The 227,042-nt window shown below is 72.7% G+C and carries 209 protein-coding genes (2 of these 209 running past the window's edge); 93 read left to right on the top strand and 116 right to left on the bottom strand.

The genetic code is table 11. The annotated features are described in order from the left end of the window. Nucleotides 1-1,175 carry the 3' portion of a helix-turn-helix domain-containing protein gene (locus BM223_RS16225; RefSeq protein ID WP_038684637.1) on the top strand. It extends 190 nt beyond the left edge of the window, so the window shows 1,175 of its 1,365 coding nt (coding positions 191-1,365); the start codon falls outside the window, past its left edge; its stop codon occupies nt 1,173-1,175. 13 nt (nt 1,176-1,188) lie between these two features. On the opposite strand, the gene BM223_RS16220 is transcribed toward BM223_RS16225, so the two are convergent. From BM223_RS16220 to BM223_RS16195, 6 genes are all read right to left on the bottom strand, one after another. Next, a complete protein-coding gene (locus BM223_RS16220) occupies nt 1,189-2,022 on the bottom strand; it encodes a universal stress protein (RefSeq protein ID WP_052138761.1) in 834 nt (277 codons plus the stop codon). Nucleotides 2,023-2,033: 11 nt separating this feature from the next. Next, on the bottom strand, nt 2,034-2,915 hold the full coding sequence (locus BM223_RS16215; protein ID WP_038679746.1) for a universal stress protein: 882 nt from the start codon (nt 2,913-2,915) through the stop codon (nt 2,034-2,036). Then, nucleotides 2,912-6,298: a thiol reductant ABC exporter subunit CydD gene (gene cydD / locus BM223_RS16210; RefSeq protein ID WP_038679744.1), complete on the bottom strand. Its 3,387-nt coding sequence runs from the start codon at nt 6,296-6,298 to the stop codon at nt 2,912-2,914. Before cydD ends, BM223_RS16215 begins: the two co-directional genes overlap by 4 nt. Further along, the gene (gene cydB, locus BM223_RS16205; RefSeq protein WP_038679743.1) at nt 6,295-7,311 is read right to left on the bottom strand and encodes a cytochrome d ubiquinol oxidase subunit II; all 1,017 of its coding nucleotides are present in this window, start codon (nt 7,309-7,311) and stop codon (nt 6,295-6,297) included. The genes cydD and cydB overlap by 4 nt, the downstream gene beginning before the upstream one ends. Before the next feature lie 21 nt (nt 7,312-7,332). Continuing rightward, a complete protein-coding gene (locus BM223_RS16200) occupies nt 7,333-8,766 on the bottom strand; it encodes a cytochrome ubiquinol oxidase subunit I (RefSeq protein WP_038679741.1) in 1,434 nt (477 codons plus the stop codon). 116 nt (nt 8,767-8,882) lie between these two features. Then, nucleotides 8,883-9,869, bottom strand: coding sequence for an Acg family FMN-binding oxidoreductase (locus BM223_RS16195; RefSeq protein WP_052138760.1), 987 nt, complete (start codon nt 9,867-9,869; stop codon nt 8,883-8,885). A 126-nt stretch (nt 9,870-9,995) separates the two neighbouring features. Here BM223_RS16195 and BM223_RS16190 point away from each other — a divergent pair, with 126 nt between their 5' ends. Then, complete coding sequence (locus BM223_RS16190) at nt 9,996-10,667, top strand: response regulator (RefSeq protein ID WP_075018638.1); 672 nt, start codon at nt 9,996-9,998, stop codon at nt 10,665-10,667. Here the strand turns inward: BM223_RS16190 and BM223_RS16185 are convergent. Then, nucleotides 10,639-11,046 (bottom strand): pyridoxamine 5'-phosphate oxidase family protein, encoded by a 408-nt coding sequence (locus tag BM223_RS16185; protein WP_038684629.1) that lies wholly within the window; start codon nt 11,044-11,046, stop codon nt 10,639-10,641. The two genes, BM223_RS16190 and BM223_RS16185, sit on opposite strands and share 29 nt — an antisense overlap. 128 nt (nt 11,047-11,174) lie before the next feature. On the opposite strand from BM223_RS16185, the gene BM223_RS16180 reads away from it, so the two are divergent. Further along, nucleotides 11,175-12,689: a GAF domain-containing sensor histidine kinase gene (locus BM223_RS16180; RefSeq protein WP_235318931.1), complete on the top strand. Its 1,515-nt coding sequence runs from the start codon at nt 11,175-11,177 to the stop codon at nt 12,687-12,689. On the opposite strand, the gene BM223_RS16175 is transcribed toward BM223_RS16180, so the two are convergent. Genes BM223_RS16175 through BM223_RS16165 form a run of 3 tightly spaced genes read right to left on the bottom strand, consistent with a single transcriptional unit; the run spans nt 12,652 to nt 16,111 of the window. Next, on the bottom strand, nt 12,652-14,163 hold the full coding sequence (locus BM223_RS16175) for an acyl-CoA carboxylase subunit beta (RefSeq protein ID WP_141267693.1): 1,512 nt from the start codon (nt 14,161-14,163) through the stop codon (nt 12,652-12,654). The genes BM223_RS16180 and BM223_RS16175 overlap by 38 nt on opposite strands. A gap of 29 nt (nt 14,164-14,192) precedes the next feature. Next, the gene (locus tag BM223_RS16170; RefSeq protein WP_038679737.1) at nt 14,193-15,197 is read right to left on the bottom strand and encodes a 5'-3' exonuclease H3TH domain-containing protein; all 1,005 of its coding nucleotides are present in this window, start codon (nt 15,195-15,197) and stop codon (nt 14,193-14,195) included. After that, the gene (locus BM223_RS16165) at nt 15,197-16,111 is read right to left on the bottom strand and encodes a phosphodiesterase (protein ID WP_038679735.1); all 915 of its coding nucleotides are present in this window, start codon (nt 16,109-16,111) and stop codon (nt 15,197-15,199) included. The genes BM223_RS16170 and BM223_RS16165 overlap by 1 nt, the downstream gene beginning before the upstream one ends. Before the next feature lie 31 nt (nt 16,112-16,142). Here BM223_RS16165 and BM223_RS16160 point away from each other — a divergent pair, with 31 nt between their 5' ends. Continuing rightward, the gene (locus tag BM223_RS16160; protein WP_038679734.1) at nt 16,143-16,556 is read left to right on the top strand and encodes a hypothetical protein; all 414 of its coding nucleotides are present in this window, start codon (nt 16,143-16,145) and stop codon (nt 16,554-16,556) included. Here the strand turns inward: BM223_RS16160 and BM223_RS16155 are convergent. After that, nucleotides 16,553-18,619 (bottom strand): RCC1 domain-containing protein, encoded by a 2,067-nt coding sequence (locus BM223_RS16155; protein ID WP_052138758.1) that lies wholly within the window; start codon nt 18,617-18,619, stop codon nt 16,553-16,555. The two genes, BM223_RS16160 and BM223_RS16155, sit on opposite strands and share 4 nt — an antisense overlap. A gap of 63 nt (nt 18,620-18,682) precedes the next feature. Between BM223_RS16155 and BM223_RS16150 the strand changes: the two genes are divergently transcribed. Then, nucleotides 18,683-20,485 (top strand): acyl-CoA dehydrogenase, encoded by a 1,803-nt coding sequence (locus tag BM223_RS16150; protein WP_038679732.1) that lies wholly within the window; start codon nt 18,683-18,685, stop codon nt 20,483-20,485. Nucleotides 20,486-20,583: 98 nt separating this feature from the next. Here BM223_RS16150 and BM223_RS16145 read toward each other — a convergent pair whose 3' ends face one another. From BM223_RS16145 to BM223_RS16125, 5 genes are all read right to left on the bottom strand, one after another. After that, the gene (locus BM223_RS16145; protein ID WP_038679730.1) at nt 20,584-21,876 is read right to left on the bottom strand and encodes an HNH endonuclease signature motif containing protein; all 1,293 of its coding nucleotides are present in this window, start codon (nt 21,874-21,876) and stop codon (nt 20,584-20,586) included. A 62-nt stretch (nt 21,877-21,938) separates the two neighbouring features. Then, entirely contained in the window at nt 21,939-22,895 is a 957-nt protein-coding gene (locus tag BM223_RS16140; protein WP_038679728.1) for a glutathione S-transferase family protein, read from the bottom strand. A gap of 17 nt (nt 22,896-22,912) precedes the next feature. Beyond that, nucleotides 22,913-23,395, bottom strand: a complete 483-nt coding sequence (locus BM223_RS16135; RefSeq protein ID WP_082003690.1) for a hypothetical protein — start codon at nt 23,393-23,395, stop codon at nt 22,913-22,915. A gap of 48 nt (nt 23,396-23,443) precedes the next feature. Beyond that, nucleotides 23,444-23,932, bottom strand: a complete 489-nt coding sequence (locus tag BM223_RS16130; protein ID WP_038679726.1) for a nuclear transport factor 2 family protein — start codon at nt 23,930-23,932, stop codon at nt 23,444-23,446. 53 nt (nt 23,933-23,985) lie between these two features. After that, entirely contained in the window at nt 23,986-24,426 is a 441-nt protein-coding gene (locus BM223_RS16125; RefSeq protein WP_038679724.1) for a VOC family protein, read from the bottom strand. 93 nt (nt 24,427-24,519) lie between these two features. Here BM223_RS16125 and BM223_RS16120 point away from each other — a divergent pair, with 93 nt between their 5' ends. From BM223_RS16120 to BM223_RS16095, 6 genes are all read left to right on the top strand, one after another. After that, nucleotides 24,520-25,356: an SCO6745 family protein gene (locus tag BM223_RS16120; RefSeq protein WP_038679722.1), complete on the top strand. Its 837-nt coding sequence runs from the start codon at nt 24,520-24,522 to the stop codon at nt 25,354-25,356. Between the two features lie 211 nt (nt 25,357-25,567). After that, nucleotides 25,568-25,774, top strand: a complete 207-nt coding sequence (locus tag BM223_RS16115; RefSeq protein ID WP_141267687.1) for a hypothetical protein — start codon at nt 25,568-25,570, stop codon at nt 25,772-25,774. Nucleotides 25,775-25,836: 62 nt separating this feature from the next. Beyond that, a complete protein-coding gene (locus BM223_RS16110) occupies nt 25,837-26,358 on the top strand; it encodes a hypothetical protein (RefSeq protein ID WP_038679718.1) in 522 nt (173 codons plus the stop codon). Between the two features lie 142 nt (nt 26,359-26,500). After that, nucleotides 26,501-27,991: a DUF3375 domain-containing protein gene (locus BM223_RS16105; protein WP_038679716.1), complete on the top strand. Its 1,491-nt coding sequence runs from the start codon at nt 26,501-26,503 to the stop codon at nt 27,989-27,991. Next, the gene (locus BM223_RS16100; RefSeq protein ID WP_038679714.1) at nt 27,988-28,710 is read left to right on the top strand and encodes a DUF4194 domain-containing protein; all 723 of its coding nucleotides are present in this window, start codon (nt 27,988-27,990) and stop codon (nt 28,708-28,710) included. The genes BM223_RS16105 and BM223_RS16100 overlap by 4 nt, the downstream gene beginning before the upstream one ends. After that, nucleotides 28,707-32,177, top strand: a complete 3,471-nt coding sequence (locus BM223_RS16095; protein ID WP_235318929.1) for an ATP-binding protein — start codon at nt 28,707-28,709, stop codon at nt 32,175-32,177. Before BM223_RS16100 ends, BM223_RS16095 begins: the two co-directional genes overlap by 4 nt. Here the strand turns inward: BM223_RS16095 and BM223_RS28465 are convergent. Then, entirely contained in the window at nt 32,169-32,426 is a 258-nt protein-coding gene (locus tag BM223_RS28465) for a hypothetical protein (protein ID WP_141267685.1), read from the bottom strand. The two genes, BM223_RS16095 and BM223_RS28465, sit on opposite strands and share 9 nt — an antisense overlap. Nucleotides 32,427-32,477: 51 nt before the next feature. Next, nucleotides 32,478-34,289, bottom strand: a complete 1,812-nt coding sequence (locus BM223_RS16085) for a fibronectin type III domain-containing protein (protein WP_038679709.1) — start codon at nt 34,287-34,289, stop codon at nt 32,478-32,480. A 145-nt stretch (nt 34,290-34,434) separates the two neighbouring features. Here BM223_RS16085 and BM223_RS16080 point away from each other — a divergent pair, with 145 nt between their 5' ends. From BM223_RS16080 to BM223_RS16070, 3 genes are read left to right on the top strand one after another with little or no spacing between them, the layout of a single operon-like run. Continuing rightward, on the top strand, nt 34,435-35,925 hold the full coding sequence (locus tag BM223_RS16080; RefSeq protein ID WP_038679707.1) for a CoA-acylating methylmalonate-semialdehyde dehydrogenase: 1,491 nt from the start codon (nt 34,435-34,437) through the stop codon (nt 35,923-35,925). A 10-nt stretch (nt 35,926-35,935) separates the two neighbouring features. Next, nucleotides 35,936-37,288, top strand: a complete 1,353-nt coding sequence (locus BM223_RS16075) for an aspartate aminotransferase family protein (protein ID WP_038679705.1) — start codon at nt 35,936-35,938, stop codon at nt 37,286-37,288. 20 nt (nt 37,289-37,308) lie between these two features. Continuing rightward, nucleotides 37,309-37,737, top strand: coding sequence for a DUF6389 family protein (locus tag BM223_RS16070; protein ID WP_038679703.1), 429 nt, complete (start codon nt 37,309-37,311; stop codon nt 37,735-37,737). Here the strand turns inward: BM223_RS16070 and BM223_RS16065 are convergent. Together BM223_RS16065 and BM223_RS16060 are read right to left on the bottom strand one after the other, a co-directional pair. After that, nucleotides 37,734-38,954 carry a saccharopine dehydrogenase family protein gene (locus BM223_RS16065; protein WP_038679701.1) on the bottom strand — a complete coding sequence of 407 codons (1,221 nt, stop codon included), beginning with the start codon at nt 38,952-38,954 and terminating at the stop codon, nt 37,734-37,736. The two genes, BM223_RS16070 and BM223_RS16065, sit on opposite strands and share 4 nt — an antisense overlap. A gap of 4 nt (nt 38,955-38,958) precedes the next feature. After that, the gene (locus tag BM223_RS16060) at nt 38,959-40,398 is read right to left on the bottom strand and encodes a gamma-aminobutyraldehyde dehydrogenase (RefSeq protein ID WP_038679699.1); all 1,440 of its coding nucleotides are present in this window, start codon (nt 40,396-40,398) and stop codon (nt 38,959-38,961) included. Nucleotides 40,399-40,520: 122 nt separating this feature from the next. Between BM223_RS16060 and BM223_RS16055 the strand changes: the two genes are divergently transcribed. The 3 genes from BM223_RS16055 (at nt 40,521) to BM223_RS16045 (ending at nt 49,011) form a co-directional block, all read left to right on the top strand. Then, a complete protein-coding gene (locus BM223_RS16055) occupies nt 40,521-41,915 on the top strand; it encodes an aspartate aminotransferase family protein (RefSeq protein WP_038679697.1) in 1,395 nt (464 codons plus the stop codon). A 326-nt stretch (nt 41,916-42,241) separates the two neighbouring features. Continuing rightward, nucleotides 42,242-48,274: an Ig-like domain-containing protein gene (locus BM223_RS16050; protein ID WP_052138755.1), complete on the top strand. Its 6,033-nt coding sequence runs from the start codon at nt 42,242-42,244 to the stop codon at nt 48,272-48,274. Further along, entirely contained in the window at nt 48,271-49,011 is a 741-nt protein-coding gene (locus BM223_RS16045) for a hypothetical protein (RefSeq protein WP_038679695.1), read from the top strand. Before BM223_RS16050 ends, BM223_RS16045 begins: the two co-directional genes overlap by 4 nt. On the opposite strand, the gene BM223_RS16040 is transcribed toward BM223_RS16045, so the two are convergent. From BM223_RS16040 to BM223_RS16025, 4 genes are read right to left on the bottom strand one after another with little or no spacing between them, the layout of a single operon-like run. Continuing rightward, the gene (locus BM223_RS16040; protein WP_038679693.1) at nt 49,008-49,826 is read right to left on the bottom strand and encodes an ABC transporter permease; all 819 of its coding nucleotides are present in this window, start codon (nt 49,824-49,826) and stop codon (nt 49,008-49,010) included. The two genes, BM223_RS16045 and BM223_RS16040, sit on opposite strands and share 4 nt — an antisense overlap. Further along, nucleotides 49,823-50,671, bottom strand: a complete 849-nt coding sequence (locus BM223_RS16035) for an ABC transporter permease (protein ID WP_038679690.1) — start codon at nt 50,669-50,671, stop codon at nt 49,823-49,825. The genes BM223_RS16040 and BM223_RS16035 overlap by 4 nt, the downstream gene beginning before the upstream one ends. After that, the gene (locus BM223_RS16030; RefSeq protein ID WP_038679689.1) at nt 50,671-51,816 is read right to left on the bottom strand and encodes an ABC transporter ATP-binding protein; all 1,146 of its coding nucleotides are present in this window, start codon (nt 51,814-51,816) and stop codon (nt 50,671-50,673) included. Before BM223_RS16030 ends, BM223_RS16035 begins: the two co-directional genes overlap by 1 nt. Beyond that, complete coding sequence (locus BM223_RS16025) at nt 51,800-52,951, bottom strand: ABC transporter substrate-binding protein (RefSeq protein ID WP_235318927.1); 1,152 nt, start codon at nt 52,949-52,951, stop codon at nt 51,800-51,802. Before BM223_RS16025 ends, BM223_RS16030 begins: the two co-directional genes overlap by 17 nt. Before the next feature lie 175 nt (nt 52,952-53,126). Between BM223_RS16025 and BM223_RS16020 the strand changes: the two genes are divergently transcribed. Then, nucleotides 53,127-53,591: an Lrp/AsnC family transcriptional regulator gene (locus tag BM223_RS16020; protein WP_038679685.1), complete on the top strand. Its 465-nt coding sequence runs from the start codon at nt 53,127-53,129 to the stop codon at nt 53,589-53,591. Between the two features lie 4 nt (nt 53,592-53,595). Here the strand turns inward: BM223_RS16020 and BM223_RS30080 are convergent, their stop codons facing one another. Next, the gene (locus BM223_RS30080; RefSeq protein ID WP_038679683.1) at nt 53,596-54,180 is read right to left on the bottom strand and encodes a TetR/AcrR family transcriptional regulator; all 585 of its coding nucleotides are present in this window, start codon (nt 54,178-54,180) and stop codon (nt 53,596-53,598) included. 62 nt (nt 54,181-54,242) lie between these two features. Between BM223_RS30080 and BM223_RS16010 the strand changes: the two genes are divergently transcribed. Further along, entirely contained in the window at nt 54,243-54,731 is a 489-nt protein-coding gene (locus BM223_RS16010; RefSeq protein ID WP_038679681.1) for an FBP domain-containing protein, read from the top strand. Between the two features lie 3 nt (nt 54,732-54,734). On the opposite strand, the gene BM223_RS16005 is transcribed toward BM223_RS16010, so the two are convergent. Next, on the bottom strand, nt 54,735-55,370 hold the full coding sequence (locus tag BM223_RS16005; protein ID WP_052138754.1) for a TetR/AcrR family transcriptional regulator: 636 nt from the start codon (nt 55,368-55,370) through the stop codon (nt 54,735-54,737). Nucleotides 55,371-55,469: 99 nt separating this feature from the next. On the opposite strand from BM223_RS16005, the gene BM223_RS16000 reads away from it, so the two are divergent. From BM223_RS16000 to BM223_RS15990, 3 genes are read left to right on the top strand one after another with little or no spacing between them, the layout of a single operon-like run. After that, nucleotides 55,470-56,954, top strand: coding sequence for an aldehyde dehydrogenase family protein (locus BM223_RS16000; RefSeq protein WP_038679679.1), 1,485 nt, complete (start codon nt 55,470-55,472; stop codon nt 56,952-56,954). 37 nt (nt 56,955-56,991) lie between these two features. Further along, nucleotides 56,992-58,530, top strand: a complete 1,539-nt coding sequence (locus BM223_RS15995; RefSeq protein WP_038679677.1) for an APC family permease — start codon at nt 56,992-56,994, stop codon at nt 58,528-58,530. Further along, on the top strand, nt 58,527-60,599 hold the full coding sequence (locus BM223_RS15990) for an oxidoreductase (protein ID WP_038679675.1): 2,073 nt from the start codon (nt 58,527-58,529) through the stop codon (nt 60,597-60,599). The genes BM223_RS15995 and BM223_RS15990 overlap by 4 nt, the downstream gene beginning before the upstream one ends. Before the next feature lie 72 nt (nt 60,600-60,671). Here the strand turns inward: BM223_RS15990 and BM223_RS15985 are convergent, their stop codons facing one another. Both BM223_RS15985 and BM223_RS15980 read right to left on the bottom strand, forming a co-directional pair. Beyond that, on the bottom strand, nt 60,672-62,351 hold the full coding sequence (locus BM223_RS15985) for a hypothetical protein (RefSeq protein ID WP_038679672.1): 1,680 nt from the start codon (nt 62,349-62,351) through the stop codon (nt 60,672-60,674). A 34-nt stretch (nt 62,352-62,385) separates the two neighbouring features. Continuing rightward, on the bottom strand, nt 62,386-63,672 hold the full coding sequence (locus BM223_RS15980; protein ID WP_052138753.1) for a flavin-containing monooxygenase: 1,287 nt from the start codon (nt 63,670-63,672) through the stop codon (nt 62,386-62,388). Between the two features lie 454 nt (nt 63,673-64,126). On the opposite strand from BM223_RS15980, the gene BM223_RS15975 reads away from it, so the two are divergent. Genes BM223_RS15975 through BM223_RS15955 form a run of 5 tightly spaced genes read left to right on the top strand, consistent with a single transcriptional unit; the run spans nt 64,127 to nt 68,700 of the window. Further along, a complete protein-coding gene (locus tag BM223_RS15975) occupies nt 64,127-64,561 on the top strand; it encodes a RidA family protein (RefSeq protein ID WP_038679670.1) in 435 nt (144 codons plus the stop codon). Further along, nucleotides 64,558-65,226 (top strand): DUF1028 domain-containing protein, encoded by a 669-nt coding sequence (locus BM223_RS15970; protein WP_038679669.1) that lies wholly within the window; start codon nt 64,558-64,560, stop codon nt 65,224-65,226. The genes BM223_RS15975 and BM223_RS15970 overlap by 4 nt, the downstream gene beginning before the upstream one ends. Before the next feature lie 4 nt (nt 65,227-65,230). Continuing rightward, nucleotides 65,231-66,355: a M20 family metallopeptidase gene (locus BM223_RS15965; RefSeq protein WP_038679667.1), complete on the top strand. Its 1,125-nt coding sequence runs from the start codon at nt 65,231-65,233 to the stop codon at nt 66,353-66,355. Then, nucleotides 66,352-67,746 (top strand): aspartate ammonia-lyase, encoded by a 1,395-nt coding sequence (locus BM223_RS15960; RefSeq protein WP_038679665.1) that lies wholly within the window; start codon nt 66,352-66,354, stop codon nt 67,744-67,746. The genes BM223_RS15965 and BM223_RS15960 overlap by 4 nt, the downstream gene beginning before the upstream one ends. A 33-nt stretch (nt 67,747-67,779) precedes the next feature. Beyond that, the gene (locus BM223_RS15955) at nt 67,780-68,700 is read left to right on the top strand and encodes a LysR family transcriptional regulator (protein ID WP_052138752.1); all 921 of its coding nucleotides are present in this window, start codon (nt 67,780-67,782) and stop codon (nt 68,698-68,700) included. A gap of 13 nt (nt 68,701-68,713) precedes the next feature. Here BM223_RS15955 and BM223_RS15950 read toward each other — a convergent pair whose 3' ends face one another. From BM223_RS15950 to BM223_RS15890, 13 genes are all read right to left on the bottom strand, one after another. Then, a complete protein-coding gene (locus tag BM223_RS15950) occupies nt 68,714-70,111 on the bottom strand; it encodes a purine-cytosine permease family protein (protein WP_038679661.1) in 1,398 nt (465 codons plus the stop codon). 156 nt (nt 70,112-70,267) lie between these two features. Continuing rightward, on the bottom strand, nt 70,268-71,929 hold the full coding sequence (locus BM223_RS15945) for an indolepyruvate oxidoreductase subunit beta family protein (RefSeq protein ID WP_052138751.1): 1,662 nt from the start codon (nt 71,927-71,929) through the stop codon (nt 70,268-70,270). After that, nucleotides 71,929-74,097 carry a thiamine pyrophosphate-dependent enzyme gene (locus tag BM223_RS15940; protein ID WP_038679659.1) on the bottom strand — a complete coding sequence of 723 codons (2,169 nt, stop codon included), beginning with the start codon at nt 74,095-74,097 and terminating at the stop codon, nt 71,929-71,931. Before BM223_RS15940 ends, BM223_RS15945 begins: the two co-directional genes overlap by 1 nt. Next, nucleotides 74,097-74,888, bottom strand: coding sequence for a cyclase family protein (locus BM223_RS15935; RefSeq protein ID WP_038679658.1), 792 nt, complete (start codon nt 74,886-74,888; stop codon nt 74,097-74,099). Before BM223_RS15935 ends, BM223_RS15940 begins: the two co-directional genes overlap by 1 nt. Beyond that, nucleotides 74,885-76,489, bottom strand: a complete 1,605-nt coding sequence (locus BM223_RS15930) for a phytoene desaturase family protein (RefSeq protein ID WP_038679656.1) — start codon at nt 76,487-76,489, stop codon at nt 74,885-74,887. The genes BM223_RS15935 and BM223_RS15930 overlap by 4 nt, the downstream gene beginning before the upstream one ends. Next, on the bottom strand, nt 76,486-77,958 hold the full coding sequence (locus BM223_RS15925; protein ID WP_038679654.1) for a flavin-containing monooxygenase: 1,473 nt from the start codon (nt 77,956-77,958) through the stop codon (nt 76,486-76,488). Before BM223_RS15925 ends, BM223_RS15930 begins: the two co-directional genes overlap by 4 nt. A gap of 11 nt (nt 77,959-77,969) precedes the next feature. Continuing rightward, nucleotides 77,970-78,755 (bottom strand): SDR family oxidoreductase, encoded by a 786-nt coding sequence (locus BM223_RS15920; protein WP_038679652.1) that lies wholly within the window; start codon nt 78,753-78,755, stop codon nt 77,970-77,972. A gap of 156 nt (nt 78,756-78,911) precedes the next feature. Next, nucleotides 78,912-79,760: a PaaX family transcriptional regulator gene (locus tag BM223_RS15915; RefSeq protein WP_200886983.1), complete on the bottom strand. Its 849-nt coding sequence runs from the start codon at nt 79,758-79,760 to the stop codon at nt 78,912-78,914. Nucleotides 79,761-79,787: 27 nt separating this feature from the next. Next, complete coding sequence (locus BM223_RS15910) at nt 79,788-80,192, bottom strand: acyl-CoA thioesterase (RefSeq protein WP_038684609.1); 405 nt, start codon at nt 80,190-80,192, stop codon at nt 79,788-79,790. Next, nucleotides 80,189-82,546, bottom strand: coding sequence for a bifunctional salicylyl-CoA 5-hydroxylase/oxidoreductase (locus BM223_RS15905; protein ID WP_038679650.1), 2,358 nt, complete (start codon nt 82,544-82,546; stop codon nt 80,189-80,191). The genes BM223_RS15910 and BM223_RS15905 overlap by 4 nt, the downstream gene beginning before the upstream one ends. Continuing rightward, a complete protein-coding gene (locus BM223_RS15900; RefSeq protein ID WP_038679649.1) occupies nt 82,543-83,448 on the bottom strand; it encodes an acyl-CoA thioesterase in 906 nt (301 codons plus the stop codon). Before BM223_RS15900 ends, BM223_RS15905 begins: the two co-directional genes overlap by 4 nt. Further along, the gene (locus tag BM223_RS15895; protein ID WP_038679647.1) at nt 83,445-83,930 is read right to left on the bottom strand and encodes a cupin domain-containing protein; all 486 of its coding nucleotides are present in this window, start codon (nt 83,928-83,930) and stop codon (nt 83,445-83,447) included. The genes BM223_RS15900 and BM223_RS15895 overlap by 4 nt, the downstream gene beginning before the upstream one ends. After that, nucleotides 83,920-84,798, bottom strand: coding sequence for a fumarylacetoacetate hydrolase family protein (locus tag BM223_RS15890; RefSeq protein ID WP_038679645.1), 879 nt, complete (start codon nt 84,796-84,798; stop codon nt 83,920-83,922). Before BM223_RS15890 ends, BM223_RS15895 begins: the two co-directional genes overlap by 11 nt. 92 nt (nt 84,799-84,890) lie before the next feature. Between BM223_RS15890 and BM223_RS15885 the strand changes: the two genes are divergently transcribed. Both BM223_RS15885 and BM223_RS15880 read left to right on the top strand, forming a co-directional pair. Then, complete coding sequence (locus tag BM223_RS15885; RefSeq protein ID WP_038684607.1) at nt 84,891-85,322, top strand: RidA family protein; 432 nt, start codon at nt 84,891-84,893, stop codon at nt 85,320-85,322. A 94-nt stretch (nt 85,323-85,416) separates the two neighbouring features. Beyond that, nucleotides 85,417-86,379 (top strand): AraC family transcriptional regulator, encoded by a 963-nt coding sequence (locus tag BM223_RS15880; RefSeq protein WP_052138750.1) that lies wholly within the window; start codon nt 85,417-85,419, stop codon nt 86,377-86,379. Here BM223_RS15880 and BM223_RS15875 read toward each other — a convergent pair. Then, nucleotides 86,376-87,491, bottom strand: a complete 1,116-nt coding sequence (locus BM223_RS15875; protein WP_038679641.1) for an LLM class flavin-dependent oxidoreductase — start codon at nt 87,489-87,491, stop codon at nt 86,376-86,378. The genes BM223_RS15880 and BM223_RS15875 overlap by 4 nt on opposite strands. 30 nt (nt 87,492-87,521) lie before the next feature. Beyond that, nucleotides 87,522-88,001, bottom strand: a complete 480-nt coding sequence (locus BM223_RS15870; protein WP_038684605.1) for a flavin reductase family protein — start codon at nt 87,999-88,001, stop codon at nt 87,522-87,524. Nucleotides 88,002-88,130: 129 nt separating this feature from the next. Between BM223_RS15870 and BM223_RS15865 the strand changes: the two genes are divergently transcribed. The 3 genes from BM223_RS15865 (at nt 88,131) to BM223_RS15855 (ending at nt 89,950) form a co-directional block, all read left to right on the top strand. Next, nucleotides 88,131-89,129: an AraC family transcriptional regulator gene (locus BM223_RS15865; protein WP_052138748.1), complete on the top strand. Its 999-nt coding sequence runs from the start codon at nt 88,131-88,133 to the stop codon at nt 89,127-89,129. A gap of 145 nt (nt 89,130-89,274) precedes the next feature. After that, nucleotides 89,275-89,598 carry a GatB/YqeY domain-containing protein gene (locus tag BM223_RS15860; RefSeq protein ID WP_052138747.1) on the top strand — a complete coding sequence of 108 codons (324 nt, stop codon included), beginning with the start codon at nt 89,275-89,277 and terminating at the stop codon, nt 89,596-89,598. A gap of 10 nt (nt 89,599-89,608) precedes the next feature. Continuing rightward, on the top strand, nt 89,609-89,950 hold the full coding sequence (locus BM223_RS15855; protein ID WP_038679639.1) for a DUF1801 domain-containing protein: 342 nt from the start codon (nt 89,609-89,611) through the stop codon (nt 89,948-89,950). 31 nt (nt 89,951-89,981) lie between these two features. On the opposite strand, the gene BM223_RS15850 is transcribed toward BM223_RS15855, so the two are convergent. The 5 genes from BM223_RS15850 to BM223_RS15830 form a co-directional block, all read right to left on the bottom strand. Next, the gene (locus BM223_RS15850) at nt 89,982-90,779 is read right to left on the bottom strand and encodes an endonuclease/exonuclease/phosphatase family protein (protein WP_038679637.1); all 798 of its coding nucleotides are present in this window, start codon (nt 90,777-90,779) and stop codon (nt 89,982-89,984) included. Between the two features lie 10 nt (nt 90,780-90,789). Then, the gene (locus BM223_RS15845; protein ID WP_038679635.1) at nt 90,790-91,452 is read right to left on the bottom strand and encodes an enoyl-CoA hydratase-related protein; all 663 of its coding nucleotides are present in this window, start codon (nt 91,450-91,452) and stop codon (nt 90,790-90,792) included. Then, nucleotides 91,449-92,078, bottom strand: coding sequence for a TetR/AcrR family transcriptional regulator (locus BM223_RS15840; RefSeq protein ID WP_038679633.1), 630 nt, complete (start codon nt 92,076-92,078; stop codon nt 91,449-91,451). The genes BM223_RS15845 and BM223_RS15840 overlap by 4 nt, the downstream gene beginning before the upstream one ends. A gap of 223 nt (nt 92,079-92,301) precedes the next feature. Continuing rightward, nucleotides 92,302-92,556: a hypothetical protein gene (locus BM223_RS15835; RefSeq protein ID WP_038679631.1), complete on the bottom strand. Its 255-nt coding sequence runs from the start codon at nt 92,554-92,556 to the stop codon at nt 92,302-92,304. A gap of 64 nt (nt 92,557-92,620) precedes the next feature. Then, nucleotides 92,621-93,109 carry a DUF6194 family protein gene (locus BM223_RS15830; protein WP_038679630.1) on the bottom strand — a complete coding sequence of 163 codons (489 nt, stop codon included), beginning with the start codon at nt 93,107-93,109 and terminating at the stop codon, nt 92,621-92,623. Nucleotides 93,110-93,146: 37 nt separating this feature from the next. Between BM223_RS15830 and BM223_RS15825 the strand changes: the two genes are divergently transcribed. Continuing rightward, complete coding sequence (locus BM223_RS15825; protein ID WP_038679628.1) at nt 93,147-93,857, top strand: MerR family transcriptional regulator; 711 nt, start codon at nt 93,147-93,149, stop codon at nt 93,855-93,857. Nucleotides 93,858-94,121: 264 nt separating this feature from the next. Here the strand turns inward: BM223_RS15825 and BM223_RS15820 are convergent, their stop codons facing one another. Beyond that, nucleotides 94,122-94,586 carry a GNAT family N-acetyltransferase gene (locus BM223_RS15820; RefSeq protein ID WP_038679626.1) on the bottom strand — a complete coding sequence of 155 codons (465 nt, stop codon included), beginning with the start codon at nt 94,584-94,586 and terminating at the stop codon, nt 94,122-94,124. 112 nt (nt 94,587-94,698) lie between these two features. Between BM223_RS15820 and BM223_RS15815 the strand changes: the two genes are divergently transcribed. Beyond that, nucleotides 94,699-96,018, top strand: coding sequence for an MFS transporter (locus BM223_RS15815; RefSeq protein ID WP_038684599.1), 1,320 nt, complete (start codon nt 94,699-94,701; stop codon nt 96,016-96,018). Here the strand turns inward: BM223_RS15815 and BM223_RS29080 are convergent. After that, on the bottom strand, nt 95,989-97,005 hold the full coding sequence (locus BM223_RS29080; RefSeq protein ID WP_038679624.1) for an Lrp/AsnC family transcriptional regulator: 1,017 nt from the start codon (nt 97,003-97,005) through the stop codon (nt 95,989-95,991). The genes BM223_RS15815 and BM223_RS29080 overlap by 30 nt on opposite strands. Before the next feature lie 87 nt (nt 97,006-97,092). Here BM223_RS29080 and BM223_RS15805 point away from each other — a divergent pair, with 87 nt between their 5' ends. The 4 genes from BM223_RS15805 to BM223_RS15790 are packed head-to-tail and all read left to right on the top strand — an operon-like array spanning nt 97,093 to nt 101,408. After that, nucleotides 97,093-98,544, top strand: coding sequence for a M28 family peptidase (locus BM223_RS15805; protein WP_052138744.1), 1,452 nt, complete (start codon nt 97,093-97,095; stop codon nt 98,542-98,544). Further along, nucleotides 98,541-99,644 (top strand): lipase family protein, encoded by a 1,104-nt coding sequence (locus tag BM223_RS15800; RefSeq protein ID WP_052138742.1) that lies wholly within the window; start codon nt 98,541-98,543, stop codon nt 99,642-99,644. Before BM223_RS15805 ends, BM223_RS15800 begins: the two co-directional genes overlap by 4 nt. A gap of 54 nt (nt 99,645-99,698) precedes the next feature. After that, nucleotides 99,699-101,039 carry an FAD-binding oxidoreductase gene (locus BM223_RS15795; RefSeq protein WP_038679622.1) on the top strand — a complete coding sequence of 447 codons (1,341 nt, stop codon included), beginning with the start codon at nt 99,699-99,701 and terminating at the stop codon, nt 101,037-101,039. A gap of 15 nt (nt 101,040-101,054) precedes the next feature. Then, the gene (locus BM223_RS15790; protein WP_038679620.1) at nt 101,055-101,408 is read left to right on the top strand and encodes a cupin domain-containing protein; all 354 of its coding nucleotides are present in this window, start codon (nt 101,055-101,057) and stop codon (nt 101,406-101,408) included. A 14-nt stretch (nt 101,409-101,422) separates the two neighbouring features. Here BM223_RS15790 and BM223_RS15785 read toward each other — a convergent pair whose 3' ends face one another. From BM223_RS15785 to BM223_RS15755, 7 genes are read right to left on the bottom strand one after another with little or no spacing between them, the layout of a single operon-like run. Further along, nucleotides 101,423-103,144: a DEAD/DEAH box helicase gene (locus BM223_RS15785; protein ID WP_038679619.1), complete on the bottom strand. Its 1,722-nt coding sequence runs from the start codon at nt 103,142-103,144 to the stop codon at nt 101,423-101,425. 17 nt (nt 103,145-103,161) lie between these two features. Next, nucleotides 103,162-103,734, bottom strand: a complete 573-nt coding sequence (locus tag BM223_RS15780) for a dihydrofolate reductase family protein (RefSeq protein WP_038679617.1) — start codon at nt 103,732-103,734, stop codon at nt 103,162-103,164. A gap of 31 nt (nt 103,735-103,765) precedes the next feature. Next, nucleotides 103,766-104,608 (bottom strand): alpha/beta fold hydrolase, encoded by an 843-nt coding sequence (locus BM223_RS15775; RefSeq protein ID WP_052138741.1) that lies wholly within the window; start codon nt 104,606-104,608, stop codon nt 103,766-103,768. Between the two features lie 47 nt (nt 104,609-104,655). Next, complete coding sequence (locus BM223_RS15770) at nt 104,656-105,369, bottom strand: helix-turn-helix transcriptional regulator (protein WP_052138738.1); 714 nt, start codon at nt 105,367-105,369, stop codon at nt 104,656-104,658. A gap of 2 nt (nt 105,370-105,371) precedes the next feature. Next, nucleotides 105,372-106,145, bottom strand: coding sequence for a hypothetical protein (locus tag BM223_RS29075; RefSeq protein WP_038679615.1), 774 nt, complete (start codon nt 106,143-106,145; stop codon nt 105,372-105,374). Between the two features lie 54 nt (nt 106,146-106,199). Continuing rightward, on the bottom strand, nt 106,200-107,426 hold the full coding sequence (locus tag BM223_RS15760; protein ID WP_038679613.1) for a WD40 repeat domain-containing protein: 1,227 nt from the start codon (nt 107,424-107,426) through the stop codon (nt 106,200-106,202). Further along, nucleotides 107,423-107,932, bottom strand: a complete 510-nt coding sequence (locus BM223_RS15755) for a SigE family RNA polymerase sigma factor (RefSeq protein ID WP_038679611.1) — start codon at nt 107,930-107,932, stop codon at nt 107,423-107,425. The genes BM223_RS15760 and BM223_RS15755 overlap by 4 nt, the downstream gene beginning before the upstream one ends. A gap of 112 nt (nt 107,933-108,044) precedes the next feature. On the opposite strand from BM223_RS15755, the gene BM223_RS15750 reads away from it, so the two are divergent. The 5 genes from BM223_RS15750 (at nt 108,045) to BM223_RS15730 (ending at nt 112,025) form a co-directional block, all read left to right on the top strand. Next, the gene (locus BM223_RS15750; RefSeq protein ID WP_038679609.1) at nt 108,045-108,509 is read left to right on the top strand and encodes a hypothetical protein; all 465 of its coding nucleotides are present in this window, start codon (nt 108,045-108,047) and stop codon (nt 108,507-108,509) included. Between the two features lie 51 nt (nt 108,510-108,560). Continuing rightward, nucleotides 108,561-109,223 (top strand): hypothetical protein, encoded by a 663-nt coding sequence (locus BM223_RS15745; RefSeq protein WP_141267673.1) that lies wholly within the window; start codon nt 108,561-108,563, stop codon nt 109,221-109,223. Then, nucleotides 109,216-109,986, top strand: a complete 771-nt coding sequence (locus BM223_RS15740) for a hypothetical protein (protein WP_038679606.1) — start codon at nt 109,216-109,218, stop codon at nt 109,984-109,986. The genes BM223_RS15745 and BM223_RS15740 overlap by 8 nt, the downstream gene beginning before the upstream one ends. A gap of 261 nt (nt 109,987-110,247) precedes the next feature. Then, nucleotides 110,248-111,384, top strand: coding sequence for a GmrSD restriction endonuclease domain-containing protein (locus tag BM223_RS15735; protein ID WP_038679604.1), 1,137 nt, complete (start codon nt 110,248-110,250; stop codon nt 111,382-111,384). 8 nt (nt 111,385-111,392) lie between these two features. Continuing rightward, complete coding sequence (locus BM223_RS15730; RefSeq protein ID WP_141267670.1) at nt 111,393-112,025, top strand: hypothetical protein; 633 nt, start codon at nt 111,393-111,395, stop codon at nt 112,023-112,025. Nucleotides 112,026-112,456: 431 nt separating this feature from the next. Here BM223_RS15730 and glnA read toward each other — a convergent pair whose 3' ends face one another. Both glnA and BM223_RS15720 read right to left on the bottom strand, forming a co-directional pair. Further along, nucleotides 112,457-113,878, bottom strand: coding sequence for a type I glutamate--ammonia ligase (gene glnA / locus BM223_RS15725; protein WP_038679601.1), 1,422 nt, complete (start codon nt 113,876-113,878; stop codon nt 112,457-112,459). Nucleotides 113,879-113,993: 115 nt separating this feature from the next. Beyond that, complete coding sequence (locus BM223_RS15720; RefSeq protein WP_038679598.1) at nt 113,994-116,174, bottom strand: glutamine synthetase III family protein; 2,181 nt, start codon at nt 116,172-116,174, stop codon at nt 113,994-113,996. Nucleotides 116,175-116,343: 169 nt separating this feature from the next. Here BM223_RS15720 and BM223_RS15715 point away from each other — a divergent pair, with 169 nt between their 5' ends. After that, a complete protein-coding gene (locus tag BM223_RS15715; protein ID WP_038679596.1) occupies nt 116,344-116,775 on the top strand; it encodes an RDD family protein in 432 nt (143 codons plus the stop codon). Between the two features lie 26 nt (nt 116,776-116,801). Here the strand turns inward: BM223_RS15715 and BM223_RS15710 are convergent, their stop codons facing one another. From BM223_RS15710 to lipB, 5 genes are read right to left on the bottom strand one after another with little or no spacing between them, the layout of a single operon-like run. Next, nucleotides 116,802-117,515 carry a DUF4191 domain-containing protein gene (locus tag BM223_RS15710; RefSeq protein ID WP_052138737.1) on the bottom strand — a complete coding sequence of 238 codons (714 nt, stop codon included), beginning with the start codon at nt 117,513-117,515 and terminating at the stop codon, nt 116,802-116,804. 36 nt (nt 117,516-117,551) lie between these two features. Further along, nucleotides 117,552-118,487 carry a lipoyl synthase gene (gene lipA / locus BM223_RS15705; RefSeq protein ID WP_075018636.1) on the bottom strand — a complete coding sequence of 312 codons (936 nt, stop codon included), beginning with the start codon at nt 118,485-118,487 and terminating at the stop codon, nt 117,552-117,554. Nucleotides 118,488-118,510: 23 nt separating this feature from the next. Next, nucleotides 118,511-119,521: an ABC transporter permease gene (locus BM223_RS15700; RefSeq protein ID WP_038679593.1), complete on the bottom strand. Its 1,011-nt coding sequence runs from the start codon at nt 119,519-119,521 to the stop codon at nt 118,511-118,513. Continuing rightward, complete coding sequence (locus BM223_RS15695) at nt 119,518-120,465, bottom strand: ABC transporter ATP-binding protein (protein WP_038679591.1); 948 nt, start codon at nt 120,463-120,465, stop codon at nt 119,518-119,520. Before BM223_RS15695 ends, BM223_RS15700 begins: the two co-directional genes overlap by 4 nt. 50 nt (nt 120,466-120,515) lie before the next feature. Further along, a complete protein-coding gene (lipB, locus tag BM223_RS15690) occupies nt 120,516-121,256 on the bottom strand; it encodes a lipoyl(octanoyl) transferase LipB (protein ID WP_038679589.1) in 741 nt (246 codons plus the stop codon). Nucleotides 121,257-121,337: 81 nt separating this feature from the next. Here lipB and BM223_RS15685 point away from each other — a divergent pair, with 81 nt between their 5' ends. Beyond that, nucleotides 121,338-121,955: a hypothetical protein gene (locus tag BM223_RS15685; protein ID WP_038679587.1), complete on the top strand. Its 618-nt coding sequence runs from the start codon at nt 121,338-121,340 to the stop codon at nt 121,953-121,955. Here the strand turns inward: BM223_RS15685 and BM223_RS15680 are convergent. After that, nucleotides 121,895-122,797 (bottom strand): TIGR01777 family oxidoreductase, encoded by a 903-nt coding sequence (locus BM223_RS15680; protein WP_038679585.1) that lies wholly within the window; start codon nt 122,795-122,797, stop codon nt 121,895-121,897. The two genes, BM223_RS15685 and BM223_RS15680, sit on opposite strands and share 61 nt — an antisense overlap. Before the next feature lie 37 nt (nt 122,798-122,834). On the opposite strand from BM223_RS15680, the gene BM223_RS15675 reads away from it, so the two are divergent. Further along, complete coding sequence (locus BM223_RS15675) at nt 122,835-123,821, top strand: hypothetical protein (protein ID WP_038679583.1); 987 nt, start codon at nt 122,835-122,837, stop codon at nt 123,819-123,821. An 81-nt stretch (nt 123,822-123,902) separates the two neighbouring features. Here BM223_RS15675 and sucB read toward each other — a convergent pair whose 3' ends face one another. Next, nucleotides 123,903-125,717, bottom strand: a complete 1,815-nt coding sequence (gene sucB, locus BM223_RS15670) for a 2-oxoglutarate dehydrogenase, E2 component, dihydrolipoamide succinyltransferase (RefSeq protein WP_038679581.1) — start codon at nt 125,715-125,717, stop codon at nt 123,903-123,905. Between the two features lie 111 nt (nt 125,718-125,828). Between sucB and BM223_RS15665 the strand changes: the two genes are divergently transcribed. Then, nucleotides 125,829-126,185, top strand: a complete 357-nt coding sequence (locus BM223_RS15665; protein WP_052139311.1) for a hypothetical protein — start codon at nt 125,829-125,831, stop codon at nt 126,183-126,185. On the opposite strand, the gene BM223_RS15660 is transcribed toward BM223_RS15665, so the two are convergent. Beyond that, a complete protein-coding gene (locus BM223_RS15660) occupies nt 126,133-127,662 on the bottom strand; it encodes a leucyl aminopeptidase (RefSeq protein WP_052138736.1) in 1,530 nt (509 codons plus the stop codon). The two genes, BM223_RS15665 and BM223_RS15660, sit on opposite strands and share 53 nt — an antisense overlap. Nucleotides 127,663-127,717: 55 nt before the next feature. Here BM223_RS15660 and gcvT point away from each other — a divergent pair, with 55 nt between their 5' ends. The 8 genes from gcvT (at nt 127,718) to BM223_RS15620 (ending at nt 134,872) form a co-directional block, all read left to right on the top strand. Beyond that, a complete protein-coding gene (gene gcvT, locus BM223_RS15655) occupies nt 127,718-128,827 on the top strand; it encodes a glycine cleavage system aminomethyltransferase GcvT (protein WP_038679578.1) in 1,110 nt (369 codons plus the stop codon). A gap of 1 nt (nt 128,828) precedes the next feature. Further along, nucleotides 128,829-129,098 (top strand): hypothetical protein, encoded by a 270-nt coding sequence (locus BM223_RS15650; RefSeq protein ID WP_052138735.1) that lies wholly within the window; start codon nt 128,829-128,831, stop codon nt 129,096-129,098. Nucleotides 129,099-129,102: 4 nt separating this feature from the next. Then, complete coding sequence (locus tag BM223_RS15645) at nt 129,103-129,936, top strand: PhzF family phenazine biosynthesis protein (RefSeq protein ID WP_038679575.1); 834 nt, start codon at nt 129,103-129,105, stop codon at nt 129,934-129,936. A gap of 27 nt (nt 129,937-129,963) precedes the next feature. Then, entirely contained in the window at nt 129,964-130,758 is a 795-nt protein-coding gene (locus BM223_RS15640; RefSeq protein WP_038679573.1) for a thymidylate synthase, read from the top strand. Beyond that, nucleotides 130,755-131,276, top strand: a complete 522-nt coding sequence (locus BM223_RS15635) for a dihydrofolate reductase (RefSeq protein ID WP_038679572.1) — start codon at nt 130,755-130,757, stop codon at nt 131,274-131,276. Before BM223_RS15640 ends, BM223_RS15635 begins: the two co-directional genes overlap by 4 nt. 13 nt (nt 131,277-131,289) lie before the next feature. Continuing rightward, nucleotides 131,290-132,228 (top strand): LLM class F420-dependent oxidoreductase, encoded by a 939-nt coding sequence (locus tag BM223_RS15630; RefSeq protein ID WP_038679570.1) that lies wholly within the window; start codon nt 131,290-131,292, stop codon nt 132,226-132,228. 71 nt (nt 132,229-132,299) lie between these two features. Then, entirely contained in the window at nt 132,300-133,187 is an 888-nt protein-coding gene (dapA, locus tag BM223_RS15625) for a 4-hydroxy-tetrahydrodipicolinate synthase (RefSeq protein WP_038679568.1), read from the top strand. Then, nucleotides 133,187-134,872, top strand: a complete 1,686-nt coding sequence (locus tag BM223_RS15620; RefSeq protein WP_038679567.1) for a ribonuclease J — start codon at nt 133,187-133,189, stop codon at nt 134,870-134,872. Before dapA ends, BM223_RS15620 begins: the two co-directional genes overlap by 1 nt. A gap of 3 nt (nt 134,873-134,875) precedes the next feature. Here BM223_RS15620 and BM223_RS15615 read toward each other — a convergent pair whose 3' ends face one another. Together BM223_RS15615 and BM223_RS30075 are read right to left on the bottom strand one after the other, a co-directional pair. Next, on the bottom strand, nt 134,876-135,508 hold the full coding sequence (locus BM223_RS15615) for a hypothetical protein (RefSeq protein ID WP_038679565.1): 633 nt from the start codon (nt 135,506-135,508) through the stop codon (nt 134,876-134,878). 84 nt (nt 135,509-135,592) lie between these two features. After that, the gene (locus BM223_RS30075) at nt 135,593-138,775 is read right to left on the bottom strand and encodes a M4 family metallopeptidase (protein ID WP_052138734.1); all 3,183 of its coding nucleotides are present in this window, start codon (nt 138,773-138,775) and stop codon (nt 135,593-135,595) included. A gap of 272 nt (nt 138,776-139,047) precedes the next feature. Here BM223_RS30075 and BM223_RS15605 point away from each other — a divergent pair, with 272 nt between their 5' ends. The 7 genes from BM223_RS15605 (at nt 139,048) to BM223_RS15575 (ending at nt 154,753) form a co-directional block, all read left to right on the top strand. Further along, nucleotides 139,048-141,675 (top strand): FtsK/SpoIIIE family DNA translocase, encoded by a 2,628-nt coding sequence (locus BM223_RS15605; protein ID WP_082003682.1) that lies wholly within the window; start codon nt 139,048-139,050, stop codon nt 141,673-141,675. Between the two features lie 5 nt (nt 141,676-141,680). After that, nucleotides 141,681-143,369 (top strand): helix-turn-helix domain-containing protein, encoded by a 1,689-nt coding sequence (locus tag BM223_RS15600; RefSeq protein WP_141267270.1) that lies wholly within the window; start codon nt 141,681-141,683, stop codon nt 143,367-143,369. Nucleotides 143,370-143,522: 153 nt separating this feature from the next. After that, entirely contained in the window at nt 143,523-144,968 is a 1,446-nt protein-coding gene (gene rimO / locus BM223_RS15595; protein WP_038679561.1) for a 30S ribosomal protein S12 methylthiotransferase RimO, read from the top strand. Further along, nucleotides 144,965-145,615, top strand: coding sequence for a CDP-diacylglycerol--glycerol-3-phosphate 3-phosphatidyltransferase (pgsA, locus tag BM223_RS15590; RefSeq protein ID WP_038679559.1), 651 nt, complete (start codon nt 144,965-144,967; stop codon nt 145,613-145,615). Before rimO ends, pgsA begins: the two co-directional genes overlap by 4 nt. 247 nt (nt 145,616-145,862) lie before the next feature. Beyond that, the gene (locus BM223_RS28450) at nt 145,863-153,812 is read left to right on the top strand and encodes an ExeM/NucH family extracellular endonuclease (RefSeq protein ID WP_052138733.1); all 7,950 of its coding nucleotides are present in this window, start codon (nt 145,863-145,865) and stop codon (nt 153,810-153,812) included. A gap of 71 nt (nt 153,813-153,883) precedes the next feature. Next, nucleotides 153,884-154,396 carry a CinA family protein gene (locus BM223_RS15580; RefSeq protein ID WP_235318925.1) on the top strand — a complete coding sequence of 171 codons (513 nt, stop codon included), beginning with the start codon at nt 153,884-153,886 and terminating at the stop codon, nt 154,394-154,396. Nucleotides 154,397-154,438: 42 nt separating this feature from the next. Beyond that, nucleotides 154,439-154,753, top strand: coding sequence for a helix-turn-helix domain-containing protein (locus tag BM223_RS15575; RefSeq protein WP_425319921.1), 315 nt, complete (start codon nt 154,439-154,441; stop codon nt 154,751-154,753). 97 nt (nt 154,754-154,850) lie between these two features. Here the strand turns inward: BM223_RS15575 and htpX are convergent, their stop codons facing one another. From htpX to BM223_RS15545, 5 genes are all read right to left on the bottom strand, one after another. Then, nucleotides 154,851-155,726, bottom strand: a complete 876-nt coding sequence (gene htpX, locus BM223_RS15570; protein WP_038679553.1) for a zinc metalloprotease HtpX — start codon at nt 155,724-155,726, stop codon at nt 154,851-154,853. A 56-nt stretch (nt 155,727-155,782) separates the two neighbouring features. Then, nucleotides 155,783-156,583, bottom strand: coding sequence for a DNA-formamidopyrimidine glycosylase family protein (locus BM223_RS15565; protein WP_038679551.1), 801 nt, complete (start codon nt 156,581-156,583; stop codon nt 155,783-155,785). Between the two features lie 22 nt (nt 156,584-156,605). Beyond that, nucleotides 156,606-161,156 carry an ATP-dependent helicase gene (locus BM223_RS15560; protein ID WP_038679548.1) on the bottom strand — a complete coding sequence of 1,517 codons (4,551 nt, stop codon included), beginning with the start codon at nt 161,154-161,156 and terminating at the stop codon, nt 156,606-156,608. Between the two features lie 31 nt (nt 161,157-161,187). Further along, nucleotides 161,188-161,880, bottom strand: a complete 693-nt coding sequence (locus BM223_RS15555; protein WP_082003974.1) for a histidine phosphatase family protein — start codon at nt 161,878-161,880, stop codon at nt 161,188-161,190. A 421-nt stretch (nt 161,881-162,301) separates the two neighbouring features. After that, complete coding sequence (locus BM223_RS15545) at nt 162,302-163,690, bottom strand: MFS transporter (RefSeq protein ID WP_075018634.1); 1,389 nt, start codon at nt 163,688-163,690, stop codon at nt 162,302-162,304. A gap of 235 nt (nt 163,691-163,925) precedes the next feature. Here BM223_RS15545 and BM223_RS15540 point away from each other — a divergent pair, with 235 nt between their 5' ends. Genes BM223_RS15540 through BM223_RS15530 form a run of 3 tightly spaced genes read left to right on the top strand, consistent with a single transcriptional unit; the run spans nt 163,926 to nt 165,798 of the window. Further along, nucleotides 163,926-164,519, top strand: a complete 594-nt coding sequence (locus BM223_RS15540) for a hypothetical protein (RefSeq protein WP_038679546.1) — start codon at nt 163,926-163,928, stop codon at nt 164,517-164,519. Then, the gene (locus BM223_RS15535; RefSeq protein WP_038679544.1) at nt 164,516-164,950 is read left to right on the top strand and encodes a hypothetical protein; all 435 of its coding nucleotides are present in this window, start codon (nt 164,516-164,518) and stop codon (nt 164,948-164,950) included. The genes BM223_RS15540 and BM223_RS15535 overlap by 4 nt, the downstream gene beginning before the upstream one ends. After that, nucleotides 164,947-165,798 carry a WXG100 family type VII secretion target gene (locus BM223_RS15530; protein WP_038679542.1) on the top strand — a complete coding sequence of 284 codons (852 nt, stop codon included), beginning with the start codon at nt 164,947-164,949 and terminating at the stop codon, nt 165,796-165,798. The genes BM223_RS15535 and BM223_RS15530 overlap by 4 nt, the downstream gene beginning before the upstream one ends. 3 nt (nt 165,799-165,801) lie before the next feature. On the opposite strand, the gene BM223_RS15525 is transcribed toward BM223_RS15530, so the two are convergent. From BM223_RS15525 to BM223_RS29055, 9 genes are all read right to left on the bottom strand, one after another. Further along, on the bottom strand, nt 165,802-166,773 hold the full coding sequence (locus BM223_RS15525) for a hypothetical protein (protein ID WP_038679540.1): 972 nt from the start codon (nt 166,771-166,773) through the stop codon (nt 165,802-165,804). Further along, nucleotides 166,770-168,047, bottom strand: coding sequence for an MFS transporter (locus tag BM223_RS15520; RefSeq protein WP_038679538.1), 1,278 nt, complete (start codon nt 168,045-168,047; stop codon nt 166,770-166,772). The genes BM223_RS15525 and BM223_RS15520 overlap by 4 nt, the downstream gene beginning before the upstream one ends. Then, a complete protein-coding gene (locus BM223_RS15515) occupies nt 168,044-168,397 on the bottom strand; it encodes a TfoX/Sxy family protein (RefSeq protein ID WP_038679537.1) in 354 nt (117 codons plus the stop codon). Before BM223_RS15515 ends, BM223_RS15520 begins: the two co-directional genes overlap by 4 nt. Nucleotides 168,398-168,472: 75 nt before the next feature. Next, nucleotides 168,473-169,045: a TIGR03086 family metal-binding protein gene (locus tag BM223_RS29070; RefSeq protein WP_038679536.1), complete on the bottom strand. Its 573-nt coding sequence runs from the start codon at nt 169,043-169,045 to the stop codon at nt 168,473-168,475. Further along, nucleotides 169,042-169,548 carry an SRPBCC family protein gene (locus BM223_RS29065; RefSeq protein ID WP_038679534.1) on the bottom strand — a complete coding sequence of 169 codons (507 nt, stop codon included), beginning with the start codon at nt 169,546-169,548 and terminating at the stop codon, nt 169,042-169,044. Before BM223_RS29065 ends, BM223_RS29070 begins: the two co-directional genes overlap by 4 nt. After that, nucleotides 169,545-169,922 (bottom strand): ArsR/SmtB family transcription factor, encoded by a 378-nt coding sequence (locus BM223_RS15500; RefSeq protein ID WP_038679533.1) that lies wholly within the window; start codon nt 169,920-169,922, stop codon nt 169,545-169,547. The genes BM223_RS29065 and BM223_RS15500 overlap by 4 nt, the downstream gene beginning before the upstream one ends. Before the next feature lie 56 nt (nt 169,923-169,978). After that, a complete protein-coding gene (locus BM223_RS15495; RefSeq protein WP_052138731.1) occupies nt 169,979-170,656 on the bottom strand; it encodes a hypothetical protein in 678 nt (225 codons plus the stop codon). Nucleotides 170,657-170,666: 10 nt separating this feature from the next. After that, nucleotides 170,667-171,374: an NUDIX hydrolase gene (locus BM223_RS15490; protein ID WP_038679532.1), complete on the bottom strand. Its 708-nt coding sequence runs from the start codon at nt 171,372-171,374 to the stop codon at nt 170,667-170,669. Next, nucleotides 171,371-173,266 carry a nicotinate phosphoribosyltransferase gene (locus BM223_RS29055; protein WP_075018633.1) on the bottom strand — a complete coding sequence of 632 codons (1,896 nt, stop codon included), beginning with the start codon at nt 173,264-173,266 and terminating at the stop codon, nt 171,371-171,373. Before BM223_RS29055 ends, BM223_RS15490 begins: the two co-directional genes overlap by 4 nt. Before the next feature lie 61 nt (nt 173,267-173,327). Between BM223_RS29055 and BM223_RS15480 the strand changes: the two genes are divergently transcribed. Together BM223_RS15480 and BM223_RS15475 are read left to right on the top strand one after the other, a co-directional pair. Then, entirely contained in the window at nt 173,328-174,803 is a 1,476-nt protein-coding gene (locus tag BM223_RS15480; RefSeq protein WP_038679529.1) for an HsdM family class I SAM-dependent methyltransferase, read from the top strand. Continuing rightward, nucleotides 174,800-175,168 carry a VOC family protein gene (locus tag BM223_RS15475; protein WP_038679527.1) on the top strand — a complete coding sequence of 123 codons (369 nt, stop codon included), beginning with the start codon at nt 174,800-174,802 and terminating at the stop codon, nt 175,166-175,168. Before BM223_RS15480 ends, BM223_RS15475 begins: the two co-directional genes overlap by 4 nt. Here the strand turns inward: BM223_RS15475 and BM223_RS15470 are convergent. Further along, a complete protein-coding gene (locus BM223_RS15470; RefSeq protein WP_038679525.1) occupies nt 175,154-175,915 on the bottom strand; it encodes an IclR family transcriptional regulator in 762 nt (253 codons plus the stop codon). The two genes, BM223_RS15475 and BM223_RS15470, sit on opposite strands and share 15 nt — an antisense overlap. A 99-nt stretch (nt 175,916-176,014) precedes the next feature. On the opposite strand from BM223_RS15470, the gene hutH reads away from it, so the two are divergent. The 17 genes from hutH to BM223_RS28435 all read left to right on the top strand — a co-directional run bounded on the left by hutH (nt 176,015) and on the right by BM223_RS28435 (nt 192,262). Then, a complete protein-coding gene (gene hutH, locus BM223_RS15465; protein ID WP_038679523.1) occupies nt 176,015-177,559 on the top strand; it encodes a histidine ammonia-lyase in 1,545 nt (514 codons plus the stop codon). Further along, the gene (gene hutU, locus BM223_RS15460; protein ID WP_038679521.1) at nt 177,556-179,226 is read left to right on the top strand and encodes a urocanate hydratase; all 1,671 of its coding nucleotides are present in this window, start codon (nt 177,556-177,558) and stop codon (nt 179,224-179,226) included. The genes hutH and hutU overlap by 4 nt, the downstream gene beginning before the upstream one ends. A 5-nt stretch (nt 179,227-179,231) precedes the next feature. Next, complete coding sequence (locus BM223_RS15455; RefSeq protein ID WP_255319132.1) at nt 179,232-180,422, top strand: allantoate amidohydrolase; 1,191 nt, start codon at nt 179,232-179,234, stop codon at nt 180,420-180,422. Next, nucleotides 180,419-181,726, top strand: coding sequence for a formimidoylglutamate deiminase (locus BM223_RS15450; protein WP_038679519.1), 1,308 nt, complete (start codon nt 180,419-180,421; stop codon nt 181,724-181,726). The genes BM223_RS15455 and BM223_RS15450 overlap by 4 nt, the downstream gene beginning before the upstream one ends. Beyond that, a complete protein-coding gene (gene hutI, locus BM223_RS15445; RefSeq protein WP_038679517.1) occupies nt 181,723-182,877 on the top strand; it encodes an imidazolonepropionase in 1,155 nt (384 codons plus the stop codon). The genes BM223_RS15450 and hutI overlap by 4 nt, the downstream gene beginning before the upstream one ends. 26 nt (nt 182,878-182,903) lie before the next feature. Further along, a complete protein-coding gene (locus BM223_RS15440) occupies nt 182,904-183,467 on the top strand; it encodes a DM13 domain-containing protein (protein ID WP_174823537.1) in 564 nt (187 codons plus the stop codon). A gap of 4 nt (nt 183,468-183,471) precedes the next feature. After that, nucleotides 183,472-184,434: a DUF389 domain-containing protein gene (locus tag BM223_RS15435; RefSeq protein WP_038679515.1), complete on the top strand. Its 963-nt coding sequence runs from the start codon at nt 183,472-183,474 to the stop codon at nt 184,432-184,434. A 22-nt stretch (nt 184,435-184,456) separates the two neighbouring features. Further along, on the top strand, nt 184,457-184,984 hold the full coding sequence (locus BM223_RS15430; RefSeq protein ID WP_141267274.1) for a hypothetical protein: 528 nt from the start codon (nt 184,457-184,459) through the stop codon (nt 184,982-184,984). 49 nt (nt 184,985-185,033) lie between these two features. After that, a complete protein-coding gene (locus BM223_RS15425) occupies nt 185,034-185,579 on the top strand; it encodes a DinB family protein (RefSeq protein WP_038679511.1) in 546 nt (181 codons plus the stop codon). Continuing rightward, the gene (locus tag BM223_RS15420) at nt 185,576-185,770 is read left to right on the top strand and encodes a DUF3046 domain-containing protein (RefSeq protein ID WP_038679509.1); all 195 of its coding nucleotides are present in this window, start codon (nt 185,576-185,578) and stop codon (nt 185,768-185,770) included. Before BM223_RS15425 ends, BM223_RS15420 begins: the two co-directional genes overlap by 4 nt. Continuing rightward, entirely contained in the window at nt 185,767-187,023 is a 1,257-nt protein-coding gene (locus BM223_RS15415; RefSeq protein WP_141267275.1) for an MFS transporter, read from the top strand. Before BM223_RS15420 ends, BM223_RS15415 begins: the two co-directional genes overlap by 4 nt. 191 nt (nt 187,024-187,214) lie before the next feature. Beyond that, nucleotides 187,215-188,267, top strand: coding sequence for a recombinase RecA (gene recA, locus BM223_RS15410; protein WP_038679506.1), 1,053 nt, complete (start codon nt 187,215-187,217; stop codon nt 188,265-188,267). A gap of 837 nt (nt 188,268-189,104) precedes the next feature. Then, a complete protein-coding gene (locus BM223_RS15405) occupies nt 189,105-189,680 on the top strand; it encodes a regulatory protein RecX (protein WP_082003680.1) in 576 nt (191 codons plus the stop codon). Further along, entirely contained in the window at nt 189,667-190,191 is a 525-nt protein-coding gene (locus tag BM223_RS15400; RefSeq protein ID WP_052138729.1) for a phosphoribosyltransferase, read from the top strand. Before BM223_RS15405 ends, BM223_RS15400 begins: the two co-directional genes overlap by 14 nt. Before the next feature lie 9 nt (nt 190,192-190,200). Continuing rightward, entirely contained in the window at nt 190,201-191,067 is an 867-nt protein-coding gene (locus tag BM223_RS15395; RefSeq protein ID WP_052138728.1) for a PPK2 family polyphosphate kinase, read from the top strand. Nucleotides 191,068-191,069: 2 nt separating this feature from the next. Beyond that, the gene (locus BM223_RS28440) at nt 191,070-191,846 is read left to right on the top strand and encodes a HipA family kinase (protein ID WP_038679503.1); all 777 of its coding nucleotides are present in this window, start codon (nt 191,070-191,072) and stop codon (nt 191,844-191,846) included. Further along, nucleotides 191,843-192,262, top strand: coding sequence for a DUF3037 domain-containing protein (locus tag BM223_RS28435; RefSeq protein WP_038679501.1), 420 nt, complete (start codon nt 191,843-191,845; stop codon nt 192,260-192,262). The genes BM223_RS28440 and BM223_RS28435 overlap by 4 nt, the downstream gene beginning before the upstream one ends. A gap of 93 nt (nt 192,263-192,355) precedes the next feature. On the opposite strand, the gene BM223_RS15380 is transcribed toward BM223_RS28435, so the two are convergent. The 3 genes from BM223_RS15380 to BM223_RS15370 form a co-directional block, all read right to left on the bottom strand. After that, nucleotides 192,356-193,099 carry a sirohydrochlorin chelatase gene (locus BM223_RS15380; protein WP_038679499.1) on the bottom strand — a complete coding sequence of 248 codons (744 nt, stop codon included), beginning with the start codon at nt 193,097-193,099 and terminating at the stop codon, nt 192,356-192,358. Between the two features lie 40 nt (nt 193,100-193,139). Beyond that, nucleotides 193,140-193,886, bottom strand: coding sequence for a phosphoadenylyl-sulfate reductase (locus BM223_RS15375; protein WP_038679497.1), 747 nt, complete (start codon nt 193,884-193,886; stop codon nt 193,140-193,142). Between the two features lie 202 nt (nt 193,887-194,088). After that, complete coding sequence (locus BM223_RS15370) at nt 194,089-195,807, bottom strand: nitrite/sulfite reductase (protein WP_038679495.1); 1,719 nt, start codon at nt 195,805-195,807, stop codon at nt 194,089-194,091. A 372-nt stretch (nt 195,808-196,179) separates the two neighbouring features. Between BM223_RS15370 and BM223_RS15365 the strand changes: the two genes are divergently transcribed. Further along, nucleotides 196,180-197,631, top strand: coding sequence for a glycine hydroxymethyltransferase (locus BM223_RS15365; RefSeq protein WP_038679493.1), 1,452 nt, complete (start codon nt 196,180-196,182; stop codon nt 197,629-197,631). Between the two features lies 1 nt (nt 197,632). Here the strand turns inward: BM223_RS15365 and BM223_RS15360 are convergent, their stop codons facing one another. Then, the gene (locus tag BM223_RS15360) at nt 197,633-198,325 is read right to left on the bottom strand and encodes a response regulator (protein WP_038679491.1); all 693 of its coding nucleotides are present in this window, start codon (nt 198,323-198,325) and stop codon (nt 197,633-197,635) included. Continuing rightward, nucleotides 198,322-199,911, bottom strand: coding sequence for a sensor histidine kinase (locus BM223_RS15355; RefSeq protein ID WP_038679490.1), 1,590 nt, complete (start codon nt 199,909-199,911; stop codon nt 198,322-198,324). The genes BM223_RS15360 and BM223_RS15355 overlap by 4 nt, the downstream gene beginning before the upstream one ends. A gap of 139 nt (nt 199,912-200,050) precedes the next feature. Between BM223_RS15355 and BM223_RS15350 the strand changes: the two genes are divergently transcribed. The 5 genes from BM223_RS15350 to BM223_RS15335 all read left to right on the top strand — a co-directional run bounded on the left by BM223_RS15350 (nt 200,051) and on the right by BM223_RS15335 (nt 204,436). Further along, nucleotides 200,051-201,445: a cation:dicarboxylate symporter family transporter gene (locus BM223_RS15350; protein WP_038679486.1), complete on the top strand. Its 1,395-nt coding sequence runs from the start codon at nt 200,051-200,053 to the stop codon at nt 201,443-201,445. A 41-nt stretch (nt 201,446-201,486) separates the two neighbouring features. Next, nucleotides 201,487-202,443, top strand: a complete 957-nt coding sequence (locus tag BM223_RS15345; RefSeq protein WP_052138724.1) for a YihY/virulence factor BrkB family protein — start codon at nt 201,487-201,489, stop codon at nt 202,441-202,443. Between the two features lie 19 nt (nt 202,444-202,462). Next, a complete protein-coding gene (locus tag BM223_RS15340) occupies nt 202,463-203,569 on the top strand; it encodes a potassium channel family protein (RefSeq protein ID WP_038684552.1) in 1,107 nt (368 codons plus the stop codon). A gap of 168 nt (nt 203,570-203,737) precedes the next feature. Beyond that, entirely contained in the window at nt 203,738-203,917 is a 180-nt protein-coding gene (locus BM223_RS28430) for a hypothetical protein (protein ID WP_141267276.1), read from the top strand. Between the two features lie 96 nt (nt 203,918-204,013). After that, nucleotides 204,014-204,436, top strand: coding sequence for a hypothetical protein (locus BM223_RS15335; protein WP_038679485.1), 423 nt, complete (start codon nt 204,014-204,016; stop codon nt 204,434-204,436). A gap of 495 nt (nt 204,437-204,931) precedes the next feature. Here the strand turns inward: BM223_RS15335 and BM223_RS15330 are convergent, their stop codons facing one another. Beyond that, on the bottom strand, nt 204,932-205,597 hold the full coding sequence (locus tag BM223_RS15330) for an HNH endonuclease family protein (RefSeq protein ID WP_038679484.1): 666 nt from the start codon (nt 205,595-205,597) through the stop codon (nt 204,932-204,934). Nucleotides 205,598-205,926: 329 nt separating this feature from the next. Here BM223_RS15330 and BM223_RS15325 point away from each other — a divergent pair, with 329 nt between their 5' ends. Further along, the gene (locus BM223_RS15325) at nt 205,927-206,196 is read left to right on the top strand and encodes a DUF3263 domain-containing protein (RefSeq protein ID WP_052138722.1); all 270 of its coding nucleotides are present in this window, start codon (nt 205,927-205,929) and stop codon (nt 206,194-206,196) included. Here the strand turns inward: BM223_RS15325 and BM223_RS29050 are convergent. Next, nucleotides 206,193-206,348 carry a hypothetical protein gene (locus tag BM223_RS29050; protein ID WP_158510206.1) on the bottom strand — a complete coding sequence of 52 codons (156 nt, stop codon included), beginning with the start codon at nt 206,346-206,348 and terminating at the stop codon, nt 206,193-206,195. The genes BM223_RS15325 and BM223_RS29050 overlap by 4 nt on opposite strands. A gap of 38 nt (nt 206,349-206,386) precedes the next feature. Here BM223_RS29050 and BM223_RS15320 point away from each other — a divergent pair, with 38 nt between their 5' ends. Both BM223_RS15320 and BM223_RS29045 read left to right on the top strand, forming a co-directional pair. Further along, nucleotides 206,387-206,608 carry a hypothetical protein gene (locus tag BM223_RS15320; RefSeq protein ID WP_038679482.1) on the top strand — a complete coding sequence of 74 codons (222 nt, stop codon included), beginning with the start codon at nt 206,387-206,389 and terminating at the stop codon, nt 206,606-206,608. Between the two features lie 135 nt (nt 206,609-206,743). After that, a complete protein-coding gene (locus BM223_RS29045; RefSeq protein WP_158510205.1) occupies nt 206,744-206,896 on the top strand; it encodes a hypothetical protein in 153 nt (50 codons plus the stop codon). A 190-nt stretch (nt 206,897-207,086) separates the two neighbouring features. Here BM223_RS29045 and BM223_RS15315 read toward each other — a convergent pair whose 3' ends face one another. The 25 genes from BM223_RS15315 to BM223_RS15200 all read right to left on the bottom strand — a co-directional run. Then, entirely contained in the window at nt 207,087-207,356 is a 270-nt protein-coding gene (locus tag BM223_RS15315; protein ID WP_038679481.1) for a phage fiber-tail adaptor protein, read from the bottom strand. Nucleotides 207,357-207,365: 9 nt separating this feature from the next. After that, nucleotides 207,366-208,955, bottom strand: a complete 1,590-nt coding sequence (locus tag BM223_RS15310) for a hypothetical protein (protein ID WP_038679479.1) — start codon at nt 208,953-208,955, stop codon at nt 207,366-207,368. 30 nt (nt 208,956-208,985) lie between these two features. After that, on the bottom strand, nt 208,986-209,381 hold the full coding sequence (locus BM223_RS15305; protein ID WP_038679478.1) for a phage tail fiber protein: 396 nt from the start codon (nt 209,379-209,381) through the stop codon (nt 208,986-208,988). Nucleotides 209,382-209,506: 125 nt separating this feature from the next. Then, nucleotides 209,507-211,123, bottom strand: a complete 1,617-nt coding sequence (locus BM223_RS15300; protein WP_052138720.1) for a hypothetical protein — start codon at nt 211,121-211,123, stop codon at nt 209,507-209,509. Between the two features lie 25 nt (nt 211,124-211,148). Continuing rightward, a complete protein-coding gene (locus BM223_RS15295; protein WP_038679477.1) occupies nt 211,149-211,559 on the bottom strand; it encodes a hypothetical protein in 411 nt (136 codons plus the stop codon). A gap of 21 nt (nt 211,560-211,580) precedes the next feature. Continuing rightward, complete coding sequence (locus BM223_RS29040) at nt 211,581-211,727, bottom strand: hypothetical protein (protein ID WP_158510204.1); 147 nt, start codon at nt 211,725-211,727, stop codon at nt 211,581-211,583. 17 nt (nt 211,728-211,744) lie between these two features. Further along, nucleotides 211,745-212,302: a hypothetical protein gene (locus tag BM223_RS29520; RefSeq protein WP_075018632.1), complete on the bottom strand. Its 558-nt coding sequence runs from the start codon at nt 212,300-212,302 to the stop codon at nt 211,745-211,747. 26 nt (nt 212,303-212,328) lie between these two features. Further along, entirely contained in the window at nt 212,329-213,033 is a 705-nt protein-coding gene (locus BM223_RS15285) for a hypothetical protein (RefSeq protein ID WP_038679474.1), read from the bottom strand. Beyond that, complete coding sequence (locus BM223_RS15280; RefSeq protein WP_052138719.1) at nt 213,030-213,638, bottom strand: hypothetical protein; 609 nt, start codon at nt 213,636-213,638, stop codon at nt 213,030-213,032. The genes BM223_RS15285 and BM223_RS15280 overlap by 4 nt, the downstream gene beginning before the upstream one ends. Further along, nucleotides 213,635-214,267, bottom strand: a complete 633-nt coding sequence (locus BM223_RS30070; RefSeq protein ID WP_082003679.1) for a collagen-like protein — start codon at nt 214,265-214,267, stop codon at nt 213,635-213,637. The genes BM223_RS15280 and BM223_RS30070 overlap by 4 nt, the downstream gene beginning before the upstream one ends. Next, nucleotides 214,264-214,623, bottom strand: a complete 360-nt coding sequence (locus BM223_RS15270; RefSeq protein ID WP_038679472.1) for a hypothetical protein — start codon at nt 214,621-214,623, stop codon at nt 214,264-214,266. The genes BM223_RS30070 and BM223_RS15270 overlap by 4 nt, the downstream gene beginning before the upstream one ends. Before the next feature lie 63 nt (nt 214,624-214,686). Beyond that, the gene (locus BM223_RS15265) at nt 214,687-215,769 is read right to left on the bottom strand and encodes a hypothetical protein (RefSeq protein WP_038679471.1); all 1,083 of its coding nucleotides are present in this window, start codon (nt 215,767-215,769) and stop codon (nt 214,687-214,689) included. A 12-nt stretch (nt 215,770-215,781) separates the two neighbouring features. Further along, entirely contained in the window at nt 215,782-217,677 is a 1,896-nt protein-coding gene (locus tag BM223_RS15260) for a hypothetical protein (RefSeq protein ID WP_038679470.1), read from the bottom strand. Then, nucleotides 217,674-221,120 carry a hypothetical protein gene (locus tag BM223_RS15255; RefSeq protein WP_038679469.1) on the bottom strand — a complete coding sequence of 1,149 codons (3,447 nt, stop codon included), beginning with the start codon at nt 221,118-221,120 and terminating at the stop codon, nt 217,674-217,676. The genes BM223_RS15260 and BM223_RS15255 overlap by 4 nt, the downstream gene beginning before the upstream one ends. Before the next feature lie 43 nt (nt 221,121-221,163). Beyond that, a complete protein-coding gene (locus BM223_RS15250) occupies nt 221,164-221,553 on the bottom strand; it encodes a hypothetical protein (RefSeq protein ID WP_038679467.1) in 390 nt (129 codons plus the stop codon). A gap of 32 nt (nt 221,554-221,585) precedes the next feature. Then, on the bottom strand, nt 221,586-222,203 hold the full coding sequence (locus tag BM223_RS15245) for a hypothetical protein (protein WP_038679465.1): 618 nt from the start codon (nt 222,201-222,203) through the stop codon (nt 221,586-221,588). A 109-nt stretch (nt 222,204-222,312) separates the two neighbouring features. Continuing rightward, nucleotides 222,313-222,834 carry a phage tail tube protein gene (locus BM223_RS15240; RefSeq protein ID WP_038679464.1) on the bottom strand — a complete coding sequence of 174 codons (522 nt, stop codon included), beginning with the start codon at nt 222,832-222,834 and terminating at the stop codon, nt 222,313-222,315. Nucleotides 222,835-222,838: 4 nt separating this feature from the next. Next, complete coding sequence (locus BM223_RS15235; protein WP_038679463.1) at nt 222,839-223,210, bottom strand: hypothetical protein; 372 nt, start codon at nt 223,208-223,210, stop codon at nt 222,839-222,841. Between the two features lie 95 nt (nt 223,211-223,305). Continuing rightward, nucleotides 223,306-223,782, bottom strand: a complete 477-nt coding sequence (locus BM223_RS15230) for a hypothetical protein (protein ID WP_038679460.1) — start codon at nt 223,780-223,782, stop codon at nt 223,306-223,308. Nucleotides 223,783-223,787: 5 nt separating this feature from the next. Next, complete coding sequence (locus tag BM223_RS15225; protein ID WP_052138715.1) at nt 223,788-224,192, bottom strand: HK97 gp10 family phage protein; 405 nt, start codon at nt 224,190-224,192, stop codon at nt 223,788-223,790. Between the two features lie 21 nt (nt 224,193-224,213). Next, nucleotides 224,214-224,654: a DUF6093 family protein gene (locus BM223_RS15220; RefSeq protein WP_141267278.1), complete on the bottom strand. Its 441-nt coding sequence runs from the start codon at nt 224,652-224,654 to the stop codon at nt 224,214-224,216. Further along, the gene (locus BM223_RS15215; RefSeq protein WP_038679456.1) at nt 224,654-225,028 is read right to left on the bottom strand and encodes a hypothetical protein; all 375 of its coding nucleotides are present in this window, start codon (nt 225,026-225,028) and stop codon (nt 224,654-224,656) included. The genes BM223_RS15220 and BM223_RS15215 overlap by 1 nt, the downstream gene beginning before the upstream one ends. Before the next feature lie 94 nt (nt 225,029-225,122). Further along, a complete protein-coding gene (locus BM223_RS15210; protein ID WP_038679454.1) occupies nt 225,123-226,274 on the bottom strand; it encodes a phage major capsid protein in 1,152 nt (383 codons plus the stop codon). A gap of 13 nt (nt 226,275-226,287) precedes the next feature. Next, nucleotides 226,288-226,683 carry a DUF2190 family protein gene (locus BM223_RS15205; protein ID WP_038679452.1) on the bottom strand — a complete coding sequence of 132 codons (396 nt, stop codon included), beginning with the start codon at nt 226,681-226,683 and terminating at the stop codon, nt 226,288-226,290. A gap of 2 nt (nt 226,684-226,685) precedes the next feature. Beyond that, on the bottom strand, nt 226,686-227,042 hold the end of the coding sequence (locus tag BM223_RS15200; RefSeq protein WP_038679450.1) for a hypothetical protein. It continues 933 nt past the right edge of the window; only the last 357 of its 1,290 coding nucleotides appear in the window; the start codon falls outside the window, past its right edge — the gene reads right to left on this strand; the stop codon is at nt 226,686-226,688.

Genomic DNA, 227,042 nt, shown 5'->3' with positions numbered 1-227,042 from the left:
TCGCCCGGGTGGCCGCGGCCGGTGCGGCGGCGCTCGGCTACGGCCTGGTCGCCGCCGACGAGCCCTGGCCCGACGACGTCGTCGCGGCCGCGGCGGAGCACGGGCTGACCTGCTTCGTGGCACCGGTGTCGACCCCGTTCGTGGCGATCGTCGAGCGCTTCGTCGCCAGCAAGCGCACCGAGTGGGAGGCGCCGCTGCGCCGCCAGCTCGACCACCACGCGGCGATGGTCTCGGCGCTGCGGGCCGAGCGCGGGCCGGGCTCGGTGCTGCGCGTCCTGGGCCGGCTGCTCGGCCGGCCGGTGGCGCTGCGCGCGCAGGGGGTCGGGTACGGCGAGGCGCCCGAGCCGTCGTACGAGGTGCCGTTGATCGGCGCCGGTCTCGCCGACGCCTCCCTGCTGCTGCCCGAGGAGATGGACCAGCTCGACGTCGGCCTGCAGGCCGCGGTCTCCACCGCGATGCCGTTCCTCGCGCTCGAGCTGGAGCGCGAGCGCGCCATCCGGGCGACCGAGCGCCGCTACGCGCTCGAGGTGCTCGACTGGATCGAGTCCGGCGTCGGCGACCAGGCGGCGATCGCCCACCGGCTCGCCCTGCTGGGCTTCCCGGCCGACGCCGGTGCCGGCGTCCTCGCGCTCGTCGTCCGGGGGCTCGGCGTCCAGGCCGTCGACGACCTGGTCCGGCCCGGCAGCCTCGTCGTCGAGCGCTCGGGCGAGGTGGTGGTCATCGCCACCCAGGCGCCCGACGCCGTCGCCACCGACGGCTACGTCGGCGTCGGGCGACGCGGCCCCACCGACGACCTGCGGGTCAGCATCCTGCAGGCCCGCAAGGCCGTCGAGGCACTGGAGTCACGCGGGCGACCGGGCTGGCTCTCCCACGACCAGCTCGCCAGCCCGACCCTGCTGCTCGACCTGCAGGACCCGGCGCTGCTGCGCGCGACCGGCGAGGCCGTGCTCGGCCGGCTGCTCGCCGCGGACGCCGAGCGCGGCAGCGACCTGCTGCACACGCTCACCGTCTTCCTCGACCACGGCGGCCGCTGGCAGGAGACCGCCGACGAGCTGCACGTCCACATCAACACGCTGCGCCACCGGCTCAAGCGGGTCGAGGAGCTGACCGGGCGCAGCCTCGCCTCGACGGCCGACCGGGTCGACCTGTTCCTCGCGCTGCGCGTGCACCGCTGAGGGCGGTCGGTCCTCAGCCGCGCGGCACCGGCACCACGGCGACCGTCGTCCGGGCCCGCTCGACCACCGCGGTCGCGATCGAGCCGACGGCCAGCCGGCCGACCGAGTCGAGCGGGTGCCGGCCGACGACGACCAGGTCCCACGGGGCCGAGCGTCCGCCGAGCACCTCGTCGACGAGGCCGTGGGTGACCCGGAGGGTGACCGGGACGTCCGGGTACTTCTCGCGGAAGCCGGCGACGGACTCGGCCAGCAGCAGGTGGGCCTCGTCGCCCTCGCCGAGGTCGAGGTCCTCGACCCGGACGTTGCGGAGCCCGGCCACGGCGGCCATCACGTCCCACACGCAGTGGACGACGGTGACCGGCAGGCCGTGCAGCGCCGCGTGGGTGAAGCCGAGCTCGAGCACGGGTCCTGACTCGGGGGTCCCGTCGACGCCGATGAGGACGCCGGCGCCCGGTCCGTCCTCGGCCGGCGGTCGGCACACGACGACGGGGCAGAGGGCGAGCCGGCTGACCGCGGTGCTGACCGAGCCGAGGAGCATGCTGCGGACCGTGCCGCGGCCGCGGGAGCCGAGCACGATCATGGACGCCTCCGTCGAGAGCTCGACGAGGACGCCGCGCGGGTCACCGGGCGCGCTCAGGCCGACGACCTCGGCGTCGGGGGCGGCCTCGGCCACGCGGCGGACGGCGTCGGCGTTGATCGCCTCGGCGTCGCCCTCGTCGGCGGTCACGACGACCACGGGACGGTGCTCGGCCCGGGCCTGAGCGGCGGCCCACAGGAGGGCGCGGTCGGCGTGCGTCGAGCCGTCGGCGGCGACGACGATGCTGCCGGGGTGGAGGGTGGGGTGCATCGGGTTCTCCTTCAGCAAGAGGGATCGGCCTGGGGGACGACGGCGACGGTGGTGTGCGCCCGCTCGACGACCGTGGTGGCCACGGCGCCGGTGACCAGGCGCAGGAGGGTGTCGACGGGGTGCCGGCCGACCACGACGGCGTCCCACCGGGCGCTGTCGGCGGCGAGCGCCTCCTCGGCGAGGCCGCTGGCGAGCCGGAGCTCGACGGCGACCTCCGGGTAGGCCGAGCGGATGCCGGCGATGCTCTCGGCGAGCAGCAGGCGGTGCTCCTCGGTCGGGCCGGGCTGCTCCCACACGCAGTGCATGACGGTGAGCGGCAGGTCGCGCAGCGAGGCCAGCCGGAAGGCGTGCTCCAGCACGGGCAGCGACTCGGGCGTGCCGTCGGCGCCGACGAGGATCCCGGCGCCCGCTCCCGGGGCGCGGTCCTCGGTGCCGGGCCGGCAGACGACCACCGGGCACGCGGCGTCGCGGCTGACCGAGGCGCTGACCGAGCCGAGCACCTTGCTGCGGAACAGCCCGCGCCCGCGCGAGCCCATGACGACGAGGTGCACCTGCCGGGACAGGTCGACGAGCACCTGGCGCGGGTCGCCGACCTGGACGGCGGTGGTGACGGCGAGCCCCGGGTGCAGGTGCTCGGCGCGGTCCCGCCCGGCGTCCGCGCTCGCGCGGCCGTGGGTGAGCAGGTCGTCGGGCTGGTAGGCGTAGGCCGCGCCCATGCCGGCCCAGGTGACGGCGGGGACGCCGGCGATGCCGACGGCGGTGAGGACGACGAGCGGCCGGCGCTCCAGGAACGCCTGGGCGGCGGCCCAGTCGATCGCGCGGTCGGCGTCGTCGGAGCCGTCCGCGGCGACGACGATGCTCGACGGGTCGATGGCGTGCTCCGTGGTGGTCATGGCTCCACCCTGCCCCCTGACGGGGGCTGCGGGCCACGGGCCGAGGCCCTCGACCGGCCGGGACCTTCGGCCCCCTCCGGGCCGTCGAGCACGACCGTGCGGTCGACCAGGTCGAGCCCCGCCGACGTGTGCGTGATCCACAGGACCGAGCGGTCGCGGTCGCCGCCGAGCACCTCCGCGGCCAGTGCGACGGCGGTCGCGTGGTCGAGGTGGGCGGTCGGCTCGTCGAGGACGAGCACCGGCTGGTCGGCCAGCAGGGAGCGGGCGACGCCGAGCCGGGCCCGCTCGCCACCCGAGACGTTCGCGTGGCCGGTGCCGAGCCAGGTGCCGAGTCCGTCGGGGAGCGCGTCCAGCCAGGCGCCCAGGTGGGCCTGGCGCAGTGCCCGCTCGACCTCGGCGTCGCTCGCGCCGGGCCGGGCCAGGCGGACGTTCTCGGCCACCGTGGTGGCGAACACGTGGGGGTGGTCGTCGACGAGGCCGACCTGACGCCGTACGTCGTCGAGGGCGAGGTCCTCCAGCGGCGCGCCCCCGAGCGCGGCCGTGCCGCCGGCGGGGTCGAGGAAGCGGAGCAGCACCGCGGCCAGCGTGCTCTTGCCCGAGCCCGACGGACCGACGACGGCGACCCGGTCGCCGGGACCGAGGTCCAGGGTGACCGGCCGGATCAGCGGCGCGCGGGTCTCCCAGCGCGCGGTCAGGGCATCGAGCGCGAGGTCGTGACCGCGCGCGGTGGCGCGCCCGGGGAGGTCGGGGACGGCGGGCGCGGTGTGCTCGAGCGCGCGCAGCCGGTCGTCGGCCGCGGCGGTCCGTGCGGCGAGCAGGCCCGCGTCGGCGGCGGGGAGTGCCACGTCGGCCAGCGCGAGCGGGAGCAGCACGAGCAGCGCCATGACGGGGCCCGCGAGGGTCCCGTGGGCGACCGCTCCGGCGCTGACCGCGGCGGTCGCCGCGACGGCCACGCCGCAGCCGACCAGGACGACCGCCCGGGCCGCGGTCAGCCAGCGCGCGGCGGTGGTGGCGACCGCGCCCATCCGAGCGCTCGTGGCGGCGACCCGGTCGGCGGTCGGGACGGCGCGCTGCCACATCCGCAGCTCGTCGGCGACCTGCACGGCCTCGACCACGGACGCCGACAGCTCGGCGCGCAGCGCGACCAGCCGGCGCTCGGCGCCCCGGGCGCCGTGCCGGGCGACCAGGAAGGCGACCGCGCCGGTCAGCCCCGTGGCCGCGACCACCGGACCGGCCGGAGGGTGCAGCAGCGTCGCGACGGCGGTGGCCAGCACGCCGACCAGGCCGAGCTGGACGAGGGGCATCCGGACCCGCAGCTGCCGGTCGACCACGCTGTCGACGTCGTCGACGACGGAGGTCAGCACGTCCCCGCGGCGGCGGCCGAGGCGTCCGGGGACGAGGGGGACCAGGGCGTCGTACACCTCGACGCGGCGGCGGGCCAGCAGCCGCAGGGCGGCATCGTGGGAGCGCAGCCGCTCGACGTACCGCAGCACGGGGCGAGCCAGGCCGAACGCCCGGACGCCGACCACCGCGACGAGCAGCGTCAGCACCGCGGGCCGGGTGGAGGCCTGGACGATCAGCCAGCCGGCGGTCGCGGTGAGCGCGACGCCGGACGCCGAGGCCAGGGCGCCGACGACGGCCGCGCCGGCGAGCATCCGGCGCTCGCCGCCGAGGGGCGTGTCGGCCGCGAGGGGGACGGGCGCCGGGGCCGGAGCGCCGGCAGGCACGGGCCCGGAGGTGGCCGCGGGTGCGAGTGCCGGGGCGGGGGCGGGCAGCACGATCCGGTGGTCGGCCAGCCCGACCAGGCGCGGCCGGTGCGCCACGACCAGGACGCCGCTGCGCCGGCCCAGTGCGACGATCGTGTCGGCGATGACCTGCTCGGTGAGGTCGTCGAGGTGCGCGGTCGGCTCGTCGAGCAGCACCCACGGCCGGTCCGCGAGGACCACCCGGGCGAGGGCGAGCCGGGCGCGCTCGCCGGCCGACAGCGTCGCGCCGTCCTCGCCGAGCGGGGTGGCGAGGCCCTGGGGGAGGGCGCGGACGCGCTCCTCGAGCGCGACCTCGCGCAGCACCGACCAGAGATCGTCGTCGTCGGCGTCGGGGCGCGAGAGCCGGAGGTTGTCGGCGACGCTGCCCGCGACGAACCGCGGCTGCTGGGGCAGCCACGCGACCTGGGCCTGCCACGAGGGGCCGCGGACCGGCCGGCCGCCCGCGGCGATGGTGCCCGACGTGACCGCCCCGGAGGGCAGGAGGCCCGCGACGGCCGCGAGCACGGTGGACTTGCCGCAGCCCGAGGGCCCGACGAGCGCGGTGACCCCGCGGGCGGGGACGAGCGCTGAGACGCCGGCGACCGCCGCCGCGGTCCGGCCGGGGTAGGTGACCGCGACCCCGTCGAGGACGAGCGTGGCGCCCAGCGGCGCGGGCGTGTCGGTCGCGCCGGTCGCGTCGGCCGGACCGGCCGCGAGCAGGTCGTGCGCCTCGGTGAAGGTGGCGGCGCCCTCGGCGGCGGCGTGGAACTCCGCGCCGACGCGGCGCAGCGGCCAGTAGGCCTCCGGCGCCAGCAGCAGGACGACGAGCGCGGTCGGCAGCCCGATCGACCCCGACGCCAGCCGGACGCCGACCGTGACGGCGACCAGCGCGACCGACAGCGTCGCGACCAGCTCGAGCACGGCCGACGACGCGAACGCGATCCGCAGCGTGCGCAGCGAGGCCCGGCGGTAGCGGTCGGTCACCTCCGCGATCCGTCCCGACTGAGCCCGCGCGCGGCGGTGGACGACGAGCGTGGGTAGGCCGCGCACGACGTCGAGGAAGTGGCCGGACAGCGAGGCCATCGCGCGCCACTGCTCCTCGGCGCGGTCCCGCGTGGCGAGGCCGACCAGGGCGCCGAACACCGGGACCAGCGGCAGCGTCGCGAGCACGATGACCGCGCTGAGCAGGTCCTGCGTGGCGATCGCGACGACGGTCAGCGGCGGCAGCACCGTCGCGACCACGAGCGCCGGGACGTAGCGGGTGACGTACGGCTCGGCCGCCGCGACGCCGCGGGTGGCCAGCACCGCCGCCGCACCGGGTGCCTCCGCGGCGCCGGCGCGGTCGACGTACGCGCGGACCAGGCGGTGCCGCAGCACCGTGCCGACCACCGCGGCGGCTCGCGCCGCGCACAGGTCGGCCGCGGCGCCGGTCAGCGCACGGAGCACCAGGACGCCCACGACCGCGAGCATCCAGCCGCCGAGCGGCTCGTCACGCAGCACGGCGACGACGAGCCCGGCCACCGCCCAGGCCTGGGCGATCACCACGAGACCGCCGAGCACGCCCGCCGCCACGACACCGGCGAGGCCGGCGCGGGCGGGGGCGAGCATCGCGCGCAGGCGCGGGTCCGAGGGCCTCATCGGGCCGGCTCGGGGAGCGGCGCCGGGATGTGGTGGATGGCGATCCGCTTGCGGAACACCCAGTAGGTCCAGCCCTGGTAGACCAGCACCAGCGGGGTGAAGACGACCGCGGTGACGGTCATGATCTTCAGCGTGTACGCCGTCGCGGCCGCGTTCGTGGTCGTCAGGCTGGTGCCGTCGGCCAGGGTCGTCGGCATGACGTCGGGGAAGAGCGCGAGGAAGAGACCCGCGACCGCGAGCCCGATCGCGACGAACGTGCCGAGGAACGCCCAGCCCTCGCGTCCCGCGCGGGCCGCCAGCCCGGCACCGACCAGGCCCACGGCGGCGACCACGAACGCGACCGCCGAGCCCACCGAGCCCGTCTGCTGCTGGGTCCACGCCAGGAAGGCGACCGCGAGCACGGCCGTCACGCCGACCAGCGGCACCGCCAGGCGGCGGGCGCGGTGCCGGATCTCGCCGTCCGTCTTGAGCGCGATGAAGAGAGCGCCGTGGGTGAGGAACAGCGCGAGCGTGGTCAGCCCGCCGAGCAGCGCGTAGGGGTTGAGCAGGTTGAAGAAGCCGCCCGCGTACTCCAGGTCCGCGTCGATCGGCACGCCGCGCAGGATGTTCGCGAACGCCACTCCCCACAGCAGCGACGGCACGAACGAGCCCACGATGATGGCCAGGTCCCAGCGGCTCTTCCAGCGCAGGTCCGGACGCTTGGCGCGGTACTCGAACGCGAGCCCGCGCACGATGAGCGCCAGCAGGATCAGCAGCAGGGGCAGGTAGAACCCGCTGAACAGCGTGGCGTACCACTCCGGGAACGCCGCGAACGTCGCGCCGCCGGCGACCAGCAGCCACACCTCGTTGCCGTCCCACACGGGTCCGATGGTGTTGATCATGACGCGGCGCTCGGTGTCGTCGCGGCCCAGCACCGGCAGCAGCATGCCGACGCCGAAGTCGAAGCCCTCGAGGGTGAAGTAGCCGATCCAGAGGACGGCGATGAGGACGAACCAGATGGTGGTGAGCTCCATGGCGGTGTCTGTCTCCGGTTCTCAGTAGGCGAAGGCGAGCGGGCGGTCCTCGCCGGCTTCGTCGGGGACGTCGGGCGGCAGCTCCTCGGCGCCCTTGCGGATCCAGGTGAGCATCAGCCGCACCTCGACGACCGCCAGCACGCCGTACACGAGGGTCAGTGCGATCAGCGAGATCCACGCCTCGGCGGTGGACAGGCCGGGCGAGACCGCGTGCTCGGTGGTCATCAGGCCGAAGACGGCCCACGGCTGGCGGCCCAGCTCGGTGAAGATCCACCCGAAGGAGTTGGCGAGCAGGGGCAGGAAGGGCAGCGCGAGGGCGGCGGCGAGAACCGCCCTGCCGGCGGGGGCGCGGCCGCGCCGGGTGGCCCAGAGGATCCAGGCGGCGATCGCGGCGCCGGCCATGCCGAGGCCCATCATCAGCCGGAACGACCAGTAGGTCAGCGGGATCACCGGCGTGTAGTCGCCGGGGGAGTAGTACGCCGCGCCGGGGTCGGCGCCGTAGGTGGCGCGGTACTTCTCGCGCAGCTCGTCGATGCCCTCGACCTTGCCGTCCGTCGTCCCGGTGGCGAGGAAGGAGAGCAGCCCGGGCACCTTGATCGAGAACGTCTCGTGCTCGCCGTCGAGCGTGCCGAGCTGGAAGACGGAGAAGTCGGCGGGCGCCTCGGTCTTGTAGAGGCCCTCGGCCGCGGCCATCTTCATCGGCTGGACCTCGGTCATGATCTTGCCCTGGATGTCGCCGCTGACGACGACGCCGAGCGCGGCCACCAGCACGATCCACGCGCCGGTGCGGACGGCGGGCCGGTAGATCCGCCGGTCCTCGTCGGTGCGGGCCCGGCGCAGGTGCCACAGCGCGACGCCGACGACGAACGCCGCGCCGGTCATGTACGCCGACAGCACGACGTGCGGGAAGGTCACGAGCTGGACCTTGTTGAGCAGCACGGCCGCGAAGTCGTTCATCTCCGCGCGGCCGGTGTCGGGGTTGAAGGCGTAGCCGACGGGGTGCTGCATCCACGAGTTGGCGGCGAGGATGAAGTACGCCGAGAACAGCGTGCCGACGTGCACCAGGACCATGCAGGCCGCGTGCAGCCGGGGGCTCAGCCGGTCCCAGCCGAAGATCCACAGCCCGAGGAAGGTCGACTCGAGGAAGAAGGCGAGCAGGCCCTCCACGGCCAGGGGAGCGCCGAAGACGTCGCCGACGAAGCGGGAGTAGTCGCTCCAGTTCATGCCGAACTGGAACTCCTGCACGATCCCCGTCACGACGCCGATCGCGAAGTTGATCAGGAACAGCTTGCCGAAGAACTTGGTCAGCCGCAGCCAGTGCTCGTCGCGGGTGCGCAGCCAGGTGATCTCGTAGCCGGCGATGATCGCCGAGAGACCGATGGTGATCGGGACGAACAGGAAGTGGTAGACGGTCGTGATGGCGAACTGCCACCGGGCGATGTCGGTCGGGTCCACGGGTGCTCCTGGCAGAGGGCGGGTGCTGACGCGTTCACGCTAGAAAGGCGCCGGGGTCCGCGCCCACGGCCGGAATCCCCCGTGCGGAGGGACCTTCGGCCCCCTCGGTCAGGACGTCAGGCCTCGAGGACGTCGGCGAGCGGGCGGCGCGGGGTGCGCGGCAGCCCGCTGCGGCCGATCGCCTGCCAGCCGACCCGGAGCAGGACGTGCGGCTCGAAGGCGCCGCCGAGCACGCTGCGGCCGATCTCGCGACGGGTCGTCTCGACCTCGATCGGCTGGCTCATCGGGACGACGGACAGCCCCGCCCGCGTGGCCTCCAGCCACAGCGCGCTCAGCGCCTCGCCCGTGCGCAGCCAGCCGGCCACGTCGTCGTGCGCGCCGCCGAGCGCGATCACCCGCTCGCCGCCGTGGAGCACCATCCGGGTGTCCTCCAGGAGCCCGGGCCGGAAGCGGGACCGGGCCCGTAGGGGGTCCGGGTCGCCGGGCAGCAGGGACGCGGGGATGCCGTCGGCACCGGTCCGCCCGATCCAGCGGTCCTGCTCGGCCTGCCGGCCGGCGTCGAGCTCGAGGTCGGTGAGGGCCTGGTTGGCGAGCAGCTCCAGCCGGAACCGGGCGCCGTCGTCCACGATCGCCGCAGCGTGGACGCCCCACGGAGCGGCCTCCCGGCACAGGTCCTCCAGGCGGTACCGCGGCACGGGCCAGTCGGTGAACCGGCGCCGGTCGGTGCAGCGGGTGCGCAGCAGCGCCAGGTCCGACGGCACGACGGGCGCCGGCGCGTCGCGGTGCACCCGCACGTCGGCGAGCACGGTCTCGTCGGCACCGGGCGGCAGCCGCCGGACGTCGGTCTCCCAGCCGAGCGCCCGGGCGGCGAGCTGCAGGTGGTGGAGCGCGGCCCCGCAGCTGATCGTCAGGTTGCGCCCGCGCGGGTCCTCGGCGGGCAGCCGGCGATCGAGGTCCGCGCGCAGCGTGAGCAGGCCGGCGTCGTACCGCCAGCGCCAGGGCTGGGTGTTGTGCACGCTCGGTGCCAGGCAGGCGAACGACACGAGGCGCTCGACGATGGTCGTCGGCGCGATCTCGGTGCGCGGCACGGCGGGGCTGCTCATGGCACGGTCCTCTCTCCTCCGTCCCACTGTCGCCGCCGCGCCGGGCCCGCGGGAGGGCCGAAGGTCCCGAGCCGGGAGGCGCGCGGTCCCCACCCGCTCGGGCCGTTCGCGGCTACCGTGGGGCAGGTGAGTGACGAAGCCACCGCCGACGGCGCGCAGATCCGCGTCTACCTGCTCGACGACCACGAGATGATCCGCCGCGGCATCCGCGACCTCCTCGAGAGCGAGGGCGACATCGTGGTCGTGGGCGAGTCCGACTCCGCGCCCGAGGCGACCCGCCGGATCCCGGCGCTGCGCCCCGACGTCGCCATCCTCGACGGCCGGCTGCCCGACGGCTCGGGCATCGACGTGTGCCGTGAGGTCCGCTCGCAGGACCCGTCGATCAAGGCGCTCATCCTCACGTCGTACGACGATGACGACGCGCTCTTCTCCGCGATCATGGCGGGCGCGGCCGGCTACGTCCTCAAGCAGGTGCGCGGCCACGACCTCCTCGACATCGTGCGCCGGGTCGCGGCCGGCCAGTCGACGCTCGACCCGTCCGTCACCGCCCAGGTGCTCGACCGGATCCGCTCCGGCCCGCCGGTCAACAAGGAGCTCGCGTCGCTGACCGAGCAGGAGCTGCGCATCCTCGACCTGATCGGCCAGGGCCTGACCAACAGGCAGATCGCGCGCGAGATCCACCTCGCCGAGAAGACCGTCAAGAACTACGTCTCCTCGCTGCTCGCCAAGCTCGGCATGTCGAGCCGCACCCAGGCGGCGATCTACGCCGTCAAGCACGCTCCGCGTGCGGAGGACTGAGCCGCCGCCCGCTGACCGCCCGCGCCTCGATCCGCAGCCCGAGCGTCCGGGGGCCGGTGACCCAGGGCGTCGGGGCGTCCGAGGCGTGCCGGTCGCGGGTGCACCGGCCCTGGACCAGGACGCTCCAGCCGCTGTGCGCCTCGACGTCGACCAGGTCGACCTCGAAACCGACCTCGCGGTCGGTGCCCTCCCGGGCGAGCTGGGAGTAGGGAGAGGTGCGGAGCACCACGGCGCCGTCGTCGACGGCGAAGTTGACCGGCACGACAACCACGCCGTGCGGCCCCGACCACGCGATCCGGCCCACCGGCCGGGAACGGAGGAGGTCCCAGCACTCCTGCTCGCCCAGCACGACCAGCCGGCCGGGCTGCGTCTCGGACATCGGCACCGGGACCACCTCCGCTTCTCCTTCGGGGACGTCTCCAGCCTGCGCCGGGCCGGGCCGGACGGCCAGGAGCGGGAGTCCCCACCCGCCAGGTCCTTGGTCCCGCCGCTGCTAGCGTGGCCGCCGTGAACCTCGAGGAGGTCGAGTTCGAGGACCTGGTCCGTGCGGTGCTGGACCGGATGCACGGCGCGCTCGACCAGCAGGCCCGGCTGCAGCTGCTGCTCGACGCCGTCGTCACGATCTCCGCCGACCTCAGCCTCGACGGCGTGCTGTCGCGGATCGTCGCGATCGCCTCGCGGCTGGTCGACGCCCGGTACGCCGCGCTCGGCGTCCTCAGCGCGGGCCAGCAGCGTCGGCTGCGGACGTTCGTCCACCACGGCATCGCCGACGACCTGGCCGCCGAGATCGGCGAGCTGCCGACCGGGCACGGGCTGCTGGGGCTGATCATCGACCGCCCCGAGCCGCTGCGGCTCCACGACATCGCGGAGCACCCGGCGTCGTACGGGTTCCCGGAGCACCACCCCCCGATGAGCTCGTTCCTGGGCGTCCCGGTGCGCATCCGGGACCGGGTGTTCGGCAACCTCTACCTGACCGAGAAGGCCGGTGGCGGCGACTTCACGGCCGAGGACGAGGAGATCGTCGTCGCGCTCGCGGCCGCGGCCGGCGTCGCGATCGAGAACGCCCGCCTCTACGAGGAGGCCCAGGTCCGCGAGCAGTGGGCGCGGGCGAGCGCCGGGCTCGCCTCGCTGCTCGCCGAGCCGGCCGGCGACCCGGTGGCCGCGGTTGCCGAGCGGGCCCGGCAGATCGCCCAGGCGGACGCCGCCTGGGCCGGCGACGCCGACCGGTCCCACGACGGCCCGGTCCTCAGCGTGCCGTTCGCCGCGGCCGCCGGCGCCGACGGGACGCTCTCGCTGGCCTGGGCGCCCGAGCACGAGGACCGCTTCCACGCGCTCGACCCGCAGCTCGTCACGGCGTACGCCGAGCAGGCGGCGCTCACCCTCCAGCTGGCCGAGGCGCGCGAGGACCAGCGCCGGCTCGCCGTCCTCGAGGACCGCGACCGGATCGGCCGCGACCTGCACGACCTCGTCATCCAGCGGTTGTTCGCGGTCGGCCTCGGCCTGCAGGGCACCACCCGGATGGTGGACCGCCCCGACGCGGCGGCCCGGATCGACCAGGCGGTCGACGACCTCGACGCGACCATCAAGGACATCCGCCGCGCGATCTTCGGGCTGAGCTCGCTCGACACCGCGGGCGACATCCAGGCCGAGGTGACCCGGCTCGTCGACCGCGCGGCCGCGACCTTGAAGTTCCGGCCGTCGCTGCGCTTCGAGGGCCCGGTCCGCACGCTCGTCCCGGACGACATCGCGCCCGACCTGCTCGCCGTCCTGGCCGAGGGGCTGTCCAACGCCAGCCGGCACGCCGGGGCGAGCGCGGTCGAGGTCGTTGTCGAGGCGGGGGAGCGGATCGTGCTGACCGTGCGCGACGACGGGCGCGGGATGACCGGCGCCGGCGCCGAGAGCGGCCTGGCCAACATCCGGGCCCGGGCCGAGCAGCGCGGCGGCAGCCTCGTCATCGACTCGGCGCCCGGGCGCGGGACGAGCCTCAGCTGGTCGGTGCCGCGCGCAGCGTCGCCGCGATGATCGCGCGGGTCTCGGCCGGGTCGACGACGTCGTCGATCTCGAAGACCCGGGCGGCGTTGAGCGCACTGGCGTTCTTGCGGAACGCCGCGGTCTGCTCGGCGACGACGGCCTCGCGCTCGGCCTCCGGCAGCGCGGCGAGCTCGTGCGCCATCGCCAGCCGGACCGCGCCCTCGAGGCCCATCGGCCCGAGGTGCGCGTCGGGCCAGGCGATGGTGAGCAGCGGGCGGTGCGTGCTGCCGCCGAGCATGGCCTGCGCTCCGAGGCCGTAGCCGCGGCGCAGCACCACCCCGACCAGCGGCACGCTCAGCCGGGCGCCGGCGGTCACCATCCGCGAGGCGTGCCGGACCAGTCCGGTGCGCTCGGCCTCCGGACCCACCATGAAGCCCGGCGTGTCGACCAGCGAGACCACCGGCAGCCGCCAGCGCTCGCACAGCTCGAGGAAGTCGGCGGCCTTGGCGGACGCGTCGGCCGTCAGCGCACCGGCCAGGTGGGTGGACTGGTTGGCGACGACGCCGACCGGGATGCCCTCGACGCGCGCGAAGGCGGTCACCAGCTCGGGCGCCCAGCCCTCGCGCAGCCAGACCACGCTGTCGTGGTCGGCCAGCGCGGTGACGACCGGGCGGACGTCGAAGGCCTCGCGATCGTTCTCGGGGAGCATCGTGCGCAGCGCGTCCTGGTCGTCCGCGGCGCCCGGCTCCCGCGCACCGGCGAGGTAGCCGAGCAGCTGCCGGACGACCGCGACGGCCTCCTCCTCGTCGTCCACCACGACGTCGAGCACCCCGTTGGCCGACTGCTCGTCGACGGGCCCGATCTCCTCGGGCGCGAACTGGCCGAGCCCACCGCCCGCGATCATCGCCGGGCCGGCCATGCCGAGGTTCGCGTCCGGCGTCGCCACCCGCAGGTCGGCGCAGCCGGCGAGCACCGCGTTGCCCGCGAAGCAGCGCCCCGACACCACGGCGATCCGCGGCACCACGCCCTCGAGCGCGCCCCACAGCGCGAACGAGCCGACGTCGAGCGCCGAGACCATCGGCAGGTCGGTGTCGCCCGGGCGGCCGCCCCCGCCCTCGGTGAAGAAGACCGTCGGCAGCCCCATCCGGCCGATCAGCTCGATGAGCCGGTCGGACTTGCGGTGCCCGCGCATCCCCTGCGTGCCGGCCATGACGAGGTAGTCGTACGACAGCACCGCGCACGGACGCCCGTCGATCGTCGCCGTCCCTCCGATGATGCCGTCGGCCGGCGCCTCGACGACCAGGTCGGCCAGCGGCCGCCGGCCCTCCTGGGCGGCCGTGACGAAGCGCCCGTACTCCACGAAGCTGCCCGGGTCGACCAGGTCGGCCAGGTTCTCGCGGGCCGTGCGGCGGCCGCGGGCGTGCCACCGCGCGACCTTCTCGGCGCGCGCGGCGTCGGTGGTGAGGAAGCGCCGGGCGAGCACCTCCGTGAGTCCCTGGGCCGGGGCGGGTGCGTCGTCGGTCACCGGCCCATCATGGCGCAGGAGGCCGGACGTCAGCCGCGGGGCACCGACGCCGGGTCGCCGGTGAGCACCCGCAGCGCGAGCGCCGTCGTCGCCTCCATGTTGAGGTGCCCGACCACCCGCTCGACCCGCTGGATGTCGAGCGGCAGCAGCCCGGGGGAGCCCGGCACGTCGGGGGTGAGCCCGAGGTCGAGGTCGGTGCGCCCCGCCATCATCCGCAGGTTGAACTCGTAGACCTCGCGCGCGCCCGGCGCGCTCAGCCGCTTCACGACGGTCGCGCCGATCCGCCGGCCACCGGTCTCGGCGCCCCAGGCGTCGAGCGCGGCGGCCACGGAGCGCCCCTCGTCGTGCTCGACGTCGGCCCACACCTCGTGCATCGAGCCGATGTGCGAGAGGAGCGTGGCGGCGGTCTTCTCACCGATCCCCGGGACGCCGGGCAGGTTGTCGCTCGCGTCGCCCCGGACGGCGGCGAACTCGAGGTAGCGGTCGGCCGGGACGCCGTACATCATCTTGATCCGGGCCGGGGTCAGCAGCGGCGAGCCGTGGATGCCGCCGTCGATGAGGCGCAGCACCTTGGTGTGGTCGCTGATGTGGGCGAACGAGTCGCGGTCGGACGTGATGATCACGCAGTCCCAGTCGTTCGTCTCGGCCCAGGTCGCGGCCGACGCGTTGACGTCGTCGGCCTCCAGCCCGGGCGGCGTGAGCGTCGCCAGGCCCAGGGCGTCGAGGAGCGCGCCCGCGCGGTCGAGCTGGTCGACGAGCTCGGGGTCCTTCTCGGCGCGCCCGGCCTTGTAGTCGGGATAGGCGTCGCGGCGCACGGACGCCGTTCGGTCGTCGAGCCCGAAGATGACGGCGTCGGGGGCGAAGGCGTCGATGGACTCGATGATCTGGCGCAGCATCCCGTGCAGTGCCCACGCGGGCCGGCCGGTCCGGTCGCGGAGCCGGGTGTGCCGGCGCGCGTGGTGGTTGCGGTGCAGCAGCGAGGGCGCGTCGACGGCCAGCAGGAGCCGGCGGGGGCGGTCGGTCGCGGACGCCATCAGGTCGGCTCGACGTTGAGCGGGGAGTCCTTGCGCGCGACCAGGTCGAACCGCTCGGCCGGGGTGAGCGCCAGGAACGCCTCGAGCAGCTCCTCGCCGCGGCCCGTCACCTCGGTGGCGTCGGTCGCGGGCACCACGGAGTGGACCACCCGATCGTCGTACAGGTGGAGCATGGTGAACGCCTGGTGCCCGTCGACGCCGGCCACCATCCGCGCCTCGGGCGCGACCTCGGAGGTGTAGCAGGTCGCCGACGCGACCGAGACCGGCACGCCCGCGAACGTCGAGTACGACGTGAAGTGGAAGTGCCCGCCCAGGATGCCCCGGACGTCGCTGCCCCGGACGACGGCGGCGAGCCGCTCCTGGTCGTGCAGCTCGATCAGCTCGGCCAGGCGCAGCATCGGCACCGGGATCGGCGGGTGGTGCATCGCCAGGAGCGTGCCGTGCGGGGCCGGGGTGGCCAGGACGTCGGCGAGCCAGGCGAGCTGCTCGTCGCTCAGCTCGCCGTGGTGCCAGCCGGGCACGCTGGTGTCGAGCGCGACGATCCGCAGGCCGGCGACGTCGTGCACCCGGTCGCGCGGGGCGTCGTCGTCGGTGCCGAGCAGGGCCTGCCCGAACGCCCGGCGCTCGTCGTGGTTGCCCATCACCCACACCACCTCGGCGCCGAGCTCGTCGGCGACCGGCTCGACGATCGCACGCAGCCGGGCGTAGGCACCGGGCTCGGCCCGGTCGGCGAGGTCGCCGGTGAACACGAGCGCCTGCGGGGGAGTCGGCAGCCGCCGCAGCCGGGCCAGCGCCCGCTCCAGGTGCGCGGCCGTGTCGACGGCGTCGTAGAGCAGCCGGTCGGCGAGCAGGTGGGGGTCGCTGAGGTGCGCGACGACGTGGGTCGGGTCCGGGTACTGGCCGAGGGGCTCCACGGCGACAGCGTACGGGCGCTACTCTTCGAACATGCGTTCGGGACGACGGGCGGCCGCCGAGGCCCAGGAGTGCCTGCCGCTCGACCTGCCGCCGCCCGAGCCGGCGGTGCCGCGCCCGGCCGCCCGCAAGGCCCCGCCCCGGGCCGCGCCCGGCGACGGCGACGACGTCCGGATCCGGCTGCGCAACGATGCCCTCGCCTCCCACGGCTGGCCGGCGGGCACCGAGCTCCTGGTCTCCTCCGACCGCCGCCCGCGCCGCGGGGAAGTGGCGCTGGTGCGCGAGGGCGGCCGGCTCCGGATCGGCGTCCTCGAGGTGCAGTTCGGGCGCTCGGCGCTGCGCACCGACCACGGCGCGACGCTGCTCGGCGCCGGGGCACGGATGGTGGGCGTGGTGACCGTCGCGGGCGCGCCGCTGGCCGGGATGCCGGGGCCTCCGGCGTCCTAGGGCGCGACGACGATCGTCCAGGCGACCGCCTTGCCCGAGGCCACGCTCGCCGTCGCCGTGTGCGCGGGCCAGGTGCCGGCCGGCGCCGGTCCGCCGTCGGCGGTGAGGACGCCGAGCTGCCCGCTCCCGCTGCCGGTGCCCGTCCGCCGCACGACCAGGTCGCCCGGCGTGGTCCAGGTGACGGCGCTGTTGACCTTCGTCACCCAGTGCTGGACGACGCGCGAGCCGTCGGCGCCGACCGCCGCCGACGGGGCCAGGTGGGCCGCTCCGGTGCCGGTCTCGGCGCGCGAGGCCGTCGCCGTGACGCCGCTCCCGTCGTACGCCGCGAGGGTGGCGTCGACCTTGCTCTGGGCATCGAGGGCGAGCGTCACGGTCGAGCCGGGGGTGCCGGCCGCGGCGAGCCGGGTGAACGCCCACGAGCGCAGGTCGGTCCCGTCGGTGACCGTGCCGAGCGGCGTCCAGCCGGCCGGCGTGGCGAGCGTGGCCAGCCGGTTGGTGGCGACCAGGAGCACGAGGACGTCGTCGGGCTGCACGGTGCTCGGGACGACCAGGGCCGCGCTCGCCGCGTTGCGGCTGACTCCGGTCACCGCGCGCAGCTCGGCCGTCGTCCCGGTGCCGGGCTCGGTCGCGGTCACCGGGAGCGTCGTGGTGCCGGTGGCGCCGTCGTCGTCGGTGACGGTGAGCGTCACGGTGTAGGTGCCTGCCGCGGCGTAGTCGTGGCTGGCCGTGGGATCGGTGCCCGAGGCCGTCGTCCCATCACCGAAGTCCCACGCGTAGCCGGTGATCGTCCCGTCGACGTCGCTCGAACCGGCGCCCGAGGTGGCACAGCTGAGCAGGGTGCAGCTCCCGGTGGCGCGCGCGGTCGGCGGCTGGTTCACCGGTGGCCCGGCCGGCGTCGACAGCGCCACGGAGAACTCCGCGCCACCGCTCACCCGGGTCACGTCGGTGGCGCCGACGACGGTCACCGCCGACGTCCGGCTGGTCGTGGTGCCGTCGCCGAGCTGGCCGGACGAGTTGTGCCCCCACGCACGGACCGTCCCGTCGGCGAGCGCGGCCAGCCCGTGGTCGCGGCCCGAGCCGATCGTCACCGCGCCGCTCACCCCGAGGACGACGACCGGGCGGGTCCGCTGCGTCGTCGTCCCGTCGCCCAGCTCGTCGCGGTAGTTGCGGCCCCAGGCCTGCACGCGGCCGTCGTCGCGCAGCGCGTAGGAGTGGTGCGCGCCCGCGGCGACCATGGTCAGCCCGGCGCCGAGGGTGCTGACCGGGACGGGCGAGGTCCGGTCGGTGAGCGTCCCGTCGCCCAGCTGGCCGTAGGCGTTCCAGCCCCACGACCAGACCGAACCGTCGGAGCGCAGCGCGAGCCCGTGGTCGCGTCCGCCGGCGACCTGGGTGACGTCGGTGAGCGTGCCGACCCGGACCGGCGTGGTCCGGGTCGTCGTCGTCCCGTCGCCGAGCTGGCCGTCGCCGTTGAGCCCCCAGGCCCACAGGGTCCCGTCGGTCGCGATGGCATAGCTCATGTCGCGCCCGGCGGCGACGTACCGGTAGGTGCGCGTGCCGGCGACGCGGACCGGGCGGTTGCGGGTCGTGGTGGTGCCGTCGCCGAGCTGGCCGGCGAAGTTGTAGCCCCACGTCCACACCGATCCGTCCGCCCGCAGCGCGAGCGAGTGGTAGTGGCCGGTCGAGACCATCGTCACGTCGGTCAGCCCGGTGACGGCCGCCGGCGTGGACCGGTTGCCGCCGGCCCCGGTCCCCAGCTGGCTCATCTGGTTGCTGCCCCAGGTCACGACCGTGCCGTCCGCCCGCAGTGCGACGACGTGCTCGCGCCCGGTGTGGACGTCGACGACGTCGTCCAGCCCGGCGAGCGCGACGGCCGTGCGGTGCGGCGTCGTCGTCCCGTCGCCGAGCTCGCCGAAGACGTTGCCGCCCCACGAGGACGGCGTCCCCGGCGGGGTGCTCGCCGCGGGCGTGAGCTGCGGGGCGCCGAGGTCGGGCAGGCACAGCAGCAGGCTCACCAGCAGCCCGACGAGGATGCCGTCGAGGACGCGCGCGAGGAGCCGGGCCACCTCTCGACGTTAGGGCGGACGCCCGGTCGCGGGCCTCACCAGGATCGGGTAGAGACTGGGCGGGTGAGCCCCGACCTCCTGCTGTCCCGACGCGACCTCGACTTCCTGCTGCACGAGTGGCTCGAGGTGGGGGCGCTGACCGACCGCGACCGGTATGCCGACCACAGCCGCGAGACCTTCGACGCCGTGCTCGACCTGTCCGCCGAGGTCGCCGCCGAGCACTTCGCGCCCCACAACGCGCTCAGCGACGAGCACGAGCCGCAGTTCGACGGCACGACCGTCACGATCATCCCCGAGGTGAAGGCGGCGCTGCGCGCGTTCGCTGACGCCGGCCTGATCGGCGCCGCGATGGACGCCGAGGCCGGGGGAGTCCAGCTCCCGCACGTCGTCCAGCAGGCCTGCTTCGCCTGGTTCCAGGCCGCCAACGTGTCGACCTCGGGCTACCCGATGCTCACCATGGCCAACGCCAACCTGCTGCTCGCGCACGCCACGCCCGAGCAGGTCGCCCGGTTCGTCCCGCCGATGCTCGAGGGCCGCTGGTTCGGGACGATGTGCCTCTCCGAGCCCCAGGCCGGCTCGTCGCTCGCCGACGTCGCGACCCGCGCCGTGCGCCAGCCCGACGGCACCTTCCGCCTGTTCGGCAACAAGATGTGGATCTCCGGCGGCGACCACGAGCTCGGCGAGAACATCGTCCACCTGGTCCTCGCCCGGGTCGAGGGCGCGCCCGCCGGCGTGCCCGGCCTGTCCCTCTTCGCGACCCCCAAGTACGTCGTCGACGCCGCCGGCGAGCGGGGCGAGCGCAACGACGTCACCCTTGCCGGGATCAACCACAAGATGGGCTTCCGCGGCACCGTCAACACGGTCCTCAACTTCGGCGAGGGCGGCCACCGCCCCGGCGGCGCGCCCGGCGCCGTCGGCGAGCTCGTCGGCGACGAGGGCCGCGGGCTCGCCGTCATGTTCCACATGATGAACGAGGCCCGCGTCGGCGTCGGCGCGGGCGCCGTCGCCCTCGGCTACACCGGCTACCGCCGCGCTCTCGCCTACGCCCGCGAGCGCGCCCAGGGCCGCCCCCTCGGCGCCAAGGACCCGGCCGCCGCACCGGTCCCGATCGTCGAGCACGCCGACGTCCGCCGGATGCTCCTCGCCGCCAAGTCGTACGTCGAGGGCGGTCTCGCCCTCGTCCTGCGCGCCGCGCTCCTCCTCGACGACCAGCAGACCCACCCCTCCGCCGAGGCCCGCGAGGCGGCCGGCGCCCTCCTCGACGTGCTCACCCCGATCGTGAAGAGCTGGCCCTCCCAGTGGTGCCTCGCGGCCAACGACCTCGCCATCCAGGTCCACGGCGGCTACGGCTACACCCGCGAGTACGGCGTCGAGCAGCTCTACCGCGACAACCGGCTCAACCCCATCCACGAGGGCACCCACGGCATCCAGGCCCTCGACCTCCTCGGCCGCAAGCTCGTGATGAACCGCGGCACCGGCCTGCAGCTCCTCGTCGACACCATCCGCGCCACCACCGCCCGCGCCGAGGCCACCGGGGACGCCGACCTGACGTCGTACGCGGGCGCGGTGGGGGCCGCCACCGACCGCCTCGCCACCGCCGTCGCCACCGCCTGGGAGTCCGGCGACCCGCGCGTCGCCCTCGTCAACGCGACCTCCGGGCTCGAGGCGGCCGGTCACGTCGTCCTCGCCTGGACCTGGCTCGACCAGCTCGTCGCCGCGCACGGCCGGACCGGACCGTTCTACGACGGCAAGCGCGCCGCCGGCCGGTACTTCCTCACCCACGAGCTCCCCAAGGTCGGACCGATGCTCGACCTGCTCGCCGGCGGGGACCAGCTGTTCAACGAGGTGGACCCGGGCGTGCTGTAGCTCGGTGTGGCTCGGGCTGCGGCGCTTCTTGGGTTGGGGTCTTCTTTACTGAGAGCGTGGTGGCGCGCCGCAGTGGTTGCGGTACCTGGTTGCGGTCTTCAGCGGGTGTCGGGTTCGTGCCGGAACACCCCTGGCTCGGGGTCGTCACCATCATCCGAGTGCTCGACCGGATGTGTTCCTCGGTGGCTCACCTCGAAGTGGAAGCCCGACGGGCTTCGCCACACGCATGTGCCGACCTTGGTGACCTGGTAGCGCCACTGGCTGTGGGTCTTCGCGCGGTGGTGGCGCCGACACAAGGGGACGAGGTTGCACGGACACGTCGGTCCGCCCCGGCCGTGGGGTTGTGCGTGGTCGAGGTCGCAACGCATCGCTGCACGGGTGCAGTACGGGAAGCGGCAGGTGTGGTCGCGGAGCTCGACGGCTTGGCGGTGGCGGTCGGGGATCTCGTAGGCCGTCACCGGCACATGCCCGGCCACATCGACCACCGGCCGGACCGTCACCGACATCCCGGGCTGGGCCAGCCATTCGCGGATCTGCTCGGCGCTGACCGGGGTCTGGTCCCACCGGCCGACCGGGTTCGCGCCCGTCCCGCGCAGCGTCGCGTCGGTGATGTGCACGTTCAGCACGGCCTTGCGGCCTGGGGTTCCCTCGATGTCGAGGGTGAGGTCGCTGCGGGCCAGGTCACCCAGGGCCTGGGAGCGGCGCACGTCCAAGCTCGCCTCGTTACCCAGCCGGCCCAGCAGCGTGGCGCGGCGGCTGATCGCATCATCCAGATCACGGCCATCAGCGGCGTCGAGGAGACCGTCGATCGACACCAGCCCGTTGCCGTCGGGCGCGCCGACCTCGACATAGCGATGGTCGGCCGCGGCCGCACGCTCTGCCTCGTAGCGCTCCGGGTCGAACCTGATGACCGCCTCCGCGATCAACCGCTCCAGCTGCGCCCAACCCACCCCGGTGGCGTTGAACAACTGCCGGTCCACAAACGCCGCCGCCTCACGACACAGAGGCCGCGTCGCCTCAGCGATCCGCTCAGCCCGCCACGGCGCCAACCGCCCCGCCACCACCGAGGCGTAGACCTGCGGCAGCCGCCACGCACACTCCAGGACCCGACCCACATACACCCGGCCACCATCAGGCGACCGGCCCAGCACCGCCACGAGCTCCATGAGCGCGAACTCCGAGACCAACGGCGCACCCTCACCGGCGATCGGCAGACCCGTGTCGACGAAACCGTCCCGGATGGTCGCCGCACCCGCCGCCGGATCGGTCACGGTGTTTCCGGCGGCCCATTCCACGATGCCCGCCCACTCCGCGACCACCGACTCCTCACGCTGCTCGACACCCGCACGCAGACGGGTCAGCAGCGGGGTGAAAGCGGTCCGAGAAGTCATACTCGTATTAGATCAGCAGGGTCCGACACAACCCCCGGCCCGCGAACGACCCGACTGCCCGACTACCCCCGCCCGTGCGGCGTCAGCCAGACCGACGGGTCCGGCCCCTTCGGCACGATCTGGGTCGGGTTGATGTCGCGGTGGACGACGTAGTAGTGCCGCTTGATCTGGTCGAAGTCGATGGTCTCGCCGAACCCGGGCGTCTGGAACAGGTCGCGCGCGTAGGCCCACAGCACCGGCATCTCGGCCAGCTTGTTGCGGTTGCACTTGAAGTGGCCGTGGTAGACGGCGTCGAAGCGCGCGAGCGTCGTGAACAGGCGCACGTCGGCCTCGGTGATGGCGTCGCCCATCAGGTAGCGGCGGTCGGCGAGCCGCTCCTCGAGCCAGTCCATCGTCGTCCACAGCCGGTCGTACGCCGCGTCGTAGGCCTCCTGGGAGCCCGCGAAGCCGCACCGGTAGACGCCGTTGTTGAGCTCGGTGAAGATCCGCTGCATCACCTCGTCCATCTCGTCGCGCACGGCGTCGGGCCACAGGTCCGGCGCGTCGGGGCGGTGGTGGTCGCGCCACTCGAAGAAGAGGTCGTGGGTGATCCAGGGGAAGTCGTTGGTGACGACCTCCTTGCTCGCCACGTCGACGACGGCGGGGACGGTGATCCCGCGCGGGTAGTCGGGATAGCGCGCCAGGTAGGCCTGCTGCAGGCGCTCGTAGCCGAGCACCGGGTCGACGCCGCCCGGGTCGAGGTCGAAGGTCCAGCTGCGCTCGTCGTGGGTGGGGCCCGCGAGGCCGAGCGAGATGACGTCCTCGAGACCCAGCAGCCGGCGGACGATGATCGCCCGGTTGGCCCAGGGGCACGCCGCGGCCGCGACCAGGCGGTAGCGGCCCGGCTCGGCGGGCCAGGTGCGGACGGTGAGCTCCTGGTCGTCGTGCTTGTCCTGGGAGAGGCCGGGCTCGCGGGTGATCCGGTCGGGGATGTAGTTCATGTCCCGGTCGAACGACGTGCCCTTCGCGGTGTACGCCATGTCGTCGTCGGCCCGGCTCAGAACGGAAGCGCGTCGTGCGCGCTCTCGGCCGCCGCGCCGACCTTGGACGCCGCCTTCTTGCCGGCCCGCCGGGCGCCGTTGAAGAAGCCCTGGAGGCCCAGCGTCGCCCCCGCGCCGACCAGCCACACGTCCTTGGCGATCGGTACGCCGGCCTCGGTGGGCCGGATGCTCCCGGGCTGGCGCAGCCCCGGCACCCGTGCGTAGAGCCCGACCAGCCCGACCCCGAACGCGGTGAGCGCGGCACCGGCGACGGCCGAGGGCACCTTGGGGGTGAGCAGGGCGCTGCCCAGCGCGAGCTCGCCGATCGCGAGCATCTTGGTGAACTGGGCGGCGTCCATGTTCTTGAACTGGGGGTAGGCCGTGCTCGCGAACCCGTGGAGCTGCTGGGCGGTCGCGGCGTCGGCGCCGAGCTTGGTCAGCCCGGAGTTGAGGATGAAGGCGCCCGTGGCAGCCCGGAGCGGTGCGTGCGTCAGGTTCATGAGCCCCACCCTAGGTCGCGGGCCCGACGGAATCCCGTGCCGCCGGGCTCAGTGCTGCAGCGACGGGTCCCAGCGGTTGGCGATGAGCTTGAAGCTGGGGGTGTCGTCGAGCGACGTCATCGCCTCGTAGATGCGCTCGTACTGCGTCGACGCGATCCGCCAGGCGCCGTCGGCGTCCCGCCGGTAGGAGTCGACGTAGTAGCCGCCGCCCCGGATCTGCACCTTGAAGTCCGGCACGATCACGGTGTCCTCGAACGCCCACGAGCCCGTCGCGGTGACGCCGCCGGCGGCGACGTCGATCTCGGGGTGGTTGGCGACGTGGATCGTGATGATCCCGGGTCCGAGGTTGTTCCGCATGAAGTCGACGACGTCGGCCCGGTTGTCGTAGTGGAGCGGCTTGTCCATCGCCTGGGTCCCGTAGCGCGCCGACACGTCCTCGGCCAGGCAGTCGGCGAACTCGTCCCAGAGCTTCAGGTCGAGGGTGCGGAAGTAGCGGTGCTTGAGGCGCTTGATCTCTTCGATCGCGACGAGGTCCATGACCAGAGAGTAGAACGTGTTCTAGATGTTGGCGAGGGGTTCGTCCCGGTGACTCAGCCGAGCTGCTCGAACAGGGACACCACGATCCCCTCGGGCCCGCGGACGTACGCCATCCGCACGCTGCCCTCGTACTCGCCGATCCCGGCGACCAGCCCGTACCCGTCGGCCGCCACCGCGTCGAGCGCCGCCTGCAGGTCCGCGACCTCGAACGAGACGTTGCGCAGGCCGAGCTCGTTGGCCATCGCCGCGGGGGAGCCCGGGACGTGGTCGGGCGTGATGAAGCGGGACAGCTCGAGCCGCGAGCCGCCATCCGGTGGGCGGAGCATGACGATCTCGCAGTGCGCGCCCGGGATCCCGCAGACGGTCTCGACGAACTCGCCCTGCACGGAGCCGGTGCCCTCGACCTCCAGACCGAGGCCCACGAAGAACGCCGTGGCGGCGTCGAGGTCGGCAACGGTGATTCCGACGTGGTCGAACCGTCTTACCTGTGTCATGGGATCCACTCTCCGCCATCGGTCGTACGACGGTCGAGTCGTTCGTGGTGCTGGTGAGAGATGATCCGACCGTCCCGACCCCCAGGAGACCCGATGCCGCACCCGGAGCCCACGGCCCGCCGGATGTTCGACCTCACCGAGCCGATCGCGCTCGTCAACTTCTTCGCCGACGAGCCTAACGAGGCGATGGCCGAGCTCGGCTTCCGCAACTACTGGGACGGCTACTTCGCCGGCCGCTCCGCGCCCCTCGGGAAGGTGCCGGCCGAGGTCGTGCACGCGGCGTTCTACAACTTCGCCGAGGGCGAGGCGGCCCGGCACGTCCCGAAGGTCTGGCGGACGACGACGCCGGAGGCGGCCCACGCGGCGCGCGAGCGCGGCTGCGTCGCGGGCCTGCGCCGCATCCTCGGCGACCTCGTCGACACCCCCGGCCTCGCCCGCGCCGCCGAGCTGCTCACGAAGGCCGCCGTGAGCGCACCGACCGAGGGCCGCGTGATGTACGCCGGCCTCCGCTCCCTCCCCGTCCCCGAGGAGCCCGTGGCCCGCCTGTGGCACGCGGCCAACCTGGTCCGCGAGCACCGCGGCGACGGCCACATCGCCGCCCTCGTCTCGGAGCGGGTCGGCGGACTCGAGGCCCACGTCCTGAGCGCCCTCGACCTCGGCATCCACCCGCCCGAGTCCTTCGGCCGGATCCACCACCTGCCCCCGGCGCTGCTGGCCGAGGTGATGGGCGGGCTGCGTGACCGCGGCCTCGTGGACGCCGAGGGCCACTTCACGCCGGCCGGCCGCGCGGTCAAGGACCGGGTCGAGGCGCTCACCGACCTCCTCGCCGCGGCGCCGTACGAGGGGCTGACGCCGGCCGAGCTGGACGAGCTGGTCACGCTGCTGGAGCCGATCGCGGCGCGCCTGCGGGAGGAGTGGGACCGGGGTTAGCCGCACGCCATCGACGAATCGCGAACTTGGAGGCCGACGCCTCTTGACCGGGCGCGCCAGTCGAGGATCGTGAAGGCCGGAGGTCCCCGATGTCGAAGATGTGGATTGCACTCGCCGCGTGGCTGGCGGCGGCGCTCGTCGCCACCTTGGCGCCGTCCCTGTTGCCGCCGGCCCATGCCGAGCCTCCCCAGACCTTGTCGCCAACAGCACCGTGACGACCAACTGGGCTACGGGTCTGGTGCTGATCGGCTCCGAGCGCTCCAACAACGCAGACACGGCGTTCGCCGAGTTCGTCAACCTGGACGAGCTGTTCAACGCCGGGTCCGACTTCGACAACCTGCGCGGCGGCGCCGACAACGACCCGGGGTTCCACTTCGTCCGGATCTCGGCTCAGCACGGACAGGTGGTGGCGGACTGATGGAATCGACGACAGCTCCTCCCCGTCGCCCTCGATCGCGGCTTCTCGCGACGACCGCGGCAATGCTGACCGTTCTCACCCCGGCCGCGCTCTACGGCTGCGGCCGAACCGGCCCCGACCAGACCGCCGGGCACACCCCCGCGCACCCGGACGACGTCCCGCCGGTGGTCGAGCACAACGGCCCCTGCGCCGGTACGCAGCTGACCCTCCCCGGCGTCGCGGCAGAGCTGCGGGTCCGTGCGCCCGTCCTGGTCCCCAGCTCGAAGCTGGCTCGCTTCGAGGACCTCGTCGAGCTCTGGGAGTGCAAGGGCGGTGGCTACGTGGCGGTCTTCGACTCCGGCGTCGACGTGACGGTCATGCCCGGATGGGGCCAGGTGGAGCCCGCGGACTACTGGGCTCGCTACGTCGAGAGCAACGGGTACGGGCAGGCGGCGACCATCCACGGTGGCGCCGGCGTGACGGAGGAGCCGGACGGCAGTCACCGGGGTCTTGCCCAGTTCTTCGTCGAGGGCTGGATGGTCCAGTTGCTCGGCGACGGCGAGACGCCCGCGGCGGACCTGGTCGACATCGCGGACACCCTCTGACCGAGATGCACCCACCGGCTCGATTCAGCCTCGCTCGCCCCCTCTGACATGCTTGGCCGTCCGCCCGCGGCCGCCTCCACCACGGCCGCCGGAGCGACACCGACGAGCACGACGGCACGATGCGGGAACGACCGGGGGAGAGATGAGCGAGATCGCCGGGGAGCTGGCGCGGGTCAAGGGCGCCTTCGCGCAGCCCACGCTGACCCTGCTGCACCAGCGCCAGGCGCCCGTCGTCATCACGATCTTCCGCGAGTCGTTCGGCCGCAACAACAAGCCGATCCCGACCGCGCGGCTGCACACGCAGGTCGAGGAGCACCTCGCCGAGTTCCGCAAGACGGGCGAGACCGACCTGCCCAGCGGCACCGGGCGCGACATCTGCCAGCGCTGGATGCGTGGGCAGTGGCTGGTGCGCTCGCTCGACGAGCAGGGCAACGAGGTCTACTCGCTGACGTCGTACGCGCAGCAGGCGCTCGAGCTGGTCAAGAACCTGGCGCGCGACCGGGCGACGCTGAGCGAGCACCGGATCACGACCATCCTCAGCACGGTGCGGCGGTTCAACTCCGAGGCGAACCCCGACCGCGGTGCCCGGGTGACCCTGCTCAACGACGAGATCGCGCGGCTCAAGGCCGAGCGCGACCGGCTGGTCGACGGCGCCGAGCTGGTCAGCGCGACCGAGGACTACATGTCCGAGGGCTTCACCGAGCTGCTGTCGCTGATCTCCGCGCTGCCCAGTGACTTCGCGCGGGTCGAGGAGCGGTTCGCGACCATCCGGGGCGAGATCCTGGCCGCGTTCCGGGCCGAGGACCGGCCGGCGGGCGAGGTGATCGACGACTACCTGGCCCGTGCCGACGCGCTGATGACGGCGACCCACGAGGGGCGCGCGTTCGAGGGGGCGTTCGCGCTCCTGCGCGACGACGGCCTGGTCACCCAGCTGCGCGAGGACCTCGGCGCGCTGCTGGAGCACCCCCTCTCCGAGGGCATCCTCGGCGACGCCGACCGCGCCGAGCTGCGGGGCACCGTCAAGCTCGTGCGCGACGGTCTCGACCGCGTGCTCGCCCAGCGCAGCCGGGTGACGGCGACGCTCAAGGAGTACATCGTCTCCCACGACGCCGCGCGCGACCGCGAGCTCGAGCAGACCCTGCGCCAGGTCGAGTCCGCGCTCATGACCTGGATGGGGACGACGGGCCCGCGCGCCGCCCACGACGTCGCCCTGCTGCCCGACCGGGCGAGCGTCGACCACCTGCGCGAGCGCTTCTACGACCCGGCCGACGACGTCCTGCCCGACCCGATCACCGCCGCCGACCCGGCCGACGCCCCGTCGCTCTCGCTGACCGAGCTGATGGCGCAGGGCGGCCCCCAGCTGGGCTCGCTGCGCCAGCGCCTCGACGACGTCCTGCGCGACCTGCTGCCGGCCGGCTCGCTGGGCGAGCTGTTCGACACCCTGGAGCCGTCGCTGCGCCGCCCCGTCGAGATCTTCGGGCTGCTGCACCTCGCGGCCGACCAGGGGTGGGAGACCGAGGACGTCGTCGAGGCGTTCGCCGCCGTCCGCCCCGACGGCACGCGGCGCACCTTCGCGGTCCCGCGCACGCCGCTGCCCGATCCCGACCTCGACCGAGAGGAGTCGCGCCGATGAGCGTCGACCTGGACCAGACCGACGAGGTGACCAACGACTTCGACGACCTCGACGAGGTCGCCGACGAGCGCTCGGTCTCGCTCTTCGAGGGCGACGAGGGCGGCCTGGAGTACGCCCAGCGCCACGCGCTGGTCACGCTCCTCAAGCAGCGCTTCATCAGCGCCCGCACGCACCCGCGCGACTGGCAGGTGCTGGTCGAGCACGAGCGGGTCATCCGCTCCCGGCTCAACGACCTCTTCCTCGACCTGCAGGTCGACCCGACCCGCGAGGTCGCCTGGAAGCGCCAGGCGTTCTCCGAGACCGGTGGCCGGTTCCCGACGCTGCTCCACGACACCGCGTGGTCGCGCGAGGAGACGCTCGTCCTGGTGCACCTGCGCGACCGGCTCCGGGCCGGCCTGGCCGGCGGCGACGCGCGCGTCTACATCGACCGCGAGGACATCGTCGACTACGTCGCGAGCTTCCGCCCCACCCATGCCACCGACGAGGCGGGCGACGAGAAGCGCGCCCGCAACGCGGTGGTCAGCATCGTCAAGGCCGGCCTGCTGATCGGCTCGGCCGCCGACGACAGGTACGAGATCAGCGAGGCCGTCGAGCCGCTGCTGCCGCTCGAGCTGCTCCAGGAGCTGCTCGAGGCGCTGCAGAAGGCCACGGGCACCGAGCCGGCGGACGCGGCCGAGACCGCCGAGCCGGCCGACCTGTTCGAGGAGGACGGCGAGTGAGCATCGACGAGCGGGGTCTCGACCGGGTCGACCAGCAGGGCGACGGCGGCCTGTTCGAGCGCGAGGTCGTGGCCACCCCGGCCGACGACACCGTGCAGTGGCGCGCGGCCCTGCTGCAGCTGGTCAACTGGGGCGGCTTCAGCGGCCTGACCACGGTCCCGCTGCGCGGCGACGCGACGATGATCTCCGGCGCCTCGGGCGTCGGCAAGAGCACGATCCTCGACGCCTACACGGCGCTGATGATGCCGTCCGACACGAAGTTCAACGGCGCCTCCAACGACGCCGTCGCGGGACGCGCGCGCAGCGCCGGCCAGCGCAACCTCCTGTCGTACCTGCGGGGCGCGGTCGACGTCGTCGACAACCCCAAGACCGGCCGGCCCGAGGAGAAGCTCCTGCGCGGCAAGGGCGCCGACACGTGGGGCGCGGTCGCGATGACGTTCGTCAACGACCAGGGCGGCCAGTTCACCGCCCTGCGCACGTACTACGTGCCGCGCCGCGCCTCGCGCTCCGGCGAGGTGCAGATGCAGCTCGCCACCCACGAGGGGCCGCTCTCGCTCGAGACGCTCGAGGTCGCCGTCCCCGAGCGCTTCCACGCCAACACGCTCAAGAAGCTCTACCCGGGCATCCGCGTGCACCGCACGTATGCCGAGTTCACGGCCGTCCTGCACGCCCGCCTGGGCATCGGCGCCAACGGTGACGGCGCCAAGGCGCTGCGGCTGCTGGCCCGGATCCAGGCCGGCAACCAGGTGCGCAGCGTCGACGAGCTCTACAAGGAGATGGTCCTCGAGCGGCCGTCGACCTATGCCGCCGCCGACCGCGCGATCGAGCACTTCGACGACCTCGACGCGTCCTACGCGGCGATGCGGACCGAGGAGCAGAAGCTCGAGCTGCTCGAGCCGATCACCGAGCTGCAGGAGCGCAAGGTCGCCGCCTCGGCGCGCCTCGCCGAGCTCGACTCCTACGGCGTCACGCTGTCCGGCGACACGCCCCTGCGGCTGTGGCTGCTCAAGACCCACCTGCGCCTCATCGAGGGCGCGGTCAGCGGCAACCGCGACGCCCGGCAGGGCACTGTCGAGGGACTGACGGCGGCCCGCTCGGCCGAGACCACGCTCTCCGGCGACCTCGAGGCCGCCAAGGAGGCCCACCGGGCCGCCGGCGGCGGCGACCTGCAGGCGCTCGCGGCGCAGGCCGAGCACGAGCGGGTGATCCGCGAGGAGCGGGCCAACCGGCTCGCCGAGCTCGAGGAGCGGGTCTACCCGCTCGTCGGCCTCACCGACGCCGACGCCCCCGACCTCGAGTCGGCGATGGACTCGGCGTCCAACTTCGCCGAGCTGCAGCTCCTGGCCCGCAAGCGGCTCTCCGCCGGCGAGGCCGAGCAGGCCACGCTGCGCGCCGAGCGCGACCGGGTCCGCGACGGACTGGTGCCGCTCAAGAACGAGCAGTCCGTGCTCCAGCGCGAGCGGGCGTCGCTCGAGAACCGCGCGGGCCGGGTGCCGTCGTACCTCCACGACCTGCGCAGTGCCGTCGCCCAGGCCAGCGGCCTGCGCGTCGACGAGCTGCCCTTCGTCGCCGAGCTGATCGACCTCGCGCCCGAGGAGGCGCGCTGGCGGACGGCGATCGAGACCGTCCTCGGCGGCACCGCCCGGATGATGCTCGTCCCGCTCGACCGCCTCGACGAGTTCTCCGCGGCCATCGACGACCTGCGGCTGCCGGCCCGGCTGACGTTCCAGGGCGTCGAGCTCGACCTGCCCGACAGCGGCCCGGCCGACCCCGAGCGGGTGGCCGGCAAGCTCCTCTTCAAGGACTCGCCCTTCTCGGGCTGGGTGCAGCAGCACGTCGAGGACCCCTCGCGCAACGCCTACTGCGTCGAGAGCGCCGCCGAGCTCGACGGGCCCGGCTTCCGGGTGACCGCCGCCGGCCAGACCCGCAACGGGCGCCGCGGCGCCCACGGGCGCAACGACCAGCGCAACATCATCGGCTTCTCCAACGAGGACGCGATCGCCGAGATCGACGCCCAGCTCGCCGAGCTCGAGCGCCGGATGGAGCAGGTCGACGCCCAGCTCGCCGAGCTCGACCGCCGGGGCCGGCTCCTCGAGCAGCAGCGCAAGGCGTACGACGCGATCGCGATGGTCCGCTTCGACGACGTCGACGTGGCCGGCAGCGACCGCCGCATCGCCGAGCTGGAGCAGCGGCGCACCGACATCCTCACCTCCGACGACCAGCTGCAGGTGCTCCAGCAGCAGATCGACGAGCTGGTGCACCGGCTCGACGACACCCGCCAGGAGCGCTTCGCGCTCGAGCAGCGCCAGCGCGAGCTCAACGGCGCGCACAGCGAGCTCGTCGACTCCGAGGACCTCGTCAAGGACCGCCTCGAGGCGATGGAGGCCGCCGGCGCCGTCGCCCTCACCGAGGAGCAGGAGGCCGCCCTGGCGGCCGACTTCGCCGCCGCCGCGGCCCCGGCCGACCCCGAGGACCTCGACCGCTTCGCCGACAACGCGCACCGCCTCGGCGAGCGGCTGCGCACGGCCGTCGCCGACGCCGATGCCGAGATCAAGCGCTGCGACGACGACCTGGCGCTCATCTTCAAGCACTACAAGTTCCAGTGGGACTCGCCGAACCTCGGTGCCACCGCCGACTCCTACGCCGACTACGCGCGGATCCTCGACGAGATCCGCGGCACCGGTCTCGCCGAGCGCCGCGCCGAGTGGCGCCGCCGGCTCACCGAGTGGAGCGGCCAGGACCTCGTTCCGCTGGTCGGCGCCATGTCGTCCTCGGTCGAGGAGATCGAGGACCGGCTCGAGCCGATCAACGCGATCCTGCGACGCCTGGAGTTCGGCGCCGAGGGCGACCGGCTCCGGATCCGGCTGCGCCGGCTGGCCCCCGCCCACGTGCAGGTCTTCATGAAGGACCTGCGCGCACTGTCGTCGGGCGCCACCGCCGAGCTCGACGAGGCCGGCCTCGAGAAGCGCTTCACCGAGCTCAGCCGGTTCATGAACCAGCTCCGCCGCCCCTCCCAGTCCGGCGAGGGACCGTCGCTCACCACCGACCGCGACCGCCTGCTCGACGTACGACGGCACGTCGAGATCAGCGCCGAGCGCTACGACCACCTCACCGGCGAGCTGCGCGCGACGTACCGGACGCTGGGGGAGAAGTCCGGCGGCGAGAGCCAGGAGCTGGTCGCCTTCATCGTCGGCTCCGCGCTGCGCTTCCGGCTCGGCGACGAGATGCGCTCGCGACCGCGGTTCGCGCCGGTCTTCCTCGACGAGGGCTTCGTCAAGGCCGACTCCGAGTTCGCCGGCCGCGCGGTGCAGGCCTGGAAGGGCCTGGGCTTCCAGCTCATCATCGGCGTCCCGCTCGACAAGGTCACCGGCCTCGAGCCGCACATGGACGACCTGCTCGCGATCACCAAGAACGCCCGCTCGCACCAGTCCTGGATCACGCCGATCAGCGACGTGCCCTCAGCGTGAGGTGGCGGTGGTCGTCGAGCTCGTCGACCACGATGTCGACCACGACGTCGACCATGAGGTGCTCGTGACCGTGGTGACCCGCCGGGCCGGCTCGTCGTCCTCCGTGCCGGACGACGCCGCGGCGACCAGCCCGACGATCCCCGCGACGACGACGCCCACCGCCGCGACCGCGAGCACGCCGGGCAGCCGTGAGGGCGGCGGGGGCTCGGTCTCGTCGGTCGGCTCGTAGGAGACCCAGCGCTCGGGCATGCCCCGAGGCTAGGCGCCGCCGGCGACGGGAAGGTGACGCCCGCCGCAACATCACGGGTCGAGCACGGTCACCGTCACGGTCCGGGTCTGGCCGGAGAGGTCCGCGGTGAGGGTCACCAGCTCGTCGTCGGAGTCGGCGTCGGGTGGGGCGACCACGGTGACGGTGGCCGTGGTCTGGCCGGCCGGGATCGTCACCGTCGGGCTCGCGGGCGCGGCGGCGCCGGGGTCGTCGGAGGTCACCACGACGACGGTGTCGGTGACCGCCGGCCGGTCGAGGGACACCGCGAGCTCCGCCGACCCGCCCTCGTCGACGACGAGGGTGCCGGGTGTGACGGACAGGTCGTAGAGCGGTCCGGTCGTGACGTCGGTGGCAGCCGGACGGCCGCTGCCGCCGGGGTAGCGGCCCACCACCCGGTAGGTGTACGTCGTCGCGGGCGCGCCGGTCAGGTCGTCGAAGGTCGTGCCCGTCGTGGTCCCGACCTCGGTGAAGGTGACCCCGTCGGTGCTGCGCAGCACCTGGTACGACGTCGGCGCGGCGTTGGCCGGCGCGGTCCACCCCACCGTCACCGTGTACGACGACCCGGCCCGCACCGCACTCGCGGTCAGGTCGCCCACCGGCGCGGGCACCGGTCCGACCAGTGCGGTCCACGGGCCGCAGCCGCGGCCGTTGCACGCCTGGACGCGGAAGCCGTCGTCGAGCGCGGCCGGGCCGGCGTCGAACCCGGTCGCGGGTGCGGCGACCTGCTGCGGGGCGAGCGCGCCCTGCTGCACGAGGTAGTGGGTGAGCGGTTCGCCGCCGTCGGAGGCCGGTGCGGCCCAGGTGAGCCGGTAGGTCTCGGCGACCGGGTCCCCCCCGAGCCCGAGCCCGAGCGGCACGCCCGGAGCGCCGGCCGGCACCGCGGGGGACGCGAGGGCCGGGGCACCGTACCCGAGGCGCACGTTGCTGGCCCGGGCGCTGACCCGGAACAGGTAGGAGGTGCCGTTGGCCAGGCCGGTCGCGGCGTAGGAGGTGGCGGCCGTCGTGCCGAGCTCGGTCCAGGTGGTGCCGCCGTCGGTGCTGGACTCGACCTTGTAGCCGGTCGCGGCGGGGATGCCGTTGGCGACCGCGGGCTCGTCCCACGTCAGGTCCACGCTCCCGTCGCCCGGGGTGGCGACGAGGTTCGTGACCGGGTTGGGCGCGGTGAGCACCCGGTAGGGACCGGCGCCGCTGGCCGGACCGAACCCGGCCGCGTTGTGCGCGCGGACCCGGATCCAGTAGCGGGTGCCGGGCGTGAGTCCCGTGACGAGCACGGGGGAGGCCGGGGTGGCGACGCCGGTGTGGTCCACCTGGGTGCGCCAGGTCGCGCCGTCGGTGCCGATCTCGACGCGGTAGCGGTCGATCGCCGCGCCGTTGGCCGTCGTCGGCGCCTGCCAGTAGACGCCGAGCGCCTCGCGGTGGACGTCCGCCTCGGGCGTCAGCACGGCTCCGGGCGTCCCGCGCGGGACGGCCGTCGCCTCAGCGCTCCACGCACCCCACCCGGACGCGCTGTGCGCCCGCACCCGGACGCCGTAGCGCACGCCGTTGCTCAGCCCGGTCACGGTCCAGGCCCGGGCCGCGCCGGGGACCTTGCGCACCGTCGACCAGGCACCGGAGGGGGCGGTGCGCCGCTGCACGGCGTACCTGTCGATCCGGCTGCCGCCCTTGCGGGCGGGCGCGGTCCAGGTCACCCGGACCGCGCCGTCGGCCGGTGCGGCGTGCACCGCCCGCGGCGGCGAGGGCCGGGCGGCCGCCTGGGCCGGGACGACGGACCCGGCCGCCACCAGCAGGACCGCGAGCAGTGTGGTCGTGAGCGCGCCCTGGAGCGGCCGGACGAGCATCCCCATGATGGTTCCCCCTTCGGGGCGACGCTAGGACTCCGCGGGTCACCCCTGGCGGCTTCGGGGAAACCTTTACCCTCGCCTCAGGGCGCATTGTCACAGGTCAAACTGCTCTTTGCAGGGGTAGGTGCTGGCACATATCGTCGTCCGCATGAGCGAACGCGTCTCCCACTGGATCGACGGCCAGGTCGTCGCGGGCACCTCCGGCCGCACCGCACCTGTCCACAACCCCGCCACCGGCGCCGTGACGGCCGAGGTCGACCTGGCCTCCGCGAGCGAGGTCGCCGCGGTCGTGGCCCGCGCCGGCGAGGCCGCCCGCGCCTGGCGCGGCTCCTCGCTGTCGCAGCGCGCGGCCGTGCTGTTCGCCTTCCGCGAGCTGCTGCACGACCGCTCCGACGAGCTGGCCCGGATCATCACCTCCGAGCACGGCAAGGTCCACGCCGACGCCCTGGGGGAGATCGCGCGCGGGCTCGAGAACGTCGAGTTCGCGACCGGCGTCCCGCAGCTGCTCAAGGGCGGCTACTCCGAGCAGGCCGCGTCGGGGGTCGACGTCTACGACATCCGCCAGCCGCTGGGCGTGGTCGCCGGCATCACCCCGTTCAACTTCCCGGCCATGGTCCCGCTGTGGATGTGCGCCAACGCCATCGCCTGCGGCAACGCGTTCGTGCTCAAGCCCAGCGAGAAGGACCCGTCCGCGGCGCTCTTCATCGCCCGGCTCTGGAAGGAGGCCGGGCTTCCCGACGGCGTCTTCAGCGTCGTGCACGGCGACAAGGAGGCGGTCGACGCACTGCTCGTGCACCCCGACGTCGCCGCGGTGAGCTTCGTCGGCTCGACCCCGATCGCCAAGTACATCTACGAGACCGGCACCGCCCACGGCAAGCGGGTCCAGGCCCTCGGCGGCGCCAAGAACCACGCCCTGGTGCTGCCCGACGCCGACCTCGACGTCGCCGCCGACGCCATCGTCTCGGCCGCCTACGGCGCCGCGGGCGAGCGCTGCATGGCGCTGTCCGTCGCGGTCGCCGTGGGCGACATCGCCGACCCGCTGGTCGACGCGATCGCGCTGCGCCTGCCCAAGCTCGTCGTCGGCGACGGCGCCGCCGAGGGCACCGACATGGGTCCGCTGATCACCCGCGAGCACCGCGACAAGGTCGCCGGGTACGTCGACGCCGGCGAGGCGCAGGGGGCGACCGTGGTCGTCGACGGCCGCGCGGCCGACGTACCGGCCGACGGCTTCTTCCTCGGCACCACGCTGCTCGACAACGTGACGCCCGAGATGACGGTCTACACCGACGAGATCTTCGGGCCGGTGCTCGGCGTCGTCCGGGTCGACACCTACGACGAGGGCCTGGCGCTCATCAACGCCAACCGCTACGCCAACGGCACTGCGATCTTCACCCGCGACGGCGGTGCCGCGCGCCGCTTCCAGTACGACGTCGAGGTCGGCATGGTCGGCATCAACGTGCCGATCCCGGTCCCCGTGGCCTACTACTCGTTCGGCGGCTGGAAGGACTCGCTGTTCGGCGACACCCACATGTACGGCCCCGAGGGGATCAGCTTCTACACCCGCGGCAAGGTGATCACCTCGCGCTGGCCCGACCCGGCCACGTCGAGCGTCGACCTCGGCTTCCCGCGGACCCGCTGAGGAGGCGGCCATGGACCTCGACTACGACGCCGCCACGATCCGGCGTCTCGACAAGGACCACGTCTTCCACTCGTGGTCCGCGCAGGCCCAGATCAGCCCGCTGCCGATCGCGGGCGCCGAGGGCAGCTGGTTCTGGGACGCCGACGGCAAGCGCTACCTCGACTTCTCCTCGCAGCTGGTCAACGTCAACATCGGCCACCAGCACCCGGCGATCGTCGCGGCGATCCAGGAGCAGGCGGGCCGGCTGACCACGCTCGCGCCCGGCTTCGCCAACGACGTCCGGGCCGAGGCCGCGCGGCTCATCGCCGAGGTCGCGCCGGGCGACCTCGACCAGGTGTTCTTCACCAACGGCGGCGCCGAGGCCAACGAGAACGCCATCCGGATGGCGCGCCTGCACACGGGACGGCACAAGGTCCTCGCCGCCTACCGCAGCTACCACGGCGCCACGGCCGGCGCGATCGCGCTCACCGGCGACCCGCGGCGCTGGGCCTCCGAGCCGGGCCTGCCGGGCGTCGTCCGCTACTGGGGCCCGTACCTGTACCGCTCGGCCTTCCACGCCACCACCGAGGCCGAGGAGTGCGAGCGCGCGCTGAGCCACCTGCGCGACCTCGTCGCCGTCGAGGGACCGCAGACGATCGCGGCGATCATCCTCGAGACCGTTGTGGGCACCAACGGCATCCTGGTCCCGCCCGAGGGCTACCTGGCCGGTGTCCGTGCGCTGTGCGACGAGTTCGGCATCGTGCTGGTCGCCGACGAGGTGATGGCCGGCTTCGCCCGCTGCGGCGAGTGGTTCGCCGTCGACCGCTGGGGCGTGACCCCCGACCTCATCACGTTCGCCAAGGGGGTGAACTCCGGGTACGTGCCGCTCGGCGGCGTCGTGATCTCCGCCGAGATCGCGGCCACCTTCGCCGATCGCCCTTTCCCCGGCGGGCTCACCTACTCCGGCCACCCGCTCGCGTGCGCCTCGGCCGTCGCCAGCATCAACGTGATGCGCGACGAGAAGGTCGTCGAGAACGCCCGCCGCCTCGGCGACGAGGTGCTCGGCCCCGAGCTGCGCGCGCTCGCCGAGCGGCACCCGAGCGTCGGCGAGGTCCGCGGACTCGGCGCCTTCTGGGCGCTCGAGCTCGTCCGCGACCGCGCCACGCGCGAGCCGCTCGTGCCGTTCAACGCCGCCGGTCCCGCGGCCGCCCCCATGGGCGAGCTCGCCGCGGCCTGCAAGGCCGAGGGCCTGTGGCCGTTCGTCCACTTCAACCGCACGCACGTCGTACCGCCCTGCACGATCAGCGACGACGAGGCGCGGGCCGGGATCGCCATCCTCGACCGGGCGCTCGACATCGCCGACCGCTACTACACGGGGGCCTGAGCCTCTCTAGGCTCAGCGCCGTGGACCACGACGCCTACACCCGCGCCCTGCGCCGGATCCTCGACACCCGCACCGCCGACGTCGCCACCCGACTGCGCCGGATCGCGGAGGTCGCCACCGGACCGGAGGGGGCGCGGGTGCAGGCCGTCGTGGTCGACGTGTTCCCCGACCAGGACGGCGAGGGCACCTTCGAGGTCTGGGCGCGCTTCGACGGCGCCGACTTCTTCGCCTTGAACAAGCCGATCGACGACGTGCGCCACCTCTTCGGCGTCGTGCACACCGAGACCGGCCTCGACCCCGAGGTGCCCGCGCCCCCTGCGGGCACGACGCCGTACGACCTCGCCGACGCGATCGCGGCGGTGGTCACCGCGTGGGTCGAGGAGATCTGGGCGGAGGCCGGAGCGGTAGCGTCGGCGGTTCCGTTCGAGGTCGTGCTGAGCGGCGACTAGGACGCTTCCTGCTCCCGCTGCCCCCACGGCGAGCCGTAGGCGCTGAGCAGGTCGAGGAACGGCACCGCGTCGAACGCCTCCGGCCCGAGCACGCCGGCCCCCTTCCAGGCGCCGGTCGCGAGCAGCTCGAGCGCGATGACCGGGTTGACCGCGGTCTGCCACACGACGCACTGGTGGCCGTACTCCGCCATCGACCACGCGTTGTCGACCACGTGGTAGAGGTACGTCGAGCGCGGCGCGCCGTCCTTGCCGGTGCCGGTGACCCACAGCCCCGCGCACGTCTTGCCGGTCATCCGCGGCCCGACCGTCGCCGGGTCGGGCAGCACGGCGGCGACGACGTCACGGGGGGAGACCTCGACACCCTTGACGCGCACCTTGTCGGTGCGGTCGAGGCCGAGGGTGTGGAGCACCTTCAGGATGGTGATGAACTCCTCGCCCAGCCCGTACTTGAAGGTCGCCCGCCGGCAGTCGACCCAGCGCGGCATGAGGAGCACCTCCTCGTGCTCGACGTTGACGCACTCGACCGGCCCGATCCCCTCGGGGAAGTCGAAGACCTCCGGCTCGCTGAACGGGGGAGTGGTGAACCAGCCACGGTCCTTCTCCCAGATCACCGGCGGGTTGAGGCACTCCTCGATCGTGGTCCACATCGAGAACGACGGCGCGAAGATCTCGTTGCCGTCGTCGTCGGTGACCACGAGGTTGGCGCCGTCGCGGGTGCCGAGCTCGTCGATCTCGGAGAACAGGTGGTCGGCGGCGTAGCGCGCGAAGACGTCGGACAGGCCGGGTTCGACGCCCATCCCGACGAGCGCGAGCCGGCCCGCTGCCTCCCACTCGGCGGCGACGGCGAACTGCTCGTCGCCGAGCTTGACCCCCGTCGTCTCGTACGGCGTCTCGGGGTGAGGCTGCGAGAGCGACATCGCCATGTCGAGGTAGTCGGCGCCCGCGGCGAACGCGCCCTCGAAGACGGGCATGTCGAAGACCGGGTCGACGGCGTTCATCACGTGCGTGATCCGGTGCGCGCGGCACAGCGCGCTCACCGACTCGGCGGACGACGCGTCGATCTGCGCGGCCGTGAACCGGGCGTCCACGGAAGCGGCCCTCTCGGCGCGCGCGAGGTCGTAGTCGGCGACCACGATCGCCTCGAAGAAGTCGCGGCGCGCGGCGATCGCGGCGAAGGCGCCGCCGACGCCGCCCGCGCCGACCAACAGGATCCTCATCTGCTCACTCCCCGGAGTAGGACATGACGTGCTTGATGCGGGTGTAGTCCTCCAGGCCGTACATCGACAGGTCCTTGCCGTAGCCGGAGTGCTTGAAGCCGCCGTGCGGCATCTCGGAGACGAACGGGATGTGGGTGTTGATCCACACCACGCCGAAGTCGAGACGCTTGGACATCCGCAGCGCGCGGCCGTGGTCCTTGGTCCACACGCTGGAGGACAAGCCGTAGCGGACGTCGTTGGCGTTGCGGAGCGCCTCGGCCTCGTCGGCGAAGCGCTGCACGGTGATGACCGGGCCGAAGATCTCGTCCTGGACCACCTCGTCGGTCTGCCGCAGCCCGGACACGACGGTCGCGTCGTAGAAGTAGCCGCCCTCACCCCCTTGGACGACGGGCCGCGAGCCGCCCGCCTCGATGGTGGCGTGGTCGGGGAGCCGGTCGACCATGCCCGCCACCCGGGCCAGCTGGTCGGGGTTGTTGAGCGCCCCGAAGGCGACGCCGGGGTCGCTCGGCAGCCCGGTCCGGGTCGCGCGCGCCTGCTCGGCGAGCGCCGCCACGAAGTCGTCGTGGACCGCGTCCGCGACGAGGACCCGGGTGGCGGCGGTGCAGTCCTGGCCGGCGTTGAAGTAGCCGGCGCCGGCGATCGCCTCGGCGGCCGCGGCGAGGTCGGCGTCCTCGAAGACCACGACCGGCGCCTTGCCGCCGAGCTCGAGGTGAACGCGCTTGAGGCCGGGGGCCGCGGACGCGGCGACCTCGCTGCCCGCCCGGACCGAGCCGGTGATCGCGACCAGCTGCGGCGTGGGGTGCTCGACGAGAGCGCGCCCGGTGTCGCGGTCGCCGCACACGACGTTGAGGACGCCGGGCGGCAGGTGCTCCGCGGCGAGCTCGGCGAGCAGCACGGTGCTCGCGGGCGTGGTGTCGCTCGGCTTGAGGACGATGGTGTTGCCGGCCGCGAGCGCGGGGGCGATCTTCCAGATCGCCATCATCAGGGGGTAGTTCCAGGGCGTCACCTGGCCCACGACGCCGATCGGCTCGCGCCGGACCCACGACGTGTGGTCCTTGAGGTACTCCCCGGCGCTGCGGCCCTCCAGCACCCGCGCGGCACCCGCGAAGAAGCGCAGCTCGTCGACGCTGGGCGGCAGCTCCTCGTCGCGGGTCAGCCCGACCGGCTTGCCGGTGTTGCGGCACTCCGCCTCGACGAACTCCTCGCTGCGGTCCTCGAGCCCCTGGGCGATGCGCAGCAGGGCCTCCTGGCGCTCCTTGGGCGTGGTCTCGCCCCAGGTCTCGAAGGCGGTGGCGGCGGCGCGCATGGCGCGGTCGACGTCCTCGGGCCCGCTCGCCGGGGCGGTGGCGTACGCCTGCCCGGTCGCGGGGTCGACGACGTCGTACGTGGCGCCGGAGGCGGCGTCGACGGAGCCGCCGTCGATCAGGTTGCGCAGCGTGGTCATGCGGTGAGAGTAGTCACCAAGCCCGTTGTGCGAAAGGCTCGGAGCAACGAAATCCGTTGCCGAATTCGCGAAGCGCCACTGATTCACTTGCTGTTTCGGCGTCCGGCCGTCAAGATGGTGGGGTGTCAGCCGAATCCGCGCACAGCGCCCTCCAGCAGTCCGCCCGGGACCACCTGTGGATGCACTTCACCCGCATGTCGTCGTACGACACGGCGGACGTGCCGATCATCGTCCGCGGTGACGGCCCCTACGTCTGGGACGCCCAGGGCCGCAAGTACCTCGACGCGCTCGGCGGGCTCTTCGTCAGCCAGCTGGGCCACGGCCGCACCGAGCTCGCCGAGGCGGCCGCGAAGCAGGCCTCCGAGCTGGCGTTCTTCCCGCTCTGGTCCTACGCCCACCCGAGCGCCATCGAGCTCGCCGCGAAGATCGCGGACTACGCCCCCGGTGACCTCAACCGGGTCTTCTTCACCACCGGCGGCGGCGAGGCCGTCGAGTCGGCCTGGAAGCTGGCCAAGAACTACTTCAAGCTCGTCGGCAAGCCCGGCAAGCACAAGGTGATCAGCCGTGCCATCGCCTACCACGGCACCACCCAGGGCGCGCTGTCCATCACCGGCCTGCCCGGCCTCAAGGCGCCCTTCGAGCCCCTCGTGCCCTCGACCTTCCGGGTACCGAACACCAACGCCTACCGGGCCTCCGAGATCACCGGCGGCTTCCTCGACGGCTCCGACCCCGAGGCCTTCGGCCGCTGGGCCGCCGACCAGATCGCGGTCGCCATCGAGAACGAGGGCGCCGACACCGTCGCCGCGGTCTTCCTCGAGCCGGTGCAGAACGCCGGCGGCTGCTTCCCGCCGCCCCCGGGCTACTTCGAGCGGGTGCGCGAGATCTGCGACCGGTACGACGTCCTGCTGGTCTCCGACGAGGTCATCTGCGCCTACGGCCGGCTCGGCCACATGTTCGGCGCCACGCGCTACGGCTACCAGCCCGACATCATCACCTCCGCCAAGGGCATCACGTCCGGCTACTCGCCGCTGGGCGCGATGATCGTGAGCGACCGGCTGTACGAGCCGTTCGCCCACGGCACCGAGACCTTCCTGCACGGCTACACCTTCGGCGGTCACCCGGTCTCGACCGCGGTGGCGCTCAAGAACTTCGAGATCTTCGAGAACGAGAAGATCAACGAGGGCGTGCGCGAGCGTGAGGGTGCCTTCCGCGGCACCCTCGAGAAGCTGCTCGACCTGCCCATCGTCGGCGACGTGCGCGGCGACGGCTTCTTCTACGGCATCGAGCTGGTCAAGGACAAGGCGACCAAGGAGACCTTCGACGAGGACGAGTCCGAGCGGCTGCTGCGCGGGTTCCTGTCCAAGGCGCTCTACGACGCCGGCCTCTACTGCCGCGCCGACGACCGCGGCGACCCGGTCATCCAGCTCTCCCCGCCGCTGATCTGCGGCCAGGAGCACTTCGACGAGATCGAGCAGAAGCTGCGCGCGGTCCTCACCGAGGCGGCCGGGCTGCTCTAGCCACGGGGACGCAGAGCAACCCGCCCGCCACGACGCGGCGGTCCGGAGCCGGAGACGGCACCGGGCCGCCGCGTCGGCATTCCCGGCGCGCCGTTCTCTCGCGGCGCGGCCACCTGGGTGTGGTGACGCCCGCCCGGGAGTGAGGCGCCGGACACGGCAATCGACGATATGCGAACGGGGTGCCCGTCGAGCGTGCGAGAGCCCTCGCTTCGCACCTAGTTTCCCTCTGGGCCACCAGGCCCACGGCGCGACCTGCCCGTCTCGGGCGGACAGGTCGCGGGCGACCCGGCCGGGTCGCGCGCTTGCTGCTCCGAAGGGGAACACTGATGTCTCGTCCGTCCTGGCGACGCCTACCGGCACTGCTCGCCGCCGCCCTCCTGGCGATCTCGGGGGTCGCCCTCGTCGCGGAGGCGCCGATCGCGTCCGCCGCGGCGCAGAACGGCTACGTCTTCAACGACGCCTGGCAGCTGCAGAACCCCGGTTCCACCCGCACCAACGACTCGGCCGAGTCCGACGCGACCAACAGCGCGACCTCGTCGCTGCCGACGTCGACCGGCGCCATCGGGATCACCGCGCGGTTCGCCCCCGGCGGCGACCAGCGGGCCGGAACCAACTACCTCACCAACGGCACCAACCAGTCCGGCTACGGCGGGAGTGCGGGGATGTTCGCCGGTGCTCCGACGCCGGGCAACCTGCCGGCGCTCGGCGTCCTGACCGGAGCCTCGACGTGCGGCGGCGCGCAGGGCACCGCGGCCCACCAGAACTTCGCAGGCTCCTGCGAGGTCGGCACGCTGACCCTGGAGTTCTCCAAGCCGGTCACCGACCCGGTCCTCGACATCTCGGGTCTCGGCGGCTTCGTCCAGCGCAACAGCAACGGCCGCGCCCGTGGTTCGTTCAACGCCACCATCTGGGAGATCGAGACGCCGGGCGTCTCCTTCGCCGCGCCGTCCGCCGGTCGCACCAACCTCGCCGTCGGCAGCACGACGCTGGGGCCCGGTGTCTACAACACCTTCACCCGCTGCGACCAGGACGGGCACCAGGAGCAGTCGGGCAACATCGCCAGCCCGCGGATGACGACCGCCGGCTGCGGCTCGGTCGTCCTGCAGGGAACGTTCACCTCGGTCACCTTCCGGCTCGACTCCCACGTCACGCCGTACTCCACCTTCCCGGCGAGCACGCACGGGACCGGCTCGCTCTACTCCCAGAACATCAACGGCGACCAGTACGCCGACGGCGTCAACGGCTACAACGTCAACCTGACCGAGCAGGCCGTGCTCCCGGGCCGCGCCACCGGCAGCCGTAACTCCGACATGCAGCGGGTCTCGCTCCGCCTGCCCACCCCCGGCGTGATCGGCGACCGGGTCTGGTCCGACACCAACGGCGACGGCATCCAGGACGAGGGCGAGCCGGGTCTCGCCGGCGCGACCGTCGAGCTGCTCGACGGCGACGGCAACCCGGTGACCGACGCCAACGGCAACCCGATCACCGCGACCACCGGCGCCGACGGCGCCTACCGCTTCACCGACCTGCCGCTCGGCGACTACCGGGTGCGGTTCACTGCGCCCGACGGCCGGGAGTTCTCGCCGACCGGTGCCGGCGACCCGGCCTCCGACTCCGACGCGGGCGAGGGCGGTCTGAGCGGCGTCATCACGCTGACCTCCGAGCAGCCCGAGGACCTCACCGTCGACGCGGGCGTGGTCCCGCCCCGGCCCACGGCCAGCCCCGACACCTCGTCGGGTCCGCAGGGCGCCCGGCAGACGGTCGACCCGCTCGTCAACGACGACGGCGACGGCCAGGGCTCCACCCTCGATCCCTCCACGCTGACCCTGCTCGACGCTGCCGGTGAGCCGGCCGACGCGGTCACCGTCTACGACGCCGAGGGCAACGAGATCGGCACCTACACGATCGACCGCTCCGACCCCGACCGGCCGCTGATCGCCTTCCAGCCCGTCCCGACGTTCACCGGCGAGGCCCCGCCGGTCGACTACCGGATCGCCGACAGCAACGGCCGTACCGCCGAATCGACGTACACCCCGACGGTGACGCCGGTGACCCCGACGGCGCAGCCCGACGAGACCTCCGGTCCGCAGGGTCAGGCCCAGTCGGTCGACCCGTTCGTCAACGACGCGCCCGGCGACGACAGCGCTCCTCTGGTCCGGTCGTCGCTGACCCTGCTCGACGGTCCCGACGGCGACCCGGTCGATGCGGTCACCGTCCGCGACGACGAGGGCAACGAGATCGGTACCTACACGATCGACCGCTCCGACCCCGACAACCCGCGGATCGTGTTCCAGCCGGTGCCGAGCTTCACCGGCACCGCGCCGGCGGTCGACTACCGGATCGAGGACGCGAACGGCACGCCGGCGACCTCGACGTACACCCCGACCATCGAGCCGGTGACGCCCCAGGCCAACCCCGACGAGACGTCGGGTCCGCAGGGTGCCGAGCAGTCGGTCGACCCGTTCACCAACGACGAGGCCGGCGACGACGCCGTCCCGCTCGACCGCGACTCGCTCACGCTGCTCGACGACGCCGGCAACCCGGTCGACTCGGTCACCGTCCCCGGTGAGGGCACCTACACGGTGCGCGACGGCAAGCTGGTGTTCCAGCCCGAGCCGGGCTTCACCGGTGAGGCGACCCCGGTGCGCTACCAGGTCGCGGACGTCAACGGGACCACGGCGGACTCGACCTACACCCCGACCGTGACGCCGGTCGCGGAGCCCGACACCACGTCCGGCCCGCAGGGTGTGCCGCAGCGGGTCGACCCGCTCGCCAACGACGGCACCGACGAGGTGACTCTCGACCCGGACACGTTGACCCTGGTCGACGCGGACGGCAACCCGGTCGACTCGGTGACCGTCGAGGGGGAGGGGACCTACACGATCGAGGACGGCCAGATCGTCTTCACCCCCGAGCCCGACTTCACCGGTGAGGCCACCCCGGTCCGCTACCAGGTCAAGGACACCGAGGGGAACACGGTCGAGTCGACCTACACCCCCACCCTCGATCCGGTGACCCCGGTGGCGAACCCCGACAGCACGTCGGGTCCGCAGGGTGTCCCGCAGTCGATCGACCCGTTCGCCAACGACGAGCCCGGCGACCCCGCGGTCCCGCTGGACCGTGACTCGCTCACGCTGCTGGACGGCGCCGGCAACCCGGTCTCGACGGTCTCGGTGCCGGGGGAGGGTGTCTACACGGTCGAGGACGGCAAGATCGTCTTCACCCCCGAGCCGGACTTCACCGGGACCGCGACGCCGGTCGACTACCGGATCGCCGACGTCAACGGCACGACCGCCGACTCGACGTACACCCCGACGCTCAACCCGGTGAGCCCGACCGCCAACCCGGACGTCTCCTCGGGGCCGCAGGGTGCCGAGCAGTCGGTCGACCCGTTCGCCAACGACGAGCCGGGTGACGAGGACGTGCCGCTCGATCCCGAGTCGCTGACGTTGCTGGATGCTGACGGCAACCCGGTCGACGAGGTGGTGGTGCCCGGTGAGGGCACCTACACAGTGCGCGACGGCAAGCTGGTGTTCCAGCCCGAGCCCGGCTTCTCGGGCGAGGCGACCCCGGTGCGCTACCAGGTCGCGGACGTCAACGGGACCACGGCGGACTCGACGTACACCCCGACGGTGGGTGCGGTCGCCAACCCGGATGTCACCTCGGGGCCGCAGGGCGTCCCGCAGCGGGTCGACCCGCTCGCGAACGACGGCACCGACGAGGTGAGCCTGGACCCGGACACGTTGACCCTGGTCGATGCCGACGGCAACCCGGTCGACTCGGTGACCGTCGAGGGGCAGGGTGTCTACACGATCGAGGACGGCCAGATCGTCTTCACCCCCGAGCCCGACTTCGTCGGTGAGGCCACGCCGGTGCGCTACCAGGTCAAGGACACCGAGGGGAACACGGTCGAGTCGACCTACACGCCGACCCTCAACCCGGTGACCCCGGTCGCGAACCCGGACACCACGTCGGGTCCGCAGGGTGTGCCGCAGTCGATCGACCCGTTCGCCAACGACGAGCCGGGCGACGACGCCGTGCCGCTGGACCCCGAGTCGCTCACACTGCTGGACGCCGAGGGCAACCCGACCGATCGCGTCGAGGTGCCGGGCGAGGGCGTCTACACGGTCGAGGACGGCAAGATCGTCTTCACCCCCGAGCCGGACTTCACCGGCACCGCGACGCCGGTCGACTACCGGATCGCCGACGTCAACGGCACGACCGCCGACTCGACGTACACCCCGACGCTCAACCCGGTCACTCCGGTCGCGAACCCGGACACCACCTCCGGTCCGCAGGGTGTGCCGCAGTCGACGGACCCCTTCGCCAACGACGAGCCGGGCGACGACGCCGTGCCGCTGGACCCCGAGTCGCTGACGCTGCTCGATGCCGAGGGCAACCCGGTCGACTCGGTGACGATCGACGGTGAGGGCGTCTACACGGTCGAGGGCGGCAAGATCGTGTTCACGCCGGAGCCGCAGTTCACCGGCACCGCGACGCCGGTCGACTACCGGATCGCCGATGTCAACGGCACGACCGCCGACTCGACGTACACGCCCACGATCGACCCTGTCGCCCCCGTCGCGAACCCGGACACCACCTCCGGCCCGCAGGGTGCGAAGCAGACGGTCGACCCGTTCGCCAACGACGAGCCCGGTGACGACAACGTCCCGCTCGACCGCGACTCGCTCACGCTGCTCGACGCCGAGGGCAACCCGGTCGACTCGGTGACGATCCCCGGCGAGGGCACCTACACGGTCGAGGGCGACAAGATCGTCTTCACGCCGGAGCCGCAGTTCACCGGTGAGGCCACGCCGGTCGACTACCGGATCGCGGACGTCAACGGCACGACCGCCGACTCGACGTACACCCCGACCGTGACACCGGTGGCCCAGCCCGACACGACGTCCGGGCCGCAGGGTGTGCCGCAGTCGGTCGACCCGCTCGCCAACGACAGCGCCGAGGGTGTCGAGCTGGACCCCGACACGCTGACCCTGGTCGACGCGGACGGCAACCCGGTCGACGAGCTGGTGGTGCCGGGCGAGGGCAGCTACACGATCGAGGACGGCAAGATCGTCTTCACGCCCGAGCCGCAGTTCACCGGTGAAGGAACGCCGGTGCGCTACCAGGTCAAGGACTCCGAGGGGAACACCGTCGAGTCGACGTACACGCCGACGGTGACGCCCGTGACGCCGACGGCGAACCCGGACACCACGTCCGGTCCGCAGGGTGTGCCGCAGTCGACGGACCCGTTCGCCAACGACGAGGCGGGCGACCCGGCGGTGCCGCTCGACCCCGATTCACTGACGTTGCTGGATGCCGAGGGCAACCCGGTCGAGTCGGTGACGATCCCCGGTGAGGGCACCTACACGGTCGCGGACGGCAGGATCGTGTTCACGCCGGAGCCGCAGTTCACCGGCACCGCGACGCCGGTCGACTACCGGATCGCGGACGTCAACGGCACGACGGCCGAGTCGACGTACACGCCCACGATCGACCCGGTCACCCCGGTCGCGAACCCGGACAAGACGTCGGGTCCGCAGGGTGTCCCGCAGTCGATCGACCCGCTGGCCAACGACGAGGCCGGCGACCCGGCGGTCCCGCTCGACCCCGATTCGCTCACGCTGCTCGATGCCGAGGGCAACCCGGCCGACTCGGTCACCGTTCCCGGTGAGGGCACCTACACGATCGAGGACGGCAAGATCGTGTTCACCCCCGAGCCGCAGTTCACCGGCACCGCGACGCCGGTCGACTACCGGATCGCCGACGTCAACGGGACCACCGCGCGGTCGACGTACACGCCCACGATCGATCCGGTCACGCCCACCGCCAGCCCGGACAAGACGTCCGGCCCGAAGGGCAAGCCGCAGTCGATCGACCCGCTCGCCAACGACAAGGCCGGCGACCCCGCCGTCCCGCTCGACCCGAGCTCGCTCACGCTGCTCGACAAGGACGGCAACCCGGTCGACACCGTGACCGTTCCCGGCGAGGGCGTCTACACGATCGAGGACGGCAAGATCGTCTTCACCCCCGAGCCGGACTTCACCGGCACCGCGACGCCGGTCCGCTACCGGGTCGCGGACGTGAACGGGACGACCACCGAGTCGACGTACACGCCGACGGTGCTGCCGGACGCCCCCGTGCCCGGCGAGCCGGGGCCGGGCGAGCCCAGCAAGCCCGGGAAGCCCGGGAAGTCGGCCAAGCCCGGCACGCCGGGGACGCCGGGGACGACGGCCAAGAACGGCGACTTGCCCGCCACCGGCTCCGAGGTCTCGCCCGCCCTGCTCGGGCTCGGCGTGGCGGCCCTGGTCGGCGGCCTCCTCTTCACCTGGGTCGGGCGCCGCAGGAACCGCGCATGACGCCGGCGCGTTCGGTCGCGCTGCTCCTGGCCGCGCTGCTGGGGATCGCCGGGGTGGCCACGGCCCCGGCGGCCCCGGCGGCCCCGGCGGCCCCGGTCACGCGGGTCGCCGCCGACGAGGGCGGCGTGACCGTCCGGACCACCGAGGAGTCGGTCGAGGTCGGCACCCGCCCCGTCTTCGAGGTGACCTCCGCGGAGCCCGGCCCGGGCCGGTTCCGGATCGCGGTGCTGAGCACGTTCGGCAAGGGCAAGGGCCTCCCCAAGGACAAGCGCGAGTGGCAGACCCGCGTCGCGTACGACGGCGAGCCGCTCCGCGTGGACGGCCCCTACCTGCGCGTGGGGAGCTACCGGGTCAAGGTGTGGTTCGTCCCCACGGGCACCGAGAACACCGACAGCAGCGACGGCAGCGACAGCAGCGACGGTGCCGAGACGCCGGAGCCGCAGGCCACCACCACCTTCAGCGTCCACACGGTCGACGCGAGCACGTCCAGCGACGACGAGGCCTCGGCAGCGTCAGCAGACGACAACGACTCCACCGACGGTTCCGCTCTCCGGTGGGTCCTGCTGACCATGGCCGCGGCGGTCCTGGCCGGCGCCGTACTCGTGGCCTACCGCCTGCTCGGACGCAAGCCCGGCCGACGCCGCATCGACGACGCGCCCGGCCCCGCGAGCGCCCCGACCACCGAGCACCCCGAGCCGCCCGAGCACCCCGAGCCACTCGAGCGCCCGGGCAACTAGGCCGCGGCCGGCTTCCGCCGCGTCGCCAGCATGTTCCCCACCACGATCAGCAGCGAGATCAGGAACATGATCGTGCCGATCACGTTGACCTGCATCGGTACGCCGCGCTGCGCGACGCCCCACACGAACATCGGGAAGGTGACGGTCTGGCCCGCGTTGAGGTTGGTGATGATGAAGTCGTCGAACGACAGGGAGAAGCTGAGCAGCGCGGCCGCCGCGATGCCGGGCAGGACCAGGGGGAAGGTGACCTTCCAGAAGGTCACCGCCTCGGAGGCGTAGAGGTCCATCGCCGCCTGCTCGAGGTTGCGGTCGAGCCCGGCCAGCCGGGCCTTGACGGTCACCACCACGAACGACAGGCAGAACATCACGTGGGCGATGAAGATCGTGACCAGGCCGAGCCGACCGCTGTTGCCGGTCGCGACGAACAGGGCGAGCAGTGAGGAGCCCATCACGATCTCGGGCGAGGCCATCGGCAGGAAGATGAGGGTGTTCATCGCCGAGCGGCCGACGAACGAGTGCCGCACGAGCGCGAATGCCGCGAGCGTGCCGAGGATCGTGGCTGCGATCGTCGCGGCCAGGCCGATGCCGACGCTGCGTGCGACCGCCTCGCACATGCCGTTGGGGCCGCAGACGTTGGTCCAGTTGTCGAGCGTGAACCCGCGGAAGGCGTAGATGTTGCGCGACCGGCTGTTGTCGTTGAAGCTCATCAGCATCACGACCGCGATCGGCGTGAACATGTAGGCGACGACGAGCAGGCCGCCGAAGAGGACGAGGTGGTCGCCGATCCACCGTCCGAGACGCTGGACTCCGTTCACAGCAGCTCCTCCGTTCCGGCTCTGCGGATGTAGACCAGGACCGCCGCCACGATGATCACCATCAGCGTGACCGACAGAGCACCGGCCGCGGCGAAGTCGCCGGTGTCGGTGTAGAGGTCCTGGATGACGTTGCCGACCATGCGCTGGTTGGGGCTGCCCAGGAGCTGGGCGTTGATGTAGTCACCGGCCGCGGGGATGAAGGTGAGCAGCGTGCCGGCCACGACGCCGGGCATCGACAGCGGCAGGGTCACCTTGAGGAATCCGCGCAGGGGCGAGGCGTACAGGTCGCCGGCCGCCTCGACCAGCCGGCCGTCGATCTTCTCGAGGCTGGCGTAGAGCGGCAGCACCATGAAGGGCAGGAAGTTGTAGACCAGGCCGGCGATCACCGCCACCGGCGTCGCGAGCAAGCGGCCGTCCTCGCCGAGGATGTGGACGAACCGCAGGGTGTCGACGATGAACCCGTCGTCGGCGAGGATCAGCTTCCACGACAGGGTGCGGACCAGGAAGCTGGTGAAGAACGGCGCGATCACCAGCACCAGCATGAGGTTGCGCCACTTGCCGGCCTTGAACGCGATCGCGTAGGCCAGCACGTAGCCCAGCACCAGGCAGATCGCGGTGGCGAGACCGGCGTACCAGAGCGAGCGCCACAGCTCGGGGCCCGAGTCGCGGATCGCGTCGGCGAAGTTCGCGAAGCGGTAGCTCACGTGGTAGCCGGTCAGGACCGAGCCCTCAGGGTCGTAGAGGCTGTTGGCGAGCAGCGAGTAGAACGGGATGGCGAAGAAGAGGCCGAGCCACAGCGCCGCCGGCAGGATCAGCCAGTAGCCGGTGAGCTTGCGGCCGGTCATCAGGCCTCCTCCACGGCGCCTGCGTTGACGTCCTGGGTGGCCGGGAGCAGGAAGGCGAACTCGGGTCGCCACGAGACGTCGACCTTGGTGCCGTGCGCCAGGACGGCGCGGCGTCCGGTGTTCTGCTCGAAGGCCATCAGCTCCTGGCCCCACGGCATCCGCACGAGGTACTGGGTGCTGACGCCCACGAAGCTCACGTCGGTGATGACGCCACCGGTCATGTGGTTGCCGGGGGCGTCGATCGGCTCGCCCTCGGGAGCGAGGAGCACCTTCTCAGGGCGGATGCCCACCCAGCCGCTGCCCTCGCGGGTGTGCGCCCGGTCGGCCGGGATCGAGACCTGGGTGCCGTGCATGTCGACGCGGACGACGTCGCTGTCGGCGCCAGCGACGGTGCCGGGCATGAGGTTGGTCTGGCCGAGGAAGTTGGCGACGAAGGTGGTGCGCGGGTTCTCGTAGAGCTCGGCGGGCGAACCCATCTGCTCGATCACGCCGCCGTTCATCACCGCGATCGTGTCGGCCATGGTCATCGCCTCCTCCTGGTCGTGCGTGACGTGCACGAAGGTGAGGCCGACCTCGGTCTGGATCCGCTTGAGCTCGATCTGCATGCCGCGGCGCAGCTTGAGGTCGAGGGCACCGAGCGGCTCGTCGAGCAGCAGCACCTCGGGCCGGTTGATGAGCGCCCGGGCGAGCGCGACCCGCTGCTGCTGGCCGCCCGACATCTGCGTCGGCTTCTTGCGGGCCTGGGCCTCCAGCTCGACCAGCGCCAGCATCTCCTGCACCTGGCGATCGACATCCTTGACCCCGCGGCGGCGCAGCCCGAAGGCGACGTTGTCGTGGATGTTGAGATGGGGGAAGAGCGCGTAGTTCTGGAACACCGTGTTGACCGGACGCCGGTAGGGCTTCTGGTAGGTGATCTCGTCCTGCCCGAGGTGGATCGTCCCTGACGTCGGGGTGTCGAGGCCGGCGACCATGCGCAGCGTCGTCGTCTTGCCGCAGCCCGACGGGCCGAGCAGCGCGAAGAAGGTGCCGGCCGGGACCTCGAGGTCGAGCGAGCGGACCGCGGTGAAGGTCGCGAACTCCTTGGTGAGCGCGGTGAGCCGGAGGCTCCGCGCGCTGCCGGACGTGCTCTCAGCCGCCAATGACATCGGCGAAATCTCCTTCGTAGGCGCGGATCTGGAACTCCTCGAGGGCCATGAACGCGTGGGTGGTGGCCAGCGACTCCTCGGTCGGGAAGATCAGGGGGTTGTCGACCAGGCTCGGGTCGACCTTCTCCATCGCCTGCTGGGCGCCCTTGACCGGGCAGATGTACCAGACGAAGGACGCGAGCTTCGCCGCGATCTCCGGCTCGTAGTAGAAGTTGATCCACTCCTCGGCGTTGCCCTGGTGGGTCGCCAGGTTGGGGATCAGCATGTTGTCGGCCCAGATCATCTGGCCCTCCTCCGGCGCCACGAAGACGAGGTCCTCGTTCTCGGCGGCGGCGACGTCGCCCGACCAGGCCTCGCAGGCGAGGATGTTGCCCGCGGAGAGGTCCTGGATGTACTCGTTCCCGGTGAACGCGCGGATCTGGCCGTCACGACGTACCTTGCGCAGCCGGTCGATCGCGTTGTCCCACTCGCTGTCGGTGAACTTCGCCGGGTCGGCGCCCTCGGCGAGCAGCAGCAACCCCATCGTGTCGCGCATCTCGGTGAGCAGCGAGATCCGGCCCTTGAGGTCGGAGCGGGTCAGGAGCTCGTCGAAGGAGCGGACCTCCTTGACCTTGGCCTTGTTGTAGGCGATGCCGGTCAGGCCGCTCTGCCAGGGCGCGGAGTAGGAGCGGTCCTCGTCCCAGCCGACGTGCGCGAGCGAGTCGATCAGGTTGGCGTGCAGGTTGGGGACCTTGTCCTTGTCGAGCGGCTGGATCCAGCCCACCTGGATCATCCGGGCCGCCATCCAGTCGGTGAGCATGAACATGTCGCGCTGGGACGACGTGCACGAGCCGAGCTGGTTGACCACCTTGGCGAAGAACTCCAGGTTGTCGTTGACGTCGGCGGTGTAGTCGACCTTGATGCCGGTCCGCTTCTGGAACATCGTCAGCGTGGACGGACTGCCGTCCTCGTCCTCGTCCATGTAGCCCGGCCAGTTCGACACCACCAGGCGCTTCTCGGACGCCGAGAGGTCGCCCGTTCGGCACTTCGCGGGATCCTGCTTGCGATCCGGTGTGCCGAACAGGGGAAGCACCCCCAGGCTCGCGGCCCCGAGCGCCAGCCCGGCCCCGCCCCGCAGCGCGGTCCTCCGGCTCAATCGACCAGTCAACGAATCGCCACCTCCCCGTCGCTCCGAACCCCCCGGAGCCGACGTCGCATCGTGACATGACTCAGATCACATGACAAGGGATTCCGAAGGGATTCAACGTGATTGCAACGGAATCCGTACTTTCGTGTTGCAAAGGGGTGCCCGGTGCTGTGAGGATCGGCGGGTGAACAAGCCGCGATCCACTCCGCTCGACGACGTCTCCAAGGCGATCATCGCCGAGCTGCAGGAGGACGGGCGCCGCTCCTACGCGGCCATCGGCAAGGCCGTCGGCCTCTCCGAGGCGGCCGTGCGCCAGCGCGTGCAGCGCCTGGTCGACAGCGGGGTCATGCAGGTCGTCGCGGTCACCGACCCCACCGAGATCGGCTTCGCGCGCCAGGCGATGATCGGCATCCGCGCGACCGGCGAGCTCGAGCCCATCGCCGATGCGCTCGCGGAGGTCAAGGAGGTCGACTACGTCGTCATCACGGCGGGCTCGTTCGACCTGCTCGCCGAGGTGGTGTGCGAGAGCGACGAGCACCTGCTCGAGATCATCTCGCGCCGGATCCGCACCATCCCGGGCGTGATGACGACCGAGGCGCTCGTCTACCTGAAGCTGCGCAAGCAGACGTACTCGTGGGGCGTGCGCTGAGCCGCTAGGCCGGCCAGCCCCGCAAGGTCGCATCGAGCGCATCCAGGACGGCGACCCAGCTCTCGTCGCTCGCCGGCGCGCTGTGCGCGAACGAGCCCGCGAGCTCCAGGCTGGCGAAGCCGTGGACGAGGCTGCCGAGGAGCCGGATCGCGTGCACCTCGTACGACGGCGCGAGGGCGTACCCCCGCAGCACCGACCGGGTGAGGTCGGCGTTGCGGCGCCCGGCGGCGATCACGGGGGAGTCGGGGGAGTCGGGGGAGTCCGGGGTGACCGGCGCGCGGGCCGCCTCGTACCGGCCGGGGTGGGCGTGGGCGTAGGTGCGGTAGGTGTCGGCGAAGGCGTGCAGGGCGTCGCGGCCCGAGCGGCCGGCGAGGGCGGCTGCGGCGCGGTCGGCGAGCTCGTCGAGGGCGAGCCGGGTGAGGTCGGTGCGCAGGGCGTCGAGGCCGGCGACGTGGGCGTAGAGGCTGGGTGTCTTGACGCCGAGCTCGCGGGCGAGCGCGGAGAGGGTGAGGGCGTCGTACCCGATCCGGTCGGCGAGGTCGGCCGCGGCGGCGGTGATGCGGTCGGGGGTGAGTCCGGCGCGGGGCACGGCGTCTCCTAAAGATGCTTGGGTTTTGCCTAAAGCATATAGGCAGACGTACCGTCGTGACCATGGACCCCCTGACCGACCGCGAGATCCGGGCCTCCTTCGTGAACTGCTCGAAGGGCGAGGCGTCGCGCCTCCACGTGCCGCGCGACCTGGCCGGGCGGCCGTGGGCCGACCTCGACTACCTGGGCTGGCGCGACCCGCAGTCGCGGACCCGCGGCCACCTCGTCCTGCCGTACGACGGCCGGCTGGTCGGCGCGGTGCTGCGGGCGCCGGAGTCCGGGGTGGGGGCGCGGCGCAGCATGTGCTCGCTGTGCCTGACGGTGCAGTCAGGCGGGGTCGCCCTGTGGGTGGCTCCGCGGGCCGGGAAGGCCGGCAAGCAGGGGCACTCGGTGGGCACCTACGTGTGCGCCAACCTCGCCTGCTCGCTCACCGTGCGCGGCAAGCTGCGCACCGACTCGCCCGGCATGTTCGAGACGCTGACGACCGAGCAGCGGGTGGCCCGGCTCGAGACGAACCTGCGGTCGTTCGTGGCCCGGGTGCTGCGCGACTGAGATCTATTCTTTGCTGGACGCCGCAATCGGCGCGGCCGGCGTGACCCGGACCCCGGTGGCGGCGAACGCGTAGCTCGCCAGCTGCTGCTCGGCCCGCTCGAGCGTGAGCGAGGAGTTGTGCGCGAGCAGGTGCAGGCCGAGCGCGTCCTCGAGCGCGACGAAGTTGCGCGCGATCAGGTCGGCCGGGTCGGTGAGGGTGAAGACGCCGCTGGCCCGGCCCGCCTCGAGGACCGCCGTGTAGAGCGAGACCTCGCGGTCGAAGAGCAACGTCATCAGTGTCGCGTGCATCGGGCTGCGGCTGGCGTTGACCGAGATCTCGTCGAGGACCTGGCTGAGCAGCAGGTCGTCACCGCGCGGAAGCCCTGAGTGCAGGAGGCGAGCGAGCTTCTCGACCGGGGGGAGATCGTCCTCGACGACGCGCTGGCGGGCCCAGTAGTAGCGCTCGGTCGCGGCCTGGTGGGCGGCTTCGACGAGGCTCTCGAGGTCGGGGTAGTAGTAGGCGACGAGGCGCGGGGAGATGCCCGCCTCGTCGGCGATGTTCTTCATGGTGACGCCGCCGAGGCCGTGGGTGGCGATGATCGCCAGCGTCGCCGTGATGAGGTGCTCGCGGCGGGCGGCCTGGTCCTTGCGTCGTGCCATGGCCCCACCGTAGCGGCCGGGACGGAAATCGGCGGGAGCATTGACAGCCTGATGTGATCCGAGCCATATTTGCGCTCAAGCGCAAAGAAAGGATCACTTGTGCGCACACATCAGGACTGGATCGGGCAGGCCGCCGAGGTCTCCTTCCGGACCCGCCCCTTCGTCGGCGGCGCGTTCGTCGACACCGCCGAGGGCAGCTTCGAGAACCGCAACCCCGCCACCGGCGCCCTGCTGGGCGAGGTCGCCGACGCCGGTGCCGCCGGCGTCGAGGCCGCGGTCCGCAGCGCCCGGGCGACCTTCGCCGCCGGCACCTGGAGCCGGGCGGGGGTCGCCTTCCGCCGCGAGCGGATGCTGCGCTTCGCCGACCTGCTCGCCACGCACGCGGCCGAGCTCGCGGTCCTCGACTCGCTCGACATGGGCAAGCGGGTCGTCGACGCGCACGAGCTCGACCTGCCGTTCTCGGTCGACCTCTTCCGCTACTACGCCGAGGCGATCGACAAGATCAACGACGAGGTCGCCCCGACCCCGCCCGGGACGACGGCCCTGATCCGCCGGGTCCCGCTCGGCGTCGTCGGTGCGGTCGTGCCGTGGAACTACCCGGTCGACATGCTCGCCTGGAAGGTCGCGCCCGCGATGGCGGCCGGCAACAGCGTCGTCCTCAAGCCGGCCGAGCAGTCGCCGTCGTCCGCGCTGCGGATCGCGGAGCTCGCCGTCGAGGCCGGCATCCCCGAGGGCGTGCTCAACGTCGTCCCCGGGCTGGGGGAGACCACCGGCCGCGCCCTCGGCCTGCACCCCGACGTCGACGTCCTGGCGTTCACGGGCTCGACCGAGGTGGGCGCCTACTTCCTCCAGTACGCCGGGCAGTCCAACCTCAAGCAGGTCTGGCTCGAGTGCGGCGGCAAGAGCCCCCACGTCGTCTTCGCCGATGCGGAGGACCTCGCCGCCACCGCCAAGGCCACCGCCTTCGGGATCTGGTTCAACCAGGGTGCCGTGTGCTCGGCGCACTCGCGGGTCCTGGTCCAGCGCGAGGTGCACGAGGAGTTCGTCGCGCTCGTGGCCGCCGAGGCGGCGTCGTACGCGCCCGGCGACCCGCTCGACCCGGCGTCCGGCATGGGGGCGGTGGTCTCGCCCGAGCAGACCGACCGGATCATGCAGTACGTCGACGGGGCCAAGGCCTCCGGTGCCCGCCTGGTCACCGGTGGCGAGCGGATCGCCCGCGACGGCAGCGACTGCTTCGTGCAGCCGACCGTGTTCGACGGCGTCGCCCCGACCGACGCCCTCGCCCGTGAGGAGGTGTTCGGACCGGTGCTGGCGATCACGCCCTTCGGCACCGAGGACGAGGCCGTCGCGCTGGCCAACGACACCGCCTACGGTCTCGCCGCCTCGGTCGCCACCGGAAGCCTCAGCCGGGCGCACCGGCTGGCCGAAAGGATCCACGCGGGCACCGTCACCATCAACGGTGTCGACGCCTTCAGCGCCTGGACGCCGTTCGGCGGGTTCAAGGGATCGGGCTTCGGTCGCGACCTCTCGCTCCACGCCCTCGACAAGTACGTCGGTCTCAAGACCGTCTGGATCAACCATTGAGCTCGCGAGCCACCACCACGCCCAAGGGACACGCACCATGACGCAGACCAACCAACCGACCGCGCTCGCCGCGGAGCAGCAGGCCCACCTGCACAAGACGCTGCGACGCTTCGACATCGTCTTCCTGCTCATCGCCGCCGTCGTCGGTCTCGAGACCCTCGGCCAGGTCTCGACGTACGGCGCCGAGGCGTTCACCTGGGCGCTCGTGCTCGCGGTGTTCTTCCTCGTGCCCTACGGCCTGATCTTCGCCGAGACCGGCGCCGCCTTCAGCGAGGAGGGCGGCGCCTACACCTGGGTGCGCGACGCCTTCGGGCGCCCGGCCGCCGCCGTCGCCGCGATCCTCACCTGGATCACCCAGCCGGTGTGGGTCGGCGGCTCGATGGCCTTCCTCGCCGCCCAGACGGTCAGCACCTACATCACGCCGCTCGAGCTCGGCTCCTTCGGCGACTACGTCTTCAAGATCGTCTTCATCTGGATCACCGTCCTGGCCGCCATCGCCAGCCTGGCCAAGGGCAAGTGGCTGCCGACCAGCGGCGCACTGCTCAAGGTCGGCCTGCTCGCGTTCTTCGTGCTGACCACGATCATCTACGCGGCCAAGCACGGCGTCGTCGGCCTGAGCGCCGGCGACTTCAGCCCCACGCTGCTGGGCCTGTTCGGCTCGGTGCCGATCCTGCTCTTCGCCTACCTCGGCTTCGAGTCGTCCAACAGCGCCGCCGGTGAGATGGAGAACCCCGCGCGCGACGTCCCGGTCTCGATCTTCCGCTCCTGCGCGACCGCCGCGATCTGCTACCTGATCCCGATCTTCGCGATCCTGCTCGTCGTCCCGAGCGAGGACATCACCGGCATCGGCGGCCTGCTCGACGCGGTGGGCACCGTCTACTCGGTCTACGGCGGCGCGGCCGACGTCCTGCTCAAGATCACCGCCATCGCCTTCGTCTACATCCTGATGAGCCAGGGCGCCGCGTGGATGATCATCTCCGACCGGATGCAGGCGATGACCGCCGCCGACGGCGCGTTCTTCGGTGGCTTCTTCGGCCGCTTCCACCCCGGCCTCGGTACGCCGGTCCGGGTCAACCTCCTCTCCGGTGCCGTCGCCACCGTCTTCCTGCTCGTGGCCATGCAGGTGACCGGCTCGGGCGCCTCGATCTTCGCCGTGGTGCTCACCATCTCGATCTCGACGTTCCTGCTCAGCTACCTGCTGGTCATCCCCGCCGCGATCCGGCTCCGGACCCGCTACCCCGAGCGCCCCCGGCCGTTCCGGGTGCCGGTCTCCGACCGCGGCTTCGCACTCCTCGGCTGGCTGGCGTTCGCCTGGATCGTGCTCGGCTCGTGGGTCGCCGTCTTCCCCGGCACGCTCGAGCGCCTGTTCGGCGAGGAGTACGACTTCCGCGAGATCTGGGGCGTCAGCCAGCTGACCTTCGAGGCCTTCACGCTCGGCACGCTCGCCTGCCTGATGCTCCTGTGCGCCGTCGGCTACGTCCTCGGCCGGCCGGTGCGTGCGCAGGTCCGCGACCTCCCCGCCGCCGGCTCCACCCTCGACCAGCACGACGATCCCGCCCAGGAGGCGACCCGATGACCGAGCAGCCCGCCGTGGCCGCGCCGTACGACGTCCTGTTCGAGCCGGTGCAGATCGGCCCGTTCACGACGAAGAACCGCTTCTACCAGGTGCCGCACTGCAACGGCATGGGCTACCGCGACCCGAGCGCCCAGGCCTCGATGCGCAAGATCAAGGCCGAGGGCGGCTGGTCGGTCGTGTGCACCGAGCAGGTCGAGATCCACGCGACGTCCGACATCGCGCCGTTCATCGAGCTGCGGATCTGGGACGACCAGGACCTGCCCGCACTCAAGCGGATCGCCGACGCGATCCACGAGGGCGGCGGCCTGGCCGGCATCGAGCTGGCCCACAACGGCATGAACGCGCCCAACCAGCTCAGCCGCGAGACGCCGCTCGGGCCCGGTCACCTGCCGGTCGCGCCCGACACCATCGCGCCGATCCAGGCGCGGGCGATGACCAAGCAGGACATCGACGACCTGCGGCGCTGGCACCGCAACGCCGTCCGGCGCTCGATCGAGGCGGGCTACGACATCGTCTACGTGTACGGCGCACACGGCTACAGCGGCGTCCACCACTTCCTCTCGAAGCGCTACAACCAGCGCACCGACGAGTACGGCGGTTCGCTCGAGAACCGCATGCGCCTGCTGCGCGAGCTCCTGGAGGACACGCTCGACGAGTGCGCCGGCCGGGCGGCCGTGGCCTGCCGGATCACGGTCGAGGAGGAGATCGACGGCGGCATCACCCGCGAGGACATCGAGGGCGTGCTGCGCGAGCTCGGCGAGCTGCCGGACCTCTGGGACTTCGCGATGGGCAGCTGGGAGGGCGACTCCGTCACGTCCCGCTTCGCCCCCGAGGGCCGCCAGGAGGAGTTCGTCGCGGGGCTCAAGAAGCTCACCACCAAGCCCGTCGTCGGCGTCGGCCGGTTCACCTCGCCCGACGCGATGGTGCGCCAGATCAAGGCCGGCATCCTCGACCTGATCGGTGCTGCGCGGCCCTCGATCGCCGACCCGTTCCTGCCGAACAAGATCCGCGACGGCAGGCTCAACCTGATCCGCGAGTGCATCGGCTGCAACATCTGCGTCTCCGGCGACCTCACCATGTCGCCGATCCGCTGCACCCAGAACCCCAGCATGGGTGAGGAGTGGCGGCGCGGCTGGCACCCCGAGCGGATCCGGGCCAAGGAGAGCGACGCCCGCGTCCTCGTGGTCGGCGCCGGTCCGTCGGGCCTCGAGGCGGCGCGCGCGCTCGGCGTCCGCGGGTACGACGTCGTGCTCGCCGAGGCGGGTCGCGACCTCGGCGGCCGGGTCACCCAGGAGTCCGCACTGCCCGGGCTCTCGGCCTGGGGCCGGGTCAAGGAGTACCGCGAGGCCGTCCTGGCCGAGCTGCCCAACGTCGAGATCTACCGCGAGAGCCCGATGACCGGCGACGACATCGTCGAGTTCGGCTTCGAGCACGTGATCACCGCGACCGGCGCCACCTGGCGCACCGACGGCGTCGCGCGCTTCCACACCACCGCACTGCCGATCGCCGAGGGCATGCAGGTGCTCGGACCGGACGACCTGTTCGCCGGACGCCTTCCCGACGGAAAGAAGGTCGTCGTCTACGACGACGACCACTACTACCTAGGGGGTGTCGTGGCCGAGCTGCTCGCGCAGAAGGGCTACGAGGTCTCGATCGTGACGCCGGGCGCGCAGGTCTCGTCGTGGACCAACAACACCTTCGAGGTCAACCGGATCCAGCGCCGGCTCATCGAGAACGGCATCGCCCGGGTCACCGACCACGCGGTGGTCGCGGTGGGTGCGGGCGGCGTCACGGTGCGCGACACCTACGCGAGCATCGAGCGCGAGCTCGAGTGCGACGCCGTCGTCATGGTCACCGCGCGGCTGCCGCGCGAGGAGCTGTACCTCGACCTGGTCGCGCGCCGCGACGCCGGCGAGATCGCGTCGGTGCGGGGCATCGGCGACGCCTGGGCGCCCGGCACCATCGCGGCCGCCGTGTGGAGCGGACGCCGCGCTGCCGAGGAGTTCGACGCCGTGCTGCCCTCGAACGACGAGGTGCCGTTCCGGCGGGAGGTCACCCAGCTGGCGTGAGGCGCAACTCTGCCGGCTGGGTCGCGCCCGGTACGGCGGCAGGGGACTGCCGCCGTGCCGGGCGCATCCCGTTCAGCGGACTCGTCCGATGCGCACCGTGCGGCTGCGCGGCACGTAGCCGGGCTTGCTGATCGTCACCACGACCGTGACCACCTTGCCGCGCAGGGCGCGGGTGATCCGCAGCTGGCGGGTGGTGGCGCGGGGCAGCGCGCGCTTGCCGGCGTACCACCGGAAGGTGGTGGTGGGGCGCTGCGCGAGCCCCGTGGCGGAGAGCACCGGCCGCCCCACGCGGACGGTGCGCCCCACCTGGGGGACTCCGGAGCGGGTCGGCCAGCGCCGGACCCAGGACGCCGGGATCGCCGCGCGGGCGATCACCGGGGTGGCGGCCGAGCGGGCCGTGGCCGGACCGGTGAACCACGGGTTGTGCTCGGCGGTCACCTCGACCGAGAGCTGCCGGCCGAGGTCGGCCAGGCCCGCCGTGTACGTGGCCGCGGTGGCGCCGGGGATCGCGGTGGCGCCGCGGAACCATTGATAGCGGTAGGTGAGCTCGCCGGCGCTCGGGCGCCAGGTGCCCGGGCTCGCCGACAGCCGCCCGCCGACCTCGGACCGCCCGCTCACGACCGGCGGCGCCGCCGAGAACGGGGTGGTGTTCTGGATGACGGCGACGGGGGAGTCGGCGGGCGGTCCGGTCGACGCCCAGGGGCCGGCCGGGATCGCGCGGGCGCTGATCCCGGTCTCCCAGCCGTCGTCCAGGCCGTCGAGGACGTAGGTGGGACCGAACGCGTCGTCGATCGCGATGCCGTTGCGGTACCACTGGAAGGTGGTGCCGATCGCCGGGTCGGACCAGACCACGGTCGAGTGCGCGGTCAGCGTCCGGCCCCACTCGGCCGCGCCCGAGAGGGTGACGCCGCCACTGGCGTAGCCGACGGGGAGCTTGAGCTGGCGGGTGCCGGCGTCGACGTCGCCGGTGCGGCCGTAGGGGACGAGCAGCAGGCCGCTCGCGCCGGTGCCGAAGTCGGCCCCGCCCGAGCCGGGGGTGGCGGAGGTCAGGCCGCCGGTGCCGAACGAGAACGCGTAGCCCTGCCCGGCCGCGTCGACGAGGCGGACCGCCAGCTGGTTGCTGCCCAGCGGCTCGACCAGGTCGAAGGCGAACGTGCCGCTCGCGTCGAGCACCTGGGCGGGGACGCTCGTCAGGCGGTACCAGCCGCCGGGGATGTTCCAGATGCCGTCGCCGCCGAACCACACCTCGGCCCGGACGCCGGCGGTGGTGCGGCCGGCTGCGGCGACGACGCGGCCGCCGAAGCGGTGCGGCGTGAAGACCGTGAGGAGGGGCGTCGTCCCGAGATCGGTCGTGCCGTCGTCGGTGACGGTGACGACGCCGGCCCCGGTGAGCGTGCTGCCCGCGCAGGTGCCGGTGGCCTGGCCGGGGGAGGTCCACCACCGGTCTCGGCCGTGGCTGCACGGGTTGAGGTCGGACCAGTACGTCCCGAAGGCGACGTTGTACTCGCCGGGGGCGAGTCCGCTCAGGTCGAAGGTGCCGTCCGGACGCACCCACGCGCCGGGTGCGCCGACGACCCCGCCGGGGCTGCCGACCGGGGTCGCGAGGACCCGCACCGCGCGGACGTCGTACCCGTGGGGGACCGTGACGGTGCCGCTGATCGTGCCCGTGCCCGCGCCGTGGACCGCACCGAGGGGGACGGCGACGAGGACCAGCAGCGCGGCGACGAGGGCGGACAGCGCTCTGGCTCGCATCCGCCCATCGTCGCCGCCCGGAGACGGCTTCGCGTCAGGGTGCGACCCGCATGTTGTCGTCGTGGACGCGCTGCTCGGCGTCGTACGTCAGGTAGCTGCGGCGCGTCGCGATGTGCCCCGCGACGTGCTTGGCGTCGTGCCACACGCCCCAGATGAAGCTCGAGCCGCGGCGGGAGAGCCAGGGCAGGCCCACGAAGTAGACGCCGGGCTCGGTGGAGATGCCGCGACGGTGTGCGGGCTTGCCGGTCTCGTCGAAGGCGTCGACCTGCAGCCAGGAGTAGTCGACCGCGAAGCCGGTCGCCCAGACGATCGAGGTGATGCCCGCGGCGGCCAGGTCGAGCTGGAGGATCGGGTCGGTGACGCACGCGGGGTCGGCGCCGAGGGCGCGCGCCTCCGGCTCCTCGGGCAGGTCGAGGCCGTTGCGCTCGACGTACGCGTCGGCCTGGTCGAGCAGCGCGAACAGGTTGGCGTCGCCGGCGGCGATGTTGGCGGTGAGGTCGGTGCGGAACGAGAGCACGCCGTCGTCGTACTTGTCGGTCATGCCGACCAGGTTCACGCCCTGGCGGCCGAGCGCGCGGAAGTCGACCGTGTGGCCGCCGCGCGCGCCGCTCACGGCGATGGTGACGTGCTCGGCACCGGCGACCGGGGTCTCCATGTCCCACAGGTCGAGGACGCCGAGCCACCAGCAGAAGTCGCGGCCGCGGTAGCTCCGCGGCGGCCGGTCGTGCGGGCCGACCGAGAGGTAGACGTCACGGCCCGAGCGCTGCAGCTCGTCGGCGATCTGGACGCCGGACGAGCCCGCGCCCACCACCAGGACGCCGCCCTCCGGCAGCTGGTCCGGGTTGCGGTAGCCGCTCGAGTGGATCTGCACCGGCACCGCGCCCTCGGGGACGATCGGCGGGATGACCGGACGCTGGAACGGACCGGTCGCCGCGACGACGAAGCGCGCGTCGATCGTGCCCTCGGACGTCTCGACCCGGAACCCGGGGCGTCCCTCGTGGCGGGTCACCGAGGTGACCTCGACGCCGGTGCGGACGGGGGCGGCGATCTTCTCGGCGTACGCCTCGAAGTAGGCGGCCACCTGCTCCTTGCCCGCGAACCCGTCGGGGTCGACGTCCGGGAACTCCATGCCGGGGAAGCGGTCGTGCCAGGCGGGACCGTTGGCGACCAGCGAGTCCCAGCGCTCGGTGCGCCAGCGCTCGGCGATCCGGTTGCGCTCCAGCACGAGGTGCGGCACCCCGTTGTCGCTGAGGTGCTCGCTCATCGCCACCCCCGCCTGGCCCGCCCCGACGACGAGGACCTCCACCTCCTGGTGCGACATCCTCCACCTCCACTCTCGTACGGCAGCTGCTGCCGGAAGCTCGCGGCACACCTCGTGATGTGCTCTCGACACCGATCCTGAACGCCCCCGAGTCCTCTGTCCAACAGATGTTGTAGGACCACTGCATCGATTCTCCCGATCCAGTCCTCCCGCGAGGTTGCACGGTTGGCCCCGCGAAGTAGCAAGGTTCGCCCCGCGAAGTAGCAACGTTGCGCCGCCGAAGTCGCAGGCTTTTCGCGTCGAGGTTGCGCGCGGATGCGGCGGACCCATCCGCGCAACCTCAGTGGGCCGACCGTGCCACTTCGTGGGGCGAACCGTGCTACTTCGTGGGGCGAACCGTGCTACTTCGTGGGGCGAACCTTGCTACTTCGCGGAGGTTGGATCAGGGAAACAGATGGGGGTTGTGGGAAAGATCTGTTGGACACATGGGGGGCGGTGGAGTGGACTGGGGGGCATGAGCATCGTCGTCGGCGGGCACACCCGCATCCGTCCGTTCAACACGAGCGTGACCTACCCGGAGCAGAACCTCGACAACGACCTGTGCCAGGCCGTGGTCGCGGGCAACACCGTCTACGTCCGAGGGCAGATCGGGCAGGACCTGGACACCAGCGAGTCCGTGGGCATCGGGGACGTCGAGGCGCAGACCGAGCAGGCGATGGCGAACATCAAGATGCTGCTCGAGGAGGCCGGGGCCCGGATGGAGCACCTGGTCAAGCTCACCATCTACATCATCGACCCGCGCTACCGCGAGACCGTCTACCGGACGATCGGCCGCTGGACCAAGGGCGTCCACCCGATCTCGACCGGCATCGTCGTCTCCGCGCTGGCCCGCCCCGAGTGGCTCGTCGAGGTCGACGCGATCGCCGTGATCTCCGAGGACGCACAGTGACGTTCTCGGTCCTCGGCACCGACGGCAAGGGTGCCGTCGGCATCGCCGTGACGTCGTCGAGCCCGGCCGTGGCCGCGCGGTGCATCCACCTGCGCCCGGGCGTGGGCGGGGCGTCGTCGCAGAACATCACCGACCCCCGCCTCGGTACGGCGCTCCTCGACGCGCTCGCGTCGGGCCTCGACGCCCGGGCGGCGCTGGCCGCCGTCACCGAGGGCCGCGAGCACATCGAGCACCGGCAGCTGACCGTGCTCGGCCTCGACGGCAGCGGCGCGGCCTACTCCGGCGCCGGCTCGCTCGGCGTCCACCACCACGTCGTCGCCGACGGGGTGGTCGCGGCCGGCAACCTGCTCGCCGACACCGCCGTCGTGGACGCCGTCGCGGCGGGCTTCGCAGCCGCCACCGGCGAGCTCGAGGAGCGGCTGCTCGCCGCGCTGGAGGCCGGGCTGGCCGCCGGCGGCGAGGCCGGGCCGGTCCGCTCGGCGGGCCTCTCCGTCGTCCGGGACGTCGACTGGCGGGTCACCGACCTCCGCGTCGACTGGAGCGACGCGCCGATCGAGCAGCTCCGTGAGCTGCTGGGGGTCTGGCTGCCGCAGCGCGACGACTACGTGACGCGGGGCATCGACCCCACGACCGCCCCCTCGTACGGCGTCCCCGGGGACGAGTGACCCGATGAGCAAGCAGGCCGCCGCCGCCACGATCAGCACCGACGCCGAGCGCCTCATCCGGCTCTCGGAGCAGCTCCACGCGAACCCCGAGACCGGCTGGCAGGAGCACAACTCCTCGCGCTGGGTCGCCGAGGCCCTCGCCGAGGCAGGGTACGACGTCACGCCGGCCTACCTCGGCCTCGAGACGGCGTTCCTCGCCACCATCGGCAGCGGACCGTTCCGCCTCGGCCTCTGCGCCGAGTACGACGCCCTGCCGGGCCTGGGCCACGCGTGCGGCCACAACCTGATCTCCGCGATCACCGTCGGTGCCGCACGGGCGCTCGCGCCACTCGCCGACGCGGCGGGCCTGACGATCGAGGTCTACGGCACGCCCGCCGAGGAGGGCGGCGGCGGCAAGATCGAGCTGCTCGAGCGCGGTGCTTTCCAGGGCCTCGACCTGGCGATGATGGCGCACCCGGCGCCGGTCGACGTCGCCGAGGCGGAGCCGTTCGCGGTGTCCCACTCGCACGTCGAGTACCGCGGCAAGGCGGCCCACGCGGCGGCGTACCCCGAGCAGGGGGTCAACGCGGCCGACGCGTTCACGATCGCCCAGGTCGCGATCGGCCTGATGCGCCAGCAGCTTCCGCCCACCGTCCGCGTGCACGGCGTGATGACGAACGGGGGAGAGGCGCCCAACGCGATCCCGGCCCGGACGGAGGGTCGCTGGTACGTCCGCGCGGAGTCGCTCGCCCAGCTCGCCGAGACCGAGGACAAGGTCTGGCGCTGCTTCGAGGCCGGCGCGCTCGCCACCGGGGCGACGCTCGAGGTGACCCCGGAGAGCAAGCCCTACGCGGAGTTCCGCACCTTCGAGCCTGCGCTCGACGCCTACAAGCGCAATGCCACCGAGCTCGGCCGGGTCTTCGACCCGGGCACGCCGGCGCGCCGGATGAACCGCGCCTCCACCGACATGGGCAACGTCTCCCAGGTCGTGAACGCGATCCACCCCTACATCGGCATCAACTCGGGCACGGCGCTCAACCACCAGCCCGAGTTCGCGGCGCACTGCGTCGGCGGCGACGCCGAGAAGGCGCTGCTCGACGCGGCGACCGCGCTCGCCTGGACCGCGCTCGACGTGGCGGCGACGCGATGACGACCCGCACCGAGCACGACTCCCTGGGCCCCTACGAGGTCCCCGCGACGGCGTACTGGGGCGTGCACACCGCCCGGGCGCTCGCGAACTTCCCGATCAGCGGGACGCCGGTCGGCGCCCACCGCGAGCTCGTCGCCGCGCTCGGCACGGTCAAGCTCGCCGCGGCGCGCACGAACCACGACCTCGGTCTCCTCGACGACCGCCGGTTCGCGGCGATCGCCGCGGCGGCGGAGGAGGTCCGGGCCGGCCACCTCGACGACCAGTTCGTCGTCGACGTCATCCAGGGCGGCGCCGGCACCTCGACCAACATGAACGCCAACGAGGTGATCGCCAACCGCGCGCTGGAGATCCTCGGCCACCCCCGCGGTGCGTACGACGAGCTCCACCCCCTCGACCACGTCAACCGCTGCCAGTCGACCAACGACGTCTACCCGACGGCGGTCCGGTTGGCGCTGCTGCCGGCGATCGACCGGCTCGCGACGGCGACCGGGGCGCTGGCGGACGCCTTCGCGGCCAAGGCCGCTGAGTTCCGGGCGGTGCCCAAGATCGGGCGCACGCAGCTCCAGGACGCCGTACCGATGACGGTGGGCCAGGAGCTCGGCGCCTTCGCGACGACGCTGCGCGAGGAGCTCGCCCGGCTCACCGACTCTCGCGGGCTGCTGTGCGAGGTCAACCTCGGCGCCACGGCGATCGGGACCGGCATCACCGCGCACCCGGAGTACCACCGCCGGGTCGTCGTCCACCTCGCCGCGCTGACCGGCCAGCCGGTCGTCGGCGCCGGCGACCTCGTCGAGGCGACCAGCGACACGGGCGCCTTCGTCCAGGTCTCGGGCGTGCTCAAGCGGGTCGTGGTCAAGGCGTCGAAGATCTGCAACGACCTCCGGCTCCTCGCCTCCGGCCCGCAGGCCGGCTTCGGCGAGCTGCAGCTCCCCGCCCGCCAGGCCGGGTCGAGCATCATGCCGGGCAAGGTCAACCCGGTCATCCCCGAGATGGTCAACCAGGTCGCCTTCTGGGTGATCGGCAACGACATGACGGTGACCATGGCCGCCGAGGGCGGGCAGCTCCAGCTCAACGCGTTCGAGCCGGTGATCTGCCACGGCCTGCTCCAGGGCTTCGCCTGGACGACGTCGGCCTTCGACGCCCTGCGCGAGCTCTGCGTCGACGGCATCACGGTGGACGCCGCGAAGCTCGCCGCCGTCGCCGCGCAGAACGCCGGGCTGGCCACCGCGCTGACGCCGCTGCTGGGCTACGCCCGCTCGGCCGAGATCGCCAAGGCCGCGCTGGGCGGCGCCGGCGTCGTCCGCGACCTCGCGCTCGCCACCGGTGGCGTGGAGGCCGAGGTGCTCGACGCGCTGCTGCGACCCGAGACGCTCGCCAACCTCCAGCCCTGACGCGGCGGCGGCCGGTACGGCAGGATGGCCGCCATGGCGGAGGTCGGCTTCACCCTGACGCAGCTGCGCTACTTCGCGGCCGCTGCGGAGCAGGGCTCCATGACGGCGGCCTCACGGCAGCTCATGGTCTCCCAGTCGGCGATCTCGACCGCCGTCGCGCAGCTCGAGAAGGAGCTCGGCGTCCAGCTCCTGCTGCGCCACCACGCGCGCGGGCTGACCCTGACCGCGGCCGGTGAGGAGTTCTACCGCGAGCTGCGCAGCTATCTGGTCCACACGACCGAGCTCGCCGAGGTCGCCCGCTCGGCCGGCCAGGCGCTCGTCGGCGACCTGAGCATCGGCTGCTTCACGACGCTCGGACCCTTCGAGCTGCCACGGCTGCTCGCGGTCTGCGAGGAGGAGCACCCCGGCATCCGGATCTCCGTGGTCGAGGACGAGCACGCCGCGCTCAAGAACGCCCTGCGCTCGGGCCGCTGCGAGCTCGCGCTGCTCTACGGCTACGACCTCGACGACGACATCGACCACGTCCGGATCGGCGTCGCCGCCCCCTACGTCCTCGTCGCCAAGGGGCACCGGCTCGCGCGCCGCAAGAAGGTCGCGCTGGCCGAGCTCGCCGACGAGCCGATGGTGCTGCTCGACCTGCCCCACAGCGGCCCCTACCTCGAGCGGGTCGTGACGTCGTCCGGTGTGCGGCCGGTCATCCGGCACCGCTCGGCGGGCTTCGAGACGGTCCGCGCGATGGTGGCCAACGGCCAGGGCTGGTCGGTGCTCAACCAGCGCCCCGCCAGCAGCACGACGTACGACGGCGCGGAGGTCGTCAACCTCGAGATCTCTGACCCCGTCGAGCCGCTCGAGATCGTGCTGGCGTCGATGAAGGGCGTACGACTGACCTCCCGCGCGCAGGCGTTCGTGCGTTCCTCGGTTCGTGAGGTACGCCGGCGCGCGGGAGGCCGGTGAGCGTCGGGGACCGTCAGGCCGCGGTCACCGCTCCGGTGAGCTCGCTCGGGGCGAGCTTCCGGCCCCGGGCCAGCAGGTAGTAGACCGGGCCGGTCGCGACCAGGCCGATGATCCAGCTGAGGTCCGCGCCGCCGAGGTTGTCCGAGATCGGGCCCTGGTAGAGCGGGGTGTTCATGAACGGGATCTGCACCAGGATGCCGATCACGTAGGCGGTGATCGCCTGCGGGTTGAACCGGCCGTAGATCCCCCCGTCGGCCGCGAAGATCGAGTCGAGGTCGTAGTTGCCGCGGTGGATCAGGTAGAAGTCGATCAGGTTGATCGCCGTCCACGGCACGAGCACGACGAGCAGCGCGAGCACGATGTCGACGAAGTGGGAGATGAAGTCGCCCGAGACGCCGATCGCGAAGTACGCCGCCGCGGCCATCACCACGGCCGACAGCACGACGCGGGTGCGGGCGGTCGGGATCCACCGCGCGACGAAGGTCTGCACGCAGGTGATCATCGAGAGCACCGTGCCGTAGAGGTTCAGCGCGTTGTGGCTGATCACCGACAGCAGGAAGAGGACGAGCAGCGGCGTCCCGAGCGAGCCGGTGGTGTCGCGGACGCCGGTCATCACGTCGGTGCCGGGGACCATCGCCAGCGCGACGACCGCGCCGAAGGCGAACGGCAGGATCGAGCCGAGCGTGCAGCCCAGGTAGGTCGCGTTGAAGGTGGCGCGGACGCCGACCTCGGCCGGCAGGTAGCGCGAGTAGTCCGACACGTACGGCGCGAAGGCGATCTGCCACAGCGCGGCCAGCGAGACCGTCGCGAGGAAGCCGGCGGTGGTGTAGCCGCCGCGGCTCCAGAAGTCGCCCGGCAGGCCGGACACGAAGATCGCGCCGATCGCCAGCACGATGCCGACGCCGAGGACCCAGGTGGCGATCTTGTTGAGCGCGTGGATGAACCGGTAGCCGATCACGCAGATCAGCCCGGAGCCGAGTGCGCCGAGGATGATGCCGGTCGAGACCGGGACCGGGTCGGCGATGCCGTGCAGCGACTGCCCGGCGAGCACGATGTTCGAGGCGAAGAACGCGAGGTACATGACCGCCGCGATCACCACGACGATCAGCGCGCCGTACGAGCCGAACTGGCCGCGGCTCTGGATCATCTGCGGGATGCCCATCTGGGGCCCCTGGGCGGAGTGCAGCGCCATGAAGATGCCGCCGACGAGGTGGCCGACGACGATGGCGACCACGCACCAGAACAGGTCGAGACCGAAGACGGTCACGCCGGCCGCGCCGGTGACGACGGGCAGCGGGGCGATGTTCGTCCCGAACCAGAGCGTGAAAAGGTCACGCACCTTGCCATGGCGGTCCTCGGGTGGGACGTAGCCGATGGTGTGCTTCTCGACGACAGACTGGTCAGCAGACATGGTTTCAACTCCAAGTGTGAGGCGCAGCACCATGGTGCGGACCCCCGGAGTCACCTGGCAAACGAATCCTTTTGGCTCAAGTCATCGGTTCTGAAGATGGTGCGGGGTCGTCGCGCCAGTTTCGCCGGTCGACCGGCGAAACTCCCGCGCCGCCCGTCACCCCGCCCGCGCGGGGACGACGACCCGCGGGCCGAGCGCGGCCCGCAGCGCCGTGCCGTCCTCGTCCGCGAGGGCGGCGGTGCGCAGGCGGACCAGCTCGGCAGCGGCGTCGGTGCGGCCGGAGAGCCCGTCGACGGCGTCCATGAGCAGCCCGAAGCTCTCCTGCCCGTGGTGGTGGGTGGCGCCGTAGCCCTTGAGCACGCGCTGGCACTCGACGATCTCGCGGGCGAGCTCGGCGTCCGTGGCGGCTGCGGCGACGGCCCGGTCGAGCCAGGCGTCGATGGCGACCTGCTCGCGGCCGAAGCGCAGCGAGCGCGGCCGGAGGGGGCGGAACCGGGCCATGATCCAGAGCAGCGTGAAGCCGATGATCCCGGTCGTGTTGACCACGATGCCGTTGCGGGTGACCTTGCCGACCACCTTGGCGAAGAGCGACGAGCCGGCCAGCCAGCGCCCGAGGCGGGTGGGGAGGGTGTCGGTGATCTCCTCGACCTGGGGGTGGAGGTACTCGCGGACGTTGACGAGCTGGCCCGGCGCGGCCTTGGCCTCGGTGCGCACGCCCTCGATGCGACGGCGGCGGATCTTCTGCTGCGCGACGTGGATCGTGTCCTGGTAGGTCATCCAGAGCGCGACGTGCCGGGCAGCCTCGGTGGTGAGCGCGGCCGCGCCCTCGGCGTCCGGGTCGACCGCGGCCAGGCGGGCGACCCGGGCGAGGTAGCGGTCGCTGTACGCCGGGTCCTGGTAGACCGCCGTGCGCACGCAGCCGTGCAGCAGCATCGAGCGGGCGGCGACCGGGAAGGCGCCGGCCACGCGGGCGGCCTGGGGCTGCAGGTGCGGGCCGACGAGGTGGCCGGGGTGGCTGCGGGCGATCTCGTCGCGGCGGCGCTCCTCCTCGGCAGCGGCCTCCTCGGCGGGGTCGACGGGGCGACGCCGGCCGATGGTGATCGGGACCGGGCCGGACCCCGGGGCAGCCGGGGCGGGCTCCGGCAGCGGGACGGGTGCCGGGCGCCCAGCGGCGTCGTACCCCGCGGCGAAGGCGGCGAGCGAGGCGTCGACGCCCTTGCCCGAGGCGCGGATGGCGTCCTCGAAGGCGGCCCGCTCGAACGGCAGCTCGCCGGAGCCGGCCAGCGCGCCGAAGAGGGCGGCGCTGATCACGCTGCGTGCGTCCTCGGCGAGCTTCATGAAGTCGGCCGCGATGAGCCGGCGCGAGCCGGCGTGGGCGGCCTCCAGCAGGCCGTTGCTGTCGACCCGGCCGTCACCGACGGCGAGCCGCTCGTCCATCGAGTAGACCCGGTTCGTCGAGGCGATGAGCGTCGTCCGGTCGGGCGTGGAGAAGCCGCGCTGGACCGAGCGTCCGGCCTCCATCAGCTCCGAGGCGATGACGACGTCGACCTCGCCGGGGGTGGGGAACAGGCTCAGCACCGGCTCGGTCCGGACGCCGGCGGGCTGGTCGTCCGGGCGCGGGTAGAGCTCGACGTAGTAGACGGTCGCGCCGGTGCGCTGGGCGACGCCGGCCACCGACGTGTTCTGCGAGTAGTAGCCGGCCTGCTCGCCGACCGCGACGATCCAGTCGGCGAGGACGCCGCCGCCCTCGCCGCCCATCGCCAGGATCGCGATCGTGATCGGCCGCCGGCCCGCGGACCAGCTGCTGGGAGCGGACATCAGAGACTCACCTCGTAGCGTGCGGCCCGGCGCTCGACGCCGGACGTGAGAAGGCCGATCCACCCGCCGCGCATCCGGCTCAGCAGGCGGTCGCGCCAGGTCGGGTTGTAGACCAGGTCGGTCCGGTAGAACGACGGGCACAGGGACGCCGCGTGCGCGTTGGCGCCGCACACCCCGCACCCGACGCAGGAGTCGAGCACGGTGGCGACCGGGTCGGTGCGCATCGGGTCCGGGTTGGCCTTGATGGTCAGCGACGGGCAGCCGGAGACCCGGATGCACGCGTGGTCGCCGGTGCAGGTGTCGGCGTCGACACCGAAGCGCTCCTTGACGACCCGCTTGCCCTCCTTGATCGCCTTCGCACGCTGCGGCTTGACCCGGCGCTGCCGGTTGAGCTGGCACTCGCTCTGCGCGACGACGACCTTGGGGCCGGCCTCCTTGGTGGTCAGCGCCTTGACGAAGACGTCGCGCAGGGCGCCGATCTTGTAGGTGTTGCTGACCGTCTTGACCCAGTTCACGCCGACGCCGCGGACCGCCTTCTCGATGGGGTGCTTGGTCGAGCGGAGCACGCTGTCGGCCTGGGACGAGAGGACGTCCTGGCCACCGGTGGCCGCGCTGTAGGCGTTGTCGACGACGAGCAGGAGCTGGTCGTTCTGGTTGAACACCGCGTTGCCGACGCCGCTGGTGAGGCCGTTGTGCCAGAAGCCGCCATCGCCCATCACCGCGATGGTGCGCCGGTCGGCGTCCTTGGAGTTGAGCGCTGCCGCGCCGGCCGAGCCGAGGCCGTAGCCCATCGTCGTGGCGCCGAGGTTGAACGGCTCGTTGATGGCGAACAGGTGGCAGCCGATGTCGGCGCTGACGTGGTGCTGCTTGCCGGTCTCCTTCTCGGCCAGCTTGAGTGCGCTGAAGATCGGCCGCTCCGGGCAGCCGGTGCACAGCCCCGGCGGCCGCGGGCGGACGACGGCCGCGTCGACCCGCGGCGCGAAGGGGCTGCGCGCGTCGTCCTCGGGCATGAGCAGCGAGGGGCTGCTGCGCACGACGTCGGGGAGGTACTTCTGCAGGAAGGCGTCGAGCCCGCGGGTGACCGCGGCCGCGGTGTACTCGCCCGCGACCGGCAGCAGGTCCTTGCCGTGCAGCGCGACCGGCGAGCCGGCCCGGCGCAGGATGGCGTTGAGGTTCTGCTCGATGTAGTCGGGCTGGCCCTCCTCGACGAGCAGCACCGCGCGCTTGCCGGCGCAGAAGTCGAGGATCTCCTCGTCGACGACCGGGTAGGTCACGTTCATGACGTAGACCGGCACCTCGGTGTTGCCGAAGGCGTCGGAGCAGCCGAGCAGCTCCATCGCCCGGTTGAGCGTGTTGTAGACGCCGCCCTGGACGATGATGCCGATGTCGGCGGTGTCGGCGCCGAGCACCTCGTTGAGCCCGCGCCGCTTGATGAACTCGACGGCGGCCGGCCAGCGGTCCTCGATCTTCTCCTTCTCGTGCAGGAAGCTCGCCGGTGGCAGCACGATCCGGTCGAGCTGCCGCTGGGGGTTCTCGATCGCGTCGGTCACCGTCATCGGCGGGCGCTTGTTGTCCTTGGCGGTGAACGTGCCGTAGAGGTGGCACGAGCGCAGCCGCAGCTGGAGCATGACCGGCGTGCTGCTCGCCTCGGAGAGCTCGAAGCCCGCCTCGACGGCGTCCACGATGGCGCTGATGTTGGGCCTCGGGTCGAGCAGCCACATCTGCGACTTCATGGCGAAGGCGTGCGAGCGCTCCTGCATGATGCTCGAGCCCTCGCCGTAGTCCTCGCCGACGATGACGAGCGCCCCGCCGGTCACGCCGCCGCTGGAGAGGTTGGCGAGCGCGTCGGAGGCGACGTTGGTGCCGACCGTCGACTTGAACGTGATCGCGCCGCGCAGCGGGTAGCTCACCGACGCGGCGAGCATCGCCGCCGCCGTCGCCTCGGAAGCGCTGTTCTCGAAGTAGACGCCGAGCTCCTCGAGGATCTCGTGCGCGTCGCCGAGGACGTCCATCAGGTGCGAGATCGGCGCGCCCTGGTAGCCGCCGACGTATGCGACGCCGGACTGCAGCAGCGCCTTGGTGACGGCGAGGATGCCCTCGCCGGAGAAGGACGTGCCCTCCCCGGCGCGCAGCTTGAGCACCTCGTGGGCGAAGGACCGCTCGGCCATCAGGCGGGGACGATCGCGAGCGCACGGGCGGGGGAGCCCGTGCCGCCGACGATCGGGAGCGGCGCGACGATGATCACCGCGCCGGTGCGCGGCAGCCGGTCGAGGTTCTGCAGCTGGGTCAGGCCGTACTTGTCGGCGCCGAGCAGGAAGTGGTGGACCGGGAAGGGCGGCTCCAGGCCGCCGGCCTGGCCGGCGTCGATGCCGACGGTCTCGACGCCGAACCCGCTGATGGACGACGCCGCGAGCCACTGCGCGCCCGCGGCCGAGACGCCGGGCGTGTGGGGGCCGTTCTCGTCGGCGTTGGCGAACGCGACGGCGTCGCGGCTGTACTTGCTCCAGCCGGTGCGGAAGAGCAGCCAGGCGCCGTCGGGGAGCGGGCCGTGCTCGGCGACGTAGGCCTCGAAGTGCTCGGGGCCGAGCAGCAGGTCGGGGTCGGCCTCGGCCTCGGCGGTGAAGTCCATGACGACGGCCGGGCCGATCAGGCGCGCGGGCGCGATCTGGTCGACCGAGGCGCCGTCGCGGCCGGTCGCCCAGTGGGTGGGGGCGTCGAGGTGGGTGCCGGTGTGCTCGCCGGTGTGGATGTTGTGCCAGCCCCAGAACGGGCCGTCGGCGTCGAAGTCGCTGACCTTCTCGAGCGAGAGGGGGATCGTGTTCGCGAACGGCTCCGGGAGCTGCAGGATCGGCGTCTCGGACGAGAGCGGCGCGGTGAGGTCGACGACGGTGGCCGCGCCGGTGGCGAGCGCGGTGAGCAGACCGTCGAGGGCGGTCGTGGTGCTGGGGGTGGTGGTCATCGGCGGAACCTTTCGGAGAGGCGGCGCACGCCGCGTGGGGTGAGGAGCTGCTGGGCGACGAGGTGGCCGGAGCCGCCGCCGAGGCCGGGGCCGGGGTGGGTGAACGCCCCGATGTGGAAGAGCCCGGCGACGCCGGTGCGGTGCCCGGTGCCGGTCCCGGGACGCCAGAGGAGCGACTGGTCGAGCTCGGCGGCGCCGCCGTAGGGGTCGCCGTGGACGGCGTTGGCGTTGGCGGCGCTCAGTGCGGTGGGGGAGATGACGTGCCGGCCGATCACGCTGTCGGCCAGGCCGGGCGCGTGCTCGGCGACCCGGGCGAGCACCCGGTCGGTGTAGGCGTCGGCGAGCTCGGCGGTCCACCCGTCGCGGACGTCGATCTCGCCGGCCGCGTCGCCCGTCGGCGCCCAGGGCACCTCCTGCAGCTGCAGCCACAGCGTGGCCTGTCCCTCGGGGGCGCGGGTGGGGTCGAGCACGCACTGCTGGCCGACCACGACCGTCGGGGCGGACGGCAGCAGCCCGGCCTCGGCCTGGGCGCACGCCACGGCGGTGCTGTCGGCGCCGTTGCTGACGTGGATCAGGGGGACGGCGTCGAGCCGGCTGTCGGCCCAGCGCACCGGACGGTCCAGTGCCAGGTGGATCTGCGTGGCTGCCCGCCCCGGGCGGTGCCGGGCGACGGCCTGCCGGCCGGCGTCGGTGACCACGTCGGGGGAGAGCAGCTGCTCGTAGAGGCGGCCCGTCGACGTCGATGCGAGCACGGCGCGGCCGGCGACGAGCCGCTCGCCCCCGGCCTCGACGGCGACAGCGCGGCCGTCGCGCACGACGACCCGGTCGACCGTGGTGCCCAGCAGGACGTCGACCCCGCGCTCGGCGAGCAGGCCGGCGAAGGCCGCGACGAAGTTGGCCGCCCCGCCCTCGACCACCGGCAGTCCGATCGCGTGCATGGTGAACGCCATCACCGGCAGCATCAGCCCGCCGGTGGCCTGGTCGGGGGCGAGGCCGGCGTGGAGGAGCCAGGGCGACCACAGCTGGTCGACCTCGAAGCCGGCGAAGCGCTCGCGGACCAGGCCGCGCCCGGACTGCGTGGACACGCGCATCAGCTCGGTGAGGCCGTCGCGGCCGAGACCCCGCAGAGCGCCGTACCCGAGGCGGGCGAGGTCGCCCGTGCGCAGCTCGGAGCCGAGGGCGCCGAAGACGTGCGGCGCCCACTGGTCGAGCTGCGCGAGCATGTCGGCGTACGCGCGGGCGTCGGCGGCGTGGGCGAAGTCGACCGCCGTCTTCTCCGGGTCGCGGTCGGCGACGACGGTGCCGCGCTCGGAGACCGATGCGGTGACCGGCCCCTCGGCGTTGCGGTAGACGAGGCCGTGCCGGTGCAGGTCCGCGCCGAGGGTGGCGTAGCCGCCGCCCGCGACGAAGAGCGGGTGCCACGAGCTGAACGTGTCGTGCACGAAGCCGCGTGCGGTCAGCTCGTCGGAGGCGATGAAGCCGCCGAGCCGGTCCCGCTCCTCGACCACGGCCACCCGCCAGCCGGCGCCGGCGAGCTCGGCCGCGGCGACGAGACCGTTGATCCCGGCGCCGACGACGACGGCGTCGTAGTGCCGGCTCATGAGGCCTTCACACCGAGCCGGCGGGCCAGCCGCGGCGTGATCTTGCGGTAGTTGCTGGGGTTGATCGGGAGCAGCCACTGCCGGGCGCGGGTGAGCGGGCCGACGTTGAGGCCGACGTCGGAGAGCACCTCGTCGATGTTGTGCACCGAGAACGGGATGATGTTGGTGCCGCGGGCGTGCTGGCCCTGGGTGCGCTCGCGCATCCAGGTGAGCCGGTCGCGCACGGCGACGTGCATCTCCGTCGTGCTGGGCAGCGTGTGGTTGCCGCCGAGCATCGAGCCGATCCAGATCGCCGACACCTCGGCCGAGAGCGGCGAGAAGAACGACGAGTTGTAGCCCGCGAAGCTCAGGTCCGGCAGGTAGATCGGGTGGATCTGGCGGTAGAGCAGGTAGTCGCCGTTCTCGTCGGTGAGCTTCTCCATGACCTCCGGGGGGAGGAACGGCAGGTCCTGCGACCAGCCGGTCGCCGCGACGACGACGTCGACCGGGATGATCCGGCCGTTGCTGAGCTCGGCGAACGGCTTGCCGTCCTGCTCGACGAAGCGCTCGATGATCGTGTCGCGCTGGACGTCGATCCGGCCCTCGTCGACGCCCTCGAAGAAGCCCTCCGAGGCCAGCGAGACGGTGGAGCGGGCGATGTCGGAGAACTGCCCCTCCGGCACCAGGCCGAGGTCCTCCAGCTTGAGCTGCTTGGTGGTGACCTTCTCGACGCTGCCGAGCATGCCGTTGGCCATCGCCGAGTCGCGGGCGTGGAGCAGCCGCTCCGGGCCGGACACCGAGCGGTAGCGGAACAGGCCCTCGCCCATGCGGGTGAGCATCAGGTACTTGTAGTTGAGGACGCCCTTGACCTTGCGCGGCATCTTCCAGAGCAGCTCGCGCGCCACCACGGTGGTCGACGCGGCGACCTTGGCGATCTCCACGGTGATGTCGCAGGCGGACTTGCCGTACCCGACCACGACCGTGTGCTTGTCGCGGACCTGGTCGAGGCTGTGCCAGTCGCTGGCGGCCATCACCTCGCCGCCGAGCTTCTCGAACAGGTCGAGGTTCTCGAACGGCGGGATGAACGGGCGCGAGAAGATGCCGCTGGCCAGCACCAGGTGGTCGTAGTGCTCCGTGCCGGACGCCGTGGTGACGTCCCAGCCGCCGCCGTCGGTGGGGACGGCGAGCTCGACCTCCGTGCCGAGCCGCAGGTACGGCGTGAGCCCGAACCGCTCGGCGTACGTCGAGAGATAGCTCTGCACCTGCTCGCCGGAGGGCCACTCGGGGTAGTCCCGGGGCATCGGCTGGTCGGACAGCGCGTAGGTGCCCTTGTTGTTCTGGGTCTTCAGGCCGGGGTAGCGGCGGCTGGCGCTCCACACGCCGCCCACGTCCTGGGTCTTCTCGTAGACGACGACGTCGTGCCCGAGCTGGCGCAGGACCTTGGCGGACGAGAGGCCGGCGAAGCCGGCGCCGACGATGGCGATCTTCATGGGAGGGGTCCTCACTCGGCGAGCTGCGGGATGGTGGGGACGGCCTGCTCGGGGCCGAGGGCGGAGTAGCCGCCGTCGGCGGCCCAGTCCGCGCCGGTCACGACGGATGCGGCGTCCGAGGCGAGGAAGGCGACGACCTCGCCGATCTCGGCGCCGTCGCCGACCCGGCCGGTCAGGTGGAAGGGCGCGGCCACGCGGTCGGTCTTGGCGCGGTCGCTGCCGGACAGGTCGTCCATGATCTTCGACCAGGTCCAGCCCGGGCTGACCGAGTTGACCCGGATGCCGTCGCCGGCGAGGTCGGTGGCCATCGACCGGGTGAGCTGGACGATTGCGGCCTTCGACGCCGGGTAGACCCAGCGCCCGGTCTGCGCGACCTTGCTGGAGATCGACGTGAAGTTCACGACCGCCGCGTGCTCGCTGGCCTGCAGGTGGGGGTGCGCCGCGCGGACGACCTCCACGATGCTGACCAGGTTGACGTTCAGGGCGGTGAGCCAGTCGGCGCGGCTGGTCGCGAAGCCGTCGTCGAGGTAGGTCGCGGCGAGGTTGACGACGATGTCGATGCCGCCGAAGCGCTCGACGGTGGCGGACACGAGGTCCGCGACGGCGGCGTCGTCGGTGATGTCCGTGCGTACGAACGCGACCTCGTCACCGAGCTTCTCGGCCGCGGCACCGCCGGCCTCGTCGATGTCGGCGACCACGACCCGGGCCCCGGCCCGGGCCAGGGCGCCGATGACGCCGTGGGCCAGCAGCGTGGCGCCGCCGGTGACGATCGCGGTGCGACCCGTCAGATCGGCCATGTTGATTCCTCCGCTCCTCGCTGCGATGCAGATCACATCGCGTGGACCGGGACACTAGGCACCGGCGCGGGCGGCCACTATCCGGAAAGCGCGGCGGGTATCCGCGAACCGCGGCGTGTTGTCCGGAGCCCGCTCAGGAGGGGGACGGCGGGACGCTCAGGAGGTCGGCCAGAGGCGCGCGGCATGGGCCAGCGCGCGGCCCTCGAGGGTCGCCACGAGGCGCTCGAAGAGCGCGGCGGCGTCGGGTCCGCTCCAGTCGTCGGCGAGCAGCTCACGGGGCAGCCCGGGGTCGCGGAAGGGCAGCCGGCGCCACCGGTCCACGACGGTCAGGTACGACGCGAAGGCGCGCTCCGGGTCGACGACCCCGCTGCCGCCGAGCTCGTCGGCGACCGGTGCGAACTCCGCGATGAAGGCGCGGTAGCGCTCGTCGATGCCGGTCAGGTCCCAGCTCTCGTAGAGCAGCGCGGCGAGGTCCTGCCCGGCCACGTGGTCGCCGACGAAGACGGCGCTGTGCCGGGTCAGGCCGAGCTCGGCGATCGCCCGCTCGGCGGCGGCCTGCATGCGTGCGGGCGCGATCCACATGGCGGTGCCGACGTTGCCGAAACCCAGCGAGGTGAGGTGGGCGCGCAGCTGCTGGCGCTTGCTGCGCTGCGACTCGGGCACCGAGAAGTTCACGATGCACCAGCCGTCCTCGAGCGCGGCGGGCTGCCGAGCGTGCCAGATGACCTCGTCGCCGGCGGCCAGCGCGCCCAGGGCCTCGTCGGTGAGCGCGTAGCCGCGGATGCCGCCGCGGGTCTCGGACTCGAGCCAGCCGCGCTTCTTGAGCCGGAAGACGGCGGTGCGCACCGACGGCCCGTCGATGCCCAGCGGCGCCATCAGGTCGATGGTGCCGCCGATCGGCATCCAGTTGCCCATCCGTCGTACGACAGCGCCGAGGAAGCTCACGACCACGGTCCGGGAGCCGCGCCCGCGGGCCTCGGTCTGCGCCGGTTCCGTGGTGCTCATCGGGAGCATTGTGCCCGACCCACCGGGCTAGTCGGCGGCACCCAGGGCGGCGCGCCAGTCGTCGGGCCAGGGGGACGACGTCCCGGTGGCCCGGTCGATGTGGACCGTCACGTAGCGGCCCCGGGCCACCCGCACGGGCGCGGTGCCCTCCGGGCCGCCGTGCACCTCGAACGTGAGCGACAGCGCCGACGTGCCCACCCGCTCGACCTGGACGGTCGCGGTGACCTCGTCGCCGAAGCGCAGCGGCGCCTCGAAGTCGACCTCGTAGCGGACCCGCGGTGCCGACGCGAAGTAGGCGTCGAGGCCGAGGCCGCGCATGAGCGCGGCCTCGGCGGACTCGACGTAGCGGGCGATCGCCGTGTTGTGGTGGATGCCCGCGGAGTCGGTGTCGATCCACTCGACCCGGCCCCGGTGGGTGGCCTGCACGGTCACGGCGTCCACCGCACGTGGACCAGGCCGTCGCCGTCGCCGTCGCGCAGCAGCGAGAGGCGGGGCGGGATCTTGTCGGTGCGCGAGGTGGGGGGCTTGCGGCGCCCGGCCTGCCACGGCACCGGCCAGGTGGCGCCGGGTCCGCGGTAGTCCTGCTCGGCGGCCGCGTGGAGCGTCCAGCTCGGGTCGTAGAGGTGCGTGCGGCCCAGGGCGCACAGGTCGGCGCGCCCGGCGAGCAGGATCGAGTTCACGTCGTCGTAGGACGAGATGGCGCCCACCGCGATCACCGCGACCCCGGCAGGGGCGGCGACCTCGTGCCGGATCCGGTCGGCGAAGGGGGTCTGGTAGGACCGCCCGAACGCCGGCTTCTCGTCCTTGCTCACCTGCCCGGACGACACGTCGATCGCGGCGGCGCCGTGCTCGATGAACGCGCGGGCGATCTCGACCGCGTCGTCGTCGGTGTTGCCGTCGGGCAGCCAGTCGTGCGCGGAGATGCGGACGGTGACCGGGATCGACTCCGGGACGACGGCGCGCACGGCGTCGAACACCTCGAGCGGGAACCGCAGCCGGTTGGCCAGCGAGCCGCCGTAGTCGTCGGTGCGCCGGTTGGAGACCGGGGACAGGAACGACGACAGCAGGTAGCCGTGGGCGGCGTGCACCTCGATCAGGTCGAAGCCCGCCTCGACCGCGCGCCGCGCGGTGGCGACGAAGTCGGCGACCACCTGGTCGAGGTCGGCCCGGGTCGCCTCGCGCGGGACGTGGCAGGTCGGACCGTAGGGGAGCGGTGAGGGCCCGAGGACCTCCCAGTTGCCGTCGTCGAGGGGCTCGTCCATGCCCTCCCACATCAGCTTGGTCGAGCCCTTGCGGCCGGAGTGGCCGATCTGGACGCCGATCTTGCCCCTCGAGCGCTCGTGCACGAAGGAGGTGATCCGGGCCCAGCCGTCGCGCTGCTCGTCGTTCCACAGCCCCGGGCAGCCGGGCGTGATCCGGCCCTCGGGGGACACGCAGGTCATCTCGGTCATCACCAGGCCGGCGCCACCCATCGCCTTGCTGCCCAGGTGCACGAGGTGGAAGTCGCTAGGCATCCCGTCGACCGCCGAGTACATGTCCATGGGGGAGAGGACGATGCGGTTGGCCAGCTCGAGCGGGCCGATCCGGGTCGGCTGGAACATGGCCGGCCCGGGCGAGCCGTCGCCGTAGGTGCGGGCGAAGGCGTCCTCGACCACGCCGGCGAAGCCGGGGTCGCGGTCCTTGAGGTTGTCGAAGGTGATCCGGCGCGAGCGGGTGAGCAGGTTGAAGACGAACGCCGTGGGGTCCTGGTCGGCGTACATGCCGATGTTCTCGAACCACTCCAGCGAGGCCTGGGCCGCGCGCTGGGTCGACTCGACGACCGGCTTGCGCTCGGTCTGGTAGGCCTCGAGCGCCGCCGGGACGGTCGGGTGCTCGTGCAGGCAGGCGGCGAGCGCGAGCGCGTCCTCCATGGCGAGCTTGGTGCCGGAACCGATCGAGAAGTGCGCCGTGTGGGCGGCATCGCCCAGCAGGACGACGTTGTCGTGGTGCCAGCGCTCGTTGCGCACGGTGTGGAAGCTCAGCCACTTCGAGTTGTTCGTGAGCACCTCGTGGCCCTGCAGCTCGCGCGCGAAGATCTCCTTGACCTTCGCCACCGCGTGCTCGTCGGACACGCCCGGGGGGAACACCTCGTGCTCGGTCGCGTCGAAGCCGGCCCGGCGCCACACGTCCTCGTGCATCTCGACGATGAACGTCGAGCCCTCGGCGGAGTAGGGGTAGCCGTGGATCTGCATGGTGCCCCACTCCGTCTGCTTGACGAAGAACTGGAACGCCTCGAACACCAGGTCGGTGCCCAGCCAGATGTACTTGTTGTGCCGGCGGTCGAGCGAGGGCCCGAACACGTCGGCGTGCTTGGTGCGGATCGACGAGTTGAGCCCGTCGGCCGCCAGCACCAGGTCGTACGACGCGCGGAGCTCGTCGACGTCGGGCGCCTCGGTCCGGTAGTGCACGGTGACGTCGAGCTCGGCGACGCGCTCCTGCAGGATCTGCAGCAGCTCCTTGCGGCTCATCGCGGCGAAGCCCTGGCCGCCGATCGTGTACGAGCGGCCGTCGACGTCGACGTCGATGTCGGTCCAGCGCGCGAACCGCGACTCCATGCGGTCGTGCACGACCTGGTCGGCACCCTCGATGCTGCCGAGCGTCTCGTCGGAGAAGACGACGCCGAAGCCGAACGTGTCCTCGGGGGCGTTGCGCTCCCAGACGGTGACCTCGTGGGCCGGGTCGAGCTGCTTCATCAGCGCGGCGAAGTAGAGCCCGCCCGGGCCGCCACCGGCGATAGCGATCCTCATGACGACCGTCCTCCCGCGCGGATCATGCCCTCCTGGACGACGGACGCCACGAGGACGCCGTCGGGGGTGAAGAAGCGGCCCACCGCCATGCCGCGGCCGTCGTCGACGGAGACCGCCTCCTGGGCGTAGAGCAGCCAGTCGTCCATCCGCACCGGGCGGTGGAACCACATCGCGTGGTCGAGGCTCGCGGTGACCAGGCCCTCGTCGGCCCAGGCCAGGCCGAGCACCCGCAGTGCGGGCTCGAGGATCGTGTAGTCGCAGACGTAGGCCAGTGCGGCGGCATCGCGCTGCTCGGCGGTCAGCCCCTCGACGTCGCGCAGCGCGTCGTACGGGCGCACCCAGATGGCCTGGTGCGGCGTCCGCTCGCCCTCGACGGTGAGGTAGACCGGGCCGGGCACGTGCCGCATGTCGAAGCTGCGCCCGTGCTGCCAGTAGTCCTTGGAGACGTCGGTCATCGTGCCGCCGGAGCGGTCGGCGAGGTACGCCGCCGAGGTCGGCAGCGTGTCGGGGCCGGGCAGGCCGGCCGGCATCTCTGCCTGGAACGAGCCGCTCGGCTCGCCGGCGGCGAAGCTGGCGAGGCAGACGTAGACGGGCTTGCCGTTCTGGAAGCCGCGCACCTGGCGGGTGCTGTAACCGCGCCCGTCACGCAGCGCCTCGACCTCGTAGCGGACCTCGGCGCCGATGTCGACGGGCCGCATGAAGTAGGAGTGCATCGAGTGCATGCTCTTGCCGTCACCGACGGTGCGCGACGCGGCGACCAGCGCCTGGGCGACCATGTCGCCGCCGTAGGCCTTGGGCCACGGGCAGGGCTGGGTGGTCGCGGTGAAGGCGTGGTCGAAGACCTCGGCCGGGCACTCCTTCAGGGTGACGGCGTCGGTGAAGATCTGCGAGGTGGGGTTCACGGCCGGTCCGTCCAGTCGGGCAGCTCGCCGTCGGTGACCTGGGCGAGGTTGACGACGATGTTCTCGGGGGTGCGGGTGGTCATCCAGGTGAGCGGGTTGTTGCGGTCGAGGTTGCATTCGACGTGGGGCATGAACGGCGGCACGAACACCCAGTCGCCCTCGGACATGTCGATGTAGTCCTCGAACTTCTCGCCGAAGTAGATCCTGGCCCGGCCGGACAGCACGTAGCCGCCGGTCTCGGCCTCGCCGTGGTGGTGGGGGACCGAGCGGTAGCCGGCGAGGTTGTGCACCTTGCCGAACCAGATCCGCGTCGCGGGCGTGTGCTGGATGCTCACGCCGGAGACCCGGGTGGCGCCCTCGCTCTGGCCGGTCAGGTCGGGCTCGAAGCCGGCCCGGGTCACGACCGGCACCACGATGCCGCTCTCGTTGGCGTAGACCGAGTTGTCCCCGATCAGCTCGTACTTGCTGAGGTCAGGCTCCATGAGGGTGCTCCTGGGAGAGGGTGGTGAGAGGGGTGAGACGGACGGTGTTGCGCAGCGTGCCGATGCCGGCGACCTCGGTCTCGAGGACGTCGCCGTCGGCGAGGAAGCGCTTCGGGTCACGGGCGACACCGACGCCGCCGGGGGTGCCGGTCAGCACCAGGTCGCCGGGGCGCAGGGTGGCGAAGGTGGAGACGTAGGCGAGCAGGTCGGCGCAGTCGAAGACGAGCGTCCGAGTGCTGTCGCGCTGGACCTCCTCGCCGTTGACCCGGCAGACGACGTCGACGCCGGCGAACGGATCGACCTCGTCGGGGGTGACGACGACCGGACCCACCGGGGTGGTCGCGTCCCAGGCCTTGCCCTGCAGCCACTGCAGGGTGCGGTACTGCCAGTCGCGCGCCGAGAGGTCGTTCGCGACGGTGTAGCCGGCGATCGCGGCGCGGGCCTCGTCGCGCCCGGCGCGGCGCAGGGTGCGGCCGACGACGACGGCGAGCTCGGCCTCCCAGTCCCACTGGACGCCGTCGGCGAGGGCGAGGTCGTCGTCGGGGCCGGTCAGGGTGTCGGCGAACTTCGCGAAGAGCGTCGGGTGCGTCGGCAGGTCGCGGCCGGTCTCCTGGATGTGCTCGCCGTAGTTGAGCCCGCAGCAGATCACCTTCCCGGGGCGCGGCAGCGCCAGCACGGGGACGGCGCCGGGCAGGTCCCGGTCGAGCTCGTCGGCCTGGGCGGCGACCCGCGCGGGGTCCCAGCCGCCGTCGGCCTCGGCCGCGGCGAGCAGGGCCGACAGGTCGGGGGCCGGCAGCGCGCGCCAGCCGTGCTCACCGAGCAGCGCGGCCGTCGTACCGCCGGGGGTGGTGACCGTCGCGAGCCGCATCGGTCCTCCTTCGTGCATCGTCGGGATCGTTCGATATTGCATTCTGCACACGTTCGTTGCCGTGATGTCAATAGATTGCTACGGTGGCGATCATGTCCATCGATCTCACGCCCCTGGCCGTCAACCCGGCCGCCCTGCCCGTCCCGAGCGGCTTCTCGCACGGCACGCTGAGCGGCAACACGCTCTACCTGGGCGGGCAGACCGCGCTCGACAAGGAGATGCGGATCGTGCCGGGCGGCATCGTCGAGCAGTTCCGGCAGGCCTTCGGCAACGTGCTCGCGACGGTGCGCGAGGCCGGCGGCGTGCCCGAGGACCTGGTGAGCATCACGATCTTCCTCACCGACATCCCCGACTACCAGGCCCACGGCCGCGAGATCGGCCGGGTCTGGCGCGAGCTGGCCGGCCCGGTCTACCCGGCGATGGCCGGCATCGGCACGACCGGCCTGTGGCAGCCCGAGGCGCTCATCGAGATCATGGGCGTCGCGGTGATCCCCGACGAGCGGCTGGTCCGACCCGCGTCCTGATCGGCGCATTCGCGCCCACGGACGAGCGTGGATCCGTTGACATGTCACGGGTCCAGGTGCGCCAATGGGGGCAGCAACTCACAGGAGTGTTCCGATGCCCACGACTCTTCTCTCCCGCCACCCGCAGATCGCGACCGCCGACCCGGAGCAGGCGCGGGACGAGGTCGCGCGCCGGTTCTGCCCCCACCGCCTCGAGCTGACCCGTCGTACGGGGCGGCTCGACATGCTCCACAACGCCGCGGCGATCGGGCCCGACGTGACCCTCAACTACCTGCGCTACGGCGACGAGGTGCGGATCACGCCGGGTCGGTTCGACGACTTCTTCCTGGTCCAGGTGCCGATCTCGGGCTCGGCGCGGGTCAAGGTCGGCGACCGGGTCGTCGCCTCCGACCGGGTCCGCGGGTCGCTCGGCTCGCCGACCGAGCCGGTCGACATGGTCTGGAGCGACGGCTGCGAGCAGCTCCTCGTCTACCTGCGCCGCCAGGCGGTCGAGGAGCTCGCCGGCGGTGCCGACGACCCGCGGCCGGTGGTCTTCGACCCCTCCATGTACCTCGAGACGCCGTCCCTGCGGGCCTGGCTGCGCCTGGTCCACCTCGCGCTCGACGACATCGAGGCCGGGGGAGCTCTCTTCCGCTCGCCGCTGGCCGCGACCCACTTCGAGCAGACGCTGATCTCGGGCCTGCTCGCCGCGCAGCCCAACTCCAGCAACGAGGCGCCCCGCGAGCCGGCCGCCGGCTCCCGCGTGGTCCGCACCGTGATGGGCCTGATCGACGCCGAGCCCGAGCGGGCCTGGCGGCTGGCCGAGCTGGCCGGCGAGGCCGGCGTCTCGGCGCGCACGCTCCAAGAGGCGTTCCAGCGCGAGCTGGGCTCCAGCCCGCTCGAGCAGCTGCGCCGGACCCGCATGGAGCGGGCCCGGCGCGACCTGGTCGAGGCCGACCCGGTGCACACGTCGGTGACCGACATCGCCGCGCGGTGGGGCTTCTTCCACCTCGGGCGGTTCTCGCAGTCCTACCGCGCGATGTACCAGGAGCTCCCGTCCCAGACCCTTGCCGGCTAGGTCGTCTTCTCGTGCGCGAGCTCGGGGCGCAGGCCCTTGTCGACCAGGCGCGGCATGACCTCCTGGGCGAAGTAGTCGAGCTCCCCGACGTAGTCCACGAACGCCATCGTGATGCCGCCGAAGCCGGCCTTGGCGAAGCGCTCGATCTCGTCGGCGACGTCGTCCGGCGTGCCGATCAGCGGGCAGGTGCCGTGCCCGGCGGCGAACCGGCTGCGGAAGCCGGCCAGCATCTCCGGGGTGAACGACTGCGCGTGCAGGCCCTGCAGGCGCATCAGGTTGTCGACCGCGTCCCAGTCGGCGTTCTCGACCGCGTAGTAGTGCAGGAACTCCTCGGCCTCGGCGCGGGTGGGACGGCACACGACGTGCGTCGGCGTCAGGACGCCCGACGTGCGGCCCTGGACGCTCGCCTCGGCGCGCACCTGGGTGACGACGTCGGCGCCGTCCTCGGGGCCGCCGACGATGGTGAAGACGAAGTCGGCGTTGCGGGCGGCGTACGCGCGGCCCTGGGTGCTCGACCCGGCGTTGAGGATCGGCAGCCGGCCGGCCGCGGGCTTGGGCTCGGCCTCGACCCCCTTGAGGTCCCAGAACCGGCCGGGCAGGTCGTAGCGGCCCTCGCGCGACCACAGCGTGCCGAGCGCGTCGACCCACTCCTGGGCCAGCGCGTAGCGGGAGTCGTGGTCCTGCGGCAGGTCGACGCCCATCGCCTCGTACTCGGGCTGGTTCCAGCCGGCCACGACGTTGACGCCCACCCGGCCCGGCGCCATCTGGTCGATGGTGGCGAGCTGCTTGGCGGTCACGACGGGGTGGTTGAACGCGGTGTGGACCGTCGCGAACGCGGTGAGCCGCTCGGTGTGGGCCAGGATCGCGGTCGCCCAGGGGATCGGCTCGAGCACGCTCTCGTGGAAGTTGGTCGTGCCGCCGTACCCGATCCAGCGGGCGATCGGCAGCATGAAGTCGATGCCGACCTCGTCGGCCAGCCGGGCCAGGGCGAGGTTGTCCTCCCACGACGCCGACCAGCGCTCGGGGATGGTGGTGACCGCGAGGCCGCCGGAGCAGTTCGACGAGAAGAGTCCGAGGCGGAAGTGGTCGGCCTCGACGATGGGGATGGTCATGCGGGGGTTCTCCTTCGGGTGGTGGGGACTTCAGCGCTGCAGGCAGAGGGGGACGGCGTCCGCCGCGGTGAGGATGACGACCTCGCCGACCAGGTACGTGTGGTCGCCGGCCGCGAACCGGTGCGCGGCACGGCACTCCAGGCGCAGTGCCACGGGCTCGTCGAGGACCGGCATGCCGTCGAGGCCGGGCTGCCACGCCACGCCGGCGAAGCGGTCGGCCGAGGGGGTCGCGAAGTGCCGCATCAGCGGGCCCTGGTGCGCGGCCACCACGTGGACGACGTACCCGGGGGCGGCGAGCCAGTCGTCGACCTGGCTGGAGCGGTGGTCGATGCACCAGCCGACGAGCGGCGGCGCCAGCGAGGTCGCGTGGAAGCTGTTGACGGTCTTGCCGATCGGCCGGCCGTCGCGCCCGGTCGCGGTCACGACGGCCACGCCGGTGGGCCAGCGCGCCAGCTGCTCGCGGAGCATCGCCGGGCTCACCTCGGCTGTGGTCGGAGTCACACAGGTCATGGCGGTGATCGTGCGCACCGGCGGGCCGCGCTGCTATCCGGCCGAGGTCGCGCACTATCCGCCGACGGCGGCGCCGCCCTTCCCGGCAGCCGGGGTGCCGTGGCACCGTCGGCGGGGAGGGGGTGAGCCATGGCCGGAACCGTGATGCCGCTCGGCTCGTACGGCGTCCTGCGCACGACCGACGTCGACGACGCGCGGGCCTCCATCGCCGCCTCGCTCGCACCCCACCGGCTGACGCCCCTTGCCGGTGCCGGCGGCTTCCGGGCGCTCCACAACGCCGCCCACCTGGGCCGGCTGAGCGTCCACTACATCGACTACGGCGCCGAGGTCGAGGTCGCCGTCGACGGCATGGACTTCCAGCTCGTCCAGATCCCCCTGGCCGGCCGGACCACCATCAGCTGCGGCCGCGAGCACGTCGTCGCGACCCAGCGGACCGCGGCCGTGACCGCGGTCGGCGAGTCGGTCCGGATGCGCTACTCGGCCGGCAACCCGCGACTCATGGTCCGGATCGGCGCGGCCCTCCTGCACGACCGGCTCGCACTCGCCGAGCGGGTCGGCGCGGTGCCGTCCCCTGCGCCGGGGGTCGCGGCGACCTTCGACCTCACCCAGGGCCGAGGCCGGTCCTGGCGCGGGATGCTCGACGTCCTGCTCGCCGACCTCGAGCGCGAGAGCGGGCTGACCGCCGTCCCGCTGGCGGCGGGGGCGCTCGAGGTCGCCCTCGTCGACGGCCTCATCGCCAGCCTGGCCGCCGACCCCGCCGGGGCCGGGGCCGCGGCCGGGGCGGCGGGGCCGGTGACGACCCCCCACGAGCGGGTGGTCAAGCGCGCCGCCCAGCTCATCGAGGACCATTGCGCCGAGCCGCTCGGCACCGCCGACGTCGCCGAGGCCGTCGGGCTGAGCGTCCGGGTGCTGCGCGCCGGCTTCCAGGAGCACTTCGCGACCACCCCGATGGCCTACCTGCGCCACGCCCGGCTCCGGCGGGTCCGCGACGACCTCAGCGACGGCACCGCCGCCTCGGTCACCGAGGCCGCCCTGCGCTGGGGCGTCACCCACCTGGGCCGGCTCTCCGGCGACTACCGGGCCATCTTCGGCGAGACGCCGAGCGAGACGTTGCAGCGGGCGCGCTGATCGCCGGGGTGCGGCGGGAGTTTCGCCGGTCGACCGGCGAAACTCACACTTGACCGATGAAGTTCCGTCGGTCAAGAGCCAGTTTCGCCGGTCGACCGGCGAAACTCCCGCGCCGCTCAGCCCCCGCGCCGCCTACGGTGGAGCGATGAGCGACCTCGCCGACCGGCTTCGCGCCGACCTGACCACCGCCCTCCGCGCCCGCGACCGGACGCGCGCCAGCGTGCTGCGCACGGTCCTCGGCGCGATCGCGAACGCCGAGGCGGTCCCCGTCCCGCAGGCCGCGCCGCCGTTGGCCGAGGGCGTCATCGCCGGTGCCGTGGTCGGGCTCGGTGCCGCCGAGGTGCCGCGTCGCGACCTCGGTGAGGACGACGTGCGGGCCATCGTCGTCGCCGAGCGCGACGACCTGCTCGCCCACGGCATGACCGCCGAGGCGGCGCTGCTGGCGGAGTACCTGAGCGTGGCTGAGTAGGGTCGGCCGTATGAGTGCTGACTGGCGCAGCGACCTGGTCGACGAGCTGCGGACCCTGATCGTGCAGGCCGAGCCCGACGTCGTCGAGGAGGCCAAGTGGAAGAAGGCCTCCAACCCCGACGGCGTCCCGACGTTCTCGGCCGACGGGCTGATCTGCACGGTCGAGACCTACAAGGACAAGGTGAAGGTCACCTTCGCCAAGGGTGCCGCGCTCGGTGACCCGACCGGGCTGTTCAACGCGAGCCTCGACGCCGGCACCCGCCGCGCGGTCGACGTCTTCGAGGGCGAGCAGCTCGACGGCGACGCGTTCGTCGCGCTGGTGCGCGAGGCGGTCGCGCTCAACCGGTCCTGACCGTCCGTCGCGGGCGAGGTCGCCGCGGCGCTCAGAGGGTGAGCGCGAGGATCCGGTGGTCGGAGACCTCCGGTGCCTCCAGGACGGCGAAGTCCACGACCGCGCCGGGGTCCGAGACGAGCAGGTAGCCCGCGTGCCGCACCGGCTTGGGGTACGCCGCGGTCCGGGTGTCCGCCGTGCCGACCAGGTCGATCAGGCCCACCTCGCGGAGCACCCCGAATGTCGCGCTGTCGGGCAGCAGGTTGAGGTCGCCCGCGACGACCACGAGGTCGCCGTCGGCCCGGGTGTCCTCGACGAACGCCGCGAGCCGCTCGGCCTGCGCCTGCCGCGCCGGGGTGTCGCCCTTGCCGGCGCTGTCGCGCAGCCCGTGGAGCTGGACGACGCACACCGTGCGACCGGGCACGACCGGGTCGGCGACCCGGAGTCCCTGCACTGCGCGCGGCCGCTCGCTGACCGCCCACTCGTCGTGGTCGGTGAACTCGCCGTGCACGAAGCCCTCGGCGGTCCCGAGCAGGGGCACCTGCGGGGCGACGAAGGTGCCGAGCCCGAAGTCCTGGTGGTGGCGCCGGCCGTGGGCGTCGGTGACCGGGCCGGCGTCGCTGGCGACGAAGAGGGCGGTGTGGTCGGGGAGCAGGGCGCGCACGTCGTCGTACAGGTTGGCGCGCTGGGGGAGGGAGCGGTCGGCGTCCTCGAACGACGTCCAGCCGCCGAGGTCCGCGGTCCGGGTGACCTCCTGGAGGCAGACGACGTCGGCCTTGCTCGCCGGCAGCCAGGCGGCCAGGTCGTCGAAGCGGGCACCGCCCCAGGCGTTGACCGAGACGATGTGCACGGGAGCTCTCCTAGGTCTGCGGCTGCTCGTGGCGCAGGGCGCGCGCGGCGTCGGCGTACATCGTCGACTTGATGGCGCCGAGTGTAGGGGCGTCCTTGCCGGCCAGCGGCGCGACCCTCGCGACGGCGTCGGCGAGGAGCCGGTCGTCGGTGGCGGTCGCGTCGACGAGGCCGATCGCCTCGGCCTCGGCCCCGCCGTAGCGCCGGCCGGTCGCCATCGAGTCGAGTGCCGCGCGCGGCGTCAGCTTGGCCTGGATCAGCGCCGCCATGCCGGGCGTGAACGGGATCCGGATGTCGACCTCGGGGAAGCAGAAGTAGCCCCGGTCGGCCCGCATCACGCGCCAGTCGTGGGCCATGGCGAGCATCGCGCCGGCGCCGAAGGCGTGCCCGTTGACGGCCGCCACGGTCGGCACCGGCAGCGTCAGGAACCGCGCGAGCAGCGCCTCGACGCGCGCCGAGTAGGGCCCCAGCTCGTCGGGGTTGGCGAGCACCCAGTCGAGGTCGAGGCCGTTGGAGAAGAACTTGCCCTCGGCGACCGTCACCAGGGGCGCCGGCGCGGCCTCGACATGGTCGAGCGCCTCGTCGATCGCGGTCAGCAGGTCGGCGGTGAAGCGGTTCTCGGTGGCGCCGATCGTGAGGACGTGGACGCCGTCGTGCTCGGTCAGGATGCTCATGGATGTCTCCTCTGGGTGCGGGTGGGCGGCGGGTCGAGGGGGAGAGCGAGGATCGCCCGGACGGCGGCCTCGATGCGGCGCTCGGCAGCGGCGTCGACGGCCCGGTGCTCGAGCAGGGCGCGCCGGACGACTCCGCCGGGCACGTCGACGACGCACGTGGCGACCGCCGCGACGGCGTGGCGGTCGTGGCGGCCCCAGACGCCGTCGGCGAGCCGGGCGAGCAGCGCGGTGAGCTGTCGGCGGTCAGCGGCCAGGGCGTCGGTGAGTGCGCGGGGGAGGTCGGCGGTGAAGAGCTGGTCGCTGCGCTGGGCGAAGAACAGCTGCGCACTCGCCGGGTGCGCCCGGGTGAACCGGACGGGCGCCAGCGCGGCCGCGACGACCGCCTCGACGCCGGCGGTCGCCTCGGTGGCCACGCTCAGCAGGCTCCCGAGCCGATCGGTCGCCCGCAGCCAGAGCCGCGCCAGCAGCTCCTCGCGGGAGCCGAACGCGTGGTAGATCGTCCCGTTCGACGCGCCGGCGCTCGCCGCGAGCGCCCGCAGCGTGAGGCCCGCGGGGTCACCGCTGGTGACGAGCTGCTCGGCGACGTCGAGCAGGTCGTCGACCGAGTGCAGGCGCTGGCGGGGCATGTGCCCAGCATAGTGGAGCGTTCGCTCTAGAACGAGGGCGGTGTCGTCGCGCCTCCGCCGTCGCGCCGACCGGGAGGCCTAGCCTGGGCGCGTGGCCGACCTGACCGAACCCTGTCCCGCCTGCGGCACCCTGATGCGCTGGGAGACGTCCCACGAGCGCTGCGACGGCTGCGGCTACATCCGGCCGTGCTGCGAGGGCGCGCCCTGCAACTAGGTCGCCCGGCTAGTGGCGGCCCAGACCTCGGTAGAGCCGCAGCTCGCCCTGCAGCCGCTGGGGGAGCGGCGCGCCGGTCCGCTCGATCACCGCGGCATAGCCCTCGAGCGCGGCGATCAGGGAGTCGCGCAGCGGCTCGACCTCCTGGCGGGCACCACGCCGGCGGGCGTCCTCGAGACGTTCGCGCGCGGCGCTGACCTCCTGCTGGCAGGCGGCGAGAAGGGCGCGGTCGTCGCGCTGGTCCGGTCGGTCTGCCGTTGACATCTGCTCGCTCCGCGCCCGCCCGGTCGGGCCGGCGCCGGGATGCGCAGGGCTGACGGGGCGAGACTCACTCTACGCCGCCCGCCGGGTCGGGCAGGGGGATTCGGGGACGCCGCTCCGTCCGCCGTACGGCGTCCGCGTGTGCCTGGCGCAGCAGCCGCGCCACGAGCGAGCGGGTGCGCTCGCCCGGGTTGACGACCGCGACCCAGCCCTGCGCGCCGTACACCGGGTGCGGCAGCACGACGTCGGCCGCAGCGTGGTCGGTGGGGTCGGCGCGGTCCGGGTCGCTCGCGAGCGCGGCCAGCGCCCCGCGCCCGGCATGGATGTTGAGCCGCCAGCGCCCGGGCGGGTCGAGCGCGCTGCCGGTGTCGTCGGGGTAGTCCTTCGTGACGACCGTGGCGAAGGGCTGCTCGCGCTCGGGGAGCCGGCCGTCCGGGGCGTAGTAGAAGAAGTGGTCGCCCCAGGCGAGCTCGGGGAAGGCGCTCCCGGGGCCGGGAGCGAGCTCGAGGACGCCGTCGAGGGAGCGGAGGGTCTGCAGGATCTGGTCCATACTCATGGTTCGAGCATGAGGTTGAAGTGCTGATGGAGGGTTGATGGCGGACCTCACGACGGCCGCCGTGGCCGCGGCGTCCGGCTACTCGGTCCAGCAGGTGCGCGACCTCGAGGCCCGGGGCGTGATCGCGCCGGCCGCGCGGGCCGCCAACGGCTACCGGCGGTTCACGGCGGACCACGTCCAGGACCTGCACGCCTACCGGGACCTCGCCGCCGCCGTCGGCCCCGTCGAGGCCCGCCGGGCGCTGCGGGAGGTACGCCGGCTCCCGGCCGGCGCCGCGACGGAGCTGGTCGGCCGGCTGCACGCCGGGCTCGTGGCCGAGCGCGAGCAGGCGCTCGCGGCTCGCGCGGCGCTGACCGCGATCGGCGCCGAGCCGGGCACCGACGCGCCGCCCGTCCCGGCCGACACGATGACCATCACCGAGCTCGCGCAGGCCCTCGGCGTGAAGGCCTCCACGCTCCGGTTCTGGGAGCAGGCCGGCCTGGTCGCGCCCGAGCGCGTCGCCACCCGGGCCGGTACGGCGCGCCGCTACCCCGTGCCCGCCGTCCGCGAGGCCCGCATCGCCGCGGCGCTGCGGGCCGGCGGCTACCGGATCCCCGACGTGCGCCGCGCGATCGCCGCCGTCCGCGACCTGGAGGACGTCAGCGACTCGGTCGCCGCCCTCGACGCCCGTCTCGACGCGATCGCGGGCCGTGCTCTCGCCCTGCTGCGGGCGGGCGCACGGCTCGCTGGGATCATCGCGGCGCCATGACCAGGTACGACGCCCGGCCGCTCGTGCGCGCGGACTGGGCCTGGGTGCAGGCGTGGTTCACGGACGCGACCCTCGATCGCGAGCTCGGCCCGCTCGACGAGGAGTGGCTCGAGCACGTCCTCGCCGACCAGGAGGGCGTCGAGCTCGTCGTCACTGACTGCGGCGGTGCGGCGGTCGCGCTCGTCGGCGTCGCCTGGGATCCCGACGGCGCGACGCACGGGATCACCGACCTCGCGGTCGATCCCGCGCGCACCGCTTCCACCGCTAGCTTGTCGGGGCCGGCTCCGCGAGCTCGAGGTGCACGATCGGGTAGGGCCGCCCGTCGCCGTCGAGGGGGCTCCGTCCGGTGACCCGGAACCCGCGGTGCTCGTAGAAGCCCAGTGCGCCGGGGTTCTGCTCGTTGACGTCGACCCGGGTGACGCCGTGCGCAGCGATCACCTCGGAGAGCAGGGCCGAGCCCACGCCGCCGCCGCGCGCGTCGTCGGACACGAACAGCATCTCCAGGCTGCCGTCGTGCACGCCCGCGAAGCCGACCGCGACGCCGTCGCGCTCGGCGACGACCAGCGTCACCGCGGGCAGGTAGTCGGTGGCCAGCGCGCCCTCGATCCGGGCGAAGTCGGCAGGCGCGAGGAAGTCGTGGGTGGCCTGGACCGCGCTGCGCCAGATCGCCACCAGTGCGGGGTGCTCCGCCGGGCCGGCGGTGGGACGGATGCGGAGCTCGGCTGTCATGGCGCCCACCGTAGGGGGAGCGGGAGTCGACTGACCACGGGATATCGGCGGCCCACCCTGACGGATTCCTGCATCCGCGGGCCCGGTGCCGATCGTCCTCTACGTTCGGCCCATGTCCGACGAGCTGCCCGCGCGGATCCGGCGGGGCTATGCGCTCGGCGGGGTCGCCTCCGGTGTCTACGGCACCGTGCCGTCCCTGCTGCTGATGCCCTACCTGACCGAGGAGCTCGGGGTCGGCGCGCTGCTGGCAGGGCTCGTCGTGTTCGCGCCCAAGGCGTGGGACTTCGTCTGCAACCCGCTGGCCGGCCGGGTCAGCGACCGGGTACGACGACACGACCGGCGCCGCCCGTTCCTCCTGGTCGCCGGGCCGCTCATGGGGGTCGGGCTGGCCTTCGTCTTCACCGGCCCCAGCACGCCCTTCCTGCTCGCGCTCGCCTGGGTGCTGGTCGCGAACCTGGCCGCGGCGACGGCGTACGCGTTCTTCCAGGTGCCCTACCTCGCGATGTCCGCCGAGGTGACCGGCGACTACGGCGTCCGCACCCAGATGATGGCCTGGCGGGTCGGCGTCGTGACGTCGGCGATCGCGGTCTCCGGGGTGGTCGCGCCGTGGCTGGCGACGACCGCGGGCGGCTACCGGGCGATGGGCGTGCTGTCGGGACTGGTCGTCGTCGGCGGCTCGCTGGCGGTGTGGTGGTGCACCCGGGGCGCGCCGGTGGTCCGCGCGGAGGCGGCCGGTGGCGGGCTGCGCGACCAGCTGCGCGTCGTCCTCGGTGACGTCCACGCCCGTCCGCTGGTCGCGGCGCTGGTGCTGCAGGCCGCGGGGACGAGCATGCTGCTCGCCGCCGTGGCGTACGCCGCGCGGGTGCTGCTCGGCGACGCCGCCACCGGCAGCTACCTGTTCGGCGCGTTCGTGGTGCCCGGTGTGCTGTCCGCGCCGCTGTGGGCGTGGGTCGGGCGCCGGCACGGCAAGCGCGGCGGGTACGTCATCGCCACGGCCGTGCTGGGCTGCGGTCTGGTCGCGATGGTCGGGGTGTGGACCGGCAGCCTGGCGTGGTGCCTGGTCTGGGCCGCTGTGACGGGCGCGGGGTACGCCGGCATCCAGGTCTTCCCGCTGGCGATGCTGCCCGACGTCGCCGCCCACGACGCCCGCACCACCGGGCGCAACCGGATCGGGCTGTTCTCCGGCGTGTGGGCCGGGTGTGAGCTGCTCGGCTTCGCGCTGGGCCCCGGGCTGCTCGGTGTGGTGCTCGCCCTCGGTGGCTACGAGGGCGGCCAGGACTCCTACGGCACGGCGGCGCGGCTCGCCGTCCTGGCGGGGACGTCGGTCGTGCCGGCCGCCCTGGTGCTGCTCAGCCTGCTCGCGATCCGCGCCTACCGGCTCGACGACGCCCTGCGGACGCCCTCACCCGTCGAGAGCGCGACGGCCTCGTGAGTCGAGCAGCTGCCCCTGGCGCTTGACCGGGCGCAGCACCGTCAGCCGGCTGCGGACCTGCCAGCCGGGGGCGAGCGCGGCGAGGTCGGCCTCGGTGCGCGGCAGGTGGGCGAGCGAGGCCAGCCGGACCCCGAGAGTCAGGTTTCCGGCCCCGACGGTCTGCACGCAGCGGTGCACCGGTCCGGCCGCAGCCAGCGCCCGGCCGGCGCGGTCGGGGTCGTCCGCCTCGACCTCCAGCAGGACGCCGCGGCCGAGTCCGGCGGCGGCCGTCGCGAGGTCGCAGCCGAGCTGGATCGCGCCCGAGCGCAGCGCCCGGTCGAGCCCGCGACGCACGGTCGGCTCGGAGCCACCGAGCCGCGTCGCGAGCTCCTGTGCGCTGAGCCGGGCGTCGTCCCCGAGCGCGGCGAGCAGGTCGTCGACCAGGGCCGAGCGCGGGGGAGGCGGAGCGGGCTGGTCGCGGCGCGGCAGCAGCGCCTGGCGCTGGGAGGCGGAGCAGACCCCGAGCCGCCACCCGGCGTCCTCGGCGTGGACGGCGGCGACCACCCGCCGCTCGACCACCTCGGAGACCGTGCCGCCGCACCGCGTCACCAGGTCGTCGACGCGCTCGCCGACCTCGGCCAGGCCGGAGCCGAGGACGACGACGCCCAGGTCCGCCGTCCCGGCGAGCAGGTCGACGGTGTGTGCCCACTCCGGCGCCGCCGCGCGCTGGGCGGCCTCGGCCGCGCTGCCGGGGGTGCAGCGCAGCAGCACCAACGTCGCGTCGAGGTACGGCGTGAGGCGGGCCGCCGACGGCCGGACCACCCACCAGGCCAGCCGCTCGTCGTGCAGCCGGCGCCAGCGGCGGGCGGCGGTCGCGGCGTCGATGTCGAGGACCGCGGCGATCGTCGTCCAGGGCGCCCGCGGGTTGACCTGGAGCGCGTCGATCAGCGCCAGGTCGAGCTCCGGCAGGATCTCGGGCTGACGGATCTCGTCGTCGAGGAGCGGCACGCTCCCATTCTTCCGTATCCGGGGAGCCTGTGGTGGCGGTTCCCGGCGTGTGAGGCAGTGGAGATGACGAAGTCCTAGGGTCGAACCATGACCCCGCGCGTCCCCGAGGTGGCCACCACCGAGCAGCTGATGGCCACCATCGACGACCTGGTCGCGATGGCACCCCGGGCCACCGGGACGGCGGGCGGCGCGAAGGCCGCGGACTACGTCGCCGACCGCTTCCGCGGCGCCGGGCTCGACGAGGTGTGGGTCGAGGAGACCGACTCGTTCGCCTGGGAGCCCTCGCTGACCACCGTGCACGTCGACGGCGAGGAGGTCGCCTGCGCGCCGATCCGGCACTGCGCCCTGCCCGGCCACGAGCACGTCGGCACCCTCGGCACCGGACCGGACGGCGTCACCGCGGAGCTCGTCGACATCGGCGCCGGCAAGGTCGCCGACCACGACGTCGCCGGCCGGATCGTGCTCTTCGACCTGACCTTCGACCTGCCGCAGTGGGCGCTGCTGCCGCTGAGCGAGTACGTGCACGACCCGGACCGGCGGATGCTCAACCGCGAGGCGCTCCGCTCGCGCAATCCCTACATCACCTCGCTGACGCGCACGATGCGCGACGCCGCGGCGGCCGGCGCCGTCGGCGTGATCGGCGTGCTGCGCGACTACCCGGAGTCGCTGAGCTACCACAACGAGTACTACCGGCGGACCCTGCTCACCCTGCCCGGCGCGTGGCTCACCCGCAGTGCCGGCGCAGCGCTGCGCCGCCGGCTGGGACCGGGGGCGCAGGCCCGGCTGACCCTGGTCGCCGAGCGACGGCGGGTGACCGCACGGACCGTCATCGGCGTGCTGCACGGGGCGTCGCCGGAGACCGTCATGGTCCAGTCCCACCACGACTCGATCGGCCCGGGAGCGGTGGAGGACGCGAGCGGTACGGCGGAGGTCATCGCCCTCGCCGAGCACGCCGTCGCGCGCTTCCGGGCCGGTCGGCCCTGGCAGAAGACACTGATGTTCGTGACCTTCGACAGCCACTTCACCGGCTACCAGGCGCACCGGGCGTTCGCGCGCCGCTACACGATCGATGCCGACAGCCCCTACCGGCTCGCCCTCAACCTGACCGTCGAGCACGTCGGCCTGCGCGCCCGCGCGGGGGCCGACGGCGGCTTCGAGACGCTCGACGAGAGCGAGCCGCGCGCGTTCTTCGAGAACGTCTCACCGCCGATGAAGCTCGCCGTGGCACGCGCCATCCGGAGGCACGGACTGGGGGCGACGTCGATGCTCAACGCGAGCCTGCTCGAGTTCACCCTCGACGGGATGCCCACCGACGCGTCGTTCACCTTCACCGCCGGCGTCCCGACGATCAGCCTGGTCTCCGGGCCGCTCTACCTCTACGACGACGCCGACACCGTCGACAAGATCGACGTCGACCAGCTCGTCCCGGTCGCCCGTGCCTTCGCGGACCTGATGGAGGCCGCCGACAGCCGGCACCCCGGCCGGCTCGGGCTGATCCCGCGCGCCGTGCGCAGGCGGCTGCCGCGAGGGCGCTGGTGAGCGCGCCCTCGATCCTTGCCCGCGAGCCGGCCCAGGGCCGCGCGGCACTCGCGGCGGCGGGGGAGTCGTGGCGGGTCACGTACGCGTCGACATCGGTCCGCGGCGCCCCGGCGGTGCTCACCGGGCTCGTCCACCTGCCGCCCGGGGTGCCGCCCGCGACCGGCTGGCCGGTCGTCACCTACGGCCACATGACCACCGGTGGCGGCGACAGCTCCGCCCCCAGCCTGGCCACCGACGACAGCCCGGAGCTGCGCCGGATGACCCAGGGCGACCACTTCGTCACGGCCCTGCTGCGCTCCGGGATCGCCGTCCTGCAGCCGGACTACGAGGGCCTGGGCAGCCCCGGCCCGCACCCGTACCTGATCGGGCCCGCGCTCGCGACCTCCGTTCGCGACCTGCTGGTGGCCGCCCGCTCGTCGTCCGCACTCGTCCTGGGTGACCACTGGGTCGCGGCCGGGCACTCCGAGGGCGCGGTCGCCGCGCTCCACGCCGCTGCTGCCGGGCCTCCGCCGGGCGTACGGCTGGTGGGCTGCGCGGTGTTCGCACCGGTCACCCGGATGGACCAGACCATCGGCCTGTCACTGCGCTGGCGGACGACGCCGCCCGGCTTCGGCGTCGTCCCCTCGCTGATCGCCCTTATGATCAGCGGCGCCGCGACCGTCGACCCCGAGCTCGCCGCACTGGTCGAGTCGGACGGCCTGAGCGACCGCGCCCGCCGACTGTGGCCCGCGCTGGGGGAGCGCACGCTGACCGAGCTCGCCCGCCGCGACTCCTTCGGCGGCCTCCCGCCTCGGGCGCTCCTCGGGGCGCGCGGGGACGCGGTCAGGTCGGCGTTGCTGGCGTCCCTGCGTGCCCACGACGTCGCCGGCCTCGCGCTGCCTACCGGGATGCCGCTGCGCATCGACGCCGCCGCGGCCGACGAGGTGGCTCCCTTCTGGCTGACCCGGGCGCTCGTGCGCCGCTACCGCGGGGCCGGCGTACCGGTGGAGGCGGTGTGGTGGCGGACCGGGCACTCCGGCGTCCTGGCGGCGCGGCGGGCGCCGGAGCCGGCGGCGGCGTGGGTGGCGGGGCTGCTCCGCTTTCCCCAGTCCGCGGGATGACCGAACGCACCCTTCCGAGGAGCGTGAGGGCCTGGGGACCACCAGGAGGCCGACATGACACGGTGGTGCGGGCCGACCGAGCCCGAGTACGACGAGCAGCGCGCGCTGTTCAACGCGATGATCGACAAGAGGCCGCGGCTGATCGCGTCCTGCGCCAGCCCGGGCGACGTCAAGGAGGCGCTGGAGCGCGCTGCCGCCGACGGCCTCGCGGTCGCCGTCCGCTCGGGCGGGCACTCGGTGGCCGGGCAGTCGACCAACGACGACGGGCTGGTCATCGACGTCCGCGCGATGAAGGGCGTCGAGATCGATCCGGACGCCCGGCGGGCACGGGTGGCTGCCGGGTGCACGTGGGGTGAGTTCGACGCGGCGGCCCAGGAGCACGGGCTGGCGACCACCGGCGGCCGGGTCTCCACCACGGGTGTCGCCGGGCTGACCCTCGGTGGTGGCTCGGGCTGGCTGGAGCGCCAGCACGGGCTGAGCTGCGACAACCTGCTGGCGCTCGAGCTGGTGACCGCCGACGGCCGCGAGATCCGTGCCGACGAGAGCCAGCACCAGGACCTGCTGTGGGCGAGCAAGGGCGGGGGCGGCAACTTCGGGGTGGTGACCGCACTGGAGTTCCGGCTGCACCCGGTCGGCCCGATGATCCTCGGCGGCCTCATGGCGTGGCCCTTCGACCGCGCCGCTGACGTGGCGCCGGCCTACCGGGACTGGGCCGACACGGCGCCGGACGAGCTCGGCAGCGCGCTGGTCGTCATCAGCGGTCCACCGGAGGAGTTCATCCCGCCGCACCTGCAGGGGGAGCCGCTGGTCGCGGTCGCGGTCTGCTGGAACGGCGACCACGCGACAGGCGCGGAGCTCATGAAGGTCCTGCGCGACCTGTCCCCGGAGGTCGACCTGGTCGGCCCGATGCCCTATGCCCAGCTGCAGTCGATGATCGACGACCCGCCGGGCCTGCGGCAGTACTGGAGCGCCGACTACCACGACGACTTCCCCGACGCGGCCCTCGACGTCTTCCTCGACGCCGGCGCCCGCCGTCCCTCACCGATGACCCAGCACCTGCTGCTGCCCTGGGGCGGCGCCCTCGCCCGCGTGGACGCCGACGCGACGCCGCTCAGCCAGCGCGCCGCTCGCTGGGTGAGCCACCCGTTCGCGACCTGGGAGGACCCCGCCGACGACGAGGCGAACATCGCGTGGGTCCGCGACTACCGCCGCGCCAACGCGCCCTTCACCACCGGTGGCGTCTACCTCAACTTCATCGGCGCCGAGGGCGACGACCGCATCAAGGCCGCGTTCGGCGACGCCAAGTACGAGCGCCTGGTCGGGATCAAGTCCGAGTACGACCCGCGCAACGTCTTCGCCGGCAACCAGAACATCCGCCCCCGCGCGACCGTCTGACAACTGGAGAGCCTCATGTCCGACAAGCACAGCATCGACACCCCGCACGAGCGCCGGCCCTTCCAGGACCACGGCCACATGGACGTCGTCACCCTCGGCGAGTTCACCCTCGGCCGCGGTACCTTCGAGCCCGGCTGGCGCTGGTCCGACGACGTCAAGCCCATCGCCGGCACCGACTCCTGCCAGGTCCACCACACCGGCATCTGCGTCTCCGGCAGGATGACCATCAAGCCGGACGACGGCGACGAGTTCGACATCGGCCCGGGCGACGTCATCGACCTCGACCCCGGTCACGACGCGTGGACCGTCGGCGACGAGGCCTGCGTCATCCTCGACACCGGCGTGGCGGCGTACGCGACGCCGGGATGAGGCCGCCGCGTCGCTCAGGCGCCGTCCTCGGTCAGGGATGACGCCGGCAGCCAGTCCGCGCCGAGCAGCTCGGCGAGGTCGGCGAGCCCGGTGGTGTCGCTGCCGACGGTGTCGGCGGCCGCGGCGATCCGCTCCACCATCACCTTGCCGACCTGCTCCTCGACCGTGCCCTCGGCGTACGCGATGTGCCACGGCGAGACCTGGTGGTCGCGGTGGGTGCGGCCGGTCACCTGGCGCCCGGCGATGCCCGAGAAGCGGGCCTGGTGGAAGACGCCGACCCGCGGCTCGGTGCTCGCCTGCCGGCCGTCGGCGAGGGTCTCGCCGGCGTGGAGGCTGATCGACGCGACCGTCGTGAAGACGCAGACCTTCGCCTCGCCGGTCTGGAAGCGCAGCCGCTCCGCCTCGACGTCGAACCGGTCCCGGCCGTAGATCGAGGCGACGGCGATCCCGGCGTCGCGGAGCCGGTCGGCGATCGGGTCGGCGGCGGTGGCGACGAACTCGACCGAGCACGCCACCTGGCGCTCGGCCTGCACCTGCTGGACGATCCAGTCGACGGTCGAGTCGACCCGGATCAGTCCGGCCTTCTGCCGGAAGCGCAGCAGCGCGGCCCGCCCCTTCGCGACGTTGCGGCCCCGCCGGGCGAGGTCCATCTCGCGGCAGAACTCACCCCACTCCGCCTCGTACGCCGTCCGCTCCGCCGGCGTGAGCGTCACCGGCATCCCCGAGATCGGCACCGGTCCCCAGGGCGCCGCCCGGTGCAGCATCGCCGGCGGCTGGTCCTCGGCGAGCCAGCCGCGCACCAGCTCGAGGTCGGCCGCGCGGCGGGCCGGGTCGGTGGTCCACGAGGCGCCGTACCGCCCCTGCTCCACACCGACGCCGTGGCGCTCGAGCGCGGCCGCGAACGTCGCGCCCGGCTGGGTCGCCGTGGTCCAGTCCTTCATCGTCTCGCCCAGGACCTGGGCGTAGGCCGGCGCGAGGTACGGCAGCTCGAGCGGCGTGTGCCCGGGCGTCGCCGTCGTCGCGATGACGAACGGCGCCTTGTCGTGCGCCTTGGCGTGCCCGGAGATCCGCGCCCAGAGCTTCCACCGCTTGGTCGTGGTGCGCCGCAGCGCGTGCGCCTCGTCGGCGATGATCACGTCCCAGGTGTGGTCCTTGACCTTCTCCAGACGGTCCCAGGTGATGACGACCCACTCGAGACCGCCGTCGCCGAGCGCGGTGATCGTCCGGCACCAGTGGCCGATGGTGATCGCCGCGGGCCGGTCGGCGACGACGAGCACCCGCCGCGCGCCCCGGAGGCTGCCGACCGCCGTCGCCCCGAGGACCGCCGAGATCGTCTTGCCCACACCGGGCTCGTCGGCCAGCAGGAACAGGCGTCCGCCCGCCTCCGCCCGCGCCGCGATCGCGTCGGCCGCCTCGAACTGGATCCGCCGGGGCTCGAGCGCGTCCGTCGGCTCGGGCGCGGGCGTGGGGTCGTCGGGGTTGAGGGTGTTCTCGATGAACCGGCCGAGCGTGTAGGGGCCGGGTGCGTAGGGCTGCAGGTGCGCGGGGAGCGCGCGGCCGACGTACAGGTGGGTCTTGACGGCGGAGTGCCAGGCAGCGCCCTCGACCTGCGTCCCGTAGGGGACGTCGAGCACCCACAGCCGCTCACCCGGCCCCGCGAACGGCAGCGGCCGCGGCCCGCTCCTGCGCGGGGCGGCACGGCGCCGCCGCGTGCTGGTACGACGGGAGCTGGCCACCCCCGGACGCTACCGGGTCAGCCCGTCGCGGCCGCCGGACGGTAGCGCAGCACCAGCGCTCCCGACGCGAACCCGTGCCGGTCGACGAGCTCGAGCTGCACGCGCTCGCGCAGCCCGGCGAACAGCGTCGGCCCGTGCCCGGCGATGACCGGCTGCACGACGAAGACGTACTCGTCGATCAGGCCGAGGTCCGCCAGCGCCAGGGGGAGCGTGACGCCGCCCGCGAACAGGTCGCCCTCGCCGGGCTCGTCCTTGAGCCGCTGGACGGCCGCGCCGAGGTCGCCGCGGACCAGCTCGGCATTCCAGTCGACGTCGCTCAGCGTGCTCGACACGACGTGCTTCGGCGCGCGGTCGATGGCCTCGGCGAACGGCACCTCCCAGGTGTCCATCCAGTCGGGCCACGGGCCCGAGACCGGCCGCCGCCAGGCCGACTCCATCATCTCGTAGGTGACCCGGCCGTAGAGCAGCGCGCCGGCGCGCTCCATCTCGTCGGTCCAGAACTGCATCGCCTCCTCGTCCGGCGGGATCCCCGCCTCGTGGTGGACACAGCCGTCGAGGGTCACGTTGATCGCATACCGAAGCCGTCTCATACCGGGTGCGGACTCGCGCCGGCGTCCGTTCTCATCGCTGCAGCGCGTGGTCGATCCAGGCGACGACCTCGGCGAGCACGTCGGGACCCTCACGCTCCTCCTCCAGGCCGTGGTAGCCGCCGGGCCAGGTCCGCAGCGTCGCGGACGGCACGAGGTCGACCACCGCGCGGCTGGCGGCGAGCGGGTTGACGGGGTCGGCGTCCCCGTGCACCACCAGCAGCGGCACGGCGACCCGGCCGGCCGCGGCGGGCACCCGGTCCATCTGCGCCAGGACGTCGAGCGCGAACCGGGCCGTCGCCCGGCCGTGGACCAGCGGGTCCCCGGCCCGCTCGGCGACGACCGCGGGGTCGCGGTTGACCCGGTCGAACCTGAGCCCGTTCGCCAACGACAGGGTGGGCCGAACCCGGCCGAGGCTCCGGACCACCGCCACCTTGAGCCGCTGCCTCCGCAGCTCCGAGTCGAAGGCGGGCCCGGTCACCACCACCGCGGCGAGGTCCGCGTCCGGCCGGTCCGCCGCGTAGAGGAAGGCGTAGAGCCCGCCGAGACTGTGGCCGTACAGCACCACCGGCGCCCCGCCGGTCCGTTCGCGCTCCTGCGCGACGAGCCGGTCGACGGCCCGCGCCGTGGGGGCGTACCGGACGTCGCCGCGACGTCCCCCGGACCGCCCGAAGCCCTCGTGGTCGACGGCGAGCACCGCAAACCCGGCCGCGGTCAGGAGCCGGGCCGTGCCGTCGTACCGGGCGGCGTGCTCACCGAGCCCGTGCAGCAGGACGACGCTGGCACGCGGCTGCCCGAGCGGCGTCCAGCGCAGGGTGGCGAGCCGGGGCCCGCCGGACTCGGGCGTCAGGAAGGCGGCGGTGGGGGAGTCGGTCACGCCCCGAGCCTCGTCGCTCCTCGCTGGCCGGCGATTCGACCAACCTGCTAGTCCGCCCGGATCTCCCAGCGGATCGCGCCGAACGCGGTCGGCGTGCTGCCGAACGTGCGGCGGCACGTCCGGGTCAGGTGCGAGCTGTCCGTGAACCCTGCCCGGTGCGCGGCCTCGGTCAGCGTCCCGCCCTCGGCGACCGCGGCCGTCGCCCGCAGCAGCCGGAGCCAGCGGACGTACGCCCGGAAGGTGATGCCGAGCTCCTCGGCGAACAGGTGGGACAGCCGGCTCTCGGAGAGGTGCACCGCCGCGGCGACGTCCCGCAGCCGGACGGGCTGCTGGTCCAGGTCGTCCCGGAGGACGGCGAGCGCGGCGACCAGGCCCGGGTGCCGCGGCTGCCCGGCGCCCATTGCCTCCGGTGCTTGGGGGCGCCCGTCCTTCCAGCGCTGCCCGGCACGGTGCCAGGCGTCGGCATCGTCCGGCTCCTCGACCAGGCTCGCCAGCTCGGCTCCCCACGACGACTCCGGCTCGACGTGCGTCACCCGACCCCACGCCTCCGCGGCGTGGAACGCGTGCGGCTGACCCGCGGGGACGATCGCCGCCGTCGTCCGGCGCCGGCGCCCGTCGCCGTCCTCGATGACGAAGGAGCCCTCGCTGGCGACCGCCACCTGGACGGAGTGGTGGGCGTGGCGCGGCAGGCTGCCCAGCGGACCCTCGAGCTCGAGGAGGCCCGGTCGCAGCCGGCCGACGCCGGACCACTGGGTGGGCATCGCTACTGCGGCATCCAGGTCGGTACGACGACGAAGCCGCCGATCGGGCACGCGTCCCACCGCTCCGAGCGGAGCACGGCGGTGCCCGCCACCTTGGTGCGGTGGAACCAGAGGTCGAGCGGATCGGTCGTCACTCCGTTTGCGCGGCCGGGCATGCGCTGACCGCGGATCCGCCATGTCGGATCGGCGCACACCGTGCCGTCTGGGCGAATGCCGCGGTCGGTGAAGACCGGGCCGTACCTCGCTCCGGCCGGCACTCCGGGCACCAGCACCCTGGTCCGGGGCCGGAGCACCGACGCGCGACCGTCGGCGTAGTGCCGGTCACGGACCACCTTGGCCGGGCCCTTGCGGCGCAGGTCCTCGTCGTCCCGCGCCCGCACGACGCACATCCGCTCCGACCAGTCGCTGGTCATTCCCCAGATGTGCTGGCGCGCTCGTACGCAGAGGACCTGACCCGATCCGATCGGGAGCCGGTGCTGGCGAACCGTCGTCCCGTTGAACGCCGTCTGCCAGGCAGGAGGGGCCGTCGCGCGCATGTCCGCACGCAGCACCTGAACGTCCCACGAGAGCAGCTCGCCCTCCGCGGAGCCAGGCGCCTCGACGGCACCGCGGTCCAGGTAGAGCCGTACCTCGGGCTTGACGGTGTAGAGCCCCAGGTTGCCCACGACGAACGCGCTCGGCGGCCCGGCCTGCCCGTCCTCGGCGGCTGCGGGCGACGCCAACGAGACCGACGCGCCGGCCAGCGCCAGGACCAGCAGCAGGACGACCTTCGGCATCGACACTCCTCGGCTGGGGGGAAGCGGGCTGGGGGCGGCTCAGTGTGGCACGCCTCAGCGCGCGATCACGTAGGGCGACTCGTAGGGCTGCTGGGCGTTCGGACCGTCGGTCGGTCCTTCGACGATCTCGAGGCGACCGTCGAGATCGCCGCGCAGGAGCAGCCATCGGCCCTGGTGGAGCGCGACCACCAGGTAGTGGCGGGCGTCCTCCCAGGCGACGGGCTCGATGTTGCTGGTGTCGGAGTCGCCTCGGGCCACGATCTTCGCGGCCAGCTCGCCGGTGCGGGCGTCGCGGATGTCGATCCACGCGGGCTCGCCGTCGCGTTGCGGGGCGTACTCGGTGGTGTGCCGGCCGTCGGGGGAGAAGCCGAAGGGGGTGGTCTGGCAGCGGTGCAGGTCCTTGTCGTCCTGCATGTCCCACACCGTCGTGCACGCGGTCACCCCATCGTTGTCACCGCGGTTGCCGGCCACCAGCTCGCCGTCGGGTGACATCGTGAGGATGTTCAAGAAGTTGCCGCCGACCGGCTCGCTGCCGTCGTTGGTGTAGGCCACGGGGTCACCGTCGGGAGGGTTGACCACGACCCGGCAGCCGTCACCGGGGTCTCCGCAGGTTTGTGAGCCGAAGACGGCGACCGCGTTGCCGGTCCAGCTGGTCTGTCCGGTGCTCGCGAGCGTCCGCTCGCCGTCCCGGTCCCAGACCTGGACCTTGCCGTCGGGCGTCGTCCAGGCGGCGACCGTGCGGTCGGCCGACGTCACCACCGATGCCTGTCCTGTGGGAGTGACCAGGCGGGTGCTGACCACGCTCCCGTCGGCGCCGATCTCGTCGAGACTGCTGCCGTCGGTCTCGGCTTCGTTCCCGCGGCGGACGGCGAGATAGGTGTTCCCGCCGACGACGTCGAGCTCGTCGTAGTCGTGCCCGAGCCGGACCGTGGAGCCGTCGAGCCGGTGCAGGGTCCGGCCCTCGATCCACGCGACCGTGGGCGGCGCCCCACCGGCCTCGGCCCGCGCGATCCGCATGTCGAGCGGGTCCTGCTGGACCGCGTCCGCGTTGATCGAGGGGCCGGACGACGCGGGCCCCGGCCGCGGTGCGGAGTCGGGGTGACCGCCGGCCAGCAGCGTCGCCGGCAGGACGATGGCCGCGACCGCCGCACCCACCACGACCGCAGCAGCGGTGCGCCGGCGCCGCTGGATCCGCTGCGCCCGCTGCTGAACGTCGCGCAGGGTGAGCACCGGCTCGCCGGCTCGGTCGGCGTGGGCGGTCATGACGTCTTCGAGGTTCATCGGTTCATCTCCAGACCGAGGGCGGGCACGCGCTCCCGCAGGGCGGCCAGTGCGCGGCTGGCCTGGGACTTGACGGTGCCGGTGGCGACCCCGAGCGCCTCCGCGATCTCCGCCTCACTCAGCTGCTCGTAGTAGCGCAGCACCAGGACGGACCGCTGGCGCGGCGGCAACGTGGCGAGGAGCCGCCACACCTCCGCGGCCGACCCCTCGTCGTGGTCGTCGTGGTGCGCGATCCAGTCGGGCAGCTCATCGCTGGTGACCTCCCGCCGGCGCCAGGCCCGGCGCCACAGCGAGTTGTTCTCGTTCAGCAGGATGCGCCGGGCATAGGCGTCGACGGCCTCGCGCCGGTCGATGCGGTCCCACGCGAGGTAGACCTTGGCGAGCGTCGTCGCCACGAGGTCCTCGGCCGTGTGGTGGTCGCCGGCCAGCAGGTACGCCGTACGTTGCAGCGCCGCCTGGCGCGCGCCCATCCACTCGGCGAAGTCGTCGTCCGACTGCTGCGGCATGGCCGTTGCTCCCGAGGTCGCAGGTGGTGTGCAAGGCACCGGTCGGTACCTGTCCACCTCTAGACGCGACGGGGGAGAGGTTGGTTGCAGCGACCGCCACTAACCTGTGCCCATGGCAGAGCTGAGGTGGATCACCGGCGGCGACGCCGAGCGCCCGGACGTGCCCGAGCTGACCCTGCTCGTCGACGCCGACGGCTCGCTCGGCGACCGGGCCGTCGTACGTCTGGGCGACCTGGGGCACGAGGGCGACGACGTCCTGTACGTCATCGCCACGGACGCCTGGACCGAGCGCGACCTGTCCGACGGCGTGGTCACCGTCAGCGTGCACGCCTGGGACGAGACGCTCGCCCGCCTGGACCTCCCCGCCGACGAGCTCCCCGCATCGATCGACGGAGCCCGCCTCCTGGCCAGCGCCCCCCTCCCCGCCGAGCCCGACCAGCTCGCCGCCATCAACGATGAGGCCACCCTGGTCATCCCCTTCGACAGCGAGTCACCTGCGGACGAGTCGATCCGGCAGGTGCTCGCGCACGAGGAGTGGCCGCTCATCATCAGCAATGGTCGGCCGCCGCAGGAGTAGCCGCCAGGGCACATATTGACGGACAACTTCGCCTAAGCGAACATGTATGTCATGTCACTGCTCGCCGTCTCCGAGGCCGCCGAGCGGCTCGGTGTCTCGACGCGGCAGGTCCAGCACCTGGTCGCGCGCGGTGAGCTGCGGTCGTTGGCCCGCGGCGTGGTCGACGAGACCTCGGTCGAGCGCCTGCTGGCCGTCCGGCGCGGCTCGCACACCCGGCCCTGGGCGGAGTCGACGGCGTGGGCCGCGGTGGCGCTGCTGTCCGGACGAGCGGCGACATGGCTGGGCGAGAGCCAGCGCTCCCGCCTCCGAGGACGACTCCGTGCCCTCGGAGCAGAGGAGCTGGTCGAGCGTGCCCGAGGGCGCGCCGTGGTCAGTCGATACGTCGCGCATCGCAGCGCGGGCGAGCGGTTGCGCGCCGACGTCGTCGACACGTCGTCCGCAGCAGCCCGACTGGGGTTGGCGGCGACCACCGCGATCGACGGCTACCTGGCCACCACAGACCTGCAGGCGGTCGTAGCGCGTCATGGCTTGATGCGCGACGACACCGGGAGCGTGACCCTTCGCGGGACCTCGATGGACCTCGATGTGGTGCGCGACCTCGTCAGCACCGGTGATGTCCTGGCCGCGCTCGACCTGGCCGAGTCCATGGACGTCCGCGAGCGTCGCGCCGGAACCGACGTAGTCGATCGGGCGCTGGGGGAGTTCCGTGGCTGACCGGCCGACCATCGACGTCGCCACGCCTGCTGGTGGGTGGGGTGCGCCGTGGCCGAATGTCGCCGAGATCGAGGCCGTGCTGCCTCACGACAGGTGGACCCTCGTCGGCGGTCTGATGGCTCAGCTGCACGGCATCCGTGCGGGGATCGATGCCGTACGCCCCACCAACGACGTCGACATCGTCCTCCACGTCGAGACCACCCGCGGGGTTGCGGCGGAGACCGCCCGGGCTCTCGAGTCGCTCGGATACGTCCTTGCTCCATCGATCGACCCACGGAGCAACACAGCCCACCGCTTCAAGCGAGGGGACTCGACGGTCGACGTCGTCACTGACGCTCCCGACGTGGTCGACGTCCTCGTCGCCGACCATGTCGCATCGCGGATCGAGAAGCTCCGAGGTCGAGCGATGGTCGCCATCGAGGGCGGCACGCAAGCGCTACGTCGCACGATCAACGCACGGCTCCAGATCGCTGACGGTCGCACCACCATGGTGAGCGTTCCGTCGCCCTTCGGCGCCGTCATCCTCAAGGCCGCCGCGTACCAGACCGACTCCCGCGATCGGGAACGTCATCTCCAGGACGCCGCGCTCCTCCTTGCGGTCATCGACGATCCTTACGCCGAGCGGGAGCAGTTCGCCGGCTCAGACCGCGCCCGACTCCACACGCTGGCGCGTGCTCTTCCGGACGCGGCCTCCCAATGGCGAACACTGCCTGCCCATGCTCGTGCCGAAGGCCAGACCGCGCTGCGGATCTTGAACGGATGACTCACGGGGAGCGTCGATCGCGGCGGAATGAAGCGGGTCGATCGTCGAGCAGCAAAGAGCCAGGATCAAAGTTGAGCCGCCGAGGTTGAGCATCGTCTCGCGCACCCCGAACCGGCCGTCCCTAGTATCAACGACGTGCCCGACGACGACCTTCTACCGGAACTCGTAAGCGCTGCCGTTGATTCGCTACCTGCTGGGGCGTTCCTCGGCGTGCTGTGTCAGGTGTCCTCGTGCGGCGCAGAGCGTCTGTAGTCTGCGCGCATGCCCGTCGACTATGGCCTGACGACCTATACCGCCTTCGACCTCTTCGCGTGGTACGAGCAAGGGGAGCTCGAACTAAGTCCGAAGTTTCAGCGACGTCCGGTCTGGACGACGGCGGCGCGCTCGTACTTCGTGGACTCAATTCTTCGTGAGTTTCCTGTGCCCCCTCTACATATCCGCCTCATCGGCCCCGGTCAGCGGTCGACAAGACGCGAGATCATTGACGGTCAGCAGCGCCTCAGAGCGCTTTTCGACTTCATCGGAGGTCGGTTTGCGCTGTCCCGCGCGCTGCAGTCCGAGTGGGCTGGGCGCTCTCTAGACGAGCTTCCCGCCGAGGTGCGCGACAGGCTCTTTTACTACAAGTTCAGTGTCTATCAGTACCAGGGTCTAAGCGATCCTGAGGTCCTCGAGATCTTCGCGCGGTTGAATACTTACTCCGAAGGCTTGTCTCGCCAGGAACTACGCAATGGAAAGTACTTCGGGCAGTTCAAAACAGCTGTCTACGAGTCTTCATACCGCCACCTTGAGTTCTGGCGAACGCACAAGATCCTGTCGGAGCGTGCCATTGCTCGGATGGGCGAGGCCGAGCTCACGAGCGAGCTCTTTGCGCTCGAGCTGGACGGGCTTCAGGACAAGAAGACTAGCTTGGATGAGTTTTATCGAAACCTTGACGAGTCCTGGGGCGACGAGCCAGCCAGGTGGCCCTCGAGCAAGGCGCAACTTAATAGCCCCGACCGGCCCCAGAACTGGCTGTCTCGCGACGAGGCCGTTTTTCGATTCGAGCACGTTCTAGCAAACATTTCGGACGCAGTGGGGGAGCTTTTGCCCGCGACCGTGTTTCGAAGGCCGGTGCTCTTCTACACGCTCTTCGGGGCGGTCTATCACCGCATGTACGGCATGCCCCGTGAGCGGGATCTACAGTCTCCCCTGGTCGAACTGTCGTCGCAGGCGGCTCGGAGGCTGTGGTACGCGATGGAAGCTCTTGACGAGCTGGTTGCATCGAAGCCGCGTCCCGAGTCCGTCCCTCCGGTGGACCGAATTTTCCTAGGTGCGATGGCGGGCCAGACTGACAATCTGGCGCCTCGCAGAACGCGCCTCCATGAGCTATGGCGGCGCGCGGACCTTTCGGTCGCCTAGGGCTCCCGATGCTGCTACCACTGGCGGCTTTTCAGCGGTCTGTTGACGAGAGCATCCGCATCATTTCGGCGACGGAGTCACTGTGGCTTGCGTCCGCGCCCACGTCGCAGCTGCGACGACAGTTAACTGTCGCGCAGCTCGAGGCGCTGTACGAGGCGGCGTTTTTGCGGATCTTCGCGGCCTGGGAGGAGTATCTGGAGGCAAGCTGCGTGAGGCTGATGGCGGGGAAGGGGACGCCAACCTATACGCCCCTCGCGGCCCCCGGCGTTACCACCTTTCGAACGCAGCAGATCGCTCGGGCCGTTCTATTCAACAGCCGTACATACCTGCTCTGGCACAACCCACGGACCGTGATCAATCGGGTATCGGGCTGGCTCGACTCCTGCCCAATCGAAACGGTGGTCACCGCGAATCAGCCGGAGATCGAGAACATCGCGGCCGTACGCCACGCGATCGCGCATGGATCACAAGATGCGCGGGCCAAGCTGGGAGTGGCGACGGCCGCACTGAGTGGAGTCCTTCATACGAGTCCAGGGCACTTTCTCAGAAGCGCCGACAACAGCGACCCACTGAATCCGCGGAAGTGGGTTCGCGTACTCACAACGCGCCTCGAGGACTTCGCACACCAGATCAACAGCTAGTGCCCGTGACCCGGGTGCGCTCTCCGTAACACAGCACCCGCAAACTGCACGGACACCAGTGCGGCGTGGATCACCAAGGCCACTTTCGGGGCCCAAAGGAGCACTTCTCAGAAGCCTGAGTATGTGCACGAACGGGCTGCCAGACTGCCCACATAGCGACTAACGACTGCACGCACTCCGACACGCGTGCGCATCCTGGCTGGAACAGGGCGCGAGCATCAAGGCCGTATCGGAGCACCTGGGGCACGCCGATCCGGGTTTCACGCTCAGGATGTACCCATGTCATGCCCTCGTCCGGTCAACGAGCGCGCTGGCGCGCACCGTGGGGGCACGAGAGCACGCACAATGAAAATGATGGAAAGCAACGAACGGCGTTTCCGCAGGTCAGATGCCCTGCGGAAACGCCGTCGCTGGTCAGCGAACCGCGCTGATCAGATGTCGTAGTACAGCTCGAACTCATGCGGGTGCGGTCGCAGCTGCACCGGAGCGATCTCGTGCTCCCGCTTGTACGACGTCCAGGTCTCGATCAGGTCAGGAGTGAACACCCCACCGGCGGTGAGGAACTCCTGGTCCGCCTCAAGCGCCTCGAGGACGGCGCCGAGGGAGGTCGGGACCTGGGCGATCTCGGCCATCTCGTCCGGCGGGAGCTCGTAGATGTCCTTGTCGACCGGGGCGGGCGGCTCGATCTTGTTCTGGATGCCGTCGAGGCCGGCGAGCATGAGGGCCGAGAAGGCGAGGTAGGGGTTCGCCGACGGGTCGGGGAAGCGGGCCTCGACGCGCTTGGCCTTGGGGTTGCTGCCGGTGATCGGGATCCGGATGGACGCCGAGCGGTTGCGCGAGGAGTAGACCAGGGAGATGGGGGCCTCGTAGCCGGGGACCAGGCGGTGGAAGGAGTTCACCGTCGGGTTGGTGAAGGCGAGGAGGGCCGGGGCGTGGGCCAGGATGCCGCCGATGTACCAGCGGGCGAGGTCGGAGAGGCCGCCGTAGCCGGTCTCGTCGTAGAAGAGCGGCGAGCCGTCCTTCCAGAGCGACGAGTGCACGTGCATGCCCGAGCCGTTGTCGCCGAAGATGGGCTTCGGCATGAAGGTGACGGACTTGCCCTGCTCCCAGGCGGTGTTCTTGATGAGGTACTTGAACTTCATCACGTCGTCCGCGGCCTTGAGCAGCGTGTCGAAGCGGTAGTTGATCTCCGCCTGGCCGGCCGTGCCGACCTCGTGGTGGGCCCGCTCGACGTGGAGGCCGCAGAGCTCGAGGTTCTTGACCATGTCGGCGCGCAGGTCGCTGTAGTGGTCGTAGGGCTCGACGGGGAAGTAGCCGCCCTTGAGACGGGTCTTGTAGCCCTTGTTCTCGCCGTCGTCCTTGCCCGAGTTCCACCAGCCCTCGACGGAGTCGATGTGGTAGTAGCCCTCGTTGACGCCCGTCGAGTAGCGGACGTTGTCGAAGATGTAGAACTCGGCCTCGGGGGCGAAGAAGGCGGTGTCCGCGATGCCGGTGCTGGCGAGGTACGCGAGCGCCTTCTTGGCGATGTTGCGCGGGTCGCGCGAGTAGGCCTCGCCCGTGATCGGGTCGTGGATGAAGAAGTTGACGTTGAGCGTCTTGGCCTTGCGGAACGGGTCGATGTACGCCGTCGTCGGGTCGGGGAAGAGCTGCATGTCCGACTCGTTGATGGCCTGGAAGCCGCGGATCGAGGAGCCGTCGAAGCCCAGACCGTCGTCGAAGACCGACTGGTCGAACGACGAGACCGGCACGGTGAAGTGCTGCATGACGCCGGGCAGGTCGCAGAACCGGACGTCGACCATCTCGACGCCCTCGTCCTTGATGAACTTGAGCAGCTCGTCGCTGTTGTTGAACATTCGTTCGTTCCTCCGTCGCGTGGCTTGCGTACTCCCAGCAACCTACCGAACGGGCAGTTTCCCGGTCGTCACTGGATTGTTTCGGCCGTGTTACAGATCCCGCCGGCGGGCCCGGTCAGCGGATGTAGAGCATCTCCTGGTACGTCGGCAGCGCCCACAGGTCGTCGGCGACGACGGCCTCGAGCGCGTCGGCCGCGGTGCGGACGTCGGCCATCGCCGTGAGGACGACGTCGCGCAGGTACGCCGCCTCGGCGATCCCCGAGTGCGCGTGGGCGCCGGCGATGGCCGTGTCGAGCGCCGCGAGGGCCGCGGTGAGGTCGGCCAGGGGAGCGGAGACGCTCTGGAGCGTGGTCAGGTCGGCCTCGATGCCGGCGGCCTTGAGGGCGGCGACGTTCTGGGCGAGCTCGGTCTGGTAGCGGAGCGCGGTCGGGAGCACGATGGTGCGGGCGACCTCGGAGGTCAGGTTCGCCTCGACGCCGACGGTCATGACGTACTGCTCGACGCCGACCTCGTAGCGCGACTCGAGCTCGGCCTCGCTGAAGACGCCGTACGTCGAGAAGAGCTCCTTCGACTCGGGGGTGAGCCACTCGGGGAGGGCGTCGACCGTGGTGCGGAGGTTCTTCAGGCCGCGCTGCTCGGCCTCGGCGTGCCACTCCTCGGAGTAGCCGTTGCCGTTGAAGATGACCGCCCCGTGCTGCTCGATGATCTTCTTCAGCAGCGCCGCGACGGCGTCGTTGAAGTCGGAGCCATCGGCGACGGCGGCCTCGATCTCGGTCGCGGCGAAGTCGAGCGCCTCGGCCATGATCGTGTTGATGATGACCATCGGGGCGGCGACCGTCTGGTTGGAGCCCGCGGCGCGGAACTCGAAGCGGTTGCCGGTGAACGCGAACGGCGAGGTGCGGTTGCGGTCGCCGGCGTCCTTGGCCAGGTCGGGCAGGGTGTCGACGCCGACCGACAGGATGCCCCGCTGCTTGGAGCTCGTCGCCTCGCCGCCCTTGGCGATCTGGTCGAAGACGTCGGCGAGCTGGTCGCCGAGGAAGATCGAGATGATCGCCGGCGGGGCCTCGTTGGCGCCCAGGCGGTGGTCGTTGCCGGCCGACGCGACGGTGAGCCGCAGCAGTCCGCCGTGCAGGTGGACGGCGCGGATGATCGCGGCGCAGAAGACCAGGAACTGCGCGTTGTCGTGGGGGTTGTCGCCCGGGTTGAGGAAGTTGCCCTGGTTGCCGTTGCCGAACGAGAAGTTGACGTGCTTGCCCGAGCCGTTGACGCCGGCGAACGGCTTCTCGTGGAAGAGGCACTCCATGCCGTGCTGCTTGGCGATCGAGCGGAAGGTGCTCATCAGCAGCTGCTGGTGGTCCGAGGCCAGGTTGGCGCGCTCGAACACCGGCGCGATCTCGAACTGGCCGGGAGCGACCTCGTTGTGCCGGGTCTTGGCGGGGATGCCGAGCTTGAACAGCGCGCGCTCGGTGTCGTGCATGAACGCGAGGACCCGCTCGGGGATCGCGCCGAAGTAGTGGTCGTCGAACTCCTGGCCCTTGGGGGGCTTCGCGCCGAAGAGGGTCCGGCCGGCGTTGAGCAGGTCGGGGCGCGCGTTGACGAAGCTCGAGTCGATCAGGAAGTACTCCTGCTCGGGCCCGCAGTACGACACGACGTTGTCGATGTCCTGGTGCCCGAAGAGCGCGAGCACCCGCTGGGCCTGCGCGGCCATCGCGGCCTGCGAGCGCAGCAGCGGCGTCTTGTGGTCGAGCGCCTCGCCGGTCATCGACACGAAGATCGTGGGGATGCAGAGGGTGTTGCCGTTGGCGTTCTCGAGGATGTACGCCGGCGACTGGACATCCCAGCCGGTGTAGCCGCGCGCCTCGAACGTCGCGCGGATGCCGCCGTTCGGGAAGGACGACGCGTCGGGCTCGCCCTGGATCAGGGTCTTGCCGGAGAACTCCCAGATCGCCGTTCCGTCGCCGACCGGCTCGAGGAAGGAGTCGTGCTTCTCGGCGGTCAGGCCGGTCAGCGGGTAGAAGACGTGCGCGTAGTGCGTGACGCCGCGCTCCATCGCCCAGTCCTTCATCGCGGCGGCGACGAGGTCCGCGACGGCCGGGTCGAGCTTCTCGCCGTTCTGGATGGTCGCCGCGACGGACTTGAAGACCGCCTTCGGCAGCCGCTTCTGCATGACCGCGAGCGAGAAGACGTTCGCCCCGAAGATCTCGCCGGTCTTCTCGGCGACATCGAAGAAGGGGGCCGGGCCCTCGAAGGACTGGGCGTCCTTGATGGCGGCCAGGCGGACGGCGTTCGCGGTCATCTCTGCTCCTCGCACGGGGCGCGCCGGGCGCATCCCTCGGATCGGTGTTCGGAGCGAGACGCTACGGACGAGAAGACCTCCGGCCGTTGCCCTCATGTTTCGGGGATGTAACAAGGTCCGCGACGGGTGTGGTGCCCGTCACGTCGGTGGCTCGCCTACGCTTGCGGCCGTGCCGTCCCCGACCGCGAAGCGCCCCGACCTGTCGTCCTTCGAGACCGCCTCCTGGGGGCGCCGCATCGCCGCCCTGCTGGTCGACTGGCTGCTCTGCACGCTGGCCGTCGTCCTGGTCTTCGGTCTCGACGAGTACACGAAGGCCGGCTCGGTCGCCTCGATCCTCGTGCTGCCCGTCTACATCGTCGAGTCGACGCTGCTGACCTGGCTGGCCGGGGGATCGATCGGCAAGCTGCTGACCGGCCTGTGCGTCGTCCCGGCCGACGGGCACCTGCACCGGCTCAACCCGATCAAGGTGCTGATCCGGCAGATCATGATCGGGCTCGTCATCCCGCCGCTGGTGTTCCGCAACGACGGCCGTGGGCTCCACGACCTCGCCGCCGGGACGTCGACCGTCACCTTCGCGACGCTGCGCACCCTGGTCAAGTAGCCAGGGCGCGCAGAAGAGTCAGGGGCTCAGCGACCGCGCAGGTTGCCGCGCATGCCCTTCATCGAGGTCGGGACCGGGCCACGGGGGAGCGGCACCTTGGGGCGCTGCGCGTCGAGCGCCCGCAGCCGCTGGCGGATCTCGGTGATCTCGGCCGGCTTGACCTGGCGGCCGAGCTTCTGGACGTGGCGCACGAGCTTGGTCAGCGGGACCTGGCCCTCGCCGGTGCCGACCATGACGTCGTGCACGGGGTAGTCGCCGGCGACCCGCTCGTGCTTCTTGTGCTCGCTGGTCAGCAGCGCCTTGAGCCGGGCGGGGTTGCCCTCGCCGACGAGGACGATGCCCGGAGGGCCGACCACGCGGTGGACCATGTCCTGCTGCTTGGTGAAGCCGACGACCTCCTCGATCACCCAGCCGCGGCGCAGCATGGTGAGCGCGCGGGCCGCGGCGCCGACCTGGCCGTCGAGGCGCTTGAACGCGGCCTTCTGCGCGCGGCGGCCGAAGACGATCATCAGCGCGAGCAGGCCGATGAGCAGGGTGCCGATGACCGTCAGGACCATCTTGAAGGCGCCGTCGCCGGGCAGCACGAAGTGGAAGAGCGCGAAGCCCAGTCCGCCGAAGAGGACGAAGGAGCCGAGCATCCACCAGCGGATCGCCGGGTCGACCTCGCGAGACATCTTGTAGGTCTCGAGGATCTGCCGGCGGCGGCTCATCGTGGACGGGTCGACGGGAGTGTTCGTCATGGGGTGCTGCAATCTCCTCGGCCGTGGTTCAGAACGTCAGACCGTCGCAGCGTCGCGGGCGGCCATCGCCTGACGATACAGACGTCCGGCGCGGTACGACGAACGGACGAGGGGTCCGGACAGGACTCCGGCGAAGCCGATCTCCTCGGCCTCGGTGGCGAGCTCGACGAACTCCTCGGGCTTGACCCACCGCTCGACGGGGTGGTGGCGGGGGCTGGGGCGCAGGTACTGGGTGATGGTGACCAGCTCGCAGCCTGCTTCGTGGAGGTCGCGCAGGGCTTGGGAGACCTCGTCGCGGGTCTCGCCCATGCCGAGGATCAGGTTCGACTTCGTGACCAGGCCGAAGGTGCGGGCTTGGGTGAGGACGTCGAGGGAGCGTTCGTAGCGGAAGGCGGGGCGGATGCGCTTGAAGATCCGCGGCACGGTCTCGACGTTGTGGGCCAGGACCTCGGGGCGGGAGTCGAAGACCTCGGTGAGGAGGTCGGGGTGGCCGTTGAAGTCGGGGATGAGGTTCTCGACGCCGGTGTCGGGGTTGAGTGAGTGGATGGCGCGGACGGTCTCGGCGTAGAGCCAGGCGCCGCCGTCGGGCAGGTCGTCGCGGGCGACGCCGGTGATGGTGGCGTACTTGAGGCCCATGGTCTGCACGGATTCGGCGACGCGGCGGGGTTCGTCGCGGTCGAGGGGTTGGGGTTTGCCGGTGTCGATCTGGCAGAAGTCGCAGCGTCGGGTGCACTGGTCGCCGCCGATGAGGAAGGTGGCCTCGCGGTCCTCCCAGCACTCGAAGATGTTGGGGCAGCCGGCTTCCTGGCAGACGGTGTGGAGTCCTTCGGACTTCACCAGCTTCTGCAGCGCGGTGTACTCGGGACCCATCTTCGCCTTGGTCTTGATCCACGACGGCTTGCGCTCGATCGGGGTCTCGGCGTTGCGGACTTCGAGGCGGAGGAGCTTGCGTCCCTCGGGTGTTGCGCTCACCCGAGCAGCCTACTCCGCCCCCCTCACGGCACGTCGCGCCGCCGGAACCACAGCACCGACAGGAGCGCCGAGGCGCCGACCGCCGTCCCGGTGTACGCCGCGCCGGCCGCGAACGAGAGGGTCCGCTCCTCGGAGCAGTAGCCGCCTTCCAGGTCGATGCCCTGCTCAGGCGGGCACGGCGCGTCGACGTAGTACGTCGCGCCGTCGGCGACGACCGCGAGCGTGTTGAGTGCCGGGTCGAACCGTCCGGACACCCCGAGCACCGCGAGCACGACACCGCCGACGAGCGCGACGCCGAAGAGGATGCCGAGCGTCGCGACCGTGCTGCGGAAGAGCATGGTGAGGGCGAAGCCGCACAGTGCGGCCGCGGCGACGACCCCGGCACCACGCCCGCCCATCTGCAGGCAGTCGACCAGGACGGCGCCTCCCGAGGGCAGGTCGCGCGAGGCGGCGACGGCATTGAGCCCGATCCAGTACGCCGACAGCAGCACCCCCGACAGCACGAGAGCACTGCCCGTGACGACGATCGCCTTCGCGCCCCACACCCGGACCCGGCGCGGCTCGAAGAGCAGCTGGTTGCTGACCGATCCGCTGGCCCAGTCGTGGCCGGTGAACGTCGTGCCGAGCACCATCATCAGCAGTGCCAGGATCACCACCAGCGCGACGCCGGTGCCCTCGGTGGACTCCGAGGCGAGGCTCAGCTCCTGGTGCCACAGGTAGGAGTCGATGGTGGGCTCGAGCTGCTGCGTGCACTGCCGCTCGATCTCGCCGGCGTCGGTGCTGTCGATGCCGAATTCCGACGGGTTCTCGGTGCACTGCGCGCGCGACTCGGCGTACCAGGACGACTGCAGCTCCTGCTCGACCTGACGCTCGGCGTCGGCGACCGCGGCAGCGGACGGCGGCCGGGTGTTGAGCGTGACCGCGACCCCCATCACCACGGGCACGGCGACCGCGCCCACCAGGAGCACCAGGACCGCGCGCCGTCGTACCAGGCGCAGGAGCTCGACGCGGAGCAGCCGGACGAACGCGCTCATCGGTCGGCCCCCAGCCGCTCGGCGTCGGTGAGGGCGAGGAAGAAGGTCTCGAGGTCGGGGCGCAGCGGCGTCAGCTCGCTGAGCCAGAGGCCCGCGCCGCCGAGCACCTGCGTGATCCGCGCGGCGTCCTCGGTCTCGACCCGGATCTCGGGGTGCTCCGGCCCGGGGTCGCCGGGGACGACGGTGACGCTCAGCCCGGCGTCCCGGAGGACCGCCTGCGCCCGCTCAGGGTCCGCGACGACGACCCGGTGGGCCGTCGTCGTGCCGAGCAGGTCGTCGACGCGCCCCGAGGCCAGCAGCCGGCCGTTGCCGATGATGGTGGCGGACGTGCAGACCTGCTGGACCTCCGCGAGGATGTGCGAGCTCAGCAGCACGGTGACGCCGGCCTCCCCGAGGCCGCGGATCGTCTCGCGGATCTCCCGGATGCCGGCCGGGTCGAGGCCGTTGGTCGGCTCGTCCAGGATGAGCAGGTCGGGCCGCTTGAGGAGGGTGGCGGCGATAGCGAGGCGCTGCTTCATGCCGAGCGAGTAGGACTTGTAGCGGTCCCGGTCGCGGCCGCCGAGCTGGACCGTCTCGAGCGCCTCGTCGACGCGTCCGCGGGGTGCTCCGATCGCGTCGGAGAGCAGCTGGAGGTTGAGCCGGCCGCTGAAGTTGGGGGCGAACTTCGGCGACTCGACGACCGCGCCGACGCGGTCGATGACGTGGGGGAGCCGCTCGGGCACCGGCTGGCCGAAGAGCCGCATCGTGCCGCGGGTGGGCCGTGCCAGGCCGAGCAGCATCCGGATCGTCGTCGTCTTGCCGGAGCCGTTCGGCCCCAGGAAGCCGTGCACGCCGCCGCCGGCCGGGACCGCCAGGTCGAGGCTCTGGACGGCGACGCGCTGTCCTCCGCGGACGGTGCGGAACTCCTTGCGGAGGCCCGTCGTCTCGATCACCAGGTCGCTCACGCGTCCTCCTTCGCCGGCCCCGGGGGGTGGGGCAGGAGGACAGTGTGACCTCAGCGAGCGGGGTAGCTGAGCACCGCCACGCCGACAGGCGCGGGCGTCTTGGCGGGATCGGGGCGCGCGTCGTAGTCGGGGGTCGGGACGAACGGGCCCCAGGCGAGCAGCTCGTCGAGGTGACGTCGTACGGACGCGACGACCTCGCGCACCGGCACGTCGCGCCCGAGCTCGGCGCTCAGCGAGGTGACGTCGGCGTCGGAGATTCCGCACGGCACGAACCGGTCGTACCAGCTCAGGTCGACATTGCAGTTCAGCGAGAAGCCGTGCATCGCGACGCCCTTGCGGACCCGGATGCCGATGGCCGCGATCTTGCGCTCACCGCCCTTGTCGTCGGCCCGCAGCCAGACGCCGGTACGCCCGGGGATCCGCGCCGTCGTCACGCCGAAGTCGGCGCAGACGGCGATGATCGCCTCTTCGAGGCGGCGGACGTAGTCGACCACCTTGACGTGGTCGGGCAGCCGGACGATCGGGTAGCCCACGAGCTGCCCGGGACCGTGGAAGGTGATCTTGCCGCCGCGGTCGACCTCGATGACCGGCGCGCCGGCCGTGTCGGTCGGGCGCTCGTGCTCGGCGGTGCGCCGGCTCGCGGTGAAGACCGCCGGGTGCTCCAGGAGCAGCACCGTGTCGGTCCGCTCGCCGGCGACGACCTCGGCGTGGAGCTCGCGCTGGAGGTCCCAAGCGGTGACGTAGTCGACGAACGCAGGTCCGAGCCCGTCCTCGCGGAAAGTGAGCGTCACGGCCTCGAGCCTACTCGGGGCTCCGCGCGGGCCTGTGGAGAGCCAGGTGCATCTGTCGGACCCTCGGAGTAGGAACGTCCCATGCGGATCTCGGGTACCCGCGCCGGCCACTCCGGACTCTCCGGCGTGGTCGTGGCGGTGGTGGTGACGATGGTGGTGACGGCGCTGGCCGTCGCCGCCGGAGTGGTGGCGCGCGGCGGAGGTGGGGGTGAGGCGTCGGCGGCGGGCGGGGCGCCGGCGGTGGCCGGCGCCGGGGCGGAGGTCCGGGCGCTGGCGGTGCTGCACCGCTGGGACCGGGCCCGCGCCCGGGCCTGGGCCCGGGGCGACCCCGCCGCGCTGGCCCGCCTCTACGCGCCACGGTCGCGGGCCGGGCAGCGCGACGTCGCCATGCTGCGGGCCTGGCTGCGGCGCGGGCTGCGCGTCGAGGGGCTGCGCATGCAGGTGCTCGACGCCGCGCTGGTCGTGCGCGACCGGCGCCGGCTGGTGCTGGTGGTGACCGATCGGCTGGCCGGCGGCCTCGCGGTGGGCCGGGCCGACCCGAGCCCGAGGACGGGCCGCCGCGCGCTCCCGCGTGACCGGCCGAGCACCCGACGGCTGGTGTTCCTGCGGGTGGCCGGGCGGTGGCTGCTGTCCTCGGTTCAGCCGCGGGCGAGCCCGGTCGCGAGCACCGCGTCGACGTCCGGGTCCGCGAACTCGTAGCCGAGGTCGAGCAGCGCGGCCGGGCGGACGTCGAGCGAGCCGAGCACCTCGTCGGCCATCGCGCCGGCGGCCACCCGGAGCACGGGTGAGGGCACCGCGAAGATCGCAGGCCGGTGCACCCGCCGGGCCAGCGCGCGGGTGAACTCCGCGTTGGTCGGTGTCGTCGGCGCGCACAGGTTGAACGGCCCGGACGCGGTCGGGTGCTCGACCAGGAAGACAGCCGCGCCCACCCAGTCGCGCAGCGAGATCAGCGGGTAGTGCTGCTCGCCGTTCCCCAGCCGGCCACCCAGGCCGGCGGCGAAGAGCAGGCGCTGCTGCTGGAGGGGCGGGTGGCTCCGGTCCTGGACCGGCGCCGTCCGCAGCAGCGCCACCCGGGCGCCCGCCTGCACGGCCGGCCGGGTCGCGGCCTCCCACTCGCGGCACACCCGCGTGAGGAGGGCGTGCCCCCGGGTGTCGGAGGCCTCGGTGAGCGGCGCGGAGCCGTGGTCGCCGTACCAGCTGATGCCGGAGGCGTTGACGAGCGCCGGAGGCTCCGGCGCGGCCGCGATGGTGGCCGCCAGCAGCCCGGTCGTGGACCGGCGGCTCTCGAGGACGTCGTGCGCCCACTTCTTCGAGTGCGGGTTGCCGATCAGCGGCGCGCCCGCGAGGTTGACCACCACGTCCGCGCCCTGGACCAGGTCGGCGTCGACCACGCCGGCCTGCGGGTCCCAGGTCGACTCGCCGGCACCGGCCTCACGCCGTACGAGGCGGGTGACGTCGTGGCCGCGCTCGCGCAGTGCGGGGACGAGGGACTGACCGAGCGAGCCGGACGAGCCGGCAATGACGACGTGGAGAGGTGTCATGTGTGAAAGCCTGCCACCACCGACCGAGGGAGTCTCCATGAACGCCACCCGTCCGCGCCTGCGCGCCCTCGCCGCGGCGAGCCTCGCGGCCCTCGCCCTGAGCACGCTCTCCGCCTGCGGCGACGGTGGTGACGGCCGCAAGGACGGTGACCGGGACCGGAACCCGGCGCCCGCGGCGTCCGGATCGCCGTCCGGATCACCGTCCGGATCACCGTCCGGCACGACCCCGGCAGCCGAGCCCCCGGTCGTCCTCGACGCCGGTCAGGCGCCGCGCCGGCTGCTCCGGATCGACGTCGAGAAGGGGCACACCGAGCGCTCGACCCTCCAGCTCACCACCACCGTGGGCACCCACTTGGAGGGCGTGCCCAAGACCAAGGGGACGATGCAGGTGCCGATGACGGCCCAGGTGACCTCGACGGTCACCGAGGCCGCGGATGACGCGCTGACGGTCGAGTCCGTCTTCGGCCCCACGTCGGTCGATCCCGACGAGATCGCGCCCAGCCTGGTGGAGCCGATCCGCGCCGCGTTGAAGTTCCTCGAGGGCACCACCGTGACCGTGGTGGCGCGCCCCGACGGGACGACGCTGTCGACCGACGTCGCCCTCGGCGACGACGCGCCCGAGATGGTCGACCGGATGCTCGACGACTTCCTCGCCCAGGGCTTCGGCCTGGCCCAGCTGCCCCCCGACGAGGTGGGAGTGGGCGGTCGCTGGCGCTCGACCGACGACCTCGAGGTCGGGGGGACGACGGTGCGCGCGTCGTCGACGCACGAGGTGGTGCGGCTGACCGACGACGGCGCGACGCTCGCGCTCACCATCGAGCAGACCACCCAGCCGGGAGGCGCGGAGGGCGGCGGCACGATCGTCGAGGGCAGCAGCTCCGGCCGGGGCCGGATCGAGCTGCGTGACGGGATGGTGCTGCCGGTCCGGTCGTCCTCCACGATCCGCGGCACCTCGGTGGTCGAGGTCGGCGATCAGCGGGTCACCACGACGTACACCACCGAGATGACGATCACCACGCGCTGACCGCCCGCCCTCCGACGTACGACGCCCCCGGAGCCAGGCGGGCTCCGGGGGCGTACGTCGGTGGGTGGTCCGGGTCGGTGCTCAGACCTCGAACTGGCCGGACTCGAGGCGCTTCTTGAGGTCGCGCAGGAAGCGGCCGGCGTCCGCACCGTCGACCACGCGGTGGTCGTAGGTGAGGGCGAAGTAGACCATGTGGCGCACCGCGATGGTCTCGCCGAGGTCGTCGTCGTCGATCACGACGGGACGCTTGACGACCGCACCGGGGCCGAGGATGGCGACCTGCGGCTGGTTGATGATCGGCGTGTCCCACAGGGCGCCGAAGCTGCCCAGGTTGGTGATCGTGAAGGTGCCGCCGGAGAGCTCGTCGGGACCGATCTTGTTGTTGCGCGTGCGGTCGGCGACGTCGGCGATCTTCTTGGCGAGCCCGGAGATCGACAGGTCGCCGGCGTCCTTGACGACCGGGGTCAGCAGACCCTTCTCGGTGTCGACGGCGAACGCGACGTTCTCGCGGTCGTAGTAGGTGATCTCGCCCTTCTCGAGGTCGAGGTTCGCGTTGAGCGCCGGGTGCTGCTTGAGCGTGTCGATGGCCGCCTTCGTGAAGAAGGGCAGGTACGACAGCTTGACGCCCTCGCGAGCGAGGAAGTCCGCCTTCACCGACTCGCGCAGCCGCGCGATGTTGGTGACGTCGACCTCGACCACCTGGGTGAGCTGGGCCGACACGTGGAGGGACTCGACCATCCGCTCGGCGATGATCTTCCGGAGCCGGCTCACCTTGACCGTCTGGCCCCGCAGCGGGGACGGCGTCGACGGGGCAGCGGAGGCGGCGCGGTCCGAGCCCGACGCGGCGGGCGGGGCGGCCTGGGCCGCCGGTGCCGGGGCAGCCGCTGCCTTGGCGGCGGCCGCGGCGTCGAGGACGTCCTGCTTGCGGATCCGGCCACCGACACCGGAGCCGGTGACCTGCGCCAGGTCGACGCCGTGCTGGGCGGCGAGCTTCCGGACGAGCGGGGTGACGTAGCCGGGGCCGTCGGCGGACTCGGCGGGCTCGCTGGGCTCGGAGGGAGCGGCGGGTGCCGCCGGGGCCGGGGCGGCCGGAGCCGCGGGGGCGGCCGGAGCGGCCGGGGCCTCCGGTGCGGCCGGCGCCTGAGGGGCAGCCGGAGCCTCGGGCGCGGCGGGGGCCTCGGGTGCCTCAGGGGCGGCCGGGGCCTCGGGAGCAGCGGGCGCGGCCGGTGCGGGGGAGCCCGAGCCGATGATCGCGAGCTCGGCGCCGACCTCGACGGTCTCGTCCTCGGCGGCCTTGATCTCGAGCAGGGTGCCGGCGACCGGCGAGGGGATCTCGGTGTCGACCTTGTCGGTGGACACCTCGAGCAGCGGCTCGTCGACGGCGACGTCGTCGCCGACCTGCTTGAGCCAGCGGGTGACCGTCCCCTCGGTGACGGACTCGCCCAGGGCGGGGAGCGTGACGGCCGTCCCCTCGGCGGCGCCGCCGCCGCCCGAGGCGGCGGGCTGCGCGGGCTCAGCGGGCGGCGCGGACTGCGCGGGCTCGGCGGCGGCGGGCTCCGGCGCGGCCGCGGGCGCCGGCTCGGGCTCGGGAGCGGCCTCAGCCGCGGCCTCAGGCTCGGCCGCCGGCGCCTCGGCAGCCGGAGCCTCACCGGTCTCACCGGCCTCGCCGACCACGGCCAGGACGGCGCCGACCTCGACCGTGTCGTCCTCGTTGGCCCGGATCTCGACGAGCGTTCCGGCGACCGGAGAGGGGATCTCGGTGTCGACCTTGTCGGTCGAGACCTCGAGCAGCGGCTCGTCGATCGCGATCTGGTCGCCGACCTGCTTCAGCCAGCGGGTGACGGTGCCTTCGGTGACGGACTCACCGAGCGCGGGGAGAGTGACTTCGGTCGCCATGGGCCAATCCTTGCACCACGAGTCACGCAAGTCGCAACGGCCCACCCACGGATCGGGCAAACTAGGGGCATGGGCATGTTCGACCGGTTCCGCGGGGGTTCCAAGCTACGGATGAGTAACCCCGCCAAGGACGCCGCGCGCACGGGGTCCACCCGGGTCCGCGCCTCGGACCGGGCGGACGAGGAGCACCTGCTCGCCTGGCTCCAGGACCGCCGGGGTGTCGAGGGCTTCGTCGAGCCGCGGACGGCGGTCAGCGAGATCACGCTGCTGCTGGTCGCGCACGACGGCGAGTGGACCCGGCGGCGGGTGTCGTCGATCAAGTGGGCCCACGACTTCTGCAACCGCCAGCAGATCCCCTCGTACGACGCCGCGGTGGTCGGCGTCCCGCAGCGGATGCGCGACTACAACTCCCGGGTCAGGCAGGCCCAGAAGCAGCGGGAGCGGGAGCGCCAGCAGCGCGACTCCTGAGCCACTCGACCAGGGTCGCGACGCCGTACCCGGTCGCGCCGGTGGCGAGGTGCCCGGTCGGGCCGCCCTTGTTGAAGGTGGGTCCGGCGATGTCGAGGTGCGCCCAGGGGAGGCCGCCGGTGAACTCGCGCAGGAAGGCCGCGGCGAAGAGCCCGCCGCCCCAGCGGATCCCGTCGTACTGGGCGAGGTCGGCGACGGTGGAGCTGTGGATGCGCTCGTCCATGGCCTCGGGGATCGGCATCGGCCAGGCGTCCTCGCCGGCGGCGGCGGAGGCGGCGAGGACCTCGGCCACGACCGTGTCGTCGCCCATGACGCCGGCGATCCGGTCGCCGAGGGCGAGGGCCATGTGCCCGGTCAGGGTCGCGATGTCGACGACGACGTCGGGCGCCGCCTCGACCGCGCGGTCGAGGGCGTCCGCGAGGACCAGGCGGCCCTCGGCGTCGGTGTTGGTGACCTCGACCGTGGTCCCGCCGTACGTCGTGAGGACGTCGCCGGGGCGCATGGCGGCCTCGCCGACCATGTTCTCGGCCAGCGCGGCGTAGGCGGAGATCCGGACCGGCAGGCCGAGGCGGGCCGCCGCGAGGGTGGCCTGGACGACGGCCGCGGCGCCGGCCATGTCCTCCTTCATCGTGGCCATGCTGGCGGCGGGCTTGATCCACAGGCCGCCGGAGTCGAAGGTGATGCCCTTGCCGACGAGCGCGACGTGCGCGACGGCGTCCTTGGGGGAGTACGACAGCTCGACCAGGCGCGGGGGCGCCGCCGAGCCGCCGCCGACGGCGAGCAGGCCGCCGCAGCCGAGCTCGGCCAGGCGCTCCTCGTCGAGGACCTCGGCCTTGACCCGCGCCGCACCCTTCGCGAGGCCCTTGTTGGTCGCCTTGACGGCCGCGGCGATCGCGTCGGCGAAGGCGGGCGGGGTGAGGTCGGCGGGCGGGGTGTTGACCCAGTCGCGGGCGGCGAGCACGGCGTCGGCGACGACCTGGGCGGGCTCGACGGCGGCGGTGACCTCGCCGCGCCGGGCCGCCGGCGTGAGGACGACGATCTCGGCGGGCGTCGTGGGGGTGGCCGGCTTGCTCTTGTACGTCGTGAAGGCGTAGCCGCCGAGCCGGTAGCCCTCGATGACGGCCCGCACAAGCTCGGGCGTGTCGGCGGGCAGCGCGAGCGCGACGGAGGCGGCGTTGGTGACGGCGCGCGCGGCGTTGCCCGCGGCCCGGCGGACGTCGTCCGGACCGGGGTCGGCGCCGAGCCCGACGAGGACGAGCAGCGGCGAGGCGATGGTCCCGGAGGTCGGCACCTTGGCGACCTCGCCGGGTGCGCCCTTGACCCCGATCGTGGCGAGCAGCCCGGCCAGCTTGCGGCCGTAGGCGGCGGCGACGTCCTCGGCTCCGGGAGCGAGGACCCCGTCGGGGAGCACCCCCACGACCACGGCCTCGGCTCGGGTCTTGGCGGGGCTGGCCGTGCGGAGGGCGAAGGTCGTCACCGCGGCAGGATATCGGCCCCCCGCACGGAGCCGCAGGCGCGATAGATTGCCCGCCATGGCGGATGCGACCCCACGGCACTCACCCCTCCACGACCGGCACGAGGCGCTGGGTGCCAAGTTCTCGGAGTTCGGCGGCTGGCTGATGCCGCTCGAGTACCCGACGGGCGTGGTCAAGGAGCACGCCGCGGTCCGCGAGGGCGTCGGCATCTTCGACGTCAGCCACCTCGGCAAGCTCGTGGTGCGCGGCCCGGGCGCGGTCGACTTCCTCAACGCCACGCTCACCAACGACCTGCACCGGATCGGCCCCGGCAAGGCGCAGTACAGCCTCGTCGTGGACGACGCGACCGGCGGCATCGTCGACGACGTCTTCACCTACTACCGCGACGACGAGCACGTGCTGGTCGTCCCCAACGCCGCGAACAACGCCGAGGTGCGCCGGCGCCTGGTCGAGGCCGCCCCCGAGGGCGTCGAGGTGCTCGACCACCACGAGGACTACGTCGTGCTCGCGGTCCAGGGCACCCGGTCCGACGAGGTGCTCGCGGGCGTCGGCCTGCCCGTCGGCCACGACTACCTGACCTTCGTCGAGGCGCCCTACGACGGCGCGAAGGTCATCGTGTGCCGGACCGGCTACACCGGTGAGCGCGGCTACGAGCTCATCGCGCCGGCGGAGGTCGCCCCGGCGCTGTGGGACGCGCTGATGGCGGCCGGCGAGCCCCACGGCCTGGTGCCGGCCGGCCTGGGTGCGCGCGACACGCTGCGCACCGAGATGGGCTACCCCCTGCACGGCCAGGACATCTCCCCGGACATCACCCCCAACGAGGCCCGGCTCGGTTGGGCCGTCGGCTGGAAGAAGCCGGCGTTCTGGGGCCGCGACACGCTGCTCGCCGAGCGCGAGGCCGGCCCGCGCCGCAAGCTCGTCGGCATCGTCGCCGCCGGGCGCGCCATCCCGCGCCCGCACATGAGCGTCCGGCTGCTGCGCGACGTCCCCCTGGGGGAGGTCACCTCGGGCACCTTCTCGCCGACCCTGCGCAAGGGCATCGGCCTGGCGCTCGTCTCGACCGTCGTCGCCGACGACGCCGAGGTGATGGTCGACGTCCGGGGCCGCCCCGAGGTCTTCACGATCACCAAGCCGCCGTTCGTCCAGCCCTCCGTGCGAGAGTCGTGACATGACCCTTCCCGAGCAGCCCGCCCCCTACCGCCCGCAGCCGCCGGCCGAGCAGCCCTGGCGCTGGCGTCTCGAGGACGCCTCCGGCGCCGAGGTGGTGCTGAGCGGCGCCGATGCCGAGGAGTACGGCGACCAGGCGTTCCCCAACCAGGGCGACGCGGAGTCGTGGATCGGTGAGATCTGGTCCGAGCTCGCCGAGCGCGGCGTCGCCCAGGTGACGCTCTTCGAGGCCGACCGCGAGGTCTACGGCCCGATGTCGTTGAGCGCCTGACGCGATGACCCGCGCCTTCCGCCAGGTCGACGTCTTCACCACCGAGCCCCTGCTCGGCAACCCCGTGGCTGTCGTCCACGGCGCCGACGGCATGTCCGACGAGGAGATGCAGCGGTTCGCCCGCTGGACCAACCTCAGCGAGACGACGTTCCTGCTCGAGCCGACCGACCCGGCGGCCGACTACCGGCTGCGGATCTTCACCACCGAGACCGAGCTCCCGTTCGCGGGGCACCCGACGCTCGGCTCCGCGCACGCCTGGCTCGAGGCCGGCGGTGTGCCGCAGGGCGAGCGGCTGGTCCAGGAGTGCGGGGTCGGTCTCGTCGAGCTGCGCCGGGACGGCGGCCGGCTTGCCTTCGCCGCGCCCGACCTGCTCCGCTCGGGGCCGGTCGACGAGGCGCTCGCCGTCCAGATCGCGGCGGGCCTGGGCATCGCGCGCGACCGGATCCTCGACCTCGCCTGGGCCGACAACGGGCCCGGCTGGGTCGGCGTCCGGCTCGCGAGCGCCGAGGAGGTGCTCGCGCTCACGCCGGACCCGAGCCGGCTCGGCGAGAAGGTCGGCGTGATCGGGCCGCATCCCGACGGCGCGGAGTGCGCGGTCGAGGTCCGCGCCTTCTGCCCCGACGAGCCCGCCATGGTCGAGGACCCGGTGACCGGCTCGCTCAACGCCTCGCTGGCCCAGTGGCTCACGACGACCGGCGTCCTCCCGGCGTCGTACGTCGCGGCCCAGGGCACCGCGATCGGCCGGCGCGGCCGGATCCACGTCGACACCGGTGACGACGGCACGATCTGGGTCGGCGGCGACACCCTCACGACCATCCAGGGGACGGTCACGCTGTGACGACCGGTCGCCGCCTAGGCTGAGCGCGTGCGCGCGTACCTCGACCTCGTCCAGCGGATCCTCGACGAGGGCGTCGACAAGAGCGACCGCACCGGCACCGGCACGCTCAGCGTGTTCGGCCACCAGATGCGCTTCGACCTGACCGCGGGCTTCCCGCTGGTGACGACGAAGAAGATCCACACCCGCTCGGTCTTCGGTGAGCTGCTCTGGTTCCTGCGCGGCGACACCAACGTGCGCTGGCTGCAGGAGCGCGGCATCTCGATCTGGGACGAGTGGGCCGACGAGAACGGCGACCTCGGCCCCGTCTACGGCGCCCAGTGGCGCTCGTGGCCCACGCCCGACGGCGGCCACATCGACCAGCTCGCCCAGGTGATCGCGCAGATCCGGGCCAACCCCGACAGCCGCCGGCACATCGTCTCGGCGTGGAACCCGAGCCAGGTCGACGACATGGCGCTGCCGCCGTGCCACAGCATGTTCCAGTTCTACGTCGCCGACGGCCGGCTGAGCTGCCAGCTCTACCAGCGCTCGGCCGACGTCTTCCTGGGCGTCCCGTTCAACATCGCGTCGTACGCGTTGCTCACCCACATGGTCGCCCAGGTGGCCGGCCTCGGCGTCGGCGACTTCGTCCACACGCTCGGCGACGCACACCTCTACGCCAACCACCTCGAGCAGGCCCGGCTCCAGCTCACCCGCGAGCCGCGGCCGCTGCCGACCCTGGTGCTGAACCCCGCGGTCACCGAGATCGACGCCTTCGAGCTCGAGGACATCGCCGTCGAGGGCTACGACCCGCACCCCGCGATCAAGGCGCCGATCGCCGTATGAGCACTCCCGCAGGGCGGCGCGTCACGATGGTGGCCGCCGTCGCCGAGAACGGCGTCATCGGTGCCGAGGCGAACATCCCGTGGAAGATCTCCGAGGACTTCCAGCACTTCAAGGCCACCACGACCGGCCACGTCCTGATCATGGGCCGGACCACCCACGAGGGGATCGGCCGGCCGCTGCCGGGCCGGACCACCGTCGTCCTGACCCGCGACCCCGGCTACACCGCCGAGGGCGTCGAGGTCGCCCACTCGATCACCGACGCGCTCGCGCTGGCCGACCGGCTGCTCGCCGGCCAGCCCGACGACCGCCAGGTGATGATCGGCGGGGGAGCGGCCGTCTACGAGGCCGCGCTGCCCTACGCCGACGAGCAGATCCTCTCCGAGATCCCGCTCTCGCCCGCGGGCGACACCCACTACCCGGAGTTCGGGAAGAAGCGCTGGCGCGAGGTCCGGCGTGAGCCGCGCGACGGTTTCACCATCGTGTGGTGGGAGCGCGTCTTCGCGTGTGGAGGGGCCTGACACAGTAGGAGCCATGGAGCTCCGTGTCTTCACCGAACCGCAGCAGGGCGCGACCTACGACGATCTGCTGGCCGTCGCCCAGGAGGCCGAGCGCCTCGGCTTCGGCGCCTTCTTCCGCAGCGACCACTACCTCCACATGAGCGGGGACGGGCTGCCCGGCTCGACCGACGCGTGGACGACGCTCGCCGGCCTCGCCCGCGAGACCAGCACGATCCGGCTCGGGACGCTGATGACCAGCGCCACCTTCCGGCACCCCGGCGTCCTCGCGATCCAGGTCGCCCAGGTCGACCAGATGAGCGGCGGCCGGATCGAGCTCGGCCTCGGCGCCGGGTGGTTCGGCCAGGAGCACACCGCCTACGGCATCCCGTTCCCCGACACCCGCGAGCGCTTCGAGCGGTACGCCGAGCAGCTCGACCTGATCACCGGCCTGTGGACCACGCCGGTCGGGGAGCGCTTCGCCTTCGACGGCACCCACTACCAGCTCGCCGACAGCCCGGCGCTGCCCAAGCCGGTCCAGGACGGCGGGCACCGGGGCGGCGTCCCGGTCCTGGTCGGCGGGCTCGGCAAGAAGCAGACGCCGGCCCTCGCGGCGGCGTACGCCGACGAGTTCAACCTGCCGTTCGTCGACGAGGAGACGACGGCCGCCCAGTTCGCCCGGGTGCGCCGTGCCGCCGAGGACATCGGCCGCGACCCGGCCTCGCTCACCTGGTCCAACGCGCTCGTGCTGTGCGTGGGGGAGGACGAGGCCGCGATCGCCCGGCGCGCCGCCGTCATCGGCCGCGAGGTCGACGAGCTGCGGGTCAACGGCCTGGCCGGCACGCCGGCCGAGGTGGTCGACAAGATCAAGCGCTACGAGGCGCTGGGCGCGCAGCGGATCTACCTCCAGACGCTCGATCTCGCCGACCTCGACCACCTCCGGCTGGTCGCCGCGGAGGTCATGCCGCACGTGTGAGGTCGGTCCCGACTTGCCCGCCCGCGGTGGCGGAGTGAGGGATACCGGGCCCGGGGCGATAGCCTGGCTCCATGACTTCTGCACCCTTCGGCACCCTGTTGACCGCCATGGTCACGCCGTTCCACGAGGACGGCTCCGTTGACCTCGACGGGGTGCAGAAGGTGGCCAAGCACCTGGTCGACCACGGCAACGACGGCATCGTCGTCTCCGGCACCACCGGCGAGTCCCCGACCACCACCGGCGCCGAGGACGGCGAGACCCTCGCCGCGGTCAAGGACGCGGTGGGCGACCGGGCCAAGGTCGTGGCCGGCGTCGGCACCAACGACACCCGGCACTCGGTCGAGCTGGCCAAGCAGGCCGAGAAGGTCGGCGCCGACGGGCTGCTGCTGGTCACGCCGTACTACAACAAGCCCAGCCAGCCCGGCGTGCTCAACCACTTCCGCCACGTCGTCGAGGCGACCGGCGTCCCGGTGATGCTCTACGACGTCCCCGGCCGCACCGGCACCAAGATCGCGCTCGAGACCTACGCCGCGGCGAAGCAGTGGGACACCGTGATCGCGGTCAAGGAGGCCACCGGCGACCTGTCGCGCACGGCCCAGCTCGTCGACCTCGGCTACGCCGTCTACTCCGGCGACGACGTCAACACGCTCGGCTACCTCGCCTACGGCGCGACCGGCCTGGTCTCCGTCGTCGGCCACGTCGCGGGCACCCAGCTGCGCGCGATGATCGAGGCCTTCCTCGCCGGCGACCACGCCGAGGCGCTGCGCATCCACACCGGCCTGATCCCCGCCTACGAGGCGATCATGGGCGTGGCCAACTACGGCGCCACCACCGCCAAGGGGGCGCTCGAGCTCGCCGGCGTGCTCGGCAACCGCGTCGTGCGACCTCCACTCCTGGCCCTCGACGACGGTGAGGTCGCCGGGCTCCGCGCCGGCCTGACCGCGGCGGGCCTCCTCTGATGAGCCACCCGCACCCCGAGCTCTCCGCCCCGCCGAAGCTCCCGAAGAACGGCCTGCGCGTCATCCCGCTCGGCGGCCTCGGCGAGGTCGGCCGCAACATGACGGTCTTCGAGTACGACGGCCGGCTGCTCATCGTCGACTGCGGCGTGCTCTTCCCCGACGACCACCAGCCGGGCGTCGACCTGATCCTCCCCGACTTCGCGGCGATCCGGGACCGGCTCGACAAGGTCGAGGCGCTCGTGCTCACCCACGGGCACGAGGACCACATCGGCGCGACGCCGTACCTGCTGCGCGAGCGTCAGGACATCCCGCTCGTCGGCTCCGAGCTGACCCTGGCGCTGCTCAACTCCAAGCTGCGCGAGCACCGGCTGCGCCAGACGCCCTTCTACACGGTCAAGGAGGGCGACAAGATCTCGTTCGGTCCCTTCGACCTCGAGTTCGTCGCCGTCAACCACTCCATCCCCGACGCGCTCGCGGTCGCCATCCGCACCGGCGCCGGGATGGTGCTCCACACCGGCGACTTCAAGATGGACCAGCTCCCGCTCGACGGCCGGATCACCGACCTGCGTGCCTTCGCGCGGCTCGGTGAGGAGGGCGTCGACCTCTTCCTCACCGACTCGACCAACGCCGAGGTGCCCGGCTTCACCACCGCCGAGCGCAAGATCACCCCGGTCCTCGAGCAGGCCTTCGCCGAGTCGAAGCAGCGGATCATCGTCGCCTGCTTCGCCTCCCACGTGCACCGCGTCCAGCAGGTGCTCGACGCGGCGGTCAAGCACAACCGCAAGGTCGCCTACGTCGGGCGCTCGATGGTCCGCAACATGGCCATCGCCCGCGACCTCGGCTACCTCACCGTGCCTCCGGGCGTGATGGTCGAGGCCAAGGAGCTCGCCGACCTCGCCCCCGAGCGCCAGGTGCTCATCTCCACCGGCTCGCAGGGCGAACCGCTCAGCGCCCTGGCCCGGATCGCCCAGCGCACCCACAACTTCGTGCACCTCGAGGAGGGCGACACCGTCGTCCTCGCCTCGAGCCTGATCCCCGGTAACGAGAACGCGGTCTACCGCGTGATCAACGGCCTGGCCCGGCTCGGCGCGCGCGTCGTCCACAAGGGCAACGCGCTGGTCCACGTCTCCGGCCACGCCAGCGCCGGCGAGCTGCTCTACTGCTACAACATCGTCAAGCCGCGCAACGTGCTGCCGGTGCACGGCGAGGTCCGGCACATGCTCGCCAACGGCGACCTGGCCAAGCAGACCGGCGTCGAGAACGTCGTCTACGCCGAGGACGGCGTCGTCGTCGACCTCGTCGACGGCGTCGCGTCGGTGGTCGGCAAGGTCGAGTGCGGCTACGTGTTCGTCGACGGCCAGTCGGTCGGCGACGTCACCGAGTCCGAGCTCAAGGACCGCCGGATCCTCGGCGAGGAGGGCTTCATCTCGGTCATCGTCGTCGTCGACTCGGTGGCCGGCAAGGTATCCGCCGGGCCCGAGATCCACGCTCGCGGCCACGCCTGGGCCGACTCGGACTTCGAGCCGATCAAGCAGCCCATCGTCGACGCGGTCAACCGCTCGCTGACCGAGGGCACCACCGACACCTACCAGCTCCAGCAGACCGTGCGCCGCACCATCGGCCGCTGGGTCAGCTCGGCGCACAAGCGGCGCCCGATGATCATCCCGGTGGTCGTCGAGGCCTGAGCCTCAGCCCATCTTGGCGGCCCCGGCCCGCGCGATCCGAGCGATGTCGCGGGCGGGGACGGTCTTCGGCAGCATGACCCGCATCGCCATCACCCGCTTGCCCTCGCGGACGTAGACGATCGTGCTCCGCTGCACTCCGGGGTCGGTCGACCACTCCTGGACCTGCCGGTAGGCCACCCGCTGGTCGCCCAGCCGCGGCAGCGCGGCGGGACGCACGCGCACCGTGAGGACGCTGCCGACCTGGTAGTGCGAGCAGGCGCGCACGTAGCGCTTCATGTCCGTGACGAGCCGCTTGGCCTCCGCGACGGTGCGGAACTGCACCAGGGCGGTGTAGAACCCCCGCTTCCGGGCGGCCCAGTTGTCCCTGTTGCCGAACCACAGGACCTTCTTCGCCCGCGTCTCGGTCGGCGTGCAGCCTGCCGGGCTCGGGTGGCTCACGCTCGGGTTGCCGACGCCCCGCGTCAGGTCCTCGCGCGCGAGCGCGGGGAACACCTTGACGACGTCCGCCCGGCTGACGACGTCGCGCCATCGCACGGGCGCGGCCTGGGCGCTCGGCGCGAGCGTGGCGAGCAGCGCGGTCAGGGTCACGGCGATCACGGTGACCAGGGGCAGCCGGGTCCGAGAGGTGCGACGCATGAGAGGAGCGTAGGAGACCGGAGCCCCAGAACGGCGGAACGCCCCGCCCCCACGAGGGGACGGGGCGTTCCTACTGTCCCCGCTCTACTGCCGGCCCTTGAGCTTCACCGTGACCTTCCCGGCGAAGGGCGCGACCTTGGCGTCACCCTTGTAGGTGACCTTCGCCCCGACCTTGCGGACGTGGTGGCGCCACAGCTTGGCCAGCTGCGGCTTGGCCTTGATCGTCAGGACCCCACGGACCACCTTGCCCGTGTAGGTGCGGCCCTTGATCGTGACCTTGACCTTGCCGCTCGGCGTGGCGCCGCTCTTGACCTTGACGCCGATCTTGACGACGCCCTTCTTGGCGACCGCGGTCTTGGCGACCGTGGCCGGGCTGGGCGCCGGCGGCGCGACGGGCGTGTCGCAGATGCTCAGCGCCACGTTGTCGATGTACCAGCCGTCGACGCCGTTGCAGCCGTCCATGCCGAAGTCGAACCGGAACTGGACGGTGTCGCCCTCGTCCGCGATCTCGGACAGGTCGATCGCCGAGAAGCCCCACGAACCGGTCGGCACGCCGCCGTCGGTGCCGGTGAACGCCTCCTCGCCGGCCATCGGGTTGGTGTTGTCCTCCTCGGCGCTCAGCAGCGTGGTGCGCGGACCGTTGTAGATCCAGGCGTCGGCCGGGACCAGCTCGTAGGCCTCGCCGTTGACGCTGACCTTGACGTTGCCGCCGTCGGTGCGGACCTCGGACGACATGTACTGGTCGAAGGTGAGCCGGGGCAGGTCACCCTCGGGCACCGTCAGCTCGGGCGTCGCCACGCTGACCCGCGAGCTGTAGTCGTTCGGGTCGTTGGGCTTGCAGCTGCCGTAGTTGCCGGCATTGCCCTTGTCGTTGAAGTAGAGCATCCCGGCGCCGCCCTTGTGCGGGGTCCCCTTCTCGCTGATCGGGGGCAGCGCGCGGCTGATGGTCGGCTCGAAGTAGCTGTTGTCGGCGTCGATGTCCGTGGTCCAGCCGGCCGGGAGACCGGCCCCCTCGAACTCCTGGGACCACAGCTTCTTGGTGACCGTGCCGTCGCCGCAGCCGACCGTGCCCTTGCGGAACATCAGGCGGAAGTTGCACTGCACGGGCTTGACCCGCAGCTCGGTGGCCTGGGCCACCTTGGTGACCGCGGCGCAGTCGGCGGCGGTGATGGCCGGCATCGGACCGCCGTCGGCCTGCCCGCCACCGGTCGGGCCGGTGCCCACGGTGAGCTTCTTCAGCGAGGTGTTGCCGGTCAGGTCGCGGCACGAGGCGTCGAGGCCGTCGGCGAGCTCGGCGAAGCCCGAGATCGGCGTCAGGTACGACGTCTGGGTGCGCCAGAAGATGTTCGCGGCCTTGTCGAGCCCGATGCCCGGGACGGTGACGCCGTTGAACGTGCCGCCGTCGACGAGCAGGGCGTAGGTGTGGTTGACCACGCCGGAGTTGGTGTGCACGCCGCCGTTGTCGGCGGTGTCGCAGTAGTACTCCTCGTCGGAGACCTTGCCCGGGTCGCCGTAGCAGTTCGGGTTCCACATGTCGCGGATCGCGCCGCCGAAGGCCGGGTCGTCCTCGCCCGAGAGCCAGCGGTAGCTGGCGTCCAGCACGGGAGCGCCGGCCGGCGCCATCGTGATGTTGAGGGTGCCGGTGGCCGACTTGATCCGGGTGCCGTCGGCCTTGGAGACCATCGCACCGTAGAGCGGCGAGTCACCCGAGATCGAGCCGATGGGGCTGTCGTTGTTGCCGACGATGATGCCAGTGGCCCCGGCGTCCTCGGCGTGGTCGATCTTCACGGTGAAGTTGCAGGAGCCGCGGTCGACGTAGACGAACTTGCCCGCGATGGCCGCGGCGTTGTCGAAGGGCGAGCAGCCGTCGGTGGTCGTGCCGACGGCCGGGTCACCGGGGTTCTCGTCGACGTCGGTGCCGATCACCATGTCGGAGGTGATCTCGCTGCCGATGACCGGGCCGAAGGACGCCGGGACGACGACGCAGCTGCCGGCCGCCTCGGCCGGGCTGTTGACCACGAGCGTGATGGCGGTGCGCGTGCCCTGCGAGCAGTGGCCGTCGGTGCGGAGCGCGGTCTCGTCGGGCGTGTTGAAGCGGTCGTTGAGCATGTCGACCGTCTCGCCCCAGATGTCGGAGTAGGCCTCGTTCATAGCGCCCGACTGCCACTGGTAGAGCAGGCCGGAGGTGTACTCGGTGTACGCGTGGCCCCACTCGTGGGCGACGGTGTCGTCGGAGGAGACGCCCGAGCAGTAGTTGGTCGAGGTGCCGTTCCAGTTGGCGTTGGGGCAGGCGATGTCGGGGTCGTTGTTGACCGTGATCATCTTCTTGCCGTTGCCGTCGAAGGAGTCGCGGCCGAAGGAGTTCTTGAAGAACCAGTAGGCCTCACCGGTGCCCTGGACCTCGTTCTGCTGGTCCTGGTCGAGAGTGCCGGGGAAGGGGTCGCCCTCCTTCCAGACGGGGGTGTCCTCGATGGTCTCCTCGTGCAGCTCGCGGTCGAGCGCGTGGGCGATCATCGAGTACCGGTTGACCGCCTTGCCGGTCGTGGCGTCGAGGATGCTCGTCTCGCGGACCTGCTGGCCGTCGGTCACCTCGACCACCCAGGCGAGGAGGTTGCGGCCCTCGACGCCCTGCAGGGCGCCGAGCCGGTAGACGCTCAGCTCGGCCTTGGTGACCGTGAGCTTCGCGGCGTCGGGCTTGGCGGCGTCCTCGCCGGCGCCGGCGGGCGCGCGGCTGGCGAGCCGCTTGGCCGTCGCCTCGGCGGTCGCGCGGTCGATGCTCGGCTTCACGTCGAGGTTGAGCTTCGGGGCGACGTATCCGGACACGGAGGTCAGGTCGCCGTCGGAGTCGAGCTGCGCGCGGAGCTTGGCGCCGAACACCGGCACGCCCTGGTAGGTCTGGTCGAAGTCGACCGTGTAGCCGGCCGGCGTCGCGGTGACGGTGGACTGGTCGAGCTGGGCGGAGGTGGCGCCGAAGGCGCGGGCGTACTTGTCGACGTACTCCGTCGCCTTGGCGGCGGCGCCGGACTTCGACCTGCCGGAGACCTCACTCGGGTAGAGGTCGCCGGTGGCGCTGATGAAGCCGACCTTGGCGGTCGCCGGCGAGGTCCGCGCGGTGACGCTGCCCTGGGCCTCGTTGCGCATCTGCTGGAGGACCGACGGGTCGTTGGGTGCCGCGGTGACGGGCGACGAAGGGACCACGGCCAGGGCTGCGCCCACGAGCGAGAGGCCGATTCCCTTCTGCAGGAGCCCGGACAGGTTGTGTCTCACGAAATGTCTCCTCGGGGGTGAGTCGTGTCGTCGGCGGGGGCCGAGTGTCGCCCGCTCCGGACACGTCCTCGGCACCTTAGGGCGCAGGAATACGGCAGGTCCAGGGGTTCTGCGGAAGGCATCCGCCTTCTTTGTCGAGGCGCAGGAGATCGTCCCGGGTTCCAGGTGTGACGCGGGAGACGGGTGGTGCTGGTGGGACCACCGCGAGCGGGGGAGCCCGCTCCCGCGTGTTGTCCCTGGGACGGGTGGGACGATCGCCTAGGTTTGGTGTCATGGCGACCCGTACGTCTTCCCCGCCGGCGTCGCGCAGCAGGACCACCTCTTCCTCCCGCTCGGGCGCGAAGAAGACAGCCAGCTCGCGTTCCCGGAGTACGACCACCAAGAAGAAGCCCGCCGCGAAGAAGTCCGCTTCGGCCCGGCGGCCGGCTCCGCGCGCCGTGCGCAGCGGTCCCGGCCCGGTCGTGCGGCTGTTCACGGCGCTCGGTCGTGGGGTGGTGGCGCTCTGGCTCGCGTTCGCGCACGGGATCGGCGCGGTCGCCCGCGGCGTCGGGCACGGCGCGCGCGACATCGAGCCCGAGCAGCGCCGCGACGGCTTCGGCCTGCTGCTGGTCGCCGTCTCGATCGTCATCGCCGCTGCGGTGTGGTTCGAGCTGCCCGGCGGGGTCATGAACTTCACGCGGGCCGCCGTGTCCGGGTCGGTGGGCAAGGTCGGGTGGCTGGTGCCGCTGATCGTGCTGCTGGCCGGCTGGCGGATCATGCGCGACCCGGCCGGCAACGGGCCGGCCGGCCGCCAGGTCGTCGGCTGGACGGCGCTCTCGTTCGGCCTGCTCGGCATCGTGCACATCGCCAACGGCAGCCCGGAGCCCGTCCAGGGCGACACCCTGCCGCTGCGCGACGGCGGCGGCGCGGTCGGGTACGTCGTCTCGGCGCTGCTGCTCGACCTGCTCCGCTCGCCGGGCGTCGTCGTCCCGCTGCTGGCGCTGCTCGCGTTCTTCGGCGTCCTGGTGATCACCGCGACGCCGCTCTACCGCGTCCCGGACCGGCTGCGCGACCTCGGCGACGTCCTGCTCGGGCGCCACCACGGCGACGACGACGGCGACCAGACCCAGGCGATGCGCCTCGACGACACCTTCGAGCGGATGGGCGACCCGGCGTACGACTCGCCGGTGCTGGCCGAGCCGAAGAAGAGGCGCCGCAAGAAGAGCGAGGAGCCCGACCCGGCCGAGGAGTCGATGGAGCTGCTCGAGCCCATCGACCTGCCGCTCACCGACGACGAGCCCGAGCCGATCGACCCCGAGGCGGGCTCCAACGCCCTCATCGCGCGCCGGCTGGCCCGGTCCACCCCCGCCGCCGACGACGACCCGGCCGACCTCGAGCCGCCGCCGCACGCCGACCTGCCCCAGCGCGTCGAGCAGCTCGCGCTGTCCGGCGACATCGTCTACACGCTCCCCGACGCCTCCGCGCTCAAGCCGGGCGACCCGCACCGGGCGCGCTCCAAGGCCAGCGACGACGTGGTCGACCGGCTGCAGACGGTGCTCGACGAGTTCAACGTCGACGCCCAGGTCACCGGCTACACCCGCGGCCCGACGGTCACCCGCTACGAGATCGAGCTCGGCACCGGCGTCAAGGTCGAGAAGATCCTCGGCGTCCAGCGCAACATCTCCTACGCCGTCGGCTCGGAGGACGTGCGGATCCTCAGCCCGATCCCCGGCAAGTCCGCGGTCGGTGTCGAGATCCCCAACTCCGACAAGGAGATCGTCTCCCTCGGCGACGTGCTGCGCTCCAACGTCGCGCGCAACGACCACCACCCGCTGATCTCCGGCCTGGGCAAGGACGTCGAGGGCGGCTTCGTCGTCGCGAACCTCGCGAAGATGCCGCACCTGCTGGTCGCCGGCGCCACCGGCTCCGGAAAGTCGTCCTTCATCAACTCGATGATCACCTCGGTGCTCATGCGCTCCACGCCCGACGAGGTGCGGATGATCATGGTCGACCCCAAGCGGGTCGAGCTCAACGCCTACGAGGGCGTGCCGCACCTGATCACGCCGATCATCACCAACCCCAAGAAGGCCGCCGAGGCGCTCGAGTGGGTCTGCCGCGAGATGGACATGCGGTACGACGACCTCGCCAACTTCGGCTTCCGGCACATCAACGACTTCAACAAGGCCGTGCGCGAGGGCAAGGTCGAGGTGCCGCCGGGCAGCGAGCGCGTGCTCACGCCGTACCCGTACCTGCTGGTGATCGTCGACGAGCTCGCCGACCTGATGATGGTCGCCCCGCGCGATGTCGAGGGCTCGATCGTCCGGATCACCCAGCTCGCCCGGGCCGCCGGCATCCACCTGGTGCTCGCCACGCAGCGCCCCTCGGTCGACGTCGTGACCGGCCTGATCAAGGCGAACGTCCCGTCCCGGCTGGCGTTCGCGACGTCCAGCCTCGCCGACAGCCGCGTCATCCTCGACACCCCGGGTGCCGAGAAGCTGGTCGGCCAGGGCGACGGCCTGTTCCTGCCGATGGGCGCCTCCAAGCCCATCCGCGTGCAGGGCTCCTGGGTCAGCGAGTCCGAGATCCAGCAGGTCGTCAAGCACTGCAAGGGCCAGCTCGAGCCCAGCTACCGCGAGGACGTCACCGCACCGGCCGCGTCCAGCAAGGTGCTCGACGACGACATCGGCGACGACATGGACCTCGTGGTCCAGGCGATCGAGCTCGTCGTCTCCACGCAGTTCGGCTCGACGTCGATGCTGCAGCGCAAGCTCCGCGTCGGCTTCGCCAAGGCCGGCCGGCTGATGGACATCCTCGAGAGCCGGGGCGTGGTCGGACCGAGCGAGGGCTCCAAGGCCCGCGACGTCCTGGTCAAGCCCGACGAGATCGACGCCGTGATCATGACCATCCAGGGGGAGGCGTGACCCAGATGACCGAGTTCCCGACCCAGCCCGACGGCCCGGACGCCGAGCACGCCGAGCACGTCGAGCCCACCGAGCACGTCGAGCCCACCGAGCCGATCGGCTCCGACCTGCGGGTCGAGGTGCGCCGCAACGTCGGCCTGTCCGCCGCGGTCGCGGGCTTCGCCGGCCTGCTCACCGTGGCCTTCGCGGCCCGGGCGTTCACCGGCGGCACCGCCCTCGACTGGCTGGCCTTCGGCGTCCTCGCCCTGGTCGCCGTCGCCCACGCCGCCTCGATCGCCGACGGCCGCGCGCCGCTCCTGGTCGCCGACGCGCACGGCGTCCGGCTGCGCCAGGGCGCGCAGTGGCGCGGGATCGCTTGGGCCGACGTCGACTGCCTCGAGCACCTGCCCCGCCGTGGCCTCCTGCGCGACGGCCACCTCCTCGTCGACGGGTACGACGACCAGCAGCTCGTCGTCCCGCTCACGCTGGCCACCCGCCTGGTCGGCGCGGAGTCCGCGACGCTGAGCGACGTCCTCGCCGAGCTGGCCGACGGTCGCGCCGACGTCACCGAGGTCGTTCCGGGCCTGCCCGACGACAGCCCGGCCGCGAACCGCTCCGGCTCCGCCGCGGTGCCGAAGCTGAGCGACCTCTACGCCGAGGACGACGTGCCCGCCGTCCCCGAGGAGCGGCACGGGATCTCCGCCCGGGTCGCCGCCGGTCTCGCCGGCCACGCCCAGGCCGACACCGAGGCCGACGCCGAGGCCGACGCCGAGGCCGACGCCGAGGAGACCGGTGAGATCCCGCTCGACGCCGCCGACGACGAGGACACCGGCGAGATCGCGGCCGTCGAGCCGGAGCGCCCCACGGTGCTCCCGGCCCGGGTCGCCCTCGACCGCCCGTATCTGCCCGAGGCGCCCGCGGCGGCCCCGGTCACGCCGGTGGCTCCCGCGGACGACGTCGACCCGGTCACCGTCGTCCTCGACGACCTGGCCGTCCGCCCCGCGGCCGAGCCGGTGATCGGCCCCGAGCTGACCGCCGCGCGCGACCGGCTCCGGCTGACCATCGACCAGCTCTCGGAGCGGACCCGGATCCGGCCCCACGTCATCGAGGCGATCGAGGTCGACGACTTCGCGCCCTGCGGCGGGGACTTCTACGCCCGCGGTCACCTGCGCACGCTGGCCCGGGTCCTGGGCATCGACGCCGGCCCCCTCCTCGCCTCGTACGACGCGAGCTACGCCCACGCGCCGGTCGACCCGCGCCGGGTCTTCGAGGCCGAGCTCGCGACGGGCGCCGGCGGCTCGATCCGCAGCACCCGCGGCGGGCGCAACTGGTCGGTGCTCATCGCCGCCGTGATGGGGGCCGTGCTCATCTGGTCGGTCGCCAAGCTGGCGATGGACGGCCCGGAGCCGGTCTCGTCCACGCCGGTCCTCAACCAGAGCGGCGGCGTCTCCAAGACGGCCGCGGCCAAGGGGGACCCGGTCAAGCTGAGCCTGACCGCCGCCGGCGGTGGCGCGCAGCTCGTGATCCGCGACGCCGCGGGGGAGATCGTCTTCGACGGCAACCTCGCGTTCGGCCAGTCCACCTCGCTCAAGGTGGTCCCGCCGGTGCGGATCTGGTCCTCCGACGGCTCGGTCACCTACGCCCTGGCCGGCAAGAAGCAGCAGGCGCTCGGCGAGACCGGTGCCGAGGTCTCCAAGACGCTCGTCGCCCGCTGAGCGAGCCCCGAAACCACCTTCCGCACCGCCCGCGCCGCCCCGCTGGTCCCGCCCTTCCCGGGCGGTGGTCAGCGGGGCGGTGTCGTTCTGCGCACGGAGCCGGGTTCGGTGGATGCCGGGCGCGGGTGCTTTCGCCGGTATCCTCGACCGGACATGACCAGCACGCCTGCCACTCCCGTCTCGGTTGCCCTGCTCACGCTCGGGTGCGCCCGCAACGACGTCGACTCCGAAGAGCTGGCGGGTCGTCTCGCCGCCGACGGCTTCACGCTCGTCGACGACCCCGAGGACGCCGACACCGTGGTGGTCAACACCTGCGGCTTCGTCGACGCCGCCAAGAAGGACTCGATCGACACGCTGCTCGCGGCGGCCGACCTCAAGGAGTCCGGCCGGCCGCAGGCGGTCGTCGCGGTGGGCTGCCTGGCCGAGCGGTACGGCGAGGAGCTGGCCGACTCGCTGCCCGAGGCCGACGCGGTGCTCGGCTTCGACGACTACCAGGACATCTCCGGGCGGCTCCGGTCGATCCTGGCGGGGGAGAAGCCGCACCCGCACACCCCGCGCGACCGACGGCTGCTGCTGCCGATCAGCCCCGCCGAGCGGCAGGCCGCCGTCGAGTCCTTCACGCCGGCCGACGTCGACATCGCGATCCCCGGCCGCTCCGCCATCCGGCGCCGGCTCGACGGTGGGCCGATGGCGCCGCTCAAGCTCGCCAGCGGCTGCGACCGGCGCTGCACGTTCTGCGCGATCCCGATGTTCCGCGGCTCCTTCGTCAGCCGCCGGCCCTCCGACGTGCTGCAGGAGGCGGTGTGGCTGGCCGAGCAGGGCGTCAAGGAGCTGTTCCTGGTCTCGGAGAACTCGACCTCCTACGGCAAGGACCTCGGCGACCTCGGCCTGCTCGAGACGCTGCTGCCCGAGCTGGCCGCCGTCGACGGCATCGAGCGGGTGCGGGTCTCGTACCTGCAGCCCGCCGAGACCCGGCCGGGCCTGGTCCGCGCGATCGCGACGACGCCCGGCGTGGCGCCGTACTTCGACCTGTCGTTCCAGCACGCGAGCGCGACCGTGCTGCGCCGGATGCGCCGCTTCGGCGACCCCGAGAGCTTCCTCGGCCTGCTCGCCCAGGTGCGCGAGCTCGCGCCCGAGGCCGGCGTCCGCTCCAACGTGATCGTCGGCTTCCCCGGCGAGACCGACGAGGAGTTCCAGACCCTGTGCGACTTCCTCGTCGCCGCCCAGATGGACGTCACCGGCGTCTTCGGGTACTCCGACGAGGACGGCACCGAGGCCGAGAAGCTCCCCGGCAAGCTCGACGACGACGAGATCCGCGCCCGGGTCCAGCACGTCACCGACCTGGTCGGCGAGCTCACCGCCCAGCGCGCCGAGGAGCGGATCGGCAGCACCGTCGAGGTGCTCGTCGAGGAGGTCGACCCCGACCAGACCGGCGACGGCACCGTCGAGGGCCGGGCCGCGCTCCAGGGCCCCGAGGTCGACGGGACGACGCGCGTGCTCGGCGTCCCCGGCGCCCGGGTGGGCGACCTCGTCCGCGCCGTCGTCGTCGCCTCCGACGGCGTCGACCTGATCGCCGAGCCGGCAGGAGAGCAGCGATGACCGGGACCAGCACGGGCCAGACCCCTGCCGCCGCGAAGCCGAGCAACTTCAACCTGCCCAACGCGCTCACCACGCTGCGGATCCTGCTCGTCCCCGTCTACGGCTGGGTGCTCCTGCACGACGGCGGCGACTCGGTGACCTGGCGGACCGTCGCCTGGGGCATCTTCTTCGTCGCCATGGTCACCGACAAGGTCGACGGCGACATCGCCCGCGCCCGCAACCTGGTCACCGACTTCGGCAAGATCGCCGACCCCATCGCCGACAAGGCGATCACCGGCATGGCCTTCATCGGCCTCTCGATCATCATGGACACCTGGTGGATGTGGACGATCACCGTCGTCGTCCTGGTCCGCGAGTGGGCAGTGACCCTGCTCCGCCTCTCGGTGCTCAAGTCCGTGGTCATCGCCGCCGCCCAGAGCGGCAAGTGGAAGACCGTCGCCCAGGCCCTCGCCCTCGGCCTGCTCAGCCTGCCCCTCCTCGAGGTCGACGGCTGGCTCGACGTCCCCGGCGAGGTGACCTACGGCGTCGCGATCGCACTGCTGCTCGTCGCCTTCGTGCTGACCCTCTGGTCCGGCTACGAGTTCTTCCGCGACGTCTGGCGCCAGCGGGACACCCTCCGCGGCGGCAGCAAGTCGTCCGCGGCCTGACTCCCTCCGCACGCGTCTGTGCGGTCCCCGGGAGCGCGGGGAGCCGAATCTTCACCGATTCGTTGCAGGAGTTTTTCCCAGTTGCTTGCCAACGGGTCGGTGGGTCGGCATAAGGTCATGCCTCTTCCCCCCGATCTCGCCGGCTTCTCGGGCGTGCGATTTCGGCAGTTCTTGCCGTTGTTCGACGACCCGGAAGATGCCCATGCGCTCCGTGAAGCAGTTGTTGTTCGGTTCTCTTGGCGCGGCCGTGGCCTTCTCAGGCCTGACCGTGCTCACCACCTCGCCGGCCCAGGCCAACCCGGGCGGCACCGGCCTGGTCATCTCCGAGCTCTACGGAGGCGGTGGCAACGCGAATGCCACCTACACCTACGACTTCGTCGAGCTCTACAACCCGACGAACGCTCCGATCTCGCTCGGCGGCAAGAGCCTGCAGTACCGGGCCTCGGCCAACACGGGGGTGCCATCTGCCTCGAACACGTATGCGTTGCCGTCGGTGCAGCTGGGCGCGGGCAAGCACTACCTGGTTCAGTGCGCGACCAACAACGCGGCCGTAGGGGCTCCGCTCCCGCAGACCGCTGACACGACTGCATGCGGCCTTCAGCTGAGCGGCACAGCGGGCCAGCTCTACCTGGCAGACACGGCCACCTCGATCCCGGCCCAGACGAACCCGGCGGCGCCTTGGGTCTTCGACTCGCGCGTGATCGACCTGGTCGGCTTCGGATCGGGCACGACCGTGTTCGAGGGATCCGACAAGGCCGCGGCGCCCTCGGCGACGGCGTCCATCTCGCGTGACAGCGTCGGCAAGGACACGGACGACAACAAGGCCGACTTCACTGTGCTCATCGGCGCAGCGATGACCCCGACCAACAGCTCCGGTGGTCAGCCGAGCCCGCTCGCGGTCACCAACGTCACCAACAAGACCTACAACCAGGGCTCCGCGATCGCCCCGATCACCCTCGCGGCGACCGGCGGCGTCAGCCCCTACTCCTGGTCCAGCACCACGCTCCCGGCCGGCCTGACGCTGAACGGCAACAAGATCGAGGGCACCCCGACCGCGCTCGGCACGACGTCGGTCACGGTCACGGCGACCGACGCGGCCACGCCGACGGCGGCGACCGCCGAGACGACGTTCTCCATCACGGTCGAGGCGGCGCTCGAGCTCAAGACGATCGCCGACATCCAGGGCACGGGCGCGCGCTCGCCCTACGCGCCGGCGACGGGCAACGACAGCGGCCAGAAGGTGCGCACCCAGGGCGTCGTCACGGCGATGTACCGCACGGGCGGCCTCAACGGCATGTTCATCCAGACCGGGGGCACCGGGACGACGCCGCGGCCCGCGCCCGACGCCTCCGACGCGATCTTCGTGTACGGCGGCAGCACCATGGCCAACATCCCCGCCGGCATCGACGTCGGTGACTCCGTCGACGTGACCGGCTGGGTGAGCGAGTTCTACAACGCCACCCAGATCTCGCCCGGCGCGACGGGTGTCTCGAAGCTCCCGACCGCGCTCCCGCCGGTGACCCCGCTGGCGGTTGCGTTCCCCAAGACGGACGCCGAGCGCGAGCCCCTCGAGGGCATGCTGCTCCAGCCGGCCGGCGCACTGACCGTCTCCAACGTCTACGCCACCAACCAGTACGGCGAGGTCGGCCTCGCCACCGGCGACCTGCCGCTCAAGCAGCCCTCCGAGTACGCCGACGCGACCGACCCGGCCGCGCTCCAGGCGGTCAAGGACGAGAACGCCGAGCGGGCCGTCGTCCTCGACGACGGTGCGACGACCAACTTCCTGCAGAACCAGACCACCAAGGGCCTCCCCGTGCCGTACCTGACGGGTGCGAACGGGCAGTCCAGCGCGGTGCCGCCGCGGGTGGGTGCAGGCGTGACGTTCAACAGCGCGGTCGTCCTCGACTGGCGCAACGACGCCTGGAAGCTCCAGCCGCGAGGCCCGGTGACGCTCAACGGCGCCGACGTCGTCAGCTTCGAGGACACCCGCGCGCAGAACCTCGCGCCGCAGGACGTCCTGGGCGCCGACGGCGACATCAAGATCGCGACGTTCAACGTCCTCAACTACTTCAACACCACCGGTGAGGCCTATGTCGCCGCCGGCCCGCTGCAGAAGCCGCCGGTCGACACGGTGTGCACCTGGTACACCGACCGGCAGAGCAACAAGATCGGCAACAACTCCTGCGGCGTCCGCCTGATCGACGACCCGACGAAGAACGACGGGCGTGGCCCGCGCGGTGCCGCGACGGCCGACAGCCTCGCGCGCCAGGAGGCCAAGCTCGCCAAGACCATCGTCGACATGGACGCCGACGTGATCGGCCTCGAGGAGATCGAGAACTCGATCAAGCTCCCCGGCGAGACCAACCGCGACGACGCGGTCGGGCGCCTGGTCCAGCTCCTCAACAACATCGAGGGCGCCGGCACCTGGAAGTACGTGCGCAGCCCCGGCTCCGCGACCACCGCGCAGGCGATCGCCGAGCAGGACACCATCCGCCCGGCCTTCATCTACAAGCCCGCCGCGGTGACCCCCGTCGGCCAGTCCGAGATCCTCTTCGGCACCGACGAGTTCGCCAACGCCCGCGAGCCGCTGGCCCAGGCGTTCAAGCGCACCGGTGCCGCGGACGACGACGCCTTCGGCGTGATCGTCAACCACTTCAAGTCCAAGGGCGACAACCCCGCGGGCGTCCCGCCGGCCACCGGCGACAACGCCAACAACGACGACACCGGCGCCTTCAACGGCGACCGCAAGCGCCAGGCCACCCGCCTGGTCCAGTTCGCTGACGACTTCTCGGCCGAGCGCGGCATCGACGCGATCTTCCTGGCCGGCGACTTCAACTCGTACTCGGGCGAGGAGCCGATCAAGATCCTCAAGAACGGCGGCTACGCCCCGATCGAGTCCGACACCGAGGGCGAGATGTCGTACTCGCACTCGGGCCTGTCCGGCTCGCTCGACCACGTGCTCGGCAACCCCGCCGCCAAGGCACTGGTGACCGGCGCGGACATCTGGGAGATCAACGCCAACGAGGCGATCTCGTACCAGTACAGCCGCTACAACTACAACGTCACCGACTTCTGGCAGCCGACCCTCCCGTTCGCGACCTCCGACCACAACCCGGAGATCGTCGGCCTGGACCTGCCCGAGCCGAGCGGTGCGACGTACAAGGAGATCCAGGTCCTCGGGACCAACGACTTCCACGGCCGCCTGCTGCCCGACGGCGGCAACGCGGCCGGCGCGGGGCCGTTCGCGACGGCCGTCGAGGAGCTGCGCGCCGAGAACCCGAACACCATCTTCGCCGCCGCCGGCGACCTGGTCGGCGCCTCGACGTTCGAGTCCTTCATCCAGGACGACAACCCGACGATCGACGCCCTCAACGCGATGGGCCTCGAGGTCTCCGCGGCGGGCAACCACGAGTTCGACCGCGGCTACGACGACTTCGTCAACCGGATCCAGAACCGGGCCGACTGGGAGTACATCGCGGCCAACGTCAACGAGCCGGCCGGCCAGCCGGACAAGCTCGCCGAGACCTGGACCAAGACCATCGACGGCGTCAAGGTCGGCTTCGTCGGTGCGGTGACCGAGGACCTCCCGGCCCTCGTCAACCCGGCTGGCATCCAGGGCGTGACCGTGTCCGACGTCGTCGACGCGACCAACGCCGCCGCCACCGACCTCAAGAACGACGGTGCGGACCTGGTGATCCTGCTGGTGCACGAGGGCGCTCCGACGACGAGCTGCTCGTCGGGCACCGACGCCTCCACCACGTGGGGCAATATCGTCCAGAACACGTCGGCCCAGGTCGACGCGATCATCTCCGGGCACACCCACCTGGCCTACAACTGCAAGTACACCGTGCCCCAGTGGGTCGTCGGTGGCCGCGCGGTGACGCAGCGTCCGGTGGTCTCGGCCGGTCAGTACGGCACGAACCTCAACAAGCTGGTCTTCAAGTTCGACACGACGTCCGGCCAGCTCGCCGTCGTCACCCAGGAGATCGTCGCGGCCGCCGGTGTCGGCTACGCGCCCGACCCGGACGTCCAGGCCATCGTCAACGCCGCCGTCACCCACGCGGAGACCGCCGGCGCCGTGAAGCTCGGCTACATGGAGGGTGGCTTCAACCGGGCGCGCTACCTGCCGGGCGGCAACTCCACCGAGAACCGCGGTGGCGAGTCGACGCTGAACAACCAGGTCGCGGAGGTCCAGCGCTGGGCCACCGACAAGGCCGGCATCGACACCGACATCGCGTTCATGAACCCGGGCGGCCTGCGTGCCGACATGACCGGGACGGCCGACGGCGGGCAGCGCTCGCTCAGCTACCGCGAGGCGGCCGACGTCCAGCCGTTCGCCAACACGCTGGTCAACATGAAGCTGACCGGGGCCCAGCTCAAGAAGGTCCTCGAGCAGCAGTGGCAGCGCACCGCCCAGGGCGGCGTCCCGTCGCGCCCGTTCCTGCGCCTCGGCGTGTCGAAGGGCTTCACCTACACCTACACCGAGACGCCCGAGACGGTCAGCGTGCCCAACTCGCCGCCCGTCCAGACGGTCAAGGGCGAGATCACCGGCATGTGGCTCGACGGCCAGCCGATCGACCCCGCCACGACCTACTCGGTGACGGTCAACTCGTTCCTCGGCGGCGGTGGCGACAACTTCTGGGAGCTCGCCAACGGCACCCAGAAGGTCGACACCGGTCAGGTCGACCTGCAGGCGATGGTCGACTACATGAAGCAGTTCCCCGTGGGGAGCCCGCTTCCGGTCGACTACAGCCAGCGTGCGGTCCGCCTCACGCCGGCCGCCGACGCCCCGGACACCTACCGCTCCGGTGACACCGTGAAGTTCTCGGTCGGCTCGTGGGCGATGTCGGCCAACGGCGACGCCACCGACACCCAGCTCCAGGTCAAGCTCGGCAACGACGTGCTCGGCACGGTCGACGTCGACAACGCCCTCGGCAACCGGCCCTACGACGACTACGGCACCGCCGCGGTCTCCGTGCAGCTGCCCGCCGACGTGCCCGATGGCGACGTCACGCTGACGGTCTACGGGCCGACGACCAAGACCTCGGTGCCCTACGTCATCAAGGTCGACGACGTGCGGAAGATCCAGGTGCTCGGCACCAACGACTTCCACGGCCGCCTCCTGCCCACGGCCGCCAACCGCGAGGCCGGCGCCGCCGTCCTCTCCGGCGCGGTCAAGAAGCTGCGGACCGACAACCCGAACACGATCTTCGCGGCGGCGGGCGACCTCGTCGGAGCCTCGACGTTCGAGTCCTTCATCCAGAAGGACAAGCCGACGATCGACGCGCTCAACGAGGCCGGTCTCGACGTCTCGGCGGTCGGCAACCACGAGCTCGACCAGGGCTACGACGACCTCGTCAACCGGATCATGGCCGACTACGACGCCACCTCCAACCCGCTCGGCGGCGCGCAGTGGAAGTACCTCGCGGCCAACCTCAAGGTCAAGGCCACCGGTGACGACGCCGTCCCGGCGACCTGGATCAAGACGATCGACGGGGTCGACGTCGGGTTCGTGGGTGCGGTCACCGAGGACCTGCCCACGCTGGTCTCGCCGTCCGGGATCGCCGACCTGCGGGTCGACGACATCGTTGACTCGGTCAACACCGAGGCCGCCGACCTGCGCACGCAGGGCGCCGACGTGGTGGTCATGCTCGTGCACGAGGGCTCGCCGGTCACCGACTGCACCTCGACGCAGTTCACCGACCCGGCGACGACCTGGGGCAATATCACCCAGAACGTCTCCTCCGACGTCGACGCGATCGTCTCCGGCCACACCCACCTTGCCTACAACTGCTCCTTCCCGGTGGCGGACTGGGCGAGCGAGGGCCGCGCGGTCACCCAGCGTCCGGTCGTCTCGTCCGGCCAGTACGGCATGAACCTCAACCAGCTGGAGTTCTCGGTCGACGAGTCCGGCAAGGTGGTCGGGCTCGACACCGCGATCCTGCCGCTGATGACGACGGACCCTGACGGCAGCGGCCCGCTGCTGCCGACGGCGCTCTACCCGGCTGACCCGGCGGTGCAGGCCATCGTCGACGCCGCCGTGAGCAAGGCCGACGTGCTCGGTGCCAAGGAGCTCGGCGAGCTCGGCGGGGTCTTCAACCGGGCCAAGCTGAGCAACGGCAACGAGAACCGCGGCGGCGAGTCCGCACTGGGCAACCTCGTCGCCGAGGTCCAGCGCTGGGCGACCGAGAAGCCGGAGTCGGGAAGCGCGCAGATCGCGTTCATGAACCCGGGCGGTCTGCGTCAGGACATGGGCGGCACGGTCGTCGACCAGGCCTACCTCGACGCGCACCCCGACTCCACCGCGCAGATCGGTGACCGCGTCCTGAGCTACAAGCAGGCCGCCGTCGTCCAGCCGTTCGCCAACACCCTGATGAACATGAAGCTCACCGGCGCCCAGATCAAGAAGGTGCTCGAGCAGCAGTGGCAGCGCGACGGGACCGGCAAGGTCCCGACCCGGCCGTTCCTGCGGCTCGGCGTCTCGGAGGGCTTCACCTACACCTACGCCGAGAAGCCGGTGACGGTGCAGGGGACGGCCACCTTCGAGGGCACGGTCACGGGCATGTGGCTCAACGGGACGCCGATCGACCTCGGCGCGACGTACTCGGTCACGGTGAACTCGTTCCTCGCCTCGGGCGGTGACAACTTCTTCGAGCTCAAGGAGGGCACCAGCCGGGCCGACACGGGCAAGGTCGACCTGCAGGCGATGGTGGACTACCTCGCGGCCAAGGCGGCGAGCACCCCGCTCCCGCTCGACTCCAGCCAGCGTGCGGTCGGGATCGTGTTCCCGGCCGGCGCCCCGGCGTCGTACCAGCCGGGGGGCCACGTCGTCCTCGACGTGAGCTCGTGGACCATGTCGACGGCCGCGGACGCCAAGGACACCGAGATCCAGGTCAAGCTGGGCAACCAGCAGATCGGGACCGCGACCCTCGACAACACGATCGGCACCGCCGTCTACGACCAGTACGGCACCGCCCACGTCGACGTCACCCTGCCGGCGAACCAGCCGGCCGGCGCCACGTCGCTGACGCTGGTCGGGGGCACCACCGGTACCGAGGTGGTCGTCCCGATCACCGTTGCCCAGGGCGGCTTCGTCAACGACACCAAGCCGGCGATCACCGGTACGCCGAAGGTCGGCGTCGAGCTGTCCACCACGGCGGGCACCTGGACCCCGGCGCCGACGTCGACCGCCTACCAGTGGCTGGCCGACGGCGCCGAGATCACCGGCGCCACCACGGACAAGCTCACCCCGACGGCCGCACAGGCCGGCAAGGTGATCACGGTCGAGGTGACGGTCAAGGCCGACGGCTACGCCGACGGCGTGGCGATCTCCGACCCGACGGCCGCCGTGGCCAAGGGGGCGTTCGCCAACGACGCCAAGCCGGCGATCACCGGTACGGCGCAGGCCGGCTCCGAGCTGTCCGCCACGGCGGGCACGTGGACGCCGACGCCGACCTCGACGGCGTACCAGTGGCTGGCCGAGGGTGCCGAGATCACCGGCGCCACCGCCGACAAGTACACCCTCACCGGTGCCGAGGTCGGCAAGGAGATCACGGTCCGGGTCACGGTCAAGGCCGACGGCTACGACGACGGGGTCGCGGTCTCCGACCCGACGGCCGAGGTGGACAAGAAGTCGTTCACCACGCAGCCCACGCCGACGATCTCCGGGACCGTCCGGGTCGGCAAGGTGCTCACGGCTAACGCCGGGACCTGGGTGCCGACGCCGGCCTCGCTGACCTACGAGTGGTTCGCCAACGGCGCGCCGATCGCGGGGGTCACCGGGAGCACGCTGCGGCTCAAGGGAGCCCTGGCCGGCAAGCGGATCACCGTCCAGGTGCGGGCCACCGCGCCCGACTACAAGGACGCGATCGTCTCGTCCGCGCAGACCGTGCCGGTCGCCAAGGGCGCGGTGACGATGTCGGTCAAGACCGCTCCGGGCAAGATCAAGGTCAAGAAGACCAAGCTGACCGTCACCGTCTCGCTGGTCAACGCCGACCGCGAGCCGGTCACCGGCAAGGTGAAGGTCAAGGTCAAGGGCCTGCCCGCCAAGACCGTCACCGTGGTCAACGGCAAGGCCGTGGTCAAGCTCGGCAAGTCGACCTCGGTCGGCCGCAAGAAGGTCACGGTCACCTACCTGGGCAGCAGCGCGCTGCTGCCGCAGAAGACGGTCACGTCGGTCTGGGTGGTCCGCCGCTGACCTGACCGGATCTGATCCGGGAAGCACCTCGCCGAGAGCCTCGGTCGGTGGCCCGTGACACCATGCGTGTCGTGGGAACACCGGCCGAGGCTCTCGTCCATGCCCTGCGTGCGCGCGGGGCCAGCGTCGCGACCGCCGAGTCGCTCACCGGCGGGCGGCTCGCCGCGCGGCTGACCGACGTGCCCGGCTCGTCGCACGTCTTCGTCGGCGGGGTGGTGAGCTACCAGACGCAGGTCAAGGTCGAGGTGCTCGGCGTCCCGCAGGACGTCGTCGACCGCGACGGCGTCGTCTCGGCGCCCTGCGCCCGCGCCATGGCCGAGGGCGTCCGGCGTCTCGTGGGCGCCGACTACGCGCTGAGCACCACGGGCGTGGCCGGTCCGGAGCGCCAGGAGGACAAGCCCGTCGGCACCGTGTACGTCGGCCTGGCCGGCCCCGAGGCGACGCGCGTGGTCGCGCTCGAGCTCGGCGGCGGGCGGGGTGAGATCCAGGACGCGACGGTCCTGGCGGCCCTCGCCGCGCTGACCGAGGAGCTCGACGGGGTCTCAGCGGCCGGGCGTCCCGCGGAAGATTCGGGGCTCGGGTAGCGTTGGAGCCACGACCCGTCGTTCCACGACCCCGGAGAGGAGATCGAGATGGTGCTCTTCCGCCGCTCGCTCGGTGACATCCTGCGCAGCCGTCGTGCTGAGCTCGGGCTGACCCTCCGCGAGGTCTCCGGCGCTGCTCGGGTCAGCCTCGGCTACATCTCGGAGATCGAGCGCGGCCAGAAGGAGGCCTCCTCCGAGCTGCTCGCCTCGCTCTGCGAGGCCCTCGACGTCCCGCTGTCCGACGTCCTGCGCGACGTCGCCGACGCCGTGGCCCTCGAAGAGGCCGCCCTGCTCGGCCCCGTGCCGACCCCGATCGCGCCGCGTCGTGCGGGTGAGGTCGTGGCCTCGGCCGCCTGATTCGGCCGCGGGAGTTTCGCCGGTCGACCGGCGAAACTCACGCTGGACCGATGAAGTTCCGTCGGTCCAGCGTGAGTTTTGTACGTCTAGTTGCGCCTCAGCGCTGCCGGGCCATGTTCTCCAGCCGCGCGATCCGCTCGTCCATCGGCGGGTGGGTCGAGAACATCCGCTGGACGTCGGCCGCCCGGAACGGGTTCGCGATCATCATGTGGCTGGCGTTCTGCAGCTGCGGGGTGGGCGCGAGGGGAGCGCGGGCGGTGCCGGACTCGAGCTTGCGCAGCGCCGAGGCCAGGGCGAGCGGGTCGCCGGTGAGGCGGGCGCCGTCCTCGTCGGCGTCGTACTCGCGGGTGCGGCTGATCGCCATCTGGATGACGGCCGCGGCGAAGGGGGCGAGCAGGGCGGTGCCGATCATGACGAGCGGGTTGGGGCGCTCGTCGTTGCTGCCGCCGCCGAAGATCGACGAGAAGGCGAGGAACTGCGCGACCGAGCTGATCACGCCGGCCACGGCCGCCGCGACCGAGCCGGTGAGGATGTCGCGGTTGTAGACGTGCATCAGCTCGTGCCCGAGGACGCCGCGCAGCTCGCGCTCGTCGAGCAGGCCGAGGATGCCCTCGGTGCAGCAGACGGCGGCGTTCTGGGGGTTGCGGCCGGTCGCGAAGGCGTTGGGGGCCTGGGTGGGGGAGACGAAGAGGGCCGGCATCGGCTGGTTCGCGGCGGTGGAGAGCTCGCGGACGATGCGGTACATGGCCGGCTGCTGGGACTCGGTCACCGGGTAGGCGTGCATCGCCTTGATGGCGAGCTTGTCGGAGTTCCAGTAGCCGTAGGCCGTGGTGGCCACACCGATGAGCGCGAAGATCCAGATGAAGGCGGAGCTGCCCGTGGCAGCGGCGATGAGGCCACCGACGGCGAGCAGCAGCGCGAAGATCGCGCCGAAGAGGCCCGCGGTCTTGAGCCCGTTGAAATGGCGGTGCATGCCAGGTCAACGAACGGCGGGCGGTCGGACGTTCCTGGCGCGCGAGGAGACCCAGGTCACGCAGGTGCCGGCTGGCAGCGGGGGCACCAGTACGTCGTCCGCTCGCGGCCGGGTGGGCCGACGGTGCCGGCCTCGATGGGGGTCCCGCAGCGCAGGCAGGGACGGCGCTGGCGGCGGTAGACCCAGACCGGGTCGCGCCGGTTGCCGGTGGTGAGCGGCTGGCCGTGCTCGCGGCCGGAGCGGAGCAGTGCCCGGGCCCGGCGCAGGAGGCGCAGCGGGTCGGCGACGGCGGCGACCGGCCCGAGCGGGTGGGCGCCCTGGACGAAGCAGGTCTCGGCGAGCCAGATGGTGCCGATCCCGGCGACGACGGTCTGGTCGAGGAGCGCCTCGCCCAGCACCCGCTCCGGTACGGCGACCAGCCGGGCGAGCGCGGTGGCCTCGTCGTCGGGGGTCCAGGCGCCGAGCAGGTCGGGCCCGAGGTGGCCGACGACGGCGTCCTCGCCGGCGGTGGGCAGCAGCTCGACCAGGCCGAGCCGGAACCCGATCGCCTCGACTCGGTCGGTGCGCAGCGCGACCCGGGCCTCGTGGGCCGGCCCCGGCCAGTGCTCGCCGGCCCGGACGACGCGCCAGCTGCCCTCCATCTTGAGGTGGGTGTGCAGGGTCAGCGGGACGCCGTCGGCCGTGGTGAGCCGGGTGAGCAGGTGCTTGCCGTGGGTGCCGGTCCGCTCGACCACGGCGCCGGACAGGTCGGTGGTGGCCAGCTGCGGGACCCGGAAGTCGCTGGCCAGCAGGGTGGCGCCGGCGAGGGCCCGGTCGAGCCGGTCGGCCGTACGGCGGACGGCGTCTCCCTCGGGCACGGCGGCTCCTCGGTCCTCGGCCTCAGGCCCGGATCCGCAGCCCGCGCGGCGTGGCGATGAAGCCGGCCGTGGCGAGCGCGTCGCGGAGCGGCCCGCCGCTGCCGAGCAGGGCGGTGCCGTCGGCCTTCTCGACGGTGAGCTGGCCGAGCGTCCCGCGCCGGACCGCGGCCGAGAGCGCCTCGGCGGCCGGGGTGAGCAGGTCGGGGTCGTCGGACCAGGTGAGCAGCGTGCGTCCGCCGCGCTCGACGTAGAGGACGAGGGCGCCGTCGACCAGGACGACGAGACCGCCGGCCTTGCGACCGGGGCGGTGCCCGCCGCCGTCGGAGGAGTCGGCCGCGGGCCAGGGCAGCGCGGCGCCGTAGGGGTTGGCCGGGTCGGTGGCGGCGAGCGCGACGGCGACCGGCTTGTGGTCGAGCGCCTCACCGCCGGCGGGCGCAGCGTAGGAGCGGAGCCGGTCGACGGCGCCGGCCGACCCGAATTGGGCGGCGCCCAGACCCTCGACGAAGTAGCCGCGCCGGCAGCGGCCGGACTCCTCGAAGGCGCTGAGCACCTTGTAGATCGCGGCGAACCCGCCCGGCACCCGCTCGTTGACGACGGCGCCGCGGGTGACGACGCCGTGCCGCTCGAGGAGCTGCTCGGCGGAGGCGTGCGCGCGGCGGGTCGGGTCGGCGTCGATCGGCGGGAGGACGGCCCACCGGCCGGCGGTGTCGGGCGGCCCGGTGCGGGAGAGCCGGCCCGGGCGGGGTGCGGCGCGACGGGTGCGGTGGGCGGCCCGGCCGGATCGGGTGAGCGCGCGGAGCGGGGTGAGCGTGTCGTTGGTGAGCCGGCCGTCCCAGACGAGCGCCCAGAGCGCGGCGCTGACGGCCTCGTCGAGCGGGGCGTCGTCGCCGGCGTCGAGGGCGGCCCGGGCCACCTGGTCGGCGACCTGGCGGAAGAACCAGGCGCCGCCCGGCGCCAGCACGTCGAGGACCCGCTGCTGGAGCGGGTCGCCGACCGGTCCTGGCGGCGGGAGGGTGAGGTGCGCCCGGTCGGCCAGGTGCAGCGAGACCCAGCCGTCGGACCCGGGCAGCGGACCGTGCCCGGCCCACAGCACCTCGCCGGTCGCGGTCAGCTCGTCGAGCAGGGCGGGCTCGTAGTCGCGCACCCGGGCGGGCAGGACCAGCGACTCGAGCGCGCTGGCCGGGACGGCGGCCCCGGCGAGCTGCTCGATGGCGCGGAGTAGGCCGTCGGCGCCCCGCGGGCCCTTGGCGGTGGTGATCTGGTGCCAGGCGGTCGCGAACCGGGCGAGCGTGGTCGGCTCGACCGGCTCGATCTCGTGGCGCAGCTTGGCCAGCGAGCGGCGGCGCAGCCGGCGCAGCACCTCGGTGTCGCACCACTCCTCGCCGGCGCCGACCGGGCGGAACTCGCCCGACAGCACCCGGCCCTGGGCCTCGAGCCGCTGCAGCGTGTGCCGGACGACGGCCACGCCGAGCCCGAGCCGGACCGCGACCTGGTCGGAGGTGAAGGGCCCGTGGGTGCGGGCGTAGCGCCCCACCAGGTCGGCGAGCGGGTCGTCGACCGGCTCGGTGAAGGCGGCGGGCGTGCCGGGCGGGGCGGGGACGCCCAGCCCGTCGCGCAGGCGGGCGACGTCCTCGACGGCGGCCCACGCGTCGCCGTAGGGCATCCGGACGGCGACCACCCGACGGGCCGCGGTGAGGTCGGCCAGCCACTCGGCGACGGGGGCGTCGTCGCGGGCGCGGAGGCTCACCTCGTCGAGCGTCAGCGGGCCGAGCAGGCGCAGCAGGTCGGTGAGCCCCTCGGCGTCGCGGGCGCGCCGGTCGGGGACGGTGCGCTGGAGCTCGGCCTCGACCTCGGCGAGCACGTCGGGGTCGAGCAGCTCACGCAGCTCGGCGCGGCCGAGGAGCTCGGCGAGCAGGCCCTGGTCGAGGGTCAGCGCGGCGGCCCGGCGCTCGGCGAGCGGCGAGTCGCCCTCGTAGACGAACTGGGCGACGTAGCCGAACATCAGCGTGCGCGCGTAGGGGGAGGGCTGGGTGGTCTCGACCTCGGTGACCGCGACCTCGCGCTGGTCGACGCGGCGCAGCAGGGTGACCAGGCCCGGCAGGTCGTAGACGTCGTTGAGCACCTCGCGGACCGTCTCGAGAACGATGGGGAACGACGGGTAGCGCACGGCGACCTCGAGCAGGGCGGCCGCGCGCTGGCGCTGCTGCCACAGCGGCGAGCGGCGACCCGGGTCGCGCCGCGGCAGGAGCAGGGCGCGGGCCGCGCACTCGCGGAAGCGGGCGGCGAAGAGTGCGGAGCCGCCGACCTCGCGGGTGACGATCTCCTCGATCTCGTCGGGCTCGAAGACGATCAGGTCGGCGCCCGGCGGCTCGGCGTCGGTGTCGGGGATGCGGATGACGATGCCGTCGTCGGAGGCGAGCGCCTGGCCGTCGATGCCGTAGCGCTCGCGCAGGCGCGCGTTGATCGCCAGCGCCCAGGGGGAGTGCACCGCCGTGCCGTACGGCGAGTGCACCGCGAGCCGCCAGTCGCCCAGCTCGTCGCGGAAGCGCTCGACCAGGACGGTGAGGTCGCTGGGCAGCAGCCGGGTGGCGTCGACCTGCTCGCGCAGGTAGCCGACCAGGTTGCTGGCGGCGTTGTCGTCGAGGCCGATCTCGCGGGCGCGGGCGGTGGCGTCGGCCTCGGGCAGCGCGCCGAGCTCGCGGGTGAAGGCGCCGATCGCCTCGCCCAGCTCGGTGGGCCGGCCCGCGGTGTCGCCCTTCCAGAACGGCAGCCGGCCAGGCACGCCGGGGGCGGGGGTGACGATGACCCGGTCGTGGGTGATGTCCTCGATGCGCCAGCTCGTCGCACCGAGCGCGAAGACGTCGCCGACCCGGCTCTCGTAGACCATCTCCTCGTCGAGCTCGCCGACCCGGCGGTTGGTGCCCTCGCCGGCCAGGAAGACTCCGTAGAGACCGCGGTCGGGGATCGTGCCGCCGCTGGTGACCGCCAGCCGCTGGGCACCGGGGCGCCCGCTGATCACGCCGGTCACCCGGTCCCAGGTGATCCGGGGACGCAGCTCGGCGAACTCGTCGGACGGGTAGCGCCCGGCGAGCAGGTCGAGGACGGCGTCGTAGGCCGAGCGGGGCAGGTGGGCGTAGGGCGCGCTTCGGCGGACCACGGCGTAGAGCTCGTCGACGTCCCACTCGTCGACGGCGGTCACCGCCACGACCTGCTGGGCGAGGACGTCGAGCGGGTTGGCCGGGACGTGGAGCTGCTCGATGCCGCCGGTGCGCATCCGCGCCACGGCGACCGCCGCCGGCGCGAGGTCGCCGCGGTGCTGGGGGAAGAAGACGCCGTGGGAGGTCTCGCCGACCTGGTGGCCAGCGCGGCCGACCCGCTGCAGGGCGCTGGCCACGCTGGGCGGCGAGGCGATCTGGAGGACCAGGTCGACCGCGCCCATGTCGATGCCGAGCTCGAGGCTGCTCGTCGCGACGACGGCCGGCAGCCGCCCGGCCTTGAGGTCGTCCTCGACCTGGGCGCGCTGCTCCTTGGAGACCGAGCCGTGGTGGGTGCGCGCGAGCACCGGCGCCGCGCCCGCGGCGGCGCCGGACTGGGCCATGATCTGGGCGGGCGGCTCGACGCCGTCGGCGGAGACGCCCGCGGCGATCTCGTTGAGCCGGGCGGTCAGCCGCTCGGCCGTGCGCCGGCCGTTGGTGAACACGATGGTCGAGCGGTGGTCGCCGATGAGCTCGGCCACCCGCTGCTCGACGTGGGGCCAGATGCTCGCCCTGGCCGGCGGCGCCGTCGGGTCGTCGTCCTCGACGACCTGGCCGAGCTCGGTCATGTCCTCGACCGGCACCTCGACCCGCAGGTCCCAGGACTTGTGAGCGGGCGGCGCCACGATCTCGACCGGCGCGCTGCCGCCGAGGAAGCGCGCCACCTCCTCGGTCGGCCGCACCGTCGCGGACAGCCCGACCCGCTGGGCCGGCCGGGGGAGCAGCGCGTCGAGCCGCTCGAGGCTGAGCGCGAGGTGCGCCCCGCGCTTGGTGCCGGCCACGGCATGCACCTCGTCGAGGATGACCGTGTCGACGCCCCGCAGCGTCTCGCGGGCCTGGCTGGTGAGGATGAGGAACAGTGACTCGGGCGTCGTGATGAGGACGTCGGGCGGCCGGGTCGCGAGCCGGCGCCGGTCGCCCGCAGGGGTGTCGCCGGAGCGGATGCCGACGGTGACCTCGGGCAGCGGCCGTCCGGGGTCGAGGCGCTCGGCCGTCTGCCGGATGCCGGTGAGTGGGGCGCGCAGGTTGCGCTCGACATCGACGGCCAGCGCCTTGAGCGGGGACACGTAGAGCACCCGCGTGCGGTGCAGCCTGTCGTCGGGCGGCGGCGTGGTGAGCAGCCGGTCGATGCCCGCGAGGAAGGCGCTCAGCGTCTTGCCGGAGCCGGTCGGTGCGACGACGAGCGTGTGGTGACCGCGGCCGATGGCGTCCCAGGCGCCGGCCTGGGCGGCGGTGGGCTCGGCGAAGGCCGCACGGAACCACGTGCGGGTCGCCTCGCTGAACGCCGCCAGCGGATCGGGGGTCACCATGCGGACCATCCTCCCGCAGACCTCCGACATCGGTCCCGGGTCACACCCTCCGACCCGCCGGGAAGCCCGTCCACCGCAGCTCCTCGGGCAGGTGCGACATGTCGTTGAACACCGCCACGGCCGGCGCCCGGTCCGCGGAGAAGCGCAGGACCGTCAGCGCGGTGTGCCCGCTGTCGAGCCCCAGCCACCGCCAGGGTGGCGCCGCGCACGCATGCCGGACGAGCCACCCGATGGTGAAGGCGTGGGTCACGACGAGGTGGTGGCTGTCGTTCTCTCCGGCCTCGGCACCGGTCCACCGCCGGATCGCCTCCGCGGCGAGCTCGGCTCCCCGGGCCTGCTCCTCGGCCGACACGCCGGCCAGGAACGCGGTCACCCCGGCGCGGTGGTCGGCATGGATCTCCTGGAGCGACGGAACGTGGGGGACGTAGTCGCCGGCGGCGTCCAGCTCGGTCAGGGGCACGCCGGCGCCGAGCTCGGCCGCCACCAGTGCTGCTCTCGCGGTCGTCCTCGGCAGCGGGCCGTGCGCGACCGAGCTGAGGGGCAACCCGGCGAGCCGGCGTCCCAGCAGGCCGGCCTGCCGGGCTCCCGGTGGGGTCAGCCGGGCGTCGGCTCCCGCACAATGGTGGCGTGCGGGGGACGGAACGCCGGCAGGCGGTGGTCGCGGGAGCGGTGGTGCTCGTCCTCGGGGCCGTGCTCGCGTGGTTCCTGCTGGGCGATCGCACGGTGCCGGCACCCCCGCCCGCGCCACCGGGCGCGCTGCCCCTGCCCGCCGCCACTCCGGCGCCCAGCCCGACGCCGCCGCGCGACCCCTGTGCGACCCCGGCTCGCCGCGGGTTCGTCCCGACGGCGCTGAGCATCCCCGGTGTGGTGCGGCAGGCGGCCGTCCGGGGGTTCCCGCGCGACGCGCAGGGGGTGCCCGGCGTCCCGCCGGTCGCCGACAAGGACGTCGTCGCGTGGGACCTCGGTGGGGTCGAGCCCGGCAGCCGGCAGGGCCACGTGCTGCTCAACGCCCACACCTGGCCGAACGGCACCGCGCTGGGCAACCGGCTGCTCGACGGCCTGCGCAAGGGCGGGCGGATCGTGCTCCGCGGCGCCGGCGGGAAGCTCGCCTGCTACCGCGTGACCGAGCGCACCGAGGTGCGGGTCGAGGACGGCTATCCCGGGTGGGACGCCGTGGACGGCTCGCCCGAGGTGGTCATCGTGGTGTGCTCCGGCGTCCGGCGGGGGCCGGGGGACTGGTCGCACCGGACGCTCTGGTTCGCCCGCGCGGCAGCCTGAGCCTGAGCCGGCGCGGGGAGCCGGCCGTTGGCGGCGTCCGGCAGGTGCTGCTCGAGCACCCGGGCCAGGACGACGATCGCCGCGCACCCGGCGAGCATGAGGACGATGAGCAGCGTGCCCTGGCCGTGCTGGAGAAGCAGTCCGGCGACGACGGGCCCGGCGACGGTGCCGGCCTGGACCGCACCCGCGTTGATGGCGTTGGCCCGCCCGCGGAGGTGGTCCTCGGCGAGGTCGTTGGTGATCGCGGGGACGGTCGGCTGGAGCAGCGTCTCGCCGATGCCGAACATGAGGCCGAAGCCGAGCAGGCCGATCGCGGCGACGAGCCCGCCCGGCGCGATGCCGCCGAGGCCGACCAGGAGCCAGGCGATCGCCCACAGGCCGGCCATGCCGACGAGGACCCGGGTCCGGCGGCGGCCGCGGATGCGGCGCATCACGCCGAACTGCAGACCCACGATGACGAACGTGTTGACGGCGAAGGCGGCGCCGATGACGCCGGTCGAGAGCTCGGCGGTCTGCCGCGCGTAGCCGGGCAGGCCGGCCTCGAACTGGCCGTAGCCGATGAACGTGGCGACGAAGGTGAGCAGGGTCAGCCAGCGCACGGCCGGGCTGCGCAGGATGGCGCGGTAGCTCGGCGCCGCCGGCCCGGCCAGGCCGCGCGGCGGACGCGGGGCCCGGCCGTGCAGGTGGCGCAGCGGGCCGAGGAAGAGAGCGAGCGGGAGCAGCCCGGCGACCGCGTCCGCGAGGTAGATGGCGGTGAAGGTCTCGGGCCGGGCCACGTCGGCGAAGAGGCCGCCGACGACGCCGCCCACGCCCAGGCCGAGGTTGGTGAGCGCGAAGTTCACGCCGAAGTACTGCTGGCGCACCTCGCCCTCGACCACGCTCGCGATGAGCGAGTTGAAGGCAGGCCAGGCGGCGCCGAAGTTGATGCCGATCAGCGTGAGCGCGACCGCGGCGGCGCTCGGCGTCGTCGCGAACGCGAGGAGCGCGGTGCCCGCCACCATGCAGACCTGGCCGCCGAGCATGACCACGCGGGCGCCGTACCGGTCGGTGAGGGCGCCGCTCGGACCGGTCACCACGAAGGCGACCGCGGCGATGAGCGCCATCAGGCCGCCGGCGACGCCGAGGTCGAAGCCGCGCACCTCGTGGAGGTAGATGAGCGTGAACGGCAGCACCAGTCCGCGACCGAGGGTGGAGATCGCGACGGTGGACAGCAGCCAGCGTCCCTCACGAGGAAGTGCGGCCCAGAACGAGTTCAACGAGATCATGCGTGGACCGAGTACTTCACAACCGAAAACATTACGGTTCTGGTCGCGAGCGGAGGAAATCTGCCGGTCCCGAAAAGGCCCGGTTGTGGCGGACGACACGGCCCGTGGCCCGGGTGCGTGCCGATCGGCCCAGTTTGGGTGCCGAACCGAGGATTCGATCGGCGACGACCGAGGAAGGCTGGGGGCGATGCTCGGGGCAGCCCGCTCCGAGTGCCCAGCCAGCAACGGGGTAGCGATGAACTTGTCCGCGACGTACGGCGACCGGGCCGCGCTGCAGCGCGAGATCCGGGGTCCGCAGTGGTTCGCATCGGAGGAGACGACCGGTGGCCGTGACGAGCACACCGGCCTGGAGGTCGAGGTCGACGCGACGGGATGGCCCGTGCGGGTGGGTGCGCTGACCGCGGTCGCGCCCGAGCTGCGCGACGCGGCCGGCCTGCGCGGCGCGCTCGAGCGCGCGATCGGGGGCGCGGTCCTCGGACACCTGGCCCGCAACGCCGAGCGGCGCCGGCTGAGCCCGGCCGACCTCGAGCGGGGCCGCGAGCTGGTCGAGGGACGGCGCCGGCTCGTCCCGCCGCCGTACTACCGTGCGGCGCCGCTGGTCGCGCCGGACGGGCCGGTGCAGCCGCGCTCCGCGTGGCGCGACGACCGGCTCGACCGGACCGTCACCGGCACCTCGCGCGACGGCGAGCTGCGCATCGAGCTCGGCTACGTCGACGGCCTGCGCCGGCTCGAGGCCGACGCGCAGTTCCTCGCGACCGCCCCGGCGGACCTGCTCCGCCACGCTCTCAACGAGGCGTTCACCGACGCCCAGGAAGGAGGCCGGCGATGAGCACGACCCCCAACCCGAGCCCGGTCTACGGGCCGTTCGTCCCGCCGCAGTGGAACCCGCCGGACGATCCTCCGGGCTACGGCGAGCCGCACCCCCCGGGCGGCCCGAACGGCGAGTTCTCGGCCGAGATCCAGGACCTGGTCACCGCGTCGGTGGCCTGGGACGGGCTGTCCGCGGCCCTGCAGAAGGTGTGGGGCTATGCCTCCGAGGGCTGGGGCTATCCCGGGCTCTTCGGCATGCAGGACACGCTCTACACCGCCGGCCGCCTGCACCAGACGATCAACGAGGTGCTCGTCAACGGCGCTGCCGACGGCCACTGGATCACCCAGACGCTGGCCAACGGCCTGGTCGAGACCGCGAACGACCTCAGCGGCACCGACACCACCCAGGGTGAGAACTTTCGCAAGCTGAAGGAGCGGGCAGGCGAATGACTGAAGCAGACAAGGACCCGCAGGTCTTCCTCACCCAGGTCAACGACGCCATCGAGGACGTCAACAAGGCCATCGGCCAGTTCATCGAGAAGTCGGCGAACTTCATCAACGACCACCTCACCGAGGGCGGCATCCTCGGCGGCTTCCTGACCGCCGGCATCCCCGGCGCGATCGTCGGCGGACTGATCGGCAACGAGCTCGAGGACCGGTTCAACGACGCGATCGACAACATCAGCGAGGCGTGGGAGACGGCGTCCGAGACGATCCGGCAGTCGATCGGCTCGATCCTCGGCGACCCGCTGCGGATGTCGAGCATCGCCAGCCGCTACCGCGACTCGGTCGAGGAGCTCGGCCAGGTCCGCATCGACATCGACGCGGCCAACCGCTACCTCGCCAAGAGCTGGACCGGGCGCGCCTACACGGCGTACGAGAACACGTCGGCGTTCCAGCTCAAGGCCGTGCAGGGCATGTCCGACTCGTTCGCCGAGGCCGCCGACCTGCTCGACGACCACCAGGTCAACCTGCTCAAGCACTGGAACGCGCAGCTCAAGAACCTGGTCGACCTGGCCGCGGCCATCCTCGGCAAGGCCGGCGAGCTCGGCGACGTCGGCAACTGGTTCACCGGCGGCGCGGGCGTCGTCGTGCAGATCATCGTGACGGCCGGGTCGCAGGCGGCCTCGATCGTCAAGGAGGCCGTCGACTACTGGATCACGCTCAACGTCGGCAACGCCGGCGACTGGGACGCCATCCAGGCCAAGCTCGGCCAGCGCGGCTTCGAGGGCGACAAGTGGCCCGACTTCACGGGCGTCGACCTGCCCAACCTCAACGGGCCCTGGCAGAAGGCCTGAGCCTCAGCGGGTGAGGGGGAGCGACCCGGTCAGCGTGACCGGGTCGCCCCCGACCGTGCTGGTGCGGCGGACCTCGAACCGGGTGCCGCCGGGGGCGAAGACGAGGGTGGACGACGTCGCCCCGGGCGAGCCGCTCCGGTCGTCGTCGCTCGTCGCGACGGGCGCGGCGCCGTCGAGTGTCGCGCTCACCTCGGCACCGACGACGGCGGTGCCGGCCGCGGGCTGCAGCGTGGTCTCGAGCTGGACGACGTGCCACGGGCCGCCCGCGGACCAGCCCTGGCCGGCGACCCAGGGCCAGCTCGCCGTCCGCGCGCGGCAGAAGGCGCTGCCGCCGGTGCGGGTGAACGACGCGGGCGTCACCGCGGAGAGACAGCTGGTGTAGTCGGTCGCCTCGGAGGCCGCGGGCGCGTAGAGCGGCTGGGCGGCGGCATCGACGTGGGGGGCGGTCGCGCCCTCGGTGACCGACTGGGCGACGCCGTCGAACACGACCTCGAACGCCCAGTCGCCGGGCTCGGCGAGGGCGACGTAGACGAAGCCCTCGGTCCGGCTCAGGCCGTCGACCTCGAGCGGGATCCGGCGGTCGCCGGCGACGAGCGCGAGCTCGTCGGGCACCCGGGGGTCGAGCACCGACGTCTGCACGGGCGCAGGGACGCCGGTCCCGGCCTCGGTGGCCCACGAGACGGCGACGAGCGTGGTGCCGTCGTCGGGGGTGACGTCGTCGGTGGCGGCGGTGCCGGCGTCGGGCAGCGGGGCGATCCGCGCCGTGAGGCGGCCGTCGGGCAGCTGGAGGTCGACCGTCCAGCCGCGGGCGGCCGCGTCGCTGCCGGGCGCCGGGGCGTCGGTCGTCGCCCGGACCACCTCGCCGGCGGCGAGGTCGTCGCCGGAGCCGCCGAGCACCGTGCACCCCGAGGCGAGCACCAGGACGGCGGTGGCGGCGGCGGTGCCGGCCGTGGTGGCGCGGAGGAGCGGTCTCATGCGGGCGAACCTTCCCCAAGGGCGGCCGGTTCACTCGGCATCCCGTTGACCGTGGGGGAGACGTGCCGCTCGAGCACCCGGGCGACGACAGCGATGGCCGCGCAGCCGAGCACCATGAGCCCGATGTAGACGGCGCTCAGGTCGTGCTGGAGCAGGAAGCCGGCCACCACGGGCCCGGCGATGGCGCCGCCCTGGAAGGCGGCGGCCGTGAGCGCGTTGTAGCGACCGCGGGTGTGGTCGGAGGCGAGGTCGTTGCTCATCGCCGGGACAGTCGGCTGGAGCAGGGTCTCGCCCAGCGCGAACACCCCCATGAACGCGATCACCCCGGTGGCGGCGGCCAGGCCGCCCGGGGCGAGCCCGGCCAGTCCGAGCAGGGCCCAGGACACCGCCCAGGTCGCGGCCATCACCAGCATCACCCGGGTGCGGCGGCGTCCGCTGATCCGCGAGAGCACGGCGAACTGCAGCACGACGATGATCGCCGTGTTGACCGCGAACGCGAGCCCGATGGTCCGGGTCGACACCTCGGCGGCCTGGCGCGCGAACCCGGGGAAGCCCGCCTCGTGCTGGCCGTAGCCGATGAAGGTCCCGACGAACGTGAGCAGCGTCAGCCAGCGCACCGCCGGCTCGCGCAGGATCGCCAGGTACCCGACCGTCGCGGGCGCCGCGCTCCCGTCGGCCGGTGCCGCCGCCCGGCCGTGGACGTGGCGCAGGGGGCCGAGCAGGAGCGCCATGGGGATCAGCCCGGAGGCGGCGTCGGCGAGGAAGATCGTGGTGAAGGTCGCGGGCCGGCCCACGTCGGCGAACAGCCCGCCGACCACACCGCCGACACCGATGCCGAGGTTGACGAGCGCGAAGTTGATGCCGAAGTACTGCTGGCGCAGCTCACCGCTCACCACGCTCGCGATCAGCGCGTTGAAGCCCGGCCACGAGACGCCGAAGTTGAACCCGATGAGGACCAGCGCCGCCGCAGCGAGGGCGGGCGTCGTGGCGAAGGCGAGCAGGACGTTGCCGGCGATCATGGCGGCCGTGCCGGTCAGCAGCACCGCGCGGGCGCCGTACCGGTCGGTGAGGGCGCCGCCGGGGCCGGTGACGAGGAAGCCGACGACGGCGATGAGCGCCATCAGCGTGCCGGACAGGCCGAGGTCGAAGCCGCGCACCTCGTGGAGGTAGATCAGCGTGAACGGCAGGGTCAGCCCGCGGCCGAGGGTCTGGATCGCGACCGTCGACAGCAGCCACCGGCCCTCGGTGGGGAGCGCGCCCCAGAACGCCCTCACGGGTGCTTGGGTGGCAGGCTCGCGGCGTAGGACGCCCCGATCCCGACCCACGTCCCGAGCGTGGCGTCGTCGCTGACGTCGTCGGCGGCGACCCGGAGCCAGCCGCGCATGCTCCGGCCCTGCATCTCCATCGGCACCGCGGCGGTGGTCTCGACGTAGTGGTCGGTCTCGTCGGGCGCCACCCGCACCATGATGCCGCCCTGGCCGGACGCGGCGACGGCCATGTTGCCGCCGACCATGAAGCCCAGCCCGCCGAACATCTTCTGCTCGGTCACCTCGCGTCCCGCGACGCTCGGCTCGTCGACCAGGAGGTCGCGGAGCCGGGCCGCCAGCAGCTCGTCGTACGCCATGGGACGAGGCTAGGGCCCGGCACCGACAGTGGCCGAACGGTTATCGGCCCTGTCGGCCATGTCGGCCCTGTCGGCTCAGGCCGACCACTGCGGGTCGCGGCCGATGAAGCCGACGAGCCGGTCCTGCCAGCTCGCGTCGTCGGCGACCGGCACCCGGGGGCCGTACTGCCCGCTCTGGCGCAGCATCTCGTCCATCGGCTCCATGCCGGTGAGCATCGCGCGGCAGCGCTCCTCGTCGAGACGGTCGTCCTGGCCGGTGGCGCGGGCGAGGTCCCACGTGTGCAGGAAGACGTCGTTGGTGTAGAACTGCGCGATCGCCTGGGGGAGCGGCATCTGGGGGAGGCGCGGGTGGGCGAAGGTGACCTCGTCGTTGGCCGGGTCGTCGAGGACGGCCTGGACGGCGGCGGCGTGGTGCTCCCACGCGCCGACGGGGTCGTCGTCGACCGGCGGGCCGAGTGCCAGGCGCAGGTCCGTGCCGTCGGCGAGGAACGGGGGGAACCACTCCACGAGGTGCCGGACGACGTCGCGGGCCCGCCAGTCCGGCACGGGCGTGGCGGCGTCCCAGCCGCGGTGGTCGCCGGCGCCGACGCCGCGCACGCGGTCGCCGAAGGTCCCGGCGACCGCGCGGTGCTCGTCGGCCGGTGTCACTCTGCGGCCTCGGAGAGCTCGGCGAGGAGGCGGTCGAGCGCGGCGTAGCCCTCGTTGACGCCGACCTCCATGCCGCTGGCGAGCATGCCGGCGCGGGACTCGAAGTCGTAGACGACCGAGAGCGCCTCGAGCCGGGTCCGGCCCCCGGGCAGCTCGACGAAGACCAGCGTGTCGAGGCTGACCGCGTCGGGCATCTCCTCGAAGCCGAAGGTCTGCACGATCTTCTCGTTCTGGTTCACCCGGTGGACCGCGCCGTAGAAGTGCGCGACGGCCGCGCCCTCGCGGGTGGCGGTGTAGCGGTACTCGCCGCCGGTGCGGATGTCCCACACGTCGATGTCCATCCCGATCGAGTCGGGGCCCATCCACTGCCGGACGAGCTCGGGCTCGACGTGGGCGCGGAAGACGAGCTCGCGCGGGGCGTCGAACTCGCGGACCATCCGCACGGTCGGGACGTCGGGGTCCGCCTCGATGAGGGTGGCGGGCGTGGTGGTGTCGGTGCTCATCCTGCTGCTCCTTCTGCTGGGTCGCTGATCTCGGTGGGGGAGTCCTGGCCCTGCATCCGGGCGAGGACGGTGTCGAGGCGGCGGTAGCGCTCCTCGGCCTGCTGCTGGTAGCGCTCGATCCATTTGGTCATCAGGTCGAACACCTCCGCTTCCAGGTGGACGGGCCGCCGCTGGGCATCGCGGCTGCGCCGCACCAGGCCGGCCTCCTCGAGCACCTTGAGGTGCTTGGAGACGGCCTGGAGCGACACGTCGTACGGCGCCGCGAGCTCGCCGACCGTCGCGTCGCCGGCCGCCAGGCGGGCGACCATGTCGCGACGGGTCGGGTCGGCGAGCGCGCCGAAGATCCGCGACAGCCGGTCGTCTTGCTCAACCATGAGGTTGAGTAAACGCCCGGTCCGGTCCGGTTGTCAACCGTTGGGTTGAGAAAGGTCTAGCGACTGATCGCGGCGACGTGGCGCCAGAAGGGGTCGTCGTCGGACTCGGCGTCGATGTGCGGCGTGACGGCGACGATCTCGGCGGCCCGCTCGGGGACCTCGACGCCGAAGGTCGTGCGCAGCCAGGAGCGCAGCGCGTCGGGCGGCTGCCAGGCGAACGTCTCGGCCCCGTCGGCCTCGTCGGCCCCGCCGGCCTCGGCGAGCTCGCGGGCGAGGTCCTCGGCCGGCGTGAGGGCGTGCACCTCGGGCCAGGCCGGCTCGCCGTACCCGATGGCGAGGAAGCGCAGGAACCCGATCGTGTCGTCGGCGATCAGCCCCACCCAGCTCGACCCGGAGCCCGAGCCGAGGTGGCCGTAGCGGGTCCGGTCGCCGTCGAACCACAGGGCCGCGTAGGAGCCGTCGCCCCCGGTGCGCGCGATCGGGACGACGCTCGACGTCTCGGCGGCGTCGGGGTTGCCGGTGTAGTGACGCAGGTGGTCCGGGTCGGGGACGGCGAAGTAGACGCCCGACTGCCCGTCCTCGGGCTCGCCCGGGTAGAGCCGCACGAAGCTGCCGTGCTCGTTGTCGATCCGGGCGCCGACGGCCTCGAGGTGGTCGAGGGCGGCGCGCAGCTCGTCGGGCAGCCGCCGCCCGGCGGGCAGGGCGGCCTGGACCAGGTCGGCGAAGCCGGTCATCGTCGTGCCCTCAGCCGCGCGTCATCGGCGGCGAGATCAGCGTCGCGTCGCCGCGCCGGTAGAGGAGCGCGCGGCGTCCGCCCGCCTCGGTGGCGTGCCCCCGCGTGTCGGTCGGGACGACGAACCCGTCGGTCCCCAGCACCTTGCGGCGGAAGTTCCCGAGGTCGGGCGGCGTCCCCCAGACCGCGGCGTAGACCCGGCGCAGCTCGGGGAGGGTGAACGGCTCGGCGACGAACTCGGTGGCGAGCGTCGTGTACTCCAGCTTGGCGCGCACCCGCTCCCGGGCGTCGACGAGGATCTGCCGGTGGTCGAACGCGAGCGCCGGGCCGTCCGCGTCGTCGGGGCCCTCGAGCAGGTCGTCGACGACCCACCACCGCGCGTCGGCGGCATCGGTGCCGGCGCGCGGCTCGGGCAGGTCGGGGGCGAGCGCGACGTGGGCCACCGAGACCACGCGCATGCGGGGGTCGCGGTCGGGTGCGGAGTAGGTCCGCAGCTGCTCGAGGTGGCCGGGGAAGCGCTCGACGCCGGTCTCCTCGCGCAGCTCGCGCCAGGCGGCCTGCTCGGCGTCCTCGTCGGGCTCGACGAAGCCGCCGGGCAGGGCCCACGAGCCGGCGAACGGCTCCTCCCGGCGCTCGACCAGCAGGACGGCGAGCGCGCCGTCACGGATGGTGAACACCGCGAGGTCGACCGCCACGGCGAACGGCGGGTGCTCGCTCATCGCGCCACCTCGACCCCGGCCGCGGCCAGCTCGTCGAGGGCCGCGGCCGACGAGTCGGGCGCGACGCCGGCGTGCAGGCCGTCGAGGAGCCGGACGGTGAAGCCGGCCTTGACCGCGTCGAGCGCGGTGGCGCGCACGCAGTAGTCGGTGGCGATGCCGGTGACGTCGACCTCGGTGACGCCGGCCGCGTGGAGCAGGTCGGCCAGGCGCTCGCCGGTCTCGGTCACGCCCTCGAACGCGGAGTACGCCGGCTCGCCCATCCCCTTGACGACGTGGTGGGTGACCGCGCCGGTGGTGAGCTCGGGCGCGTAGTCGGAGCCGGTCTCGCCCTGCACGCAGTGCACCGGCCACGTGCTCACGAAGTCGGGGTCCTGGCCGGGCTCGTGGAAGTGCCCGCCGTTGGTCTCGCCGGCGCGGTGCCAGTCGCGCGAGGCGGCGACCAGGGCGTAGTCGGTCGCGTGCGCGGCGAGGTGCTCGCTGATCCGCCGGGCGACCTCGCGCCCGCCGGTGACGCCGAGCGAGCCGCCCTCGACGAAGTCGTTCTGGACGTCGACGACGACGAGCGCCTTGGTGCTGCTGCTCTTCGGGGCCATCGGGGTCTCCTCTCGAAGGGTGGTGGTCAGGTAGGCCGCGCCGGCCGAGACGCTGCGGGCCTCGGCGGGCAGCGCGGCCAGGGTGGCGGCGGCGAAGTCGCGGACCTCGCCGAGCGTGGGCCGGTGCACGACCTCGCCGGAGCGGACCAGGGGGACCTGGACCGGGCGCGCGCCGTCGCCGGGCGGGGGAGCGTCGGCCGTGGTGAACCACTCGGCGACGAGGAGGCCCTGCTCGTCGTACGTGCGGAAGGGGTGCTTGCGTCCGCCGACCGAGCCCTTGTCCTTGGACTTCTTGGCGACGGGACGGAGCGGAGCGCCCGCGCCGTCGGCGATCGCGACGAGCTTGTAGACCATGCTCGCCGTGGGGTGGCCCGAGCCGGTCGCGACGCGGGTGCCGACGCCGTAGCCGTCGATGGGGGCGTCGGCGAGCGCCGCGATGACGAACTCGTCGAGGTCGCTGGTCACCACGATCCGGGTGCCGGTGGCGCCGAGCTCGTCGAGCAGGACGCGCGCCTTGTGGGACTCCTCGGCCAGGTCGCCGGAGTCGATCCGGATCGCGCCGAGGCCGGTGCCGGCGACCTCGACCGCCGTCCGGATGCCCTCGGCGATGTCGTAGGTGTCGACGAGCAGGGTGGTGCCGACGCCGAGCGCCTCGACCTGGCTGCGGAAGGCGTCCGCCTCGGTGTCGTGGGCGAGCGTGAAAGCGTGGGCCGCCGTCCCTGCCGTCGGTACGGCGTAGCGGCGGCCGGCGGCGAGGTTGCTCGTCGTCGCGAACCCGGCGAGGTACGCCGCCCGCGCCGTCGCGACCGCCGCCTCCTCGTGCGTGCGGCGCCCGCCCATCTCGATGATCGGCCGGCCCTGCGCGGCGTCGACCATGCGCGCCGCGGCGCTCGCGATCGCGGTGTCGTGGTTGAGGATGCTGAGCACCAGCGTCTCGAGCACGACGCACTCGCCGAGGGTGCCGGTGACGGTGAAGATCGGGCTGCCGGGGAAGTAGAGGTCGCCCTCGCGGTAGCCGTCGATGTCGCCGCCGAAGCGGAACTCCGCGAGGTAGCGCGCGGTCTGCTCGCCGATCACCCCCTCGGCCTGGAGCCACGCGAGCTCGTCGGCGTCGAAGGTGAAGTGCTCGATTGCGGTGAGCAGGCGGCCCAGCCCGGCCAGCATGCCGTAGCGGCGGCCCTCGGGCAGGCGGCGGGCGAACGCCTCGAACACGGCGGGGCGGCTGGCGCTGCCGTCGCGGACGAACGAGTCGAGCATGGTCAGCTCGTAGCGGTCGGTGAGCAGTCCGGTGCGGTCCATCGCAGCTCCTCGATGTTGTAGTCATTGTGACTATAACAGGGGTGGTCTAGCGTTCACCAGCATGGCGCGCGCCACCGATGCGTACGAGCAGCATCTTGCCGACCACGAGCGCGACCGGCGCCGGGCGCAAGGCTCGTTCTACACGCCGCCGGAGCTCGTCGGCTGGATCCTCGATCGCGCGCTGCCCCGCACCGCGGACGCGACGGTCCTCGATCCGGCCTGCGGGACCGGGCACTTCCTCGTCGCCGCCGCCGAGCGGCTGGGGGTGCGCGCGGTGCACGGCTCCGACCTCGACCCCGAGGCGGTGCGGATCGCGCGCGAGCGGCTGCAGGCCCTCGACGCCACGGTGACGGCCGACGAGATCGCGCAGCGGGTGGTGGTGGCCGACGGGCTGACCGCCTGGGCCGGCCGGACCTTCGACGCCGTCGTGGGCAACCCGCCGTTCCTGGGCCAGCTGCGCCGGCGCTCGGCCGGGCGCAGCGAGGAGCACCGCCGCGGGCTCGGCGCCTACACCGACACGAGCGCGGTCTTCCTGCACCGCGCCCTCGGGCTGGTCGCGCCCGGCGGGGTGGTCGCGCTGGTGCAGCCGCTGTCGGTGCTCGCCGCGCGCGACGCCGGGCCGGTGCGCGCGGCGGTGGCCGCGTGCGGGGCGATCACCGACTTCTGGACCTCCGACCGCCCGGTCTTCGAGGGGACGCCGGTGCTGACGTGCGTGCCGGTGGTCCGCGCAGGCGCGGGGCCGGCGACCGACCCCGACGCGTGGGGGCGGCTGGCGGCGCCGGCGTTCGGCGTCCCGTCGCCGGTGCTGCCCGACGACGGCCCGCTCGTCGGCGACCTCGCCGACTGCACGGCCGACTTCCGCGACCAGTTCTACGGCCTCGCGCCGTTCGTCCGCGAGGCGCTGCCCGGCGGCACGCCGCTCGTCACCACCGGCCTGATCGACCCCGCCGAGTCGCGCTGGGGGACGACGGCGACCCGCTTCGCCCGGGTCCGGTACGACGCCCCGTCGGTCGACCTCGCCGCCCTCCGGGCCGACGGGAGCCTCGCCCGGTGGGCCGACGCCCGGCTCGTGCCCAAGCTGCTGGTGGCCGGCCAGGGGCGGGTGATCGAGGCGGTCGCCGACGAGCACGGCGCGTGGCTGCCGTCGGTGCCCGTGGTCAGCGTCGTGCCGCGTGACAGCGCGGACCTGTGGCGTCTCCTGGCCGTCCTGCTCGCCCCGCCCGTCGTCGCCCACGCGGCCACGCGCTACCTCGGGACCGGCCTGACCCCCGGCTCGGTGAAGGTGAGCGCCCGCCAGGTCGCGGCGCTGCCGCTCCCGCCGTCGTCCGGTGCCGCGGCGTGGGCCGAGGGCGCGGAGCTCGCCCGGCGGGCTCAGCACGCCGGCGACGCCGACGAGCGGGCCGGCCTGCTCGTCGAGACGGGGCGCGTGATGACGGCCGCCTACGGCGCCGGCGACGACGTGCTGGCGTGGTGGGCGGCGCGGGTGCGGCGGCGCACCGATGAGTCCGGCGCGGTCGCCGGGTCGGCACCTGCATGAGCGAGTTCCTGGCTGACGGTGCCGAGCTGTTCGCGGGCATCTGCGTGCGCGACTACGAACGGGCCCGCCCCTGGTACGAGGCACTGCTCGGGACACCGCCGACCTTCCTCGCGCACGAGACCGAGGCGGTGTGGGAGGTCGCGCCGCACCGCTGGCTCGTCGTCGAGCAGCGGCCCGAGCGTGCGGGCTTCGCGACCCAGACGCTGTTCGTCGCCGACCTCGACGCGCGGGTCGCGGCTGCCGCCGGCCGGGGGATCGAGCCGGCCGACGAGGAGGTCTACGGCGAGGGCGTGCGCAAGGTGATCTACCGCGACCCCGAGGGCAACGAGATCGGCTTCGGCGGCAACCCGTCAGCGGCCGCGTAGCCGCCGGGTGAGCGAGTCCGCGGTCGCGACGACGGCCGCGGCGAGCCGGTCGCGCTGGCGCTCGTCGACGGAGCCGCCGGTCGGGTAGGTGATCGCGACGCCGGCCACCGGCAGCTCGTTGTGGTCGACGACGGCCGCCGCGACGCTCGCCATCCCGTCGGTCACCTCGCCCTGCTCGACGGCGTAGCCCCGCTGGCGGGTCTCGGCGAGCACCGAGCGCAGGGCCGTGGGGGAGGCCGGGCCGACGCCGGTGCGGTCGACGAACGACTCCCGGTCCGGGTAGAGCGCGCGGACCTGGCTGGCCGGCTGCCGGGCGAGGATCGCGCGTCCGCTCGCCGTCAGGTGCGACGGCAGCCGGACGCCGACGTCGGTCACCAGCGGCGGCCGGCCGGGTGCGCGCTCCTCGACGACGTAGAGGACATCGCGGCCGTGGGGGACCGCCAGGTGCGCGCTGTGCCCGGTCCGGTCGACGAGCGTGGCGAGCGGTCGCCGCGCGATCCGCTGCAGCGGCGCCTGCCGGGCGTAGCCCGAGCCGACCTCGAACGCCGCGACGCCGAGCCCGTAGCGCCGGTCGTCGGCCAGGTGCACGACGAATCCCTCGTCGGCCATCGCCTGCAGCAGGTGGTACGTCGTGGAGCGCGGGATGCCGAGCTCGCGCGCGATCCGCTCGACAGCGACCGGCTCGGGCTGGCCGGCGAGGAAGCGCAGGACCCGCAGGGCGCGGGTGGCGGCGGGGACCTGGGCCACGTCCGCGCTCCTCTCGTCCGGTCGACCATGTCTCGGATCTGAGACTCATCATGCCGCCACACCCTGGCGCGCGCCACTCCTGGGGGGTGGAATCGACCCATGGACAAAGTGACGGTCGGAACGGGCGCGCTCTCGTTCGACGACGTGGTTGCGGTCGCCCGTGGCGGTGCCGCTGTTGTGCTCAGCGACGAGGCCCTCGCCGCCATCGACAAGGCGCGCGCGGTCATCGAGGACCTCGCCGCGTCCCCGACGCCCCACTACGGCGTCTCCACCGGCTTCGGTGCGCTCGCGACCCGGCACATCGCCCCCGAGCTGCGTGCCCAGCTGCAGCGCTCGCTGGTCCGCTCGCACGCCGCGGGCAGCGGTCCCGAGGTCGAGCGCGAGGTCGTCCGCGGCCTCATGCTGCTGCGCCTCTCGACGCTGGCCACCGGCCGCACCGGCGTACGGCGCGAGACCGCCGAGCTGCTCGCCGCGCTGCTCAGCCACGGCATCACGCCCGTCGTCCACGAGTACGGCTCGCTCGGCTGCTCCGGCGACCTCGCCCCGCTCGCGCACTGCGCGCTCGCGCTCATGGGGGAGGGGCCGGTCCGCACCGCCGACGGCGAGCTGACCGACGCCGCCACCGCCCTCGCCGCGGCCGGCCTCACGCCGGTCGAGCTGCAGGAGAAGGAGGGCCTGGCCCTCATCAACGGCACCGACGGCATGCTCGGCATGCTGGTGCTCGCGATCCACGACCTCACCGAGCTGCTCAAGGTCGCCGACATCTCGGCCGCCATGTCGGTCGAGGGTCAGCTCGGCACCGACCGCGTGTTCGCGCCGGAGCTGCAGGCCATCCGCCCGCACCCGGGCCAGGCGGCCTCCGCGGCCAACCTCACCACGCTGCTGCGCGACTCGGGCGTCGTCGCCTCGCACCGCGGCCCCGACTGCAACCGTGTCCAGGATGCCTACTCGCTGCGCTGCTCGCCCCAGGTCCACGGCGGGGTCCGCGACACCGTCGCCCACGCGGCCTCGGTCGCCGCGCGCGAGCTCGCCTCGGCCGTCGACAACCCCGTCGTCCTCGCCGACGAGGGCCGGGTCGAGTCCAACGGCAACTTCCACGGAGCGCCGGTCGCCTACGTCCTCGACTTCCTCGCCATCGTCGCCGCCGACCTCGCCTCGATCGCGGAGCGTCGTACCGACCGCTTCCTCGACAAGGCCCGCAACCACGGCCTCCCGCCGTTCCTCGCCGACGACCCCGGTGTCGACTCGGGCCTGATGATCGCCCAGTACACCCAGGCCGCGATCGTCTCCGAGCTCAAGCGCCTGGCCAACCCGGCCAGCGTCGACTCCATCCCCTCCAGCGCGATGCAGGAGGACCACGTCTCCATGGGCTGGTCGTCCGCGCGCAAGCTGCGCCGCTCGGTCGACGGGCTCACCCGGGTCCTCGCCATCGAGCTGATGACGGCAGCCCGGGCGCTCAACCTGCGCGCCCCGCTCACCCCCAGCCCCGCCACCGGCGCCGTCGTGGAGCTGCTCCGCGACGCCGGTGTGGGCGGCCCCGGCACCGACCGGTTCCTCGCCCCCGAGATCGACACCGCCTACCAGCTCGTCGTCGACCGCTCCGTCACCGCGGCCGTCACGAACGTGATCGGAGAACTCGCATGACCACCACGCAGGACAACCCCCGCCTCCCCATCCACGCCGCCACCGGCACCGAGCTGACCGCGAAGTCGTGGCAGACCGAGGCGCCGCTGCGGATGCTGATGAACAACCTCGACCCCGAGAACGCCGAGCGTCCCGAGGACCTCGTCGTCTACGGCGGCACCGGCAAGGCCGCCCGCAGCTGGGAGGCGTACGACGCCCTCGTGCGCACCCTGCGCGACCTCGAGGACGACGAGACGATGCTCGTCCAGAGCGGCAAGCCGGTCGGCGTCTTCAAGACCAACAAGTGGGCGCCCCGCGTGCTCATCGCCAACTCCAACCTCGTCGGCGACTGGGCCAACTGGGAGGAGTTCCGCCGCCTCGAGGAGCTCGGTCTCACCATGTACGGCCAGATGACGGCCGGCTCGTGGATCTACATCGGCACCCAGGGCATCCTCCAGGGCACGTTCGAGACCTTCGCCGCCGTCGCCGACAAGCGCTTCAACGGCACGCTGGCCGGCACGATCACCCTCACCGCCGGCCTCGGCGGCATGGGCGGCGCCCAGCCGCTCGCCGTGACGATGAACGACGGCGTCGCGATCTGCGTCGACGTCGACCAGAGCCGGATCACCCGCCGCATCGAGCACCGCTACCTCGACGTCCAGGCCGACGACCTCGACCACGCGCTCGAGCTGGCGGTGGCCGCGCGCGACGAGCGCCGTGGCCTCTCGATCGGCCTGCTCGGCAACGCCGCCGAGATCTTCCCGAGACTGCTGGAGATGAAGGCGCCGATCGACGTCGTCACCGACCAGACGTCGGCGCACGACCCGCTGTCGTACCTCCCGGTCGGCGTGGCCTTCGAGGAGTGGCACGAGGCGGCCGAGCGCGACCCGGCCGGCTTCACCAAGGACGCGCAGGCGTCGATGGCCGCGCACGTGCGGGCGATGGTCGAGTTCCAGGACGCCGGCGCCGAGGTCTTCGACTACGGCAACTCGATCCGCGACGAGGCGCGCAAGGGCGGCTACGACCGGGCGTTCGAGTTCCCGGGCTTCGTGCCGGCCTACATCCGCCCGCTGTTCTGCGAGGGCAAGGGCCCCTTCCGCTGGGCCGCGCTCTCCGGCGACCCGGCCGACATCGCCGCCACCGACAAGGCGATCCTCGAGCTCTTCCCCGACAACGAGCGGCTCCACAAGTGGATCGGCATGGCCCAGGAGCGGGTCCACTACCAGGGCCTGCCCGCGCGCATCTGCTGGCTCGGGTACGGCGAGCGCCACCTGGCCGGCCTGAAGTTCAACGAGATGGTCAAGAACGGCGAGCTCAAGGCGCCGATCGTGATCGGCCGCGACCACCTCGACTGCGGCTCGGTCGCGTCGCCGTACCGCGAGACGGAGGCCATGCTCGACGGCTCCGACGCGATCGCCGACTGGCCGCTGCTCAACGCGATGACCGCGACCGCCTCGGGCGCGACCTGGGTGTCGCTGCACCACGGCGGCGGCGTCGGCATGGGTCGCTCGATCCACTCCGGCCAGGTGTGCGTCGCCGACGGCACCGAGCTGGCGGCTGCGAAGATCGAGTCCGTGCTGACCAACGACCCGGGCATGGGCGTCATCCGCCACGTCGACGCGGGCTACGACCGGGCCGCCGAGATCGCCGCCGAGCGCGGCGTCCGGATCCCGATGCAGGAGGGCTGAGAGCCGTGACCCAGGTTGCCGACTTCGAGCAGATGTGGCGCGACCTCGCGCCCGTCGGGCGCTCGGCGTCCTCCGGCGGCTACTTCCGCCAGCCGTGGCTCTCCGCCGAGCTCGAGCTCCGCGCGTGGTTCCGCGAGGCCGCCACGGCCCGTGGGCTCGAGCTCGAGGAGGACCCGTTCGGCAACCTGGTCGCCTGGTGGGGGCCGGACACCGGGGCCGGCAAGGTGCTCACCGGCTCGCACCTCGACTCCGTCCTCGACGGCGGCGCGTACGACGGCCCGCTCGGCGTCGTCTCCTCGTTCGCGGCGCTCGACCTGATGCGCTCGCGCGGCGTGGAGCCGACCCGGAGGCTCGGCGTCTCCGCGTTCGTCGAGGAGGAGGGCTCGCGCTTCGGCCGGGCCTGCCTCGGCTCGCGGCTCGCCGTGGGCGCGACGACCTGGGCCGACGCGCGCGAGCTCACCGACCGCGACGGCGTCCGCCTCGGCGACGTCATCGAGGGGGGTGAGTCGACGCTGCTCGACGGCGTCACCACCTACGTCGAGCTGCACGTCGAGCAGGGCCGCGGGCTGATCGACCTCGACGCCCCTGTCGGCGTGCACGACGCGATCTGGCCGCACGGGCGCTACCGCTACGACATCGCGGGCCGGGCCGACCACGCGGGCACCACCCGCATGGAGGACCGCGCCGACCCGATGCTCACCTACGCGATGACCGCGCTCGCGGCCAACAAGCAGGCCCGCCTCTCGGGGCAGCGCGCGACCTTCGGCCGCATCGACGTCCGGCCCAACGGCACCAACGCCGTCCCCTCGCACGTCACCGCCTGGCTCGACGCCCGCGCCGCGTCCGACGACGCACTCGCCGCCCTCGTCGCGGCGGTCGAGAAGCAGGCCGCCGACCGGGCGGGACGCGACGGCACCACCGTCACGGTCACCCCCGAGTCGGTCAGCGGCGAGGTCGCGTTCGACGTCGCCCTGCGCGACGAGATCGCCGCCCGGCTTGGTGGAGTGCCGGTCCTGCCGACCCAGGCCGGCCACGACGCGGGCATCCTGCAGGACGCCGGCATCCCCACCGCGATGCTGTTCGTGCGCAACCCGTCGGGCGTGTCCCACTCGCCGTACGAGAGCGCCGAGACGGCCGACTGCCTGGCCGGGGTCGAGGCGCTCGCCGACGCGCTCACCGGGCTGGTCGCGCCGTGACGGCGTACCTGCTCGAGCGCGCGTGGGTCGACGGCCGGGTGCGGGACACCGTCCGGGTCGAGGTCGAGCACGGCCGGATCACGTCCGTCGAGGCCGACGCCACCTCGACCGGCATCCCGCTGCGCGGGCTCACCCTGCCCGGGCTCGCCAACACCCACAGCCACGCCTTCCACCGGGCCCTGCGCGGGCGAACCCAGACCGACCGCGGCACCTTCTGGACCTGGCGCGAGCAGATGTACGCCGTCGCCGGGCGGCTCGACCCCGACACCTACTACGACCTCGCCAAGGCCACGTACGCCGAGATGGTCGCGGCGGGCTACACGTCAGTGGGGGAGTTCCACTACCTGCACCACCAGGCCGACGGGACGCCGTACGACGAGCCGAACGCCATGGGCCACGCCCTCCTCGCCGCCGCTCGTGACGCCGGCATCCGGATCACGCTGCTCGACACGCTCTACCTGTCCAGCGGCTTCGGTGCCGCGCCCGAGGGCGTGCAGCGCCGCTTCTCCGACGGCAGCGCCGAGGCCTGGCGCGAGCGGGTCGCCGCACTCTCGGTCCCCCTGGGCGCAGAGGGTGCGATCGGCGTCGCCGCCCACTCGGTGCGGGCGGTGCCCGCCGAGGCGTTGAAGGCGTTCACCCCCTACGTCGAGGACGGCGTACCGGTCCACGTGCACCTGTCCGAGCAGGTCAAGGAGAACGCCGACTGCGTCGCGGCGCACGGCGTCACGCCGACCCGGCTGCTCGCCGACCACGGCTTCCTCGGCCCGATGACGAGCGCCGTCCACGCCACCCACCTGACCGACGACGACGTCCGGCTGCTCGGCGAGGCACGCGCGTTCGCGTCGTTCTGCCCCACCACCGAGCGCGACCTCGGCGACGGCATCGGCCCGGCCCGTGCCCTGCAGGCAGCCGGATCGGTGCTCACCCTGGGCTCCGACAGCCACGCCGTCATCGACGCCTTCGAGGAGATGCGCGCCGTCGAGATGGACGAGCGCCTCGCCACCCAGGCCCGCGGTCACTGGAGCGCCGCCGAGCTGCTGCTCGCCGGCACCGCCGACGGCCACCGCAGCCTCGGCTTCGCCGACGCCGGCGCGATCGCGGTCGGTCAGCGCGCCGACCTCGTCACGCTCGACCTCGCCTCGCCGCGCACCGCCGGTACCGGGCGGGACGAGCACACGGCCGTCTTCGCCGCCGGTCCCGCCGACGTCACGCACGTTGTGGTCGACGGCAAGGTCGTCTTCGAGGGCGACCACGGCGCCGTCGGGCGCTCCCTCAACGACGCGATCGGAAGGATCTGGGCGTGAGCCTGCTCATCACCAACATCGGCGAGCTCGTCACCAACGACCCGGCTGCCGACGCCGGCGACCTGCTCGGCGTGCGGACCGACGCGGCCGTCGTCCTTGCCGACGGCGTCGTGTCGTGGGTCGGTGCCGCGGCCGACGCGCCCGCCGCCGACGAGGTCGTCGACGCCCAGGGCCGTGCGGTCCTGCCGGGCTTCGTCGACAGCCACAGCCACCTGGTGTTCGCGGGCGACCGCGCGCTGGAGTTCCAGGCCCGGATGGCGGGGGAGTCCTACGCCGCCGGCGGCATCCGCACGACCGTCGCCGCCACCCGCGCGGCCTCCGACGACCAGCTCGCCGCGGGCGTCGCGCGCCATGTCGCCGAGATGCGCCGCCAGGGCACGACCACGCTGGAGATCAAGTCCGGCTACGGCCTCTCCGTCGACGACGAGGCCCGCTCGCTGCGCGTCGCCCGCGAGTTCACCGACGAGACGACCTTCCTCGGCGCCCACGTCGTCGCCCCCGAGTACGCCGACGACCCCGCCGCCTACGTCGACCTCGTGACCGGCCCGATGCTCGAGGCCGCCGCACCCCACGCGAAGTGGATCGACGTGTTCTGCGAGCGCGGCGCCTTCGACGAGGACCAGGCCCGCACGATCCTCGCCGCCGGTGCTGCCGCCGGCCTGAAGGGCCGTCTCCACGCCAACCAGCTGGGGGAGGGCCCGGGCGTCCGGCTCGCCGCCGAGCTCGGTCTCACCGCCGTCGACCACTGCACCTACCTGAGCGACGACGACGTCCACGCGCTGCGCGACGCCGGCACGGTCGCGACGCTGCTGCCCGGCGTCGAGTTCAGCACGCGCCACCCCTACCCGTCCGGGCGCCGGCTGATCGACGCCGGTGTCACCGTCGCGATCGCGAGCGACTGCAACCCGGGCTCCTGCTACACGAGCTCGCTGCCGTTCTGCATCGCGCTCGCCGTGCGCGAGATGGGGATGACGCCCGCCGAGGCCGTCTGGGCCGCCACCGCGGGCGGTGCACGCGCGCTGGGCCGCACCGACGTCGGCGTCGTCGTCCCGGGGGCCCGCGCCGACCTGCTGCTGCTCGACGCGCCCACCCACGTGCACCTGGCCTACCGGCCCGGCGTCCCCCTGGTCTCGCGAACCTGGAGCGCCTGAGCGCCGCGCCTCCTAGGGTGGGGCGCATGTCCCGCAAGCGTGCGACCTGGCTGACGATCGGCGGTGTGCTCGTCGTCGCCCTGGTGGCGGGTCTGGCGATCTTCCAGCCCTGGCTGCTGTTCGTCGACAAGACGGCCAACGAGGGCGACGATCCCGCCGCCGTCGTCGGTACGGCGTCCGGCGGGATCGCCGGCACCGACGTCCCCTCGGCGAGCGGCGGGACCACGACCCGCGTCGTCCTCGCCACGGCCGAGCTGATCGACGGCGAGCACGGCACGTCCGGCACGGCGACGGTCTACCGCCGCAGCGACGGCACGCGCTACCTGCGGCTCGACGACCTCGACACCTCCAACGGACCGGATCTCCACGTCTGGCTGAGCGACCGGCCCAGCGGCGGTGACTGCGCGGGATGCCGCGACTCGTGGGGCATCTACGACGACGGCGACTACGTCCGGCTCGGCGAGCTCAAGGGCAACCAGGGCAGCCAGAGCTACGAGATCCCGGCGTCCGCCGACCTCTCCGCGATGCGCTCGGTCGTGATCTGGTGCGACCGGTTCAACGTGGCGTTCGGCACCGCGGCCCTAGCCTGAGCCCGTGCAGCACCTGCGGATCACCTCGCCCCGTGACCTGACGCCCGCGGTCCTCGACGCGCTCCGCGCCGACGAGGCGGTCACCAGCCTCACCTGCGTGCGGGGCGCCTCCCTCGTCCCCGTCGGCGACCTCGTCGAGGCCGATGTGCCGCGCGAGGCCGTCAACGACGTCGTCGACGCGCTGCGGGCGATCGGCGTCCAGCAGGAGGGAGCGATCCACGTCGTGCCCGTGGCGACCTGGCTGTCGCAGCCGGCGCTCGACGCCGAGCGTCGTACGCCGGGCTCGTCGGCCGACTCCGTGGTCTGGGCCGACGTCACGCAGCGGGCCTACGAGGAGTCCGAGCTCAACTGGACGTTCCTGACGTTCATGAGCCTGGCGACGCTCATCGCCAGCATCGCCATCGTGCTCGACTCGCAGATCCTCGTGATCGGCGCGATGGTGCTGGGGCCCGAGTTCATCCCGATCGCCGCGCTCGGCCTGGCGCTCGTGCGACGTCGTCCCTCGCTGCTGCGCTACGCCGCCCGATCGCTGCTGGTCGGCTTCGCCGTCGCGATCGCGGTCGCCACCCTCGCCGCGCTGGCCGCCCGCGCGCTCGGCTGGGTCACGCTCGAGCAGGTCACCGCGCCCCGACCCGCGACGGCGTTCGTCTACACGCCGGACAAGTGGTCCTTCATCGTCGCGGTCATCGCCGCGGCGGCCGGAGCACTCTCGCTGACGTCGGCCAAGGTGGGCGGTCTCTCCGGCGTCTTCATCTCCGTCACCACGATCCCCGCGGCGGGAAATGTCGCGCTGGGCCTGGCCTTCGGCGTCTTCGACGAGGTCCGCGGCAGCCTCCTCCAGCTCCTGCTCAACATCACCGGCATGGCCGTCGCGGGCTGGCTGACGCTCGCGTTCCAGCACGCCGTGTGGAGCCGGATGTCCGAGCGCCGCGCCCTCGTCGCCGCCAGGATCCGCCGGCGCGCCTGACCACTGCGGCTACCGTGCGGGCATGGATCTGCCTGAGCACGACGCCCAGGGGGCGATGCCGAGCGCGCGACGCGACCGGTCGGTGGTGGTCGACGGCTGGTTCGCCAGCCACGCCGACTCCGGGACGCCCGGCCCCCACCTCCGGCTGCGCGCCTCCGACTTCGAGGAGCTCGTCATCCGCACCGACCAGGTGCCGATGCTGTGCGCGCTGCTGACCGCCGTCGCCGAGCGGACCGACGCGCAGTGGGCCGTCGACGGCCAGCAGTACGCCGACGAGGTGGTCCGGCGCTCACCCGACCCCCAGGACCCCGAGGTCGAGCGTGCCTCCGCCCTGGCCCGGCTGCGGTTCGTCGCGTCCGTCGGCGAGCGGGCCGACGAGGTGCTCGCCCTGATCCGGGCGGCCGACAGCACCGACGAGGCCGTCGACTCCGTCGCCGCCCTGCTCGACGCCGACCCGGTCGACGTGCTCGTCCGGCTCGCCCGGTTCAACCTCCTCGGACTGACCCGCCCCGCCACCGAGCGACGCTGGCAGTTGATCGACGGCGAATGACCGGATCGCCGCTCGTGGCGGACCCTTCGGGCCCGGAAGGATGACCGCCATGACGAGCGAGCACGCCACGATCGAGCCCGACACCAAGGACTGGACCTGGGTCCTCGACCGCCCCTGCCCCGAGTGCGGCTTCGACGCCTCCAGGGTCGACCGCAGCGCCCTCGGCGCCGAGATCCGCGCCAACGCGGACTTCTGGGCAGCGACGCTCGCCGACCCGCGGGCCGCCGCCCGCCCCGCGCCCGGCGTGTGGTCGCCGGCCGAGTACGGCTGCCACGTCCGCGACGTCAACCGGGTCTTCGCCGGCCGGGTCGAGCAGCTGCTGACCGAGGACGACCCCCAGTTCGCCAACTGGGACCAGGACGAGACCGCCCGGGCCGAGCGGTACGACGAGCAGGCGCCGGCGGCCGTCGTACCGGACCTGGTGGCGGCGGCCGAGCTCGCCGCCGGCTGGTACGACCGGGTCGCCGGCGACCAGTGGGAGCGTCCCGGACGGCGCAGCAACGGCAGCGTGTTCACGGTCGAGACGCTCGGCCGGTACCACCTGCACGACCTGGTGCACCACCGCTGGGACGTGCGGTGGATCATGGGTGGGTGAGGCACACCGAGTTCTGGGCGCGGATGAACCAGCACCTGGGGGAGAGCTACGCCCCCACGTGGGCGGACCAGATGGTGATCAGCGCGCTCGACGGCCGCACGGTCCGCGAGGCGCTCGACGCCGGCGTGCCGCCGAAGCAGGTCTGGCGCGCGGTCTGGGAGGTCCTCCAGCTGCCCGCGAGCGAGAGGTGACCGCGGCGGCGCAGCGCCGCACCGTCCGCGTCCTGGTGCTGACCCAGGCGGTCGGCGCCGTCGGCATCACCATCGGCATCGCCACCGCCTCGCTCCTCGCCCGCGACCTGTCCGGCTCCGAGGCGCTCTCGGGGCTCGCGCAGACCGCGCAGGTGCTCGGGGCGGCGGTCATCTCGTTCCTGCTCGCGCCGCTCATGGCCCGCCGCGGGCGCCGTACGGGACTGATGACGGGGTACGTCATCGGCGCCGCGGGCGGCCTCACCGCCGTCCTGGCCGGTGTCGTCGGCTCGATGGCGGTGCTCCTCTCCGGCGCGATGCTCCTGGGCGCGGCCACCTCGGCCAACAACGCCGCCCGCTACGCCGCCACCGACCTCGCCACCGACGAGAACCGCGCGCGCTCGCTGTCGCTCGTCGTGTGGGCCACCACGATAGGCGCCGTCGCCGGGCCGAACCTCACCGGACCCGCCGGCTCCCTCGCCGACCGCCTCGGCATCCCCGAGCTGACCGGGCCCTTCGCCATCGGCGCCATCGGGATGCTCACCGCCGCCGTGGTCGTCGGCGTCCTGCTCCGGCCCGACCCGCTGCTGCTCGCCCAGGAGGCCGCCGGCACCCGCGAGCGCGGTGCGCGCACCGGCACCGGGATCGTGCGGACCGGCTCGTCGTGGAGCCGCGCGCGCGACGTCGTTCGGGAGCGACCGGTGCTGGGCTTCGCCATCGTCGGCCTCGCGCTCACCCACGCCACGATGATCGGCGTGATGACCATGACCCCGCTGCACATGGAGCACGGCGGCTCGGGGCTCGAGGTGATCGGGATCGTGATCAGCGTCCACGTGCTCGGGATGTTCGCCTTCTCGCCGCTCGTCGGCATGCTCGCCGACCGGTTCGGCCGGCCGCAGGTGCTCGGTGCCGGGGGAGTCGTGCTGCTCGTCGCGCTGGTGCTCTGCGCGTCCTCGCCCTCCGGGATGTCGTGGCAGGTGACCGCCGGCCTCTTCCTGCTCGGCCTCGGCTGGTCGCTCTCGATGGTCGCCGCCTCCACCATGGTCGCCGAGCACACGCCGATCGCGGTGCGCACCGACGTCCAGGGCGTCTCGGACCTGATCATGGGCCTCACCGCCGCCGGCGGCGGCGCCCTCGCGGGGCTGATCGTCTCGCTCGGCGACTACCCGATGCTCGCGCTCCTCAGCCTGGTGCTGGTCGTGGGCGTCCTCGGCTGCGCCGTCCGGGCGGCGTCCCCGACACGCCGGACGGCCTAGCGCGACTTCGAACAGGTGTTCGGCTAGTGTCGGACCCACGACAACGGGCGGGAACGTCCACCTGCTGTCCACAGGTACGACGCTCACCCGAGTTCGTCCACAACGACGACACGACTGATCAGGTTGTGTCGGGCCCTCGCCGTAGCGTCGCCGACGTACCTGGCTCACCACGAACCCTAAGGACGAACACCATGGCTGGAGACGACCGCCAGAAGGCCCTCGACGCTGCGCTTCTCAACATCGAGAAGTCGTACGGCAAGGGCTCCGTGATGCGACTCGGTGACGACTCGCGCGCCCCCCTCGACGTGATCCCGACCGGATCCATCTCCCTCGACGTCGCTCTCGGCATCGGTGGTCTCCCGCGCGGACGGGTCGTGGAGATCTACGGCCCCGAGTCGAGCGGTAAGACCACCGTCGCGCTCCACTCGGTGGCCAGCGCCCAGGCCGCCGGCGGCATCGTCGCCTTCATCGACGCCGAGCACGCCCTCGACCCCGACTACGCCAAGGCCCTCGGCGTCGACACCGACGCCCTCCTGGTCTCCCAGCCCGACTCCGGTGAGCAGGCCCTCGAGATCGCCGACATGCTCATCCGCTCCGGCGCCCTCGACCTCATCGTGATCGACTCCGTCGCGGCCCTCGTGCCCCGCGCCGAGATCGAGGGCGAGATGGGCGACAGCCACGTCGGCCTCCAGGCCCGCCTGATGAGCCAGGCCCTCCGCAAGATGACCGGTGCCCTCAACCAGTCCAAGACCACCGCCATCTTCATCAACCAGCTGCGCGAGAAGATCGGCGTCATGTTCGGCTCGCCCGAGACCACCACCGGTGGCCGCGCGCTGAAGTTCTACTCCTCCGTCCGCCTCGACGTCCGCCGCATCGAGACCCTCAAGGACGGCACCGACATGGTCGGCAACCGGACCCGGGTCAAGGTCGTCAAGAACAAGGTCGCCCCGCCCTTCAAGCAGGCCGAGTTCGACATCATGTACGGCAAGGGCATCTCCCGCGAGGGTGGCCTCATCGACGTCGGCGTCGAGGCAGGCCTCATCCGCAAGGCCGGCGCCTGGTACACCTACGAGGGCGACCAGCTCGGCCAGGGCAAGGAGAACGCCCGCACCTTCCTCAAGGACAACCCGGACCTGGCCAACGAGCTGGAGAAGAAGATCCTCGAGAAGCTCGGCGTCACCCCCACCGTCGAGGGCGACTTCACCGACCTCTCCGACGAGCCGATCGGCGTCGACTCGTTCTGAGTGGGATGGGCCGAGCGTGTCGCTCGTTCCTCGCGCCACGCTGCCGGCCTCGCAGTCGAGGCCGGCAGGGCACGGGGTCGCCTGGCGGCCTGCGGTCGGCGCGGCGGTAGCCGCTGCCCTCGTCGGGCCGAGCGTGTCGCTCGTTCCTCGCGCCACGCTGCCGGCCTCGCAGTCGAGGTCCGCGGGGGTTGCGGGCGACGGGCGGCCGACGGTCGGCGCGGCGGTAGCCACCGGCAGCCTCGGCTCCGGTCGCTCGTTCCTCGCTCTCTCCGCCTTGGTGCCGGCGTTCCCGCCGCTGCCTCGGCGGGGGTCGCCTTCGGGGCGACCGGGCGGGGTGCTGCGTCGCCCCGGGGCGGGTCTGCTCGGCCCGCCCGCCCCGCCCCGTCTCGGCCCGTCTCGGCCCGTCTCGGCCCGCCTCGGCCCGCCTCGGCCCGTCTCGGCCCGCCTCGGCCCGCCTGCGCCCGGCCCGGGCCGGCGCGCGAGCTGTCGCCGCTCCACCCACCACCCCGGCCCGCCGCACCGCTCCGACCGACCGGCCGCCCCCCACCCACCACTGCCCGCCGCTCACCGTCCTCTCCGGCCCGCCGGTCTCGCTCCGCCACCCGCCCCGCCGCCAGCCGCGCCCGTCGCCGCCCGCCGTTCCCGCCGTCCCTCTCCACCCACCACCGCCCGCCGCGGCCCCCAGCTCGGCGGGGTACCGCCGTGCCCGAGGCCGCCTCCTCGTCCACCGCGGCCCGCTCCGCCCGTCCCACGGCCGGCGCAGCGGGAACCCCGCCGCTCAGCCCCGCCCCACCCAACCGCCCACCCACCCCACGACCGTGACCGGACGGTGACCCCATGAGCTCCTTCCGCCCCCGCACCCCGATCGACCGCACCGCCGAGCCGCCCGACGAGGACGAGCCCGGGTGGACCGAGGACGCCGACCCCGAATCCGTCGCGCGCAAGATCCTGCTCGACCAGCTCAGCATCAAGGCGCGCAGCCGGCGCGAGCTCGAGGACCGGCTCGCGCGGCGCAAGGTCCCCGAGGAGGTGGCCAGCCAGCTGCTCGACCGGTTCGAGGAGGTGGGCCTGGTCGACGACGAGGCGTTCGCGCGGGCGTGGGTCGAGGGACGGCGGCGCAGCCGCGGGTTGGCGCGCACGGCGCTCGCGGTCGAGCTGCGGCGCAAGGGGATCGCCGACGAGACGGCGCGCGAGGTGCTCGACGAGGTCGAGCCGGGCGCCGAGGAGGAGGCGGCCCGGGCGCTGGTCCGCAAGAAGCTGCGGAGCATGCGTGGGCTCGACGAGCAGGTGGCGGCCCGGCGGCTGGTCGGGATGCTCGCCCGCAAGGGGTACGGCGCCGGGCTGGCGCACGCTGTCGTGCGGAGTGAGCTCGGGGCGGTCGCCGGTGCAGAATGGTCCGGTGACGACGACTGACACCGCCGAGCCGACGCCGGCCCCCGAGCGCGAGATCCTCACCTACGACCTGTTCGGCACCGCCGTCCGGGACCTGGCGCAGCAGGTCGTCGACGACGGCTTCGAGCCCGACATCGTGCTCGCGATCGCCCGGGGTGGGCTGGGGCTGGCGATGGGACTGGGCTACGCGCTGGACGTGAAGAACCTGTCCGCGGTCAACGTCGAGTTCTACACCGGCGTCAACGAGCGCCTCGACGTCCCGATGATGCTGCCGCCGACGCCGGCCGCGATCGACCTGACCGGGATGAAGGTGCTCATCGCCGACGACGTCGCCGACACCGGCAAGACGCTCGAGGTGGTCCGCGACTTCTTCGTCGACCACGTCGCCGAGGCGCGGACCGCGGTGATCTACGAGAAGCCGTGGACCGTCATCCGGCCGGAGTACGTGTGGCGTCGCACCGAGGGCTGGATCGACTTCCCGTGGTCGTCGACGCCGCCGCTGGTCGACCGCCGGGGTGGGCTCGCCCACTAGGGTTCCGGCATGACCGCCTTCGCGCTCTCGGACCTGACGACGTCCCTCCGCATCCCGCCCGGCACCGGCGCCATCGACCTGTCCGCGATCGAGACGAACGCGGCCCCCGGATTCGACGGCGACAAGAAGGCGGGGGAGGCCGCGCTGCTCGCGCTGGCGCCGGAGCTGGCCGACCTGCAGGAGCGGCTGTTCGCCGAGGGGCGGGCCGGGGGACGCCGCAACATCCTGCTGGTCCTGCAGGGGATGGACACGTCCGGCAAGGGCGGCACGCTGCGCTCGACGGTGGGGCTGGTCGACCCGCAGGGCGTCCGGATCACGTCCTTCAAGGCGCCGACCCGCGAGGAGCTGGCCCACGACTTCCTGTGGCGGATCACCAAGGCGCTGCCCGAGGTGGGCATGCTCGGGGTGTTCGACCGCTCGCACTACGAGGACGTCCTCATCGCGCGGGTCCGCGAGCTGGCGCCGAAGGACGAGATCGAGCGCCGCTACGACGCGATCAACGCCTGGGAGGCCGAGCTGGCCGCCGAGGGGACGACGATCATCAAGTGCATGCTGCACATCTCGGCCGCCGAGCAGAAGGAGCGCCTGCTGGCCCGGCTCGACGACGAGACGAAGTACTGGAAGTACAACCCCGGCGACGTCGACGAGCGCGAGCTGTGGCCGGCGTACCAGGAGGCCTACGAGATCGCGATCGCGCGGACCAACACCAAGGTCGCGCCGTGGCACGTCGTCCCGGCCGACAAGAAGTGGTACCGCAACCTCGCGATCGGCACGCTGCTGCTCGATGCGCTGCGCTCGTTCGACCTGGGCTGGCCGCCGGCGGACTTCGACGTCGAGCACGAGAAGCGCCGGCTGCTCGACGAGAAGCCTCTCTGAGCATGGAGCAGGTCAAGGTCACCCGCTACGTCACGCCCCTCCGCGAGGGCGGCAGCCTGCCAGGTGTGGTCGAGGCGGACGATCTCGGCACGTACGTCTGCAAGTTCCGCGGCGCCGGTCAGGGGCCGCGGGTGCTGGTCGCCGAGGTGGTCGTCGCCGGGCTGGCCCGGCTGCTCGACATCCCGACGCCGGACCAGGTGGTGCTCGACGTCGACCCGGCGATCGCCCGCTACGAGGCGGACGAGGAGGTCCAGGACCTGCTCAACGCGAGCGCGGGGCTCAACCTGGGCATCGACTTCCTGCCGGGCAGCTTCGGCTACGACCCGACGAGCACCCCCGACCCCGACCTCGCCGGCCGGGTGCTGTGGCTCGACTCGTTCACGGCCAACGTCGACCGCAGCTGGCGCAACCCCAACCTGCTGGTCTGGCGCGGCACGCTCCAGGCGATCGACCACGGGGCGTCGCTCTACTTCCACCACTCGTGGTCCGGCGGGCCGGGCGACCCGGCGCGCTTCGCGAGGCAGCCCTACGACGCGTCCGAGCACGTCCTCGGCGCGTACGCCGAGCAGGCGCGCGCCCAGGACGCCGACCTGGCCGCGCGGCTGACCGACGCGGCGCTCACCGCCGTCCTCGCCGACGTCTGCGACGACTGGCTCGAGCCGGTCCCGGACGCCGAGACGCCCGAGGCCCTGCGCGAGCGGTACGTCGCCTTCCTGACCGCCCGCCGCGACGGCGGCCGCCCGTGGCTGCCCGAGGTGCTCGCCGAGGCGGACGCGTGACGACGTACCACCCCTACCAGTACGTCGCCCTGCGGTGCGTGCCCCGCGTCGAGCGGGAGGAGTTCGTCAACGTGGGCGTCGTGGTCTACTGCCCGGGCGCCGACTTCCTCGGCGTGCGGTCGGCAGTCGACGGCGACCGGATCCGGGCGCTGCACGCCGACGTCGACCTCCGCGCCGTCGAAGCGGCGCTGGCCGCCGTCGAGAAGGTGTGCAGCGGCGAGGCGCACCGCGGCTTCGGGATCGGCGAGCGCGCGACCGCCTACGGCTCGCGCGCGCAGAAGGACGACGCGAGCACCCGCTTCGGCTTCCTCAAGGCGCCCAAGAGCACGGTGCTGCAGCCGGGCCCGGTCCACGGCGGCGTGACCGCTGACCCCGCCCGGACGCTGGAGCACCTGCTCGAGGCGCTAGTCCTCTGAGCGGCGTCCGCACTTGACCGACGAAACTCACGCTTGACCGACGGAACTTCATCGGTCCAGTGCGAGTTTCGCCGGTCGACCGGCGAAACTGTCTCAGACCGGAACGAGCTCGACCGCGCCGACCGCGTACCGCGCGAGGATCGTCCGGGCGATCTCCGGGTGCGCGCCGAGCGGCTCGGAGACGGCGACGGCGCCGGCCTCGAGGGCGAGCTCGGTGGCCCGGTCGACCAGGTTGCCCGGGGCCAGGAAGAGCGAGGCGACGGCGATGTGCCGGCGGCCCTCGGCGCGGAAGGCGCGGACCGCCTCGCCGGTGGCCGGTGGAGCGCTGGTGGCGTACGCCGCGGTGACGGGCAGCCGGTGGTGGGTGCCCCAGAGCCGGGCGAGGCGGGCGACGGCCTGGTTGGCGAGCGGGTCGGACGTGCCGGCGGCGGCCAGGACGAGGGCGTCGAGCTCGCGGACCCGGGCGCCGCTGAGCGCCTCGCGCAGGCGCTCGTCGAGCACCTCGAGGAAGCGCGGCTCGAGGCCGAGCACCTGGGTGGCGCGGATCTGCAGGCCCGGGTGCCGGGCCGTCGCCTCGGCGATCGCCTCGGGCACGTCGACCCGTGCGTGGAACGCCTCGACCAGCAGCAGCGGGACGACGACGATCTCGTCGTACCCGGCCTTCACCAGCCGGTCCACGACGGTGTGGAAGCCGGGCTTGGCGAGGTCGAGGAACGCCTTCTCGATGCGCAGGTCGGGACGCAACGCCTTCGTCGCGTCGACCAGAGCACTGACGGTGGCGGCCGAGCGGGGGTCTCGGCTGCCGTGGGCCAGAGCGATGAGAGCCGGAGCGGTCATCGTCGGTCACCCCTTTCCTCGATGGGTGCGGGCGATCCGGTCATGAGTGGATCCCGCACTCGGTCTTGTTCGTCCCGGCCCAGCGACCACTGCGCGGGTCCTCGCCGGGGGCGACCCGGCGGGTGCAGGGCGCGCAGCCGATGGACGGGTAGCCGTCGTAGACGAGCGGGTTGACGAGCACGCCGTTCTCGGCGATGTAGCGCTCGACCTGCTCGTCGCTCCACCGGGCGATGGGGGAGACCTTGACCTTCTGCTTCTTGGCGTCCCAGCCGATCACCGGAGCGATCACCCGGTTGTGCGTCTCGGCGCGGCGCAGGCCGGTCGCCCAGGCGTCGTAGCGCGCGAGCGAGTCGGCGAGCGGCTTGACCTTGCGCAGCGCGCAGCACAGGTCGGGGTCGCGCTTGTAGAGCTCGGGGCCGTGCTCGGCGTCCTGCTCGGCGACCGTCTGCACCGGGGTGATGGAGATGAGGTTGACGTTCATCGTCGCCTGGACGGCGTCACGGGTGCCGATCGTCTCGACGAAGTGGTAGCCGGTGTCGAGGAAGACGACGTCGACGCCGGGCACGACCTTCTCGGCGAGGTGCGCCAGGACGGCGTCCCCCATGGAGGAGGTGATGCAGAACCGCTCGCCGAAGGTGGCGGCGGCCCACTCGATGATGACCTCGGCGGGGGCGAGCTCCAGCTCGGCGCCCCAGTGGGAGACGATCTCGCGGAGCTCCTCGGGCGACCGGCCGTCGGTGTGCGACCCGCGGAACTCGCGAGCCGCGCGCGTGGTGGCGGTGGTCATGAGGCACCTCCTTCTTCGTTGGCTGTGGGGTGGGTGCTGCTGGCGGACGACGGCCGGCGGGTGAGGCCGAGCAGCTCCACCTTGAAGGCCCGGCGACAGCCCCGGCATTCCCAGCCGGTCGGCTCGTGCGGCCACAGGTCGGTCTCGCCGCAGTAGGGGCAGTGGTAGGGAACCGCCCGCGACGACACCGACTCCTCGGACATCAGACGGACTCCAGCGCCTTCTCGCCGCGCAGCAGGTCCTCGTCGGCGCGGTGCACCCAGGCGTCGAACGCCTCGCCCTCGGTGCGGTCGGCGAGGTAGTTGCGCACGACGGTCGAGACGTAGTCGTCGAGACCCGCGCTGGTGACCTTGTGGGCGCGCAGCTTGCGGCCGAAGTTGGCGCGCAGGCCGACCGCACCGCCGAGGTGCACCTGGAAGCCCTCGACCTGCTCGCCGTGCTCGTCGACGACGAGCTGGCCCTTGAGGCCGAAGTCGGCGACCTGGGTGCGGGCGCAGGCGTTGGGGCAGCCGTTGACGTTGATGGTGATGGGCGTGTCGAGGTCGGGGAAGCGGCGCTCGAGCTCGTCGACCAGGTCGCTGGCGCGGTTCTTCGTGTCGACGATGGCCAGCTTGCAGAACTCGATGCCGGTGCAGGCCATCGTGTTGCGCCGCCAGGCCGACGGGCGGGCGCTGAGGCCGATCGCATCGAGACGGTCGAGCAGCGCGTCGACGACGTCGCCGTCGACGCCGATCAGCACCAGCTTCTGGTACGGCGTGAGGCGGGCGCCGGCGACGCCGAACTCCTCGATCAGGTCGGCGAGCTGGACCAGCAGCGTCCCGGAGACCCGGCCGGCCGTCGGCGCGATGCCGACGTAGAACTTGCCGTCCTTCTGCTCGTGCACGCCGATGTGGTCGCGCTGACCCACCGGCGAGTCCGGCGAGGCGAGCGTCTCGAGCTTCTTGCCGAGGTACTCGTTCTCGAGGACCTCGCGGAACTTCTCGACGCCCCAGTCGGCGACCAGGAACTTGAGCCGGGCCCGCGACCGCAGCCGGCGGTAGCCGTAGTCGCGGAAGATGCCGGCCACGCCGGACCACACGTCGGGGACCTCGTCGAGCGGGATCCACACGCCGAGCTTCTGGGCGAGCATCGGGTTGGTCGACAGGCCACCGCCGACCCAGACGTCGAAGCCGGGGCCGTGCTCGGGGTGGACGGCGCCGACGAAGGAGACGTCGTTGGTCTCGGGCGAGACGTCGTGGCTCGGGTGACCGGTGAGCGCGGTCTTGAACTTGCGGGGGAAGTTCGAGAAGTCCTTGTTGCCGATGAACCGGCGCTCGATCTCCTGCAGCGCCGAGGTGCCGTCGATGATCTCGTCCTTGGCCACGCCGGCGACCGGCGAGCCGAGGAAGGGGCGGGGCGAGTCGCCGCAGGCCTCCAGCGAGTGCAGGCCGACGGCCTCGAGCCGCTCCCAGATCTCCGGGACGCTCTCGATCTCGATCCAGTGGTACTGGATGTTCTCGCGGTCGGTGACGTCGGCGGTGTCGCGCGCGAAGTCGACGCCGATCTGGCCCAGCGTGCGCACCGCGTCGGCGGAGAGCAGCTTGCCGTCGGAGCGGACCCGCAGCATGAAGTAGCGGTCGTCCAGCTCCTCCTCCTCCATCGAGCCGGTGCGGCCGCCGTCGATGCCGGGCTTGCGCTGGGTGTAGAGCCCCATCCAGCGGAACCGGCCGCGCAGGTCGGCGGGGTCGATGGAGTCGAAGCCGCGCTTGGAGTAGGTGTAGAGGATCCGGTCGCGGACGTTGAGCGGGTCGTCGTCCTTCTTGGACTGCTCGTTCTTGTTCAGCGGCTCGGTGTACCCGAAGGCCCACTGGCCCTCCGCACGGCGGGGGCGGGGCACCTCGGTGTGACGCGGAGGCTGGGACTGGAAGCGCAGGTCAGGCATGCGGAGAGGAGGTCCTTCGCTGAGGGGCGCGGGAAGTCGCGCGGTCGAGGGGGAGTGTCGGCGGGATCAGCGAGGCCAACACATCATGCTGCGCGTGCGCCCGAAGTCCACGTGGCGTCGAACCACGAGGTGCGCGTGAGTGGCAGCAGTGACCATGTCAATGAGTCTCATCCCTCGGACGCCTGGTCCACAACCTCGAATCTCATGATCCGGACTCGCGTCTCACGATGTGGGCAGAAGGGTGGTCGGGCCCGCCCGATCCCGCGGGAGCTGCGACGCACGTCACACCAGGCGGCGCCTCTCACGACGCCAGCCAGGACGCCGTACCCGGGCCTGCGAACGCGCCGAGCGAGCGGCACTACGCTGGGCGCCATGAGCGACAACTCCCTGAACGGCGGGCTCGTCAGCAGCGCCTACAACCAGGCCCTCGAGGTCATCGCCTCCGTCGAGCCCCGGGTCGCCGCGGCGACCCGCCAGGAGCTGGCCGACCAGCGGGCCTCGCTCAAGCTGATCGCCAGCGAGAACTACGCCTCGCCGGCCGTCCTGCTGACCATGGGCACCTGGTTCAGCGACAAGTACGCCGAGGGAACCGTCGGTCACCGCTTCTACGCCGGCTGCCAGAACGTCGACACCGTCGAGTCGCTCGCCGCCGAGCACGCGCGCGAGCTGTTCGGTGCCGAGTACGCCTACGTCCAGCCGCACTCCGGCATCGACGCCAACCTGACGGCCTACTGGGCGATCCTGGCCCACCGGGTCGAGGGCCCCTGGCTCACCGACGCCGGCGTGAAGAACATGAACGACCTGTCCGAGGCCGACTGGGAGAAGCTGCGGGCCGCGCTCGGCAACCAGCGCCTGCTCGGCATGAGCCTCGACGCGGGCGGCCACCTGACCCACGGGTTCCGCCCGAACATCAGCGGCAAGATGTTCCACCAGAACCAGTACGGCACCGACCCGGCCACCGGGCTCGTCGACTACGACGCGCTGCGGGCCAAGGCCAAGGAGTTCAAGCCGCTCATCCTGGTCGCCGGCTACTCGGCGTACCCGCGCCGGGTGAACTTCGCCAAGATGCGCGAGATCGCCGACGAGGTCGGCGCCACCCTCATGGTCGACATGGCCCACTTCGCCGGTCTGGTCGCCGGCAAGGTGTTCACAGGCGACGAGGACCCGGTGCCCCACGCCCACGTCGTCACCTCGACCTCGCACAAGTCGCTGCGCGGCCCGCGCGGCGGCTTCATCCTGGCCACCGAGGAGTACGCCCCGAGCGTCGACCGCGGCTGCCCGATGGTCCTCGGTGGCCCGCTCTCGCACGTGATGGCGGCGAAGGCCGTGGCGTTCGCCGAGGCGCGGACCCCCGAGTTCCAGACCTACGCGCAGAACATCGCCGACAACGCGCAGACGCTGGCCGAGGGCCTGATGAAGCGCGGCACCAAGCTCGTCACCGACGGCACCGACAACCACATCGTGCTGCTCGACGTCAGCTCGTTCGGGCTGACCGGCCGCCAGGCCGAGTCGGCGCTGCTCGACGCCGGCGTGGTCACCAACCGCAACTCGGTCCCGGCCGACCCCAACGGCGCCTGGTACACCTCGGGCATCCGGGTCGGCACGCCGGCGCTGACCAGCCGCGGCTTCGGTGCCGACGAGTTCGACGCGGTCGCCGACCTCATCGTCGAGGTGCTCCAGAACACCCAGGCCGGGACGACGTCCGCGGGCGCGCCGTCGAAGGCGTCGTACGTCCTCGGCGACGGGGTGGCCGACAAGGTCCGGGCCCGCTCGGCCGAGCTGCTCGACAAGCACCCGCTCTACCCGGGTCTCGACCTGGCCTGAGTCAGCGCCAGGTGTAGGCCACCTCCGGTCGGCCGCCGACCCCGCGGTAGCGGGCCCGGCGGTCGGCCAGGCCCTGGTCCGCGAGGTGCTCGAGGTAGCGCCGCGCGGTCACCCGGGAGCTGCCGATCACCTCGGCGACCTCGCTCGCCGACAGGTCGCCTGCGGCCTCGCGCAGCGCGGTCGTGACGGCGCGCAGCGTCTCGGCGCTCATCCCCTTGGGCAGCGGGGTGCCGGCCGTGGGACGCAGCGAGCCCAGCAGCCGGTCCACCTCGTCCTGGACGACCTCGGCGGGCGCGGCGGCGAGCTGGGCGCGGTAGTCGGCGTACTGCTCGAGCTTGGCGCGGAAGGTCGCGAACGTGAACGGCTTGAGCAGGTAGAGGGCGACCCCCTGGCCGACGGCCTGTCGGACCACCTGGGTGTCGCGCGCCGCGGTGACTGCGATGACGTCGCAGTGGTGGCCGGCGCTGCGCAGCCCGGCGAGCAGGCCCAGGCCGTGCCCGTCGGGCAGGTTGAGGTCGAGCAGGACGAGGTCGATGGGCGCGCCCGCGTCCCGCGCGGCGTCGAGGGCCCGCGCGGCCTCGCGTGCCGAGCGCGCGACGCCGGCGAGCGTGAAGCCGCCGACCCGGTCGACGTACGACGCGTGCGCCTCGGCGGCCAGCGCCTCGTCCTCGACGACGAGGACCCGCACCGTCATCGCCCGGCCTCCGTGCGCAGGGTGACCGTGAACTCGGCGCCGCCGAGCGCCGAGCGCCCGATCGCGACGTCCCCGCCGTGCCGGCGCGCCACCTGGCCGACGAGCGCCAGGCCCAGGCCGCGGCCGGTGCCGGGCTGGGCCTTCGTCGTCCAGCCCCGGTCGAGCACGCGCGCGATCGCGGCGTCGTCGAGGCCCGGGCCGCTGTCGCCGACCTGAACGGTGAGGGCGGTGCCGTCGCCGGAGAGCCGGACCTCGACCTGGCGCGGCTCGCTCGCGGCGACCGCGTCGAAGGCATTGTCGACCAGGTTGCCCAGGACGGTCACCAGGTCGCGCGGCGGGACGCCGCTGCCGGGCGGCAGCTCGCCGGAGATCCGCAGGTCGACGCCGTGCTCGGCGGCCTCGGCCGACTTGCCGAGCAGCAGCGCGGCGACGACCGGGTCGTCGACCGCGCCCACCACCCGGTCGGTGAGGAGCTGGGCGAGGTGGAGCTCGTCGGTGGCGAAGGCGACCGCGTCGTCGGGCCGGCCCATCTCGATCAAGGACACGACCGTGTGCAGCCGGTTCGCCGACTCGTGGTTCTGCGAGCGCAGCGACTCGGTCAGCCGCCGGACGACCTCGAGCTCGCCGGTCACCGACCGCAGCTCGGTGTGGTCGCGCAGCGTCACGACGGAGCCGACGTCCCGGCCGTTCCAGCGGGCGGGCGCCGACGAGACGACGAGGATCCGCTCACCGGCCAGGTAGAGGTCGTCGGACTCCGCCGTCCGCCCGCGAGCGGCGGCGACGAGCGCCGGGGCGAGGCCCAGGTCCTCGATCGCGGTGCCGAGGACGTCGTCGGGGAGCGCGAGCAGCCGGCGCGCCTCGTCGTTGACGAGCTGGACCCGGCCCGCGCCGTCGAGCAGCAGCAGGCCCTCGCGCACCGAGTGGAGGACCGCCGAGTAGTACTCGTACATCCGGGCCAGCTCCTGCTCGCCCAGGCCGTGGGTGACCCGGTGCACCCGCCGGCCCAGCAGCCACGCGCCGGCGAGCGCGACGAGCAGCAGCGCGCCGCCGACGAGCCCGATCACGGTGACGTCGCGGCGCAGTCCCCGGTTGATGTCGCTGACCCGGATGCCGACGGAGACGAGCGCGACGACCTGCCCGCCGTCGCGCACGGGGACGACGGTGCGCACCGACGGGCCGAGCGTGCCCGTGTACTGCTGGGTGAACACCGTGCCCTGCGGCGCATCGCCCAGGTCGCCGACGAACCTCCCGCCGATCTGGCTCGGGTCGGGGTGGGTGTAGCGGGTGCGGTCGAGTCCCATCACGACGACGAAGTCGGTGTCGGTGTCGCGGCGGACCTCCTCGGTCCACGGCTGAAGGGTCGCCGTCGGGTCGCCGGAGCGCAGCGCGGCACGGACGGTGGGGGAGTCGGCGACGGTCTGGGCGACTGCGACGGCGCGCTGGGTCGCCCGGCTGCGCGAGTCGCGGCGCGCGTCGTACGACGCCATCAGGATGCCGGTCAGCACGAGCAGCAGGACCAGCCCGACCTGGAGGAGCAGCACCTGCCGGGCGACGGGGGCGTCGCGGAACGGACGGGGCAGGCGCACGTCCTCATTGTCGCCCACCGGGGCCGCGCTTCGGGGGAGCCGTTGTGGCGCCCGTCACGAACTCAACGAACACAACGGTGACGGTGGTCACTCCCGGTCGCACAGTTGCGGAGAACCCCAGCCCGGACCAGGAGGAACCATGGGCACCACCAGCACGGCGAGCGCAGCCCGGCAGGGCGCGCGCACCCACTACCTGTACCTCGCGGTGATCGGCGCGGTGCTGCTCGGCATCGCGACCGGCCTGCTCTTCCCGGGCTTCGCGGTCGAGCTGAAGCCGCTCGGCGAGGGCTTCGTGAACCTCATCAAGATGATGATCCAGCCGATCATCTTCTGCACGATCGTGCTGGGCGTCGGCTCGGTCGCCAGCGCGGCCAAGGTCGGCCGGGTCGGCGGCATGGCGCTCGGGTACTTCCTGCTGATGTCGACGGTCGCGCTGACCATCGGCATGGTGGTCGGCAACCTGCTCCACCCCGGCGACGGCCTGCACATCACCGAGCAGGCGGCCGCGACCGCCCAGGCGAAGGCGGCCGAGGGCCACGCCGACACCACGGCCTTCCTGCTGGGGATCATCCCGACGTCGCTCTTCAGCGCGTTCACCAGCGGCAGCGTGCTGCAGACGCTCTTCGTCGCCCTGCTCGTCGGCTTCGCGCTCCAGCGGATGGGCGCGGTCGGCGCCCCCGTCCTCACCGTCGTGGGCCACCTGCAGCGCCTCGTCTTCCGGCTGCTCGCCATGATCATGTGGGTCGCGCCGGTCGGTGCGTTCGGCGCGATGGCGGCCGTGACCGGCCAGGGCGGCGTCGACGCGCTCAAGAGCCTCGCCGTGCTGATGATCGGGTTCTACGTCACCTGCCTGCTGTTCGTCTTCGTCGTGCTCGGCGCGCTCCTCAAGCTGGCCACCGGCATCAACATCTTCGCGCTGCTGCGCTACCTGGGCCGCGAGTTCCTGCTGATCCTGGCGACGTCCTCCTCGGAGTCCGCGCTGCCCCGGGCGATCGCGAAGCTCGAGCACGCCGGCGTCGACAAGACCACCGTGGGCGTCGTCATCCCGACGGGCTACTCGTTCAACCTCGACGGCACCGCGATCTACCTGACCATGGCCTCGATCTTCATCGCCGAGGCGGTCGGCAGCCCGCTCGCCGTCGGCGAGCAGGTCTCGCTCCTGCTGTTCATGATGATCGCCGCCAAGGGCGCGGCCGGCGTCACCGGCTCCGGCATGGCCGTCCTGGCCGGCGGGCTCCAGTCGCACCGGCCCGAGCTGGTCGACGGCGTCGGGCTCATCGTCGGCATCGACCGGTTCATGTCCGAGGCCCGGGCGCTGACCAACTTCGCCGGCAACGCCGTGGGCACCGTCCTGGTCGGCCACTGGACCGGCAGCCTCGACCGGGACCGGCTCGACCGGGTGCTGTCCGGCGCGGACCCGTTCGACGAGACCACGATGGTCGACGAGCACCCGCTCCCCGCGGCCGCCGCGACCACCGACGACGACGTCCAGGAGCGCGAGCCCGGTCTCGCGGTGACGGGCGCCTCACGCTGAGGTTCCCCGGGTCACCGGCCCCGTACGGATAGCGTGACGCCATGGCTGACGCTCCCGGGACCGGTGACCCGGGCGCGTCGTGGCCGAGGCGGGCGGGCCACCTGCTGTGGCGGCTGATCGTCACGACAGTCCGGTCCTGCCTGAAGTACCGCGTCACCGGCCTCGCGGCCGAGGGCGCGTTCTTCGCCGTCGTCTCGGTGCCGCCGCTGATCTTCGCCCTCGCCGGTGGCGTCGGCTACGTGACCGAGCACTTCACCGCGGCCCAGGTCGACGAGGTCCGCCGTGCGGTGCTCGACCTCTTCTCGCGCTTCCTGACCGACACGGCCGTCAACACGGTCATCAAGCCGACCATGAACGACGTGCTCGACGGCGGCCGCTTCGACGTCATCTCGCTCGGCTTCGTGCTCGCGCTGTGGTCGGGCTCGCGGGCGCTCAACGTCTTCGTCGACACCATCACGATCATGCACGGGCTCGGCGGGCACCGGGGGATCGTCAAGACCCGGGCTCTGTCGTTCCTGCTCTACATCCTCGCCGTCGTCACGGGGGCGGTCACGCTGCCGCTGGTGGTGGCCGGGCCCAAGCTGGTCCGGACCTGGCTGCCCAACCGCGCCGAGTTCCTGATGGGCTTCTACTGGCCGCTCATCGTGGTGATCTGCATCTGCTTCCTGGCCACGCTCTACCACGTGTCGGTGCCGGTGCGGACCAACTGGAGCTTCAACCTGCCGGGTGCGACGTTCTCGCTGGTGAGCTGGGTCCTCGGCTCCTACCTCCTGCGCTGGGTGCTGACCGTGACCGCCCAGGACTCGCACTCCATCTACGGGCCGCTGGCCGCCCCGATCGCCATCCTGGTGTGGCTCTACATCGCCGCGCTCGCCGTGCTCATCGGCGCCGGCGTCAACGCCGCGTTCGACGAGGTCTTCCCCCAGGAGACGACGCAACGGGCGCGCCGCGAGCTGGTGAGCCGCCTGCTGCGGCGCAACCCGGCGCCGGTGGAGTAGGTTCGCGGCCGTGGCCGACATGACGCGACTGGGGGAGACCCGCTCGGCGGGACAGGTCGCCCTGCCCGAGCGGGCGCGCTCGCCGTGGTGGCAGCTGGGCCGCCGGCTGCTGATGGCGCTGGGCATCCTGGTCGGCACCGTGCTGCTCGTCTACCTCGACCGGCACGGCTACCGCGACGGCGGCGACCCGGCGACCGCGGCGAACCCCAACGGCGAGATCACCCTGGTCGACGCGATCTACTACACGACCGTCACCCTGAGCACGACCGGGTACGGCGACGTGACGCCGGTCAGCGACGGCGCCCGGCTGGTCAACGCCTTCATCATCACCCCCGCCCGCATCGCATTCCTCGTCCTGTTGATCGGCACCACCCTCGAGGTGCTGGCCCAACGCGGCCGCGAGATGTTCCGGATCACCCGCTGGAGGAAGAACATGGGACACCACGTCGTCGTGATCGGCTACGGGACCAAGGGCCGCAGCGCCGTCGAGACGCTCGTCAACAACGGTCTCGACCGCGAGCGCGTCGTCGTCGTCGACCCGAGCCCGGTCGCGCTCGCCGACGCCCACGCCGACCAGCTCGCCGTCGTCACGGGCGACGCCACCCGTCGCGGCGTCCTGACGCGCGCGGGGGTCGCGGACGCCGACCAGGTGATCATCACGACCGGCCGCGACGACTCCAACGTGCTCGCCGCGCTCACCGTGCGCCAGCTCAACCCCGACGCTTGGATCGTCGCCGCCGTCAGCGAGCAGGAGAACGCGCCGCTGATGCGCCAGTCGGGCGCCGACTCGGTGATCACGTCCTCCGACGCGGTCGGCCGCCTGCTGGGCCTCTCGACGCTCTCGCCGACGCTCGGCAGCGTGATGGAGGACCTGCTCACCTACGGCGAGGGCCTCGAGGTCGCCGAGCGCGAGCTGCTCGTCAACGAGGTCGGCCGCCCGCCGCAGTCGCTGCCCGACCAGGTCATCGCCGTGGTGCGCGACGACCGGGTCTACCGCTACTTCGACCCGGTCGTGACCCTGCTCGCGCGCGGCGACCGGCTGGTCGTCGTCCGGCCGGCGAAGGAGCTGCCCTGGGCGCCGCGCCCCGGCACCCACAACGAGGACTTCGCCGCCGACGAGGACTGACCCGCGCCCGCCCGGGACCCGCCCCGGGACAGGCCGGGACGTTGGCCATGGTCCCTGGCCCGGTCGAACTAGTCCGGTCCGCGACGATCGTGCAGACCTGGCCGCGACACGCCCGCACGCGGGTGGCGCGGCGCGACATCCGACGTCTGGTCCGGCAGGGTTGCCGGCATGGGGAAGGACTTCGGACTTTACGGACCATGGGTGCGGCACGACTGGTGTCCGCGGTGCTTCCGGCGCACGGAGCAGTCGCGCTGGCACCGGCGCCGGCTCGGGGAGCCGCCCGAGCGCGGCGAGCTGCGGGTCCGCTGCCACGAGTGCTCCTCGGACGTCGTCCGCCCGCGCGGCTAGTGCGGCTGGCGCGGCGGCAGAGAGGTGCCGGGCGGCGGGGTTGGTTCCCGGCGAACGGGTACTGACGTGGCGAACCTGATCCGAGGAGGAGCCACCATGCACCGCACGAGCACCGCGCAGGACCTCGCTGACGAGCTGAGGGACCTCGTCGACGCCGTGTCGCCGAGCATCGAGTCCGCAGCGCACGCCGTCGTCGAGAAGACGCCACCGCTGATCGAGAAGAGCCGCACGCTCACCCGCGAGAAGGGGGCCCAGCTGGCCGGCGCCCTCGCCGACCGCATCCCCGACCCGGTCGTCGACCGGCTGCCCGACGCGGTCTCCGACCGGCTGCCCAGCCACGGCCACGGGAAGCGCCGCAAGCTCCTGCTGCTCGCCGGTCTCGGCGCGGTCGGCGCGGCGGTCTTCGTCGCGATCCGCCGCTCCCAGGTGCCGCCGCCGCAGCACGAGCCGCGCGCCACGACGTACCCGCGGGCAGCCGAGCCGCCCGCCGAACCGGACCCGCAGGACCGCCCCGAGTGATCCGCGGATGATCTCCGCCATTTCCCCACGGCGGACCACCCGGACCTACTAACCTCGCCAGCGGTTCCCCAACCACACGCGCCCGACGGACCCCACACTCGCCGGGCGCGGCGACGCCCCGTCCCGGTCTCGACCGGGACGGGGCGCGCGCCATTTCGGGCCGGTCCGGACCAGCGGGTAAAGCCTTGGCGGAAAGTGACCTGGGCCACGCCGCGCGGCCTACGCTGGTCGGAACGACGCAGGTCGAGGCTCGGGCGGCCGGCATCGCGCTACCGAAGACCATGGGGGTCTGCGCCTGCCCGACCCGTGGAGCCCCTCGCGGTCGCTCGACCGCACCATCCCCCACCCACCCCCGATCTCGGCCCCGCGCCTGCGCGCCCCGGGCCGTGCACGGTGAGGCGTCCCCACTCCGCCTGACCGTGGTCCCCGGAGACGTCCGGGTGTCCGCCCCGCCGCAGGAAAGCGCGCCTGCGACGGGGCGGACGTCTGCCCGGGTCAGGCGATCGTCACGGTGACGGTGTTGCTGCAGGTGCCCGCGTACGTGCTGAGGACCTGCTTCTCCGCCGCGTCGGCGCTGAGGCCCCAGCGGATCTTCACCGCGACCCACTCGGCGACGTACCGGCACTTGTCGTAGGCCGGCAGCCAGGTCGCCGGGTCCTGGTCGGACTTGGCCTGGTTGACGCTGTCGGTGACCCCCACCAGCGTGCGCCGGTCGCCGAGGTCGTTGGCGTACGCCTGCCGCCGCGCCGTCGTCCAGCCGCGGGCGCCGGAGCCCCACGCCTCGGCCAGCGGGACCATGTGGTCGATGTCGATGTCGCTCGCGCTCGTCCAGGTGGCCCGGTCGTAGTACGAGAACCAGCGCCCGGTCGCCACCGTGCACCGGCTGCTGCTCGTGTAGGTCACCGCCGCGTCGGCCTCGGCGACCAGCACCTCCGCCCTCGTGTTCTGGCAGTCGCCGTCGGCATCGACCCAGTGGGGGAAGAGCGCGCGGTCGTAGCCGCTGTTGCTCTCCGCGGCCGTCGGGACCGCCGCGACGGCCTGGGCGAGGCTGCCGGAGAAGCTCGCCGCCCGGGCGGGCGCGGGCACCGTGGCCAGGAGGGCCAGGACGGCGGCCAGGGTGAGGAGGAGTCGGGTGAGGGGGGTGGGCGTCCGAGTGCGCATGGTCCTGTGTAGCCCGCCGGGGCGGGCGAGGGGGAGAGGCGGGGCCAGAGTTCACCCGCTCGTCACGACGCCCGAAAAAGAGGAAAGGAGCGGCCGGTCCGGCCGCTCCTCGTTCTCGTGTGTCGTTCCTGGTGGGCGATACTGGGTTTGAACCAGTGACCTCTTCCGTGTCAATGGTGCAATCTTCGCAGGTCAGCGGCCTGCACCCCCGCTGACCTGCGGCTCTATCTGTCGCATAGCGTCCATTCGTGCATGGTGTGAACCGTTCCGTCCTCACGGGATCCTCACCGCGGCGGGTTCTGTCGGACCTCGGTCGTAGCGTGCCCGGCATGGACGAGCTCACCGACGCCGAGAAGACCATGCTGGACCTCGAGCGGGGCTGGTGGAAGTACCCGGGCGCGAAGGAGTCCGCCATCCACGAGCAGCTCGGCATGACGGCGACCGTCTACTACCGGTCGCTCCACCACCTCATCGCCCGCCCGGAGGCGATGGCGTACGACCCGCTGCTCGTGAAGCGTCTCCACCGCCAGGCCGTCGCGCGTCGCCGCCAGCGGTCCGCGCGCCGGCTCGGGTTTCAGCTCGACGCGCAGCTCGACTAGCGGTCGACGTTGATCCAGAGCAGGACGTGGGCCTCGGGCAGCGCGGCCTTCAGCTCGGCGAGGCCGGCGTCGTAGTCCTCGGTGTCGAGGGTGGCGATCGTGGGTTCGGTGGTGTCGTCAGTCTTGAGGCGGTGGGCGATCCGAATCTGCACCGCAGGACTCTATCGAACGGGTGTTCTATCCTCGATGGATGGGACAGCGGCACGTGTGGGTGCGGGAGAAGTTCGGGCCGCGGCACCTGCCCGGGCTGATCCTCGCCTGGCGGCAGAACCAGCACGGCGAGTGGGAGGCGTTCGTGACCTGGGACAACCAGAGCACCGCGGACGGCCAGCTCGAGACCGACTGGGTGCCGGCCGAGCGGTTGAAGCCCGTTGGCGACAGGGCGCCGAGTCAGGGCACGGCCTACGGGTGAAGCGTCCGGCTCCGCCGATGTACTTGGCGGCCCCCGGTCGGCCGAGGTGGGCTCCGGCTACGACTCGGGGGCCTGGCGTCAAGGATGCCACCACGTCATCTGGTCGTCCAGGGGCCTCGATGCGACGATGGCGCCATGGATGAGCAGGTCTCGGGGCGCATCTTCTGTCACGTCTGCGAGCAGGTCACCGACCACATCGACAAGGGCGACGAGACAGTCGCGGCCAACGGCGCCATCGTCATCCCGTGGTGGACCTGCACGGTCTGCGGCGCGGAGAATCTGAGCTGATCTTTGGGGCGGCCCTGGCCGGTCTTGGCCCACCACCCAGCCAGGGCCTCGCCGGAGTGCTCGGGGAACACGCCGACTGGTCGGGCCGTACCCGGACCACGTGCCTGCATCCGGGCGAGCTGGCGGAATGCCGAAAGCCGCCCGCCTCCCCAAAATTGGGGAGGCGGGCGGCCGTCGCCGACTTGGGCAGTCAGCGTTGCCGGATCTCGATCGTGAAGGTGCGGTCGTCGGTACGACCGCTGGTGGTCGTGATCCGGTTGGTCACGCTGTAGGTTCTTCCGACGGTCCCGCCCGTGAGCCAGATGGTGGCGGCGGTGTCCGTGTGAGACTCCCGGGAGTGATCGATGCCGTCCTCGACGATCCACGTCGAGGTCTCGATGGTGTCGCCGCCGGCGAGCCAGGGGGCCCAGTCCCGGGTGTAGTCCAGGTCGGCGTCAGGGTCCTTCGTGAAGTTCGCCATGGGGTGCTCCTAAAGGGTGCGGGACTCGGCGGCGGTGCGGGTGGTCCGCAGCTCGCCCTGGGTGGGCGTCGTGCGCTGCTCGTGCGTCGTGGTCGCGATCCGGGTGGGCGGGGTCGTGAGCTTGGGGGCGATGCTGGCGGTCACGACCGTGGCCGCGGTGACGCTGACGTCGATGAGCTGGTTGGTGACGGGCACCAGCTCGAGGAGGGTGCTTCCGTCTAGGGCGGCGCCGGCCGTCGCGTCGAGCCGGAGGGAGGCGTCGACCGCGCCGGCGGCGGCGACGGTCGTGTCGGCAATGCAGCGTCGCTGGGCGTCGGCGGTGATGACGCCGAGGCCATCAGTCGCAGCGTCAGCAGATACGTCGACGCGAGCGACGGGGGCGACGATCGCGAAGACGCTGACCGTGGTCCCCTCGAAGACCCCGAGGCTGGCGGCCGCGGTGAGACCGCCGACTGCGGCGAGCTCTCCATCGAGGGTGCCCGGGGCCGCCACGGTCGCCGAGGCGTCGACCGTGGCGGTGCCGGTCAGGATGCTGCCCGCACCGGCGCCTCGGCGAGCGGTGACGTCGTACGCTCCGGTCCCAGCCAGGGCGGCTTCGCAGGATGACCCGGTACCTGCAGTGGCGACCACTGCGCCGGTCGCGGCCACCACGCTCGTGCTGCTGGTCCCGCGGGCTCCAGCTGCGTCGACGGCAGCGGCCCCGTCGATGTTGGCTGTCGAGAAGGTCGCGCGGTGAGCTGAAGCGTCGAGGGCCCCAGCTCCGCCGAGGTCTGTGGCTACGGGGCGTCCAGCCTGGGCCGCGACCGCGATCGAGCCGGCCCCGCTCAGCGCCGCGTCGGCTGGCCGGGTCAGGGCGACGCCGGCGGTGATCGCCGCGACCCCGGCGACCGCGGCTGCGGTCGTACGGCCGAGGGCGGTTGCCGCCGTGACCGTCCCCGCGCCGCTCATGGTGGTGTCGGACGTGATCGGCACGGCGGCGACCACGATGTTGCCGACGGCGTACCCAGCGGTGGATCCGGAGCCCGTGAAGCCCCAGGTCCGGGCGCCTGTGGGGCCTGCGCCAATGATCTGGGTGGCGGCGTAGTCGGCGGAGGTGGTGGACGTGATGTCGTTGATGGCCGACGTCATCCCGGCGGGGAAGGTGACCGTCGGCGCAACGTCGTTGGCCCTGGTGGCGACCGAGATCAGGAACCGGCCTGCGCCGGCCGTGACGCTCGGCGCATCGATCGAAGCGCCCGACGCTGCGCTAGTGCCCCATGCGCCCGAGAAGGCGTCCACCGGCGCGGCCGGGTCGTGGCCGGTCACTCGCATCAGCAGCGCGTAGATCGGAGCGGTCGGCGCGGTGCCGCGCGTGAAGCTGTACGACGCCGGCTCGGACCCGCCTGCCGCGGGGTTCCACACCACCCACATGCCGGTGCCGGCAACCTGGCCGCCCCCCGTGAACCCGGAGGGCACCGTCAGGGTCGATGCGGCGCTGCTGGTGTTGACGACCGCGAGCAGCAGGTCGCCGGTGGAGGTGCCGGCGGGCTTGGCGACCGTCGCGGTCGCCGCGAGCCCACCCGCACCACCGATCGCGTAACTCTGGATCGCGATGCCCACCGGCTACCTCCTGACGTCGAGCTGTTCGGTCTAGGACGCGACGGGGGTGATCGACACCCCGAGGGAGGTCAGCGTGAGGGTGTCGCCCGCGCCCCACGCCTTCGAGGCCGAGAGCTGGCCGGTGTACTTGCAGGACCCGGCGGTGAGGCTGTCCCAGACGCTGATGTGGGTGATGGTCTCCGAGGTGCCGCCGTTGGTCCATGCCGGCGCGGTGCCGCTCATCGTCATCGCGCCGCCGGCCGGGGCGGTGTGACTGACGGCGACTCGGGTGGTCGATCCGGCCGCGGCGTTCGCCGACCCTGCGGCGCCCGGGTCGCCGGTGTGGAGCTTGACGTAGGCGGTCGTGACGGCGGTGACGTTGGCGCCGCCGGTGCGGATGCTGTCGAGCCAGCCGTTGACGGTGGCAGCGATGAAGCCTGCGGTCATGGTGGGTTACTCCTTCTCGGTGGTGCTGGGGGCGGTGGTGGGGGCGGGCGTGACCTCGGCGGTCGCGGTCACGACCACCTCGAGGTGGGCGATCTCGGGCATCGGGTTTCGGTTCTCCTTCAGGGTCACGAGACGGTGCCGAGCTCGAGCAGCTCGGCCATGACGCGGCGGTTGCCGAACGTCGCAGAGGGGGTGAGGACGATCTGCCCGGCGTTGTCGCCGCTCGCCGTCCAGGTGATGGCGGAACTGCCGTGGCTGGTGGATCCGCCGCCGGTTGCGGAGTTGATGGTCACGGTCCCAGCGCCGCGGCCAGCGAAGGTGGTGGCGTCGTTGGTCGCTGAGACCAGGAGGTCCCAACGCACGAGGCCGTCGGCGCTCACGATGGTGATGCGGGCCGAGCACGGGCCCGCGTGGATGGGGAGCTCGACCGGGCTGGTGCCGGAGCCGGCGTCGGTGCCGCTGAGGTAGACGTTGCTCCGCTGGATGCCGTCGGTGCCCTCGGCGTGCTCGGCCGGTCGAAAGGCGTGGGACCCGGATCCTTCGGAGTGGGCGTAGTCGCCGCTGGAGCGGCTGTAGCCCTCGGCGTGCGAGCAGTAGCCGGCCGCGGTGCAGTCGGCCTCGCCTTCGGCGTGGGCGCCGTCGCCGGTCGCGGTGGCGTACCCCTCGGCGTGGGAGGCTCTGCCGGCGGCGAGGCTCTGGTTGCCCTCGGCGTGCGCGAAGTCGGCGGTAGCGGCGGTGCCGCTGCCTTCGGCGTGCGAGGCCCATCCCGACGAGGTGGTGCCGGTGCCCTCGGCGCGCGCAGCGTTGCCTGGCGCGCTGGTGCCGGTCCCCTCGGCGTGAGCATCGGTCCCGGCGGCGGTGTTGCCGGTGCCAGGAAGGACCGCGAGGCTCTCGGGCGCGACCCCGGGGCCCGAGGGACCCTGTGGGCCGCGGAGGCTGCCGCGCAGCACCCAGGTCGTGCCGTCGGCCGTCTCGTAGTAGTCACCAGTCGTCTCGTCGAGGTAGAACCCGTTGGGCTCCGCGGCGACGGGTGCTCCACCGACGTAGAAGTCGTCGGCGTAGAGCAGCTGAGCAGACGTCGTGTTGTTGACGAGGACGGAAAGGCCCGGGCCGGGCGGCAGCGCGACGGCACCGGTGCCGAGCACGGTCCCGCTCGTGCTCTTGATCGTGACCTGTCCAGCGCGAGTGAACGAGACGTTGATCCACTCGCCGTAGACCGCGGGGCCGAGGTTCTGGGTGCTGCCTGGGCTGCTGCCCTGCAGGCCGTAGATCAACCGGCCCGGCGGGTTGCCGGACGACGTGGTGGCGCCGAAGATCGCCAGAGTCGCGATGCCGTGGACGGCGGACATGTCGAGCTCGATGCTGTAGATCTCCACGATCGCGGCGCCGCCGTCGGGGATCGCCGAGGGCAGCTTGATCCAGACGCCGGCCGAGGGTGCGTCCTCGGGCATGGACAGGGCGCCGCCGAACTGCGCGACAGAGAGACCCCGGGCGCCGGCATGGGCCTGCGAGGTGTAGAGCAGCGCCCCGGAGCCCGCGTCGAGGACGTTGCTGCTGGCGAGGGCCTCTCCGACGGCGCCGGACTCGAAGCCCTCGAGGAGGGTGCTGCCGCTGTTGGGGTTGCCGGATCCGGTGTGCCACACCGAGCCGGTGGTGCCGCCTGGGCCCGGGGGGCCGTCCTTGCCGGGGCGGCCGACCAGCGAGCCGGCGGGGACGGCGCGAGGGAAGAGGACGTCGGTCACGAGGCTGCTCCGCTCTGGCTCTGGTCTAGCCGATGGTGGTCGGGAGGTAGGAGACGCCCTTGCCGCGGGCGAAGATGTAGGGCTCGCCGTTGAGGGGGTCGATCAGGGTGATGTCGGCCCACAGGAACGGCTTCGGGCCCGAGGGCCGGTAGAGCGTCGTGGCGGGCAGGGTCGCGGTGAACGAGCCCGGCAGGTTGAGCGCGACCACGCCGGTGGTGAGGGTGATGGTGCCGTCTGCGGTGCTCGAGACGGCGTTGTCGAGTCGCGCGAGCGCGGCGCCTGCGTTGTCCCGCAGCACGCAGGACGCCTGCCAGCCGTCCTCGAAGACCATCGGCTCGCCGTCGTTGCGGTCGATCACGGCGAACTCGTGGTCCCAGGCGTGGCCGATCACGATGTCGAAGTAGTACGTCGTGCCCTGGTAGGCGGGGTACGGCATCGAGGACCTCCCGGGTGCTCGTCAGCTGGTGCGGCCGCAGCGGATGCAGATCCGCAGCGTCGGTGCGGCGTGGTGCTGCCAGGCATGCCACCGGTGGCCCCGGAGCCGGCACAGCACCGGGCCGAGGACGATCACAGGCAGCTCGAGCGCGACCCGCACGGCGTTCACGCCGACGCCCGACCTGGCTACTCGCCGGCCTGGTAGCGACGGATCGTGTCGGCCCGCGCGCCCATGCTCTCGGCGTGCTCGAGGAGCTTCGCGGCGAAGGTGCCGTCGCTGCGGTGCTGCTCCATGTGGTCGCGGAACGCCTGGTCGCCGGTCGGCGCGGTCACCGTGATCTCGCCGAGGTCGGTGACAGTGGTGAAGCCGTACAGGTTGGTCGTGATCGGGAGCTCGAACCGCTGGGCGCCGGGCGCGCAGATGTGGCAGACGACGGACGCGACGAGCGGCGGCGCGGGGACCGGCATGGGCGTGTCGAGGAACCCGGCCGGTGCGACGCGCACCGGAGGCTCGGCGGCGAGCCAGGGCACGAACCGGGCGAGGAAGTCCTCGACGACCGGGAGCGCCATGATCCGGGTGATGGCGCCGGCGATCGCGAGCGCGCCGGCGACGGGCGCCCAGGTGTCGTCGAGCCCGGATGCCTGGACCAGGAGCGGGAGCATCGCGGCGAGCGCCACGACGGCGGCGAACAGCGTGCGGGCGGTCGCGCGCCACGGGCGGCGGACCTGGGTGGGCGTGGACATTATGGTCTCCTTCTGGACGGGGCGGATCATCGAACCGGCGTGCGCCGCCGGTGCGGGCGGAGCCCGGCGACGTCGACGTACGGTGCGAGGTGGTCGGTCAGCTTGTGCGCGACGCCGTACCGGTCGACACCGTGGTCGGCGACGATCACGCGGTCGGACACGATGACGCCGACGATGCGGTCTCCGCGGGCGCCGTACCCGGTGCCGCCGAGGTGGCGCGCGATCGCCTGGAGGTCGCGGTTGCCGTCGATGCAGACGATCCAGGCGTGGCCGTTGCGCTCGGCGCGGTCGGTGAGCTTCTTCAGCCGGGCGAGGAACCGGTCCTGTGCGGCTCGTCCGGCGCGCCTGGGCGGGGCGTGGGCGGAGAAGACCCGCACCCACTCGCCGTCGATGGAGGCCTGCGAGCGGGCGATGTAGCGGGGGAGGGTGGCCCGGGACAGGGCGCCGAGCACGAGCCGGAAGCGCCGCAGCCGGACGCCGCGGCCGATGATGGCTGACCCGGCGACCGCGGGGTTTGTGGTGCGCTGCAGCGCTCGGGCGGCCTTGCCGACCAGGGCGGCGAGGTTGATGTTCTTGGCCTCCTGGGCGCCGATCACCACGCCGTACGCGACGGTGGCGAGCAGGTGGAGGAGGTGCCTCTTGTCCTTGCGCCAACCGGTGGTGAACGCCAGGTTCGCGGCGAAGATCCGGACCCACGCGGCGAGCACGGGACGCTCGGTCGGCGTGCTCATCGCGGCTCGATCTCCCGCAGCTTCGCGATCGCGGCGCGGATCCGGGTCGCCTGGACCGGGCCGGCGGTCTTGAGCTGCTCGCGGAGCAGCTTGAGCGCGGCACGGACCTTCTCGGGCCGGGTCTTCTTCCGCTGCGCCGGCGGCCACGGCCAGACTGGCCGCGGGATCGGAGAGAGCCGCGGCCCGTCGTCGGGGCCGTTGCTCGCGAGGCCGTTGCGGCGCGCGAGGTAGGCAATGACCTGCCGAGCCGCGGACGCAGCAAGGCGCGGGTGTCCGGCCACGACGGCGTGGATGTGGTCGGGCCAGTCGCCCTGCGCACGGGTGCGGTGCCAGGCGGCAAGGCCAGCCAGGCGGAGCGCGCGCAGACACACGGGGTGGCCGCACCAGCGCAGGTCGACGACGCCACCGAGGTCGTGGGTGCCGGCGGACTTCGGGTCACCGGCGCCGGCCTGGTAGGAGCCCTGAGTGACGACGAACGGATGCGCGATCTTCGGCGCGAGCTCGCGCACGATCTGCTCGGCGTGCTCGATGCACGCGATCGTGAGGGCGTCGAGGTTCGTGCGGCCTTCGCGCCAGGTCGGGCGGATGAGTCGGGGGTCGGTCACGGTCGTTCTCCGTTCGGGGTGAGGACTGCGCGGCAGGCGCCGCCGTCGGTGGTGGTGCCGTCGGTGTAGGTGATGGACCAGCGGCCGTCGTCACCGCAGAAGGTCCTGGTGATGCCTCGGCCCTCCGCGCCTGGTGCACCCGGCGCTCCAGGAGGACCGTCGGGACCCCGCTCGCCCGGCGGGCCGGCCGGGCCGGTCTTCCCGTCGGGGCCTTGGGCGCCGGTCTGGCCGACGGTGCCCGTCGGTCCGGTCGGTCCTGACGCGCCGTCGTCGCCCTGGCAGGGCTCCAGCCCGAGCTGCTCGACGCAGCCTGGTCCGCGCGGGCCCCGCGGACCGGGCGGCCCACCTGGTCCCATCGGGCCCTGCTGCGGCGAGACGGCCACGGGCGGCGCCTCGATCGGCTCCTCGCCGAGACGCACCAGCTGAGCGTTCGCGGCCGCCAGGGCGGCCTCGTTGGCCTGGCCGTCCGCTCGCACCTCGGCGATCTGCTTCTCGAAGTCCTCGATGAGCTCTTCCCGGCTGCGCTTCTGCTCAGCCTGGGATGCGACCAGCCCCAGAACCGTCGAGACAAGCCAGGCGCCCACAAGAACCGCACCCACCGCCGCTGTCACCTTCATCCAGAGCTTCACGCCGGAATCCCCTTCAGCTGGTTGATGAGCGCCACGAGACCGAGTACGACGGTCACGACGAGGCCGATCGCCGACAGCGCGAACGTGCGGGCCCGGTTGGCGCGGTCCTCGTTCTCGCGGTCGGCAGCCATCCGCTCGGCCCGCTCGGTGGCCAGGAGCGCGGTGAGCTCCTTGACGTCCTCCGACAGCGCGGCGATCCGGGCGTTGGACAGCTCGTCACGCGAGCGGATCAGCGCGACCAGCTCGTCCTTGGTGGCGAGCCCGTTGAGGCGCTGCTCGACAGCGCCGAAACGGCGCCCGAGGCCGTCGATCCGCTCGGCGAGAACGTCCGGGCGTGGGCCGGGCTCTTGGGTCATGGGCGCGCTCCTCGTTGCAGAGAGGCCGGGGCCGCCGGCGCGGTGATCGGGACACATCGGTCGCTACTCGTCACGGGCGAGGGCCTCCGCCATGACCTGCTCCCACGTCCGGGCGACCAGGCCGACGGGGTTCAGCTGGATCAGCCCCTCGGCGACCCGCCAGGTGGTCTCGTCGAGGACCACGTTCAAGGCCGGCGAGACTCCGCGCGGGTCGGGCTGGTCCATCGCCTGCGCGGTCACGCCGGCCCGGACGAGCGCCAGGCTGGGACGCTGCCCGCCGACCGTGGTCATCTGGTCGGCCGAGAGCTCCCAGCCGTTGGTCCACCCGGTCCGGCCGGCCTGGGCGCGCCGATACATGCCCTCCGCGATCGTGGTCGCCCGGGCGGCGGTCATCGGACCGAGATGCACGATGGACGCTCGGCGCTCGATCCCGCCGATGGGGGTCTGCGCGGGGTACGACGCCGTGCGGAGCCGCGTCGCGGCCGAGTCGTTGTACCTGAGGAACACCCGGTCGGTGACCTCGGTGCCCGACACCCCGATCGACGTCGTGCCAGGCAGCAGGAGGAGCTGAGGGGTGCTCTCGTCCTCGACGGTCGGGACGACCAGGCCGTCGCCGGTGACCCGCCACTGCCGCGTGACCCCGCCGACGCTGCCCTGGGTGGCCCACAGGTCCATCAGCTCGTTGAGCTTGCCGGGGTTGGGGTCGTCCACCCCGGAGGCGCCCTCCGGGCCGGCGAGGTCGGTGTTGCCGAAGTCGCCGCCGCGGAACCATCCGCGGGTCACGCCGCGGGCGACGGCCTGGTCGATCGCGGTGTTCAGCTTCGAGGTGATGGCCCCCGCAGCGGTGAGGGGCTCGGCGCCCTCACCCAGGCGGGCGCCGCCGATCATGGTGAACTCGCCGGCGTCCCAGTCGGGCTCGTCGAGGATCCCGAACGAGATCCGGCGCCCGCCCGAGCGCCACGTGACCGGGGCGTTGCGGACCAGCTGGTAGGGGCGTTCCTTCGGCTTGAGGGCCATGCCCCAGGTGGCTGCGATCGGGCCGTTGCGGCCGTGGGTGATCTCGGCGTCGCCCCATGCCGCGATCGTGGAGAGCGGCTGCCCGCCGATGTAGACCTCGAGGTCGGGCTCGCCGGGCCGGTTCGGCATGCTCGGCCGCCCTCAGCCGTCCGCCGCGTCGACGGGGAGATCGGGGCCGGCGTGGAAGGGGTAACGGCGGTAGTAGGTCGCCGAGCACGGCGCGTACTTCGCGAGGTCGGTCGCGGTGAAGATGTGCAGCAGCCCGGGGAGCCACCGATGGGTGCCCAGGGTGGTGAGCCGCGAGATGTCCTGTCGGCCGTAGTCCAGCCAGGTGCCGACGACCTCGGGCTTGGGTGCACCGAGCTCGGGGGAGCGGATCTCGATGGCGGAGAGCTGGTAGGCCGACGGCTCGTGCACGACGGTGTAGGCGCCGTTCCCGGTGTCGAGGGCCCATCCCTCGTCGACGCCGACGGGGTCGCTGCCTGAGGGGAGCGACAGCGTGAAGTCGATGGCGTGGGTGGGGTCGGAGATGTTGCCGATGATCGGCAGCTGCAGGGCGGCGATGTCGTGGATGCGCCAGGGGTCGGCGGTGGTGTTGATGACGAGGGTGTCGCCCTCGACGACGACGTCCGATCCGGGGATCTCGCCGGCGGGCCAAGTCGCGGTGCCGGCGACCATGCGGGCGGACCAGTGGATGATGCGCTGGCCGGTGAAGCTGAGGCGCCAGGGGATCGTGTAGGTGGTGTCGTTGCGGAGACGGCCCACGGGGATCCGGACGGTCATCGGGGTGGTGAGGCCGTTGGTCGCGCCGGACATCGCGGTCGCGCTGGGGGTGACGGTTCCCGAGTTGACGCGGAGCGCTCGCAGGGACACCGCGGGGCTGCGGCCGGTGTAGATCAGCGCGGTGGACCCGACGAGGGGGTTCGGGCCGGCGTCGAGGAGGAGGCTGGCCTGGGTCTCCGCGGCGCCTTCGATCAGGACGGTGCGTGGCACCTGGAAGCCGGAGGTGCCGTTGATCCCGATGCGGTCGTCGGCGCCGATCTCGTAGAGCGCCAGGCGTCGTGTCGGCTGCGAGGAGGTGTTCCAGGCGTCCGCTTCCCACCAGCCGCGGGCCTGGAAACTGGTCAGCGTGTCGGGCAGCCCGATGCAGTCGAAGTAGAACCGCGTGATCCCCGACGAAACCGGCTCTTGCCCGGCCGGTTCGAGCTCCTTGCCGGAGACCACGATCGTGAGCTTCTTCGCCTCCCACTCTTCCATCACGGGCGGGTTGGAGGTGCGGCTGAAGTCGACCGTGATGTAGCGCCGGCCGCTGCGCACCAGCGTCCCGGGCCGGTTGATGGCGAGCCAGCCGAGGCTGCCGGTGTAGGTGTTCGAGGCGTACACCCGCACCCAGGTGTTGCCGCCGCTGGTGCCGTTGTCGATGAACCGCGGGTTCCAGTGGTTGGTGTGGCAGGGCGTCGCCGTCCAGCCGGCCTTGGAGTCGCACGGGTCGAGCACGATCCGCGCCGGGGTGTCCGGGTCCTCGGGGACCGGGAGGGCCGGCACAACGGTCGGCTCGGTGTCCCGCGCGAACGGCAGCGTGTGGAACGTGAGGTCGTAAATCCGGCAGCGGCCGAACCGCTCGCGGTGGTCCCACCGCTCGCCGATGTTGTCGTACGCGCGCACCATGTCGACCCGGTCGACGTCGAGCGCCATCGGCCACGCCTCGAGCAGCGGCGGCGTCCAGATCAGCGGCGCCACCTGGTCGGCGGACAGCTCCGCCCACAGGGCGTTCTCCGCCTGCGCCATGGCCTGGCCGTCGGTGGCGAGGATCTTGATCCGAACGGGGAACTCACGGTTGCCCCAGCCGGTGCGCTCAGACTTCTCGCCGACGGTGAGCATCGAGCGGATGGTCTCTACGAGCGGCTCAGGGTTGCCGAGGTCCGACTCGTCGGAGAGCGCGATGAACTGCCAGGGGAGGTCCGGCTCGACGGCGTCGAGGAAGACCTGGCTGCCCCAGGTGAGCTCGGCCGGCTGGTCGAGCAGCGCGGTGGTCACTTCACGTACCCCCTGGACTTCGACTGGTTGGCCTTCGAGGCGCCCTTGCGCTGCGAGGCACGGTTCTTGGCCTGCTCGTTCTTGTTGTCGCGGTTCGAGCGCTGCACGTCGCGGCGCAGCCCCTTGAGCTCGCGGTTCGCCTGCCTCAGCTCGCGGGTCTGCCGCCGGATCTCTGGGCCCCAGACCGAGTCACCGATGTCGGCGGTCGAGGTCGAGAGCTCCTTCTGCAGGACGCCGTAGAGCCGCTGGTACTCCTTGAGCGTCTTCGGGTCCATGCCGGCGTACGCCTGGACAGTGGCGAGGTCACCCTCGGCCAGAATCGCGTCGAGCGCAGGGCCGCTGACGTTCTTGAGAAGCCGGCCGGTGAGCACCGAGAACTGCCGGACGTCGGCGATGTTCGCGCGCAGCGCCGCGATCGGGTCGCCAGAGTTCTCACCCCAGACCGAGCCGCCTGGACGCCAGATACCCCGGTCCAGCCCGGACCGCATCCCCGAGACCAGGCTCTCGCGCCGCTCTACCGCTGCGTCGCGCTGCTTACGCTCCGACTTGACGGCCTTCTCCGCCAGCGCGAGCTCACGGCGCAGGCCGCGGAGCCCGCGCGCGACGCCGTCCGCCTCGGAGCTCGAGGACGTGCGAAGCCCCGGGGCGCTCGACCAGCGCGGGTCGCGGCCGCCCCCGACGCGGCCGCCGTCGGCGAGTCGCTTCGCCCGCAGAGCCTCGAACAGCCCGACGCCGTAGTGGTCGACGGCGTCCGCGGGGATCACGAACTCGCGGTTCGAGAGCAGCGCGGGGATGAGGTCCTCACGGGGGCCGCCGGGACCAGTCACCAGACCGCCGCCGGCCTTCTTGACGGGGATCATCCCGGCGCCCAAAGGCTCGTCCGACTTCACCGTGGCCTTCGTGCGCCCACTCGGACCGTTGACGACGATCTGCTGCACGATCGGGCTGCCGGCGATCTCCCGCCGCAGCTGCGCGATCGCCGCCCTCGCGCTGGCGACCGCCTGCTGGTGCTCGGACTTGACGACGATGGTCATCGGCTTCGCGAGCTGGTTGGCGAGCCGGACCGCGGCCTTCCGGCTCCCGGTCATCGCGGTCGCCGCTGCGATGAATGCCCCCCGCACCTCGCCGTAGCGTCGCTGGATTGCCTTGGCGGAGGCGCCGTTCTCCTCCATCTTCGTCTTCGTGTTCTCCCACGACGCCGCGAGGTCGGACAGTGCGTTGCGGTTCTCCCGGCCGCCCTCCGTCGCGTCGCTGAGGCCGCGCTTGCCCTTCTTCGCGGCCTCCGCGACGCCGTCGATCGCGGCGCCGAGCTTGGTCTGCGCGTCGAAGGCACCCCAGGCCGCTGTCGAGGCCTGCTGGGTGCTGACGGCGAGGTTCAAGAGCTCGGCGGACGTGAAGCCGGCCGCCTCGCCGGTGCGAAGGATCTCCGCCGAGAGACCGGCCTCGGCCATCGCCGCGCGCTCGGTGGCGTCGAGAGAGCCCTCGAGCACGGACTTCCGCTCATTGAGCGCGCTGCCGCTGTCGGGGCCCTCGCCGATCCCGATCTTCGACAGTCCCTCCGACAGCCCCGTCTTCGTGCTCCGGCCGAGGTCTTGGAAGAAGTCGTCGACGCCCGTGCCGCCGAGATCGTTCATGTCCCGGAGGTTGTTGAGTTCCCGATTGACCGCTGCGAGCTCATCCCGGATCTTCTGGGTATCCCCGGACGCGAGCGCGAGGTTGAAGGAGTCGGCCGACGACGTACCGGCATCGAGCGCCTGCGAGAGGTCCATGACCGCGCCGACGCCGGCGCCGAGGGCCGCGCCCCAGGGGCCCGCGAACGTGCCCATCAGGGCGAGCGACGCCGTGTTGGTGACTCCGAGGCCGTCGGCGACGCCGGTCGTCGCGATGGCCAGCCCGCCGAGGACGGCGCCGCCCTTCCCGACGGTCTTCAGCGTCCGGCCGGTGCGGGTGAGCGCCTCGTTCATGCGGACGTTCTGGCGCTCCATTCCGCGGCCGACGGTCGCCCAGGTGGTGCCGACGGTCTTCAGGTCGGTGCCGAGCTGTCGAATGCCGTTCCGGGTCTGCTGCAGGCTGCTGCGCGTGAACCCGAGGACACCCTGGTCGGCCAGGCGCGCCGAGGCTGCTCCGCCGGTCAGCCGGCTCTGGAGCGCGACGGCGGCCTGGAGTCCCCGGCTGTAGAGCGTGAGGGCGGCGACGCCGGTCAGGATCGGCGTGCCGAGGTTGCTGTCGGCCACCGCGGCGATCACCTTGGCGACCTGGGTCAGGGCGTCGAGCACGGGCCCGGACAGGGGTGCGGCGGCCTGCACGATCTGGGTGATGGCATCGGCGACCGCCACGAAGAAGTCGGCGACCTTCGGGCCGTTCTTCTCGGCGTACGCCAGGAACGACTGGATCTGCTGCTGGCCCTTCGACGAGCCGGCCCACCGGTCGAGGTTGTCGGCGACGTCGACCAGCCAGTCGACGAACTTGTCGTTCGTCGGGTCGAACGCCATCCACATCTCGGCGCCCGCGTGCGCGAGCGATCCGACGAGCCGCGTGGTGTTCTCGACCCCCTGGGGGATCTCGTCGACGAGGAACTTCCAGAACGGCATCCAGCGGTCGCTGTTCAGCGACCCGGCGACGTCCTCGATCGCGGAGCCGCTCGCGCCGGCGCCCGCGGCGGCGAGCTCGCGCAGGATGGGCGCCATGCGGGTCAGGGAGTCGATGGTGCCCGGCAGGTGCGGGAACAGCTCGGCGGCGCCGGCGTCGCGGACGGACTTCAGGACGGGGAGGAACTGCTGCAGCTTGACGACCGCGTCCTGCGCGTGCGGGCCGAGCTTCTGCATGGCCTCGTCGGCTGCCTGGAGGTTCGCGGCGGTCGGCTCGAGGCGAGCCTTCTCCATCGCCTTGAGCGCGTCGCCGATGCCCTGGAGGGACACGAGCATCCCGAGGCCGCCCGCCGCGCCGGCGCCGAACAGGCCGGCCAGGCCGGTCAGACCGACGATGCCGCCGGCGCCGAACGGCAGCAGCCCGGGGCCGAGGGTGGCGAGCAGCTCGAGCAGGACCCGCAGGCGGCCGGAGTACTGGTCGATCGAGGCGCGGCCACGGACGGCGGCCACCGACACGCGGTCGATGTCGGTGGCGAGCCGCTGCTGCGACGGGGACACGACGCGGGTCGTCGTGTTCAGCTTCGACGTCGACGTCGCGTACCGCTCCGCGGCGCGGGTTGCGCCGACGAACTCCTGCTGGACGCCCGAGGTCGAGCCGCGCAGGTCGCCGAGGCGGTTCGAGAGGTGCGCGGCGTCGCGCTCCGTGGCCACGAAGCTCTCCCGTGCCCGCGACGTCGACGCGTGGACTCGGTCGAAGGCCTTCTCGGTGGCGTCGCCGGCCCGGTTCATGTCGCGGATGTAGCGCGCGACCATCGCCTCGAGCCGGACGGTCACGGACCGGACGTTCGAGCCCATCAAGTCACCGTCCTCTCGTCATCAGGGGGAGCGTGGGTGCTGCTCAGGCCGCGAAGGCGCCGAGATCCGGCGTGTCGCGGTTGAGGTCGAGCACGGGCAGCGGGTTGGCGTCGTAGTCCCGGTCGTGGTCGAGTACGTAGTACTCGACCGGCTTCACCGGCTCCTTCGACCCTTCGTTGGCGGCGCGCTTGAGCGCGGTGCAGGCGTGGCAGATGACGCGCTCGCCGACGCCGTACCAGCCGTCGTTCGCGGGGTGGTGGGCGAGCGCCCGGGGTTGCCCGCAGTCCCCGCTGCACAGCGAGTTGAGGTACATCCGGTAGGCGAGCATCAGCGCTCGGTCTTCCTCGGTCCACGGCGACTCGGTCACCGTGCGTACGACGTTCCCGTCCTCGTCGCGGAGGTGGAAGGTCGAGGAGGTCCGACCCCGGAGCACCGACGGCGGGATGCCGAGGTCCAGCGCCAGCGCTAGTTCGTCCCGAACGGGCTGGGCCTCAGGACGTCCGAGGAGAGTCGCGAGAAAGGGACGGACACACCACCCTCGGTGTTCAGCTTCCACGCGGTCAGGGCGAGCTTGTGCAGCGGCGGGTAGCCGAGCTTCTTGCGCAGGGCCTTGACCTTGTCGACCGGCATCGTCGGACGGACCGCGCACTTCGAGATGAGGTCGTCCCACATCTCCGCCGGGTACGGCGAGCCGGTGTCGAGGGCCTTCTTCCAGGTGGCCTCGAACCCGGTCCACTCCTCGGACGGCAGCTGGCGAAGCAGCACCTTCTTGCCGGACTCGGCGTACTCGCGGCGCTTGGCCTGGATCTGCTCGGCCAGCTCCTCGACGGTGGCGCTGCCGGCGGGCTGGTCGCCGACAGCAGCCTCGCCCGACCTGTCCGTCCGGCTGGGATCGCTGGAGACCTTCTGCAGCTCGGCTTCGAGGGCGTCGATCTCGGCCTCGAGGTGCGGCTTGAGGTAGAGGATCTCGGTCTTCTCGGCGCGGTGGACCTGCGCGGAGAGGATCTCGTCGAGGTCGAGGAAGTCGTCGATGAGGCCGGCGGTGTCGGCGGTGGGGACGTTGGCGGCGGGCTGGTCGGTCATGGCGTGCTCCTGGGTGTGAGGACGGGTGTGAGGACGGGTGTGAGGACGGTGGTGGTGCGGGGTGGCGGGCGGTCCTCACGACGCCCGCCACCCCAGTTCGGGCGGCCGATCAGGGGGTCGCGGGCGCGGCCTTGATGTACGGCCAGGACTTCTGGACCTGGCCGGGGACGCGGGCCTTGACGTAGCCGCCGGACTCCTGGGGCGGCTGCGGGGTGTCGGTGAGGACCTCGGCGCCGTAGCGGATCTCGTCGTCCTCGGCCCACGCCTCGGCGGACTTCTTCGCGGTGAGGCGCGAGTACACCCACACCGTGGTGCCCTTGACCTTGACCGCGGCGAAGGTGGTGTCGGCGGTGGCGTCGGCCTCGCCCGGGGTCGCGGTCGCGAAGTGCCGGAAGATGGTCGCGCCGAACTGGCCGTTGGAGCGGCCGTAGGACTGGGCGTTGGAGTCCTCGCAGACCGCGGGCTCCGAGAAGGTGTCGGAGTCGGTCGGTCCGAAGTTCCAGTCCGAGGCCAGCACGGCGCACGAGGCGTCGATACCGGCGGCGAGCTCGGTCACCGTCGGGTTGGCGGGGTCGACGGGCTTGGTGGTCAGGACGGCGATCTTCTCGTGGCCGTCGGCGAGACTGCGCATGCTGCTACTCCTGGTTCTCCCCGGCGGCCGGGGGCTGGTCGGGCGGCGGGGTGCCGTCCGAGTCGGTGGGGGTGGGGTCGTCCGGGTCGTCCTGGTCGTGCTGGGTCTCGCGCTCGATCGCCGCGACGACGTCGGCCTTCGTGGCCAGGTCGCTCGTGTCGAGCCCGAGCACCACCGACGCGTGCTGGTCGAGCTGAGCGCGCGTCCAGGCCTGGACGGGCGGCCCGGCCGGCGGCTGGTCGCCGTCGCGGTTGGCGCGGCTGCTGGGGGTCTCCTCGAAGTCGCGGCCGAGGACGGGGTGCTCGAGGTAGTGCTCGGGCACCCACTGCTTCTGGCCGGTCGACTTCGCGTAGACCTCGACGAATCCGTCGTTCATGACGGGGTCCTCCTCGGTGCTGGTCGGGCTGGTGGATGGGCAGGGGGAAGCGCCCGGCGCCGGGGAAGGTGCGTCGGGAGTCGGGGGGGAAGGCGTCAGCTCGCGGTGGCCGCGAGCCGGTACTGCAGAGGCACCTCGAACCGGACCGGCTGGACGGTGTCGATCCGCCGCGGGGGAGCCGGCTCGTACCCGAGGGGCTGCGTCAGGCGGCCGACGGCGACGCCGTCGACGACTGGTGACCACCGGTAGAGCCAGGCGTGCACCCGGTCGACGAGGTCGAGGCAGTCGTCGCGGTACCCGGCGACGCACAGCAGGTGCACCGGCCAGTCGAGCTCGACCATCGAGTCGGCGACGTCGGGCTCGACGACCGGCGTGCCGACTCCACCGAAGTGGACGACGTACGGCGCGACCCGGCCCGACGGATCCGGGGTGTTGGTGCCGGGCATCGTGAGCAGCGGCGCGGGGTTGGGGATCTCGCCTTCGTAGACCGTGACGGCCGGCCCAGCGACCGGGAGCGCACGGAGCCGGGCGTCGACCTGGTGGCTGAGCAGCAGGCGCCGGATCGTGGCCATTGCGGTCAGCCCAGCGTCCGGTCGGCGGCGGCCTTGAGGATGCCGCGCTCGGTGCGGGACAGGTCGGCGTCGAAGGCCGGCCCGAGGTAGGGCTGCGGATCGATGCCGGGGTGCATGACGAGGATCCCGAGGCCGAAGGCGTTCTCGATCGGGTACGGGCCGCTGGTGCCCTCCTCGACGAATCCGCCGTAGTTCACCTCGGGGCCGACCTCGTAGGAGAGGTGGCCGAGATCGGTGGTGATCGACGAGGCGAGAGTGCCGGTGTCCTTCGGGGCGTTCACCTGCGCCCGGCCCTGGACGCGGTAGCCGCCGCGGCCGACCTCGGCGTCGACGGCCGGCTCGACGCGCGCGGGCGCGGAGCGGAGGTCGGCGGCGAGGTGGTCGATCTCGGTCAGGTCGATGTTGATCATGGCCGTCACCGCCTCCCGTGGTCAGCTGTTGAGGGTCGCGTAGAGGTAGCGGGTGAAGCGCCGGTCGCCGTGCTCGACGTCGACGACCGTGAGGTCGCGGCCGACCAGCGCGGCGTCGGGCGACGACACGACGTGCACGACCTGGCCGACGGCGATGCCGTCGGTCGGCTGGGGGAGTCCGACCTGGTAGCGGGTGACCGTGACCTGCTCCTCGCTGGCGACGGGCTCGCTGGAGCCCTCGGACTCGCTGGCCGGCCGGACCGTCGCGGGACCGTCGTAGGACGGCGCGGCAGGGGTGGTGACGGTCTGGCCGTCGGTCTCGCTCCAGCCCTGGGTGGCGCCCGGCGCGGCGATCGTCACGACCGACTCGTGGGTGCCGTCCAGCACGCCGGCGGCGGCCGTCGCCCAGCCGTCGGGGAAGACCGGGGTGCCGGGCCGGCCGTAGCCCACCGGGCGAGGCATCACAGGGGCCGTTCGGTGAGCTCGGGGTGGCTGCCGTTGCCGCCCACGATGTCGATGACGTCGAAGTAGAACCCGTCGTCCTCGGCGTCCTCGTCCTCGCGGGCCTGCTTGCGCAACGAGTCGGCGTGCCGGCGCATCGCGTCGGCGAGCTTCGCGCCGTCGGTCTGCACCTGGTGGTCCTTGAGGACCTTCAGCGCGAGCGCCTCGTTGGTGGCCTGCGAGTCGATCGCCTGAGCCGCCGCACGCTTCACGCTGTCGTGCTCGAGGGCGAGGAACGCCTCGAGCTGGTCGTCGGGGAAGACGAGGTTGCCCTCGTCGACGTCGTTGATGAGGAGGCGGACCTTGCCGACCTTGCTGCTGTAGTCGATCGCCATGCTCAGCCTCCTCGAGGTGGTGCAGGTGTGGAGCCGTGGGCGACCCTGGCCCGGTTGCCCGGGCCGCCCACGGCGGGAGCAGCTGCGTGCGCGGTCAGCTGCCGTTCGAGGCGTACGTGAACGTCGGGTCGCCGTTCTGGTGGCCGACGATGTGACGACCGCGGTACTGGATGTCGTCGATCTCGAACGACCCCTCGAGGGGCGAGACGTCGCCGCCGCCGACCCGCTGGCTGGCCGAGCTCTTCACCCGGATGTCGGGCTGCTCGTGACCACGCAGGTAGGCAGCCCACAGCGCGGGACGCGCGGTCTTCGGCTTCGGCACGACGAACCAGGTGCCGGCCGCCTTCGAGCCGGTGTTCCAGTAGTCGAGCATCGGGTCGACGACGTAGTCGACGTTGACGTAGTTGTCGTACTCGAACTCGGTCGAGTCCGACCCCGACGTGGTCGTCTTCTTGATCGTCCGGACCGCGAGGATCCGCTCGATCGTCCGCTTCAGGGTCTGCGGCACGACGACCTGCAGCGGCGGCGCCGCGACCGTGCGGCCGGAGATCTTCGACTTCCTCGCCGCCATCAGGTCGAGGACGCCGTCGAGGTTGTCGAGCGTGAGGGGAAGCGCGGTCGGTGCGTTCCCGTTGCCGGCCTTGAAGAACGCCGTGTTGACGCCGTTGCGGTCCGCCGCGATCAGGTTGGAGACCGCGTTGATCGCCTCGGTCTCGCGGGCCTGGCGGGCGATGACGCCCGGGAGGTCCTCGAACTCCTGGATCGCCTCGTTGTTGATCCACGACTCCCAGGAGATCGCGAACCGGCGACCGAACTTGGCCACCGCGATCTCGTTGAGCGCGTGCCCGCGCGCGTCCTCGGCGGGGTACTCGGTGAGCTCGGGCACCAGGTCGAACCCGACCGTGTTCCGCCACTTGTCGAGCAGCCGCTTCGGACGGAAGTCGTTGACCGTGGTCACGTCGGTGTAGCCGCGCCAGGTCGAGGGCAGCTCGTCGTACTGCCGCTGCATCTCGGTGTCGATGGCGGCGAACGCTGCGAGGGTGAAGTCGCTGGTCGCGAACGCCTCGGCGAGTCGCTGGGCGGCGCCCCACTTCCCGCGGAAGGCGTCCTCCATCAGCGTCATCGCCTTGTCCATCAGCGACTCGGTGATCTGGTAGTTCCGCGGGTTCGTGGCGCCGGGGAAGTCGGCGTCGGAGGCGGCCTCGACGGCAGCGTTGCCGTGGAGGACCTCGATGTTGCTGGTCATGGTGCTGGTCCTCTCAGTTCGCGATGCGAACGGTCAGCGGGCCGCTGGGCGCGCCCTTGGTGGTGAGGGCGTGGCCGTACAGGTTGTTGCCCGACGCCGTGCCGGTGAGGCCGGAGCCGTCGGCGAGGATGTAGACCGGGTCGCCGATGTTGGCGACGGCGAAGTCGACGGTGAAGACGTGGGCGCCCTTGAGCCACACCGAGGCGTAGCCCGTCTGGTTGCCCCCGCCGAAGTCGTACGACGTGTTGCGGGTGCCGTCCTGGTTGTAGGCCGGGACGTCGGTCTTGGCACGGTTGGTCTCGCAGACGCCGTTGAGGCTGCCGACGCGGACGGGGTCGCCGGCCTTCTTCCCGGCCGGGACCGGCAGGGGGAGGTGGTCGGCGTCGCGGAACTTCTCGTTGGTGGCCATGGTCAGGCTCCCTTCTGGTTGCTGGCCTCGGTGAGGCTGCGGCCCCACGGGTTGCTGGTGCGGTGGCCGGACTCCGCGACGGGCGTGCCGCTCGGGGCGCCGCCGAAGCCGACGACGTTGCCGTCGCCGCCGGAGGCCTGCGCCTCCTTGAGGTCGGAGGCGGCCTTGTCGACCGCGGCGGAGAACGCGGTCTCGTCGAGGTCGCCGGACTCGGTCACCGGGAGCTCGGCGATCAGGCCGCGGGTCTGCAGGACGTCGAAGGTGACGCCGGCGGCCTTGGCGCGCTCGGCGACGAGCTCGTGGGCCCGGTCCGCACGGGTGCGGCGGGCGTCCTTCTCCTTGAGGGCGGCGTTCTCGCT

This window comes from Pimelobacter simplex (assembly GCF_900114845.1).
GTDB classification, from domain to species: Bacteria; Actinomycetota; Actinomycetes; order Propionibacteriales; family Nocardioidaceae; genus Nocardioides; species Nocardioides simplex.
This window is presented reverse-complemented; position numbering and strand designations above follow the sequence as displayed.

Excerpts from the sequence above, each read along its gene's own strand:
- BM223_RS16110 (WP_038679718.1), top strand. The coding sequence starts at position 25,837 with ATGCTGACCGTTCTCACCCCGGCCGCGCTCTACGGCTGCGGCCGAACC.
- BM223_RS16130 (WP_038679726.1), bottom strand. The coding sequence starts at position 23,932 with ATGGACCTCGTCGCGATCGAAGAGATCAAGCGCCTCAAGCACCGCTAC.
- BM223_RS15865 (WP_052138748.1), top strand. The coding sequence starts at position 88,131 with ATGGCCGGAACCGTGATGCCGCTCGGCTCGTACGGCGTCCTGCGCACG.
- BM223_RS15805 (WP_052138744.1), top strand. The coding sequence starts at position 97,093 with ATGACCCCGCGCGTCCCCGAGGTGGCCACCACCGAGCAGCTGATGGCC.
- BM223_RS15475 (WP_038679527.1), top strand. The coding sequence starts at position 174,800 with ATGAGCGAGTTCCTGGCTGACGGTGCCGAGCTGTTCGCGGGCATCTGC.
- BM223_RS15975 (WP_038679670.1), top strand. The coding sequence starts at position 64,127 with ATGAGCATCGTCGTCGGCGGGCACACCCGCATCCGTCCGTTCAACACG.
- BM223_RS15745 (WP_141267673.1), top strand. The coding sequence starts at position 108,561 with ATGTCACTGCTCGCCGTCTCCGAGGCCGCCGAGCGGCTCGGTGTCTCG.
- BM223_RS15530 (WP_038679542.1), top strand. The coding sequence starts at position 164,947 with ATGACTGAAGCAGACAAGGACCCGCAGGTCTTCCTCACCCAGGTCAAC.
- BM223_RS15220 (WP_141267278.1), bottom strand. The coding sequence starts at position 224,654 with ATGCCTCGCCCGGTGGGCTACGGCCGGCCCGGCACCCCGGTCTTCCCC.
- BM223_RS15345 (WP_052138724.1), top strand. The coding sequence starts at position 201,487 with ATGGCTGACGCTCCCGGGACCGGTGACCCGGGCGCGTCGTGGCCGAGG.
- BM223_RS15820 (WP_038679626.1), bottom strand. The coding sequence starts at position 94,586 with ATGACAGCCGAGCTCCGCATCCGTCCCACCGCCGGCCCGGCGGAGCAC.
- BM223_RS15905 (WP_038679650.1), bottom strand. The coding sequence starts at position 82,546 with ATGAGGATCGCTATCGCCGGTGGCGGCCCGGGCGGGCTCTACTTCGCC.
- BM223_RS15500 (WP_038679533.1), bottom strand. The coding sequence starts at position 169,922 with ATGGTTGAGCAAGACGACCGGCTGTCGCGGATCTTCGGCGCGCTCGCC.
- BM223_RS15935 (WP_038679658.1), bottom strand. The coding sequence starts at position 74,888 with ATGACCACCACCCCCAGCACCACGACCGCCCTCGACGGTCTGCTCACC.
- BM223_RS15985 (WP_038679672.1), bottom strand. The coding sequence starts at position 62,351 with ATGCGAGCCAGAGCGCTGTCCGCCCTCGTCGCCGCGCTGCTGGTCCTC.
- htpX (WP_038679553.1), bottom strand. The coding sequence starts at position 155,726 with ATGCACCGCCATTTCAACGGGCTCAAGACCGCGGGCCTCTTCGGCGCG.
- BM223_RS15990 (WP_038679675.1), top strand. The coding sequence starts at position 58,527 with ATGACCGAGCAGCCCGCCGTGGCCGCGCCGTACGACGTCCTGTTCGAG.
- BM223_RS15210 (WP_038679454.1), bottom strand. The coding sequence starts at position 226,274 with ATGACCAGCAACATCGAGGTCCTCCACGGCAACGCTGCCGTCGAGGCC.
- BM223_RS15515 (WP_038679537.1), bottom strand. The coding sequence starts at position 168,397 with ATGGCGTACGACGAGCTGCTGGCGGCCCGGCTCCGCGACCTCCTGGTC.
- BM223_RS15645 (WP_038679575.1), top strand. The coding sequence starts at position 129,103 with ATGACCCGCGCCTTCCGCCAGGTCGACGTCTTCACCACCGAGCCCCTG.
- BM223_RS15325 (WP_052138722.1), top strand. The coding sequence starts at position 205,927 with ATGGACGAGCTCACCGACGCCGAGAAGACCATGCTGGACCTCGAGCGG.
- BM223_RS15480 (WP_038679529.1), top strand. The coding sequence starts at position 173,328 with ATGGCGCGCGCCACCGATGCGTACGAGCAGCATCTTGCCGACCACGAG.
- BM223_RS15735 (WP_038679604.1), top strand. The coding sequence starts at position 110,248 with ATGCCCGTCGACTATGGCCTGACGACCTATACCGCCTTCGACCTCTTC.
- BM223_RS15535 (WP_038679544.1), top strand. The coding sequence starts at position 164,516 with ATGAGCACGACCCCCAACCCGAGCCCGGTCTACGGGCCGTTCGTCCCG.
- BM223_RS15270 (WP_038679472.1), bottom strand. The coding sequence starts at position 214,623 with ATGACCCAAGAGCCCGGCCCACGCCCGGACGTTCTCGCCGAGCGGATC.
- BM223_RS15825 (WP_038679628.1), top strand. The coding sequence starts at position 93,147 with ATGGCGGACCTCACGACGGCCGCCGTGGCCGCGGCGTCCGGCTACTCG.
- BM223_RS15495 (WP_052138731.1), bottom strand. The coding sequence starts at position 170,656 with ATGACCGGCTTCGCCGACCTGGTCCAGGCCGCCCTGCCCGCCGGGCGG.
- BM223_RS15615 (WP_038679565.1), bottom strand. The coding sequence starts at position 135,508 with ATGCGTCGCACCTCTCGGACCCGGCTGCCCCTGGTCACCGTGATCGCC.
- BM223_RS28440 (WP_038679503.1), top strand. The coding sequence starts at position 191,070 with ATGGAGCAGGTCAAGGTCACCCGCTACGTCACGCCCCTCCGCGAGGGC.
- BM223_RS15750 (WP_038679609.1), top strand. The coding sequence starts at position 108,045 with ATGGCAGAGCTGAGGTGGATCACCGGCGGCGACGCCGAGCGCCCGGAC.
- sucB (WP_038679581.1), bottom strand. The coding sequence starts at position 125,717 with ATGGCGACCGAAGTCACTCTCCCCGCGCTCGGTGAGTCCGTCACCGAA.
- BM223_RS15285 (WP_038679474.1), bottom strand. The coding sequence starts at position 213,033 with ATGAGCACGCCGACCGAGCGTCCCGTGCTCGCCGCGTGGGTCCGGATC.
- BM223_RS16195 (WP_052138760.1), bottom strand. The coding sequence starts at position 9,869 with ATGAGCAGCCCCGCCGTGCCGCGCACCGAGATCGCGCCGACGACCATC.
- BM223_RS15940 (WP_038679659.1), bottom strand. The coding sequence starts at position 74,097 with ATGGCCGAGCGGTCCTTCGCCCACGAGGTGCTCAAGCTGCGCGCCGGG.
- BM223_RS15215 (WP_038679456.1), bottom strand. The coding sequence starts at position 225,028 with ATGGCGATCGACTACAGCAGCAAGGTCGGCAAGGTCCGCCTCCTCATC.
- BM223_RS15895 (WP_038679647.1), bottom strand. The coding sequence starts at position 83,930 with ATGGAGCCTGACCTCAGCAAGTACGAGCTGATCGGGGACAACTCGGTC.
- BM223_RS29045 (WP_158510205.1), top strand. The coding sequence starts at position 206,744 with ATGGATGAGCAGGTCTCGGGGCGCATCTTCTGTCACGTCTGCGAGCAG.
- BM223_RS16120 (WP_038679722.1), top strand. The coding sequence starts at position 24,520 with ATGCCGCACCCGGAGCCCACGGCCCGCCGGATGTTCGACCTCACCGAG.
- BM223_RS16080 (WP_038679707.1), top strand. The coding sequence starts at position 34,435 with ATGAGCGAACGCGTCTCCCACTGGATCGACGGCCAGGTCGTCGCGGGC.
- BM223_RS16170 (WP_038679737.1), bottom strand. The coding sequence starts at position 15,197 with ATGGCGTCCGCGACCGACCGCCCCCGCCGGCTCCTGCTGGCCGTCGAC.
- BM223_RS15235 (WP_038679463.1), bottom strand. The coding sequence starts at position 223,210 with ATGAACGACGGATTCGTCGAGGTCTACGCGAAGTCGACCGGCCAGAAG.
- BM223_RS15545 (WP_075018634.1), bottom strand. The coding sequence starts at position 163,690 with ATGATCTCGTTGAACTCGTTCTGGGCCGCACTTCCTCGTGAGGGACGC.
- BM223_RS15870 (WP_038684605.1), bottom strand. The coding sequence starts at position 88,001 with ATGACCTGTGTGACTCCGACCACAGCCGAGGTGAGCCCGGCGATGCTC.
- BM223_RS16145 (WP_038679730.1), bottom strand. The coding sequence starts at position 21,876 with ATGACTTCTCGGACCGCTTTCACCCCGCTGCTGACCCGTCTGCGTGCG.
- BM223_RS29055 (WP_075018633.1), bottom strand. The coding sequence starts at position 173,266 with ATGGACCGCACCGGACTGCTCACCGACCGCTACGAGCTGACCATGCTC.
- BM223_RS15955 (WP_052138752.1), top strand. The coding sequence starts at position 67,780 with ATGGCGGAGGTCGGCTTCACCCTGACGCAGCTGCGCTACTTCGCGGCC.
- BM223_RS15365 (WP_038679493.1), top strand. The coding sequence starts at position 196,180 with ATGAGCGACAACTCCCTGAACGGCGGGCTCGTCAGCAGCGCCTACAAC.
- BM223_RS16215 (WP_038679746.1), bottom strand. The coding sequence starts at position 2,915 with ATGACCACCACGGAGCACGCCATCGACCCGTCGAGCATCGTCGTCGCC.
- BM223_RS16160 (WP_038679734.1), top strand. The coding sequence starts at position 16,143 with ATGCGTTCGGGACGACGGGCGGCCGCCGAGGCCCAGGAGTGCCTGCCG.
- cydD (WP_038679744.1), bottom strand. The coding sequence starts at position 6,298 with ATGAGGCCCTCGGACCCGCGCCTGCGCGCGATGCTCGCCCCCGCCCGC.
- BM223_RS15710 (WP_052138737.1), bottom strand. The coding sequence starts at position 117,515 with ATGACGAACACTCCCGTCGACCCGTCCACGATGAGCCGCCGCCGGCAG.
- rimO (WP_038679561.1), top strand. The coding sequence starts at position 143,523 with ATGACCAGCACGCCTGCCACTCCCGTCTCGGTTGCCCTGCTCACGCTC.
- BM223_RS15680 (WP_038679585.1), bottom strand. The coding sequence starts at position 122,797 with ATGACACCTCTCCACGTCGTCATTGCCGGCTCGTCCGGCTCGCTCGGT.
- BM223_RS15875 (WP_038679641.1), bottom strand. The coding sequence starts at position 87,491 with ATGACCATCCCCATCGTCGAGGCCGACCACTTCCGCCTCGGACTCTTC.
- BM223_RS15880 (WP_052138750.1), top strand. The coding sequence starts at position 85,417 with ATGCCCACGACTCTTCTCTCCCGCCACCCGCAGATCGCGACCGCCGAC.
- BM223_RS15315 (WP_038679481.1), bottom strand. The coding sequence starts at position 207,356 with ATGGCGAACTTCACGAAGGACCCTGACGCCGACCTGGACTACACCCGG.
- BM223_RS15885 (WP_038684607.1), top strand. The coding sequence starts at position 84,891 with ATGTCCATCGATCTCACGCCCCTGGCCGTCAACCCGGCCGCCCTGCCC.
- BM223_RS15440 (WP_174823537.1), top strand. The coding sequence starts at position 182,904 with ATGTCCCGCAAGCGTGCGACCTGGCTGACGATCGGCGGTGTGCTCGTC.
- BM223_RS16075 (WP_038679705.1), top strand. The coding sequence starts at position 35,936 with ATGGACCTCGACTACGACGCCGCCACGATCCGGCGTCTCGACAAGGAC.
- BM223_RS16065 (WP_038679701.1), bottom strand. The coding sequence starts at position 38,954 with ATGAGGATCCTGTTGGTCGGCGCGGGCGGCGTCGGCGGCGCCTTCGCC.
- BM223_RS15730 (WP_141267670.1), top strand. The coding sequence starts at position 111,393 with ATGCTGCTACCACTGGCGGCTTTTCAGCGGTCTGTTGACGAGAGCATC.
- BM223_RS15925 (WP_038679654.1), bottom strand. The coding sequence starts at position 77,958 with ATGAAGATCGCCATCGTCGGCGCCGGCTTCGCCGGCCTCTCGTCCGCC.
- cydB (WP_038679743.1), bottom strand. The coding sequence starts at position 7,311 with ATGGAGCTCACCACCATCTGGTTCGTCCTCATCGCCGTCCTCTGGATC.
- BM223_RS15405 (WP_082003680.1), top strand. The coding sequence starts at position 189,105 with ATGAGCTCCTTCCGCCCCCGCACCCCGATCGACCGCACCGCCGAGCCG.
- BM223_RS16085 (WP_038679709.1), bottom strand. The coding sequence starts at position 34,289 with ATGGGGATGCTCGTCCGGCCGCTCCAGGGCGCGCTCACGACCACACTG.
- BM223_RS15560 (WP_038679548.1), bottom strand. The coding sequence starts at position 161,156 with ATGGTCCGCATGGTGACCCCCGATCCGCTGGCGGCGTTCAGCGAGGCG.
- BM223_RS15295 (WP_038679477.1), bottom strand. The coding sequence starts at position 211,559 with ATGCCGTACCCCGCCTACCAGGGCACGACGTACTACTTCGACATCGTG.
- BM223_RS29520 (WP_075018632.1), bottom strand. The coding sequence starts at position 212,302 with ATGTCCACGCCCACCCAGGTCCGCCGCCCGTGGCGCGCGACCGCCCGC.
- BM223_RS16135 (WP_082003690.1), bottom strand. The coding sequence starts at position 23,395 with ATGAACCTGACGCACGCACCGCTCCGGGCTGCCACGGGCGCCTTCATC.
- BM223_RS15620 (WP_038679567.1), top strand. The coding sequence starts at position 133,187 with ATGAGCCACCCGCACCCCGAGCTCTCCGCCCCGCCGAAGCTCCCGAAG.
- BM223_RS15255 (WP_038679469.1), bottom strand. The coding sequence starts at position 221,120 with ATGGGCTCGAACGTCCGGTCCGTGACCGTCCGGCTCGAGGCGATGGTC.
- BM223_RS16060 (WP_038679699.1), bottom strand. The coding sequence starts at position 40,398 with ATGACCACGCTGCGCAACCTGATCGACGGCGGCTCCGTCGACGCCGCC.
- BM223_RS15915 (WP_200886983.1), bottom strand. The coding sequence starts at position 79,760 with ATGAGCACCACGGAACCGGCGCAGACCGAGGCCCGCGGGCGCGGCTCC.
- BM223_RS29065 (WP_038679534.1), bottom strand. The coding sequence starts at position 169,548 with ATGAGCACCGACACCACCACGCCCGCCACCCTCATCGAGGCGGACCCC.
- BM223_RS15995 (WP_038679677.1), top strand. The coding sequence starts at position 56,992 with ATGACGCAGACCAACCAACCGACCGCGCTCGCCGCGGAGCAGCAGGCC.
- BM223_RS15930 (WP_038679656.1), bottom strand. The coding sequence starts at position 76,489 with ATGAGCCGGCACTACGACGCCGTCGTCGTCGGCGCCGGGATCAACGGT.
- BM223_RS15360 (WP_038679491.1), bottom strand. The coding sequence starts at position 198,325 with ATGACGGTGCGGGTCCTCGTCGTCGAGGACGAGGCGCTGGCCGCCGAG.
- BM223_RS15830 (WP_038679630.1), bottom strand. The coding sequence starts at position 93,109 with ATGAGTATGGACCAGATCCTGCAGACCCTCCGCTCCCTCGACGGCGTC.
- BM223_RS15320 (WP_038679482.1), top strand. The coding sequence starts at position 206,387 with ATGGGACAGCGGCACGTGTGGGTGCGGGAGAAGTTCGGGCCGCGGCAC.
- BM223_RS16005 (WP_052138754.1), bottom strand. The coding sequence starts at position 55,370 with ATGGCACGACGCAAGGACCAGGCCGCCCGCCGCGAGCACCTCATCACG.
- BM223_RS15835 (WP_038679631.1), bottom strand. The coding sequence starts at position 92,556 with ATGTCAACGGCAGACCGACCGGACCAGCGCGACGACCGCGCCCTTCTC.
- BM223_RS15860 (WP_052138747.1), top strand. The coding sequence starts at position 89,275 with ATGAGCGACCTCGCCGACCGGCTTCGCGCCGACCTGACCACCGCCCTC.
- BM223_RS15795 (WP_038679622.1), top strand. The coding sequence starts at position 99,699 with ATGACACGGTGGTGCGGGCCGACCGAGCCCGAGTACGACGAGCAGCGC.
- BM223_RS16100 (WP_038679714.1), top strand. The coding sequence starts at position 27,988 with ATGAGCGTCGACCTGGACCAGACCGACGAGGTGACCAACGACTTCGAC.
- BM223_RS15960 (WP_038679665.1), top strand. The coding sequence starts at position 66,352 with ATGACGACCCGCACCGAGCACGACTCCCTGGGCCCCTACGAGGTCCCC.
- BM223_RS15240 (WP_038679464.1), bottom strand. The coding sequence starts at position 222,834 with ATGCGCAGTCTCGCCGACGGCCACGAGAAGATCGCCGTCCTGACCACC.
- BM223_RS15430 (WP_141267274.1), top strand. The coding sequence starts at position 184,457 with ATGGATCTGCCTGAGCACGACGCCCAGGGGGCGATGCCGAGCGCGCGA.
- BM223_RS15265 (WP_038679471.1), bottom strand. The coding sequence starts at position 215,769 with ATGCCGAACCGGCCCGGCGAGCCCGACCTCGAGGTCTACATCGGCGGG.
- hutH (WP_038679523.1), top strand. The coding sequence starts at position 176,015 with ATGGACAAAGTGACGGTCGGAACGGGCGCGCTCTCGTTCGACGACGTG.
- BM223_RS15700 (WP_038679593.1), bottom strand. The coding sequence starts at position 119,521 with ATGAGCGCGTTCGTCCGGCTGCTCCGCGTCGAGCTCCTGCGCCTGGTA.
- pgsA (WP_038679559.1), top strand. The coding sequence starts at position 144,965 with ATGACCGGGACCAGCACGGGCCAGACCCCTGCCGCCGCGAAGCCGAGC.
- BM223_RS15965 (WP_038679667.1), top strand. The coding sequence starts at position 65,231 with ATGAGCAAGCAGGCCGCCGCCGCCACGATCAGCACCGACGCCGAGCGC.
- BM223_RS15230 (WP_038679460.1), bottom strand. The coding sequence starts at position 223,782 with ATGGCCACGATCCGGCGCCTGCTGCTCAGCCACCAGGTCGACGCCCGG.
- dapA (WP_038679568.1), top strand. The coding sequence starts at position 132,300 with ATGACTTCTGCACCCTTCGGCACCCTGTTGACCGCCATGGTCACGCCG.
- BM223_RS16140 (WP_038679728.1), bottom strand. The coding sequence starts at position 22,895 with ATGGCGTACACCGCGAAGGGCACGTCGTTCGACCGGGACATGAACTAC.
- recA (WP_038679506.1), top strand. The coding sequence starts at position 187,215 with ATGGCTGGAGACGACCGCCAGAAGGCCCTCGACGCTGCGCTTCTCAAC.
- BM223_RS15920 (WP_038679652.1), bottom strand. The coding sequence starts at position 78,755 with ATGGCCGATCTGACGGGTCGCACCGCGATCGTCACCGGCGGCGCCACG.
- BM223_RS15635 (WP_038679572.1), top strand. The coding sequence starts at position 130,755 with ATGAGCACTCCCGCAGGGCGGCGCGTCACGATGGTGGCCGCCGTCGCC.
- hutU (WP_038679521.1), top strand. The coding sequence starts at position 177,556 with ATGACCACCACGCAGGACAACCCCCGCCTCCCCATCCACGCCGCCACC.
- BM223_RS15770 (WP_052138738.1), bottom strand. The coding sequence starts at position 105,369 with ATGCCCACCCAGTGGTCCGGCGTCGGCCGGCTGCGACCGGGCCTCCTC.
- BM223_RS16010 (WP_038679681.1), top strand. The coding sequence starts at position 54,243 with ATGGACCCCCTGACCGACCGCGAGATCCGGGCCTCCTTCGTGAACTGC.
- BM223_RS15340 (WP_038684552.1), top strand. The coding sequence starts at position 202,463 with ATGACGCGACTGGGGGAGACCCGCTCGGCGGGACAGGTCGCCCTGCCC.
- BM223_RS15600 (WP_141267270.1), top strand. The coding sequence starts at position 141,681 with ATGACCGAGTTCCCGACCCAGCCCGACGGCCCGGACGCCGAGCACGCC.
- BM223_RS29075 (WP_038679615.1), bottom strand. The coding sequence starts at position 106,145 with ATGCCGAAGGTCGTCCTGCTGCTGGTCCTGGCGCTGGCCGGCGCGTCG.
- BM223_RS15855 (WP_038679639.1), top strand. The coding sequence starts at position 89,609 with ATGAGTGCTGACTGGCGCAGCGACCTGGTCGACGAGCTGCGGACCCTG.
- BM223_RS15630 (WP_038679570.1), top strand. The coding sequence starts at position 131,290 with ATGGAGCTCCGTGTCTTCACCGAACCGCAGCAGGGCGCGACCTACGAC.
- BM223_RS15225 (WP_052138715.1), bottom strand. The coding sequence starts at position 224,192 with ATGATCAACATCGACCTGACCGAGATCGACCACCTCGCCGCCGACCTC.
- BM223_RS16105 (WP_038679716.1), top strand. The coding sequence starts at position 26,501 with ATGAGCGAGATCGCCGGGGAGCTGGCGCGGGTCAAGGGCGCCTTCGCG.
- BM223_RS28465 (WP_141267685.1), bottom strand. The coding sequence starts at position 32,426 with ATGCCCGAGCGCTGGGTCTCCTACGAGCCGACCGACGAGACCGAGCCC.
- BM223_RS15425 (WP_038679511.1), top strand. The coding sequence starts at position 185,034 with ATGACGAGCGAGCACGCCACGATCGAGCCCGACACCAAGGACTGGACC.
- BM223_RS15945 (WP_052138751.1), bottom strand. The coding sequence starts at position 71,929 with ATGTCCGCTCCCAGCAGCTGGTCCGCGGGCCGGCGGCCGATCACGATC.
- BM223_RS16035 (WP_038679690.1), bottom strand. The coding sequence starts at position 50,671 with ATGACCGGCCGCAAGCTCACCGGCTACTGGCTGATCCTGCCGGCGGCG.
- BM223_RS15205 (WP_038679452.1), bottom strand. The coding sequence starts at position 226,683 with ATGGCCACCAACGAGAAGTTCCGCGACGCCGACCACCTCCCCCTGCCG.
- BM223_RS15760 (WP_038679613.1), bottom strand. The coding sequence starts at position 107,426 with ATGAACCTCGAAGACGTCATGACCGCCCACGCCGACCGAGCCGGCGAG.
- BM223_RS15950 (WP_038679661.1), bottom strand. The coding sequence starts at position 70,111 with ATGTCTGCTGACCAGTCTGTCGTCGAGAAGCACACCATCGGCTACGTC.
- BM223_RS16185 (WP_038684629.1), bottom strand. The coding sequence starts at position 11,046 with ATGTCCGAGACGCAGCCCGGCCGGCTGGTCGTGCTGGGCGAGCAGGAG.
- BM223_RS15335 (WP_038679485.1), top strand. The coding sequence starts at position 204,014 with ATGCACCGCACGAGCACCGCGCAGGACCTCGCTGACGAGCTGAGGGAC.
- BM223_RS15890 (WP_038679645.1), bottom strand. The coding sequence starts at position 84,798 with ATGCGGCTCGCGACGGTCACCACCCCCGGCGGTACGACGGCCGCGCTG.
- BM223_RS15380 (WP_038679499.1), bottom strand. The coding sequence starts at position 193,099 with ATGACCGCTCCGGCTCTCATCGCTCTGGCCCACGGCAGCCGAGACCCC.
- BM223_RS15665 (WP_052139311.1), top strand. The coding sequence starts at position 125,829 with ATGAGTAACCCCGCCAAGGACGCCGCGCGCACGGGGTCCACCCGGGTC.
- BM223_RS15305 (WP_038679478.1), bottom strand. The coding sequence starts at position 209,381 with ATGACCGCAGGCTTCATCGCTGCCACCGTCAACGGCTGGCTCGACAGC.
- BM223_RS15780 (WP_038679617.1), bottom strand. The coding sequence starts at position 103,734 with ATGAGACGGCTTCGGTATGCGATCAACGTGACCCTCGACGGCTGTGTC.
- BM223_RS16045 (WP_038679695.1), top strand. The coding sequence starts at position 48,271 with ATGACGCCGGCGCGTTCGGTCGCGCTGCTCCTGGCCGCGCTGCTGGGG.
- BM223_RS15490 (WP_038679532.1), bottom strand. The coding sequence starts at position 171,374 with ATGAGCGAGCACCCGCCGTTCGCCGTGGCGGTCGACCTCGCGGTGTTC.
- BM223_RS15720 (WP_038679598.1), bottom strand. The coding sequence starts at position 116,174 with ATGACCGCGAACGCCGTCCGCCTGGCCGCCATCAAGGACGCCCAGTCC.
- BM223_RS15350 (WP_038679486.1), top strand. The coding sequence starts at position 200,051 with ATGGGCACCACCAGCACGGCGAGCGCAGCCCGGCAGGGCGCGCGCACC.
- BM223_RS15685 (WP_038679587.1), top strand. The coding sequence starts at position 121,338 with ATGCGGATCTCGGGTACCCGCGCCGGCCACTCCGGACTCTCCGGCGTG.
- BM223_RS16220 (WP_052138761.1), bottom strand. The coding sequence starts at position 2,022 with ATGCACCCCACCCTCCACCCCGGCAGCATCGTCGTCGCCGCCGACGGC.
- BM223_RS15370 (WP_038679495.1), bottom strand. The coding sequence starts at position 195,807 with ATGCCTGACCTGCGCTTCCAGTCCCAGCCTCCGCGTCACACCGAGGTG.
- BM223_RS15755 (WP_038679611.1), bottom strand. The coding sequence starts at position 107,932 with ATGCCGCAGCAGTCGGACGACGACTTCGCCGAGTGGATGGGCGCGCGC.
- gcvT (WP_038679578.1), top strand. The coding sequence starts at position 127,718 with ATGGCGGATGCGACCCCACGGCACTCACCCCTCCACGACCGGCACGAG.
- BM223_RS15675 (WP_038679583.1), top strand. The coding sequence starts at position 122,835 with ATGAACGCCACCCGTCCGCGCCTGCGCGCCCTCGCCGCGGCGAGCCTC.
- BM223_RS15605 (WP_082003682.1), top strand. The coding sequence starts at position 139,048 with ATGGCGACCCGTACGTCTTCCCCGCCGGCGTCGCGCAGCAGGACCACC.
- BM223_RS15245 (WP_038679465.1), bottom strand. The coding sequence starts at position 222,203 with ATGACCGACCAGCCCGCCGCCAACGTCCCCACCGCCGACACCGCCGGC.
- BM223_RS16125 (WP_038679724.1), bottom strand. The coding sequence starts at position 24,426 with ATGACACAGGTAAGACGGTTCGACCACGTCGGAATCACCGTTGCCGAC.
- BM223_RS15980 (WP_052138753.1), bottom strand. The coding sequence starts at position 63,672 with ATGTCGCACCAGGAGGTGGAGGTCCTCGTCGTCGGGGCGGGCCAGGCG.
- BM223_RS15375 (WP_038679497.1), bottom strand. The coding sequence starts at position 193,886 with ATGACCACCGCCACCACGCGCGCGGCTCGCGAGTTCCGCGGGTCGCAC.
- BM223_RS15815 (WP_038684599.1), top strand. The coding sequence starts at position 94,699 with ATGTCCGACGAGCTGCCCGCGCGGATCCGGCGGGGCTATGCGCTCGGC.
- BM223_RS15395 (WP_052138728.1), top strand. The coding sequence starts at position 190,201 with ATGACCGCCTTCGCGCTCTCGGACCTGACGACGTCCCTCCGCATCCCG.
- BM223_RS15330 (WP_038679484.1), bottom strand. The coding sequence starts at position 205,597 with ATGCGCACTCGGACGCCCACCCCCCTCACCCGACTCCTCCTCACCCTG.
- BM223_RS15650 (WP_052138735.1), top strand. The coding sequence starts at position 128,829 with ATGACCCTTCCCGAGCAGCCCGCCCCCTACCGCCCGCAGCCGCCGGCC.
- BM223_RS15840 (WP_038679633.1), bottom strand. The coding sequence starts at position 92,078 with ATGCCCCGCCAGCGCCTGCACTCGGTCGACGACCTGCTCGACGTCGCC.
- BM223_RS15790 (WP_038679620.1), top strand. The coding sequence starts at position 101,055 with ATGTCCGACAAGCACAGCATCGACACCCCGCACGAGCGCCGGCCCTTC.
- glnA (WP_038679601.1), bottom strand. The coding sequence starts at position 113,878 with ATGTTCAACAACAGCGACGAGCTGCTCAAGTTCATCAAGGACGAGGGC.
- BM223_RS15525 (WP_038679540.1), bottom strand. The coding sequence starts at position 166,773 with ATGAGACCGCTCCTCCGCGCCACCACGGCCGGCACCGCCGCCGCCACC.
- BM223_RS16030 (WP_038679689.1), bottom strand. The coding sequence starts at position 51,816 with ATGTCATTGGCGGCTGAGAGCACGTCCGGCAGCGCGCGGAGCCTCCGG.
- BM223_RS15540 (WP_038679546.1), top strand. The coding sequence starts at position 163,926 with ATGAACTTGTCCGCGACGTACGGCGACCGGGCCGCGCTGCAGCGCGAG.
- BM223_RS15845 (WP_038679635.1), bottom strand. The coding sequence starts at position 91,452 with ATGAGCATCCTGACCGAGCACGACGGCGTCCACGTCCTCACGATCGGC.
- BM223_RS16050 (WP_052138755.1), top strand. The coding sequence starts at position 42,242 with ATGTCTCGTCCGTCCTGGCGACGCCTACCGGCACTGCTCGCCGCCGCC.
- BM223_RS28430 (WP_141267276.1), top strand. The coding sequence starts at position 203,738 with ATGGGGAAGGACTTCGGACTTTACGGACCATGGGTGCGGCACGACTGG.